The following is a 228428-nucleotide window of genomic DNA, read 5'->3' as shown; positions in this document are numbered from 1 at the left end:
TGTCATCGACCTGGGGCTTGCCGGTGGCGGGATCGATCGGGTCTTTGAGGCCGACGATCACGCCGCAGATGCCGCCACCGCATTTGCTGACCTTCACCCGCGCATCGCCGGCCTGGGTCAGCCAGACGCCGGTCGGCTCGCCGGTACCCTGCGCGCGAGCCGACGGGGCGGCGAGCAAGGCCGCCGCGGTCGCGATGATGAAAGCTGTTCTGCAAGCCATGAATCATTCCTTCGAAAAAGCAGGCTTGCATAGCAACAAATCAGATTCGTGCAATGTCACATTAAGTTCGGTTTACAACTTGGGGTTCATTTGCCCCAGCGGGTGAGGCGGATCGACAGCGCCGTCCCGAGGCCGTAAACGACCATCGCGAGGCCTACCAGCGCGAACAATGTCCATGCCGGCGCGCCCGCTGACGCCAGCCACCAGCCGCCGCCGCCGACGATCAGCAATCGCGCGGTGCCGGCCATCACGGGGCCGCCGACCTTCGCTGCCCCTTGCGACGAGAAATAGAGGCAGGCGCCCATCCCGAAAAACGCGAACGCCGGGCCTGCCCAGACGAGATAGGAGGACGCCGCGGCGGTGACGCCGGGATCGCTCGTAAACATCGAAACCCAGAGCGACGGCATCACGGCGACGATCAATCCGATGGCGCCCACGGTGATGCCGGCAGCTGTGCCCGCGGTCCACGCCACCTGCCGCGCGCGCGTCACGAGACCCGCGCCCATCGCCATGCCGACCATCGGCACCGATGCCACGCCGAAGGCGAATGCGATCGGCGTCAGCAAGAATTCCAGCCGCGAGCCCATGCCATAGCCGGCCAATGTCTCCGTGCCGTAGCCGGCCAGGATTTTGGTGAAGATCAGCACCGTCAGCACGGTCTGCAGCGGCGACAGGCAGGCCACTGCGCCGACCCTCAGAATGTCGAAGAACATGTCGCGCTGAAATCTGAAGCCCTTGAAGTTCAGGGTCAGCCGGCTGCGGCCGCTGACCAGATGCCAGGCCAGGAAGATCGCACCGAGCGTGAAAGCGGTGAACTGGCCCGCGGCGACGCCGCTCATGCCGAATTTCGGCAGGCCGAACAGCCCGAGGCCGAGCGTGCCGCCGACCGCGACCTGCACCAGCGCGGTGCCGATCAGCGTCACCGATGGAATCCGCATGTCGCCGGTGCCGCGCACCACCGAGGCCAGCGTGTTGACCAGCCAGATCGCCATCGCGCCGGAGAACAGCACGTGCGAATATTGCATGGCCTGCTCGAGCACGCCGCCGCGCCCGCCGAGCAGCGTGTAGAACGCGCGGCCGAACATCAGCATCGTCACGGTGAAAAAGATTCCGGCGCAGGCGCCGATCATCGCGGCATGCAGCGCCAGCGTCGCCGCGCGGTCGCGATTCCCCGCGCCGATCGCCCGGCTGATGGCGGAGGAGACGCCGCCGCCCATCGCGCCCGCCGACATCATCTGCGTCAGCATGACGAAGGGAAACACCAGCGCGATGCCGGCGAGCGGCTCGGTGCCGAGCCGGCCGATATAGGAAGTCTCGGCGACGGCAACCAGCGTCGTGCCCACCATGGCGATCGCATTGGGCAGCGTGAGCTTCAGCAGCGTCGGCAGGATCGGCGAGGTGAGCAGGCCGTTGGCCGGCATGGGCGGAACCGCGGCGGTGGGGCGCATGTCGAGCGGGGCGTCCATGGTCATGCGTCACGTCATCCAAATCGAATAAATTATGGATGACATATTATGCGCCGGAGCCGCTGCAAGCCACCCGCGCCCGGTGCAGGGGTCACCACGGCAGGCCGCATAGGTCGATAATTCCGTCGCGCGGCTTGCGGGTGAAATCGAGCACGAACGGCGCCATCGCCTCGAAGCGAATCCGTCCCTCCGGCTGCTCGGCATAGACCTCGCCCTGGAAGCGATGCCAGCCGCGCGCCTGATAGAACGCTTCATTGTGCGGCTCGCAGAACAGCATCGCAAAGCGCACCGCCTCGTGATCGCGCAGGGTCTGGACAGCGGCGTTCAGCGCCAGCGTGGCGTAGCCGCGTCCCCGGCAATCCTGGCGCGTCGAAACGCCGCCGATGCCGCCGATATGAACCTTGCGCCCGTCCCAAATGGCATCACGGAAGTAGATGCCGACATGGCAGGCGAGACTCGGCTCGGCGGCGTCCTCCGGTGCGTCGATGAGCACGCGCAGGTCGGCCTGGGCCCATTTGATGTGGCCCCACGACAACTTTTCGACCACATGAGCCGGCCAGACCGCCTGCATCAGCGCCTCTGCCCGTGGCCATGATGCGTCCCCGTTCAGGACGTCGATCTCGATGCTCATTTCGTTCCCTCATCGCGCCAAAACCGCGTGGGCGCCATATCCGTCATACGCTGGACGCGGAGGGGCGTTACCCAGAACCTTAGGCGTTCTTGCCAAATTGCGGTGTTTATGCGCAATGGAACCTTCTATAACGGTTCCCGTTAGACCAGACCACGTCTCCCATCAGTTCGGACATCACCCATGACCTTCACGCTGCCCAATCTGCCCTATTCCCACGACGCCCTTGCGCCCCACATGTCCAAGGAAACGCTGGAATACCACCACGACAAGCATCACCAAGCTTACGTGACCAACGGAAACAACGCGATCAAGGGGACCGAATTCGAAGGCAAGTCCCTGGAGGAGATCGTCAAGGGTTCGTTCGGCAAGAATCCGGCCGTGTTCAACAATGCCGGCCAGCACTACAATCATCTGCACTTCTGGAACTGGATGAAGCCGAACGGCGGCGGCAGCAAGCTGCCCGGCCGGCTGGAAAAGAAGATCACCGAGGACCTCGGCGGTCTCGACAAGTTCAAGGCCGATTTCGCCGCCGCCGGCGTCGGTCAGTTCGGCTCCGGCTGGTGCTGGCTGTCGGTCAAGAACGGCAAGCTCGAAATCTCCAAGACTGCTAACGGCGAAAGCCCGCTGGTCCATGGCGCCACGCCGATCCTCGGCTGCGACGTCTGGGAGCACTCCTACTACATCGACTATCGCAACCGCCGTCCCGACTATCTGAAGGCGTTCTGCGATCATCTGATCAACTGGGACTACGTCGACGAGCTGTTCGGCAAGGCCGGAGCTTAAACACCGCCATTCCGGGTTCGTCGCTTCGCGCCGCCCCGAAATGACTGCGGAATAAAAGTTCGAGGGGGCGGTGGCTGCGGTTGCCGCCCCTTTTCATTGCTTTCCGATCCTTGCGGCGAGCGCTCCGGTGCGGCACAAGCGGCATGCCGGGTGACTGTGGGGAAAATGCTGCGATGAGCTATTTGCTGGTCTTTGTCGGCGGCGGCCTTGGCGCGACGCTGCGCCATCTGATCAACGTCACCTGCGCCCGCACCCTCGGCACGGCGTTTCCCTGGGGTACCTTCATCATCAACATATCAGGCTCGACCGTGATGGGGCTGATCGCGGGCTACCTCGCCTTCAAGGGCGAGGCGTCGCAGCCCTGGCGGCTGTTTCTGATGACCGGCATCCTCGGCGGCTACACCACGTTCTCGGCCTACTCGCTCGATGCGGCGCTGCTCTACGAGCGCGGCGAACTCGCATCCGCGGCGCTTTACGTCGCAGGCTCGGTCGCACTCTCGATTGCCGGGCTGTTTGCCGGCCTCGCGCTGGTCCGCCATCTCACCTGAACGGATGGCCTGCTGGCGGGGGCAGGGCCGCGTGACGTCCTCGCATGGGCATGCCTGAGATGCGCATGGCTATCGTTGCGTCGCCACCATGGCGGGACTAAGCAGGGATGGAATAGCATCACCCGCAAAACCCACAGCCCTTGTCAGAACATCAGATAAAAGACCCGGCGCCTGCCGATGACGCCGAGCCGAAGCCGCGGCGCGCCCGCAAGCCGGTCGGCTGGTCGATGATCGTGATCGGCGCGCTGGTCGCGGTGTGCGCAGGCCTGGTCTGGCGGCGCGACGGCATTGATGGCGTGCTCAAGATCTTCACCCATGATCTCTGGCTGTTCGGGGAAATCATCCCGCGCGTGCTGGCCGGCTGTCTGCTCGGCGCCTTCATCGCGGAAATTCTGCCGCACGACAAAGTTTCGCGCGCGCTGGGGCCGAACTCGGGCCTGAAGGGACTTTTGATCGGCACGGCGTTCGGCGCGATCCTGCCCGGCGGTCCCTTCACCGCCTATCCGGTGGCGGCGGCGCTGCTCACGGTCGGCGCCGATTTCGGCGCCACCATCGCGATGGTGGTAAGCTGGACGCTGATCGGCTACGGCCGCGCGGTCGCCTGGGAGCTGCCGATCCTCGGCACCGAGTTCACGCTGTGGCGGATCGTGATCTCGTTGCCGATCCCGGTGCTGGCCGGCGCGCTCGGCCGCTTCGTCTTCGTGCGGATGTACCCGAAGGGCGAGCCTTCGTGAATATCTCCGCGCTGATCATCGACATCACCTTGTGGGGCTCGGTCGCCGTGCTCGGCTTCATGGCCTGGCAGCGCGGCCGCGTGGTGCTGGTGTCGTCGCTGCGCGAAGGCAGCATGGACTTCATCAACATCGTGCCGCGCATTGCGCTCGGCGTGATCGGCTCGGGCTATATCGCCGCCGTCATCCCGCCCGAAGTCATCACCGGCTGGCTCGGCCCGGACTCGGGCTGGTTCGGCGTGGTGACCGCTGTCATCGCAGGTGCTGCAACCCCCGGCGGCCCGGTGGTCGGTTTCTCGATCGGCGCGGTGGCGCTGAAAGTCGGCGGCGGCCCGCCGCAGGTGATCGCCTATGTCGTCGCCTGGGCGCTGTTCGCCTTCCAGCGCATGATCCTGTGGGAAATCCCGTTCATGCCGGTCCGGTTCGTGTGGTTTCGCGCGGCGGTGTCGCTGCCGTTTCCGTTTCTGGCGGCGGCAATCGCGATGGTGATCGGGAAGCCGTGAGGGGAGCGGGGCTGGCGGCTCCGAGACCGGTCGCGAGCAGCGGCTCGCACAACCGCGGGCCACCGATCATCTCGACCGCCATGGGGTCATCCGCGGAATCCAGCGCGGGACGGCGGCGCGGAACGCCTCGTACTCTCTCCCAAACGTCTCCTCGAGCGTGGGTTCTTCGTACGCCACGACGAAGACGTGGAAGGCGAGCCAGAGCAGCGCGCCGTAGACGATGAGGCGCCAATCGCCCATCAGCACCGCTTGACCCAGGATGATGGCAACGACCGCGACGTATATTGGATTACGCACATAACGGTAGAGACCGGTCACCACGAGATTCCGGGTCGGCGCGATGGGCGCGGGGGTGCCGAGACCCTGCAGCGCGAAACGCGCAAATGCGTCAACGAGCCCAGGCACGCCTGCGAGAATCATTATCGCGCCGATGCCGCGCGTCAGCTCCAGACCAAGGAACGGCGGCCGGAGTTGCCAACCCGTGATCGACCATGGAACGAGCCCCGCCAGCGTACATGGGGCGACCACGAAGAAAACCGCCGAGCCCAGGACGGCAATGGTTCGTTGCACGGCGGTTCCCGACACTCGCTGCGAGGTCATTCCAACCTCCCCTTCATGGTTTCCCGTCGTCATCCGGGTGCCGACACGCTCCCCATGTTATCCCAAAAGCGGAAACCGCGCATGCGTGCTGTCGAGAGCCATTCGTTCCGGCGATCAGAGGCTGATCGATATGTTGGTGGCATGACGTTGAAGGTGTCTCCGCCTTGCGATGTGATTTTCTACCGGTCCGACCCGACCGGTATTGTCATAAGGGATTCGGCATGCTGCGCCGAGGCTGCTTGGCGCCGTCGATTTCTGAACTTGCTAACCTGGTTGCGGCGCGCGCCTGCCGACGAGCATCCTCTGCGCTAAAATCCATATCCCAAGCAGCGCCAGCCATGCCGCACACATCAGGGTCAGCGGGTGAACCAAGGCAGCCGTCGCCGGCCACAACTCCCAAAGCCAATAGGCTTGAGCGATCCCGGGCAGCAGGAATGTGAAGACCAACCCCGTGAAGCTGGCCGGAGCCGTTGCAAGGGTGCCCAGATGGATCACCGGGGCGAGAGCGATGAGCAGGATTTCGCAAATTCCCGCGAGCAATTTCCAGCTCACGCCCTGCAGAGAATGCGTCAGGGTGTAAGCGCCGACGAAGACGATGAGCCCGGCGACGAAGCCTTCCGGCTTGTAATGGAAAACGGCCAGCGCACCCATGCCCAGCGCCAGCATGTCGATCAACCACGCGCGCAGGCTGTTGCAGTGCTCGGGATCGGCAGGACGGTGCTCTGGATTGGGATTCTCGGTCATCACGGCAATTGGTCACCCCAGTCGGCGACCGCGTTCAAGCGGTGCGGGGCCGGCTTCTCCCCGCCGGACCTACCAATGCCTGTGTTGCCCGTCAGGCAAATCACGCCAGCCCTTGGTCCAGTACCCGGCGCAAAAATATTCCCCTTTTGTTCTCACGCAAATCAGTTCATCGATGCGCCGTCCCACCCGGCAAGAGGGGCGGCTCGCGATCGTCACGAACGCGCGGTGGGATGCGGTGGACGCGGAGGCCTGACTGACGAGGCTGGCATGACGCGTACGGCGAAGTCGTGTGGTCCTGACGCCGCGGTGCTGGCGTCAAGTTCTTGGGAAGCAAGCTTCTCAGGGGCGACGGTGGCAAGAAAGCCGTTCACCGGGGAGAGCTCGAAGTAAGCCGTAAAGCCATTGCGCAGGGAAGGCCGGAGTGTTCCGCCTGTACCTGTATGCTCGTGTGCGCGTTCTTTGTGCGCAATTGCACACGAGACCGCGGGTGCAGCGTGCACCCGGTCTTCCCTGCGCCCTCTGACAAAGAGGGCGGGAAGTTATCCAGCAAACCTCGCACAGATGATGTGGCGAGATCGCGAAATCATGTTCACTTGTCATCGCCCGGCTTGACCGGGCGACCCAGTATTCCAGAGGCAGCAGTGATTGAGCCGAGAAGCCGCAGCGTACTGGATCCCCCGCATGCGCGGGGGACGACGACCTGTTGCGTGGCGACGGCCCGGATTGCTTCGCCGCAAGCGCGCTCCTCGCGGTGAAGGCGGCCGAAGGCAGGCCGAGGCGTCCGGAAAGGCCCAGCCTGCGGCCGTGCCAACGCGTGGACTCCCGTAATGTTATATTATAACATATGCCCCATGCCTCACGACCACTCCCACGACCCCGGTCATCTCCATGACCACGCACATCACCACCACGGCCATGCCCATGGCCCGGCGACGCCGCATCCGGCGCAGGCCGCGCCCTGGTCGATCCTGCGGATGACGGTTGCCGCCCGGCTCGCCGCAGCGTTCGCGGTCAGCGCCGCGCTGTGGGCGGTCGTGCTTGTCGCGATGAGGTGAGTATGGCGGCGCAGCTTAAATTCCACAACGTCACGCTCGGCTATGACCGGCATCCGGCGGTGCATCACCTCAATGGCGAGGTGGCTGCGGGCGCGCTGGTGGCGGTGATCGGGCCGAACGGCGCCGGCAAGTCGACGCTGTTTCGCGGGCTCGCCGGCATTTTAAAACCGCTCTCCGGGTCGATCGATCTCGGCGGCCTCGATATCCGCGACATCGCCTATCTACCGCAGAGCGTCGACATCGACCGCAGCTTTCCGATCTCGGTGTTCGATCTGGTCGGCACCGGCCTGTGGCGCTCCACGGGATTTTTCGGCGGCATGGGCAAGGCGGAGCGGGACAAGATCACGCTGGCGCTCGCCGCGGTCGGCCTCAACGGATTTGAGAACCGCTCGATCGGCACGCTGTCCGGCGGTCAGATGCAGCGCATGCTGTTCGCGCGGGTGCTGCTGCAGGACGCGCGCCTGATCGTGCTGGACGAGCCGTTCAACGCCATCGACGCCAAAACATCAGCCGATCTGCTGGCGCTGGTAAAGCGCTGGCATGGCGAGGGCCGCACCGTGCTGGCCGCGCTGCACGACATGGAACTGGTGCGCGACCATTTCCCCGAAACCTTGCTGCTCGCGCGCGGGCCCGTGGCCTGGGGCGCGACCGCAGAGGTGCTGACCGCGGAAAACCTGATGGTCGCGCTGCGGATGTGCGAGGCGTTCGATGACAGTGCCGCCGCCTGCGCGGACGATATGCCGTCACGGGCCGCCTGATGCTGTACGACGCACTGATCTCGCCCTTCACCGAATTCGAGTTCATGCGCCGCGCGCTGGCCGCCGTGATCGCGCTCGCGCTTGGCGCAGCGCCGATCGGCGTGTTTCTGATGCTGCGGCGGATGAGTCTCGTCGGCGACGCCATGGCGCACGCGATCCTGCCGGGCGCCGCGATCGGCTTCCTGGTCTCCGGGCTCAATCTGTTCGCGATGACGACGGGCGGATTGATCGCGGGCTTTACCGTCGCGCTGCTTGCAGGCCTCGTCGCGCGCCATACGGAGCTGAAGGAGGACGCTTCACTCGCGACCTTCTATCTGGTGTCGCTCGCGCTCGGCGTCACCATCGTTTCCGTCAAGGGCACCAATATCGATCTCTTGCACGTGCTGTTCGGCAACATCCTGGCGATGGACGACCAGACGCTGCTGGTGATCGCCTTCAACGCCACGATCACGCTTTTGGTGATGGCCGTGATCTTCCGGCCGCTGGTGATCGAATGCGTCGATCCGGTGTTCCTGCGCACCGTCTCTCGCGCCGGCGCGCCCGCGCATCTCGCGTTCCTGGCGCTGGTCGTGATCAACCTCGTCAACGGCTTTCACGCACTCGGCACGCTGCTCGGCGTCGGCCTGATGATCCTGCCCGCCGGCATCGCGCGCTTCTGGTCGCGCGACATCACCGGCATGATCTGCATCGCGGTCGCCAGCGCCATCGTCTCGGGCTATGCCGGGCTGGTGCTGTCGTTCCAGACCAAAATTCCTTCGGGTCCTGCGATCATCCTGGTCGCGGCAGTGCTCTATGTGGCCTCGCTGTTGTTCGGCCCTGTCAGCGGCCTGGTCCGGCAGATGTTCCCCGGCCGTCATCTCGAGGCGTAGCCATGATCCGGTTCTGGCTTATCGCTCTCGCCCTGATCGTGGCTGTTGGCCCGGCCCGCGCCGCGGATCGCCTCAACGTCGTCGCCAGCTTCTCGATCCTCGGCGATTTCGTCCGCAATGTCGGCGGCGACCGCGTCGATGTCACCACCTTGGTCGGCCCCAATAGCGATGCACATGTCTATGTGCCGACGCCTGCCGATGCTAAAAAAGTGGCGGATGCGAAGCTCGTATTCGTCAACGGCCTCGGGTTCGAGGGCTGGTTGTCGCGGCTGGTCAAGTCTGCCGGCGGCAAGGCTTCCGTCGTGACCACGACAGCAGGCATTGCGCCGCTCAAGCTCGGCTCGGACGCCGATCCGCACGCCTGGCAATCGGTCGCCAACGCGAAGATCTATGTCGCCAATATCCGCGATGCGCTGGCAGCAGTAGCGCCTGCGGACGCCGAAGCCTTCAAGTCCAAGGCGAACGCCTATCTGGCTGAACTCGACGCACTGGAGCGCGAGGTGCGCGAGGCGATGGCGAAAATCCCGGAAAACCGCCGCAAGGTAATCTCGACCCACAATGCTTTCGGCTATTTCGCCGCCGCCTATGGTGTCGAATTCATCGCGCCGCTCGGCGTCTCGACCGAATCCGAGGCCAGCGCCCGCGATATCGCAAAGATCATCACCCAGGTCAGGGCCGCCAGAATACCGGCCGTGTTTCTGGAAAATATCAGCGACCCCCGCCTGATGGGCCGGATATCGGCCGAGACCGGCGCCAGGGTCGGCGGAACGCTCTATTCGGACAGCCTGACGGCCGAAAAGGGCGATTCTCCCACTTACATTGCAATGGTCAGGCACAATATAAAGGCCCTGACCAGCGCGCTGAGCCCATAGGGCAGGGGCCTCCCTGCCTGCTCGCGCGATCATTCCGCTCCGGAGTTATTATGTCTGATCTTTCGTCCCAAAAAATTCCAGTGACCGTGCTGACGGGCTATCTCGGTGCCGGCAAGACCACGCTGCTCAACCGCATCCTGTCGGAAAACCACGGCAAGAAATACGCCGTCATCGTCAACGAATTCGGCGAGATCGGCATCGACAACGACCTCATCATCGGTGCCGACGAGGAAGTGTTCGAGATGAACAATGGCTGCGTCTGCTGCACCGTGCGCGGCGACCTCGTCCGCATCATGGAAGGCCTGATGAAGCGCAAGGGCAAGTTCGACGCCATCATCGTCGAGACGACGGGGCTCGCCGATCCGGCGCCGGTGGCGCAAACCTTTTTCGTCGACGAGGACGTGCAGAAGAACGCCCGGCTCGATGCGGTCGTCACCGTGGCCGACGCCAAATGGCTGAGCGACCGCTTGAAGGACGCCCCCGAAGCCAAGAACCAGATCGCCTTCGCCGACGTCATCGTGCTGAACAAGACCGACCTCGTCTCCAAGGCCGAACTGGCCGAAGTCGAAGCCCGCATCCGCGGCATTAATCCGTACGCAAAACTGCATCGCACCGAGCGCTGCAAGGTTCAGCTGTCGGACGTGCTGGAGCGCGGCGCGTTCGATCTGGATCGCATCCTGGAGATCGAGCCGGAATTCCTCGACGCCGGCGATGGTCACGACCATGACCATGATCATCATCACGACCATCACCACGATCACGGCCACAGCCATGGCGGCCTGAAGCATTACCACGACGAGGACATGCAATCGCTGTCGCTGCGGTCGGACAAGCCGCTCGACCCCACCATATTCATGCCGTGGCTGCAAAACCTCGTCGCTACCGAGGGGCAGAAGATCCTGCGTTCGAAAGGCATTCTCGCCTTCACCGACGATGACGACCGCTACGTGTTCCAGGGCGTGCACATGATGCTGGAAGGTGATCATCAGCGTAAGTGGAAGGAAGGCGAACCGCGCGAAAGCCGCGTCATCTTCATCGGCCGCGAATTGCCGGAGCAGATGATCCGCGACGGTTTTGAAAGCTGTATCGTCACGTGATGAAAGAGTTTGATCCGGGCGACGCGCCCTCCATCGCTTCCATCACCGACCAGGTGCGGGTGTTGGCTGTCGGCATGCCCGCCGCCTCGATCCATTTCCTTGGCGATACCGCGGTGTTCATCGGTGTCGAGGAAAACGCAGCGATAGTGAACGAAGCGGGCGAAGTTTCGAAAGTCGCCATTCACGGCGGCGCCGTGCTGTGCGCGGCGTCCGATGGCAAGCGTATCGTCACCGGCGGCGATGATGGCAAGGTTGTCGCGCTCGACGCCAAGGGCGAGGCAACGGTGCTCGCGACCGACGCAAAACGGCGCTGGATCGACAATGTCGCGCTGCATCCCGATGGCGCGGTGGCGTGGTCGGCGGGCAAGACCGCGTATGTCCGCAGCAGCAAGGGCGATGAGAAAAGCTTCGATGCGCCCTCGACCGTCGGCGGGCTGGCCTTCGCGCCAAAAGGCTTGCGCGTGGCGGTTGCCCATTACAACGGCGTGACGCTGTGGTTTCCCAACATGGCGGCGAAGCCGGAATTTCTGGAATGGGCCGGCTCGCATCTCGCCGTCACCTTCAGCCCCGACAACAAATTCCTGGTCACCGCGATGCACGAACCGGCGCTGCACGGCTGGCGGCTCGCCGACAACAGGCACATGCGGATGAGCGGCTATCCCGGCCGCGTCCGCTCGATGTCATGGAGCGTGGGCGGCAAGGGGCTAGCCACCTCCGGCGCCGACACCGTGATCATCTGGCCGTTCGCCAGCAAGGACGGTCCGATGGGCAAGGAGCCCGCCATGCTGGCGCCGCTGCAGGCACGCGTCTCCATGGTCGCCTGTCATCCGAAGCAGGACATCATGGCCGCAGGCTATAGCGATGGCACCGTGCTGATCGTGCGGCTCGAGGACGGCGCGGAAATTCTGGTGCGCCGCAACGGCAGCGAGCCGGTCTCGGCGCTGGCCTGGAACGCCAAGGGCACGCTGCTGGCTTTCGGCACCGAGGATGGCGACGCCGGGATCCTCGAATTCTAGGCGCCTCGGACGGCCCCTGGTTCCCCGCGGAACCATGCGCCCTGCCGGCCGTTGACCTCACGAACAATTTCGTGGGTTGAACGACATGTCTGCCGAAGACCGCCAACGCGAATACCGACGGGATATGCTGCTCGCGTCCGCGCTGATCGCGGCCGGGCTGGCCATTTCCGCGCTTGCGCTGACCGCGCTCAGCGCCCGCGATCCCCAGCAAATCGCGCAGGCGACGCAGCCCACGCAATCGACGCCGGGCGCGGAAACAAAACCGTCCGCGCCATCAGAACCGGCCACGACCGGCCAAAGGCCCTCAGACGTTCCGCCGCAACCGGCCCGTCCTGACCCGGACGCGCAGAAGGCAGGTGCTCAGCCCGCGCTGCCGCCGGCACCGGCGGAGAAGGTCGCGCCGCCGATCCGCGAGAAATGATCCCACTTCCGTCGCTCGATTGTGCAGTTGCAAAATGCGTGGGCGGGCAGAAACCTGCGGTGCGCGTCCTGATGCATCAATGTGCAGGGAATGTGACCCCATCCATTCGTATCAATTTGTATGAGGGGGCGCAGACGTCGCCTTCGAACGCCTTGTGTTGATCCCCAACAAGCGGTTAGGCTTGCTGCAATAATGGCCGGTGGCTCGAAAAACAGCCGGCAGCTCAGGGAGTGACGCATGCGTGAGTTAACGCCTGAAACGATCACGGACGCCGTGCTCGACCAGATGGCGACAACGCCGGACCCGCGCCTGAAGACGATCATGGCGTCGGCGGTCAAGCACCTCCATGCCTTCGCCCGCGAGGTCAATCTGACGCCGGCGGAATGGATCAAGGGCATCGAATTCATGACCGCTGCCGGCAAGATGTGTTCGCCGGAACGGCAGGAATTCATCCTGCTGTCCGACACGCTCGGCCTCTCGGCGCTCGTCAACGGCCTGCACGACGCCACCGCCCTCGAGGAAGCCACCCATACCAGCCTGCTCGGCCCATTTTACCGCGAGGCCACGCCGACGCTTGCCGCCGGCAGTTCGATCGCCAAGGATCCGAAGCCGGGCAGCGAGTGCGTGCTTTACGGCCGCGTCACCGATGCCACCGGCAAGCCGGTCGCCAACGCCACCGTCTCGATCTGGCAGACCGGCGCCGACGGCCTCTACGACATCCAGGTCAGCGCGAAATCGGTCGATTATCGCGGCGTGTTTGCAACCGATGCGGACGGCCTCTATGTGCTGCGCACCGTGAAACCGCTCGGATATTCGATTCCCATGGACGGGCCTGTCGGCGCCATGGTGAAAGCGCAGGCGCGGCATGGCATGCGGCCGGCGCATATTCACTTCCTGGTTGGCGCGCCAGGCTATCGCGAACTGGTCACCGCGCTCTATCTGCGCGACGATCCGCATCTGGCTGACGATGTCGTGTTCGGCTCGTCGGGCGATCTCGCCGTTGATGTGGTCGCGAACGATCCGGACTGCCCGATCAAGGGGATGCCGAGCATCCGCTTCGACATGCGGGTTGCGCGCGAAAGCGAGGCCGACAAGACCAGCGGGCGGGTCGGCGCCGATCCGTCGGCGATCATGAAACAATCGACTAAAAATGAACCGGCGCCGGTGGGCGCCAAATAATCCCGGTCTGACCTAACCATTCGCAGCGACCGGACGGAGATCCGGCGGAGCCAAATGACTGATAACAACGACAAAATGAGGGGGATTCAATGAAACGCAGGACATTTCTCGGCGGCGCGATGGCCGTCGCGGTGGTTGGGCAGGGCTCGCGCGCGCTGGCGCAGCAGCCGCCGATCAAGATCGGCATGTCGATGCCGCAAACCGGCGGTCTCGCCGGTGGCGGCAAGGCTTCGCTGCTCGGCATCGAAATCTGGCGCGACGACATCAACGCCAAGGGCGGCCTCCTCGGCCGTAAGGTCGAACTGGTCGTCTATGACGACAAGTCGAGCGCTTCCGAGACGCCGGCGATCTACGCCAAGCTGGTCGATGTCGACAAAGTCGATCTGCTGTTCGCGCCTTACGCGACCGTGCCGACCGCGCCGATCATGCCGTTCGTCAAGCAGCGCGGCCTGCTGCTGATGGGGAATTTCTCGTTCCAGGTGAACAGCAAGGTCGGCCACGACATGTGGTTCAACAATGCGCCCTGGGGGCCGGCCGACAGCTGGGCCGCCTCGTTCCTCGATCTGGCGCAGAAGGCCGGCGGCAAGAACATGGCGCTGCTGACGGCTGACCAGGAATTCGCGCAGAACCTCGCGCTGACCGCGCGCGACGTCGCCAAGCAGCGCAACATCCCGGTTGTGTTCGACCAGTCCTATCCGCCGAACACGGTGGAATTCGCCTCCATCATCCGCGCGCTCAAGGCCGCCAAGCCCGACATCGTCTATGTCGCGTCCTATCCGCCGGACTCAGCCGGCATCCTGCGCGCCGTGAACGAGATCGGGATCGGCGACGACGTCAAGATTTTCGGCGGCGGCATGGTCGGCCTGCAGTTCGCGGCCGTGATGTCCAATCTCGGTTCGCTACTCAATGGTGTCGTCAACTACAACACCTGGCTGCCGGAACCGAGCATGTATTTCGACGGCACCAAGGAGTTTTTCGAGAAGTACACCAAGCGCGCCATCGAGGCCAAGGTCGATCCGCTCGGCTATTATCTGGCGCCGTTCGGCTATGCGATGGGCCAGATGATCGAGGCGGCGGTCGGTGCGACCAAGTCGCTCGACCAGAAGGGCATCGCCAAATATCTGCGCGAGAACGAGCACAAGACCATCGTCGGGCCGATCGCGTTTTCGGCGGATGGCGAGCGCAAGGAAACCGCCACGCTACAGGCGCAATTCCGGGGCGTGAAGGACAAGGACATCGAACAGTTCCGGTCCTCCGGCAAGCAGGTGATCCTGTTCCCGGATAAACTGAAGACCGGAAATCTCATCGTTCCCTTTGAGGCGGCCCGAAAGTAGGCCTCGTGGCTTTTCCGGCCCGGAGCCAAGGGGGGACCTGACGTGTTTTCGATGGACCTGCTGCTTGGAGCAGTGGTGCTTGGGGTGCTGCTCGGCTGCTTCTATGCAGCCGTCAGCGTCGGGTTGTCCGTCTCGTTCGGACTGCTCGACGTTCCCCATGTCGCGCATCCGGCGTTCCTGGTGCTCGCCTCCTACGGCGTGTATCAGCTCAACGAAAGCTACGACATCGACCCGTTGCTGGCGGGGCTCGCGATCACGCCGCTGTTTTTCCTGTTCGGCCTGCTCGCCTACCGCGTCTATTACGAGACCTTCGAGCGGCGCGGCAGCGACGCCGGCGTCCGCGGCATCGCGTTTTTCTTCGGCATCGCCTTCATCATCGAGGTGCTGATCATCCTGCAATTTGGCGTCGACCAGCGTTCTGTCTCGGCGACCTATATCGGCAAGTCTTGGCGGTTCGGCGAGTTTCGGATACCGATCCGGCAGCTGGTTGCGTTCGCGGTGGCACTGGCGCTGACGGTGCTGCTGGCGGTGTATCTGTCGAAAACCTTCATGGGGCGCGCGATCCGAGCGGTTGCGCAGGACGAGGAGGCGCTGCGGCTGATGGGCGCCAATCCGGTCCGTATCAAGCAATTTGCCTTCGGCATCGCCACCGCCGTGCTCGGGATCGCCGGTGCGCTGCTGATCATCGTGGCGCCGGTCGAGCCGACACTCGACCGCGCCTATATCGGGCGGACCTTCTGCGTCGTGGTCATGGCCGGGCTCGGCAGCATCAGCGGCACGCTGATCGCGGCCATCATCCTCGGTGTCGCCGAATCGATCGTGCTGACGATGTTCGGCGCCTCCTGGGCGCCGGCGATCTCGTTCGCGATGCTGCTCGGCGTGCTTGCCGTCCGGCCGCAAGGTCTGCTCGGCCGATGAACAAGCATCGCCACAGCATCGCATTCTGGGCCGGCGTGGCCATCTTCCTCGTCGCCGTGCTGTCGATGACCCAGATCGTCCGCAACGAATATCCGTTCTTCGCCGGCTACGTCATCCTGCAATTCATCGCGCTCGCGGTCGCCTGGAGCATCCTCGGCGGCTATGCCGGTTACGTCAATTTCGGCACCAACGCCTTTTTCGGCGTCGGCGTCTACACGGCGGTAGGCTTGTTCAAGGCGACAGGCGCGCCGCTCGTGGTGCAGATCGCAGCCGCCGCTGTTATCGGCATGCTGCTCGGCTTTGCGGTCGGCCTCCTCACCTTGCGGATGCGGGGCATCTTCTTTTCGATCGCGACGATTGCGCTTGCGATCATCATCGAGACCTTCGTGATGAACTGGCGCTTCGTCGGCGGCGCAGCCGGCATCCAGTTGCAGCGACCGCCGGTGATGGCGCCGTTCGACAGTTACGTGAAGATGCTGTTCTTCGTGCAGGCGCTGCTGGCGGTCACCGCTGTTGCGATCGCGCGCTACATCCAGAATTCCCGGATCGGCCGCGGCCTGCAGGCGCTCAGGGACGACGAACTCGCCGCCGAATGCACGGGTGTGCCTACCCTGAAGCTGAAACTGGTCGCCTGCATGATCTCGGGCGCGCTGATTTCCGCGGCCGGGGCACCCGCCGCCATGTACCTGCAATATGCCGATCCCTCCTCGGCGTTCAATCTGAGCTACTCCGTCTCGGCCTTGGCGATGGCGCTGATCGGCGGAACCGCGCACTGGATCGGCCCCGTGCTCGGCGCCATCCTGCTCGGCTCGACGCAACAGCTTCTCGCCGTGACCATCTCCTCGGAAGTCAACGTGCTGGTGCTCGGCATCATGCTGGTGCTGTTCGTGGTCGGCGCGCCCAAGGGCATCATCGGGCTGCTGCGGCCGCGCTATCGCCTGCGCGCGGGGGGCAAGCCATGACGGTGACAGCCGCGCCTGACGCGCCCCTGCTGCAAGTCGGAACCCTGACCAAGACTTTCGGCGGCTTCACCGCGCTCGACAATATCAGCGTCGATATCCGTAAAGGCGAACGGTTCGGCCTGATCGGTCCGAACGGCTCCGGCAAGACCACGCTGATCAACTGCATTTCCGGCGCGCTACGTCCGCAGGTCGGCAGCGTGGTGTTCTGCGGCGAGGACATTACCCAACTGCCGCCGCATTTGCGGGCGCGCCGCGGCATCGCCCGCAGCTTCCAGATTCCGAGGCCGTTCAAGAGCATGACGGTGCTCGAAAATCTGATGGTCGGGCTCGACTTTGCCGCCGTCGGTTCCAGCCTGCCGGAGGAGGACGTCGCGATGTCGATCCTGACGCGGATGGGGCTCGCGTCGAAGGCCGGCGCGTCGACCGATACGCTGAGCCAGGTGGAATTGCGCAAGATGGAGCTCGCGCGTGCGCTGGCGGTGCGGCCGAAACTTTTGATTTCGGACGAGGCCATGGCGGGACTTTCCTCTTCCGAGGTCGACGAGGTGCTGGATCTTCTGATCAGCCTCGGCGAGGAGGACATCACCATCATCATGATCGAGCACATCATGCAGGCGGTGATGCGCTTTTCCGAACGGGTGATGTGCCTTGACGCCGGAAGAATCATCGCGATCGGCGCGCCGGCCGAGGTGATGGCCAACAAGCGGGTGCAGGAGGCCTATCTTGGCACTTAGCCTTGCCATCGAGGGCCTCGATGCCGGCTATGGCGCCGTCAAGGCGCTGCGCGGCGTGACGCTGCATGTCGAGGCCGGCGAGACCGTTGCCTTGCTCGGCACCAATGGCAACGGCAAGAGCACGCTGATGAAGTGCATCATGGGCCTGGTCCGCCCGGACCGCGGCCGTCTGACGCTGACGATCGACGGCGAGGCGCACGATCTGACCAAACTCTCGCCCGAGATGATCGTCGATCTCGGCGTCGCGCTGGTGCCGGAGGGACGGCGGCTGTTTCCCAAGCTGACGGTGACGGAAAACCTGATGCTCGGCGCTTTCCGGAAAGTGGCCCGCGGCGCCATCCGGCAAAATCTCGCGCTGGCGTTCGAGACCTTTCCGGCCCTGAAGGAGCGCCGCAACCAGCTCGCCGGCACCATGTCCGGCGGACAGCAGCAGATGCTGGCGATTGCGCGCGCGCTGATGTCCTCGCCGCGGCTGCTATTGATCGACGAGCCGTCGGTCGGGCTGTCGCCGCTGTTGGTGTCGCAGACCATCACCAAGATCGGCGAACTCAAGGAGCGCGTCGGCCTCACGGTCTTGATGGCCGAGCAGAATTTCAACCAGGCGATCCGCATCGCCGACCGCGGTTACATCATCGTGCACGGCGAGATCGCGGTGGCGGCGCAGTCGGTTGACGAATTGAAGGCCAACGACATCGTCAAGCGGCTCTATCTCGGCGGCGTCGCCTGAGGGAGGCGCGCCGCAGGCGTGCGCTTACTGCGCGCCCCTCAGCGTGCAGGCGGTCGAGCAGGTCGTGATCACGCCGCGCTCGCAGGCGATGCACACCGCGACGCACTGCTTCTTGTCCTTGGGATTGTACTGGCTGTAAAGCTTGCGAACACAATTGTCGACCGAGCCCGTGACGTCATTGTTGCTCTCAGGCGTGCACGCAGCCAGTGCTGCGGCCGACAGAACGATGGCAATAATGACGCGCATGTTAGTCGCTCCGACCGGGAGCCCTCGCTCAAAAGCTGCGGCGACGGCCTTGGGCCGCCGCAAAAATGACCCCTCAGGGTCGCGCGATTGAATTAATCGAGCGTTACGAGGGGGGCGGGTTCCCGTGCGTAGTTCTACGCCGGAATCGCGCCGCAGGCTGTGCACCGCAGCGGGAACCGTCGGGGGCCCCGCACCGCCTCTCTGACTGTGCGGTCAGCGCGCGGTTACCGCACCAGCACGTTGCGGAATTGCCAGGGATCGGTCGTGTCGATGTCTTCCGGAAACAGACCGGGCCGGTCCGCCAGCGGCGTCCAGTCGGTGTAAAAACCCTTCACCGGGCCGAGATAGGGCATCTGGATTTCGAGGCAGCGGCGGAAATCCATCTCGTCGGCCTCGACGATGCCGGCCTCGGGGTTTTCCAGCGCCCACACCATGCCGGCCAGCACGGCCGATGACACCTGCATGCCGGTCGCGTTCTGGTAGGGGCAGATGCGCCGCGTTTCCTCGATCGAGAGCTGCGAGCCGTACCAATAGGCGTTCTTGCCGTGCCCGTAGAGCAGCACGCCGAGCTCGTCGATGCCGTCCTCGATCTCGTTCTCGTCCAGAATATGCCACTTCTGCTGCATCTTGCCGGTTGCGCCAAAGATCTCGTGCAGCGACAGCACGGCGTCGTTGGCCGGGTGATAGGCGTAGTGGCAGGTCGGGCGATAGATCACCTTCGCCCCGTCGCGCACCGTGAAGTAGTCGGCGATCGAAATCGACTCGTTATGCGTGACGAGGAAGCCATATTGCGCGCCCGGCGTTGGGCACCAGGAGCGCACGCGGGTATTGGCTCCCGGCTGCAACAGGTAGATGGCGGCGCCACAGCCCTCGGTGTGCTGACGGCCGTTGTCGGGCATCCATTTCTCATGGGTGCCCCAGCCGAGTTCGGCCGGCTGCATGCCCTCGGAGACAAAACCTTCGACCGACCAGGTGTTGACGAAGACGTCCATCGGCTTCGGCTTCTTCGAACGCTGGGTGTCGCGCTCGGCGATGTGGATGCCCTTGACGCCGAGCTTCTGCGCGAGCTGGCCCCAGCCTTCGCGGCTCTTCGGCTCGTTGACCGCAACGCCCGTGTCGCGGGCGATGTCGAGCAGCGCCTGCTTGACGAACCACGACACCATGCCGGGATTGGCGCCGCAGGTGGAGACCGCGGTGGTTCCGCCCGGGCTCTTGTGCTTTGCCGCCAGCAGCGTCTCGCGCAGCGCGTAGTTCGAGCGCTTCTCGGGACCGATGCTCTTGTCGAAATAGAAGCCGAGCCACGGCTCGACGACGGTGTCGATGTAGAGCGCGCCGATCTCGCGGCACAACGTCATGATGTCGACGGACGAGGTATCCACCGACAGGTTGACGCAAAAGCCCTGGCCGCCGCCTGCGGTGAGCAGCGGCACCAGCACCTCACGGTAGTTCTCGCGGGTGATGCCCTGCTTGATGAAGCGCACGCCGTGCTGTTTTGCGAGCTCGCCGTCCTCATGCGGGTCGATGATGACGAAGCGCGACTTGTCGTAGTCAAAGTGGCGTTCGATCAGGGGCAGCGTGCCTTTGCCGATCGAGCCGAAGCCGATCATGACAATGGGGCCGGAAATTTTCGCATGGATTTGCGCGGACGGGCTCATAGATGGGACTCCGAAAGGAATAGTGTCTGTGAACGGGGGATCAGGCGGTGCGTCGCTTCGCGGTCACTTCGATTTCGATCTTCATCTCGGGCTTGTAGAGGCCGGCGACGACGAGGAGCGTGGCGGCCGGGCGGATCTCGCCGAGAACTTCGCCGCAGACCGCGAAATGGGCATCCGCATCTTTGGGGTCGGTGATGTAATAGGTCGCGCGGACGATATCGGCCATCGCGAAACCGCCTTCCTTCAGCGCAGATTCGATGGTCTTGAAGCAGTTCCGTGACTGGCTCGTGACATCAGCCGGCATCGTCATGGTGGCGTAGTCGTAGCCGGTGGTGCCGGCGACAAAGGCGAAGTCGCCGTCGATCACAGCGCGGCTGTAGCCGGCGGCCTTCTCGAACGGCGAGCCGGTGGAAATCAGGCGGCGGGGCATCGGAACCTCGATGGTGGAAGGAATGGGCATGATCCGGGGCGGGTTTGGCGCGGTTTAAGGGCTTTTCGCCTGTGCGCGCAACCCCTCGCGGGGCTACCGGGATGGCCGGACAACGTCGGAGGCCGGGGGCGCGGAGCCGCCCCAGCGGCGCACGAGGATGTCCCGCACGATCATGAACGAGATCATGATCAGGAGCACCGTGGTGATGACGCTGCGCAAGCGCGGGCGCGCGCTGGCGCCTGGCTCGGGAAGGCTCTCCGGCATGGCTTCACGCCACGCGCGGCACGAGCAGCGCCTTCCTGGCGCGGCTTGCCTTGGATTTAGGCAGCGGCGCGCCGGCCGGCGCGATCATGCCCCAGGCACCGTCAAGCGCGCCCTCGCGCAGCTCCAGGCCGAGCAGCCGGTCGCGCTCGAACGCGCCCGGCAGCGACAGCCCGCCGGTCTTGGTGGCCGAGAAGCCGAAGCGGGCGTAGTAGGGCGCGTCACCCAGCAGGATTACTGCGCGATGGCCACGCGCCTTCGCCGCCGCGAGCGCGTGGTCCATCAGCGCAGCCCCGACGCCGAGCTGGCGGGAGGATGCCTCCACCGCCAGCGGGCCGAGCATGAGCGCCGGGATGCCACCGGCGCTGACGTGCCACAACCGCACGGACCCGACGATCCGGCCCTGGCGCACGGCCGACAGGCTGAGGCCTTCGGCGGGCGCGCGTCCGTCGCGCAGGCGCTGGCAGGTGCGCGTATGGCGGTTGTCGCCAAAGCAGGCATCCAGCAGCGCCTCTCGCGCCGCGACGTCCGAGGCCCGCTCGCTGCGGATCGCGAACGGAGCGGCATCGGAGATGAGGGCAGCAGTGGTCTTCCGCAAAACAGTCATGGCACGTCAGTCCCCGCTCGCAACGGCTCTACGCCGCGCCAAGCGTTGTCGTTGAATTGGCATGTGCAGGGGAGGGAGCCGGCGCGCCGGCTCCCAATTAATCGAGCCTCAAACGAGGCGTCAGATGTGGTAGGTCCGCAGCGGCGGGATGCCGTTGAACGCCACCGACGAGTAGGTCGACGTATACGCCCCGGTGCCTTCGATCAGCAGCTTGTCGCCGATCTCGAGCGTCACCGGAAGCGGATACGGCATCTTCTCGTACAGCACGTCGGCGCTGTCGCAGGTCGGGCCTGCGAGCACGCACGGCGTCATTTCCGCGCCGTCATGCGGCGTGCGGATGGCGTAGCGGATCGACTCGTCCATCGTCTCGGCGAGACCGCCGAACTTGCCGATGTCGAGATACACCCAGCGCACCTCGTCCTCGTCGCTCTTCTTGGAGATCAGAACGACTTCGGTCTCGATGATGCCCGCATTTCCGACCATGCCGCGGCCCGGCTCGATGATGGTCTCCGGGATCTGGTTGCCGAAATGCTTGCGCAGCGCACGGAAGATCGACCGGCCGTATTGCACGACCGGAGGAACGTCCTTGAGGTACCTCGTGGGAAAGCCGCCGCCCATGTTGACCATGGACAGGCTGATCCCGCGCTCGGCGCAGTCCCGGAACACCGTCGAGGCCATCGCCAGCGCGCGGTCCCATGCCTTCACCTTGCGCTGCTGCGAGCCGACATGGAACGAGATGCCGACCGGCTCCAGGCCCAGGCGCTTGGCGAGGTCGAGCACCTCGACCGCCATCTCCGGATCGCAGCCGAACTTGCGCGACAGCGGCCATTCGGCGCCTGCGCAATCATAGAGAATGCGGCAGAACACCTTGGCGCCGGGGGCGGCCCGGGCGATCTTCTCGACTTCGGCGGCGCAGTCGACCGCGAACAGGCGAATGCCCAGCGCGAAGGCGCGCGCGATGTCGCGCTCCTTCTTGATCGTATTGCCATAGGAGATGCGGTCCGGGGTCGCACCGGCAGCCAGCGCCATTTCGATCTCGGCGACGGTGGCGGTGTCGAAGCACGAGCCCATCGAGGCCAAAAGCGACAGCACTTCGGGCGCAGGATTGGCCTTCACCGCGTAGAACACGCGGCTGTCCGGCAAGGCCTTCGCGAAGGTCTGGTAATTGTCGCGCACGACTTCGAGGTCGACCACGAGGCACGGCTCGGTGTCCTGGCCCTCGCTGCGGCGGTTACGCAGGAATTCCTGAATACGTTCGGTCATAGCACCCTCCAAACGGCCCAGCGACGGGACCCGTTCAAATTTTGATCTCGGACATGAGTGCTTCGGCGTTGTCGCACGATGGAGACGCGACGAGGCCTTGAACTCAGACCGAATTGTGCTGCCGTGGATTGGTTGGGAATTTCCCGCCCGCACACCTGGCAATGAAGGACAAGCCTTTTCAGTAGCCCGCGCCGGCGGTGGAGTGCCGGTAGAGACCAAAAAAGCCCGATCCGTCGTTGCTTTAAGTCGCGTCCCCCGTTGAGAGCGGGGTGCGCCGGTTCGCCTCCGGCTGCCAGTCACGGTTGCAAAGGATGCAGAGACCTTCAACGGCATCTCTTGAGAGAGATGCTGGCCACTCGAACAGGAGCGACCCTCGGTTCTTCATCCCTTGGCGGCTGTCCGGCCTCTTGTCCGGATACCTACCGACTGACACACGACCACAGGCACGTGCGAAATTGGGCAAGGCTGGAAATAAGTGTTTTGAGTCTGCTTCGCAACAATTTTTTTAGGCTGGGGACAAATTTCCCGCGCGAGTGCTTTCAAATTCGTTCTCAGCGCGCGCCGCTGACAACAAACATGAACGGACGTTAAGACTTCTGCAGAAGCGTGAGCGCTTCAGCGCCTGTGCCGCAGCGCCTTTCTTGAACGCGCGTCAGGCGCGCTTGAAGAACGGCTCGATGCGTTGCGCGGTGCGGATGAACGCCACCATGATCAGCACGCCGATCCCGAACAGCACCGCCTGGAGGATGTGCGCGGCGGTGTCGTCGAGGCCGAACAGGATCGCGAGCGCCCAGCCGCCGGCAAACGCCGCGCCGAACACTTCTGCGCCGATCAGGATCGCCGCCGAGATCACGGTGATGACGCTCGGCCAGACGATCGCGCGGGAGGAGGTGGAAGCGGGCTGTGGGCTCATGGAAAAGGTCCTGTTCAAGGGGCGCAATCTCTCCGAAAAGGCCCCATCTATCAAGCGCAAAAGGCGCAAAAATGCCGCATCGCGTGATATAGATTGCCGCATATTTTCAAGGAAAAGACGGGAATTGTGATGTCAGAAACCCAGCACGCGGCAGCCGCTCCGGAAGCTGGCGCAAATCCGCTGCTCAAGCCGTGGCAGACGCCGTTCGAGACGCCGCCTTTCGCCGAGATCGAACCGGAGCACTTCCTGCCCGCGTTCGAGCGGGCCTTTGCCGACCATGCCGCCGAGATCGCGGCGATCACCCATGATCCCACCCTGCCGGACTTCGCCAACACCATCACGGCGCTGGAGCGCTCCGGCAAGCTGCTCTCCAAGGTCGCAGCCGTGTTCTACGACCTGGTATCGGCGCACTCCAATCCGGCGATTCTGGAGATCGACAAGGAAGTCTCCTTGCGGATGGCGCGGCACTGGAACCCGATCATGATGAACGCGGTGCTGTTCGGCCGCATCGCGATGCTGCACGAGAAGCGCGCCACGCTCGGCCTGACCGGCGAACAGATGCGGCTGCTGGAGCGCACCTACACCAACTTCTATCGCGCCGGCGCCGGCCTCGACGAGACAGCCAAGAAGCGGCGGGCCGAGATCAACGAGCGGCTGGCCCAGCTCGGCACCTCGTTCAGCCACCATTTGCTCGGCGACGAGCAGGACTGGTTCATGGAGCTCGGCGAGGACGACCGCGCCGGCCTTCCCGAGGCCTTCGTCGCCGCGGCCAGGGCGACTGCGGAAGAGCGGGGCATGGAAGGCAAGGCGATCGTGACGCTGTCGCGCTCCTCGGTGGAGCCGTTCCTGAAGAGCTCTTCCCGCCGCGACCTGCGCGAGAAGGTCTTCAAGGCCTTCACCGCGCGCGGCGACAATGGCAACGCCAACGACAACAACGCCACCATTATCGAGATCCTCGCGCTCCGCGAGGAGGCCGCCAAGATCATGGGCTTTCCGACCTATGCCGCCTACCGGCTGGAGGATTCCATGGCCAAGACGCCGGAGGCGGTGCGCAGCCTCTTGGAGCGGGTCTGGAAGCCGGCTCGCGCCCGGGCGCTCGCCGACCGCGACGCCCTGCAGGCGCTGATCGCGGAGGAGGGCGGTAATTTCACACTCGCGCCGTGGGACTGGCGCTACTACGCAGAGATCCTGCGCCAGCGCCGCGCCAATTTCGACGACGCCGCGATCAAGCCCTATCTCGTCCTCGACCACATGATCGAGGCCGCCTTCGACTGCGCCACCCGCCTGTTCGGGATCACCTTCTCGGAGCGGAAGGACATCCCGGTCTGGCATCCGGACGTCCGGGTCTGGGAGGTCAAGGATGCCGACGGCAAGCACAAGGCGCTGTTCTACGGCGATTACTTCGCCAGGCCCTCGAAGCGCTCGGGCGCCTGGATGACCTCGCTGCGCGACCAGCAGAAGCTCGACGGCGAGATCGCCCCGCTGATCATCAACGTCTGCAACTTCGCCAGGGGTGCCAATGGCGAGCCGTCGCTGCTGTCGCCGGACGATGCGCGGACGCTATTCCACGAGTTCGGCCATGGCCTGCACGGCATGCTGTCCAACGTGACCTATCCCTCGCTGTCCGGCACGTCGGTTTTCACCGACTTCGTCGAACTGCCGTCGCAGCTCTACGAGCACTGGCAGGAGCAGCCGCAGGTGCTGCGGCAGTTCGCAAAACACTACCAGACCGGCGAGCCGCTGCCGGACGACCTGCTGGCCCGCTTCCTCGCCGCCCGCAAGTTCAACCAGGGCTTTGCCACCGTGGAGTTCGTGTCCTCGGCGCTGATCGACCTGGAATTCCACACCCAGCCGGCCGCGGCCAGCCGCGACGTCGGCGCGTTCGAGAAGGCGGAGCTGGAAAAGATCGGCATGCCCGCGGAAATCGCGCTGCGGCACCGGCCCACGCAATTTGGCCATATCTTCTCCGGCGATCACTATGCGTCCGGCTATTACAGCTATATGTGGTCGGAAGTGATGGACGCCGACGCGTTCGGCGCCTTCGAGGAGGCCGGCGACATCTTCGATCCCTTAACCGCCAGGCGCCTGCATGACGATATCTATTCGTCGGGCGGCTCCCGCGACCCCGAAGACGCCTATGTCGCGTTCCGCGGCCGCGAGCCGGAAGCGGACGCGCTGTTGCGGCGGCGCGGCCTGCTCGAAACCCCGGAGGCGGCTTGAGGTGACATCAATCATGCACCGGTTACTTGGTTTGCTCCTCCTCGCGGCCGGCATCGCGCTCGGCGCGGCCGCGGCGGAGGCGCATCCGCACGTCTGGATCACCGCAAGGAGCGAGGTGGTCTATGCGCCCGATGGCTCGATCACGGGGGTGCGCCACGCCTGGACCTTTGACGAAATGTTCACGACCTACGCGCTGCAGGGTCTCGCGAGCAAGACCAAGGGGGTCTACACCCGCGAAGAACTGGCGCCGCTGGCGCAGACCAATGTCGAATCGCTGAAGGAGTTCAACTTCTTCACCTTCGCCAAGGCCGACGGCAAGAAGGAGAAGTTTGTCGAGCCGGTCGATTACTTCCTCGAATACAAGGACAGCGAGCTGACGCTGCATTTCACGCTGCCGGTCAAGACGCCGTTCAAGGCCAAGCAGACGGCGCTTGAAGTCTTCGATCCCTCCTACTTCATCGACTTCAAGTTCGACGACAAGGATCCGATCAAGCTCAACGGCGCGCCCGCCGCCTGCCAGATGCAGTTCCAGCGGCCGAATGACGGCACCGCCAACGCCCAACGCCTCAACGAGCAGAATTTCATGAACGGCGACAATTCCAATTACGGCGCGATGTACGCCAACAAGATCATGGTTGATTGCCCGTGAGGTTAATCCCCGCAGGTCTCGCGCGAGGCATCGCGATCACGGCCGCGGCGTTCGCGGCCGTGATCGTTTTCGACGCCACCTTGCATGCGTTGATGGCGCAGAATCCGTTCGGCGGTCCGCGACCTCCTGCCGAGCCGCAGGTCGGTGGCATCATCGGATGGATCCTCGCCAAGCAATCCGAATTCTATCGGGAGATGTCGTCCACCATACGCGCGGCGAAATCGGACGGCAGCGCGGTCTGGACGCTGCTTTCGATTTCCTTTGCCTACGGCATCTTTCACGCCGCCGGTCCCGGCCACGGCAAGGCGGTGATCTCGTCCTATCTCGTCGCCAACGAGGAAACCGCGCGGCGCGGCATCGTGCTCTCGTTCGCCTCGGCGCTGTTGCAGGCGCTGGTGGCGGTGGCGCTGGTTGCGGTACTCGCCTGGCTGCTCTCCTCCACCGCCAAGACGATGTGCTCGGCGGAGAAGGCGATCGAGATCGTCAGCTATGGCCTGATCGCCGCCTTCGGCGCCCGGCTGGTCTGGACCAAGGGCGGCGGTTTTATGCGCGCGCTGCAGGCGAAGCCGGAGCCGGCGATGGCCGTCGCGCACCATCATCATGATCACGGCCACGGTCATGACCACGGTCATCACCACCATGATCACGATCATGGACATGATCATGCTCACGGCCATGACCATGTTCATGACGAGCATTGCGGCCATTCCCACGGACCGACGCCGGATCAACTCGCCGGCCCCGGCGGCTGGCAACGCGGCCTGGGCACCATCTTTGCCGTCGGCATGCGGCCCTGTTCGGGCGCGATCCTGGTGCTTGTGTTTTCGCTGGCGCAAGGCCTGTTCCTGGCCGGCATCGCCGCGACCTTCGTGATGGGGCTCGGCACCGCCATCACGGTCGCGACCATTGCCGTCGTTGCCGTGTCGGCGAAGGGTCTCGCCCGCCGGCTCAGCGCCGGCCGCGAAGGCAGCGGCACGCTGATCATGCGCGGCATCGAATTCGGCGCCGCGGGCCTCGTGCTGCTGTTCGGCCTCGGCCTGTTGTTCGGCTATCTCGCCGCCGAACGCGCGACGTGTCTTTGACCGCCCGCCACCAACCAAGTAGGTCCAGCAACTGTTTGCGAGGCCACTACCGAGGGGCACTTATCGCAAATGCGCATCAGTACGGGTACCGATACTGTTGGGGGCAGACCCAGTTGCCGTAGGTGTCGTAGGTGCAGTTGTTATTGTAGTTGCCGTAATAGCCATAGGCTCCCGCCGCGGCGGCACCAACAGCGGCGGCACCGTAGCCCAGCCCTGGTCGATAATATCCCCCTCCGGGATAACCGGCGATGGGGCGGCCCGGCCTTCCGGCTATGGGATAGCCCGGTCGACCCGGACGGCCCGCTATGGGATGCGCCGGTCGAACGCCTCCGCGATAACCGCGTCCGCCGTGAATGCGCCCGGCATGTATCGCGCCGCCCCGAACGTGAGCGGCTCGCATTCCGCCGTGGAAGCCTCCGCCACCTCCGCGGAAGCCTCCGCCGCCACCGCGCCGGGCCAAGGCGTCGTCCGGAACCAGGCTTGCGCCTACGATAACCAACGCTGCCAATGCAGCCAGTGAACAACGAAGCATGGCACTTCCTCCTGTTGATTGGGGCGCCATGAATCGGGTTCGTCGGGTCATGCCGCGCGAAGCGCGATTGGCACCCCCATGTCAGCCTTGGTGCGCGCTGGATTGATCACTTGACTTAAATCAAGGGTTTCCACCGATTGACGCGGAGCGCCGTCCATCTATCAGGTCTGCCTCCGCACGATCTCAAATCCCTTTTCCTGCAATTCCAGCAGTATGTTCTGCGCCAAGTGCACGCACTCTTCGGGCGTGATCCAATGCGGACTTCTCCAATCCGGGTCGTCTTCCTTTGGGTAACTGGTGAATGCTGAGCGAATGGCGGCTTCGATTACGTCTATGGGGACGGGGCGCTTCGCAGCGCCGACCTCCTCTTCAAGGGTGAGGTCAAAGTCGCGCTCTAATCCGGCCGACGCTCCGGCTTTATGAAACGGATCCGGTGGGATATGCAGGCTACATTTGAACACGCCAAAGCGCCGCCGGGGGAATAATGTCACGCGAGCAATTCTGGTTCTTTCACCCGTTCCGGGTGCGCTATTCCGAGATCGACGGCCAGGGCGTCGTCTTCAACGCGCACTACCTGACCTATTTCGACACCACCATCACCGAATATTTCCGCGCGCTCGGCTACGACCAGTATGCCGACGCCAAGCAGACAGGCGAGGATTTTCACGTCGTCAAATCGGTCATTGAATACAAGGCGCCGGTCCGGTTCGACTGGGAATTGGACGTCGGTGCGCGCGTGGCGCGGATCGGCAATTCGAGCCTCACCTTCGAACTCGCGATCTTCCTGAAGGACGGCAATGAGGCGCTCGTGACCGGTGAAATCGTCTGGGTCAATACCAACCAGCAAACCCATCGCCCGGTCCCGATATCGAAGGCGATCCGGGAGCGGATCGCTGCACGGGAGAAGCATCTGGCCTGATGCGATGTAGATGTAGGGTGGGCAAAGGCGCGTTGGCGACGTGCCCACCACCAAGTATTCCGCGCGTGAGGGTCGGCACGCTGTCGCTTTGCCTACCCCACGGACTGCGGACTGATTTGCTTCGCGCGCAAGCGCGATCTCGAGGCACGACTGCGAGCAAAGCTCGGGCGCTATCCGCGCCGCGAGAAGGTAGGACCACGTCGGAAAACGCCGTCATTGCGAGGAGCGCTTGCGACGAAGCAATCCATGCATCCGTTATCCCGCACGATGGATTGCTTCGCTTCGCTCGCAATGACGTGGAGGGAGCGTGCGCGACGGCAATGCCTGCCTCATGCCGGCAAGTACCCCCTGATCGCCGGCAGAAAGAAAATCGCGATGTTGATCGCGAAGCCAATGCTCCAGAGGATCGAGCGCAGCGTCGGGCGGTTGCCGAGATAGGTGAAGACATAGGCGACCCGCACGATCAGGAAGAGAACCGCGAGCTCGTCGACCAGGTGCTGCGGTCCCAGGCGGAATTCCGCCAGCAGGACGGCGACCGCAAAGAACGGAAACGCCTCGATGCCGTTCTGGTGGGCGCCGAGCGCGCGGGCACGGATCGCGTCCTCGTAGAAGGCGGGATCGCGCGGTCTGGCATTGTCGAAATGGCGATGCCCGGCCCATTTGACCGAGGCGATCGTCAGCAGATAGAGCATCAGCGTTCCGAAAACGCACCATTCGGCGATCGTCATGGTTCCTCCCGCCCGCGGCAATCGTACCGAACCGATGGTTATCTTGACAAGGATGGTGCAACGCGCGAAGCCATCGAAATCATGACCGCGGCAGCCCCCCTTGGACATCCAAAGCCGGCATCGGCACCCCAGCCGCAACGCGTCGGCGTGCTGCTGGTCAATCTCGGCACCCCCGATACATCAGACGCCCGGGGCGTGCGGGTTTACCTGAAGGAGTTTCTGTCCGATCCGCGCGTGATCGAGGATCAGGGCCTGCTCTGGAAGCTGATCCTCAACGGCATCATCCTTCGCGTCCGTCCCGGCCGTAAGGCGCGCGACTACCAGAAGATCTGGAACACCGAGAGAGACGAATCCCCGCTCAAGACGATCACGCGCTCGCAGGCCGAAAAGCTTGGCGAGGCGATCGCCGATCACGACCACGTCGTGGTCGATTGGGCGATGCGTTACGGCAACCCGTCGATCCGCTCGCGCATCGACGCCCTGACCGCGCAGGGCTGCGATCGTATTCTGGTCGTGCCTCTCTATCCCCAATATTCCGCCGCGACGTCAGCAACCGTCTGCGACGAGGTGTTTCGCGCACTCGCCGACATGCGCGCGCAGCCGACGCTGCGGGTGAGCCCGCCTTACTACGACGATCCTGACTATATCGAGGCGCTCGCGGTCTCGATCAATGCGCATCTCGCGACACTGCCGTTTCAGCCTGAACTGATCGTGGCGTCGTTTCACGGCATGCCGCAGAAATATGTCGACAAGGGCGATCCCTACCAGGCGCAGTGCATCGCGACAACGGACGCGCTTCGCAAACGCATGGGGCTTGATGCCTCCAAACTGATCCTTACATTTCAGTCGCGCTTCGGCTTCGACGAGTGGCTGCAGCCCTATACGGACAAGACCATCGAAAAACTGGCGAAAGATGGTGTGAAACGCATTGCCGTCGTGACCCCCGGCTTCTCCGCCGATTGCCTGGAGACGCTGGAAGAGATCGCGCAGGAAAACGCCGAGATTTTCAAACACAATGGCGGCGAGCAATTTTCAGCGATTCCCTGCCTCAACGACAGCGATCCCGGCATGGACGTCATTCGCCAGCTTGTGCTCCGCGAGCTGCAAGGCTGGATTTAACCACCCTGCAGAACAAGGCGGCTATTCGGATCGAATTCATCTGGTGGTCGCCAAACAATTCCCCAGCTATATAATCATAACTTGAGAACAGCCGGCTGAACCGGTGCCGCGGCGTTGCTGACAAAATGAGAGACCGCGCCCGGCAGCGCACCTTGCCGGCTTTGGAGGGATTTTATGAGTGGCTTCGACATTTTCGCGATCGCATTTGTTCTGCTTGTCATTGTCACGTTGTTCGCGGGCGTCAAAACGGTGCCGCAGGGTTATGACTGGACCATCGAGCGGTTCGGCAAATACACCCGCACGCTGTCGCCGGGGCTCAACATCATCGTTCCCTATTTCGACCGCGTCGGTCGCAAGATGAACATGATGGAGCAGGTGATCAGCATTCCCGAGCAGGAGGTGATCACCAAGGACAACGCCACCGTGACGGTGGACGGCGTCGCCTTTTATCAGGTGTTCGATGCCGCCAAGGCGAGTTACGAAGTATCCAATCTCGATCAGGCGATCATCGTGCTGACCATGACGAATATCCGCTCGGTGATGGGCGCGATGGATCTCGACCAGGTGCTGTCGCATCGCGACGAGATCAACGAGCGGCTGTTGCGCGTGGTCGACGCCGCGGTGTCGCCGTGGGGACTGAAGGTCAACCGCATCGAAATCAAGGACATCGTGCCGCCGGCCGACCTGGTCGAGGCGATGGGCCGGCAGATGAAGGCCGAGCGCGTCAAGCGCGCCGACATCCTGCAGGCCGAGGGCCAGCGCCAGTCGGAAATCCTGCGCGCGGAAGGCGCCAAGCAGGGACAGATTTTGCAGGCCGAAGGCCGCAAGGAAGCCGCGTTCCGCGACGCCGAAGCGCGCGAACGCTCCGCCGAAGCCGAGGCCAAGGCGACGCAGATGGTCTCCGAGGCCATCGCCAAGGGCGATGTCGCCGCGCTGAACTATTTTATCGCCGACAAATACATCAAGGCGTTCGGGCAACTGGCGGATTCGCCGAACCAGAAGATCGTCATGCTGCCGATCGAAGCGATGAGCATTCTGGGATCGCTCGCCGGCATCGGCGAGATCGCCAAGGCGACCTTCGGCGAAGCTGCGACATCAACCGCCGCCGCACGGCGAACGTCGTCGGTGCCGAACACCGGCCCGACCCCGCCGCCGGTGACGCCGCAGCGGTGAGTATCGATCGCGACGTTCATTCTCGTTGATTAGAGGTTCGTGTCATGGCCGAGATGTTTTCTACCCTGGGCACCTGGAACTGGCTGATCTTCGGCTTCATCCTGATGGCGCTGGAGCTCTTGGCGCCGGGTGTCTTCATGTTCTGGCTCGGGCTCGCGGCGCTGCTGGTTGGGCTGTTGTCGTTTGCGATCAATCCGTCCTGGCAGGCGCAGCTCCTGATGTTTGCGGTGTTCGCGGTCGCCGCCGTGCCGGCGTGGCGGTACTTTGCGCGCAGCGAGGGCAGCCGCAGCCGGAGCAACCCGTTTCTCAACAAAAGGACCGAGGCGCTGATCGGCCGCGAATTCACCCTGGAAAGGCCGATCGTCGACGGGACCGGCACGGTGCGGATCGACGACACGATCTGGCGCGTCGCCGGCCCCGACGCGCCGGCCGGCAGCCGCGTCAGGGTCGTGCAGGCCGATGGCGCGAGCCTGACGGTGGCGGCGGCTTAGCTGGTTATTCGCTTGCTCCACCGCTCGGCGAAGTGGTGTAGCGGCAGGAAGCTCTCCATCAATTCTCTGCCGAGCGCCGTGAGGCGATAGCCATCGCCGGCCAGGAGTTCGACGAGGCCGGCCTCGCGCAGCTCCGACAGCCGGGCCTGCATCACCGTCGGCGAGGCGTCGTCGCAGGCGGTGCGCAGCGCGCGCGAGGTCAACGGGCCGTCGCGGAGCTCCCAGACGACCCGCAAGGTCCAGCGGCGGCCGAGCAGATCGAGCAGCGCCATGACCGGCCGGCCGGTTCTGGAGCCGCGCACGGCAGTTTTCTTGGCAACGGCGACCGGTTTCGGCATCGAAAGCCCTCTTGCATGCCGCTACAGATAATGTAGCGTATTGCTACGGTATTTGTAGCACAGGAGCCCGCCGATGTCACAGACCGCACCGCGCATCGCGCCGCTGCAGCCGCCTTACGCACCCGAGATTGCCGCGCAGTTCGACCGCATCATGCGCGGCGCGCCGCCGCTGGTGCTGTTTCGCGTCATGGCGGGCAACGCCCGCGCCTGGGAAAAATTCCGCGCCGGCAGCCTTCTGGATCGCGGGCCGCTCTCCTTGCGGGAACGCGAGATCGTCATCGACCGTACCTGCGCGCGAACGGGGTGCGAGTACGAATGGGGCGTGCATGTCATGACGTTTGCCGACGCCGCGCATCTGACGGAAGAACAGGTCCGCGCCTCCGTGCGCGGTGCCGCCACAGACGGGTGCTGGTCGCCGGCCGAGCAGGCGCTGATCGCCGCCGTCGACGCGCTGCACGATCGCGCGACGCTCAGCGAAGCCGAATTCGCGGCGCTGTCGGCGCATTTCGACGAAGCGCAGATTCTTGAGATCATCCTGCTGTGCGGATTCTATCGCACCGTGTCGTATCTCGCGAATGGACTGGCGCTGCCGCTGGAGGAGAAGGCGGCACGGTTTCCGCGTTGAGCGGCTGTGTCGTTCCGGGGCGCGAAGCGAACCCGGAACCTCGAGATTCCGGGTTCGATGCTGCGCATCGCCCCGGAATGACGCCTACGCCACGCCCGCGCGCAGGAAATCGTGCAGATGCACGATGCCGACCGGCTTGCCGGCATCGGTGACGATCAGCGTCGTGATCTTCGAGGAATTGAGGATCTCCAGCGCCTCGCCGGCCAGCACGTCGCGGTCGATCGTCTTCGGATTTTTCGTCATCACCTCGTCGACGGTAGCCGTCATCAGACCGGGCCCCATATGGCGGCGCAAATCGCCGTCGGTGACGATGCCGGCGAGGTGTCCTCTGCTATCGACGATGCCGACGCAGCCAAAGCCCTTCGACGTCATTTCGACGAGCGCCTCGGACATCTTGGTACCGAGCGGCTTCAGCGGCACGGCGTCGCCGGAATGCATGAGGTCGCGGGTGTATTTCAGCAGCGCGCCGAGCTTGCCGCCCGGATGCAGCACGCTGAAATCGACCGATGTAAATCCGCGGCCTTCCAGCAGCGCAATCGCCAGCGCATCGCCGAGCGCCAGCATCATCAGCGAGGAGGTGGTAGGCGCAAGATTGTGCGGGCAGGCCTCGCGCGCCTTGGGTAGCGTCAGCGCGATGTCGGCCGCCTTGCTGAGCGAGGATTCCCGCTCCGCCGTCATCGCGATCACGGCAATCCGGAATCGCGCGGCGTAGCTGATGAGGTTCTTCATCTCCGGCTGCTCGCCGGACCAGGACAGCGCCAGGATGACGTCCTCGGCCGTGATCATGCCGAGATCGCCATGGCTGGCTTCGGCGGCATGAACGAAGAAGGCGGGCGTGCCGGTGGAGGCAAAGGTCGCGGCGATCTTGCGGCCGATATGGCCTGACTTGCCGAGCCCGGTGACGATCAGCCGTCCCTTGGCGTTTCTGATGAGGTCGGCGGCGGCGACAAAGGGGGCGCGGAGATCGGATTGCAACGCTGCCGTAATCGCGGCGATCCCGCCGCCCTCGGCGTCGAGCGTGCGCAGGGCCGACTCGACGGCGGCATCAGCGGTATCGGTGCCGGATGATTTTGCCATCAGCGGGTTCGGATTAGCCATGTCTGTTTCCAGGGAAGAGGGGCGTTGCCCCCGGGCCCTTCCTTAGCATGGCCCGTCCCGCGATGCGACGCGCACGGCGGCGCTCTCAACGGCTCATTAACCATAATTGTTTTAACTCCATTAACGACGTGATCCTGCGGGCGCTTGGGGCGCAACAATCAAGTATCTGTTTTTGTTGGAGTATTTCTTGTCGTGAGGGCCAGGCCAGCAACGGGCCGGAACAGCCGCGCGCGCGTCTTTCGCGCAGCCTTGCCGTGCCTTGGGCTGATCGCCCTGACGGGAACCGCCGCGCAAGCGCAAACCGTCACGCCGGACCTGTTCAGCTCAACGCGCACCAGCCAGGTGACATCGCCGGACTCGCCACTGCGCCGGACCGCGGCGGAGGCGAACGATCCGCTCAATAGTCCGAAGCTGCAGGAGCGTGACAAGCCGGCGTCGTCGCGGATCGGGCAGATCCCGAAATACGGTCTGCCGGCCGCGAGTGGAGCTGCCGATTCCGGCTACGACTCGCTCAACCGCAAGCGCAGGAAACCGAAATTCTATCCGGGGCAGGCGAAGCCGAAGCCGCCGGTCGGTCCCGGCAGTCCACCGCCGCCGATTGCGTCGAACACGCGGCTGCGGCTTTCGATTCCTCCGTCGGAGTCGGCGCACAAAACGCCGATCCCGCCGGCGATGGCGGGCACGGTGGTGGGGCAGCCGCCACGCAAGCGCCTGCGGATCGACGACGATCCGTTCGGCGCGGTCGGCGATTACGCCGGCAGTTTCCTGATCAAATCCGCGGTCGAATTCTCCGGCGGCTACGACACCAATCCCGGCCGGCTCGCGGCGGCGCAGGGCAAGCCGTTCTACGTGATCGCGCCGGAATTCCTCGCGGTCTCCGACTGGGAACGCCACGCGCTGGTCGCCGATCTCCGCGGCTCCTTCACCGGCTACACCAGCAATCTCACGCCGAATGCCGACGGCACGCCGCTGTCGGCGCCGCTCGATATCGATCGGCCGAGCTTCACCGGCCATATCGACGGCCGGCTCGATGTCAGCCGCGACACCAGGCTGACCGGGCAAGGGCGGCTGTTTGTCTCGACCGACAATCCCGGCAGCCCGAACGTGCAGGCAGGGATGGCCAAGTATCCGATCTACACCACGGTCGGCGGCACCGTCGGCGTCGACCAGAATTTCAACCGGCTGCAGGTTTCCGCCGGCGCCACCGTCGACCGCACCGACTATACCAACTCAAAGCTCACCGACGGCACTTCAACGACCAACGACGACCGCAACTTCAGCCAGTACGGCGGCGTCGGCCGCGTCAGCTATGACTTGAGGCCTGGCCTGAAGCCGTTCGTGGAGGTGCAGGGCGACAACCGTGTGCATGACGTCAAGCTCGATCGCGCCGGTTACGCGCGCGATTCCACCGGCGGTTACGTCAAGGGCGGCACGAGCTTCGAATTCTCGCGGTTGTTGACCGGCGAAATCGGCGTCGGCTACGCCGCGCGCGATTATGCCGATCCGAGGCTGAATCGCCTGGAAGGCCTGCTCGTCTCGTCTTCGCTGGTCTGGACCGCGACGCCGCTGACGACGGCAAAGTTCTATTCCGACACCACGATCGCAGAGACCACGCTGCCCGGCACGTCGGGCGTGCTGACGCACATCTACACCGTCGAAGTCGACCACGACTTCCGACGCTGGCTGACCGCGATCGGCAAGTTCACCTGGGGCACGCTCGACTATCAGGGCGACAACCGCCACGACAAGATCTACACGCTCTCGGCCGAGGCGATCTACAAGATGAACCGCAACGTCTGGCTCAAGGGCACGCTGCGCCGCGATTGGCTGGATTCGAATTTGCCGGGGAACAGCACGGCGTCAACGGTGGTGATGCTGGGCGTGCGGCTGCAGAATTGAAGACGCATAATCCCTTCCGATTGCGGGGAGGGCGTCTCTTTGGGGCCACGGCGACTGCAAACAAAAACCCCGGCACAAGGCCGGGGTTCTGGAGTATCGTGCAGGCAATCGTGCCTTACGGGCAGGGATGGCGGAAGCCGTCGTTGCCCAGATAGGTCATGCTTTGGGGATCGTACGAACGAAAGCGCTGCATGCAATAGCCGATGGCGTCGCGCCGCTGCTGCTCGGCGGCGCTCGCCGCGATCGCGCCGCCGACGATGGCCGCGCCGATTCCGATGCCGACCGCCGCGCCGACACCGTCACCTCGGCCCCAGCCGCCGCCCCGGCCTCGACCCCGGCCGCGCTGCGCGAAGGCCGGAGAGACGCCCGCTGCGACGAAGGCGCCGGTCGTGGCAACCATGCCGAATGCGTACATGAATAGCAGCGCACCGGCCGCCAAGACGCGTGTGATACGCCGGCGCACGGAATTGCCCGTTCCCTGAGTTCTCATATTGTCGCCCTTCTCTGTGATCCCAAACATAATGCCCATCTGGGTCACGATGGGCGTTGATCTGGGTCGAGCGAGGTTGCGGGCAATGCGATGAGGTGTCTATGCACATCGCGGCATACGTGGGCTGCCCCACGCATCCATCAGCTTTCACTGCAGGGGTGAGGCCGGCGACGGCGGTCGTCACCTCGGCAGCGTCGTCGACCCCATCAAGTACTGATCGATCGCCCGCGCGCACAGCCGCCCCTCGCGGATCGCCCACACCACCAGCGACTGGCCGCGGCGCATGTCGCCGGCGGAAAACACGTTGGGCAGCGAAGTCTTGTAGTCCTGCATATTGGCGCGGACGTTGCCGCGTTGGTCGAGGTCGACGCCGAGATTCTTCAGCATGCCCTCGTGCACCGGATGCACGAAGCCCATGGCGAGCAGCACGAGCTGGGCTTCGAGTTCGAATTCGGTGCCGGCGATCGGCTTGAACTTGTCGTCGACCTGGACGCAGTGCAGCTTCTGCACCTTGCCGTTCTCGCCGGAGAATTTCTGCGTCAGCACCGCGAATTCGCGTTTGGCGCCTTCGGCCTGGCTCGACGAGGTCCGCATCTTCAAGGGCCAGTTCGGCCAGGTGATGCCCTTGTTCTCGTGCTCGGGCGGTGCCGGCATGATTTCGAGCTGGGTGACGGATTTGGCGCCCTGCCGGAACGAGGTGCCGATGCAGTCCGAACCGGTATCGCCGCCGCCGATCACGACGACATGCTTGCCTTCGGCGAGAATCTCCTTGGCGCCGCCGAGCGGCTCGGAGGAGACGCGGCGGTTTTGTTGGGGCAGGAAATCCATCGCAAAGTGGATGCCGTCGAGGTCGCGGCCTGGAATGGGCAGGTCGCGGCCGGCTTCGGCGCCGCCAGTCAGGGCGACTGCGTCATACTGGTTCAGCAGTTCGCGGGGATCGATCGCGCCTTGCGAGGTGCCGCCGACATGGACGCCGTAATGGAACGTCACGCCCTCGGCTTCCATCTGCGCCACGCGGCGGTCGATGACGTGCTTTTCCATCTTGAAGTCGGGAATGCCATACCGAAGCAATCCGCCGGCCTTGGCGAATTTTTCGTAGACATGGACGTCGTGGCCGACGCGCGCGAGCTGCTGCGCGGCCGCAAGTCCCGCGGGTCCGGAGCCTACGATCGCGACCTTCTTGCCGGTCTTGGCCGGCGCAATCTCGGGCTGCAGCCAGCCATTTTCCCAGGCGCGATCCACGATGGCGCATTCGATGGTCTTGATGGTGACCGGGTTGTCGTCGATGTTGAGCGTGCAGGACGCTTCGCACGGTGCCGGACAGATGCGGCCGGTGAACTCGGGGAAATTATTGGTCGAGTGCAGGTTGCGCGAGGCTTCTTCCCAATTGCCCTGATAGACGAGGTCATTGAAATCGGGGATCTGGTTGTTGACCGGGCAGCCCGGCGTGCCCGGCGCCACCGAGCCGGTGCCGTGGCAATAGGGGATGCCGCAATTCATGCAGCGCGCGGCCTGGTCGCGGGTATCCTTCTCGCTCAAGGGAATGACGAATTCGCGATAATGCTTCAAACGCTCGGCGACCGGCGCATACTTGCGGTCATGCCGGTCGATTTCCAGAAAACCTGTGATCTTGCCCATTAAACTCTGACGTCCCTGCATCTTCCTTGACCCCAGGTTCGAGAGGGCGCAAGCGCCTCCTCACCATGAGGAAATGTCCAGACTTTTCCCCTCATCCTGAGCAGCGGCGCGTTGCGCCGCGTTTCGAAGGATGAGGCCCCGATTACCTAGGCCCCGATTGCGATTTTTGGTTCGGCGTCGGCGTTCGCCTTCATTTCCTTCAGCGCGCGGCGGTATTCCACCGGCATCACCTTGCGGAATTTCAGGAGCCACGTCTTCCAGTCGTCGAGGATCTCGGCCGCTTTCTTCGAGCCGGTCAGCTTGGCGTGGCGCGTGATCAGGATGTGCAGCCGCTCGATATCGGACTCCAGCAGATTGGCGAACACATCGACCCGGCCATGCGCCTCGAGATCGCCGGAGTGATTGTAGGTGCCGGCGTTGATCAGCTCTTCCGACAGTACCGGCTCGAGTTCGACCATCGAGAGGTTGCAGAGCTTCTCGAAGTCGCCGGCCTCGTCCAGCACATAGGCGACGCCGCCCGACATGCCGGCCGCGAAGTTGCGCCCGGTCTTGCCCAGCACCACGACGATGCCGCCGGTCATGTATTCGCAGCAATGGTCGCCGGCGCCTTCGACGACCGCGATCGCACCGGAGTTACGCACCGCAAAGCGCTCGCCGGCGATGCCGCGGAAATAGCATTCGCCCTCGATCGCGCCGTACATCACCGTGTTGCCGACGATGATGGATTCTTCCGGCACAATGCCGGAGTTCCGCGGCGGCTTGACGATGATGCGGCCGCCGGAAAGGCCCTTGCCGACATAGTCGTTGCCTTCGCCTTCGAGATCGAAGGTGACGCCGCGGGCGAGCCAGGCCCCGAATGCCTGGCCCGCGGTACCCTTCAGGCTGACCTGAATGGTGTCATGCGGCAGCCCGGCATGGCCGTAGATCTTGGCGACCTGACCCGACAGCATCGCGCCGGCGGAGCGGTCGGTGTTGTTGATCTCTTCCTCGATCTTCACCGGCGCGCCGCGGTCGAGCGCGGCCTGCGCCTTCTCGATCAGGCGGCGGTCGAGCACCTTCTCCAGATGATGGTTCTGGGCCTCGGCGTGATGGATCTTCTGGCCCTTCTCTTCCTTCTGGCGGACGAACAGTTTTGAGAAATCGAGGCCCTTGGCCTTCCAGTGCGCCACCAGCGTGGACTGGTCGAGCATCTGGGTCTGGCCGACCATCTCGTCGAACTTCTTGTAGCCGAGTTGCGCCATGATCTCGCGGACTTCCTCGGCGACGAAGAAGAAGTAGTTGATGACGTGCTCGGGCTGGCCGGTGAAGCGCTTGCGCAGCACCGGGTCCTGCGTCGCGACGCCGACCGGGCAGGTGTTGAGGTGGCACTTGCGCATCATGATGCAGCCGGCCGCGATCAGCGGCGCGGTGGCGAAGCCGAATTCATCGGCACCCAGCAGTGCACCGATCACGACGTCGCGTCCGGTGCGGAAGCCGCCGTCGACCTGGACCACGATGCGGCTGCGCAGCCGCTCGCGCACCAGCGTCTGGTGGGTTTCGGCAAGGCCGATTTCCCACGGGCTACCTGCATGCTTGATCGAGGTGAGGGGAGACGCGCCGGTGCCGCCCTCGAAGCCCGCGATGGTGACGTGGTCGGCGCGCGCTTTCGCAACGCCCGCGGCCACGGTGCCGACGCCGATTTCGGAAACCAGCTTGACCGAGACCTGACCGTCCGGATTGACGTTCTTGAGGTCGTAGATCAGCTGCGCCAGATCCTCGATCGAATAGATGTCATGATGCGGCGGCGGCGAAATCAGGCCGACACCCGGCGTCGAATGCCGCACGCGCGCAATGGTCGCGTCGACCTTGTGGCCGGGCAACTGGCCGCCTTCGCCAGGCTTGGCGCCCTGCGCCATCTTGATCTGCATCATGTCGGAGTTGACGAGATATTCCGTCGTCACGCCGAAGCGTCCCGAGGCGACCTGCTTGATCGCCGAGCGCATGCTGTCGCCGTTCGGCAGCGGCTTGAAGCGGTCGGCCTCTTCGCCGCCTTCGCCGGTGTTCGACTTGCCGCCGATCCGGTTCATGGCGATCGCGAGCGTGGTGTGCGCCTCGCGCGAGATCGAGCCGAAGCTCATCGCTCCGGTGGCGAAACGCTTGACGATGTCCTTGGCCGGCTCGACCTGGTCGAGCTTCACGGGCTTGCGCTTCTCGTCCTCGGCGGTCTTGATCCGGAACAGGCCGCGCAGCGTCAACAGCCGCTCGGACTGCTCATTGAGGATTTTTGCAAAGGCCCGGTAACGCTCCAGCGAGTTGCCGCGCACGGCATGCTGCAGCGTGGAAACGGATTCCGCCGTCCAGGCATGGTCCTCGCCGCGGGTGCGGTAGGCATATTCGCCGCCGACATCGAGCGCGGTCTTGTAGACCTGAGCGTCGCCGAATGCGTCCGTATGGCGGCGCGCGGTTTCCTCGGCGATTTCGGCCAGGCCGACGCCCTCGATGCGGGTGTGGGTGCCGGCAAAATACTTCGCGACGAAATCGGCCTTCAGTCCGACGGCGTCGAAAATCTGCGCGCCGCAATAGGATTGGTAGGTCGAGATGCCCATCTTGGACATCACCTTCAGCAGGCCCTTGCCGATCGACTTGATGTAGCGCTTGACGATTTCATAGTCGTCGAGCGAGCCCGGCAGGCGGTCCTTCATCGCGATGATGGTTTCGAACGCCAGGTAGGGATTGATCGCCTCGGCGCCGTAGCCGGCCAGACAGGCGAAATGGTGCACTTCGCGCGGCTCGCCGGATTCGACGACGAGACCGACCGAGGTGCGCAATCCCGTGCGGATCAGATGATGATGCACGGCGGCGCAGGCGAGCAGCGAGGGAATCGGAATCCGGTCCGAGCCCGCCATGCGGTCCGACAGGATGATGATGTTGACGCCTTCGCGCACCGCGCCCTCGGCGCGGGCGCAGAGTTCGTCGAGCACCTGCTCCATTCCCGCCGCGCCGAAGCCGGCGTGGAAGGTGGTGTCGAGCGTGCGCGACTTGAAATGGGTGTCCGCGACGTCGGAGATCGAGCGGATCTTTTCCAGGTCCGCGTCGGTCAGGATCGGCTGACGTACTTCGAGCCGCTTGGTCGAGGCCATGCCCTGCAGGTCGAACAGGTTCGGCCGCGGCCCGATGATCGAGACGAGGCTCATCACGAGCTCCTCGCGGATCGGATCGATCGGCGGGTTGGTGACCTGCGCGAAATTCTGCTTGAAGTAGGTGAACAACGGCTTCGGTCGGTCCGACAGCGCCGAGATCGGCGTGTCGTTGCCCATCGAGCCCGCGGCTTCTTCGCCGGTGGCCGCCATCGGCGTCATCAGGATGTTGATGTCTTCCTGCGAATAGCCGAACGCCTGCTGCCGGTCGAGCAGCGGCAGGTTCGAGCGGATGCCCTTGGTGGGCGCGTCGGGCAATTCCTCCAGCACCAGCTGGGTGCGATGCAGCCAGTCGCTGTAGGGATGGCTCTTGGCCAGCGTCGCCTTGATCTCGTCGTCCGGGATCAGGCGTCCCTGTTCGAGATCGACCAGCAGCATCTTGCCGGGTTGCAGCCGCCACTTGGTGACGATCTGGTCCTCGGGGATCTTGAGCACGCCCATTTCGGACGCCATCACGATGCGGTCGTCCCTGGTGACGAGATAGCGCGCCGGGCGCAGCCCGTTACGGTCCAGCGTCGCGCCGATCTGGCGGCCGTCGGTAAAGGCGATCGCGGCGGGGCCGTCCCAGGGCTCCATCAGGGCCGCGTGATATTCGTAGAAGGCGCGGCGCTGCTCATCCATCAGGGGATTGCCGGCCCACGCTTCCGGAATCATCATCATGACCGCGTGCGGCAGCGAGTAGCCGCCCTGCACCAGGAATTCGAGCGCGTTGTCGAAGCAGGCGGTGTCGCTCTGGCCTTCATAGGAGATCGGCCACAGCCGGCTGATGTCCTTGCCGTAGAGCTCCGAATGCACGGAAGCCTGGCGCGCCGCCATCCAGTTGACGTTACCGCGCAGCGTGTTGATTTCGCCGTTATGGGCGATCATCCGGTAGGGATGTGCCAGCGACCAGGTCGGGAAGGTGTTGGTCGAGAAGCGCTGGTGCACCAGCGCCAGCGCGCTTTCGAAATCCGGCTCGTGCAGATCGGGATAGTACTTGCCGAGCTGGTCGGCGAGGAACATGCCCTTGTAGATCACGGTGCGGCACGACAGCGAGACCGGGTAATAGCCGGCCAGCCCGCGGTCGCGGCGCTGATAGATCGCCTGCGAGATCGACTTGCGCAGGATGTAGAGCCTGCGTTCGAATTCGTCCTCAGTCTTCGCCGTGCCGTTGCGGCCGATGAACACCTGCATGTGATAGGGCTCGGTCGGCTTGACGGTTTCGCCGAGCGAAGCGTTGTCGGACGGCACGTCGCGCCAGCCTAGCAGCACGAGGCCCTCTTCCTTGATCTGTTCGGCGATGATGCTCTGGATCACCTTTCGCCACGCCGTCTCCTTTGGCATGAACAGCGCGCCGATGGCGTATTGGCCGGGCTCCGGCAGCTTGAAGCCGAGTGCTGCGGCCTTGCGGGCGAAGAAGGCATGCGGGATCTGCACGAGAATGCCGGCGCCGTCGCCGGCGCGCGGATCGGCGCCGACAGCGCCGCGATGCTCGAGGTTGCAGAGAATGCTGATCGCGTCGGAGACGATCTGATGCGACTTCTTGCCCTTGATGTTGGCGATGAAGCCGACGCCGCAGGAATCCTTCTCCATGCTGAGGTCGTACATGCCCGCGGCCGGCGGGCGCCAGCTGTGCTCGCGTGGAGAATCTTCAAGCAAAGTGTCGGCCGGTTTCGAGGCCGCGGTCGCCGACAGTGTTTCTGCCACGATGTTTTCGCGCTCGAATTCCGACCCGCTCATCTCATTCCTCTCAAAAAGGCTAAGGGCCTCACCGCATCGTCGGCGCACCATGGACGCTTGCGGCACCCACCGGGCCACCGCTCGTCGTCCGCGAGCCGCAATTTCTTAAATTCAGGCTTGGGCGTTCAACGTCCCTGAGGAACGGCCTTGCCTGCACTGCCCTGGAGCTCGTGGCGCCACGGTTTCGTTGCAATCCCTGTGCCGGGACCGCCCCGCAATTGAGACAGCGATACTGTCCTAACTCCGACCATGCCAAATTTTTGTCTATCACACAAGCGCGTGAAAGTCCTCGCCCGCATGCAGATCGGCGCTTGGCGGCCGGGGAAAAAACCGCCGGCGGGGGTTTGCGGCAGCGGCGCCCCGATCCGGCCCAAGGACCGCCGGATTTCGCAATGAAAACTTGGCCCGGGCCGGCAGGCGAGCAAGCGAAATGCTCCCGCTCAGGCCCGGTGGCTGCGGGGCTTACAGGAGCTTTCGGTGATGAAGTTTTTCACGGGATCTTTGGCGGCGGGACTGGTCCTTCTGGCGGGCAGCGCGCAGGCGCAGGTGCCCGGGCCTTACACGGCGGCATCGGATTTCGACGCCCCCTACGCGGTGGCACCGCAGCCGGTTCCCACGCCGCACTACGGACCCGGGCCGCGCTTCGGATACAGCCCCGGCCTGCTGCCGTCGACGGAAGTCTATTCCGTGCTGCGCGATAACGGTTTCTCGCCGCTCGGCATCCCCAGGCTCCGCGGCTTCGTCTACACGATTGCGGTGATCGACCGCGGCGGCGAGGACGGGCGGCTGATTATCGATGCGCGCAACGGCCGGATCATCCGCTTCCTGCCGGCCTACCGCATGGGCGACAATTACTACGAGGAGCAGAGCGCGCTCCACGGATCCTCCGGGGCTGCTCCGCCGCAGGCCCAAGCGCCGCTCGATGTCCAGGCCGCGTCGCGGCCGTCACGGCCAGCTCCTCATGTAGCGAGCCGGGCGGTGCCGATGCCGAAGGCCAATCCGATCGCATCCAAACCCGCTGCCGCGCCGATCAAGCAGGCGGCAGCGCCAGCGCCGAAGCCGGCCGAGGTGCCGGCAGCCGCGGCGGTGACGACCGGCTCGGTTCCGGCCAAACCCGCCCCGCAGATTGCACCGACCCAGGACATGCCCGCGATGCAGGGGCTGGAGTGAATATGTAGCCCGGACAGAGCCGACGGGCTACGTACCTACGAACCAAAAAACGCCCCGGTCCTCCCGGGGCGTTTTCATTGCGCTGAGCTATTCGTGCGCGCCTGCGGCGGCCAGGATCAGGTCGGCGACCTTGTCGGGCTGCGAGACCAGCGACAGGTGGCCGGCCTCCAGTTCGACCGTCGTGGCGTTCATGCGCTTGGCGAGAAACCGCTCGAGGTCGGGATTGATGGTGTAGTCGAGTTTTGACACCGCATACCAGCTCGGCCTGCTGCGCCAGGCGGCAGCGGTGGTGCGGCCGGTGAACAGGGAAGCCGCGGTCGGCTCCTGCACGGCGTAGAGGACTTCCGCGGTCTTCCGGTCGACGCCATTGGCGAAGTATTTCAGGAACGCGTCCTCGGACAGTTTGGTGAAGCCGTCATGTTCCTGAACGCCGGCGCGCGCGGGACCTGCCGGAAACTTCTGGGACAGCGCCACGAAATCCTCGCCCGCATCGGGCGCGCGCGCCGCGATATAGACCAGCCCCGTGACCTTCGGGTCGGTGCCGACTTCGCTGATGACGGTGCCGCCCCAGGAATGCGCCACCAGCACGGTCGGGCCGTCCTGCTGCGCCAGCGCGCGGCGCGTGGCGGCTACCGAATCCTCCAGCGAGGTCAGCGGATTCTGGACCGCGGTGACGTGAAGTCCCGCCGCCTGTAGCCGCGGAATGACCTCCGACCAACTCGATCCGTCGGCCCAGGCGCCATGCACCAGCACGACGTTCTTGGCCTTGACCGGTGCCGCGGCCAGCGCCGTCTGCGCGCTGAGCGATCCGGCAAGGATGCCGGCAATAACTGTCAGTGTTCGTAAGCTCTTCATCGATCTGCTCCGTGTCCGTTTGCCCCGGCTCACTCGCCACTTCGATGAAAGCAGCCGCGTCGTTACGGCTGTCACGCCGACGTGAGCCACTTGAGGCCCTGCAAAATTGCGGATCAGGAATGCGCGCAAAAAAAAACGCCCCGGTTTCCCGGGGCGTTTTCGCGTTCAGCCAATACCGGCCGAAAACTTGACCGCCTTACGCGGCGACCGAAGCGTCGACCACCTGCGGGGCCTGCGCGCCGGAATTGATCGGAATGCTGCGCGGCTTCTTGGCCTCGGGGATCTCGCGGACGAGATCGACGTGGAGCAGGCCGTTCTCGAGCGAGGCGTTCTTCACCTGCACGAAATCGGCAAGCTGGAATACGCGCTCGAAGGCACGCGCCGCGATGCCGCGGTAGAGCACTTCGGAATTGTCCTTGCCGTTCTCGTTGGCGGTTTTCTCGCCCTTGATCGTCAGCGTGTTTTCCTTCGCGACGATCGAAAGCTCGCCTTGCGAGAAGCCGGAGACCGCAACGCTGATGCGGTAGGCATTCTCGCCGGTGCGCTCGATATTGTAGGGGGGATAACCGGGGCTGCCGTCTGCAGTCGCCTGGTCGAGCAGGCTGAAGAAGCGGTCGAAGCCGACGGTGGAACGATAGAACGGGGTGAGATCGTAGGTACGCATGGGTAGTCCTCCATTGAGCGACTGTTTCAAGTAACCCGCCCGCCATCGGGCCGGGCCGTAGTCTGGTGCAGCCTTTGGTTTTGGAGCCTTAGGTTTTGAAGCCCTTGGGGTTTGAAGCCCTTGGGTTTCGGTTCCGAAACACTGGTAGCGGCCTGCACAGAAATGATATGGGAGGGGTGAAACGGCGTTCAAGAGGGGCGAAACAGGCCCCTTTTTTGCGCTCTCGCCTTGATTTCCAGCCCTTTTCACCTAGCCGGTTGCCGTCATGACGCTCGTCTCTATCCCCGCCAATCCGGTTCCGGAGGACGTCGTCTCAGGCACCATCAAGACGCCCGACGGCGCGGAATTGCGGTTCGCGCGCTGGGCGCCGCCGGCGGGGCGCAAGGGCACGGTCTGCGTCTTCACCGGGCGCAGCGAGCAGATCGAGAAATATTTCGAGACGGTGCGGGACTTGCGCGATCGCGGATTTGCGGTGGCGATGATCGACTGGCGCGGCCAGGGGCATTCCTCGCGCCGGCTGCGCGATCCGCGCAAGGGCTATGTGCGCGACTTCGCCGATTTCGAGGTCGACGTCGAAACCTTCGTGCAGCAGGTGGTGCTGCCGGATTGCCCGCCGCCCTATTTCGCGCTGGCGCATTCGATGGGCGGGGCGGTCATGCTGCGGGTGGCGCGTGCGGGAAAACGCTGGTTCGACCGCATGGTGCTGTCGGCGCCGATGATCGACCTGCCGGGGCGCACGACGGCGTTCCCGGCGCGGGCGTTGCTGCGGCTCATGCGGCTGATGGGGCAGGGCGGCCGCTACGTGCCCGGCGGCAGCGACGCGCTGACCGGAACGGAATCCTTCATCAACAACCCCTTCACCAGCGATCCCGTGCGCTACGCGCGCAACGCCGCGATCCTGGAAGAAGACCCGACGCTGGGCATCGGCTCGCCGACGGTGGCCTGGGCCGATACCGCGTTCAGGGCGATGCACACCTTTCGTGGCGCGACCTATCCGTCCGAAATCCGCCAGCCGATCCTGATGCTGGCCGCCAGCAACGACACCATTGTTTCCACCGCCGCGATCGAGGAATTCGCCTATCATCTGCGCGCCGGCTCGCATCTGGTGATCGCGGGCTCCAGGCACGAGATCCTGCAGGAGCAGGACCGCTACCGCGGGCAATTCTGGGCGGCGTTCGACGCTTTCGTGCCGGGCACGCCGCTGTTCAAATAGTTGCTTGCCGTGATTTGAGCCGGTTCAATCGGACGCGAACCGCGCTGGCGGTAGTTTGGGTCTGGAGAATGCCGTCATGATTCGTGGAAGCTGCCTGTGCGGCGCCGTCAGGTTTGAAGTCGATAAGGTACGATCGATCACACACTGCCATTGTGCCAATTGCCGCAAACTTACCGGCGCGGCATTCGCAACGTACGCTCACGTCGAAGTTGACAAGTTCCGATTTTCGGCTGGCGAGGACATGACCGTGCGCTATGAATCCGCGCCCGGCAGTTTCCGGTATCGTTGCAAGATCTGCGGCTGCCTGACGCCAGGCAAGGCAAGTTATCTGAAGACGGTCAGTATCCCCGCCGGTTTGTTCGACGACGATCCCAAGGCTCGGCCGCTCCTGCACGTATTTACGTCGTCGCGTGCGCCCTGGTGGACGATTCAGGACGACTTGCCCCAGCATGAAAAATGGGTTCCGGGCTACGGGCCGAAGCCGTAGCGAATGCGTGGCCGGCCGCACCCGCCTGCGGCAGTTATCTTCCAGCCCCCGGCTTCGGCAGCCGCGCCGTGATCCGCTCGGGCAGCCGGCGTTCGACGAACAGGGTCCTGACCTCGGCGACGCTGAGATAACGCTCCTCGCCTTCGCCCTTGCCGAGGATTTTCAGCAGCACAGGCCATTCGCCCTTCATGAGGATCGGATAGTACCAGCGCGCCGCATCGCCGTCGCGCTTGAGATTGGCCTTCATGAAGGTGTCGATCTCTTTCGCCGTCAGGCCGCGCTCGATGCCGCCGGCAGGATCCTTGCGGTCTTTGCCGAAGCCGGCGAGCCGGGCGATTTCGTCCTCATGAACCTTCGCATCGACGTCGAGAATGCGCGAGCCGCCGCCATGCTTGTCGAGCGGGCCATCGCGCAGTTCGTCGAGCACCGCGCCGGAGGTTGCGCTTTTCAACACGCGCAGCGGCCCGAGACCGTTCGCAATGACGGCGACCATCCGGGTTTCCATCCGCACCTTGTTTTGGGCAGAGCCGGTTTCGCCGCTTGCCAATCCGATCATTTCGGAGAGCTGCGAAAGCGGCACGACGTGACCGCCGACATAGCCGTTGGCGACCAGCGCGCGCAAAAACGGGCAGGGATTGTTGGGCGAAACGGGAATCTGTCCGGCCGGCGTGGCGCCCGGAGCAGTACCGATGGGGTTGTCCGACATGGCTTCAAATCCTCAAAGCGCCAAGTATGAAAATCGGTCCGCTGCCAAGGGAAAGCGGATGACGGTTCTGAAAAAGGGAATTCAGCGGCGCGCTACTTCAGCGTGTAGGCAAGTTTTGGCGGAATTCGACGCCATGTCAACCGACGGCCTGTCCCATTCTCAGGAATCGGCGGCAAGCCTTGGAGCGGATTCGACCAGCGTCAATTTACTGAAGGGAAGGCCGGCCTTTACGAGGCCGTCGCGGAAATGGGCAATGTCGGCCGGAAGCTTCCAGTGAAAATTCCGCAAGTAGCGTTCGACGGTCAGGGTCGGGTAGTTGCTCAGCACAACCCCGGCCGCATTTGCCGCCTCGTCGGCGCGTCCCAATTGGGCGAGCGCTGCGGTCCGTATCGTGAGCGCCTGCAGATGATTGGGATTGGCGTACAGGGCCTCGCGCGCCCATGACAGCGAAGCGTCATATTGGCCGAGCAGGTAATGGCTGAACGCGTTGAACGTCTCAAATTGGTATCGGGGATCGCTGTTGCCACGCTGCGCTGCCATCGTAAACAATTCGACGGCGGCCCGATGTTCACCGCTGTAGAGATGACACGCGCCAAGTACGCCACGTGCGCCCATGTCGTAGGGGTTGAGCCCGACCGCCCGTTTGGCAGCATCCATCGCCGCCTCGTAATGCCCTTCCAGCGCGTGCAGATAGGCCAGAATCTGAAACGCAAAGGACGAACGGGGATCGAGCCGGACGCTGCTCTCCGCGAGACTCATCGCGGTATCCCACTCTTCGCGCGTGCCCTTGATCCACCCGAAATGGATCGCCTGGGTCAGGATGGTGGCGAGATAGGCACGCGCGATCGACAGCGTCGGATCGAGCGCGATGGCTTCCTTGAACAGGCCGATCGCGGTTTCGAAATCCGCCTTGGTCTGCAGGTAATAGTAGGAAAGCCCTTTCAGGAATCGATCCCATGCGGTGATGTCGTTCGATGAGGAGCGAGGCGGGGCGGACGCTTCCGCCCGGTAGATCTCGGCCGCGATCGCCGCGGACAGGCTGGTGGTGAGCTCATCCTGCATCGCGAACAGGTCGCCGATGTCGCGGTCGAACCGGCCGGTCCACAACTGCTCGCCGGTCTCAGGTGCGATCAACTCGGCGGTGACGCGAATCTTGTTGGCGGCGCGGCGTACGGAGCCCTGGATCAGGTAGCTCGCATCGATCTCGCGCGCGATCAGGCGCGTGCTCACATTCCTGCCTTTAAAGGAGAAGGTCGAGTTGCGGCTCAGCACCCGGTAGAACGATTGCAGTGAAAGCGCGTGGATCAGGTCCTCGGTCAGCCCGTCGGAAAAATACTCGTCCGCGCTTTCGCTCAGATTCGCAAACGGCAGCACGCCCACGATCGCCGTCCGATACTGGGCTGGAAGATTGGCGACCGATGTTCCGGTCGAGGCTCTGGGCGCAGGGCCGCTGGCGTCGGAGCCGGCGGGCTGCCAGGTCCAGACCTGGATCGGCTCGTCGATGTTCTTGAACCGGTGGGGGCCGGCGTCAACCAGCGCGACGCTGAGGCGTTTGCCCGCCTCATGGCAGGCCTTGCCTGAAACCGCCACGCCGCCGGGGGCGGCGACCGATTCGAGGCGGACGGCGATGTTGACGTCGTCACCGAACACCTCGTCCTCGTCGGCCATCACGTCGCCCATGTGGATACCCATGCGGAACTGCATGGACCGATCGGCAGGGAGGTGCTCGTTGCGCTCGGCCATCACCATCTGCATCGCGATCGCGGCCTCGATGGCGCCGACGATAGAGGGAAATTCAAGGAGGAAGCCGTCGCCGGTGTTCTTCACCAGGCGGCCGCCATTATTGAGGATGATCGGGTAGATCGCGGTGCGATGGGCCTTGAACGTGGCGTGCGTGCCCGCCTCGTCGACCCCCATCATGCGGGAATAGCCGGCGACGTCAGCACAGACGATGGCTGCCAGGCGTCTTTCCATGTCCCCAGTATATCCCCAACGGCGCCGGAATGGGCAGGATAACCACTACGTGGTCGGCCGACCAATTCCAATGTTTATAAAATATGCGCAATCTGATGGAAGCCCGATTTGCTCATGATAGTACTGCAAACCGTCTGGAATGGCACACGCGCAATTTAAGGGCAGACAGGGTCATGGAACCGGTCAAATGATGGTTGAGACGCTCGGCATTCATGAACTCTGGCTTTTAATCCTCTCCGGGCTGCTGCTCAACGTCACCCCGGGGCCGGACACGGCCTACATTATCGGCCGCAGCATCCAGTTCGGATGGCGGGGCGGGGCGGCGGCGGCGACCGGGATCAGCGTCGGCTGCCTCGTTCACGTGTTCGGCGCCGCCATCGGCCTGTCGGCGCTGTTGATGGCGTCATCTGCCGCCTTCACGGTGCTGAAATGGGCCGGCGCCGCCTATCTGTTGTTTACGGGCATCCAAATGCTGCTGTCACATTCGCGTCCGCTGGCGGAGGCGGCCGTGGCGGGCAACGAGACCTCGCTTGCCCGCGTGTTCTGGCAGGGCGCCCTGACCAACGTGCTCAATCCGAAGGTGGCGCTGTTCTTTCTGGCGTTCCTGCCGCAATTCGTGGCGGCGGAATCTGCCCACAAGACGCTGGCCTTCCTCGTGCTCGGCCTGATCTTCATCACCAGCGGCACGTTGTGGTGCTTCGGCATTGCCGCCTTCGCGGCCAGGGCCGCCGGACGCATCCGGCAATCGGCCGGCGCGATGGCCTGGATCAACCGGGCTCTCGGCGGGCTGTTCGTCTATCTCGGTATCCGCGTTGCGATGCTGGAGGCGCGCTAGGTTCGGCTGTCGGCCTGTCCGGGGAAAATTCCGTCGCTGGGAATTCGCAGGCTTTCCTGCGTGGCTTCGGGGAAGTTACGGCATCAGTTTCGCAAGCGCATTGCTGGCGAGGTAGAGGCCGAGAATAATCATGCTGATCTGGAACCAGCGCCGAAAGATATCCGGCTGCAGCCGCGTCCGCACCGCCTGTCCGATAGACATGCCGGCAAAGGACGCTGCCATGGCGACCGCGCCCGGCAGTGCGGTTGCGGCCGTGAGCAGGCCGGCGCCGGTGAGGTTGAGGCCAAGCGCCAGGGTCGCGACCGTGAAGAACACGCCCAATGCCTGGATCAACTCTTCCTTCTCCATGCCAATGGCCTGCAGGAATGGCACCGACGGAATGACCTGCACGCCGGTTGCCGCCGAAATCATGCCGGTGAGCAGCCCGACGATGCCGCCGACCCATTTTTCGTTTCGGCGGGCAACGGTGAAATCGAATTTGCTCAGGCCGATGATGGCATTGATCGCCAGCAACAGGCCGAGCGCGATGGTGGCATAGCGCGCATAGGGCCCGGTCAGCGACCCCGCGTTCAGCCAGATGCCGGCGGCCGTTCCGGCCAGCAATGGCCATAGCCGCCGGAAAATATCGCGCAAGTAAGGACCGCCGAAGGTTTGCCAGATGTTGGTGACGATCGCCGGCACGATGACGATGGCGATCGCCTGGGCCGGCGGTATCGACACTGCAAGCAGGCCCATCGATACCGTCGGCAGGCCGAGCCCGAGTGCGCCCTTCACGAAGCCCGCGAGCAGGAAGGTGGCGGTGACGAGGAGAAGCAGGGAATCGAACATGGGGCCGACATTGACCTATCGGTATAATACGCACAATCTGGAGATTACGGAGACAGCCTTCGTCTAAGACGAAGGCTGCGTGCCTCTTCCGTCATTGCGAGCGAAGCGAAGCAATCCATATCGCGGCAGAACGGATAGCTGGATTGCTTCGTCGCTGCGCTCCTCGCAATGACGGCTTCGACGCGAGTTACTTCGCGAGGAATCCCGATGCGCTTCGATCTGGTCGATCTTCAGCTCTTCGTCGCGGTGGCCGAGACCCGCAGCATCACCAACGGCGCGGCAAAGGTTCATCTCGCACTGGCCTCGGCAAGCGCGCGGATCAAGGGGCTGGAACAAGCGCTCGGCGTATCGCTGCTGACGCGCGGCCGCCGCGGCGTCGAACCGACGCCGGCCGGCGAAAGCCTGCTCGATCACGCCAGGGTCGTGCTCCACAATGTCGAGGCGATGCGCGGCGATCTTGCCGCCTTTGCCCGTGGCGCAAAGGCCACCGTCCGCTTCCTCGCCAACACATCGGGGCTCTCGGAATATCTGCCGAAGGCGCTGGCTGCCTTTCTGGCCGCGCATCCCCGCATTTCGATCGACGTCGAGGAACGCGAAAGCGCCGACATCGCCCGCGCGATTCTGACCGGCGTCGCCGATCTCGGACTCGCCGCTGAACACGCGCTTGCGGACAATATCGAGCGGATCCCGTTCAGCGAAGACCGCCTCGTGCTGGTCACCGCGCGCGACGACGAACTGGCGAACCGGCGGCAGGTCGATTTCAGCGAAGTGGTGGAGCGCGAATTTGTCGGCCTGATCAGCTCGATCGCGTTGCATACCCATGTCAGCGGACATGCGGCGCGGCTCGGCGCGCGTCTGCGGTTTCGCGCACGGCTGAACAATTTCGATGCGATCGGCCAGATGGTCGCCGCCGGCATCGGGATTGGCGTGATGCCTGAAGTCGCTGCAAAACGATGCGCGCGATCGATGAAGATCAATGTCGTCAGGATCAGGGATGGCTGGGCCAATCGGCGGCTCGTGATCTGCGCGCGGAGCTTTCGGGCGCTGCCCAAGCCGGCGCAGCAACTGGCGGAGCACCTCCGCAAATCTGCGCCACATTGAACACGTGGCCGCCGCTGCCGGGCGTGCTAGCGCTGGTACCGCGCGCTAAGGGAACGCGAAGCGTTCCGAACCCACATCATGATTCCGTTCGTGGAATTGCGTGGACGCCTGCTTGATTTTTGACAGGGCGAAGCCGGACGTCATTTGCCTGTGGCAAGGCCAGCGGCCTTGATGACGCGCGCCCACTTCTGGGTCTCGGTTCCGATGTAGTCGCGAAAATGCGCCGGCGTGTTGCCGGCAACCGTCAGGCCCTGATCGGCGAGCTTCTGCTTCACCTGCGGATCGTTCATCGCCTCGTTGGCGAGGCGGTTCAGGGTGGTGACGATCGGCTCGGGTGTCCCGCCCGGCGCGATCATGCCGTACCAGTTTTCGATCAGGAGGTCGGGCATGCCGACCTCCGCGGTAGTCGGCACGTCAGGTGAGGTGGGCGCGCGTTTCGGAGCGCCAAGCGCAATCGGGCGCAGGGTGCCGGCCTTGATATGCGGCAGCAGCACCGGCAAATCGAGGAACGCCATCTGCACTTGCTGGCCGAGCAAGTCGTTGATGGCGGGGGCAGCGCCGCGGTAGGGTACGTGCACAATGTCGATCCTGGCCGTCAGCTTGAGCAGTTCACCGGCAAGATGCGGCAGGCCGCCGACGCCGGCGGATGCGAAATTGAGTTTCCCCGGCTGGGCCTTGGCGAGCGCGACCAACTCCTTCATGTCGCCGACGGGCACGTTGCTGGCGACGACCAGCATTTCCGGCACCGTGGTCACCAGCGTGACGGGCGCAAAGTCCTTCGTCACGTCGTAGGGCACCTTTTCCATCGTCGGGTTGATGACCAGTGCGCTCGCGCTCACGATCCCGATCGTGTAGCCGTCGGGGGCTGCCTTGGCGACGGCATCGGTGCCGAGCACGCCGGCCTGGCCGCCGCGGTTGTCGATCAGCACCGGCTGCTTCGTGAGCTCGGACATGCGCTGGCCGACCAGGCGCGCGATGATGTCGTTGGGGCCGCCGGGTGGGAACGGCACGATCAACTTGATGGGCTTTGCAGGAAAATCCTGCGCCGAGGCCAGGGCCGGCAAAAGCAGCAGCGTCAGTCCGGCAAGCAGCCTGCCCAGAAATCCCATGAATGCCCCCCGATCCCGCATCTATGGTGCGTGTTCGAGGGGCATCGTACGCGATGAACCGTTCGATGCAAGATCCCGGTTGGTTGCGGCGCCAGCCAAGCCTCGTCAAATCAGGAGTTCGTCCGTACATGCGAGCCGGACCGATCGCTGCGTGATCAAATGGCTCCAGATCCAGTTGTGGTGACGAATGACGCTCGCGGCGTCGAGGTGGGGCCGGTCGTTCACGGTATGGCCGTCGGTCACCGCCACGACGTTGTAGTGGTTTGAAACGGCCGATCGGACGGTGGCGTCGACGCAAAGATCGGTTGCCCATCCCGTGATGAAGACGCGCTCCGGCGCAATTTCTTTCAGGCGTGCCGCGAGGTCGGTGCCGACGAAGGGATCGTTCAGGGTCTTGCGAATGACGATGTCGGCAGCCGCGCGATTGAGCTCTGGCAGAAACGCCCAGCCCGGCGTGCCCGGCACGAAATCGTCTTCCGAGCCGCTGCAATGCTGCACGAAAATCACCACGCCGGACCGTTCGCGCACCTTCGCGGCGAGCCGGTTGATTCGTTCGATGACGCCGCGCAGATCGTGTTTCGGCTTTCCGTTGAGGAGCCCGACCTGCATATCGACGATGATCAATGCATCCATCGGATCCTGTGTGGCTGAGCCCCTAGCTGGTGAGCAACTTCAGCGCCGCCTCGTGCACGCGGGCGTCGCCGGCGGCGATGATGCGGCCGCCGCTCTGGGCGGGCTGGCCTTCCCAGTTGGTGACGACGCCGCCGGCGCCGGTGACGATCGGGATCAATGCCGCGATGTCATAGGGCTTGAGTTCGGTCTCGACCACGAGATCGAGATGGCCGGCCGCCAGCATGCAGTAGGAATAGCAGTCGCCGCCATAGCGCGACAGCTTCACTGCATTCTCGACCCGGCCGAAGATCTCGCGGTCGGCGGCGTTCATCAGCAGCGGACTGGTGGTGAAAGAGGTCGCTTCCTTCAGCGTCGCGCAGCGGCGCACGGTGAGCCGCCGCTCGCCGGACGGCCCGGAATAATGCGCCGAGCCAGAATCGCCGGAAAAGCGCTCGCCGATATAGGGCTGGTGCATCATGCCGAACACCGGCGTGCCCTTGTGCAACAGCGCGATCAGCGTGCCCCAGATCGGAAATCCCGCGATGAAGGATTTGGTGCCGTCGATGGGATCGAGCATCCAGACATATTCGGCGTCCTCGCGCTCGTTGCCGAATTCCTCGCCGACGATGCCGTGCTGGGGGAAGTTGGCCTTGATCAGGCGGCGCATCACCGCTTCGGCGGCGCGGTCGGCCTCGGTGACCGGATCGAAATCGCTCGCGCTCTTGTTGTCGATGGAGAGCGAGGTTCGGAAGAACGGCAGGATGGTTTCGCCGGACGCGGTCGCAAGGCGGCCGATGAAGGCTGTGAAATCGATGACCGTCACGGCTGTCCCTTACCGGAATTGAGGAAGAATACTGCCTCTTGCCTAACTCAATCCGCACCGTCGCGCACCGCCAACGGCGCGTTATTCCCATTCGTATTGCGAACCGACTTTCGAATCGGCTTTCGGAAAGGCTTCGTTTAAGCGTGGATTTTCGGTTAGCCCTGCCATCACGAAGTTGCGAGTTTTGGCATACCAGCACTGCAGTGGGGCCGGGGCTTGGCCGGAAATCCAATCAAGCCATTGATTTTACTTATATAAAATCCACGCACCGGACCTGTGGCCGATCCGCCAGCCTGTTCCACTTTGGACCGGAACCAACCCAAAAACCCTTGCCTTTTGTGCAGCGCGGCCGCATATTGTTGCGGTGCGGTAGCGCCTCGCGCTATCGCTGCCCTCCTTGGGCGTTTCCTCCCTAGACTTGGGCCGCTTGTTCATTCAAGCGGCCCTTTTTTCTTGGGCGTTTTGTCATTCCGGGGCGCGCGAAGCGCGAGCTTTGATGTGCAATCGCACATCAGGGAATGACGGGGATAGAATCTTACTCCGCCGCCGCCTGGAACGGCCCGAGGTCCGCGAGCGGCACTTGGGCCAGCGCGTCGGCGAGCGCGGCGAAATCGGCGGCCACTTGCGCAAAGCGCGGGCTGCGCTCGCGCCGCCGCTCGTCCATATAGATCGCGCGGTTGAGCTCGAGCTGCACGGTGTGCAATCCGCTGGCCGGGTTGCCGTAATGCTCGGTGATGAAGCCGCCGGCATAGGGCTTGTTGCGGCCGATCGAATAGCCGAGCTTGCTCATGATTTCCTCGACGACATCGGGAAGCAGGCTGGCGCAACTGGTGCCGTAGCGGTCGCCGATCACGATATCGGGCCGCCGCGGCTCGTCGCGCGACACCCCGACCGACGGCATCGAATGGCAATCCACCAGGATCACGGTTCCGAACGCCTGATGGGCCTTGTTGATCAGCCGCCGCAGCGCCCGGTGATACGGCTTGTAGAGCGCCTCGATGCGTCCCAGCGCGTCGTCGACGGAAAGCCGCTCCCGATAGATTTCCTGCCCGTCCCCGACCACGCGCGGGATGGTGCCGAGGCCCCCGGCCACCCGCATCGAGCGGGTATTCGCGAAGCTCGGCAGGCGGCCGGTGAACATCCGCGGATCGAGCTCATAGGGCTCGCGGTTCACGTCGACATAGGAGCGGGGGAAATTGACCCGGACGGTCGGAAAGCCCTGTTCGCTCAGGTCTCCGATCAACTCGTCCATGAACGAATCTTCGGAGCGGCGCAGCGCGGCGACGTCGATCCGGGAGGCGTTGAGAAATTCGAGCGGATAGACCGAGCCGGAATGGGGCGAGTTGAAGATGATCGGCGCCCGCCAATGCGCCGGCTCCACGATCTGAAACGGGGGCGACAGCTCGCCGTCAAACTGGGTCATCGTGGGGCGCCGTCCCTTGAATGTCCGCATTCCCTTCTGCAGCGATCGATCATGCGACCGATTCTGCCGGCGAAGGGCAGGGCTTTTGTAAGGATGTATTGTCCGTAATCGTAATCATTCTGCCAAGCGAAAAAAGCCGCCGTTCTCCTGGAAGGTATCGCAAACGCCTGAAAAGCGCCGCCTTGATCGATCTTGTTACGTTTCGCTACAGAAATAGCGACGCCCGCCGCCGCCAAGAAGCAATTACCTTTCACCCGAAATTTACCCTCTGTCGGGCTTAGTGGGCGCAATGATCCTCCAAGCCAGGTTCGATGACTGACCGCCATGCACAAGATCCTCCTCGCCGAAGACGACAACGACATGCGCCGCTTCCTGGTTAAGGCGCTGGAAAACGCGGGGTTTCAGGTCTCGTCCCACGACAACGGCATGTCGGCCTATCAACGGCTGCGCGAGGAGCCGTTCGAGATGCTGCTCACCGATATCGTAATGCCCGAAATGGACGGCATCGAGCTGGCGCGCCGCGCCTCGGAACTCGACCCCGACATCAAGATCATGTTCATCACCGGCTTTGCTGCGGTCGCGCTGAATTCCGATTCGGAAGCGCCCAAGAACGCCAAGGTGCTGGCCAAGCCGGTTCACCTGCGCGAACTGGTCAGCGAAGTGAACAAGATGCTGGCGGCCTGATTCGGCCTCGATTTCGTTCGAAATCACTCCGGAAATTACGTCCAAGCATCCTTGCGGGGGCGCTTTGGAGCCGATATACGGACCCCACCAATACGACTAAAGCTGGAGCGGGATGATCGGTCATCCCATTCTAGGGCGCGTAGCTCAGCGGGAGAGCACTACCTTGACATGGTAGGGGTCACAGGTTCGATCCCTGTCGCGCCCACCACCCAGTCTTCCCGAACGGTAGGAGCCGTCGTCTATCGAAAAGAGCCCGTTGCTGCGGGGATATTGCTGCCTATTCTGGGGGGTTCGGGTCTCTGCCGTGAACAGTGGTCTCTCCGGCGGGTTCTTGGCCTCCAGTCTCTGCATCCAAAAATTCCGTTCCCCGCGGTCCGAACTTCAGGACGAACTGATTAGCGAGCGCTCGGGAATTGACTGTTGAGATGTGAGCTCGAGCGGCGTCCGAACCTATCGTGGATTGAGTCCAAGCCCTTCGAACTGTCGGCTCCATTCCGCGGGCTGGTCGCGGAGTCGCTCGACACCGATACCCCGGGGCAAACGGCCCTCGACCGCTGCTTTGACGAGGTCCGGTGCCAGGAATGCGAGCGAGACGGTCATATTGACCTGTCGCACGCTGCATTTTTGCCGTGTGGCGATCTGCTCAATGTTAGTAACTGAGCCTGAAACGATCTCGTCAAGCCATCGGCGGCCTCGCGCAATAGCGTTGACAAGACGCGCGCGTCGCTCAATGCGGGTCGGCCGAACTTCATTTCGGAGGACGCCAAACGGGATGAGGATCTGTCGGGATTTTCTGGAGGGCGGTTTCTGCCAAGGGATCGACAGCGTTTGACCATCTGTCGAGTGAGCTTCTTCCTCAGTGCCCGCCGATTTGAATCGAATGATCAACCGATCCTTATGCACATCAATGCGGACCACTTGCTCCGCAATCAGGCTGCGATCGTCCGCGAGTGTGCTGCTGGCAGTGGGTTCGGCGTGCTGGGCTCCAAGATATTCGTGCACCGATTTGAGAATGATGTCTTCGATGTCCGTTGCAGGAATGCGGGAGACCGATCCGACGGATACCGTCTTGGACTCTCCCTTGAGGTGCGGCAACGAGACGTAATAGCGATAGCGGATTCCAGTTTTGGTGGCGTGGGTTGGGATCATGCGATGGCCCGCATCGTCGAACAGGAGGCCCGTCAGGCGATGGTCGGATTTGGTTTTGGCGTGATTTCGGTGGGACCATTGATCCGTGAGCTTCTGCTGAACTGCATCAAAAAGCTTCCTTTCCATAATTGCTGGCTGCTCGCCGGGCAGGATTTCGCCTTTGTACTTGACCTCGCCGATATAGAACCTGTTGCGCAACAGATAGAATAGGGAGCCACGTTGGAAGAGAATGCCGCCCTGGGTCGCACCGGTTGCGCGCAGTCTTGTCTTTGTTCGAATGTCTTTGTCTTCGAGGTCCCGCACCAGCGCATTGACTCCGCTGAGTTCGAGGTATCGCCGATAAATCAGCCGGACTCGTTCGGCTTCGTCTTCGACGACGGCAATCTTGCCGTGCTTCATCTCATAGCCGAGGGGCAGGGGACCGCCGACCCAAAGACCCTTCCGCTTTGAGGCAGCAATCTTGTCTCGGATCCGTTCGGAGGTGACTTCTCGTTCGAATTGGGCGAAGGACAGCAGCACGTTCAGCGTCAGACGGCCCATGGAGGTCGTGGTATTGAAATGCTGGGTGACAGAGACAAATGACACGCCGTGGGCATCGAACAGTTCGACCAGTTTGGCGAAGTCTGCCAGTGATCTAGTCAGACGGTCGACCTTGTAGACGACGATGACATCAATCTTCCTGGCGCGGAGGTCGTCCAACAATCGCTGCAGGTCGGGCCGGTCGGTCGATCCGCCGGAGTATCCGCCATCATCGTAGCGAGAGCGGATCAGGGCCCAGCCTGCATGGGCCTGACTTTTTATATAGGCGGAGGCAGCCTCATATTGCGCGTCCAGCGAGTTGAACTCCTGGTCGAGCCCGTGCTCAGTGGAGACCCGGGTATAGATCGCGCAGCGGACTGGTTTGACTGAAGGAGCTTTCATGACCGGGCCTCTCCTCTGGCCAACCGATCCTCTTTGTCTCTCAGGCCAAAGAAGCGCGGTCCATTCCACCTAGTGCCGGTAATCGCAAAGGCAACCTTGGAAAGGCTGTCATAGGTCTGGCCGTTCCAGGAAAATCCATCTGACATCACCATTACCCGCTGCGAGCGCCGGGCCCATTCCCGAACCAAGACTGTTCCGGGTGTCAATTGGCTCCGCTTCTGATCGAAAGTGACCAGCCGCGCCGACATCGCCGTGCCGGATTCGCTCGCACCGGTACGATCCAGCAACTGCCTCGTCTCATGGTCGAGGTCGCCAAAGCGATCGGCTTGAATCCGATAGGCGATGATCGCAAGCAGCAGATGCCGCGGCAAATGATCGGGCGCCGGTCTTTGCAACACGCTCTGCCACCGCGCGCGCAGACCGTTGAGATCGAGACCGCGCAAATAGGCGATCTCGTCCTCAATAGATGTCTCGGTCGTGATACGACCATCGCGACGTTTCTTCCGCATCGCATCAGGCTGCCTGCTTCATGCGATCCGCAGCTCCGGACGTAGCCTTGCTATCCTTGATTCGGTAGACTCGGCCCTTGTCGGATTGTTCGGAAACCAGATTCAAACCGAGTTTCTTGCGAACAACGCCGGCGAGAAAGCCGCGCACTGAATTCTGCTGCCATTCCGTAGCCGTCATGATCGCTGCGATCGTAGCGCCGGCTGGCGTCCGCAACATCGCAAGAATACGGGCGTGCTTGGTGTCGCGCCGCATCGAGGTATTTTGTGATGAACGTGCGGATCGCGAGCGACGTTTGGATTTGCTGGTCGTTCGTGCAGCTGAGCGACGCGAGGTTTTGGACTTGGGCTTGGATTTGGTCATGGGGCCCTCCGGGTTGTGCGACGCCATCCGCCGCACCACCTCAGCCCCGCCCGGGCAAAAACCCGGCAGGGCAAGACCCCAAAGCGGCCTCGGCCGCTCCAAGTCACGACAGCAACGCTCGGATCAAACACGAAAGCCAGTCAAATCTGAGCAACATAGTTGCTCCTCGACAGCACAGGCCGGCTACGGATTTCGGATATTTTACAAGCATGTCGGCGGTTCGAATCCCCTCTGCGCCGCCAGCAAGTCACTGATATTGCGAGAGAAAAGTTCGTCTACTCAATTCCAGCGTGACTTCCGCGGGTTAGCAGCCGTAGTTGCTCGAGTTGCCCACTGAGAGAGCGAATTCCCGCGGCTTTGCAGGTTCAGTGTCGGCCGTTTCTCAGTAGACAACTTTGCCAGTGGCTTTCTCCGCCAATGACGGTGATGGTTGCAACAGCGCACCGTTCTTCGGGCTGCTGTAGATGCAAAATTGCACGGCGCCAACGTGAGCAAAAGTTCGGTCGGACAGCTCAAACTGCAATTTATGAGCATATCGGCAGTTTGAATCTCTTCTCGCCCGCCAAGGAGTCTGTCAATTTCGGCCTGGGAGCTCTCCGAGCGAAATTGGCCGTTATTCCGCGGGTTTATTGGCCGTCGAAAACGTCTGGCACTATGAGAAAGCCCTCGTGCGGGAAAAGTGGCTCTCGAATCGAGCCAATTCTCAGGATGGGCAAAGGCAGTGGCTTCGCTGGCTTGAATAGCCGTTAAATTTGGGAGGTCAGGGTTCGACTGCCGCCCCAGCCATCCAAAACGACAACAGCTCGCTTGCCTGCGTCGTGACGGCAGTAAACGCGCGCGGAATTGCGCCCTTTTCTACAAGGTTCCGGTACCAGTTGGCGAACTCATCGACCAATAGCCGGGCCAATTCGCTTGCGCTATACTCACCCGCAAATCCGGAATCGTCTGCCATTCCTACTCCATTACTGCACTTTCTGAATCGCTGGGTCGATCAGGCTACGCGCGCCCTGCGCCTTGCTTCTAGAAGCCCTCGAATTCTCGCAACATCTACTGTGGTATCGCGCTCTCACCGACGGCGATTACTATTAGATCGTTCGGATGTCGAAACCGGGACAGGTCTTGAGCCATAACTACCTCGGCTCTGTCCGATGCGGCATCAAGTTCGGATTTCCTCAGTGCGGCGTCCTTCGGACGCGGAAGGTCAGTGGTCTGAGGTCCTTCCAGCAGCTTAGCAATAATACGGTTGCTAACTTCGAAAGACCCGCTGCTGTCTCTGTCAACAACGATGAGTTTCTCGCCCTGGGGACGGCCTTGATCGTTCTGGTAACGAGCGAGAAAAACGGAAAAAAACTCAGGCAATGCTGGATTAACCGCAAAAGCGGCGTACGTCCCCCCAAACTCGGCTGACGTAATCGTTTGAATCAAGAACTGGACAAATGTCGTCGAGAAATCCAGCAAGACAGTCTCACTTTCGGCGCGCCAGTCCCGTCGCCTCGTAGTGACAGGAATGACAGTCCGTGCGCCAAATTCTGGAAACTTGCCCCGCATCTCAAGAGGAAGACGCAAGGTAAAGCGCTCGGCATCGAGTTCGCTGTCCAGGTGTACTTTTACAAAGGGAAGTGACCGCTTAATGATTTGCGCGACTTGCTCCGTCGAGTAGTAATTCTCTACAAGTTTGGTGACTTCTAGTTGGTCGGTGCCCTTAAAAACTTCTTCCTGGATCGCTTTAGCCTTCCTAGCTTCTTCAATTGCAGCATCGATCCTGTCCTGGGTGCGGTCGACGTGCCCCCTCCGTGCTTCGTCGAGCAGAGTTGTGATGTCGACCCGTTCCAGAATGTCTCCCATCACGTCTGCTGCGTAGGTCCCCATCTCGTTGAATTCTGGACCGACGCCGGCCATCTCGGAGACTATGGTGGTAACGCGTTCGACCAACGTGGAAACAATTTCATTATCAATTGTATCTCGCGCGTGGAAGTTGAAGACCAATACCTTGTGAAGTTGGCCGTACCGGTAAAGCCGTCCGATCCTCTGGATAATCTTGGTCGGATTCCAAGGAAGATCATAGTTGATCATAACGTAGCAGTCGCGATGAAGATTGAGCCCTTCACCGCCAGCCTGAGTTGAGATCAAAACCGAGGCATGGTCTTCAAAAGCTTGAACGGCCGCTAGTTTTTCTTCGGCGGTTTGGCCGCCGTGTATCATCGCTGGAAGTGCTCCAAGTAGCGCCTTTATCATATAGAGTAGGTATGCTTGCGTCGCACGATATTCCGTGAAGATGAGGACCTTCCTCTTTTCCTCGAGCACCAGCTTCCGCACGAGCTCGATAAGTTGAGCGCCCTTGCGATCCGATCGCATGCAGAGTGCACTCTTTGCAATCAAATCTGCAAGCATTCGAGCTTCGTCCTCAAAGAACGGCAGCCTACTCGAAGATTTTGTCGTTTCGACAATATTATCGTCAATATCGGCCTCGTCGTCATTCTCGTCGGACAGTGCAGGTCGTGATCCTTCGGAGGCGGTTTGATTGATCCGATCCAATCGATTCATAAGAGCGATATGCAATGCTGCGACCGAGGACGAGGCAAGTTTTCTGTATATTGTCATCACAAAGCCGACCGCGCGCCCCTCCGAGCCGCCAATAGAGTCGCCGGCCTGATACCCTTTTCGCAGGTATGCCTTCAGCTCGCTTTCCAGTTGGGAAAATTCTGCATCATGTGTGACCTCGATCCGGCTCACAATGAGACCCTTGAAGAGGAAGTTCCCATTAAGGTCGACGGCGTCGATCTTGCGATTTCGCAGTACAATTTCTCTGACGACATCGGGATTGAATTCGATCTGATCAATCGCAGAACGAAGGTCCGGTCGGACAAGCGATAGGAGATTACGGAATTTTCCAGTGTCTCCCTGGTGTGGAGTGCCGCTCAGAAGCACCAGGGAATCAGTTTTCTGCCGGAGAGCCTGTGCGAGCTTGAAGCGTAAAGTTGATCTGCCCTTGTCGTCTCGGGAAAGTCGGTGGGCCTCGTCGAAGACAACTATATCCCAATTACCGGCCGCCAGAATCATGCCGAAGGCCGTGTCAGTGTCCGATCCATCATCATCCCCGCTTCTTGGTTTGGCGAGGTCAAGTGAGACGATAACGTGTTCGAATAATCCCCATTCCCGATAGTCCGATACTCGGAAATCAATGCCATAGATTAGGAAACGGCGATCAAATTTGAGCAGCATTTCGTCCTTCCATTGCCGGGTAAGTCCGGAAGGAACCACGAGAAGTATTCGGCGGATGTTTTGCCTTCTCTCGAGACCGGCAAGCAATAGTCCGACTTCAATAGTCTTTCCCAGGCCGACGTCATCACCAATGAGCCAATTGGTCTGCCCGGAGTTAATTATGCGATGCACAAGCGCGATCTGATGAGGTAGCGGATCTACGTCGAGCCTATCTAGGGCGCCCGTTGCTTCGTTCCAATTTTTAAGGGCGTGACCAAGGACATTTAGTGCTACACGTTCTGCTGAATCTTTTTCCGCCGGATCAGCACGTCTATATCTGAGTGCGGGGTCCATGATGCGACGCAAACGCTCGAAGGGAAGCCAGATTGTTTCTCCAGACCCGTGAAGCTGCACAAGCGCCTGTTGCCGTGTCGCAATCTCTCTGATCTCGACCACTGTTCCGATGCCAAGAGTTTGTCGGACACCGGAAAGAGGCACGTCTTGTACGGTGAAGCCTGGGCGCAGTCCGCAACCCCATTCGCCGCTTGTTAGCCGTGACTTTCCGCCAGGCCCGAAATCTACCTCAATAATCGAGTGCCCGTTGAGTTTCGAGATTCCGGTGACAAAACCGATTTGGTCGGGTTGGTCCTTACGACAAACCCAGGCATTTTCGATTGGAACGAGGTCAACCATCATAGATATCCGCGTTCTCCGAACTCTTGGGTGCAGTCGGTGCGTCGCATGAATATTCCCAACGGTCCGTATAACCCTTTGTGAGCATCGATGTCCGCGAAAAGTTATTAAACGGTGAGAACCCGTCGATGCTGATATCTTTGATAGGTGACACGGCGGATCGCCGATTTGTGGGAGGAACGTCGAGGGCGCCAGCTTCCACAGAATCGATCCGCGCGTCGATGTAATCGACAAACCGCCAATACAGCGGATCGCCATAAGGGATATTCAACCAATCATCATACCAGTCCGGATTGATGATTTGCTCTGGAGGAACGCCGCGGCTTTGCGTAATCAGCTGGACCGCATGTTTCCAGCCGAGCAAAGAGGATCTGTTTGACGCGATGAACAACTCTCGGCGCCTAGTACGAATAGAGGAGAACAACGGAAAGTCATTCCAAATCTGCTTGAGGATAAAGGCTGATATGAAGTCGTCAGCGGCAAGGTCTTCAAGGGCGAGGTCGGACAACGCCCTGAATGTCGAGTGATGAGGGTATTCGATAAAGATATCCGTGAATGCGCTCAAAAAGCGACGCTGTCGGGCATTATCTTTGACACCAAGCATACTGAGCAACCAGCGAGCCCGCTTCTCCGGTAAAATCTCTTGCCTGTCTTCTGAAAAGAATCCCGAAAACGGGTTCTCCGAAGCAGAGGGGTCGTAGCTTGGAAACGGTATTCGCACCGACCAATCGTCGGCCAAACTCCGATGGACCGATGGGACCTCCACCACAGGTGAAGGTTCCCAAAAATCAGAGCCGCCATCTAATTTGACGGATGGGAAAGGGGCCGGCGTTGCCTCGATACGTTCCCAAGGATCAATAGCCTCGGCGGGCGGTCGTTTGCCAGCAAAGTCGTCATGATCCCTCCCTCCATCAAGACTTTCATTCGGTTTAACTTGAATGGTAAGTGGGCTTCGATGTGAGCCTGTTCTAGGAAATGGCGCTGTTAGTTCGATCGGTGCAATCTCTTGAAACTCAGGATCCCAAAAGTCTTTGGCACCGAGCGGATCGCTTGCCCCGGCCAAAAAATCTTCAGGCCTCCAAGTTTCAGCCATCGAGTTTAAAACAGTCCCAAATTGATCGAGCCGGTAGCGGCTGGCCTAACCCATTATTAGCCAACGCGATATGCAGCATCAACCTTAGATCGTTGCTGCCATTAGACGGGTGCGGCTGCCAACGGGGGTTTCGCACTGCACGATCTCTTGGACGAAAGTCTGAGATGCAGGCGGCGTACAGGGTCTGGTTAGCTCGCAACTTGCGAAAACGGACTGGCGGCTCAGCGGGAAGCCCCGGGGTCGAGGTTGATATCAGCGAGACTTTGGGCCAAAGCTGCAATGCAGGCTCTGTGCAACTGAGTCGCGTTCTGGTTCGGGAATGTACAGACCACAGGGATGAGGATGACGCTAGAACCGCTGCCGGGGCCCATTTTATTACCCTCGGTGAGCAATCACATCTGGGTTCTCCGTAGTTCTACGGAGCTTTATCTCGATGGCGACATCAGTGGGTATCGACGAGAGCATCTCCCCGAAGTCGTTCGTTGTTTTTCGCCCTTGGAACGACTACCGGCAGTTCGATGAGAATGTTGCCGTCCCAAATGCTCCGCGTGACCAGTCCGGCTGAGGACGCTGTTTTCAACATGCTCCGGCGCCTCGATCTCGGCCAAGGTGCGGTTTGCCTTCACTCTCTCAATTTGCCGCGTCACCAATACAAGCGTTGGGCTGAGGCGGACTTCATCATCGTCTGTGAATTCGGTCTGTTGGTGCTTGAGGTGAAAGGTGGCCGCGTCTCTTGTAAGAATGGACTGTGGGAGTTTCAAAATCGGTACGGCGAAATTACAAAGAAGTCGGAAAGTCCGGCGATACAGGCTAAAACAGCCTTTTTTGCTCTGCGAGACAATTATTTGCAGCCCCGATTCTCTTCGGCTTTACGAAACATACCGATGGGGTGGGCCGTGGTGTTCACGGGAATCGAGCGATTAGTTTCGGAGGGCCGTTCACCTCTCCCCGACCAGCCCGACGACATCACTGCCTATCGATCAGAATGCCTGGGTCATAACGTATTTGGGGCATTTATCAGGCAAGCCTTGCAGTATTGGGGGCAGAGAACCGGAAGGTTTGGAAGTCTATCACCAGCGGTTATGAACGAGATCGCCAGTTACTTGCGCCCGAATTTCGAGCAGGTTCCGCCTCTTGCAAACCGGTTGGATGAATTTGGCGAGGATCTTGCTGCGCTGACCGATGAACAGTATGCCCGATTGGATGACATCCAGGAAAATGATCGAATCATCGTTCGGGGCGGTGCCGGAACTGGCAAAACGTTCTTGGCAATGGCATGCGCTCGGTATGATTTTGCGCAAGGGCGCGAGGTCTTGTTCACAACCCGGAGCAGACATCTTGTCGAAGAATTGAAGTCGGCTTCACCACCCGAGGGCGTGGACGTCTTGGCATTCAATGACGTCGAACGTGAACTCGAATCAAGAGGACGACCTTGGACAAGCTTGGTGATCGACGAGGGGCAGGACCTCTGCCAGTTTGATTCAGCTGATCTCCTCAGTCGCGCGGTTAGTGGCGGCCTAGAAGGCGGACGATGGCGCTGGTTTGGTGACCCAAACCGGCAAGTGTCTGAAAGCCATCCCGTAGACGAGGACGTTCTATCCTACTTCGCTCAACTCGCTACCAAGTGTAAGTTGAAGCAAAACGTTCGCAATGCACCCAAGATAGTCGAGGCGATTAGCCGCTACGCTGGCGCCGACGTTGGTCTTCCACCGGCCATCGGCCAGGGCAGCGACGTGGTGTTCCGTGATTGCGGTGACCCGGCCGGAATCATACCCGGTGTGGTATCCGTGGTTCGGTCCTGGGTTGCAGGACAGAATGGTGCGCGCCGTTCAGACGTGGCGGTATTGGTGCCGCTCGAAGAAAACATCGCTGCGACCATTAACGCACTCGGCGGAGCCGGCATCAGATCCGAACGCTTGGTAGCGAGACCGAGAGGTAAAGTCAGGGACGCTGTGGTCGTTGCCCAGATCGAAGAGTTCAAGGGGCTTGAGAGGCCCCTTGTCTGTGTCGCAGGTCTCGCCTCGACGGATGCATCGGCAGACGCAATAAAAGCAATGGTCTATCGCTCCTTCTCAAGAGCCAACCATACACTAGCACTCTGCTGCTCATCGTTCGAATCCGAAGGACTTGCAAAAGTCGCGGTAGCCCTGTCGGCTTGAAAGGACATCGGAATAGCAAATGAGTGCAAGAGAAGCCGTCGTAGACTATCTGAGGACCATGCTCATCGGCCCTGGTTTCGGAGAGGCCGATCCTGTTGATGGATATGAGCGCGAAGTGATATCTAACCGGCTTAGCCTCGCCTACATGATGGGTTTGCTTTATCCGCGGCAAGTTTCTGAGGAGGGCGATCTTTCATCCGATGAACTCGGCGAGGGTGTGGACGAAGATGAGGATGTTGACGCCGACGATCCGCTCAGCATGGCAGCAGCGCTACTTCCGGCTTCCATGGGCCTTTCACTCTGTGTTTCATCGGATGCATTGCTCAAAGTCGTTGCGAAGGCCGCAGTTTACGAAGAGTTGCCGCGTGAAGAAAAGGGTTCGCCGCGCCGTTGGCAAAGGCGTCCGTTGGAGCCTGAAACTCGAATAGTCGGACCGGGGGGACTATCGCGAACTTATTTATTTGGCGGAAAAGGTACACTGGAGGCATTGGATCGAACGCTGCCGGATGGGTCACGGTTGATAACCATCAGCCTTAGTAATGCGGCTGAAAATGAGGGTCGCGCAGACATTACGCAGGCATTGTTCCAGGCGGGGTTGGAATGTTCACCAACCAAGGGTGAAATTCACCCATACCCATCGACGCGGTTCGTTCCACCAACAGCGGAAGAACGCGAGCTCAGGATTATCTATGGGGAACAACGTCCATATGCGACTGGTCACGGTATCGCAACAGAATGGTCGATCGACGGCGACATTTGCACTTCGGTTCGGACTGAAGCCCTTCCCTGTGCCCACGTGTGGAAACCTGTGTTCGATAGGCTAGAAGCCGCAACGCCTGACGGCACGGTCACGTTCGAGGATGCCGAGATCTTTGAATTGCGCAGCTTAGCCTCTGGAACGATCGATGCTTCTGCGTTAGCGGACCGACTGCGTAAGTTGGTCAAACTTTATCGACGCTGGATAGACGTTCAAAAGGCGCTGCCAGTGGAAGTAGAACTGCAGGCAGATGCCGCCGCAATTGCCGCTCGTTGCGAGCGCAGTGCGGCACGTATGGAAGAGGGCATTTCCCTGCTGCAGAACGATCCAATCGTCTATCGTGCGTTCACCCTCGCCAACCGCGCAATGCTTATGTCCATGTGCCACGCTGCGCGCGCGACTGGACGGACCCGTGCCGATGGTCGCCAAGGCCCGTTCGAGCTTGGTGACGCTGAAGTTGGACCGATGGACTATTTCGCGAATGCTTCTGCGAAGTGGCGGCCGTTCCAACTAGCGTTTTTCCTTCAAGTTATTCCGTCCCTTATGGACCCTGGTCATCTCGACCGCGACGTTGTTGATGTCATTTGGTTCGCGACGGGTGGCGGTAAAACAGAAGCGTATTTGCTAACGGCCGCATTTGAACTCATCCGCCGTCGACTCGTCCACGGGGTGCGCGGCAATGGGGTCGGTGTGCTTAACCGCTACACTTATCGCTTCCTAACAGCGGACCAGTTCCAACGAACCGCAGGGATGATTTGTGCCTTGGAGATCTTGCGCCAGCAGCTCGCCTCCGCTGGCGATGACACGCTTGGCAGCGAAGAGTTTTCGATTGGCCTTTTTGTTGGTGGCGACGTCAGCCCAAACCAGTATACCTCGAGCTATGACGATAGGGGTGCGCATGAACTTTGTACGGCGCTGCTAGAGGCAAGCGAACCACGCGCAGCCAACAGTTTTCCAATCGAAGCTTGCCCATCCTGCGGAACTCTCTTAGTGCCTGACACGCGCAAGATGCTTCCTGACGGCACTCCTGACAGAACATTTTATGGATTCGACAGTAGCGCCAACTCGTTTGTTACCCGCTGCCCTGATGAAGATTGTTGCTTCCATGGACACCTTCCACTCTATTTCATTGACGAGCAGCTCTATTCGAGGCGGCCTTCGTTTCTTTTAGGAACAATCGATAAGTTTGCGATGGTGCCCTGGCGCGAAGAAGCCGGCAAGCTGTTTGGCGCTGGCCGAGGTGCGCCGTTGCCGCCCTCCTTGGTGATCCAGGATGAGCTTCATCTGATATCGGGACCATTGGGAACGCTTGCTGGAATCTATGAGGGAGGATTTGATACGCTCGTTGCTGCGCTGGGCGGTAGTCGCGCGAAGGTTATTGCATCGACTGCTACGATCAGGAACGCGTCGGCTCAATGCCGCCGGATATATGGAAAGGATTCATCTGTCTTTCCTTCTCCAGGAATCAAGGCAGAGGATTCGTTCTTTTCCAGGCTTGACGTGGCTGAATTCGATCGTTCACGGCTTTACGTAGGAATAATGGGCCAAGGCGTTCGCTCTACGATTGCCGTGTCATGGGCTATGTCCGCAATTCTGCAGGGCGTCTACAAACTCAGCCGCGATGGTCGCTTTAATCACGACGAGACGGATGCGTTTTGGACTCTTGTGGCTTATCACAACAGCAAGCGCGAACTTGGGCGTATAGCTAACGCGACCCGCGACGAAATACCGACGCGCTTAAAAGTGTACGCCAAGTTCCAAAACGAAGAACGGCCTACTAGGTTCGATGTACTTGAGCTTAAAGCTCACGCTGAAGTACCTATACCTCAAGCACGCCAGCAGCTTGCACGCAGACACTCTGCAACCGATCCTGCTGTTGATATTGCGCCCTGTACCAGCATAATTTCGGTTGGAATAGACATTGAACGGCTCGGACTAATGCTCGTGAATGGCCAGCCGAAGCTGACGGCTGAATACATTCAGGCGACAAGCCGCGTCGGTCGCGGCAAAGTGCCTGGCCTTGTATTCACATGTTATTCACCAAGCAAACCCCGAGATCGTTCGCACTATGAGTCCTTCCGCGACTATCATGAGAAATTTTATAGCTTTGTTGAACCCACCAGCGTGACGCCCGGCGCAATCCCTGCAATTGAGCGTGCTCTTCACGCCGCGCTGGTCACTGTGGTTCGACACGGTGGGGGGCTCGTGAGCAATGCAAACGCTCGCGACTTTGATCCTTCTGTTTCTGCGATTGCCGATCTGGTCGCGGCTCTCGAGTTGCGCCTCAGGAGTGCATATGCAGATCCCACAGAACAAGAAGAACGCGACAGGATAAGCCAAGGAATTGCCGACCGAGTAAGCCAGTGGGCAGGTTGGGCCGCAGCCGCGCGAGCGAACGGAAGTTTGCAGTACACCGCTGCGCCTCGCCAGGTGAGGCCAGCTTTGTTCTATCGGTTCGGCGATCCTACCCCCCCGATCGGGTGGCCGACGCTGCAATCCATGCGGCATGTTGATCGGGAAATACTTATGGAGATCTAGGAATGAGCAAGCCCTCAATACGCAGCGGCCAGTTGATCGCGCCGTTCGGAGTTGGCTCACTGTGTGAGGTTGATGGTCAGTCGTTTTTCGTTCGGGGTACGGGGCGCTGGAACAGAGGCAGGAATCTCGAAGACCTCGAACTGCGTGCCCTGACGAGCCGATTGCGCGCGGGAGTAACGCTTAAGCGCCCAGTGTATTCCGTAGCCGTTTCACGTTTCCCCCGTTGGCACTTCTGTCCAGCGTGCCGCGCTATGGTATTTTGGGATGCCCAGCGGGATCAGGTAGCGCAGCCGTCAGATCCGATGCCAAAGCCGACCTGCGGGGATCCGAGGTGCAGAAGGCAGCGTCTCGTCCCGATGCGTTTTGTGGCTACTTGTGACGGAGGCCACCTGGAGGAGATCGATTGGTATTTTTGGGCACATAGGAGGTCGCAACGAGCCCATCATGGTTCTTGTGATCGGCGCACAGCGCAGCTTTCGTTTTTGGTGACAGGCCAAAGTGGCGGTGACTTCTCCAGCATGGAGATAGCCTGCAACTGCGGTGCGCGTTCTTCGTTGGAGGGCATCAGTGAGGGACCGCTACCGCAGCGGTGTACAGGTCGTCAGCCTAATGAGGCTCCAACAGCCTGCGTCGATCCCAACGATGCGCAAGGGCGTGCGTATTCGCTGCACATGGAGCCAAGAGGATCCAGCGCCTTGCATTATGCGTCGATCATTTCAGCGTTGGATATTTCAGTTGACGCCACTCAAAGCGATGCCATAGCAGCTTTAAAAGCCGATCCGACCTTCAAATCTTTGCTGGGCGTTGCAATCAACTTGGGTCGGGCTGACAATGCTATATTTGGCGGGCAACTCACTATGCTAGGTGACGCGCTCGGAGTCTCGGCGGAGTTAGCTTGGCAAGCGTTTGATGCCGAAGTCTTGCGGCATCAAAGCAGCGCCGCTGGCGGTCTGGGCGGTCCAGAAGATATTCGCCAGAGTGAAATTTTGGGTGATGAATTTCCAGTTTTGGCGGACGACATCGGAATTGTATCGCGAACGCTGGTTACTCGGCCTTCGCCACCGGGCGCTCGATACCAGCTCGGCACACTGTTAGAGAAAGTTGTACAAGTTGAGCGATTGCGCGAAGTGAGGGCCTTCCGCGGCTTTCAGCGTCGTAAGCCTACTGACGAAAATCCCATGATCACTCCCAGCCTCGGCCAGCCTGCACCCGTTTGGCTTCCTGCAATCGAAGTTATTGGGGAAGGCATATTCGTTGAGTTTTCGAGAACTGCTTTGAGGGCGTGGCTTGATATCAATAGGGAGGCAATCGCTGCCTTTACAAGCCAACAATTGCAGTCGGCCGAAACTCTTGGGCTTCCTGGCCGAATGGGTTTTGAAGCGAACCCAGTCTTTGTGATGGTGCATACTTTTGCGCACCTCCTTATAAACCAGCTTTCGTTTGATTGTGGTTACTCGTCTACGTCGCTTCGGGAGCGAATATATTGCGGACCGGCCGATGACCTTTATGCCGGCGTCTTAATTTATACGGCAGACTCAGATTCTGAAGGATCGATGGGGGGGCTAGTTGAGCTCGGGTCAGCGGGCCGATTTGCAGAGGTGGCTTATCGCGCAGTGTCGAGAAGTGAGTGGTGCTCCGGAGATCCTGTTTGCCGCGAACTAGAGGCGCAGGGAATAGACGGCTTGAACCGTGCCGCCTGCCATGCTTGTTCGCTTGTCGCAGAAACAAGCTGTACTTTCTCGAATGTTTTGTTGGACCGAGTTCTTGTTTCCGGTGACGGCCAGTTAAACGGTCGAAATGTTCGGGAACCAGTCGGTTTTTTCCGACCCATGATGGAACCTTGACGTGCGCTTCCCGGCCCTGAGCGATCTCGATCGAGAGCAACGTCGCATTTACGCGGAAGCCCCGAGTGATGGCGCGATATTAGTTATAGGAGCGCCTGGGACGGGTAAGACGATCATGGCCTTCCATCGGGCGAAGAAGCTGCATGAGCTCGGCCAACGCCCGAAGGTTATCATGTTCGGTAGCGTCTTGATGCAATACACGTCGGGTGGTTCGCGTCCCGACGGCGACTTTTCAATTTCCACTATGCACAACTGGGCAAAGCGTTGGTGGATGAACGCTTTTCGAAAGTGGCCACCTCGAGAGCTAGGTTCGCTCTTCGATATCGATTGGATAGAGATTTGTTCTAAAGGACTCGCTGCAGCAAAGGAAACGGCGGTAGCGCTCGACTGGGGGCACTTGGTTATTGATGAAGGTCAGGACTTTCCGCCAGAGATGTATGTCACGCTCGGTCTCCTGTCCAAGCAACTAGGAAAGGGGGGAGAAAAGCCACGCGTGACCGTTTTTGCTGATGACAATCAACGCCTCCAGATTCATCGCAACAGCGAGACTGCAGGAATTCGAAAGAGCCTGTTTATTACCGGCGACGTCAACCGTAATTTTTTGCTCAGAAAGAATTTTAGAAATACAAAGGAAATAGCTAAACTTGCAGGTCACTTTCAGGTCGGCCAGACTAGTGGTCAGGCAGAGCTTCCCGAACGGCGCGGCGATGTTCCCTCTATATTGATATGCGACAGTGATCAGGAGCTCTACGATTTTGTCGCGAGAAAGGTGAAAGGTAGTCCGGGCAAACAGATTGGTGTGATCGTGTGCGGGCCAAGTCGGGAGGTTACGCGAACTTATAACAAGCTGTCCATGCGCGTCGAAAGATCCAAAGCTAAAGCCAAGGTGCAGATGTATGTGAATGGCGATAAGAAACGACCTGCATCGTCACTGGATTTTGATTCCGCCGACACGGTCACAGTTTTGCATCAGCAATCTGCGAAGGGACTGGAGTTCGACATCGTTTTCTTTGTAGGTTTGCAGCGCATGGACCTTGGCATCTCCGGAGGAGTCAACGAAAGGATGGCGCTTTACGTCATGTGTTCTCGCGCCCGCTCCGAGCTCTTTCTGGCGTTTTCTGAGTTGGATGTTTCTGCACCTATGCCGACCGGCATGGCACTGATGCCGCCGCCATCGGCGAAACTGTGCAACTACGTTGGTGTCGGAGGTTTTGACGGGACCGTCGAAAAGGTAATTGCAGGAGTAGAGTGGCTTGCACCAGTTTTCAACGATTGAGGAGCGGAGGCATGACGGCCTCGCCTAGTAAGCCAACGCTGCTAGTTCCTATGCACGCCGATAATTGGGCTTTGGCGTTGGCGTCGGGTTATGTTGGTCCAAGCCTTCGCAGCGATCCGGCAGTTGACATACAAAACCTGGCTGGCGGATCAGTTCTAGCGTTTCCGGGCGATGTCGTACCGGCATGGGCAATTAATTATGGCGAGGGTGGCCCTCGCGTCTTGTTGGAAGTGGAAGCGACGAGTAATGCACAAGACGGACCAGGCGGGGTCGTGCTTTTGCCGGATATAGTTCGCGCGACCCGAATAACTCTTGTTCGGTTCGCCGACGAGGAACAGCAGCGCAATTTCGTGACTTCTTATTCTCTCTTTCCAGACGTTCCCGTCGCTCTGGTACCGTCTGTGATTGGAGGCTTTTCGATAGATAGCACCGCCCACCAAGTGCCGAAAATTGATGGAACACCCATCGACATCGAAGCGCGGCGTGCTATCGAGTACTTTGCTGGATGGGTAGGCGGCCTTTTTGACGAATTGTTGGCGGGAAAGCACGAGGCTGCTATCCGGCAACACCTTCGACAGCCTGGAGATAAGCCGGCTGCATTAGGATCATCATTGCTTCAGTCACTTCATTCATCGGCGTCCGCTCTTGATCGAGCTATTTGGGGAACTGTGATCGAGGTTTTATCGGAACGAGCAGCGGCTCATGGATTTGATAAATCGGAAGTACTACAACAGGTTGCACAGCGGCTCGAAGAGTCGCGGGTCGAAGATTTGGAGGGCGCACAAGCGTGGATCTCGATCTGCACAAAGGTTGTTAGGGCATCGATCGACCCTCCACCGCTCGACGACCAACGACATATTGGTCAGCGTGCTGCTTTGGCGGCTCTACTATCACCCGATCCAAGATCAGCAGCATCTCTTGCCGAGACCTTGGGTGCGGGACCAATCGTTCAGTCTCTCGCAATGGTTGCAGCTCGCGCTTTCGACGGTTTGTCCCGCCTGGATTCCAGCAGAAAAAATACCGTCGCCCGCTTGGACGCCATTCTAACAACAGCCGAAGCGATAACTTTGGGCTCCGGCGTGGACGCATCGTTCACGCCGCGGAGGTTTACGCAATCGTTTGGGTCTCGAGACGCGCTTCTGATTGACGGAAAAGAAGCATTCACACGAGAGCTTGAGCCGCGTTCTTACGGCCCTCTGTTAAGCGCTCGCGCTGCAGAGGCAGGGATCAAGTTGCAAATTGATCCTGATCAGGGTGGAATTTATTTCGTACCGTCAACTAAAAATAATCTTAAGATATTCGTGGAGGAAGACCCCGCTTCAACCGAGAGTGATCCGATCGTGCGCTTCCTTATTCCTCTTGGAATTATTGGAGCTCGTTCTGGAAGTAAACTCCAAGCTTACCTCAATGCCGCATGGAAGACTGGCTGCGCAGTTGGGGTGCGCGATACCGTTGAGGGTCGCTTAGCATGCGCGTTTGCCTCGCAACCAACCGCAACGCTCGACCGAGATGAATTTTCATTTCATGTTAGTCGACTCTTGGCATTTACAGCGTCAATGGGCACAAAGCGAAAACGTTCGGTCAAGGCGCCGCCGAAAGACTAAAGGAAGAGCCCGCGATCTGGTCCCGCTCTCTCGTTCACAATGCCCATAAGCATTTCTCCTAGTGCCTCGGCGAGCAGTGGCGGGACTGCGTTTGCTACCTGAGTGAATCGCGGCACCTCGTGCCGCCGCCGTTTCCCACCAGTAGTGTACTTCCCTTGAAAAGCAAACCAGTCTGGAAAGCTCTGCAGTCGGGCGTTCTCGCGAACTGTAAGGGTTCGCGGTTCGTGGTAATGGATTAGGTCATCGGGCATGCTAGTGATGGTGGGAGACGGACGCGCAAGATCCATGACTCGGGTAGCCTTCTTTTTGAGCCCAAATCGCTGGCGCATGTCGGCCGATAGTTGGACATGAAGCCGCTCTGCCTTTGTGCAGGCTTTTATGATCCGTCCAAACCTTTCGATGATTTCAGGGTTGTGACGTGCGACGCGTGTATCGGGGATTGGACCGACGTGCCCGTCCTTCATTAGTTGCTGGTAAGGAGTTAATGGTTTGGATCCCGTGATGGCGTCGAATCCAGCGCTGTCGGGACTCGGCTTCAGTCCGCTCTTGGTGATCTCCAGGTCCGAAATCGCTGCGCCGCTTCCAACGCTTTGCGCGATGTCTCGCTTCTTACGAAAGGAAGGTAAGCTGGCCGCGAGTCGGGCAAAAGGATCGACGTTCTTGCCAAATTCGCCGAAATAAGATTTCGAAAGGCCGATTATGATAAAGCGACGACGGACCTGCGGAATACCGAAATCAGGCGCGCTGACGAACGACGAAAAAACATAGTACTGTTTCGAAAGGAGTACCTCGAATTCCGCGGCAAAGTTCCGCGGAGAGTGTCCTGGTCGGTCCGCAATAAAATCAAATGTTATGCCTGGGACGTTCTCTATGAGAACAACTTTGGGTTTGATCGTTTTGACAAAATCCAGATACCGCTTGAACAGCCGGTTACGAGGATCGCGTCGAATCCGCCGACCGGCACTTGAAAATCCTTGGCAAGGCGGCCCCCCAGCCAACAAGTCGACCTTGCCACGCAACTTAACTAATTCACGCGGATGCCGCTTTAGTACGTCCTCGATCGACAATGGTTGCTGTTCAAGCCAGGCTGGCCAGTCGAAGCAAACGCTTCGACGCTTGCCCGTCAAGTTCTCCTGGATGGTAGCAAAGGCCATTGGGTCCTTCTCGACGGCGAACAGGCCCTTCCAACCCGAACGCAGAAGGCCAAGGCTAAGCCCTCCGCAACCGGCAAAAACATCCACGAACGTGCGTTTCTCTGTGAATGGCTGATTAGGCTGAAGGCAACGGGGAGGCCCCGCCGGTTGCCGGGCATTTCTGGAACAACGGGTTTGACCTAGAAAGCCTTCAAGCCTCCTTGCCAAACGCTCTTGGTCCTTAAGCTCGCATTCCCATATCGTTGCTACGTTCCAACCTGCCTCGATAAGCAACTTGTTGTTGCGCTCATCGCGTTCCCGGTTATTTGCGAACTTCGCCTCCCAATATGGACTCCTGGATTTCGGCACGTGGCCAATATCGCATTCGTGGTTGTGCCAAAAGCAGCCGTGGACGAAGATCGCCTTCTTTCGCTTTCGGAAACAGATATCGGGGCGCCCCGGCAGGTCTCGAGCATGCAATCGAAATCGATAACCTAGGCCGAAAAGAATCCGTCGAACGGTCAGTTCGGGCTTGGTGTCCTTGCTTCTGATCAGTGCCATTCGGGCACTGCGCTGTTCGCTGGTGAGCGTGTCCGTCAATTCTGTCCCCTTGGAAAGCGTTGCTCTTCGCTAGGTCACGCTAGTGGGGATAGATATCACAGCGTTCTTCGTTTTCGCGGCGAGCTACAGATATCCCCGAACCTATTCGTTTAAGTGCAGTCGGCGCCCTTCGTCGTTCGAGGTTGAACTCATCTACGGGGGCATAATTCACGTTTTGCAGATTCGAACCAGGCTCGTCTCGTCATGAAGAGAGCTACATGATGAAAAGAATCGATGGCGCTGCATTCCAAATCACCTTCAACGAAGGTATTATGGTATGCTTTCCGGCGAGTTCAAGTAATGAAGATCCAAGGGCATTTCGATGTCGTACGTGTCCATTGGTGGCGGCGCAGGACCGCGCAAGCGGCGGGGCAGGGCAATCGCGCACCGGGAGCGCAGTTGACCTCGCCCACAACGGTTCCTGTCGGTATCTCGCGCTTGTACCTTGGCTGCGGGGAAAGGAGTTATCGAGGAAGACAATCTCGTCGATGACGTTAATGACAATGACGCGCTGTTTTAGCGTGATGAACGCGCGATTGTAGCCCTGCGTAGCCCCGATGTCGCTTTTGCTGAAGAATTCGCCAGTCCATGGGGCTACAAAATCTCAGAAGCCTTTGATTTTGCTGGTGCCGGTTGAGAGGATTGAACTCCCGACCTTCGGTTTACAAAATCCAGGCCTGGGGTCTCTGGCCCTCCCATGGGATATCAGGTCTGTTGTAAAAATCGTTAATCTCACAATCACTTCCCCCTGTTTTATTCTCTAGGCGTATCCTAAAGTAACAAGGCTTAACCCCTCTCCATGTTACTCCGGGGTTACTTTTCATGACGAAAGTGCTGACAGCCCCAGGCCGTATCCAAGCTCAAGCCCAGCGGTCATCTGCCGCGGGAGGTGGCCGACTCCTCCGTCCCTGGCCTGTATTTGGTCATCTACCCATCGGGCAAGAAGTCCTGGGCCCTCAGATTTCGCAGGCCAGCGGACAGGCGGACTAGCAAGCTGGTGCTGGGCAGCGTGAGCACGGTGGCCGATGACAGGCGCGATCCCGATCCGGTGGTTGGCGGTCACCTCACGCTGGCCGGAGCCAGACGACTGGCCGCCCTCTTGAAGCACGAGATCGCGACCGGCAGGGACGTTGCCGCGGAGGCCCAAGCGAAGAAGCGCAGCGTCGCGCTGTTGGCGGAGAACACGTTCTCTGTCGCCGCCGCCGATTTCATCACGCAGCACGCCAAGAAGAAGACGCGGCGGTGGCAGGAGCAGGCCAAGCTGCTCGGGCTGCGCGAGGTCGACGGCAAGCTGGAGCTGATCGAGAGAGGCCTGGCGGCGCGCTGGCAGGACAAGCCCCTGGGCGAGATCGACGCGGACTTGGCATTCCGCCTGATCGAGGAGGTCAGGCACAAGGGCGTGATGGGCCTTAAGCGCAATAACGATGAGCCGTCGGAGCCTCGGGCCAGGGCGATGCATTCCGCGCTGTCCAAGATGTTCAACTGGGCGCTGGAGAAGCGGCGCGTCGGCCAAAACCCGCTGGATGCGCTGAAGCGCCCGTCCGCGCCCAAGGCCAGGGACCGGGTGCTCGATGACAGGGAGATCACCAAGCTGTGGCGGGCCACTGGGCAGGTGAGCAAGCCCTTTGACGCGGCGGTCAAGCTCTTGTTGCTGACCGGCTGCCGGTTGAACGAGGTAGCGCAGATGGAGGTCGGAGAGCTGAGCGACGACCTGTCCATGTGGACCATTCCTAGTGAGCGAACCAAAAATGGTCGCGTGCATCAAGTGCCATTGTCTCTGCTGGCTAGAGCCATCATCGCCAAGACGGAGCGGTTGGATGGCTGCAAGTTCGTGTTCAGCACCACTGGGACGACGCCCATCTCCGGCTGGTCGAAGACGAAGGCGAGGCTGGATGCCAGGATGGAGGGCGTGGCGTCGTGGAGGATTCACGACATCCGGCGCGGTGTGGCCACCGGCATGGCGGAGCTGGGCATTGCGCCCCACGTCATAGAGCTAGTTTTGAATCACGTTTCTGGAGCGCGAGGCGGCGTGGCCGGCATCTACAACCGGGCCGTGCAGATGGCGGAGCGACGCGCCGCGCTGGAGGCCTGGGCCAAGCACATCGAGGGACTCGTCGGACATGTTTCCAGCGCCGGTTAAGTACCCAAAGCCGCCGAAGTGGCGCGATGAGCCGGAGGTGCTCAAGCTCGTCACGCGCTGGTTCGATGAGCATGAATATAGTGAGGTGATGGCGATCGCGGCGGCAGATGACGGCGGCCCTGTCGCGATCCCGCGGCGCCGTGACCTTCGCGACCTCGCCAGGATGCTCAGGAGCGGCGAGGAGATTAATCGGCACGACGGGATGCACTTTGCGGGTCTGGTCGAGGAGCTGATCGAAAAGCAGCAGAAGCGAAAGCGAGGCAGGCCACCAAAGCCCAAGGAAGAGCGTCGCTCCGTCTCCATTTTGCCGGACGCCAAGGCGTTGTGCTTGGCGGTGATCGACTTCTTGAGGCTCAACTACCCGAAGGAAAGTGCCGGCGTCATCAGGGATCGGGCGATCCTGTGGACCGTCGAGAAGATGGCGACATACGAGGTGGGCGGAATCAATCCGCTGACGGAAAACAAGCTGCGCAACTACATGGCCCGCTCCAAGCGCGACCCGCGAGTTCTCTAGGGGCCCAATAATCCTCATTTATGGGCCGATGACCGCCACGGCAATACGAATTAAATGTGTGTGCATGCGCAACCTTACGAGAAGGGGCGGGCACCATGACCGACACGATTCTGACCAACATATTCGAGGACCCGCGCTGGCGCCCAATCGGGCGAAGACTGTACTCCGCAGAGATCGACGGCCGGAAGATCGGGGGCGTGCTCGCGACCTACAACAAGCGCTACGGCAACTATGCCTTAAATCGCACTGAGTATGAGCGATTGATGTCAGCCAAGCGCGAGGGGAAGGTCGATACGGCCTTTGTGATTGCGGTGATGAACAACGGCACAGGCCGGTACGAGTTTCGCAGAGCAGTCTATGCGGAAGAGCTGCACGCGAAACTTCTTAAGAAGCCCATCATCGACGGCAGCTTCGGCCCATTTTAGGCGCTTGAGCAATACGATCTCGAAGATAAGGATGCACCGTGGTGACGACCGCAACCAGTTTCTCCGCGACGACCAAGGGGTTCAAGGGTTCTCCCCTGAACCCTTGAAAGATCGCGCTATGCGTCTTCCCAACCTGTGGTTGTGTGTGCTTAGACTTGCCCAAACTCCTTTGGGGAGGTCTAGGCGATGCGCACCACAGAGCTATCTCGCGTCAGCAGAGCGGCAGAGGCCAGGAGCATCAAGCGGGCCATTACCGCCTCCTATCTGGCCACGGTCAGACGAGGCAACTGGAGAAGGTGCTCAAGGCGGCATGGCCAATGGACGAGGGCGCGCTCTACCTTCTTAGGGGCGCGGTATCACAGACCACATCTGCGGACTACCCAGCCATCGACCAGGCCGGGACCTTCAGCAGCCTCGCGCCGGGGAGCGCCGCGTTCAAGCTGTAGCCGCGCCAAAATTTTTCACCGGAACGTCTCCTGGGGAGCTTCGTAGCCGGGCGCTAGGTGGGCGCTCCCGCATCGGTTAGCACCCAAAAATGGCGCTTATGACGCGCCGCTATTTGCGAGTTTGCAGGAAAGGCAATTTCCAAACAAAATCAATGCCGCTCGCTGTGCCAAGACCAATCCAAAGGTCGTGATCGGCCGCCGGACCGCCGAGGTTTGGCTCAGGCGCGGCGCGGCACAGCTCATCGTGAACAACCGGAAATCGCGCCGGGAACGGGAATTTTGCGACCGGAGACCAAGGGCCGAAATCGCCGCACTTCCGCGAACGGAGACAGGGATCGGTCAAAGCGCAAACGAAAAACCCCGCCAGTATCGCCGGCAAGATCCACCAAGGATCACAAGATCATCGGCTATATCGCGGAATTCAACGGCGATTGGTATTGATCTCAAGGAAGTACGGGTGATCGGCGATGAGGCGTAGCGGGTCTTTCTCGACAGTCTCTGCAAAATGCCAAAACAGCGGACTGGGTGGTGGGCGCACCAGGGCTCGAACCTGGGACCCGCTGATTAAGAGTCCAGACGATTGCATTTGAGATCAATGGCATAAGAGCAAACTTTGTTTTTAGGCCCTAAAAAAACGACGCACCGATTGCCATGGTCGCGACAAGCAAATTCCTGTCCAAAAACAAGTTCCTCATCTCGCAGCTCGTTTCCGCGATGAGCAGGCAGCCGTGGCACGCGGCACCAGTCCCGGATTGGCAATCTCTACGAATGGTGATAAAATTTTGTGCGCTTGTCACATACTGCAGTAGGAGGCGCTTATGGCAAAGAAAACAGGGAAAAAAACAAAAAGGGAAAAGAAGGCAACACTTACTGAGGCGTTCGGAAGAATTCGCTCCGACAGGAATTTGGCAATGCGGTTCACGCAAGAGCCAGAAACGATTCTGAAAGAGCTGGGCGTGCCGACCGCACGCCTGTTGATTCAGAAATATCCTGCGGACCGACCTCCACCGCCTGCCTCAGCGAGGGCAGGTTTGACGGTCTGCGGGAGTCTTGGTTACATCATATGTGTAACCGTTGGAGACGGCGGCAATGGAAACGGCGATCCAGGGCCGCCCATGGGGCCGGATCCGGAGCCGGAGCCGTTAGAACCGGAGATACCCTGAGCCGCTATGAGCGCAACCGCGACCATATGTGACGCGCAAAGGATTTCTCTGATGCCTGCGAAATTCAACGAAGATGACATTAGCAGAATGGCTGACGAATTGGCCGAGTTCGCAACGAGCCCTCAACTCCTGAGCGCACTTGAAGCTGTTCGGCAGAGTCCTTCGGAAGTTGAAGCGCTCTCAGAGGCCAGAAGGGTTGCATCGCTCGACTATTTGATATCGAGAGGTCTTAAGCCTCCGGCTACCTTTCGAATTACCACGCGATACTTCGAACCGCCAGAACTCGCCCCGTTGGCTGACGCACGCGAAAATCTTCCCCTCGTCGCGTTCGAAAACGGCAGACTCACTGTGACGTCATGTAATGGAGTCGTAAGTGTAGAAGAAATGGTTCAAATGAGCGATGTCACAGTGAAACCGCGCGGGGTCATCCGAGTTGAGATTAAGGATGCGATCAACAGTATCGGCCAGTTTGTTTGTCAACCCGAGTTTCAGGCGATGCTATCGGAACTCTACGCTCTCGACGAGACCGCTCGGCCGAGCTTCGTTCTTCGGGTAGTCCTGAACGAGGGGGAACGCAAGAAACGTGGAATTGCAGTTCCCAACGGGATGGTCATTCAGCGCTCGACGTTTGCCGACGACCGTCCCACGCTGTTTTGCGTGACGCAACACACACCCTTGGCGTGGCCCTGGGACAAGGTCACGGTGACGTTCGATCAGCCGGCCCTACTAAGTAGAGCTGCCAAGCACTAATGCGGCGGAAATTGACACGACCGCGGTCGCTTTATGCAACGGATTCTGATCGTTACTCCTCACACGCTTTCGTGCGGCGAAGCGATTACAGCGATCCATGTCGCTAATCACCTTGCCCGGCATGGATGGCAGGCTAACTTTCTTGCGTCACCCAACACCGCAAAGCTCATTCCACCAAAGTTCGAAACCCGTTTGCTTGCAGGTGACCTGAAGGAGAACCAAGTCGTATGGGTTCAGACTGTGCGGCGGCTCAAACCGAAACTCGTCCTCTTTGCCGATTATCCCCTTCTTGCCCTGCAGGCCGGGAGCGTTCCCCTCGCAAACGAGGCATGGATTGAGAGTCTTGAGCTGCTTGATGCGGCGCTCCTTACCTTGGATCATCTGGATCTCGCCCACGCGGACCGTTTACCCTCCCTGCCGCCACCGAATCGGATGGGGATCCTGTTGCCCTGCCCGATTCACAATCCCAGCCGACAGGCAGGACCAAAGCTCGCCTTATTCCGATATTGGACGCCACCCGCGACACTGGATTCTGACCGGCGCTCGGCGCTTCGTGCGCGATATCTTGGATGCTCCCGCGGATTACTAGTATTCCATGCCGTACCACGGTGGACGCAGTTCATGGCGACCATAATGAATCAACCTTTGTACAATTTCTTGCCGAAGCTGCTCATCCGTTACCTGGCCGGAATGCCCGACCCTATCACCGTTGTTTCAGTCAACGACGGGACACTCCTTCCTTCACTGACCGTAAATGATCTAACGATTGTCAATCTGCCAAACATGCCTCCCAACGAGTTCGAGGAAACGCTCGCGTGTTCGGATCTGATGCTGTCAGAAAATTGTTTCTCCGTTAGTCTCGGCAAGGCTGTCTGCTCGCTTGTGCCCGCAGTCCTATGGCGACACACGCTCAATCCTATTGACGTTCTGACCTCGGAGGACGATTTAGTCAGCTCAGTCGCGGCGGAGATGATCCTCCACAACCCGAAAAGTCTAAATCCCTGGCTCGCGTTTCCGAGCTTTGATCCGAGCCTGGTGAGCGCGTTCAACTCATTAAAAGATGAGCCAGCGATTCAGTGCCTTGAAATTTTCGGTGGCACCTCGACGCATCGGGCGATCCGCGCGCTGCTCACCGATGAGCGCGAACGCGAAATGTTCCGAGCGAGGCAACTTGCCTACCGGGAACGGGTTTCTGAACTCCCGACACCTCTGGAAGCGATCCAAAAGCTGACCGGTTGTTAAATTGGGCTCGCCGTTTGTTAACCACGGGATGGCTCGCGTGTGACCCAGGAACTCTAAGCCCTACTGGTATCCAGTATGGCGCGCTCGCGCATCATTTTCGATTCGCCTTTCGATTTCATGGGTGGTCCCACCGATTGGCAAAGATACGTGGAGATGACTTGTGCTCACCATGGCTACGATTGAGAGTTTTGCTAAGGCCAACAGGGTGATGAGCGATTTCGATCGCCTAATTCATCTTCAATGGGCGGTGTTCTGCGTCCTCTCGGCCAATGTTGAAGGTTCTTTCGTCGAACTCGGTTGCAATGCAGGCAAAACGGCCGCCTATCTCGGACTACTGCTCGACCACTTTGGTCAGCGTGACCGCAAGTTTCACGTTTACGACTCGTTCGAGGGACTTCCACGCCGATCGAAACATGACGACTTCCTTAAGGCAGGACAGCTCGCGGCGAGCCCCGATCAAGTCATTAGTGAGTTTGCCAGGCGTGGCCTCGCACCCCCATCGATTCATCCCGGGTGGTTCGAGCAGACGCTCCCGCAACAACTGCCCGAGCAAATAGCCTTCGCCTACCTTGATGCGGACTTCTACGAATCGACCAAGGTCGCGCTAGAGACCGTTTACCCTCGTCTCTCGCGTGGGGCTCTTCTGGTCGTCGACGACTATGGCGACCGGATTGCGAATCCGCGCGCATGGGACGTTTTCAAAGGGGTAAAGATCGCGTGCGACGAGTTTATCAGGGGCAAGGCCGAGCGCTTTCAAGTTCTCTGCGCGACGAACGACCTCGCGTTTGGCCTTCTGCAGAAGATGTGACCTGCGAGGTGATGACTAGCGGTAATCCTGCGTCCTACGCTGCTAACCCAAGACGCAGGGCGCCGCGTAGAGCCATATTGCCAGGCATTCGTCCTAACACTACTTTGGCAGATTTATTCATGCTGCTTTTCGCTGCAAATCCATTTTCTGCAGTGCGGGCATCGCTGCGGCGGTGGTCGAGCTATGAGTTCGAGGATGGCCTCGCGCACGGCGGGCAATGTCAGTCGCGGCGGCAACCCGTTGATTCTTTTTTTCCCGCCTTGCTGTTTTGAGCCGGCGATATTGGAGGAAAGCGTAGGCGATCATCGTCATGAGCGCATGATGGTGAAGGCCCTGCCAGGATCGGCCCTCGAAGTGATCGAGACCAAGTTCTTCTTTCAGCTGCTGGTGAGCCTGCTCGCAAATCCATCGCGCCTTGATGGTGGCCGCTAGGGTGCGCAGGTCAGTCTTCGCCGGCAGGTTGGCAAGATAGTATTTCTTCTCTCCCGACATCCTGTGTTCGCCGATGAGCCAAGCCTCGTCGCCGGGCAGATGTTGCTGACCCTTGTCCCTGATCCGCTGCGGCGGTCCGTCGGCAACTCGCACGCGGACCGCAGCAAAACGAGCCTTGAGCTTTCCTTTCGTGCCGGTGCGCCAACTGATGGTGCGCCATCTGGCGTTGGCCAGCATGTCTTCGGCCGGTATCGATAGAATTTCCGGGACGTGCCGCTGGCGGGGACGACCGCGCCTAGCAACCGGCCAGATCATCCGCACATCGGCAGGGTAAACCTTGAGGTGCCGCGGAATGCCGACCGCCCAGGTCAGTTTGCGAGCAGTGAGCCCTTGGCGGAACGGCGCACTTAGCCCATAACCGGCATCCGCCAGCACGCAGCCGAAGCGCACACCGGTCGTGATGACACGATCGATCTCTGCCAGAGCCTGCTCCGGCTTCGTCCGAGGCCGTTCGATATTCGGTTGGAACACCCGCTCGCTTCAGCCGACCTTGATTGCTCGTCCAACTCTCGGGAAGAAACAATCGCAACCCAAGCATGACTGGTACTTCGCCGCGCGCAAGCGTCAGCGATACCAGGGTCTGGCAATTGGCGGTCTTGCCCAGCGCCGAAGCATATTGCGGAGCAACACCCACCGAATGCGTGCCTTTCTTGGGTATCGCAGTGTCGTCAATCACCAGCACGGCATCGTCGCCGCCAACGAGCCGATCTGCTTGGATAAGCAGTTCTGTTTCCACTGGCGTTGCATCCCAGACCCCGGCGGCAATGAAGTGGTGCAATTGGTCGCATTCGCCGAGTGCTAGCCGCTTCGCCATCGGCTGAATCCTCTTGCGATCGCCAGGACCGATCAGTCCCGACACGTAGAGCGGGCACATTTGTCGCCGTGCCTGGTGACCAAACCGATCTAGAAACGGCTTGAGCCAACGGCCAAGCTCGTCTCTCCAATCCGACGTTCTGCTAACCATGGTCGGCCCCTCCAAAAAGCCGACCACCCATGAGTCACAGAAAAACTGATTTGGGAATCCCGTGCCCGCGAAAAATCTGCCAAAGTAGTGCTAATATTCGTAGCCGTTTTGGCTCAGAGCTGCAGGCTTCAGTCCATGCGTTGCCATCGTTGTCGCTACCGGCTAGTAGGTAGCGCCGCGGGGGAGGATATTGAAGCTACGGTGTGTTAACCATGGGACGGCTTGCGTCAATAGCGCACGATACCTGAACTGGCTTCCGCGAACCTCGCTATGACTTTGGACACTCCTAGAATGCGTGCCGTCATCGGTCTGCTCCCGGCGGCAGGCCTCGGGACACGCCTGGCCCGTCACTGGCCTAAAGAACTCGTGTCCCTCTCGAGGACGCGCTCCGAGCCAATCTGCACGCTTGCATTGCGGGCCATGAAATGTGCCGGCGCGGAGCGAGTTGTGGTGGTCATCGCCCCGCAAAAGCAGTTGATCCGAGACGTTTTAGGAAACGGTGCTAAATTTGACCTCAGTCTGGAGTACGTGATTCAGCCTGAGCCGTTGGGGCTGCCCAATGTGATAGCCTCCGCCCGGGATCATCTCGGCGATGATAACGTTGTTTTTGCCTTGCCCGACACGATCTTCTTGCCAAGCGATGCCCTTCGTATCGTGCATGCTGCCCGGCTCCGATCAGGAGCAGACGTGATGCTTGGTGTTTTCCCGACAAGTCAACCCACTCACCTGGCGCCGGTACGGATGAGGGGGTCCGTGGTCACTAGCATTCTTGACAAACCGACCAAGACGGCGCTTCGCAATACCTGGGGAATCATAGCGTGGGGCGCGGAATTCACGAGATACTGTTATCAATATGACAGGAAGGCGCGGGTCACCCGGGAGGGGAACCTAAGCAGTGTCATGGACGCTGCGCTCCAAAATGGTCTGAAGATCGTCGCACGCCGATTTTCGCAAGGTGCCTTCTGTGATGCGGGCACGCCGGATGGTTTACGAGCTGCGCGAAGTCTCTGGAGCGCGCACCACTCAGACCTTACCAATAGGCGCAGAACGTGCTGATCGCGCAATTGCGGTCACGCCTGTGTGTACCGAAAACCTTATCCGAATTGATGACGTGATGGAATCGCCTAAGCTGGCGGAATGATCGGGCTGCTCTGTTTCGCTCTGGCCGTCCTGGCCTCGCCATTCAAGTCGAAGTTACGGCTTGAAGCTGAGAACGCGGTGCTTCGACATCAGTTGATTGTCTTGAGGCGCAGGCTGAATGGTCGCATCCGGCTCACGAACCATGATCGCTGGTTCTTGATCCAGCTGTATCGCTGGTTTCCATCAATCCTGAAGGTTCTCACAATCATCCGGCCCGAGACGCTCGTGCGTTGGCATCGGGCCGGTTTTCGCTGCTACTGGCGTTGGAAATCGCATCGACGGGGAGGGCGACCGCGGATCGATATGGAGCTGCGCGTATTGATTCGGCGGATGAGCGTCGAAAATCCGTTTTGGGGCGCGCCACGCATTCACGGCGAACTGCTCAAGCTCGGGTTTGAGGTCGCGCAGTCGAGCGTCGCCAAGTACATGGTCAAACGGAGGGGGCCGCCCAGCCAGGGATGGCGAACCTTCTTGCATAACCACGCGCCGGATATTGCCGCCATGGACCTGTTCGTTGTTCCGACTATCGGTTTCGACCTGCTCTATGCCTTAGTCATCGTCCGGCTCGGCCGCAGAGACCTCGTCTGGACCAACGTCACAGCAAATCCGACGGCCGAATGGGTTGCACGTCAAATAACGGAAGCATTTCCTTGGGACGAGGCTCCGCGTTATATGATCCGGGACCGCGATCGGATCTACGGCAGCGTCGTCACCCGCCGATTGCGCGCCATGGGCATTCGGGACAAGCCGATTGCACCAGCCTCGCCCTGGCAGAATGGCTTTGCCGAACGGCTGATCGGATCGATCCGGCGTGAGTGTGTGGACCACATCATTGTCTTGGGCGAGATGCATTTGCGTCGCGTCCTGAAATCCTACGCCGACTATTACAATTTCGTCAGAACGCATCGATCCTTGAACAAGGATGCGCCGGTTTCTCGCCCGGTTCAGCGAACCGGTGTGATCAGTTCACGCGCCATCCTGGGCGGACTTCATAACCATTACGCCCGTGTTTAAGTTTTCGGCACACACACCGGTAAGAACCCTCAGACCGCAAAACTTTACGATCGCACAGGTGAGTCTGTGACACTGAAGGAAGTTGAACGAATTATCATCTGAAATCGAATTGAAAAACCTCTGCAGTCGTTCAAAACGCAGCGGAGCCGGCGCTCCTACTCTTGAGCCGAGCATTCGGTACGGGCGACGGGTTGGAAGATTTCAGCGGCTCGATTAAGTGTCGGGTGTGTACCGAATAACGCCGTATCGATATTAGAGACTAGCTCCCGAAAGTCCGGCCTCAAGTATTGCTCGCACAATACTCAACTGTCAGTCGCTTGATCCAAGTCACGGCGGAGCACCGATAGAACGGAGCGTAGCCAACATGATCGGATGAATAGCCACGCAGATCGCCTGCTACACAGGAGTCATCCAGTTTACTTAAGGCTTCGTGGCCCAGAACGTTCCGTCTAATAACATCGACCCAATGAAAACTTTTGATTGCATAACCTGTCGGCGCGCAGAAGCGTATCGGGGCAACCTGTTGCCTTACACAATGCGAGCTTCTGCTCCCTAAGCCTCTACTTCCTGAGACTTTCAGCTCAACAGTCATCTCTTTCGTTTCACACTTCTGTCCCTGAGCCGACGCCGGATTGATCGACAGAACCAACAGGCATGCCACGATAATCTGATAAATCATGTCCATCCTCGGCACTAAAGCTCGGAGTGAGCCAGGGATTTGGTGGGGTATATCACAAGTCGTCAGACATTAGTGTAATAATGGACCGCCTGCCGGCGCAGATCCCCGCCGCTAGCAAGCTTGATGTGATATCTATTGATATATGGGCGATGCTGCCGCAGGTGGGGGTATCCATTGCGTCATACAGCATCAGCCAGAATTGCGGCACCAACGCTCGCCTTTCGAGGCCCAGCCCCGAAGCCAGAGCCGGTCCCGGTTGTCTGAACAGAATCCCCGCATCGATAAGTGGGGTTTCTGCCGGGGTTAGGCCGCCAAGCGGAATGGCGGTTGATTGAAGTAGGCTTGATCCGGGGTGGCGCCGTCAAGGCTCGAATGGGGTCGGCGGCCATTGTAAAATTCGAGGTATCGGCCAATCGAGCTGCGTGCCTCGCCGACGCTTTCGTAGGCCCGCAGATAGACCTCCTCGTATTTGACGCTGCGCCACAGCCGCTCGACGAAGACGTTGTCCCGCCAGGCGCCTTTGCCGTCCATGCTGATGGCGATGCCATTGCTGGCGAGCACGCCGGTGAAGGCCGCGCCGGTAAACTGCGAGCCCTGGTCCGTGTTGAAGATTTCCGGCTTGCCGTGACGAGCCATGGCATCCTCCAGCGTCTCGACGCAGAAAGCTGCTTCCATCGTGATCGACAACCGCCACGACAGTACCCGGCGAGTCGCCCAATCGAGCACGACAGCGAGATAGACAAAACCACGCGCCATCGGGATGTAAGTGATGTCCATGGCCCAGACCTGGTTCGGCCGCGTGATCTCCATGCCGCGCAGCAGATATGGATAGATCTTGTGACCGGGTTCGGGCTTCGTCGTGCGCGGACGGCGATAGAGCGCCTCTATCCCCATCCGCTTCATCAGCGTCTTCACATGCCGGCGGCCGATCTTGCACCCCTGCAAAGCCAGCAGGCCGCGCAACATCCGCGAACCGGCGAAAGGGAACTCCAGATGTAGCCGGTCGAGATGCCGCATGATCGCGAGATCGGCATCCGGAACCGGGCGCGGCAGATAATAAACGCTGCCGCGGCTGATCTGCAGAACTTCCGCCTGCCTGGTGATCGACAGATCGTGCTTGCGGTCGATCATCGCTTTGCGCTCAGCAATCCCGCCTTGGTGAGCGCTCCTTCTAAAAAATCGTTCTCCAGCGTCAGTTCCCCGATCTTGGCGTGCAGCGATTTCACGTCGACCGCCGATTGCTCCGTTCCGGCGCCGCCGGCACCGAATGCATCGGCCGCCTTGCTTTCCAGCTGAGCCTTCCACGTCGTGACCTGATTGGGGTGGACGTCGAACTGCTCGGCAAGCTGCGCAACGGTTCGATCACCCTTGACGGCGGCAAGCGCCACCTTCGCCTTGAAGGCCGGTGTGTGATTCCGGCGTGCTCGTCTACTCATCGTCGCTCCTGATTCGCAGGCACCAGCGTGCCCGCTGTCAGGCAGAAACTCCACTTATCGCCCTGTCCAGAATTCCGGGACCGGCTCTGCCGCGCCAATTGGCTAGATTTGCAACTCGAGAATTTTCGCATCGTGGCCGCGGATGCGTAACGGCCGAGCCGGCCGATACTCCGCTTCCCTAAGACACGATTGATGGTGCGCTGTGCCAGGATAGGGAAGCAGCGTAGGAAAATTAACGCCGGTACTTCAACTCTGTCCCAACCACGCAGTTCACTGCTCGCATTTCGATTCGCTCTTCCAGACGCAGGCGTAATTTCTGGCTCTTGTGTATGCGGCGTGAAGGTGTGCCACTTCATCTTCCGCCTTGCTCAAGGCTCTGCCCTTTAAATCTAGGGCCGTTCTTGTAGTGTTATACGCGGCCTGCAACGTTCCCTTTTGCAATTTCTGTCTAGTATCAGCCAGCTTGTCGTCGAGCGCTTTAACTGATTTTGCGATACCATCAATCGCTGAACGGCTCGAATTGATGGTGTTTTGAGCGCCAGTCAAAGCGGAATTTGTTTCGTTGACCGCCTTCTTAATTGGCTCGCACAGGGGATTAGGAGCTGATCTCACTCCTGGGCCGACGGGTTGAACGCACACCGGTCCCACCCATCTGTCACATCGCGGGGGCGTCGGCACGAGCACGGAGGGAGCGCATGCGGCCAGCCTCGCCGCATGTGAGGTTGCACTACTGCGAAGTTGATTTACCTGTGTTGTGGCTTGTTGAATACCATTCTCCAAATTAACGCGCTGCTTATCCAGCTCATCCCTCGTTGATTTATACGTATTCCCAACAAACTCATTAGCATCGTCTAACGCTTTCTTCGCCGCGTGATTTGCTTTTTGCGCCTCCTCATTGCCTGCTTGGGCGGCCTGGAGAGCTTGTTTTGACTTCGTAAAAAGTTTCTCAACGCCATCTCCATATTTTAGGAACATGGCGAATAGCTCGTCGAAAATATTCTTTTTCACTCTCATCTTATTGTAGAGTTTCGCTACGAAGACACAGTCCCATCCCATGCTTTTTAATTTGCTTCCATCTTGATCATTCGCCTTCTCCCAAATCCAATCGGACTTGATTGATCTATCTCCTGCTGCCGGACAGTGAAGTATGATCTTTGATCTAACAGTCGGCGTAGGGCCATTAGCCAACAATTGGTAGAACGGATCCCAGGGCACTCGCGTCGCAATAGCCGTCGCGGATAATCTTATTGTCATCAAATCAGCCCCGTCAGAAACGCCGAGTTTCATAATATCGGGCAGAAGGGATTCTGGGTCAGGGAGGTCTGGCAGATTATTCATCTGCATTGAGGGATTTAAGATCATCATGCGAATCAAAACGCGAATTGCATCGAGGTGCGTCGGGAAATGTTTCGCGTCTACTGTAGACATTAGGACGAGAGGGTTTGTTCCGGCAACAAAGACGCCACCTGGGATTGCTAGAACTGCGCCCTTGGCAGCGCTGATTAGTCCGCGCGACTTTAGATCCCAGGCTGCAAGTCGCGGAGGGAATGACGTTTTCACGGCATCGTTCACTGCAGAAAAATCCAAAGTATCCCACGGACGAAGCGCGCATTTACCCCCATAACGTCCGTCAATTGCAAAACCAGGATCTTCGTCTGAATTGAGATGGCCCAGGTCGTCCGTGCATACCCTCGGCCACTCAATTTTAATACAGTCCTGGGTTGGTTCTCGATTGACATCAAACGTGCATAGTTTTGTGTTCTTGGATTCGTTATCAAGCCACCTAAGCCACCTGTTGTACCGATTCACATCCCTTGTTCTGAGAGTGTAGAGTAGGACACCCAAATTCATATCCGGGGAGAACCCATAGGCGCAGTTGTCGTTAAATAGCTGTTTTTTGTTGGATTTCGCGAGAGCAGCGCACCGTGCATTGCTCATCCAAAGTCGATGCGGCGAGCGAAACCAACGTCCGCTTCCGTCCTGGGCCCGCTCTACGGCCGCGCAACCTTCCGAGTCGCCTGCTGCGCACAAAAGTCCGTTGTAAGTTGTTTGATCGCCATCGTCGCAAAGCCCGCCCGGATCCGATGCGTCGACATCCTTGGCATCTCGGTCTCGTGGATGCGTGCAGCCGTTGGTCCCCTTGAGACATAAGTTGCCCTTGGATGGAAATGCTGCGTATTTCCCAGGTGCAACCTTACAGTAATCGCCTTTCCATGATGCAATTAACTCATCGGGGATCGGATCGCCGACATTGTCGATCGGCCAAGAAGGAAGTAAGCCGGTCCTGAAGGGATTGATGTCTTTTGCGAAAGCTTCGGTTGAACAAATAGCCAAGAGCGCCATTGCGAGGTACGTGAGCAAAGTCCTCATCTGGGATTCTCCGGATTAACCGTTACTTTGATGAACTTCCCGGGACGGGACGGCTGTTTTTGTGGTCCGTTGCGTGCAACCCGGTCCGAGGGTAACATAGCTGGTTCCAAACTGTCCGGTTTTCCTCGGCATCTCCGCAAGATCGCCTCGCGGCCTCATACTCCTTCAAGATCCCGATGATCTGCTCTTCCGAAAAGCGGGCTGCGCTTGGCAGGTTCGATCAATTCGCACGCTTCCAAATTACGTCAACTACGTCTCCAACCGATGGACGAACAGTCAGCGTCAGCTGTTCTCCGGCGATTGCGACAAAGCGCTTCTGGTCCGTCCATTCCAGTTTGGAAAGGAACTGCCTACGACGTTAATTGCGATGCTTCTATCTGCCTCGCTTATCGAATAGGTCCCGAAGTAGGTGATCGTGCCCTCGGCTGTTTCTTAGTTTTCGTCAGGGGTGCCCTGCCATAGTATCCGTCTGGTGAAGGCCGTCTTGCCGAGTGAAGCGTGGTTGTTGAGAACTCTCCTTATGGACAGTGATAGGCGCAGTTCCCAAGTCGACTGGCTCGAGGTGGGTGGAGACGGGTCGCCGGCGGCGCTGGTCCGAGGATGAGAAGCTCAAGATCGTCCTGGAGAGCTTACAGGCACCGCGCCAGGTTGCAGTGACGGCGCGGCGATATGTCGGGCAGGCGGGCGAGCACGTCGGCGAGCCAAACATCATCCCGCCAAGCGCATCCACCAGCTCATGCCCTGGAATTGGCGACCTCAGAACGTCGCTCACGCCGAATAAGAGCGGTCAGCCATCCACTCAAGATGACCTGACCAGGGGCCGGCGCCGGACGCGTACCGTTTGCCGGTCGTGGTCAGGCTTGCACGAGGCAAAGGCGAAGATCGTGGCTCACGGGGCGCTGCGCTAACACGAGCTCAGTTAGGTTAGAAGGTATTAGGAAACGCCGCAACTGGGACCCTTACGCCGAAAGGAATTTGAGGAGCTCGCATTTGCGCGACCGTAGGGTGCGGATGGGCGAGGCTCATTGCAGCTGACCTTTGAAATATCGCTTCGCGTCGCGGTCGTCGTTATCCATTTCGCAGCATAACCCCTGACCTCCAGCGTCTGTATTCCGCTTCCGCCAACATGCCATTGCCATGTCGGACGATGAGGTATCCCTTCCCGGAACTGGGCTATATTCCTGAACCCAATTCTTCCGGGGTTTCCCCGCAGCTTGATCAAAGACGCTGAAACTGCAGCCCGATTCTGCGGAAATGCATTCGCAGGCTAGGAGCTCTTTTGCAGTTGACGAGCCTTGAAAAAAAATACTGATGAGCAGAGTGATCGTTCCACTTTTCAGCTTCAAGCCCTGCCTCCTTCGATTTCAGTCCAAATTTGCTACCTGGGTACAAATTTCGCATCTACACCCTCGTCCCCGGCTATAGCGACGGATATGCTCTTTAAAGTCGGCGCAAGTGAAGGATCAATTTGGTCCCTACCCAAGACCTCGATACGCAAGGAATATAGCGATCGGAATGGGTAGGTGAGAGATAGTTCTTCGGCTGTTGTTTCGACAGATTTTGACCATGCTTGCAGAGTGTTCGAACCTGCGGGGAAGTTGTTAAGCCAGCTTAACGGAGTAATCGGCTTTCCATCGACCCCGACTCCACGTACGAATGTGCACTTGCTGTTGTGGTAGACCACTCCATACCCGGGGTGTGAAATTGCAAAGCGAATTGGAATACCCTTCAGAGCGGTTTCATCTTCAAATTGCGCATCATAGACAGTAGCGGCAACAACGCGCTCTGGTCGCTCAGAGGCTCCGATCGATACTGGGATAGGAATTTCGATTAGTTTAGGTTCGGACTTCCGCTTAACTTGATTAGCTATCTCCGCGTTTATTTCATCCACGAATTGTTGTTGCCGGGCGGAGCGCTTCGATGCCTCGGCCGCGATTTCCAGTCCAGAAAATTTCAAAGTTTTTCGCCCCAGAAGCTTCATTTTTAGGTCTTCATACTCTAGCGAAGCGATGAGACCTTCAAACATTCTATTGATTTGAGCGCGACTCTCTTCCAGACGTTCTGTCGTCTGGCCGGCCAATAGCATGTTGAGAGATGTCGCATCAGAGAGGCGAGGGGAAAACGACTGACGCATCGTTACAGGCAATTCTAGCGGGGCGCCAGTTCTATACGAATAGCTCCTAAGCAAATTCAACGCACGATTCTTCAATTCTGTAATTGTGCGCTGTCGATACCAATATGCAATATTGAGCTGCCGCGCATTTTCTCTGACGTCTCCCACCCGCGGTGTTAACAGGGCATCTAGGCCGGTACGGGTTGCACCTAAAGCATCCATCGCACGCGCTTTTGCCATCGCGCTGGTGGCAATCTTACCCCTAAGGGTCGCCCCTTGTTCTTGTAAGTCGGAAAGCTCATTTAGCAATTCCTGAAGCCTTGCGTCCTTTTTTTCAAATGCAGTTTGTCGGAAGATTGCGCGTTGCGGCGGCCGCGCTGATCTTTCTATGTCCTTTGCAGCTTCGAAAAATTTCTGGGCAGCCGCGCTTGCGTTGGTTAGCGCGCTCGCTTCTTTACGAAAGCCGGATCGAACATGGTCTACAGCGGCCGCCCCCGTACCTTTGAGTCCACCTTTGGAAACCGGATCCTGACCGTCTGGTTGTCCCTCCCAAGCTTGTTTCAAAGTCTTTATTTGTGCTGAATATTGCTTCTGAAGCTCGGTCATTTCACTGAGGCTTATCGCAGCCTCTTCTACACTGAACGATTGGCCTCGATTGTGGTTAGCTATCGCTTTCGATGAGACTCCTAGGCCGGCACCAACAGATAGCGCAATCGGCGCTGTGACTGGGAAGAACGTTCCCACGGCCACTGCCACAAGCTGGAGAACCTTTCCGGCGGCCTCGACCTCTCCGGCAGCCTTGAGTCGTCTGGCTTCCGCTGCTGCCGCGGCTTGGGCGGCCTGTCGGCGAGTGTCGATTTCCTGAAGTATTGATAAAATTCTGTTATCAGCACCTACTAAGCTGTCTACAGCAGCCTGAATTTCAGAGTCGGCTATCTTTACCTGATTGAGCGCGGAATCTTCGTCGGCTTTTAGGGCGCGAACGGGGGCAGCCTCTGCAACAAATCGAGTCTTTGATTTAGATATAGTTTCATCCCAGAGCGGGAGCGATCCACCGGTTCCGAGCGTCCGCGCTTTTCTTTCCTTAAAATCATCGAGAAGATTTTTGAACGAGATCATCGGCATGTCGTAAGCAGATAATCCTCTCAGGTCTAAGCCCTCTGCTATGGCGTTCTTCGTGGCTTGAAATCGCAAAACGGAAGTAGGATCGCGCTTCCCTGAGAACCTCTCCAAGTAACTATCCACGGCTATACGAAGCGAGTTCCGAACGTCCGCATTGTATGGCGACGTCGAGAATATTTCGTCGATCCTAGCAGCTGTTAGTTGAGGCCATATGAGCTTATCAACAACCAGTCCCTCGTATTCGCTCAATGCATTAGATCCTAGGCTTACATCATAAGCGTCCTCCCAGCCCTCTGCTCGGCTCTTTCCAAAATCGAGTGATAAGTTGTGAACAAGACGGCTCTCTCTCGATAAGTCATAGGTGGGGGCCTGTGCCTTTGGTGGGAGGAGTATGGTCCCGACGTGAATGGAAATGCGATGCTGAACTTTTGGTTCAGGGCTTTTCCAGTCGCGCGTATAGGTCGCGAACGGTAAGAGATCGGACCGTGTGAGATCCAGGACCTTGCCAAGGATCTTAATGCTGCGGACGTCCGATTTCGCAAATTCGGTTATGCCTAACGATCCGCGTCCGCGAATGGTTATCTCATCTGCAATCAATTGAATTGACGCATCTCGAAATCGTAGGGGCGCCGAGACTATTATCCTTCGCGCTTCGAACGTGATGCTCCGTACTGTTGGCACAGCAAGATTGTCGGGCGGAAAGAAGAAAGGGAAATTTTCTGCATCAATAACTATGACGTCGCCCGCGAAGTAGAGCTCAGTTTGGTCTTCAGAAGTGGAAAATACAAAGTCGCTTGGCTTTTCCAGTTCGTCGGTAACATTGACGGACGGTTGTTCTATCGGAAGTGCGGAACAGTCAATTTCTGCGGTTACCCCTTTTGCACACATCAAGACTGACACGCTCATGATAAGCAACAGGTGCCGTGCGTGTTTCATTTGCGCCTCAGTGCTTCGTGGACGTAATTACTCCTTGCACCCCGTCAGGCCCTTTGCTTCCCGGGTCGCCAATTGTTCCTGGATCTCCGGGGGGCCCCGCTTCGGCCGGGCCTCCGCAATTGCCACCTTCACCCCTTATACCGCCAACTCCACGGGTACCTGCTTTGCCGCGCTCGCCTCCATCACCTCCCTTTCCCGGGCTTGATGTCAAAACGAGCTTTCCACTTTCGAGAAATTTTGTGAGTTTCTCGTTGTGGATAATGGCACCTCCGTCAGCGCCTGGGCCGCCTGTACCACCTGTCCCGCCCTTGCCGCCGGTGCCACCCTTGCCGCCATTCCTCGGCGAATCGCGATGGCCGATCGAGCAACGTCGGTTGTGGCCGGGCCCGCCGTCGCCTCCCATGCCGCCAGTTCCGCCCATCTGGCCCTTTCCGCCGTTTCCCCCGTTGTTCAAAACGAGCAGCCGACCGGGTCCTATAAGTTCACTGATCCTTAGCCTTGCAACACCGGCCTTTGCACCAGGTTCTCCCGTGGCACCAGTCGCGCCGGTTGGCCCCGTTGCCCCTTGCGATTCCTTGGCCCCGCCGCCGCCTTTGGGACCCGGAGCAGCTTCACCTTGTTTGGCTGGAGCCGTCTTGCCCTCGGGGAATGCACGGATTGAAAAATCTCCCTGCAGTTCAACTTTACCTGCGTTGATGTTGAGAGCTTTGCCATCCAATACGAGCTCACCTGACGGAAAAACCAAAATTTCATCAATCGGGTCTGCGGTTATGAACATTTCGGCTCCGCGTATCTCAATCCGTTCCGTATAAGGAATGGAGTTTTGAGCTCCCGCTTGCCAAGATGACATGAGCAAGATCGCGGCTGCGCTTAAGTGCCCCCGGATTGTATTGTAAGAAATCACGCTATTGCCTCCCCAGCGCAACACAATCAGAAGATTATGACGCGGATTCCGAATTGCGCAAGGTTGAGAATCGAGCCGGGCAATAAAAGGGTTTCAGGCCAACCAAAACGCGGCTAGGCCGGCGCCAACATCGAATGCTCGGAAAGGATATGGGGCAAGGGTATTGCTGAGACATTCAGGACCGAGATGAGCGCGCCGCGACAAAACGCAAAGCAAATAAGACCAGAAAGGATGATGCCGAGACCCGTTGATCATGTCTGAGATCGTGAAAGCTGTTAAGCCCACTAACGTTCCCGATATTTGCGCGGGAGTTGCAATGTATTATACAAGAAGCCGCGCTTTTGTCTGGCCGGTAATCATCACCGGGCGACGATTATAAGGCTATGAGTGGCGATCAACCTACTCGCGGCGCCAAATAACATCCGCGAACTGCGTTCAGATCGCTTCGAACTACCAACAACTACATTCAAAATGAATAGCGACCACCGTCCATTTTGTCTTGCTGCAATAGTTGCTTTAGGGCCTGACGACCGCCGTCCTCTTCCACGATAAAGCAACGAGGCTTCCCTTCTCGTCAAGTGCAGCCTGAATCTTTGCTGGCGGTTACAGCGCCGCTCGCCAGACGTTGGCGGGCTTGCGTGCGTCGCAAGCCGCTTTTCAGTAATTGGGTCAAGCATATCGTACAGGTTGTCGCACGAACGTTTTTAACTTGCAGTCGATTCACGATCGACTTAGTCTGCACCATTGATCGTTTACTGGTTTGACTGGGCGGCGGGCTGATTGTCCACGCTAATGATTTGAGCGGAGTTTTTGCATACAGAAGTGTTGGGGGCATCATGTCCGCTTACACATTTCGTTTTTGTGCGTGCGCATTAGCACGCCTTCTTTGGACCTCCTCTGCTTCAGCAATACTTGAAGGTACTCGCGCTCGCATCCGAGTTGTCGACGATCCGGCCGGCCTAGACATCGGTCGCGCGTTCGACGTTGAGCGGTTGGCGAAACCTGAGTCGCCCCATCCCGGCCAGGGTTGCTTAGCGGGAGAATCTTTTTCAGCGCTGAATTTGAGGGTTTGCCAAAGGAGCAGATGGGATAGATAGGGGGAAATCTACGATGTTGAGATTTTCGCTTCGCCTCGGGTTAGCGCTTCTTACCGGATTGCATTTGTGCGTGGTCCACTCTTACTCGGCACTTAGCTTTTCTTTAAAAACGCACCTCTGGGTCGCTCAAACGATTCTCGATGATGTGAAAGTCGACTGCGCTGTTCGCATTGTTGGCGAACAGTATGCCTTGACCTCCGAAGTGTGCGCCGCTTTGCGAAACCATCCCACTGCGTTTCTTTCCGGTGCGCTCGGTCCAGACATTTATCCGGATCTTGTAGTAGGACAAACAACTACGCACCCCGGCATTCAAGGCGGTTGGCAGACTGATCAGTGGCTCGCTCACACCGTCAAATCTGCTTCTTCGCCGGATCAACTGGCGTTCGCTTATGGGTACCTAGTGCATGCTGCCACTGATATTTTTGCGCACACATACGTTAATAACTATTCCGGCGATGTGTTTGCCCTGGGCGACGAACGAGCCGTTGAACGGCGTCATTTTGTTCTTGAGAGATACATCGACGAGCGACTTCCTACTCCAGCGCCCGATGCGAAGACCATGACCGTGCCGATCGATTGGGCCCGTGACACCTTTATCTTCAATAACGATGCGGTAGCGCAATATTTGCGAACTAGCTACGCTGCTCACTTGGTTGGGATGAATGGAGTGCGGAGGTCCGTACAAGAAAGCATTAAGCTCCTTGAAGAAATAGAGAAGACAGCTGCCACTCTCGTAGCACGGTACGTCGCTGAAACAGTCGATCTGAGCGCGCGGCAGGCTTTCGGTGAGGTTCAGCTCCAAGTCGCGAGAGAGGCTCTTCGCCTCCAGGAACTCCGATTAGCGGAGCAGAGACGCGCCGTCGATCTCGCCGAGAGAGAAGCTAACAGATTGCTGGGCGAGATACGAAGGCACGAACAGCTAATAGCATCCCTGACGAGCACGGCCGACGTTCAGCGGAACCAGGCTCGCCTTGCTCGTAACCGGCGTGACGCCCCCACCTAGCCATCCCTCGGCTTGCGCGCGATACAGCCTGGCATGAGCGGTTCGTTGGAGGTGGAACGATGGCAAATGCCATGCTTGATGCCAGGCAGGAAGGCGATTCCTATCGTCGCGTCGAGGTAATCACCGGGGAGCGCCGGCGGCGACGATGGACGGGCGAGGAGAAGGCCCGGATCGCGGCGGAGAGCTTTGAGGAAGGTGCGAACATCTCCGAGGTGGCGCGACGCAATGGCGTTTCCCGCGGGCTGCTCACGGTGTGGCGACGCCAGGTTGCGGCGGTGGTGGCCGGCAAGGCGCCGAGCTTCGTGCCGATCCAAATTGGTGCCGAGAGCGACGGCGGGACAGCTGGCGAGTCCGAACGTATTTTGGCGGCACAAACGACGCCTTTGGAGATCGCCGCGCCACCGGCCAAGCCCTTCGGGGTGATCGAGATCGAGCTGAGTGGGGCGCGCATCCGGGTTGAGCCGGGCGTGGAACTGGCAACACTTTCGACGGTGCTGTCAGCGCTTCGGGGCATCCGGTGATTGCACTACGGTCTGACCTCAAGGTGGTGCTGGCGGCACAGCCGATCGATTTTCGCAAGTCGGTGCACACGCTGTCGGCGCTGGTGAGCGAAGCGCTGCGTGCGAACCCGTATTGCGGCGACGTCTTCGTGTTCCGCAGCAAGCGCATGGACAGAGTGAAGCTTCTGGCGTGGGACGGCAGCGGCATGGTGCTGGTGACGAAGTGGCTGCACCAGGGGCGCTTCACCTGGCCGCCGATCCGCGACGGCGTGGTGCATCTCAGTGCGACGCAGCTCGCGATGCTGCTCGACGGACTTGAGTGGACGCGTGTCTCACCCAAGCCTGTGAAGCAGCCGGCCGTTGTTGGCTGAGAGGTGAGGATTTCGCTGGAGCATGCAGTGGGCGCATGTATCGTCTGATCATGGCGATTCGCCCCGATGCTCTCCCGACCGATCCGGCGGCTCTGACCGAGATGGTGCTCGCGCTTGACGTCGAGAACGAGAAGCTGCGCGTGGCGATGCAGACGCTCAAAGAGATGATCTTCGGGAAGCGCTCGGAGCGGCTTGCCACGCTCGTGGCCGAGCAACTCGCGCTTGAGCTTGACGACCTTGAGACCGGCGCCACCCCGCCTGCGGCTGCCAACGACGATGCGGCTGCGGCGAAGCCGTCTGATAAGCCGCGCAAGAAGGCGCGCCGCAACATCGGCGCGCTGCCCAAGCACCTGCCGCGCTGTGAGCAGGTGCTGGAGCCGGAGGCGACCGCCTGCCCGTGCTGCCAGGGCCAGCTCCACAAGATCGGCGAGGACGTCAGCGAGGTACTGGACATCATCCCGGCGATCTTGCGGGTGCTGCGGACGATCCGTCCCAAATACGCCTGCCGCGGCTGCACCGATGGCGTGGTCCAGGCGAAGGTGCTGCCGCGCCTGATTGAGAGCGGCATGGTTTCGACGGCCCTGGTGAGCCACGTGGTGGTCTCGAAGTTCGCCTGGTATCTGCCGCTGTACCGGCAGGTGCAGATTTTGGCCGGCCAGGGCGTCCATCTTGACCGGTCGACGCTTGCCGGCTGGGTGAAGCGTGCGGCCTGGTGGCTCAAAAGCCTTTATGAACTTCAGCTGCGGACGATCCAGGCCTCGCCGCGCGTGTTCTGCGACGAGACCCCGATGCCGGTGCTCGATCCCGGGCGACATCGCCCCCGCATCTGCCAGTTCTGGGCGCATGCCATGGATGACCGCCCCTGGGGCGGGCCTGCGCCGCCGGCGGTTGCCTACGTGTTCGCCGACGGCCGCGGCACCAAGGAGATCGCCGCACAATTGACGGGCTTTTCCGGCATTCTGCAGGTGGACGGTTATGCCGCCTACAAGGCGCTCGCCCGCGATCATGGTGGCGCAATCCAGCTCGCCTTTTGTCTCGCCCATGCCCGACGCAAATTCGTCGAGGTGTTCAAAACGACCCAGTCGCCGTTTGCGCGCGAGGTGATCGAACGCCTGCAGGCGGTCTATGCGATCGAAGCGGAGATCCGCGGCAACAGTGCGGAGCAGCGGCTGGCCAGCCGCCGCACCAGGAGCGCAGCGTTGATGGCGGCGCTCAAGGCGCGACTGACCGAGATGGTGGGCCAGCTCTTCTCCCAGTCGAAGTTGGCAGAGGCGATCAACTATGCGCTCAATCACTGGGACGGGCTGACGCTGTTTCTCCGCGACGGCCGCGTCGAGGTCGATTCCAACACGGTCGAGCGTTCCATGCGCCCGATTGCCATGGGAAGACGCAACTCATTGTTCAGCGGCAGCGAGGGCGGCGCCGAGAGCTGGGCGATCCTGGCATCGCTCGTGAACACGGCAAAGCTCCATGAACTCGATCCTCAGGCCTATCTGACCGACGTGCTGGAGCGCATCGTGTCCGGGCGAACCAAGAGCCATCAGTTGTACGAGCTGCTCGCCTGGAACTGGAAGGCGGCGCGCCAGCGCACCGCACAGGCCGTGGCATGAGCTCGCGCCGCCATAAGGCAGCGCCGTCGATGGCGGCAGCCGCGATGCCGCTTGAGGAACTCGAGCGGTGGCTGCAGGCTCGCGTCGATCGGCATCCTGCCGCCACCAGCATTCCCATGCTCGACGGCTACGTCGCCGCGATCGTGGTTGGACCGATCTCGATGAGCCCGCTCGACTGGATCTGCCCGCTGCTCGCCATCGATGCCGATGCTTTCAACCACGGCGGCACCCCGGAGTTCGCGGCGATTTCCGCCGTCGCGCTGCGTCATAACGAGATCAGCCAGACCCTTTCGACCACGCCTCGCCAGTTCGCGCCGATGCACCGGCGTGAAGTCAGTGGCGATATCGATCCGCGTCCGTGGTGCCAGGGCTTCTACGCCGCGATGCGGCTCAGGCTGTCGGTGTGGACGCCGTTGCTGGACGCCAGCAACGTCAATCACGGCCTGCTGCGGCCCATCCTGCTGCACTGTCGCGACGATCAGGGCCGTCCGCTGCTCGGACCGCCGCGAAGCGGCCGCGAGACCGAGGACTTTCTCCGCAATGCCCACCTCGACATTCCAGCGACCGTCGAGGCGCTGCGCCAATACTGGATGCCGATCCGCTACGCACGCGCCCGCTGATCACTGCGGACGTGGGAGCTCATACCGGTTACCCTTGCTCGTGACGCGGCGACAGCAGCTACGCAACAAGTCAATACTCTCAATCAAGAAATAAACAATTTGCAAGCACGTCTGGCCACCACGCCGACCCAGCTTGCCGAAAGGCAGTGCAGGTCAGTCCCACGAACTGCCTGCGAGACGTTTTGCCCGGGAGGAAGATTAAATCCTATTTGTCGTGAAGTCTGCAGGACCGTTACTGATCAGGTTTGCGATATGGTACAGGTCGTCAACCAAGAATGGAATCGCTTAACACAGGAGGTCACAAATGCTCAAAATCGACTGAGTGCCGCACAGGCAGAGGCGACTCGGTATAGCGCAATGGCATTGGAGGCCGCGGCTAATGAGGGTGCTGCCTTGCAAGAAAAGATACAACGCGAATCGACCCTCTCGGCCTTACGAACAACGAAGGTGGCGGCAGATCTCGCGTTCGACACTGCGAGGAGTTCGCTAGAGGTACAACTCGTAGCTACACAGAAGGCCCGCGAAACCGTAGAGCACCTGGAACGCGAAATCGAAAATTTGCGAAAACAGCTTGTCGACAAGCAGGCGATCAAGGCGACGATTCAGGCGGCGCTCGATGACGCCAATTTCCTCAGCTTCTTTTTTCGGAACTGGTCCACAGGAATTGACCGTGCCGGCTCCGCCTACATAGAGACAAGCCTGGAGTTAAGCAGAAACATGATTGGCGGAAAGAGCGAAGCGTTCGAATTGTACAAACACTGGCTCTCGTGCCACGGGACAGTCTTCACAGCTACACCTTATCAATTAGCAGAGGGTGGGTGTAACCTCGAGACCGAGTACCAACGCGCGCAAGCACGCCTCGATCAGCTACTAGAACGCGTCCTTCCGAATTTCATTGCTGATTTAATTGATAAGATCAACAAGTTGAAGGCACACGTCCGTGAGGAGCTTAAGAAGGCCGTCGAAAAGGCTGCGATTGAACTAGTTAAATTCGTCACAGACCCGACTACCGCAGACTTCGTTGACCTGCTGGTGAACCCCCAAAACGCTACTGCCGCGAAGCTCAACGAGGTTTTCAATGTTGAAGCGGGCGCGGGTGGGAAGCGGCTGCTAGTTTTTCCAAAAGTCTCGGACCTGATCGATTCGGACATTGGTTGCAGGAGGGACGGCTCAGCCTAGATGTATTCAAGAGCCTGCAGTATGCTATCACTCTATCAAAACTGTCTCTAATGCAACCCGGCGAGCTGAATCGGATGGTGCGTAAGGTAAGTGCAACGCCGAATTTGCCGGATGTGTTCACCGTCTCCCCGGGTAAGTACTCGGTTTTGTTTGACTCTGTCAGGTCTATTGATGGAAATCATCAATGGCAGCCGTTTGGGCTACCTTATCCACGGCAGTCTGGCGCGCCAGAACCACACGATAGCAATCATCGACATTTCGGCTACGGCCCTCTCGACGGACCCGGTAAAGGCTTCAAAATCTTCATTGAGCCTTCGCTGCGCCGCACGGTATTTTTGAAACTTTTCCCCGAGCCTATCGTGGGGTCGATCCAACAACTGCCTCAACTCAAGCCACCGACATATCCGTTCCCTGCATGTAGCAGCAATCCTTTTCCTCTCTCCTTCGTCGCGAATGGGCAACCTGCTATCGCTGACGATAGTTGCCCGAAGTGAGAACTTTCAAGGATCTGACGCTCTATCTAGGCCCTCATGACGTGGCGTTCCAGTAACAGCTGCCGGGAGACTATCAGACCTGCACCTCCCTCGCCGTACCGCGCCTGGCATCTGTATCTCCTGCCGTCTCACGGCTGTGGTTTTGATCTCCTGACGGCTGCGACGTCCTCGAGCTCGAAATCGCTGAGCTCGCAAAATCTCATCCAACTGCGAGGACAGACTGTAGACGCGCTCCAGACAGACGCCTCTGCCAGAAACAAATGGCAGCTTTCTAAAGAAGGGCTTCGAAATATTTTCGCAGACGCAATAGTTCGCAATGCCACGTTCATCGCATTTATTTCAAGAATACCCGCCGGATCGATTCTGATCGGGCAAGAATGCACGAAGGCCCGCTGCGGCACTTTATCGAGCGCTTACATTTTTCCCTACTGCGATTAACTTCGCGCCCTCAGCACGTACTAGGCTGCTCTTTCCGGATCATCATGGAACGACCGCAAGATTGCACTACCTGTTGGAGGACAATTCGGTCAAAATCGGGAGTTGCACCGGCGCCCGATTGTGGTTTCGCCGCAAGCGTTTGATCTGCTCATCTACCTGATACGCGATCGCGTAGTCAGCAAAGACGAGTTGATCTCCGCGATATTAGGGCGTCAACTCAGCCGTTGCTGCGATATCAGCGACACCCGCGGCTCGAACCCTTTGTCCGCTTCTGGCCCAGTCGGCTGCACAGCAGACGCCGTTGGAGTTGTCGCCTTGGCGCGACCATCAGGCGCCGTCAAACGTAAACGCTGGTTTATCTTTTAAGCCCCGACGCAAGATTTTTCTGCGCCTGCCGTGATCTCCGGGCCCCAACCCTGTGAAGGTTAGGGTCGAAGCGACAAGCGTCTTCGCAGCTTATGTTAATTGATTCATGCACACGGACGGGGAGCTGTGGGAGCCGGCAAAGCGGCGGCGCGGAGCCGCAACTCCTCTCCGAGAAGTCGCAGCATGCCTGCCGTAGTCGGCTCTACTACCAACAGCGTACATTATGGCCAGATCCGCGTTCATCTGCTTTGGGCCAGAGGCCGTCATCGAGCGACTTGGATGCCCAGGTGGCGACAAGTTGTGGCAAGACTCCTACGTCACTCGGGCAACCACTTTGAGCAGGCCGTCCAGCAGGTGATCGAGCAGGACCGGTTCGGAATAGGGCTTCGCAGCCGCGCGGCGACCGTGACGCTTGGCCATGGCGTTTGGGACGTCTTTCCGGCATTGGCAAGGATGCCGCAAAGTGCGGCGTAGTGCCAGGAATGGAACGTCGCCATATTGCCGAACGCTGCAATGGCCTCGTCGAAGCACCTAAATGAAAGAGGGCCAATGAAATGGAGTTCCCCCAGTAGGCATGCAGATCCGCATCAGTGCGCAAGAGCGCATCGTCGGCAGCTGCGACGATGCTGATTGGTTTGCAGAGCAATCAAATCGCGATATCGCCGACGGTAGATGCCGACTCGGAAGGCTTACTGTGGCAAGGCGCAGTGGATTTGCCGTCGAGCCGGTAAGTCCGGCCAGTTTCGGCTTCTTATCGAGGAACTGGAGTGGCAGAACACCGTAGATCCACACTCGTGATCCGACCGAACTGTCCGTGCCTCGCGTTATCTCGGGAAAACCATGACACTCTAAGAAGCCAGGATCTCGTCTCGACACTCTCTATCTAAGAACGAGAGCTGCCATCGCGCCCGACAAATTCGCCAGGTCGATTGCAAAGGCGTCGTCAAACAGACTCTCAGACTCTTCCGGTATCTCCGTCTCCGACAATATTGGATGCGCTGCCCCGGGATCGAACGCCTCCAACACATCCTCCGCAGCGCCGCTCACGCCGCTCGCCACTTCATTGAGCGCCGCGCCCGGCGCGTCGGGCGGCGATCCCCAACATTCTTTGTAGAACGCTTGCACTTCCCCGAGACTCGCGTTTTCGAACCCGATTGCGAAATCTTGCTTCACCGCATTCCATGTCTCGTTTATCGTGAACATTGATCCGCGAATGGAGTCCTGGAGCTCGATGCAAACATTGGCATTCTGCCTCACCGCGTCGGCCTGGACACCGGCAGCATTGAAATCGCTCGCGGCGATAGCGCCGTCATGCCGCTCCAGCGCGGTGAGGAGGGCATAGCAAGCGTCGGACAATTGCATGTGCCGTGCGGCCAGCAAGTGCAAGCTACGCACTGGTTCTTCCGTCGGAACGGAAGCGTCATCGATGGTCGCGCCTGTGATCCACACTTCATCGAAATCGTCGCGCGGCGGATCGGCTGCCACGACGAAGTAGTAGGACCCGAGCAGGCCGATCATCGCAGCAGATATGGAGGCGACTCTCCCGGCGGCCTTTAGTTGATCGTTGGGGAGAATACTCATGATGCCACCCGCGACTGCCAATACACCAGAAGCTTTGGCGCACGTTAACGCGAACTCACGTGACTGTTGCTTAAGCCGTTGCCTGGCTTCAGGGTCTACTTCTGGCATAGCAACCTCCGGCTCTCTATGGGTTCAGACTTCAGCCAACGTGGTTAGGAATAGCGGCTTCCGGCACGGTTCACTCACGCACGGTCATATGGAGGACTAGTGATCGCGCAACGATTTGCCAACTGCAATCGATATAAATTCAGGTCTGCGAGGGTACCCGGGGCTGCGTGCCAATTCCACGCAACCTCGCAATTTGGACTGTTGCGCGTGAATTGGCTTGGCATGCTCCACGGACTTGGATTGATCCGGTGCCACAGCCGACGGAAGACGACGTGATCTCCCTTGTCACTGAGTCCCAGATGCCCGGGCGATTTTAATTGGTACTCTTACGTACAAGCGGCGGAGACTCATCGTGGAGCCGGAGCAGGGCCGACTGGACTTGAAGCAACTTGAATGCTTCCTGCTGCCGCTCGTCGAGTTTCTTCACCCTAGCATCAACAACGGCCCTCAGCAACACATCCAGTTCGCGGAGTGACAGATCGCTGACCCAAGCGACGTCGAACGGCTTCTTTTTCACTGGCACCTCCGCTTGGGCCTGAGGCCCGCTTTCGTCTCACGACAAAATCATAGATCAGGAAATGGTTGTAAGTTCAGCCAAGCTGGTCCATCGCTCGACACCGAAGAAGAAATTCAGAATGGCAGGGAGCCCGCTGTGAACGCCGGACGGAAGGTGTCCACCGGGCGGGCCGAGCGCTTGTGCCAGTTTGCTCCCGACGAGGGGCGCAGTCGCATCGGCCGGATGCGTGGCAGCAATGGAAACTTCTCGCGCTTCTGGCCAGAAGAGGACCATGAAGACCACCGGACCTCCGACTAGATCCAACAGCATCCATCTGAAGCATCCGGCAAAGGCGCAAAACTGCGGGGCCGCCCCCGAATCGGAGACAAATTGAAAGTGGGCGGACTTGTTGATGCGTGTGAGCACCCCTTGGTCGATCTGGGCAGCACCGTGGCGTGAAAGCTTGCCCAGCTTCATCCGGCTGCCTAGCGTCAGCGGACACTGCAGCACCTTGATGTTCGCGAGCCCGCGTGCGTCGGTGATGGGATTGCCCTTGAACTGGATTGGCGGAGGCGGCGGATCTTCGCTGTCGTCGTCGGCATCGTCCTGGAGGCCGCGACCAAACGCGACGCACTGCAAAGACTGCATGTTGCGTAACGGTTCGAGGTCCGAAACTTGGTTGCCCGTGAAGTCGAGCACCTCCAGGTTCAGCTGTTGCTGTAGCGGCCCAAGGTCCGTGATGAAGTTGCCGCCGACCTGTAGCGATCGGAGACCGTTGATGGCGGAGAGTGCTTTGATGTCCTGAAGCAGACAGCTGCGTGCATCCAGGTATTCGAGCCGGGAGAACGTCTCGAGGCCTGTCAGGCTCTTTATCCTTGTAGACGGAACGTAAAGGGTTCGAAGCGGTCCGGAAAATATCTTCGGAAGACTTTCCAGTGAGGAGAGCGGTGCTTCGGGGTCGAAGGGCATACGCGGCATCAGGTACAGCTTTTCGACCCGGGCGGCCGCACGCTCCATCAGGTCCGGCGCTGCACCGGACGGTGGCACGAGCAAGAACTCGCGGGCAGCATCTCCGACACGAAGAATGATCAGTCGCTCATCCGCAAGCAAATCGAGGTCGTCCAGGCGTTCCCACCATTCCCTGAACGGCTGAATGGCCGCTCGCCTGAACAGAGGAGGCGTGGGTTCGTTCTGGGGAATGAAGAACGCGGGCTCACGGGTGCCCGCCGACACCTCTCGGGCGTGAGCCATCAGGTCGTTGAGGACGCGGGTGAATTCTCTTTCCAGGGCCTGCAGTTCGGCGCGCGGAGGCAGGTCAACGAAAATCATTGAGCCATCCTCTGTGAGCGCGTAACGGATGTCGCTCAGGGCGGACCAATACCGTTGCTTCCTCACAAGGCAGTCCGCGAGCACTTCGCGCTTCTGCTGCGATTCGAGTTCGGACCCGAACGGGATCGCGAGCGTGTCGTAAGTGACAAGCTCGGCTTCGTACGCGGCTGCGTGCTCGTGGGCCGCCTGTGCGAAAGTATTCAAGTGGGCCCGAATGCTCGCGGCGTCGGAGCCTGGAATTTGGATTTGCTGTCCTTGACCGGCAGTCTGGTTGATTTCAATCGCAATTTCCGTGTGCGACGAGGTGTCGGCCGTCGCGGCACCAAACGCGAGATTGAAGCTGCCGCTGGCGATAAAACCGTTCAATTCGCCGTGCAGGCTCGCCGCAACCTTCTGCTGATGACTGGTATTGGATGAGGTAATCCGCACCAGGGCATGAAGTTCTCCGCCGGTGCGGAGCGCCTCAGTAAAGCGGTCGCCGAAGGAACGCCGGAACTGCTCCTTGTCCATGGCCTGAATTAGCGCAGCCGCATTGGGTGTCGGCCTGAAGTTCCTGCCAAATCGCAGCGCGTTTGTGACGACGCATGATGCAAGAATGTAGGTCGAAGATCGATTGATGGCCTGGTTCTCTGCAAACGAAAACTTGGCGCCGCCGGAGAAAAGACCATAACGCGCATCAACGTCCGCACTGAAATTCAGCGCCTTCTCCAGCGACTCCTGCGAAGTGACCATCCGAAACAAGAAACGGGCTTGCTGACCGTCTGCGACCGGATCCTCACCGGCGGTGTCTGGGACCAGACCGGTGCCAACTCTCTCCATCGTGAATGAGTTGAAGCCCTGACCGATTACGTGGCCATCGAAGGGAACAATGATCCGTTGGCGTTCAGGCATTGTCACCCCCTGATGGCAACCCGTTCGAACAGAATTTCGAACGCTTACTCATTCTCCGCAGGGCCAAGATACGACTGCCAGCATCTATTTCACGAAATAGCTGCACTGTTAATGCCCGCCGTTCGCGTGATCGAGAACGCCTGTCGACGATCACCACCCGGACACGGGTCGGAACCGATTCCGGTTCAATTTCAATTCCGCTCTTGGACAGACATTGCGCGAAGTCATCTTCGAACGTCATGGGTCCCCCTAACATCCATTCGTGCTGAAAAACGCCACCGCACCCTCATGTTGCGCCAAAATTACGGCACAACTGCGGCTCTTTTCGGGGCGCGCCAAACGAGATCCGCGAGCAGACGCTGGAGAACGATTTTAGAGAACGCGCTCACCACAGCGAGCTTGCAGCGCAAGACGATGATCGACTGCGAAATGGTTGCGGCGACCTGCGCGCTGTACGCCACTCCGCAGATATCGAGAACGACCGGAGCGCCTCGGAGAATGCCTCGCGCAAGGCAGTGTGATCGTCACCGTTGGCAGTTGCCCGATTTGTACCTGTTGGCGTGCGCATGCGGACTGCTGCCCGAGACGATGCGCACGCAGCGTCGCGCAAGAGCATGTGGCTCTACTCGACGTGCTTTTCCCCAATACTGCACTCCCGTGCGCGAGATGCCGAGATCAGCGGTGATTGCAGGCAGAGGTTTCGCGAGCGCCAAGCGTCGCGAGACTAGATTGCGGATGGTCAGCAAAGGGTCAAAAGCTGCCATGTTGACGTGCTCGTGGGCAACCAAGCCGCCGATGGACATCTCCATTCGAGGATGCCATCCGTCGGGCATTGATTGACGCCGCGGCGTCGCTGACAACGCCTATTGTCTGCGACCAGTCGTTTGCTCGATCTTTCGACCCACGGCAGGACCACGGGCACGCTGGCGTGGCATGGGATGGCCGTCCACGACTTGGCCGTTGACCTTTAAGATGCTGGTGCCACCCTTGCCGAAGCTTGGGCCGTCATACTTCCAGTCGAACTCCAGCGTGTGCTTGCCCGGCGCGAGCTCCACCTTGCCCTGCCATTTGACGCGCGGCAGCTGCAGGACATTCCACGTGAACACCGGCCGGCCTTTCAGCAGATAGAAACCGTAGCCGCCGAACCGTCGGCCATCGGTGATCCGCCGCTCTGCGGAACGGTGATCTCCGCGGCGATGGTGTACGCGCGATCGAGCAGGTTGGACGCGCCGCCGATGACGGGGAACGGCACGTTGCTCAGCGAGCCCGTGTAGGTGAAGAGAGTCCGACCGGGGGCGTGGTTCGGCTTGTCTGTTGAGACGGACCTGGCATGTGGCGCACGCAGGCACCGGCTCACATTGGCGGCGAGCACGTCATGCCGAAGCTCAGGCAGCCGTGGCCTGGACAAGGGCGCATACCCTGTGGGCAAATAGGCGTAGGCGTTGGATCGGGCGGAACCCCACTGCACGTCCCCAGGTCCCGATAGACGAAGGTGAGCGGCTGGTCGCAGTTCCTACCCCACTGGCTCACTCTGCAAAGACGGACGGTCACCTCTTCGCCGCCCGCCGCTCCCAGCGCGTCGCCATTCACGGACCATGACCCTCGGTCGGAAAGACCGGAAGGTTTCCAGGCGCCGCCGGCCATGAGCCGCTGCAAGAGAACCTGCTCGTTCTCCTGGAGGACGCCCGCACCCCGGCAGATGCAGTAGATTTGCTGGCTGCACTCAGAGCTGCATGAGCACCCCGGGAGCGGTACCGCAGGTCGCGAGAGCCGGAAAAACCGAATGAAGTAGTCACTTTCCCTTATGGAGGTCGTCAAGTAAAATAGAGGGGCTCGGTCGTCTTCGGTCTCGAGTGCGCGCCGCAATTCGATGGCTCCCTTGTCGAGCTCGATGTTCATCTTTCGAAGAGGGATCATATCGGGCTTAAGGTCCTCCGTGGTTGCGTTTAGCCCAGATTCACCTCCGCGCAGCTCGGGGGCGATCTGCCCGGCAAGCAAAGGTATAACATCCCAGGTCGACGTGAATCGTGCTCCCGCGAAACCAATGCTCGCTGAGATCATCGAAATTGGGCCTTGCAGGTACGGCTCGGGAGGATCAGGCGGATCGGGCGGTGGATCGAAAGGGTCTGGAAGCTGGGCTACATTCAGTTCCGCGTCGAACACGAGCGTCAGTCTGAGCACGACGGCGAATTCGGCCTGAATGCCCGGATCGGTCGAGGCTGGCAGGGGTCCAGGGGTTGGTGACACGAACCCGATTCGATTCCCGCTCACCACATACTTTAGGTCGAGGCGATTGGGAAACAGCGACGGGTTCAGTTGACGCCCTCGGAGTTCGCCAGCCGCGGCGAGATCGCAATAGAGCCACGCGCGCACCGAGCCCCTTGCCTCAAACCTCCCCCGGATCCGGTCGCAAAACGTGGGCCTAAAGTCGGCCCAAGCAAGACGAAGACGGTCGCTCAGCGATGGCCCTGCCCGCTCGGCAGGTAGCGGAATCGCTTCCGGCTGCCCCGGGGATGCCAGCTCAAGCCTTATGTTCCCCGGCCAGTTGTCGATGTAGCCTTCTTCGTCGGCCGAGGCGCTGGCGGCCAAGAAAGACGCAGCCAGGACGACCCCGAGAAACGTCGCCGCAAGGCTATGTTCTTTCTCAGACATAGGAGCTCACTCCGGCAAGGATCGGGTCCATCGCCGGCGCGCAGGCACCGATGTCGCGGCGAGTGCGAGGGTCCCCCAGGTTGCATGTGAGACTAGCTCGCCAGGCGAGCGCCGGCAACTAACGCAGCGTGTATTTGAATGCATGAAAGCCTGAAAGCCTGACAAGGATTCCGGCCCCGGCGGGGCCGCCGCGAGCCCGCGCGACAGCCGGTGCTGCAGGTGCCAGAAACAGACTCATTGCACCGCAGCTTGTAGTTTTATCCGGTCATCTAGTCGTGGCGCAGCAACACTTCCCGCCCAGCTTTAGCTGAGCGGGATCGTCTGGGCGGTACGGCAGCTTCAGCCGCGCCTGGCGGCCGCGACGTAGCCGGTCGTGACCTCGTCCTTGTGGGCTGCAAAAGCTGCCAGGACTTCGGCCTTCTCGCGTTTCGGGACCTTGGCGAAGTCCAGCGTCCGTCCAAGTTCGGCTGCGACCTCATCGAATTCGGCCGGGGAGATACGGAGATCCCGATGGGCCTCCTCCAGGCCAACCGGCGTCTTGCCGGGCTTGGTCGCGGTGAACTGGAAGGGCCCACCCGAAACGTTGCAGGCCCATAGCGTGCGCATGAACTTGAGGCCGGGCAACCTTTTCAGGTTCTTGGTGTGCCATTCCCGCAGTTGCGGGTTCTGGACTTCTGGCCGACGACGGGGTTCTTCACGACGGCGTCACTGAAGTGATCCACCACCGCCGCGATGGCGAATACGCCCCCCAGCCGCTCGTACAGACTTTTCTCAGACATGGTTTCCTTCGTGGTTTCCTTGGCCTGCGCGTAGGCGGTATCAGCCCACGCCAAAGCAACCGGGACGGCGCTCAGTGTCTTGTGAGGGAAGTCGAAAGATCCTGTGCCATTGGTTGTCCTCCTTGGTTATGTTCGAAGGGTCCCATCCCGAGGCACGTACGCGGTGTACGAACTCGGTATTGTCCGGTGCCAACGGATCTGTCCGCAGGTCCCTGGACCTGTCGTATCGGGTTTCCTCGCTGCCCACCTTGGATGGTCTTGAAGGGAAAAGGTTCCCGTCAAAACCGGAGCGGCGTCGGATCCCTAGGAACGCAGGCGCAATGGCGAGGCGTATTGCTCCGTGTTCCTGGCGGCGGCGGATTACGCTGCGCTAATTCACTCACCCGCAGAGGGCTCACTTTAACTAAAGCTTTAGACAGGCTGGCATTGTTGGACTGAACCGAACAGGCGATTTTCTGGAAGCCGCCTCACGGATCGAGCTCTATCGCTGACCCATGAAGTCCGATTTTTCAATTGGCAGCGCTTATGTCTGACGGAGGTTGAAGAACGCGTGCGGACCTTTCATCGCTTCGCGTTCCTTCATGGTCGCCTTTTAGGACCTCAACCTGCGCAGGGTCAAGCTCGGAGAACAAATGCGCTGTTTGTTTGATGGCTTCACCGGTTTCTCCTGGGTTGTACCGGTATCATCGCCGGCACGACTCCGACCCCGAGAACCGCAAGGCGCTTGGCGGGGCTGAGATGCAAACCGCTGCTTGAGCGTCACCTGCCCGTGATGCGGTTAATAAGGCTCACGGCATTTAAGAGCGTGGATGCCTCATTAAGCGGTTGCTCGATATCCAGCGTAATCTCCACCGCCTTGTCGGAAAAACCCGCGCCGGCCCAGGCATCAGCCGCCCGCACGATCCCGGCGGCCTTATCGAGACGAATCCGGACCTCGCCAGGGACAAGTTCTACACCCAGGCGGTCGACGACCTGCACCCTCTCAAGGCGGTGGACGAGGGCGCCTAGCCAGCGGCCTCGCCGGCGCGGGCGGCCAGCGACAGCGGCGAGGTGTCGGTCACCTCATAGGCGCCCATCGCCTCGCGCAGCCGCGGCGGCATCGGGTCCAGCATGCGCATGTCACGTACGGTTAGTTCACTGGCTTCTGCATCCATTGGCTTTGGCTCCTTTGCCGCGACCAGCAATGCTCCGTATGCGGCCGAAGTCGAGCGAAAAACGAGGCAATCATGTTGCTTCTTTCAAGCGAGCTCTAATGATCAGACGATTTTCACGAGCTTTTTCAGAATTCCGACGGAATCGACGGATATTTCGCGGCAGATCGCTATGAATTCCACGACGTCAATGCGCCGTTCGCCGGCCTCATACTTGGCAACGAAGGACTGAGGCTTGGCGAGCCTGGCTGCCAATTCATGTTGGGTGAGGCCGGCGGCTTTGCGCGCATTGATCATTAGCGCACGAAAGGCGATCTGCCCTTCGGAATGGACTGATTTGTTCAGTTTGCGCGCGCGAGTTCCCATCGGCGCGGCAGCCTGATCCCATGTTCGGATAATCCCAAAATGGGATAATTTTAACTGTCTTGCTGCATTGTCTCAGCACCCGGTGGACTTCCCCCGGAAAGGAAGTGAATTGCCGTCAGGTCAATTCAGAGGCTTTGCCATGGACTATGACGAAAACGCGCTACCAGCGACGGACAATCTCAACCCGTCGCTCCCGGGCCGCCTGGCATTTCATCCACCGCATTTACTGCATGCTGGTGCTGTTGACGCTGCGACGGCGGTTGGTGACAGGACGGCCGTATCGTTCGAGCCTGTAGCAATGAGGTACATCAAACTCGGCGAGAACGGAAAGTGGGCTACTAAGGCGCTGCAGGAGGGTATCCTTCCCTTTGGCTATCGATCGATCGACCATCACAGTTGCCTGATCGGCGATTGGAACGAGGTGCGTCACCAACTGGTTGGGATAGGACGATCGGCACAGGGCGCGAGCCAAGGCTTGCGTGAAATAAGGGATTTCTATGGTCTGCCGGCCGGCACCCTTTGGGTTACGGCGGCCGATGGCCATTTTTGGTGGGCCTTCGCGGACGGCCCCGTCCTCGTGGATGATCGGGACAATCAAGATGAACCCCCGCGGTATCGGCGGACTCGCGCGGGGTGGTCCAACAAAAGCTTGAACGGGCAACCGCTCACAATGCGAAGTCTGAGTTCGGCATTGACGCGCACCGCCAGCTATCAAATGACCATCTGTACCGTTAAACACGCGGATTATTTGTTGCGACGCATTCGCGGCGTACGCAACCCGCTGCATGTCCAGGCAACCGAACACGCGACCAAATTGCGTGAGGCCGGCCTGCATATGATTCGGCAACTGGATTGGCGGGACTTCGAGACCTTAGTGGATTTGATCTTCGCTCGGGGCGGATGGCAGCGCACCAGCGTGCTGGGAAAGGATCAGATCGATGTGGACCTGGTCCTTAGCCAGCCGCTCTTAGGAGAGACCGCCTGGGTGCAGATCAAGTCCACGGCGTCTCAGGCGGGTCTCAATGATTACCTTGGTCGGTTTCAACGGGATGGGAGTTGTGAACGCTTCTTCTTCGTCTGCCATTCCGCTGCAGGTCCGCTTACCCTGCCTGCGCAACCGGGGCTGCATCTTTGGACCGGCGGGCGGCTGTCTGAGGCCGCGATCGATGCTGGCCTGCTTAACTGGCTGATAGAGCGGACGGGCTAGAGGAGCCAGCGGCTGGCAGAACGTTCGCGAACTCTTCGGGCTCGTTGACCTTCATGCAGAAGCCTCCAGCCTCGGCGCCTCTTGTACTACGCGCGCAGTTGCGCTGGCCCTCTCAGCCTCGACCTCGGCAAAGTTCTGCCCAGTGGCCTCCAGAACGGCATCTAAGCCGCTTTTCTTATTGGCGAGCGCTACGGCCGCCTCTCGACGCGTGCCGCGTACGTAGCGGATGAGTAGCCTTAACAATTACGCATCAGATTCTATATTCACCAAAACTTCCCCGGCGATGATTTCGGGTTCTCCAAGATTAAGGTCAAACAGGCTTGCTTGAACAAACTCTAGTACTTTCTCGTTCGCCGCATTGGCGCTTTCGCGGTCCTCGAATATCATCACAGCGACACCGACGCCTTCGCCCCCATCCAATACATAATAAGATCTGAATCCGTGCGATTCCCTTAGGATCTGACCGATGCCGCTTTTGGCGCGGCGGGCAGCATCCGCAACCGAACGAACCTTGGTGTACTTTCGAAGCAATATGTACATCAGGCCACCCATGCGTCTCAGTTCCAGCCCGCCACGCATCAAAGCATATCGGGCCGCTGCTGGACTAGGGTGGGTCACGAGCTGTACTACTTGCGGCCAGCAAAACACGTCGGCCCGACTCGTCGCCAATGGAAATTGTGCACCCGACCACGTGGATACTCCGAGCTCCGTTAAGCGCAAAGCTTAAAACCTGTGGTGAAGCCGGTTGCCTTGCGCATCAACGTGCGGCGAATAATTACACCACCTCTGGGGCAGGCTAGCGGTCAATGACCACGGTCCGCTCTCGATCCTCGCGATTTCTCTCGATTGCTGCAATCGTCTCTGGAGATTCAAATTCACCTTCTTTGACAAACGCTGTGTTCCGGTCCGGCTCGCCACGGTGTTGGGCCGATCCCACCGTGTAGGTGGTGTCTAACGATGCCAGGCTTACTCCAGGTTCGCATTCTTCTGAGCTGGCCGGCATGATCCCCCACGCATTCACAACTGTTAGCAAGGTCAAAACGTATCTCATGATCCGCTCCTTCTTGCCCACTAGAGCCAACAGTCTGCAGCGGCAACGGTTCCGCGAGGCGCAGCACTCGCTGCTGGCGGATCAAAATCATCGGACCACACGCGACACGTTGCTCCGCGCTCCCTTCTTATCCGCGCGAAGACCCCCGAGCGGCAGTTGCAGGCAATTCGGGCTAGTTGCGGCGCATTCTTGAGGTCGCCAGGAGGCAGTTGATGCCCTTCGTCGCCGGAATGCCAAAGCGCCAGGAGCCAGCTGGCCGGTCGCCGCCGGAAGTCGAACGCCTTCTAGCGCTGTCGCCACCCGACCCTCCCGGTGGTGGGGAAGCCGAGGGGGCGCCATTTGAGGCTAGGGGCGCTAGCGATCTCCCGGCCTCTGTGACCCTCATGTTGCGCCCTCCAGCCTCGGCGCGGCTTTCACCGGGGTTGGGGCCGCCGCCGCCCTGAGTGCCTCGATCTCCGCAAAGGGCTGTCCGGTGGCGTCCAGAACGGCGTCTAAGCCGCATACAGCGTGCAGCCGGCGAATCGTGACATCGCAGTAGGCCGGATCTATCTCGATGCCATAGCCCCGGCGTCCGGTCTTCTCAGCTGCGATCAGCGTTGTGCCGGAGCCGGCGAAGGCGTCCAGAATTATGGCCTTTCGATGTGAACAATCCCGGATAGCGTCCGCGACCATGGCCACGGGCTTAACTGTCGGATGCAGGCTCAGATCATCCCGGTCGCCGCCAAAGCTGTTAACGCCAGCATAGCTCCAGACGTTCGTGCGATATCGGCCGTGCTTGCCGAGCTCCACATTGTTGATGTGGGGCGCGGTGCCCGACTTAAAAACGAACACAAGTTCATGCTGCGACCGGTACAGTGAACCCATGCCGCCGTTGTTTTTGACCCAGACGCAGAGGTTTTTCAGGTCGGTATACGCGGCGCTACCGGCGGCCAACATTTCCTGCAGATGGCGCCAGTCCATGCACTGAAAATGGATCGATCCGTCGACAGAGTAGGCCGCGAGATGGCCGAATACGGTCTGCAGGAAGGCTGTGAATTCGGCCGGCGACATCTCCCCCGATGCCATCGCAAATTCGCGGTGCTGGACCGCGCCAAGGCCGCCAACGTGCCCGGCAATCGGCACGTTATAGGGCGGATCGGTGAACACGAGCTGGGCGCGCTGCTCGCCTAGCAAGGCCTGATAGGTCTCGGATCGGGTCGAATCGCCGCAAATCAGCCGATGGCTGCCGATGCGCCAAAGCTCGCCCGGTCGGGTGACCGGCGGGCCGGCACTGACCTCAACGGCGGCATCCGCAGGGTCGTTATCGCCTGCCGTTGACAGCTCGCCGATCAGCAGATCGATTTCTGGCAGCTCGAAGCCGGTAAGGGTAACGTCGAAATCAACATCGAGATCGGTGAGGTACTGCAGCTCAAGACCCAGCAATTCACGGTCCCAGCCTGCATTTTCAGCCAATCGATTATCGGCGATCACGTAAGCCCGAATTTCGGCTTCGCTCATCGCCGACAGGCGTACCGTCGGAACCTGGTCGAGACCAACGGCTTTGGCAGCTTCCACACGGCCGTGCCCGGCGACGATCCCGTTAGCGTCGTCGACCAGCACGGGGTTGGTAAAGCCAAACCGCCGTATCGCGGCAGCGATTTGGCCGATCTGCTTCTTCGAATGGGTCCGGGGATTGGTCGAGCGAGGTTTGAGGGAATCGACGGCTTGGTAGACGATCGCGAGGGTGGGGCGGTTCAGTTGTGTCAGCGGCATTGTAACCTCCTGTGTGAATTAGGAGGTCCTAAGGCCCGCAACCGCAGCAATCATTCAGGATAAATCGGCTGGAATTATTATGAAGACGAGACGCGGTTCAAAAACGATCGCCAGTCGATGTGGGGAAGCCAGCGCGCCGTGGCCATTCGGGCCGCACGTTCGTGGGGCGGTCCGTGCCACCAGGGTTTGCCGCGCAGGGTAGGCCATCCGCCCAGCCCAACCGAGCGCTCGCGTTTCTGCAACCGAGGTAGGTACTGATGATATTTGGCCATGGCGAATTGGAAGTAAATGCTGGAAAGCGGGTTCTCATCCTTTGGTCGACCACGCTTTTTCTTCAGTTCACCGCGCAGGCTTTTTACGACCAAGGCGGAAAACCATGCCGGCAGTGGCTCCGCGGAATTTGCCTCCAGCACGGCGGCCAGTTCCTCAGCGGTCGGAATTTTGCCCTCGGCGAGGCGCCGCTCCAGGTTCAGCAGGCTTGTTGCATCGAAGAGGTCAAAAAGACTTGGACGTGATGACATCAGGCCTCCCCGTGCGTCCGCACCGCAAGGCTAGCTGTACCAGCGATTCGCCCGGTGGATAGCTAGCCCCAACGTCTATGGAAGGCCAACAGGGCCTCGCCTAGGGGACTGTCGATTCCCTTGGCCGCCTTGCACATTTCGTCGACTTTATGATTAACGTAATCCGTATCCGACGGATCTTGCGCGTTGGCGTTTCGAGCTTCTTCTTGCGCGATGAACTCTTGCTTCGGCAGATCTGCCGGGGCGAGCATGAAACCGTTCTTTTCCTCGTCCTGAGTCGGACTGACCTTCGCGCGGATCTGGGCGAAGAGTGCGACCATCGAGGGCACGCCCATGGCAGCTTGCCTGGCCGTCGACTCGATAACCAACTGCAGCAGCGTTTTACGCAAGATCTTGCCGTCGACCTTAACGGTATGCTTCTTTCGAGCGACTTTGCAGGTGAGCTTTTTCAGGTCGACAGAGCCTTTTGGCCGGCCTCTCTTGTTGCCTGACGTTCCCTTGAGAAATTGGTGTTCCGCCGGGGGCGGTTTGCGCCCCGGCGGAGATTTAAGTGCATCATTCATGGTCCAAATCCTCTAAAAATTTCTAGTATAGTTTTTCGATGCGCGTCTCATCGTGCTTAATTTCGGCCTCGATGGCGGCCTGTTCATCCCGCTCCCAAGGCGGGAAGCCGTAGGTCTCGAACATTACTTTAGCTACCCTGAGATCAACACCTCGCGGTGCGTCGAACACGCCGTGCATCTTCTCCAGTTGCTGCGGCGAAAGCATTCCCGCGATCTCGCATTGCTTGAGAAACTCCTTCGCCGCCCGGTGCTCGCCATTTAGGGCTCTCTTGCCGAGCGAGTTCATGGCGGCCTCGTGCGGGTGCATTCTGACCGACTTGGCGCCCCGCTTGACCTTCAGCGGCTTGTCGATCCAGCTGGCAACGTCGAGGCTATCCTCCTTTCGCTTACCGCCAGTCGGGCGGGCGGCCGTTTGATGATTAGGTTTGAATTGGTGTTCTTTGGGCGGCTTCTTATAGCCAACCTTGTATTCGTTCATGGAAAGCTCCGTGGTTGGGAGCTCGCGCTATAAAAAAAGCGCAGCTCCGGTTGTACCGAAACCACGCAATCTGCCCATGCAGCGTCGAGGTACCTTAAGAGCGGCCCCGACCCATGCCGGCTATCCGCTCGCAACGGGGTGAAAACCGTGACCCATGCCACGCCTCCAACCAGACCCATCTCAGGCAAAATCAAAATAGGCTTTCCTGACGAAAATTCAAGGATCGGGGGCCGTAGAACCGCTGCATCGCTGCAACGATGATGCAAGGCGCCGCGGTCCAGGCTTGTTAGCCGCCGGCGTGATACCTGCGCGCGCATCGGCATTATTTTCGGGCTAGGCCCAAACAAATTCACGTCGGCGATTGAAAAATTCCCGGGCTGCTTGCACCGGAATTTCTAGTAAAAACGCCTGCAGCACAGGGTTAATTCATACTGGGGATCACGAAAAAGGCCCGGATTCGCGAATTTGCCCTGTTAATTCCCATAGTCGAGTCAGAGACCGGTTCGTAGGTGACTGCGCACACCACCAGCCTTCGCTTGCTTCGCAAGCTACGGCTCGGCAAGCCACACTCAGTCCTATCGTAGCGAAGCAAGCGAAGGCTGCCGCGGCGTAGCCCGAAGGGCGAAGCCGGGCTCGTACCGCATCGCTCACGCCGGCAGGCCGGCCTTGAGAAGGCCGGCCTCGTGACGCCTGCGATCGGCTTCCTGCTTGTAGTGCTGGGTGGCGAGATAGGCCGCCACCGAGAAACCCGGTTCGAGCTTCACGACCTCTGCGGCATGCGCCGCGGCGGCAACGCCATTGCCCATCTGCGCGAAGGTTGCGGCGAGGAAGGCGTGATGCGTGTAGTCGGGGCGCGTGATTCGCGCGAAAGCCTCGGCGGCATCGGCGTATTTCTCGGCGCAGTAGCAGGCGCGACCGAGATGGTTCCAGAAGCGCTCGGGGTGGTACGGATTGAGGCGCATCGCCTTCCTGATCCAGTCGATCCCCTCCTCCGGCCGTCCCAACCAGGTCAGAAACTCGCCCTGCTGCACCACGACGATGTCGTAGTTGGGATTGAGCGCGAGTGCCCGCTCCTGATGGTAGGCCGCCCGGTCATGATCGTCGCGCGTCAGGTTCACCGCAGCCAGGATGCGGTGCACGTCGCTGTCGTTGTCGTCGAGCGCCAGCGCGATCTGCAACTCGTCAGCCACCTGCTGAAAGGTGGCGTCACGATCCGCGCACCATCCATAGACCCAGGTCTGGCCCAGCACGCACGCCTTCCAGGCATGCGCGTGCGCGTAATCCGGATCGAGCGCGATGGCGCGGTCGAGCAGAACCTGCGCCTCGGCGTTGGCTTCCCGCTGCGAGCGGTGGTGCAGCACCTTGGCGGCGAGGACGCACTCATACGCGGCCATGTTGTCGGTTCGACTGCGCTTCGCGCGTTCCTGCGTCGCCGCTTCGACGCGGCCGGGAAGCGTGGCCACGATCGCGCCAGTCACCTCGTCCTGGATAGCGAAGATATCCTCGAGCTTGCGGTCATAACGTTCGGCCCAGACGTGCCGGTCGGTTTGCGCGTCGATCAGCTGCACGGTGACGCGAACGCGATCGCCGACCTTGCGCACGCTCCCTTCGAGGACGTATTCGACGCCGAGCTCGCGCGCGACTTCCTGCACCTTTACGGCTTTGCCCTTGTGCACGAAGGTCGAGTTGCGCGAGATGACGAGAAGGTCGCGGAAGCGCGACAGCTCGGTGATGATGTCCTCGGTGAGGCCGTCGGCAAAGAATTCCTGCTCCGGATCGCCGCTCATGTTGACCAGCGGCAGCACGGCGATCGACGGCTTCCTGGTCGTGATTGTCGCCGTCGCGCTGTCCTTGCCGCTCACCGGCGCCGCGGCGGCATCCGGCTCGAACCGCACCCGAAAGACGTGGATCGGGCGGGTGATGTTCTTGACGTTCTGGTTGCCGAGATCCTCAAAGGCGACGTCGTCAAGCCGGTCGCCGACCTGATCGCGCACGGCGCCCGAGACGCAGATGCCGCCGGGCTCGGCGAGCACCTCGAGACGCGCCGCGACGTTGACGCCATCGCCGAAAATATCGTTCTCCTCGATGATCACGTCGCCAAGGTTGATGCCGATGCGGAACTGGATCCATCGCGCCGGCGACACGTCGGCATTGCGCCGCGCCATCCGGCGCTGGACTTCGGCGGCGCAGGTCACCGCGTCTACGACGCTGTGGAACTCCACCAGCATGCCGTCGCCGGTCGTCTTGATGATGCGGCCGCGGTTCTTGGCAATGGAGGGATCGATGAGCTCAAGGCGATGGGTCTTGAGGCGTGCAAGTGTTCCCGCCTCGTCGACCTCCATCAGCCGGCTGTAGCCGACCATGTCGGCGGCAAGGACCGCAGCGAGTCTTCGCTCGGGTCCGGGCGCTTCCATTTTCCGCCTCGCTGGCAAGCAGTCTAGCAGATTTGCCGCGTGCGCCAAGGATACATCCGGATGCAAGGATGCATCCGGGATGACGGCAGCCGCAGTTCTATCTCAAGCGGTAGGAAGGTGGGTTCTGCAATTACGCCGAATCTGGCAGTTCGAATAGAACGGCGAGAACCGCAGGCGACTTGAGCACCGCGAACTTCTCCCGCGCGCCGAGAAAGCTCGCCGCCTCCTCGAAGGTTTCAGCATCTTCGATTTTCGCGCGCGCAATCGCGAGATGCGGATCGACCTCGCCGCGCTTTCGCGGCCTTTGTCCGGAAAGATTGTTCAGATGCGCCTCACGCAGCGCGGCATCGCGGCGCAACTCGTGCAGCGGGCAGGCGAGCGGCGAATGCGGCGCGCTGGCCAGTTCATTGGCCCTTGCTAGTACCGGTGGCGGTGCGGTCTGCTCCGGGGTCTTGAACAGTCTGGACCTGCGGTTCGGGCTCGACGATGACGACAATATTGCGATTGGAATGGAAAGCAGCAGGCCGAGGATCACCGGCGTCATCCAAAGCAGCAATGGCAGCGAGACGGCATAGGCGGCCACCGCCATGGCGATCCCGACCAATGTCGGCACCGCATAGGTGTTGACCGTGTCCCGGTGCGAGACCTCGCCGTCGTCGCGGCGCTGAACTTGCCATCCGGCATCGCGCCCGAACAGGATTTCGCCGACGGCGGACGACTGGAAGATCATCATGACAGGCGCGGTCAGGCCCGAAAGCACGGTCTCGGCGAGGATGCTGACAACCACGCGAAAGCTGCCGCCGAATTTCTTGCGGGTGTCGCGGTTCGTCAGGAGCACGATAAACGCGAGAAATTTTGGCGCGATCAGCATGCCCATCGTGCCAGCGAACACCCACGCCGCCAGGACCGGATCCTGTGCCGGCCATTGCGGGAACAACGAATATCCCTTCGGGAAATATTCGGGCCGGACAAACTGCGCCTGCAGCGAGACGAGTATTCCGAATACGAGAAAAATCAGCCAGAGCGGCGCGGTGAGATACGATCCGATTCCCGTCAGCAGATGAAGCCGCGATACCCAGTGAAAGCCGCGGGTCGGCAGCAGCGCCAGATGCTGCAGATTGCCCTGGCACCAGCGCCGGTCGCGGGCGGCGAAATCCGAAAGTGTCGGCGGAGATTCCTCGTAACTGCCGCGAAGCGTCGGCGCCATGTGGATCGCCCAGCCGCCGCGCCGCATCAACGCCGCCTCGATGAAGTCGTGGCTCATGATATGCCCGCCGAACGGCTTGCGTCCCCTGAGTTCGGGCAGCCCCGCATATTGCGCAAAGGCGCGGACGCGAATGATGGCGTTGTGGCCCCAGTAATTGCCTTCGGAGCCGTGCCACCACGCGATCCCCGCGGCCAGCATCGGGCCGTACAATCGCCCGGCGAATTGCTGCCAGCGCGCGAACAGCGATCTTGCATTGACGATGACAGGCAGCGTCTGAATCAGCGCAGCTTTGGGGTGCGACTCCATGGCGGCCACGAGGCGAACGACGCTGTCGCCGGTCATCAGACTGTCGGCATCCAGAATCAGCATGCACTCATAATTGGCGCCGAACCGCCGGACCCATTCCTCGATATTGCCCGACTTGCGCGCGGTGTTCTCGGTGCGATGGCGATAGAAGATCGCGGCCGCGCTGCCGACGTCCTGTCGCAGCTTCAGAAAGCATTTTTCCTCGGCGATCCAGGTCACGGGATCGGTGGTGTCGCTTAGCACGAACCAGTCGAAGCGCACGCCGTGCCCTGTCTCCTCGACCGATTCATAAGTTGCGCGCAATCTAGCCAGGACACGATAGGGATCCTCGTTGTAAGTCGGTAGCAGCATCGCGGTCCGGCTGTGGATCGCGGGCAGGGGAGCCCTGGGGTCGATGCCAAGCTCGTCCTTCTTCCTGGTTAGCAGCACGAAGAAGCCGGCAAGCGCCGACATGAAGGAGAAGGCGATCCATGCAAACAGCAGCACGAACAGTCCAAGGATGATCGATTCCAGGACCGTGACACCGCCGACCTGGAGAACCCGGTACATCTCGTAACAGCCCGCCGCGGTCAGGAATGCGGTGCCGGTCAGGACGAAGCCGCGCCGGGCCCACATCGGTGCAAAGCGCGGCGCGGGTTGCGGCTCGAACCGCCGCAACGGCTGCGCCGCCATATGCATCGGCGCTTCCCGGGGAAGAAATTCGTTCAACGGGATCTCGCCGGTCTCAGGCGCGCGGATTTTTGCTAGGGTGTCCATCGATAGACCCAGCTCTCCGATATCGCCTCATTGTCCTGCATGAGCGATGCGCGGATTTCGACCGGGGTCTTTTCCTTCAACAGCTCGAAGCTCAATCGCCAGCCGCCGGTCGCCGGGTTTGGCTGGGTGACGATGTTCTGGATTTTCGCCTTCTCGGCCGTCACGACGCCGCGCAGGATTTTCGGGTCGACCGATTTCAGCCGCTCGCCGGTGACGTCGAGCACGAAGATCGTGGCGTTGTCGCCTCGCGCGCCGATGCCGGTTCGGGAAAATCGTGCGAGCGAGGTGGGCTTCGGCACATCCGGTCCCCAGTGCAAACGATAGGTGTAGGTGTGCTCGCCCTTGGCGGCCAAGGCAGCCTTGGGAAGCCAGAACGACGCGATGTTGTCGTGAATCTCTTCCTTGGTGGGGATTTCGAGCAGCTTCACCGCGCCTTCGCCCCAATCGCCGATCGGCTCCGCCCACAGGCTCGGCCGGCGCTCGAAATTCGATTCCAGATCCTGGTAGGCGGCAAAATCCTTCTGACGCTGCATCAGGCCGAAGCCCCGCGGGTTGAGATCGGCAAACGAAGAGACTTGCAGGTCCCTTGGATTATGCAGCGGCCGCCAAAGCTCCTCGCCGCGGCCATTGAAGATCGCAAGCCCATCCGAATCGTGGACCGAGGGACGGAAGTCTTCGACATCCTTGCGGTCGTTCGGTCCGAAGAAGAACATGCTGGTCATCGGTGCGAGGCCGACATGATCCAGATCCACGCGCGGATAGATCGCCATTTCAACATCGAACACGGTGGTGTTGCCGGGCCGGATGGTGAAACGATAGGCCGCCGCGGCGCTCTCGCTGTCGAGCAAGGCGTGCACGACGATGGAATTGGCGCCTGGTGCCGGCTTCTCGATCCAGAATGTCTTGAAGAACGGGAATTCTTCGCCCCTGGCTTCGCCGGTGTTGATCGACAGGCCGCGCGCCGAAAGGCCGTATAATTGGCCCTTGGCTACTGCGCGGAAATAGCTTGCGCCGAGAAAGACACAAACCTCATCGTAGTAGTCGGGTTTGTTGATCGGCGCATGCAGTCGGAAGCCGGCGAAGCCGAGGTCCACCGCCGGCCCCGGCGGCGTCAGATCGCCGAACGAAAAAAAGTCGGGCTGGTAAGCGATTTTTGATGCCTGGCCGTTCCTCACCTCGAAGATGTCGACCCGGTTCTTGTAGAAGAACCCGCGATGGAAGAACTGCGCCTCGAATGCAAGCTTTTCGCCGCGCCAGAGTGCGCGCTCGGGCAAGAACCGGATCGCTCGATAATGGTCGTAGTCGATATCGGCGAGACTGTCGGGCAGTTTTTCGCTCGGAGCCTTGTACGGCTTGCTTGCGAGATCGCGCGCCATTTGCCGCACAATGGACCGGTCGAACGGCGCGGGCTGGGCATGCGCTGGTGACAAGAGCCCCGGCGCCATCCCGGATACCAACGGCAACGCGGAAGCGGCGAGGAAATCCCTGCGATTCACGAAACAACCTCGCGGTTACTAACGACGACCCTCGGCAACGCAGTGCACGTGCGACGGTTCCTCGCTTCGGAACAGAACTTCCGGTTTTTCCCGATCCGGTCACGCGGACCGTGCTAGCTCCGCAGGGTGCGGCTTATCCGCGTAACCACGCTGTCCCACTGGCGCTTCTCCGCGGCGGGATAGTTGATCAGCACGCAATTCATGGTGCCGTTGCCGCGGTTGCAGCGGTTGTACCAGATCCGGTCCTTGCGGATGCTGGACACGACGAAGAAATCAGGTGTGATCCGCTTGTAGATGATGCCGGCAGGCGGTCGCTGCTTGGCCAGGAACGTCGCGGGTGAATCGTTCTCGGGATTGGGAACGGACTGCACCGTCAGATCGGCGCGGCGGTCTTCGGTGAAAAACCGTCGCCCGGTTCCGCCCTCAGGCGGTCCGGCATCGCTGGTGAAGATCGAGACCGGCATGTCGACGCTGGTCCCGGAGCTCGGGATCACGTATCGCCGCCATTCGGTATCCCCGGCAAAGGCGAGCGCGGGAGTGAGGGCCAAGACGGCGAGGGCTGCGGCCAGGGCTTGCGCGCGCATGGATCGATCTCCGGTTCGATTCGAGACAATCGAATCGATCGACGTTCGTTCCAGCTCCAGTCATTTCTAGGGCGCGGCTGCACCCGCGATGTGCTTGCCCGCGATATACCCGAACGTCAGCGCGGGTCCGAGCGTGATGCCGGCGCCGGGATAGTTGCCGCCCATGATGCTCGCCATGTCGTTGCCGGCGGCATAAAGGCCTGCGATCGGCTGGCCGTGTTCGTCCAGCGCACGCGCGTGTTCGTCGGTCCTGATGCCGGCATAGGTGCCGAGATCGCCGATCACCAGCTTGATCGCATAGAACGGTCCGTCCTTGATCGGCGCGACGCAGGGGTTCGGGCCATGCAGCGCATCGCCCTGGTAGCGGTTATAGGCGCGCGAGCCCTTGCCGAAGGCGGGATCGCGGCCTTCCGCGGCTGATGCATTGAATTCGGCGATCGTGGCCTCGAGCCCTTGCCGGTCGATGCCGGTGCGGTCGGCGAGTTCGGCCAGCGTGGCGCCGCGCTTGAGATAGCCGGTCGCGAGATGATGGCGCAGCGGCATCGGAAACGGCGGCACGCATCCAAGGCCGTATTTTCGCAACGCTCGATGATCGCACACGAGATACGCCGTGATCTCTTCGCCCGGCTTCGCCGCCTTCACCATCGCTTGCACGAAGTCGTGGTACGAATTGCCTTCATTGGCGAAACGCCGGCCGTCGCGCATCACGGCGATGACGCCGGGCTTGGCGCGGTCGATGAAATGCGGCATCACGCCCTTGCTGCCGTCCTTGCGCTCGGTGATCGATACCGGCACCCAGGCCGCGGCATTCGGCAAATTATCCTCGATACGGCCGCCCGCGGCCTCCGCCAATCGCAAGCCGTCACCGGTGTTGCCGACGGGACCCGGCGAGAAATGCTCGGCGCCGCTGGGCGCGTGCGGAAACATCGCCTTGCGCCTTGCGACGTCATGCGGGAAGCCGCCGCAGGCCAGCACGACGCCGCGCTTGGCGTTGACGCGGACCAGTTTTCCCTGGCGTTCGACGATCGCGCCGCGCACCGCGCCGTCCTCGACGACCAGTTCGTGCACCGGCGACGACAGCCACAGCGGTATCTTCAGGTCGAACGCCGATTTGGCGAGGCGGCCGGCGAGCGCATTGCCGTTGGTCAAGGTCATGCCGCGACCATGGCGCAGCACGTCGATCGCATGCTTCGACAGGCGCTTCGCCACATAGATCGCCGAGGTCAGCGATTTGGTCGCGCGCATGAAGTGGACGATGTCCTTGCCCGATCCCAGCATCATGCCGAACACCGTGAGTTCGGGGAGGGGACTGCCGAGAGTCTTGATGTGCTCGCCCAGTTCGCGGCCGTCGAACGGCCGCGTCACCATCGAGCGGCCGCCCTGCGTGCCGCCCGGGGCTTCGGCATGATAATCCGGAAAGGTCAGCGGCATGTCGAAGCGCACTGCGGTCTTGCCGGTGAAAAAATCCACCGCTTCGGGACCGGCGGCGAGAAACGCATCAACGCGCGCGGCGTCAAAGCTGTTGCCGGCCTCATGCCGCAGATAGGTCTTCGCCTGATCGGGGCTTTCCTCAATACCCCAGGCCTTCGCCAGCGAGGTGCCGGGAATCCAGAGCCAGCCGCCGGAGCGGGCGGTGGTGCCGCCAAAGCGCGGCTCCTTTTCGACGATCAGAACATTGAGGCCGTGATGCCCCGCGGTGACCGCCGCCGACATGCCGGCGCAGCCCGAGCCCACCACCAGCGCGTCGCATTCGTAAGTTTCTTGCTCGTTGCCCGCCACGCGATCCGCCTTGCTTGCTTATTCCTTAGGCGGCCATTTGGGTTGGGATCGATCGGCCTGTCAATCACGCGGCGATGGTGCCTGCTTCCCCTCAATTCCCGGTTTCGAACGAACACGTCGCGCGGCCGCCGGTCTTCTGCCTGATCTCGGCCGGATCGAGCGTGCAGTTCAGCTTGGAGAGGCTTTCGGACACCGATCCGGCGGCGCCGTCGGATGGCACACCGGCCATGGCTTCGGTCGCAAAGATTTCGCTGGCCCGGCGTCCGGTGATGGTTTGCTTGGCCCCCTTGAACGTCAGTTCGCAGGAGCGCGCCGTGATATCGACATTGCTGACGCGGCAGATGATCTTGTCCGCGGTGACCGAAATCTTTTTGGCGTAGCGCACGCCGCTCTGCCCGACGAAGAACGCCGAGACGGCCTCGCGTTCATCCGCCGTCAGCAGCGGCGAATACAGCGCCACGACGCCTGCGAGCGCCAGCGCCGCGGATCCGTTGGCCGTTGCCGGGGCGGCCGACGCGGTGGATGCGCCGGCGGTGAAAAGCGAGACGGCGAGAATCGCCAGCCTGCCGGATTTCATTTTCATCTCCTTTGCGGATGCGCGCTCGCCCTCCGTACCACAGCCGGCGCGCTTCGCCAGCCGCGAATATTTCGTGTTGCGAACGGCAACTCCGGCGCGCTGTGCAGTTCGGGCAGGGCGGCCCCCTCGGTAAAGCGCTTGCGCCGCGCCCCGGTGGCTTTACCCACCTACGACTCAAATCAGTGGCTTCGCCGTCAGCCCATCGACCATCGCGCCGACGATGGTCGCAATTTCCTTCCGCAGCGCCTCGACCGGCACCGCGATCAGCTTTTGCTCGAGGCCGAGCAGCACCATGCCGTGAACGGCCGAGAAAAGACTTCGCGCCGTCACGCCCAGTTCGGCCGGCGTTCGCTCTGGAAAGAGGTTGGCGAGCGGACGATAGATATGGCGAAACAGATCCATCTGTTCACTGACCGCCCATTCCGGAACGGGCTTGCCCGGCGCCATCCGGTGTTCGAACAGCGCGCGCCACAGTTCGAGATTTTCAGCGGCGAAATCGCAATAGGCGACCGCGATGCGCACCAGCGTATCGCGAGGAGAGGTTAAGCCCTGCGCTTCGGCTGCGGTGAGGGAAGCATCCAGCCGCGCAAGCGTTCGCGACCCCACCCGCAGGATCAGTTCGTCCATGTCCTCGACGAGATTGTAGACCGCGCCATTGGCGACGCCGATTTCCCGCGCCAGCTCCCGCGTCTTCAGGCTTGCCAATCCACCCGCGGCGATGCTTCGTTCCGCCGCCAGGATCAGTTCTTTCCTAAATTTTGCTCGTCTTTCCAGTGCTTTAGACATTATTTGCCAATTCTTGAGCGTCGCTCAAAATAGTTCTTGAGCAATGCTCACGATGGTGCTACAGGTAATTCATGAGCGATGCTCATAACACAGGGAGCCAACAATGTTCAAAACTGTTTTGACGCTCTTCCGGGGCAGCGTGGCTGCCGCCGGGGAAGAACTGGAAGACCGCTCGGCGCTTCTCATTCTCGACCAGCAGATGCGCGATGCGGCCGCTGCCGTCGAACGTTCCAAGCGCACGCTGGCGCTGGCGATCGCAGGCGACCAGCAGGAGGGCCGCCGTCTCGACACCACCAACGCCCGGATCGCCGATCTCGAAGTCCGCGCCACCGCAGCACTTGATGGCGGCCGGGAAGATCTCGCCCGCGAGGCGGCGCAATCGATTGCCAATCTCGAGGCTGACCGCGACGCCGCGATGACCGCGCGGACGCTGTTTGCATCCGAAATCACCCGCATGAAGCGCCAGGTCGCCAATGCGGAGGCGCGCATCACCGAGCTCGATCGCGGCCGCCGTATCGCCCGCGCCTCAGAAGCGGTTCGCGCGCTGCGCCGGGGCGGCATCGAAGCCGCGCGTCCCTACGAATCCACGCTGCCGGAGGCAGAGAACACGCTGAAGCGGCTGCGTGAACGGCAGATCGAGGCACAGGCTGCGGCCGACGCCCTGATCGAACTCGATGCCGCCAGCGGTCCGCTGGCGACCGCCGAAAAGCTCGCCGAACAGGGCTTTGGCCCTCGGCTGAAATCAACCGCGGATGACGTGCTCGCGCGGCTGAACGCCAAACGCACGCAAGCTGCCTGAAACTGAATCTGATCGATTAAACCCATATCAAACAGGAGATTATCATGAACCAGAACGTCCAACCCCACAGCGGTGCCTGGGTTACCTTCACCTATGTTTCGTTTTCCGCCTCGGCCTTCATGGTCGCCATCGGCGTGTTCTTCCTGCCGCTCGATCTCTGGATCAAGGGCTATCTCGCGATGGGCATCGTGATGCTCGTGCAGTCCTGCGTCACCCTGACCAAGACCGTGCGCGACATGCACGAGAGCGGCAAGCTGGTGAACCGTATCGAGGACGCCAAGGCCGAGCGGCTGCTGATGGAAGTTTCCAAGGCCGCGTAACCTGTGACGCGGTGCTGGCGAGGGCGGGCGGCGGGTGCTTCGGCATTCGCCGCCTGTTTCGGCAGCCAGGCGTGATCGAGAAATCCCTGCGATCCGGCTTCGCGTCAAAGACTCAAAGGAAGGATCGACTTCAATGAAACGAACCGTGACGTTTCTTCTGCTGGGCCCTTTGCTGGTCACGCTAGCGGTGTGGATGGTCGCTGTTGCCATCGCGGGTCGGATCGATGATGCTTTCGTTGCAATATGCGCAACAGCGTCCTTTCTGTTCGCCTTGCCTGTATCGGCGATCACCGGGCTCATGGACGGGTATCTTGCGCGGGGTTTGCCATCGCTCTTGAGGGCATCTCTGACCGCAGCTATCGGCGCGTCCTTGGCCAGCGGCCTGTTTCTCACCTTGTTCACGATCATGTTCTCAAGGCCAGTGCCGCCAGAGGTCATGAACGGCGCACTCTGCGCAGGCTTCTTCTTGCTGCTGCCGATGGGCCTGTGCTCGCTGTTGTCGGATGATGATGGCAACCGGCGACAGCATTTGATTGAACCGGCCTGTGCGTGAGGAACGGATGTACGGACCGCGTAACCCGTGATGCGGTGCTGGCGAGGGTGGACGGCGGGTGTTTCGGCATCCGCCGTTCGCTTGTCGGGGGCGGCCTCCAGCCGTTCGAACCTTGGCGGTGAAGGGCTGTCTTCGATGAAAAGAACGTTCGTGTTCCTGTTGCTGGGTCCAATATTGGGACTTTTTGGAGCCACGCTCAACGAAGTCGTCGCGCGCGGGCGATTCCATTGGGAGTTCGGTGAAGGCGCCGCGATGGCGTTGATCTTCAGCGTGATCGTATCGGCAGTCACCGCGCCGGTTGATGGATATTTTGCCCACGCCTTGCCCCTCCCTTTGAGGGTGCCATTGACTGCCATCGTCGGGGCAACGATAGCAGTCGGCCTGATTCTCGCTTTGGGCGGCAAAATGTTGCCGCAAGATGTGCTGATGCGGTTCACGATCACCGGCGCACTTGCCATGGGCACCTGTTCACTGCTCTCGCACAATTCACGAGCCATGTGGTGGTGAAGGACTGGCTTGTCATCAATCATTTGACATCGCCGCTCAATGTATCATTTACCCTCACACAACCTAAAGGTGCTCACTTCATGACTCCTTAACTGCCGCGGGCGCAGAAATTCCGGGCGGCTCCGCAATGGCCTCGCGAAACGCATGCAACCCGTCTGAAACCGATATTTTATCGCATAATCACATTTGCAATCACATTTGCAGGACGGCGCCATGAATCAGAATATCCAGCATCACAGCAACGCCTGGGTCACCTTCACCTACGGTTCGTTTGGCGCTGATGGAAGTTTCCAAGGCTGCCTAGTTCGAAGGGCTGCATGATTTCCAAGACCGCGTAACCTGTGGCGTGGTCGTGGCGAAGGTGGGCGGCGGATGCTTCGGCATTCGCCGTTCGCCTGTCTCGCAGGGATGTTTGACGTCACCAACACATCGTTTACCCTCCTGCCACCGTAACGTGTCGCACTCATGGCTCCTTAACGGGCCCGGCGCACAGATCCGGACCGAGTGCGGGCAAGTGGCATGGCGTTAATCTCAAGCGGCAATTCGGCGATCCGTCGTGCTCTGGGGCAGGTTCGCTCCGCGGCCGGATGTCTGGGCGGCTATGGCGTGTTCTGGCTGAAGGCGCTGCGCCAGCCGACCATCGATCTCACCATTCGCACCCATGCCGGCCTGGTCACGCGCATTGTCGAAACCCCCGGCCTGTCGCTTTCGGAAGTCGAACTCGGCGAACTGGTATCGCAGCTGCGTGTCGTGGCCGCCAAAACACTGCCTGAGGAAAGCCTCACCTATGGCATTTTCTCCGGCGACCGGGAACGGTTGTCACGCGCCATCGTCACGCTGATCTCTGAGGAAGCGACCGGGCGGCCGATCGCCTTCAATGCGCTGTCGGTGATGGAGGTCGAACTCGACGGCGAACCTGTCGAGGTCACCCATCTCGGTCTTGTCATGGTCGATCCCGAGGAGCGCGGGCGGGGGCTGTCCTGGGTGCTCTACGGTCTGACGGCGCTGGTTCTGTTTGTCCGCGACGGGCTGCGTCCGAAATGGATCTCGAACGTCACCCAGGTGCCGTCGGTCGTCGGCATGGTCAGCCAGACCTTTTCGGATGTCTTTCCGTCGCCGCATCCGGACGCTCGCCAGAGTTTTGCCCATCTGCAACTGGCGCGCGGAATCATGTCGCGTCACCGCGCCGTGTTCGGGGTGGGTGAGGAAGCCGGCTTCGACGAAGCCCGCTTCGTCATCACCAATGCCTATACCGGCGGATCGGACGCGCTGAAGAAGACCTTTGAAGCCGCGCCAAAACATCGCGACGAGCAATACAACGCGTTTTGCGCCCGCGAGCTGGACTACGCCAGGGGCGACGATGTCCTGCAACTCGGCCGCATCGACCTTGCCGGCGCACGCCGCTATCTCCTGAGCGAAGTGCCCTCTGGTTCGCTGCCGGCACTGCTCGGGACGGGCGCGGCGCTGGCCTTGCAGCGCCTGGTGCTTCCCGCCGTTCACTGGATGGACGATACGCGGCCCTTCGGTATCTTGCGGCCGCGGATACCCGGAAACGGGAACGGCCCATGACGCCGGAGATGATCGCCGATTCCATCGTCAACCTGTGCGGCGCGATTGGTCTTGGCGTCGCCATGGCCACGCTTTACCGGCGTGATCCCAGGAGCCCGCTGACCCGGCGCCTTCTGATCGCGCTTGGCATCATCGCGTTGCTGTTCCTGGTGCGCGGCACGGCGTGGTGGAGCGGCAGCGGGGTGCTTGACAATTTGTCGATGATCCCGGCCGCGCTGATCCCGCTCGGCGCCTTGATCGTCACCGAAGGGATTTTGCGGCGTCATGCGCCGCGCCCGGCCAAGATCGTCATTCTGACCGGCGGCATCGTGCTCGGTCTCGCCGGCGCCGTCGGATCGGAGCGTTTTGCCGCGCCCTTTGCCGTCCTGCTCGTCTTGTTCCAGCTTGGCGGCTTTGCCATCTGCGCCTGGCTGCTGGCGGCGCGCGACCGGACCACGCTGATGGCGTCCGAGAATCGCAGCATCGGTCGCCTCGCCGTCGGCGCCGTCCTTGTCATTCCCTTCATTGTCACGGATTTCAGGGTGCTGATGCCGGATATTCCGGTCAGGCTCGGGGCTTTGGGGGCATTGCTCGTCGTCACCGCGATCCTGATCGCGGAACGCGGCGCGGAGACGCAGCGTCAGGCGCTGCTAATGACGGCGTTGCGGCTGTCGAGTTCGGCGCTTCTCGGTATCGCCGCGGCGTTTGTCGCGCCGGATGTCGATGCGGCGCAAATCATGCGATTTTGCGCCATCGCGATCGCAGGCGTCCTCACCATCGGCCTGATGGTCGACGCGCTGCGCGCGCATTTTGAATCGCAGGTGCCCGGCGTGCTTAATTCCGTCGCGGCGTCGCCGGCCAGAACGCGCGACGCGTTGATCGCGGAACTCGCGCGCCATCCGATCTTCGAGAGCGCCCGGCGCTATCGCGAGAGCGAACTCCTGGCTTACGATCCGCCGCTGCTGCGCGATTTCCTGTCGGGCGTGCGGGTGCTGCGCCGCCCCGACGCGCCATGGGGGCTGAAATTGTCCGATCCCGCCGTCGAGCGCGTGATATCGCTGCTCGCCGCCAACAGCGCGACGCATCTCATCGTCCTGTCGCACGATCCGATCGACGTCATCGCGCTTGCGGTTCCCGTGATTTCGGCCGATCCGGCCACGGAAACGGCGCTGGCCCTGGTGCGGCGCCTGCTGGCGCTGACGCCGGAGACCGTCTGACATTCCGTCACGCAAATTTTCTTGACTGGCTTACGAAATGCATCGCGATTGTGATAAGACCGCCGCCGTAGCGGTTCATGACGGGGCAGGCCGATGTCGAAGCAAGCGATGCGCGAGGAGGCCGAGCGCCTGATCCGCGAGACGATGGAAAAGAAGGCCCTCGTCGTCAAGCAGGGCAACACCCGGATCGAGGCGGTCTGCGGCAAATGCGGCGCGCCCAACCGCGTCCAGGCAGAAAAGGGCGCCACCCGCGTCAAATACGTCTGCAAGCAATGCGGCGACAAGCAGGTGACGCTGTAGTGATTTCGGTTTGTAGGGTGGGCAAAGCCACCGGGTCGCGCGAACGCGCGCCCGATGACAGGCTCCGCGTGCCCACCATTCCTTTCGGAGTGCGTGATGGTGGGCACGTCGCTTCGCGCCTTTGCCCACCCTACCAACTGCCGCTATTCCCCCTTTACAAACCTGGCAAACGCCTCTGCATAATCCGGATGCCAGCGCGACAGCGCCGGCCGATTTTCGACTATATCGCCGGCGGCCCACAGCATGCGCCGTTCGTCGAGCTGTCGCGGCACGTCGTTGTCCGGGCACAGGATGTAGAAATCGCCGGCATCGATGCGCGCGATCATGAAGTCGACGGTCTGCTCGGCCGTCCAGGCGCCGGGTGGCTTCTCGGTGCGGCCACGCGCGGTCAGCGCGGTGAAGACGTGACCGGGAATCATCAGATGCGCTGAAATCCTGCAGCCCGGCAGGTTCCGTAACTCGTGCTGCAGCGCCTCCGTCTGCGCCTTCACGCCGGCCTTCGAGACGTTGTAGGCGGGATTGCCCGGCGGCGTCGTGATGCCCTGCTTGGAGCCGGTGTTGATGATGAGGCCGGGGCGGGCGCGTTCGATCATGCGCGGTGCAAAAGCCTGCGTGCCGTGAATGACGCCCCACAAATTGACCGCGAGGATGCGCTGCCAGTTCTCCAGCGGACCAAAACTGTTGCTGTCGGGGCCGATGCCGGCATTGTTCATCAGGATATCGGTGCCGCCGAACCGCTTTTGCACCGCGGTCTCCAGGCCGGCGACTTCGTCGAAGCGGCTGACGTCGACGGAGGCCGTCATGATGTCGGCAGCGCCGCCCTTCGCGACGGATGCCAGTTTCGCAGCCGCTTCGGCGAGCCGGTCAGTCCCGATATCCGCGATGCAGACCTTCATGCCGAGGCCGGCGAAATGTGCCGCAGCCGCGAGTCCGATACCGGACGCGCCTCCGGTGATCACGGCGACATTGTTCGGCGACATGGCGGGATGGGGCATGTAAAGTTTCCTGGACGGCTTGGGGGGACCTCGGCGCGTCCAGTTATCGCACACTTTCCGCTTGTGATCAGCCCGCGCGTTTCTTCGCCCGGCCGATATCGGATCGCAATGCCTGCAATTCCTTGCGCGCCGCGCTTGCAGCGGTGCGCTCGATCTTGCGGTAGCGTGCGACCAGCGAGAGGCCGAACGGCGTCAGCACCGCGCCGCCGCCGTTCTTGCCGCCGGCCTGCCGCTCCACGGCGGCCTGGCGGCAGATCCGGTTGATCTCGTCGACCAGATCCCACGCCCGCTTGTAGGACATTTCCATGGCCCGGCCGGCGGCGGAAATCGAACCGCTTCGATGGATCGTTTCGAGCAGCTCGATCTTGCCGGGACCGATACGCCCCCCTGCGTCGATATCGATGCGGACGCTGAGCGAAGGGTGGGACTTGCCGTTCGGTTTTTGCATGGAAGATGTGCTCACTCGCTTCGAGGCGACACGTTGCGTCCCACACCTTTTACGAACAAGCTGAAGCGATTACATATCCGTATCAACACGGGGGTCTGGAATAGACATGAATTATCCATCGCTGTTTTCGCCGCTCAAGGTTGGCCCCTATCAGCTCCGGCATCGCCTGGCGTTGGCGCCGTTGACGCGGATGCGGGCGGCAAAACCCTCGCTCGCGCCGCGGTCGCTGAACGCCGAATACTACGCGCAGCGCGCCACGCCGGGTGGGTTGCTCATCGCCGAAGCCTCGCCGGTGACGGAAACGGGTTTCGGCAGCCCCGGCGTGCCCGGCATCTATACCGAGCAGCAGATCGCGGGCTGGCGCGAGGTGGTCGATGCCGTTCACGCCAAGGGCGGAATCATTTTTCTGCAGCTCTGGCATGTCGGACGCGTCTCGCATTCCTCGTTCCAGCCTCATGGCGTGTTGCCGGTCGCGCCGTCGGCGGTGCCGATCGCCGATCTGAAAACCGGGACGGCCGACGGCAAGGCGGTGCCGTACGAGACGCCGCGCGCGCTTGAGACGTCGGAAATTCCCGGTGTCGTCGACGCCTACCGGCAGGCCGCGAAGAACGCGCTGGCCGCTGGCTTCGACGGCGTCGAGGTGCACGGCGCCAACGGCTACCTGATCGAGCAGTTCCTGCAGTCACACACGAACCTGCGCACCGATCAGTATGGTGGCTCGATTCCGAACCGCGTGCGTTTCCTGATGGAAGTGACCAAGGCCGTGGTCGATGTCTGGGGCGCGGATCGCGTCGGCGTGCGGCTGTCGCCCTATGGCGTCGCCAATGGCAGCGGCGAGCCGGACCCGATGCCGCTCTATACCTATGCGGTCGAACAGCTCACCCCGCTTGGGCTGGCCTATTTGCATTTCATCGAGCCGCGCTCCTCCGGCGCCGGCCGCGCCGAAGTCAACCATCAGAACGTGCCGTCGGCGATGGTGCTGTTTCGTCCGATCTGGAAAGGCGTGCTGATTGCTGCCGGCGGCTTCACCGGGGAGACCGCGGATGCCGCGATCCGGGACGGCCATGCCGACGCGGTCGCGTTCGGCCGCATCTTCATCTCCAATCCGGACCTGCCGCGCCGCTTGCAACGCGGCTTCCCGCTGACGCCGTACAACCGTGCGACGTTCTATGGCGGCGACGTGGCGGGCTATACGGATTATCCGGAGCACAACGAGCTGGAGCAGGCGTGACCGCTTCGTAGCCCGGATGGAGCGAAGCGCAGTGTGAGCTTGTCATTCCGGGGCGATGCGAAGCATCGAACCCGGAATCTCGAGATTCCCCGATGTGCAATTGCACATCTGAGGTCTGGTCCTTCGGACCATCCCGGAATGACGGAGTACTCGCCGCTTTGCTCTTCGCAGCGACGAAAAGTGAGGACAGGGCCAAGATGTTTCCTGAACCGGAGGAAAAGAAAAAACCCAAAGCGGTCGCGCTCGGCAAACCCGCCGCCGGCCAATGCCTGTGCGGCAAGGTCGCCTTCGAGATCGACGTGCCGGCGCGCTGGGCCTGGCACGACCATTCGCCGTCGAGCCGCCGCGCCCATGGTGCGGCGTATGCGACCTATGTCGGAAGCTGGCGCAAACGCTTTCGTATCACCAAGGGCAAGACCAGCCTCACGCGCTACGAGGACAAGGCCACCAAGACCGTGCGCAGCTTCTGCTCGCACTGCGGCACGCCCATTGCCTACGAACGCCCGCGCTCGCCGCATATGGTCAATATCCCCCGCGCGCTGTTTTCGGGCCGCACCGGGCGGCAACCGCTTTATCACATCGCGATCGAGGAATTGCAGGAATGGGCCTACACCGGCGAACCGCTGGTGCCGCTGAAGGGATATCCCGGCGTGGTCTGGCAGCGCTCGAAAAGGAAGAAGCGCGCGGATCGTGAAGGGATGGTCTAGGGCAGGATGAGATTAGGTTGAGCCATGACGACGGACCATCTCCTGCCCACGGACGCAAGCGGCCTGAGTGCTGCGAGCCGGGGCCCATTCTACTTTGCATGGGGTCGTTTTCGCGATTTTGTGTCTGGGCCTGCGGTGTGCCGCCGAAGAGTATCTGCGCCGCGTCGGGGACACGGGAGTGCACGCGCAGGGCAGCCATGACCTCGCTCCATTGCGCGCGCCCTTCAAGTTTGGTCATCTGCCTCCATCCCGCAGGCCAACGGACCGGCGGGCAGGAGGGGACATGAAAAACAAGATCACCGGGCGCTCCGCATTTCTGGCGCTGCTGAAAGACGAGGGCGTCACCCATCTGTTCGGCAATCCCGGCACCACCGAACTGCCGATCATGCACGCGCTGAAGGATCATCCGGACCTCACCTATGTGATGGCGATGCAGGAGAGTCTGGTCGTCGCCATGGCCGACGGTTTCAGCCGCGCCTCGGGCAAGCTCGTCGCCTGCAACGTCCACGTCGCGCCCGGCCTCGGCAATGCGATGGGCTCGCTCTACAACGCCAGCTTCACCGGCACGCCCTTGATCCTGACCGCCGGCCAGCAGGAGCAGGGCCACGGCCTGACGGAGCCGGTGCTCTATGGCCCGCTGGTGCAGATGGCGCAGCCGCTGGTGAAATGGGCGGTCGAGGTAACGCGGCTGGAGGATCTGCCGCGCATCGTGCGCCGCGCCGCCAAGATCGCGACCACGCCGCCGACCGGGCCGGTATTCATCTCTCTGCCGGGCGACATTCTCAATGCCGAGGCCGGCATCGAACTCGGCCGCTCGACCCGGGTCGATACGCGCGTCAAGCCAGCGGACGAAGCGCTGCAGGCGCTGACCGCGCGCATCCTCAAAGCCGAGCGGCCCTTGATCATCGTCGGCGACGAGATCGTCAAGAGCGACGCCTTGCAGGAGGCCGCTCAACTGGCGGAAACGCTGGGCTGTCCGGCGTATCAGTCGTCGACGCCCTATGGCGCGCATTTCCTGTCCGAGAGCCCGTGCTTCATGGGCGCGCTGGCGCGCATTCAGAAGATCGCGCGCGAGACGCTCGCGCCTTATGACCTCATCATCGCGCTCGGCGGCGATCCCTTGCGGATGTCGGTCTTCAGCGAGACCGACCCGCTGCCGGACGGGCTCTCGATCGTGCAGGTCGGACTGGTCGATCACGATCTCGCCAGGAATTACGGCGCCGACATCGCTCTCAAGGCTGACGTCAGGGAGACCCTGCGCGCGCTGGTGCCGGCACTGAAGGCGTCGGGCGGCGGCGCGCTCGAGGCACGCGCCAAGCAGGGATTGGCCGCGCTCGCTTCGAAGAATTGGACGGCCCGGCGCAAGCCGCTGATCGAACAGATTTCGAAAGCCGCCCACACCTCGCCGATCGATCCGGACTGGCTGGCGCTGCAGGTCGTCGAGGCGATGCCTGATAATGCGATCCTGGTCGACGAGGGACTGACCTCGTCGCGGCAGATGATCGCGCTGCGGCCGCATCGCGACCGCTACGGCTATCACGCGCTGGCCTCGGGCGGCATCGGCTGGGGATTGCCGGCGTCCGTCGGCGTCAGTCTCGCCAATCCGGAGCGGCCGGTCGTGTGTTACTCCGGCGACGGCAGCTCGATGTATTCGATCCAGTCGCTGTGGACCGCGGCCAACCACAAGCTGCCGCTGACATTCGTGATCGTCAACAATGGCGGCTACCGCATCATCAAGCAGCGGCTGCTCGCCTTCCATGGCGACGATCATTATGTCGGCATGGATTTTATTGATCCGCCGGTTGATTTCACAGGCGTGGCGAAATCGCTCGGACTTGAGGCGACGCGGGTCACCGATCCTTCGCAGTTGAAGTCCGTATTGTCATCCGCCTTCAGCCGCCCCGGCGCGAAGCTGATTGAGGTGGTTGTGAGCAATTCGGTGAACTGATTACCCGTCATTGCGAAATTGTAGGGTGGGCAAAGCGAAGCGTGCCCACCATTCAGAATAGCGATGTGGATAGATGGTGGGCACGGCGCGAAGTGCGCCTTTGCCCACCCTACAAGTTATTCCGCCGCCGCAGCGCGTGGCTTCACGCGATAACTTGCCGCCGGATGCGCTTCCGTCAGCCGCGCGCGTCCGGCACCGAACAGCTTCTCGCGCAGCGTTCCTTCCGCATATTCACTCTTGTACCGCCCGCGCCGAGTCAACTCCGGCACCAGCATATCGGCGATATCCTCGAAATCGCCAGGCGAGGTGGCGAACGCGACGTTGAGGCCGTCGACGTCGGTCTGCTCGAACCAGGCCTCGATATCGTCGGCGACCTTTTCGGGCGTCCCGACCACGACGGGGCCGGCGCCGCCGATGCCGACATGCTCGACGACCTCGCGCACGGTCCAGACCCGGTCCGGATCGGCGCGGGTGACATTGTCGAGCGCGGTGCGGCCAGCGTCGTTCTGAATGTGGCGGACCTGCTGGTCGAGGTCGTAGCCCGAGAAGTCGATACCCATCCAGCCCGACATCAGCGCCAGCGCGCCCTCGGGAGCGATGTGGCGGCGATAATCGGCGTATTTCGCTTTCGCCTCGGCCTCGGTGCGGCCGAGAATGATCGTCATCATCGAGAACATCAGGATCTCGGCCGGATTGCGCCCGATTTCCTGCGCGGCCGCGCGGATCGCGGCCACGCGCGGGCCGATGATCCTGGCCGACGGGCCCGACATGAACACGCATTCGGCGTGCCGGGCGGCGAATTGCCGTCCGCGCGGCGAGGTGCCGGCCTGGTACAGCACCGGCGTCCGCTGCGGCGACGGCTCGCTGAGATGAATGGCGTTGAGCCGGTAGTTGTTTCCCTCATGCTCGATCCGATGCACTTTCGACGGATCGGCGAAAATGCCGCGCGCGCGGTCGCGCAGCACGGCGTCGTCCTCCCAGCTTCCTTCCCAGAGCTTGTAGACCAGCTCCATATATTCATCCGCGATCTCGTAGCGGTCGTCATGCGCGGTCTGCTTGTCCTTGCCGGCGCCGCGAGCGGCAGAGTCGAGATAGCCGGTCACCACGTTCCAGCCGATCCGTCCTTCGGTCAGATGATCCAGCGTCGACATCCTTCGGGCAAACGGGTAGGGCGGCTCGAAGGAGAGATTGCTGGTGACGCCAAAACCGAGATTTTGCGTCACCGCCGCCATTGCCGGGATCAGCATCAAGGGTTCGTTCGCCGGCGTCTGCGCGGCATTGCGCAGCGCAGCGTCCGGGCTATCGCCGAACACGTCGTAGACGCCGAGCACATCGGCGAGAAACAGTCCATCGAACCGGCCGCGCTCCAGCACCCTTGCCAGATCGAGCCAATAGGGCAGTCGGTTGTAGCCGAGGGTGCGGTCGCGCGGATGGGTCCAGAGCCCCGGCGATTGATGCGCCACGCAGTTCATGGCGAAGGCGTTGAGCCGGATTTGCTTTGTCATGGCGCGGACCTCGAATGCACGCAGAGTTCCCTGCGCATGTGCCCGGTTACACGCCGGGCTGTTGCCTGAAATTGTTGCATCCTCGCGGTTTTTAGCAAGGCCCATTCGGCGAGACCTGCCACTTCCAGCGGGCGGCTTATCCCGATAGGTTGCGCTCCACAAATTAGCTAACAAGGGAAAGAAATATGGCTGATAGAGCCGACGCGATTGCGCGGGTACGTGAACATCTGAATTCCGGCGCGTTTCTCGCCGAGCTCGGCCGCAGGGTCGGCTACCGGACCGAAAGCCAGAACCCCGGCAGCGGCGAGGCGTTGCGCGCCTATCTCGTCGACGACCTCCAGCCCGCCTTCGCCGCGCTCGACTTCTCCACCCGCCTGATCGAATCGCCGAGCGGCAAGGGTCCGTATCTGCTGGCGGATTATCGCGAGGATGCCTCACTGCCGACCGTGCTCACCTATGGCCATGGCGACGTCGTCGATGGGATGGAAGGCGAGTGGCGCGACAATCTCGATCCCTGGAAAACCACGACCAAAGGCGAGCGCGTCTATGGCCGCGGCACCGCCGACAACAAGGGCCAGCACAGCATCAATCTCGCGGCCTTGCGCGCCGTGCGCGAGACCCGCGGCGGCAAGCTCGGCTTCAACGCCAAATTCATCATCGAGACCGGCGAGGAGATCGGCTCGCCCGACCTGCGGCAGGTGTGCGAAGCCCACTGCGGGGAGCTGAAGGCGGATCTGTTCCTGGCGTCGGACGGACCGCGGCTTTCGGCCGATCGGCCGACGATCTTCCTCGGCTGCCGCGGCGGCAACCGCATCCATCTCGATGTCAATCTGCGCGAGGGTGGGAACCATTCGGGCAATTGGGGCGGCGTGCTCGCCAACCCCGCGACAATCCTTTGCAACGCCATCGCCAGCCTGGTCGACGGCAAGGGGCGGATGAAGCTCGACGCGCTCAAGCCGCCGCGGATTTCGAACGCCGTCCGCGCGGCGCTCGCGGACGTCAAGATCGAGCCGACCGCGGACGAGCCGGCGCTGGCACCCGACTGGGGCGAGGAGGGATTGTCGCCGGCCGAGCGGCTGTTTGCCTGGAACACGCTGGAAGTCCTGGCGATGTCGTCGGGCAATATTGAGAAGCCGGCCAACGCCATTCCCGGCCGCGCCAATGCCGTGCTGCAGCTTCGTTTCGTCGTCGGCACCAAATATGAAGAGGTCATCGACGCCGTGCGCGCGCATTTGCATGGCAACGGCTTTCCGATGGTGGAGGTCAGCGGGACGCAGCGCTTCGCGGCCTCGCGCACCGATGTTGACAGTCCCTGGGTGAACTGGACGGCGAACTCGATCCTCAAGACCACCGGCAAGGCGCCGGCGATCCTGCCGAATTTCGGCGGTTCGCTGCCCAACGACGTGTTTGCCGAAGGGCTGGGGCTGCCGACGATCTGGGTGCCGCATTCCTATCCCGGCTGCTCGCAGCACGCGCCGGACGAACACATTCTTCTGCCGGTGACCGAGGAAGCGCTCGTCATCATGGCGGGGCTGTTCTGGGACCTCGGCGAGATGAAGCGGGCGTTCTAGGTATCGGGTGAGTGGAAGGCTGGCTTGGATCTTACCTCTCCCCGCAAGAGTGGGGCGAGGGAGAACAGCTAGGCCCCTTCGTCGAGCGCAACAAGCTCGCGCTTCTTGCGCAGCGACGGCAGCAGCGGGCCGACCAGCAGCATGACCGCGAACGCCAGGCAGACGGCCGAGATTGGCCTTTCAATGAAGGTCATGAGATCGCCCTGCGACAGGATCAGCGACTTGCGCAGATTGTTCTCCAGCATCGGCCCGAGCACGAAGGCCAGCACCAGCGGCGCCGGTTCGTAGCCAAGTTTGCGCATGAAATAGCCGATGATGCCGAACGCGATCATCACATAGACGTCGAACACGTTGTTGCTGGAGCAATAGACGCCGATGATGGTGAACAGGATGATCAGGGGGAACAGGATGTTGTAGGGCAATTTGAGAAGCTGGACCCACATGCCGATCATCGGCAGGTTGAGCACCAGCAGCATCAAATTGCCGATATACATGCTGGCGACGATGCCCCAGAACAGGCCCGGGTTCTGCGTGATCATCAGCGGACCGGGCTGCAACCCGTGAATGACGAAAGCGCCGAGCAACAGCGCCATCACCACGTTCGGCGGAATGCCTAATGTCATCAGCGGGATGAAGGCGCCGCCGGCCGCGGCGTTATTGGCGGCTTCGGGTCCAGCCACGCCCTCGATCGCGCCCTGGCCGAACCGTTCCGGCGTTTTGGACAGCCGCTTCTCCAGCGCGTAGGACGCGAACGACGAGATCACCGCGCCGCCGCCGGGAAGGATGCCGAGGAAAAATCCAAGGATCGTTCCGCGCGTCATCGGGCCGGCACTGGCTTTCCAGTCCTCTTTGCTTGGGAGCAGGTGCGTGATCTTCGTGTTGATGACGTCGCGTTTGATGACCTGCTCGGTGTTGAACAGGACTTCTGCGATGCCGAACAGGCCCATGACCACGGGGACGAGGCCGATGCCGTCGATCAGTTCCAGCCGGCCGAAGGTCAGGCGCGGCTGCGCGGTAATGCTGTCGAGCCCGACCACGCCAAGCACGACGCCGATGCAGGCCATCAATAGCGCCTTTGCCATCGAGCCCTGCGTCAGGAAGGTGAGGACCACGAGGCCAAGCACCATCAGGCTGAAATATTCGGCCGGTCCGAATGCAATCGCGACACTGGCGAGCTTGGGCGCCACCAGCATCAGCGCGACCAGTGCGAAGGTGCCGGCGAAGAACGAGCCGAATGCGGAGATGCCGAGCGCAGGTCCCGCGCGGCCCTGCTTGGCCATCTGGTGGCCATCGATACAGGTGACGACGGAAGCGGCTTCGCCGGGAATGTTGACCAGGATAGAGGTGGTCGAGCCGCCATACATCGAGCCGTAATAGATGCCGGCCATCATGATGATGCCGGACTCCGGCGTCCCCGACAGCGTGATCGGCAGCAACAGCGACATCGCGGAGATCGGGCCGATGCCCGGCAGCACGCCGACCAGCGTGCCGATGAACACGCCGATGAAGCAGTAGATCAGATTGACGGGCTGAAGGGCGACGCCGAAGCCGTGGGCGACATTGATGAGTGTGTCCATGGTGCGGTCAGCCGATTTCGAAGATGCCCGAAGGCAGTTGGATCAGGAGCAGGCGTTTGAGGACCCACCACATGCCGAGCGGAACCAGTACCGCGATCGGGACGGCCAGTGGCCAGCGCACCGGATCGACCACGCGCAACAGCAGCAACATCAGCGGAGTTGCGGACAGCAGAAAGCCGAGCGGGTCGAGGGCGAAGGAAAAAGCGATGAGGCAGACGATCACCAGCAACGGCTTGGTCCAGCGCGTGTCCACCCAGCGCGAGCCAAAGGTCGGCCCGCCCTCGGTCAATGCTCCGATGATGATCGAGGCGGCGAACAGGCACATCAGAATGCCGGTATAGAACAGCACGAACCCGGCGCCGGGATCGTTGATGGTGCCGAGCTTGAGCTTGAGCCCGGACCAGATCACGAAACCGCCGAGCGCAAGCCCGATCAGCCCGCCCCACAGTTCGGAATTGTTGAGGCGGAATTTGACGTCGGATTGATCGCTCATTGACACTTCTTTCTCAGTCGTTCCCCGGACGCTGCGCAGCACCGTCAGCGCGTTTACGCGCGTCTTGACGCGCTATGGTGATGCGCTGCAGAGTCCGGGTCCATGTGTTTGCGGACGCAATGGGTCCCGGCTCTGCGGAGCAGCGCAGAGCGCTGCGCCGCGTCCGGAACACGGCCGAAGCTAGTTCGTCTTCTTCGCCAGACCCAGCTTGTCGACCACCTTGCGCTCCGACTCGGTGACCTCGACGACGAACTTCTTGTAGTCCTCGGTGCTCTTGTAACTGGGCACCATGTCGAATTTCGCCAGCGTCGCGATCACGGCCGGATCTTCCAGCGCCTTCTTGAAGGCGTCGTGCAGCTTCGCGACGATCTTCGGATCCATGCCCTTTGGTCCGGCAACGCCGAACGGCGAATCATACACCATGGGATAGCCGAGCTCCTTCAGCGTCGGCACGTCGGGATAATTCGGCGAGCGCGCCGAGGTCCACACCATTAACAGCCGCAGCTTGCCGGCGTCGACCAGCGGCCGCCAGCCGGTCGAGTCCGCCTGCAGCATGGTATGCTGTCCCAGCACAGCGGCATTGGTTTCCGCGCCGCCCTTGAAAGGCACCTGCGTCAGCTTGATTCCCGCCATGCTGGCGATCTGCTCCATGCCGATATGCAGCGACGTGCCGGCGCCCGGTGTCGCATAGGTCACCTTGCCGGGATTCTGCTTGGCGTAGTCGACGACGTCCTTCCAGGTCTTGAATGGCGACTCGGCGCTGGTGGTGACGCCGAACGTGTAGCCGGTGAGATGAACGATGTAGGTGAAATCCTTGTCCGGATTCCAGGAGACTTCCTGCATCAAGGGCAGGCGAAACACGGTGATCGGGATCTGGGCGATGGTGTAGCCGTCGGGCTTGGCGCCTGCCGCCATGGTGGCAGGGCCGACGGTGCCGCTGCCGCCGGCCTTGTTGTCGATGGCGATCGGCTGTCCGAGCAGCTTGGAGGCGCTTTCGGCGATCGCGCGCATCGAGATATCGGTCGAGCCGCCCGCAGGCCACGGGACGATCAGCGTGATCGGCTTGGTGGGATATTCCTGCGCGCCGGCGGCTGCTGAAATCAGCATGCCGACGGCGGCGATGGCGATCGTCAAACGGCGAGATCTTGACATATCGAACACTCCCTTGCGGCCTCATTGACGGGGAGGCGCGCTTATCTTCTTTTTCTGGGTTTGATCTTCTCTGAAATCGCCTGAGAAGAAAAGCGTGTTGACCGCGGCGGGCGGCGTCGGGGCGGGTCGCAATCGGCCGGAAATGCGACATGCGACAATTGGTCTGCCGCGTCCTCCCGAGATACGGAATTTATGCCGCGCGCCGCAGTGCAAACGTGCTCGCCTCGCTTGCCGATGGCTTGCGATCGATCATGTCGGCCGCCAGTCGCGCACTGCCGCAGGCGAGCGTCCAGCCGAGCATGCCGTGGCCCGAGTTGATGAACAGCCCCTCGAGCGGCGACCAGCCGATGATCGGCCGGCTGTCCGGCGTCATGGGACGAAGCCCGCACCACGGCTTGACGTCGCCGGCGGCGTCGATGCCGAGCAGCTCCGCCGCAGCGCGGCGCAGGATATCGACACGTCCGGTGTCGATCGTCGTGTTGTTGCTTTCGAGATCGGCGATGCCGGCGATCCTTGTCGCCGTGTGATCATCGCGTACGAGCGGTGCAAACACGAGTTTGCGTTCGATGTCCGTTACGCTGTGTCGCAGCACGCGTGCACCGGGAGCCGGCGTCAGGGTGATGCTGTAGCCCTTGAGCGGATAGATCGGCAGATAGAATCCGCACGCTCTCGCGAATGCGCTCGATGCCGCTCCCATACACAGAACGAAGCGGTCGGCCTGCACATGTCTCTTTCCTGTGTCGATGGCGACCAGGCGGCCGCCGGATCGCACCGGCCCGATGACTTCCGTGCCGAGTAGCCATTCGACATTACGTTGCCGTCTCAGGCGGAACGTAAGCCCAGCACAGAATGCCGCGCAATCTCCGACCTGTTCGGAGGCCGTGAAGATGCCGCCTGCGAGTTCGCCGGCGTCAAGTCTGAGCGCAGGTTCCAGCGCCAGGCATTCCGCCGGCGTCAACACCTGCTGGCCGTCGTTGCCGGTCTTCGCGGTGATCGCGCGGCGCGCCGCGCCGAATTCCCTCCTGCTGCGGAACACCACAAGCTTGCCGGCGGTTCGCAGCCCGAACGAAAGCATCAAGCTTTGGGAAAGCCGGGCCAGCTCGCTCCGGCTCAAGGCGGCGAGCGCGAGCTGCGCTGCAATGGTCTCGCGCACCGCTGCCGGCCGGCAGGCGAGCAGGAATCGCGCGCCCCAGGAGATCAGGGCCGGATCGAGGCCGGCGCGGATACGCATCGGCGAATCCGGCGACAGCAGCAGCGATGGCAATTTCAGCAAGGTTGCCGGAGACGCCAGCGGCGCCACGAACGCGTAAGAGAGCTGGCCGCCATTGGCGGCGCTGGCGTCTTTCGCGGTGGAAGCATGGCGGTCGACGATGATGACGTCGTGACCGGCCTCGGCAAGGCACCATGCGGTCGTCAGTCCGATGACGCCGGCACCCAGTACACAGATTTTCATTTCGGGGGCTCACCTTAAGTGATCGTCCGGCCGGAACGCGAGAACCGACCGGGCACAGGGTTGTCGCGCACCAGGTTAAGGCCTCCGGACGCCGCCATTGATGCCAAGTCTGCATAATGCAAAATTTGCATAACCTGCCCGCGGCGTGGCAGGCTAATGAAGGCGTGACCTGATGGCGAGCGCGGGCCGGCTTATATGACTGGGCGAGGAATGATCGGGATTGTCGCGCCGATGACGGTGAGGTGGCGTGATGCAAAGCTTGCATTGGCCAGCCTGCCGGCCGATCCGCTACGTTTCCCGGCATGGGGCTTCGCATTCCGTATCGAGAACCAGCGCCGGTTGGCGACCGCGGGCTTGCGCTGCCCCGAGGCCGGCGTTGCAACCGTGCGGCGGCCACGGCCTGCACCAAAGCGGGGAGCATGATGGAGCTTCGCTGGCTTCAGGATTTTCTAATGGTGGCCGAGACCGGCAATTTCACGCGCGCCGCCGAGAAACGAAACACGTCGCAGGCGGCGTTCAGCCGGCGGATCAAGTCGCTGGAGGCCTGGCTCGGCTTCGACCTGATCGACCGCAGCGTCTACCCGACGCAGCTCACGCCGCAAGGCGAGCGTTTCCGCGAGCATGCCAGCGAGTTGCTGCGGCAGATGCTCGACAGCCGCGGCGAGCTCGGCGGCAAGCCGCTTGGCCGCAACGAACATATCCGTATCGCCTTGCCGTTCGCGATGGCCACCGCGCGGCTGCCGCATTGGTGGCAGTCCTGGTCACAGGAGCGCCGGTTGAGCTGCTCGGTCGTGGTGGGCAACATCCACGATCTCGTCACCTCGCTGGTGTCAGATAATGTGGACCTGATGATCTGCTACCATCACGCGCAGCAGCCGATCCATCTCGATCCGGATCTTTACGAGTGTGTGACGCTCGGCACAGAATTCCTGCGGCCCTATGCCAGCGAAACGCTGGTGGCGAAGGGAGGCGCGTCGCTGCCTGGACGGGCGTCGAATCCGGTGCCGCTTCTGATGTATTCGCCCGGGGTCTATTTCGCCCGGCTGGTCGATCTCATTCTGGAAAATGCCCCTATTTTCGGCGTGCGGGTCATCGAAAGCGATATGTCCGACGTGCTGTGCGGGATGGCGCTCGGCGGCCGGGGCATTGCCTGGTTGACCGAAGGCACCGTGGCGGCTTATGGCCGGAAGCGGCTGACCCCGATCGGCGGCGACAAATGGGCGTTGCCTTTATCTTTAGTCGCATTCAGGGGTCGAATGCATGATGGTCAACGGGCACTAAATCTGTTTTGGTCCGAATTGTGCAGGCACAGTGCCGGGCACGCCGGGAGCGGTCTTGCAAGGACAGCTTCGAGACCGCCGGCCAAACGGCCCGGCAAGTCGCTGAGTTAGGGTGGATGAGCAATCATCTGAAACCTTTAGAGGGAGAAGTTACGTGAAACACCGTCAGATTATCGGCTGCCTGCTTGCGGGTGCGTTGTGCACCGCCCCGGCAATGGCGCAGGAGCTCACCGGGACGCTGAAGAACATCAAGGAGACCGGCGCCATCACGCTTGGCTTCCGCGACTCGTCCATTCCGTTCTCTTATCTTGACGACAACCAGAAGCCGATCGGCTACGCCATGGACATCTGCTACAAGATCGTCGATGCCGTGAAGAAGGAGCTCAAGCTCGATAAGCTCGAGGTTAAGCTCAATCCGGTGACGTCGTCGACCCGCATTCCGCTGCTCGCCAACGGCACCATCGATCTCGAATGCGGCTCGACCACCAACAATGTGGAGCGTCAGAAGCAGATCGCCTATACCAACACCCACTTCCTGACCGCGAGCCGCTACGTCACCAAGAAGGCGAGCAAGATCAATTCGATCGACGATCTCAAGGGCAAATCGGTGGTCTCCACCGCCGGCACCACCAACATCAAGCAACTCACCGAAGCCAACGGTGCGCGCAGCCTCAACATCAACATCATCCCGGCCAAGGATCACGCCGAGGCGTTCCTGATGGTTGAGACCGATCGCGCGGTGGCGTTCGTGATGGACGACATCCTGTTGGCGAGCCTGATCGCCGGCTCGAAGGCGCCGAATGATTACGTCATCTCCAAGGATGCGTTCTCCAAGCCCGAGCCCTACGGCATCATGCTGCGCAAGGACGATCCGGCCTTCAAGAAGGTGGTCGATGCCGCGACCGCGGCGCTCTACACGGGCGGCGAGGGCCAGAAGATCTACGACAAGTGGTTCACGCAGAAGATCCCGCCCAAGGGCCTGAACCTCAACGTGCCGATCGGTCCCGAGCTGAAGAACGAGTTCGCCAAACCGTCGGACTCGCCGGATCCGGATTCGTACAAGTAATCGTTTCCACGCTCATGCAATGGCCCGGTCATTGCATGAGCGTGCTTTATGAGGCGACGCGGCGGACGGTAGGGGCCCGTGAACTATAACTGGAACTGGCACATCTTCTTCGAGCCGAACCCGACCGGGGCCGGCACCTATCTCGACATGCTGGTGTCGGGACTGCTGCTGACCATCAAGACCGCGCTGCTGGCCTGGATCATCGCGCTGATCTTCGGTACGATCATCGGCATCTTGCGCTCGCTGCCGTCGAAGACGGCATCGTGGGTCGGCTTTGGCTACGTCGAATTCTTCCGCAACATGCCGCTGTTGGTGCAGCTGTTCCTCTGGTTCTTCGTGCTGCCGGAACTCCTGCCGCGTGCCGCAGGGCTGTGGATGAAGCAGCTTCCGAACGCGCCGTTCTGGACGGCGGCGATCGGGGTCGGCCTGTTCATGTCGGCGCGCGTCGCGGTGCAACTCGCCGCGGGCATCGCCTCGCTGCCGCGCGGGCAGAAGCAGGCAGCGACCGCGCTCGGGCTGACGACGGCGCAGGGCTATCGCTACGTGCTGCTGCCGATGGCGTTCCGCATTATCATGCCGCCGCTCACGTCCGAGTTTCTCAATACCGTGAAGAATACTTCCGTCGCGATCACCATCGGCCTGATCGAACTGACCGGCCAGGCGCGGGCGATGCAGGAGTTCTCGTTCCAGGTGTTCGAGGCCTTCACCGCCGCGACCGTGATGTATCTCGCGATCAACATCATCGTCGTCACCGGCATGCGCTTCCTCGAACGCAGCCTGGCGATCCCCGGCTACATCACGGGGAAATGACGATGTTCGGAAACCTCGATTTCGATGTCATCCGCCGCTCGCTGCCCTATCTGTTCCTCGACGGCATGAGTTTCACGCTGATGCTGACCGGGCTGTCGGCGCTGGGCGGCCTGGTCTTCGGTACGATGATCGCGCTGATGCGGTTGTCGAGCTACAGATTGATGGGCCGCATCGCCGGGCTCTATGTAGACTTCATGCGCTCGCTGCCGCTGGTGCTGGTGATCTTCTGGTTCTATTTTCTGGTGCCCTATATCGGTCAGTGGGTGACGGGTGCGTCGCGGCCGATTCGCGTCGGCGCGTTCACCTCGTCGCTCGTCACCTTCATCATGTTCGAGGCGGCGTATTTCTCCGAAATCATGCGCGCCGGCATCCAGTCCATTTCCAGGGGGCAGCCCGCGGCCGCAAGCGCGCTCGGCCTGACCTACGCTCAGTCCATGCGCTACATCGTGCTGCCGCAGGCGTTCCGCAACATGCTGCCGGTGCTGCTGACCCAGACCATCGTGCTGTTCCAGGACACTTCGCTGGTCTACGTGCTGTCGATCCCGGACTTTCTTGGGGCCGCCAGCAAGGTGGCGCAGCGCGATGGGCGGCTGGTCGAGATGTACCTGTTCGCGGCGTTGGTCTATTTCGCGATTTCCTGTCTCGCGTCCTATGGCGTCCGGCGCCTGCAGGCGCGCATTGCTATTGTCCGGTGAGAACCCATGATCGAAATCAGCCACGTCAATAAATGGTACGGGCCGACCTTCCAGGTGCTGAAGGACTGTACCACCAGCGTCGCCAAGGGCGAGGTCGTGGTGGTGTGCGGCCCATCAGGTTCGGGAAAGTCGACGCTGATCAAATGCGTCAACGCGCTGGAGCCGTTTCAGGAAGGCCAGATCATCCTCGACGGCATCAAGGTCAACGATCCCAAGACCGATCTGCCAAAACTGCGCGCCCGCGTCGGCATGGTGTTCCAGCACTTCGAGCTGTTTCCGCATTTGCGGATCATCGAGAATCTGTGCCTGGCACAGGAGAAGGTGCTGGGCCGCTCGCATGGCGAGGCCGTGGCCAAGGGCGAGAAACTGCTCGAGCGCGTCGGGTTGACGGTGCAGGCGAACAAATACCCGGCCGAATTGTCTGGCGGCCAGCAGCAGCGCGTGGCGATTGCACGCGCGCTCGCCATGGACCCGATCGCGATGCTGTTCGACGAACCGACTTCGGCGCTCGATCCCGAAATGATCAGCGAGGTGCTCGACGTGATGGTCGATCTCGCCCACGAGGGCATGACCATGATGGTCGTCACCCATGAAATGGGCTTTGCCAGCAAGGTCGCCAATCGCGTGATCTTCATGGACAGGGGCGAGATCGTCGAGGACGCGCTGAAGACCGATTTCTTCGGCAGCCCTCGCAGCGAGCGCGCGCAGAAGTTCTTGTCGAAGATTCTGTCGCATTAACGATTTGGGTATAATAAGCGCGGCGCAATTGCTTTGCGCCGACAGGAGACTCTACTTTGGAACAGATCGCTTACGTCAACGGTTCATTCGTGCCCCTTTCAGAGGCGAAGGTCTCGATCCTCGACCGCGGATTCCTGTTTGCTGACGGCATCTATGAGGTCGCCGCCGTACTCGACGGCAAGCTGATCGACAATGCCTCGCATCTGGCGCGGCTGGAGCGCTCGGTCGGCGAGATCGAGCTGGCGCTGCCGGAAACCACGGCGCGTATCCAGGAGATCCAGAAGGAACTGGTCAAGCGCAACAATCTCGTCAACGGCATGGTCTATCTGGAAGTCACCCGCGGCGCCGACACCGGCCGCGACTTCGCGTTTCCGAAGGGCGTCAAGCCGACGCTGATCATGTTCACCTCAACCAAGGACATCATCAACGCACCCTCGGCCAAGACCGGAATCAAGGTGATCACGGTGCCCGACCTGCGTTGGGCCCGGCGCGACATCAAGAGCGTCGCGCTGCTGGCGCAGGTGCTGGCCAAGCAGGCCGCCGCAGCGGCCGGTGCCGGCGAGGCCTGGATGATCGAGGACGGCAAGGTGACCGAAGGTGGTTCGTCGTCGTGCTTTATCCTGACCCAGGACGACGTGATCGTGACACGGCAGAACGGCAGCGAGATCCTGCCCGGCTGCACCCGCAAGGCCGTGGTCGCGCTTGCCGAAGAGCGCCAGCTTCGCGTCGAGGAGCGGGCGTTTTCTGTCGAGGAGGCGCTGGCCGCCAAGGAAGCCTTCGTCACCAGCGCCAGCGTGTTCGTGCAGGCGGTGGTATCGATCGACGGCAAGATGGTCGCCGACGGCAAGCCGGGCCCGATGACCAACCGGCTGCGCGAGATCTATGTCGAGTTCGCCAAGGCCACGGCGGTTTGATCCTGCCACGTTGCCCCCCGCTGGGGCTCGCGAACCCGGTTCACCTGATCGCGGTTCCCCGCTAGGATGGCGCTCATGTATGTGAGCGCTTCCGAGAGCTGGGTGCTGGCGCGCATCTTCGGGCTGTTGTCCGAAGACCTCAGCGAACGCGACGTTCGCGAGGCTGTCGGTCATCACCTGCTGGAATTGCTGGAAGCCGATCACTACGCCTCGTTCGTCTGGCAGGATGCGACCGGTCGCTTCGAAAAGGCCGTGTACCTGAACATGGACCCGGACAACATCGCGGCCTACGACCGCTATTATCAGCAGCACGATCCGATCACTCTAAAACTTCAGGCCCGCCGCGAGGCGACGCTGGTCACGCAGGTGATGCCGCAACGCGACCTGATGCGGACCGAGTTCTTCAACGATTTCCTCGCCCGCGACGGCCTGCATTGGGGCGTCAATGCCTATAGTTTCGCCGGCGGCCGCAATATCGGCGACGTCAGGATCTGGCGCGGCCGGCGCCGCGAGAATTTCGACGGCCATACGCTTGAATTGTTGCGGCTGATCGAGCCGGCCTTCACCGGGGCGCTGGTGCGCGCGGCCGGCGGGGCGGCGGCCATTGCGGCGGATGGCTCACCGATCCTGAAGCTTTCAGTGCGTGAGTTCGAGATCGCGCGGATGATATCGGATGATCTCAGCGACAAGGAGATCGCGCACCGGCTGCAGGTCGAGGTATCGACCGTCCGTACCCATATCGAGCGGATTTTCGCCAAGCTCGGCGTCCGCCGCCGCAGCGGCGTCGCGAGCCTGTTTGCGCGGCATTAGCGTCGCGAGCCTCGCCCTAGCGCGGCGGCGGGGGCAACCGTCCGAAGATCTTCTCCATCGCCATGCCGACCGCGAGCAACTTGCGATCGCTCCCCGCGGGTCCATCGAGCTCGAGACCGACGGGAAGTTTGCTCGACGCGCCAAGTGCGATCGGAAGCTGGATGCCGGGAATGCCGGCATTGCTGCCGGGATCGATGTTCTGGATGAACAGCACGAAGTTGGCCAGACTCGAGGAATCGGGATTCGAGGCGATCGCGACCTTCGGCACGGTCGGGAAGGCGATGGCGTCGAGCCTGTTCTTGGCGAACGTATCGCGATAGAGCGCCTGCAGCGCGGGCCGGGCGGTCTTCATGGCGGCGTCATAGGCCGGCTTGGCGTCAGTGACGGTATTGTTCGGTCCCGGCAGCTTGCGCGGAATGACGAGCCCGTCATAGGTGCCCTTCACGTCGGGGCTGGCGATTTCCTTGGCGAGGTTCTCGATGCTGACGCCGGTGCCGCTTTTCTTGAGATAGGCGACCATGTCGTCATAGGCCTCATAGAGCGCGAGCGGAAATCCGACCTGGCCGTTGAGCTCGGCAAGTTTTGGCATTTCGATATCGACCACCGTCACGCCGCTCACCTTTAGCTTCTCCAGCGCGGCCTTGAATGCAGCTTCGGTATCGCCGTCGAGATTGGCCAGCATGGATTTGTCGACGCCGATGCGCACCCGTTTCAGCTCGGCGGGCGCAATCGCATCGCCGCCGGCGACGACGCGATCGAGGATCGCCACATCGGCCATGGTGGAAGCCATCGGGCCGGCGGTGTCGCGGGTGTGTGAGATCGGCGCGATCCCCGCCTGGGGATAGCGGCCGACGGTCGGACGGAGCGAAGCGCAACCGTTCAGGGCGCAGGGGACCCTGACCGAGCCGCCGGTGTCGGTGCCGAGGCCGGCGGTGACGATGCGGGCGCCGACTGCCGCGCCCGTTCCCGCCGACGAGCCGCCGGCGATTTTCGTCGCATCATAGGCGTTGCGCACCCCGGACTCCGCGCCGGTCTTGAACGCGGCGTTGTAGCCGGAGATGCCGAAGGCGAGCTCATGCATGTTGGTCTTGCCGATGATGATGGCGCCCGCCGCGCGCAGTTTTGCCGCCACCGGCGCATCCTTCTTCGGGACGAAGTCCTTTAGCGCCGGCGTTCCCGCGCTGGCGGGAAGCCCGGCCACCTCGATATTGTCCTTGATCACGATCGGCACGCCGCCGAGCGGCTTGCACGAGCCTTTCTTGCGGCCGGCGTCGAACGCTTCGGCGGCTTTCATCGCGCCGGCCTCATCCAGCGTGATGAAGGCGTTGAGTTCGCCCTTTGCCTTGGCGCGCGCCAGCGCCGCCGAGGTCAGCGCCTTGCTGGTGATTTTTCCCGCGCACAAATCGGCGGCGGCCTGGGTTGCGGTCAGTTGGTCCAGATTGATTGCTGGTTGGGCTGCCGCAGGAGACGCCGCGGCGAGGACAAGACTCGTGAGAGCCGAGCCGAGCAGGATTAAGCTGTGAGCCATGATGATCCTCCGCAGGATAGACACCCGTTCGGACGAACCTTACCCAATGCCGGTTCCGGCGCTTGTCCCCATTTCTGAGGACGCGGGCCTCCCGGGCTGGGCGCAAATCCCGAGAACGCTAGCCGCCCTGTTCGACCCTCACCCTGAGGAGGCCGCGCAGCGGCCGTCTCGAAGGGCGAGGCCACCAGCCGGGCCGCATCCTTCGAGACGCGCTTCGCGCTCCTCAGGATGAGGTCCGAGGTCTCAAACCTTCTCCGCCACAAACCTATTCCGCAACGTGCCGATCCCCGTGATGTCGATCTCGACGACGTCGCCGGCCTTCAGGTTGGGCGAGGCGCCGTCGGTGCCCATCCAGATCACGTCGCCCGGCCACAGCGTGAAATATTTGGAGAGTTCGACGAGGAACGGCACGATGCCGAAGATCATGTCGTTGGTGCGGAAGCGGCCGGTCTCCTTGCCGTTGACCCGGATCGCGGTTTCCATCCTGTCGAGATCGACCGATGTTTCGATCCACGGGCCCATCGGCTTGAAGGTGTCGGCATTCTTGGAGCGCCACAGGCTGCGATCGGCCTTCTGCCAGGTGCGCTCGCTGACGTCGTTGCCGATGGTGTAACCGAACACGCAAGCCATCGCGTTGGCTTCGGTGAGATGTTTTGCCTTCTTGCCGATGACGACCACCAGTTCGCCCTCGTAATGGATTTTCTCGGTCGCGCTCGCCGGGATCACCACGTCTTCGTCGTGCGCGATCAGCGCGTTCTGGGCGCGATAGCCGATCTCGGGCCGGTCGGGCACGTTCGGCACCGTGCCGGCCTTGTCGGCGGCTTCCTTGAGATGCTTGAGGTAATTGAGACCGACGCAATAGAAGGTGCGCGGGATCAGCGGCAGTTCGATCTTCACGTCTTTCAATGCATGCGACTGCGTTCCGCGCTGCCATTCGCCGAACGGATCGCCGTCGACGGCGATCACACGCTCGCCCTCGACGATGCCCCAGGATGTCTTGCCGGCGGCGCTGAATTTGAGCCAACGCATGAAGTATCCTCTTGTTATTCGGCCGCGGCCCGCGGACTGGTTTTCCAGGCGCCGGCGGCAGGACGCGGCAGGCCGAGATTCTCGCGCAGCGTCTTGCCGGCATAATCCTTGTGGAACAGGCCGCGGCGCTGCAACTCCGGCACCACATGCCTCACGAAATCGGCGTAGGAGCCGGGCACGATGGTGGCCGCGATGACAAAGCCGTCGCAGCCGCGCTCGACGAACATCTCCTCTAGCTTGTCCGCGATCTCCTTCGGGCCTCCCACGATCGCGTCCTGCACCTGGCCGCGGCCGGAGAAGGTAACGAAGTCGCGCGCGCTGGGGTTGGTCTTGCCTGAATTCCTGAGCACGCCGTCGCGAATGCCCAGGATGCCCTGCATGCTCCTGAGTTCTTCAGTGGTCAGCGGCTCGTCGAGCGGCTTGGAGGCGAAGTCGTAGTTCAGCGCTTCCGCGAGCAGCGACAGCGCATCGATCTGCAGCGGCAGCTTGTTGATGACAGCCATCTTGTCCTCGGCCTCGGCCTTGGTCGCGCCGCAGACGGGTGTGGTGAGGTTGCAGAGGAACATCTGGTCGGGATCGCGCCCGGCTTTCGTCGCTTCGTTGCGGACCGCTGCATAGCCTTCCTTGGCGGCGGCCACATTGCGCGCGGCGGTGAAGATCACCTCGCCCCATCGACCCGCAAAGCGCTGGCCGCGGCCGGACGCGCCGGCCTGGATGATGACGGGATGGCCCTGCGCCGAGCGCGGCACGGTGAATGGACCGCGCGACCTGAAGAACTCGCCCTTGTGGTCGAGCCGCTTCACCCGGGCCGGATCGGCGAAGCGGCCGCTGTTCTTGTCCATGATCAGCGCGCCGTCTTCCCAGGTGTCCCAATGGCCGAGCACGACTTCCATGAATTCGTCGGCGCGATCGTAGCGGTAGTCATGTTCGAGATGGGCGTCCTTGCCCATGTTGTGGGCCTCGCCGTCATTGAGCGAGGTGACGACGTTCCATCCCGCGCGTCCGCCCGACATCAGATCGAGGGTAGCGAAACGGCGGGCGACGTCGAACGGCTCGTAATAGGTGGTCGAGCAGGTCGACCCAAGCCCGAGCCTGGTCGTGGCCATGCCCATCGTGGTCAGCACGATCAGCGGGTCCATCTTCACGCAGCGGATGCCGTATTCGACGGTGTGGGCGTGATCATTGCCGTAGCGGTCCGGCATCGCCAGGCGGTCGTCGAAGAACGCCATGTGGAATTTGCCGGCCTCGAGAATCCGGGCGATCTCCTGGTAGTAATCGGCGGACATCGAATCGTCGCGCGATTCCGGGTGCCGCCACGAACTCGGCAGATTGGTGCAGTTCTGCGCCTGCAGGAATCCCACCAGCGCCATTTGCCGTGTCATGCGGTTCTCCTTGTGCTGGGGGAATTCATTTCAGGTCAATCTCGGCGGCCAGCTTGTAGTCGGTGGCCAGCGCCTTCAATTTGTCCCAGGTGGCATCCTCTATCTCGATGCCGTCGCGCCGGCGCTGCTGCTCGCGGATATGTTCGATCTCGCCGGGATAGAACACACCGGGCGATCCTTCCGACGGCGGCGTCGATTTCAGATAGCGGGCGAATTCGCGGACTTCCTTCTCGAAATCCTTCAGGGGACGGAAGGCTGCGACATTGAACACCGCCATGAAACATCCGTCATTGTGACGGCCGGTCGGTTCGACGCCAAAACCGAGCCCGGTGAGCAGGCCGCACAGCACCTCGACCATCGCGGCCAGCCCGCTTCCCTTGTAACCCTCGCTGCCGCCGAGCGGCAGCAGCGCGCCACCCTTGCGATACTGTGTCGGATCGGTGGTGTGCCGTCCCTCGGCGTCGATGATCCAGCCCTGCGGGATCTGTTCGCCGCGCGCCACCGACAGCGCGATCTTGCCGGCCGCGACCGCCGAGGTCGCCATGTCAAGATAGAACGGCGCCTCGAGATCGGATGGCACCGCAATCGAGATCGGATTGGTGCCGAGCCTTGCCTCGCGGCCGCCGAACGGCGCGACATGCTTCGGCGAGCGCCCGGAATCGGCGGTGGCAATACCGATCATGCCCGCCCGCATCGCCATCAGGGGATAGGCGGCGAGCCGCCCGACATGGCTCTGGCGGAACACCGTGCAGGCGGCAACGTTGGCGGTCTTCGCCTTTTCGATCGTCAACGCCATCGCCTTGGCGTTGACGTGGAAGCCGAAACCCCAATGACCATCGATCACGGTGGTGGTCGGCGATTCCTGGACGATGGTCCATTTGGCGCCCGGAACGATATGGCCGGCCTTGATGCGGTCGATATAGGTCGGGATCGCGATCACGCCGTGCGAGTCATGGCCGGCGAGATTGGCGTTGACGCAGCCGGCCGCGACGGCCTGAGCCTCCTCCTCCGAGGCGCCGGCGGCCTTGAGCAGCGCCGCGCCGATTCGCGTGAGACGGTCGGCCTGGACCATCGGCATGGAAATTTCCTCTACCTATTAAATGCCCACGTGAATGGCGGGTCTTGCTTGTTGCCGCAGCCGGCATGCTCTCAAAGCGGCGGCGGCAGGGCAAGCGTGGAAATATCCTGTTAGCCATGCCGCCGGCACGGCCCTCGCGCGCTCGGAATTTCATCCCGCAAAATTCGAAAGTTGCCGGCAGGCTCGCATCCCGGCCGGCGCGCGCCGGCGGTATGGCTGAGAAATCGTGAATGAGCCCGTAGTTCTCCTGAGCGACGTCGCTGTCGTTGGTCCGGCATTTACTGTGAATCGCGACTCCCGGTCGCCAATAACGGGCATTTAGGCCTCCTGCACGCATAAAATCCGCGGGGGCAGCCCGGCGCTGCCGGCAGGGAGCTTGGGGACGGTGAAGACCGATATCGCGCGGACGTTCGCGGCGTTGAATGCGACCAACGAAGCGATTCTGTACGCCAAATCACCCGAAGAACTGTACACGAAGGTCTGCGAGGCCGCGTTCTCGGTCGGGGATTTCCTGGCTGTGGCGATCTTCCTGCTGGAGCCGGAAACCAACCTCCTGCGCTTCGCTGCTGGCTGCGGCGACGACGTCCCGCGTCTGCGTAGCATCGACATTTCGATCGTGGCCGGTACGCCGGAGGGGTGCGGGGTCTCCGGGCAGGCCTTCCGCGACCGGAAAATATGCGTCAGCAACAATTTCCTGAACGATTCGCGCTCGCTGGCCTGGCGCGAGGGGGCCAAGGCCAACCAGGTGGGCGCGGCGGCAGCGCTGCCGCTGACCTGCAATGGCGAGAGGGTCGGCGTGTTGCTCGTTTCGCGGCGCGAGGCGCACTCGATCGACGGGCAGCTCGTCTCGATGCTGGAGCGCGTGTCGGCAAACATTTCGTTTGCGCTCGACAATTTCGAACATGAGGCCGCGCGCAAGAGCGGCGAGCGCGTGATGCGGCGGCTGAACCGCATGTTCGGCGCCATCAGCGCGACCAATGAAGCCATTCTTCGCGCCAAAACCGAACAGGAACTCTATCAGCGCGTTTGCGATGCCGCGGTATACAGCGGAAAATCCGCGGCTACCGTGGTCCTGCTTGCGGAGCCGGACTCGATCTGGTTGAAGCCGCTTGCCGGGACCGGCGCGATCGTCCAACAGATCATGCGGGCGCCGTTCTCGATCGATGCGGGCAACCCGTATGGAACGGGCGTCTGCGGCAGGGCGTTCCGAACGCAGCAGCCTGCCGTCAACAACGATATTCTCAACTCGACACAGGGGCAGCCCTGGCATCAGGCCGCACGCGAGACCGGCGTCACCGCCTGCGTCGCCGTTCCCCTGATCAAGGCCGACGAGAGCATCGGCGTGTTGTTGTTCTTTGTCGGAAAGCTGTGGGCGGAGGACGAAGAGATCGTCGCGCTGATGGCGCGGATCGCCGAAAACGTCTCGTTCGCGCTGGACAATTTCGAGCGCGCCGGCGAAAAGGCGAGAGCCGACGCCCAGAAGGAACGTCTGGGGCGCATGCTGGCGGCGCTCAGTGCGACCAACGAAGCGATCGTTCGTGCAACGTCGCGGACGGAATTGTTCGAGCTGGTGTGCGAAGCTGCAGCGATGGGCGGACGGTTCAACTCGACCAGCATCATGCTGGCCCGATCCGACAGCGATTACACCGATTTGGTGGCCGTGGCGGGGCCGACGGCCGACAATATGCGCCGGGTAAAGGTTTCGACCAACGCGGATCATCCGGAAGGGCGCGGGCTATGCGGCAACGCATTCCGCTCCCGCCGGGCCAGCATCGCCAACGATTTGCGCGCTGACCCGCGCCGGTCGGCGTTTCACCAGTTCATTCACAGCGACGGCGCGATGTCGGGCGCTGCGTTCCCGCTGCTGGTTTCCGGCCAGGCCGTCGGCGTGATGTTTTTCATTTCCTCCGAGAAGAATACGTTCACGCCCGAATTCGCCGAACTGCTGCAGCGGCTCACCGACAACGTGTCGTACGCGATCGGGACCTTCGATCGGGCCGACGAGAAGGCCAGGACCGAAAGTCAGAAGGAGCGGCTGACGCGGATGTTCGCCGCCCTCAGCGCAACCAACGAAGCCATCATGCGGGCGAAATCCCGCGACGAGCTGTTCGATATGGTGTGCGAGGCCGCGGCGAACGGCGGCAGGTTCACCTCGGCCACCATCGCGCTGGCTACGTCCGGCAGCGACCTTCTCAGAATCGTGGCCGCCGCGGGGCCGGCGGCCGAAACGACGCGGCACGTCAGATTGTCGGTGGATGAAGCCCGTCCCGAGGGCCGCGGGCTCAGCGGAACGGCATTCCGAACCAGGCGGCCGTGCATCAGCAATGATTATGTGACCGACCAGCGCGTTGCTGCATTCCAACCCATCGTCAGCACCTATGGCGCTAAGTCGGGCGCTGCATTCCCGCTGCTGGTTGGCGGCGAAGCGGTTGGCGTCATGATCTACATGTCGTCCGACAAGGATACGTTCACTGCCGAATTCTCGGAATTGCTGCAACGTCTGGCCGACAATGTCTCGTTCGCGCTGGAGAATTTCGACCGCGCCGACGACAAGGCACGGACCGAAATCCAGAAGGAGCGGCTGACGCGCATGCTGGCGGCGCTGAGCGCGACCAATGAGGCGATCATCCGCGCGACGTCGCGGGCGGAATTGTTCGAACTGGTGTGCGAGGCCGCGGCCGACGGCGGCAAGTTCACCTTGACCTCCATCACGTTGGTGAAACACGGCAGCGACTATCTCGACGTTGTGGCGGCCGCCGGTCCGACTGGGCTCAGCGCGCGCCTGGCAAAGATATCGGTCAACGAGGCGCACCCGGAGGGACGTGGGCTGTGCGGTCAGGCGGTACGCTCGCGGCGGGCCTGCATCATAAACGATTACCTCGCTGATCCGAACGCTGAGGCGTTTCACCATAGAGCGCGCCTTGATGGCACGAATTCCGGCGCTTCATTCCCCTTGTTGGTGCAAGGGCAGGTCGTCGGCGTGATGTCTTTCATGTCGCTCGAGAAGGATACGTTCACGCCCGAGTTTGCGGAGCTGTTGCAGCGGCTGGTCGACAACGTTTCGTTCGCACTGGAGAATTTCGACCGCGCCGATGAAAAGACCAAGGCCGATGAGCGGATCGAGTATCTGGCGTCGCACGACAGCCTGACCAACCTGCCGAACCGGGAAATGTTCAACGGCATGCTTCGCCGCGCGATCGATGGGGCCGCGCGCTATCAGCGGCAGTTCGCGCTGCTGTTCATCGACCTCGACAGGTTCAAGGTGATCAACGATTCGCTGGGACACGACGCCGGCGACATGCTGCTGGTGGAGATCGGCGGCAGGCTGCGCCGCGCGCTGCGTTCGAGCGATGTGGTGGCGCGGCTCGGCGGCGACGAGTTCGTGGTGATTCTGGAGGAGACCGCCGAGCGTCCCGAAGTCGAGCGCATTGCCGGCGAGCTTCTTTCCGTACTGAGCCAGCCGCTACAGCTCAGCGGCCACGAATGCCACACCACCGCCTCGATCGGGATCGCGATGTACCCGTCCGACGGCACCGACATGCAGACGCTGACCAAGAACGCCGACATGGCGATGTACCTCGCCAAGGAGGACGGCAAGAACGGCTTCCGCTTCTTCACCAAGGAAATCAAGACGCAGTCGATCGAGCGTCTGACGCTGGAGAGCGCGCTGCGCCGCGCGCTGGAGCGCGACCAGTTCTCGCTGCACTATCAGCCCAAGATCGACATGGCGAGCGGCCAGATCACCGGCGTCGAGGCGCTGCTGCGCTGGAATCATCCCGATCTCGGCACCGTCTCGCCGGGGCAATTCATCCCGCTGGCCGAGGAAACCGGGCTGATCGTTCCGATCGGCCGCTGGGTGCTCAAGGAAGCCTGCGCGCAGAACATGGCCTGGCAGCGCCGCGGCCTGCGGCCGGTGACCATGGCGGTCAACCTGTCGCCGCGGCAATTCGCCGATCCGCATCTGTTGCACGATGTCGATGAGGCGCTGTTGGCAAGCGGCATGTCGCCGGTGCTGCTGCAGCTCGAAGTCACTGAAAGCATGGTGATGCGGAACGTCTCGCGCGCGATCAAGGTGCTGGACGCGATCCAGAGCCGCGGCATTCGCCTTGCGATCGATGATTTCGGGACCGGCTATTCATCGATGTCGCTGATGAAGCAGTTTCCGATCGATACCATCAAGATCGATCGCTCCTTCGTTCGCGACCTGCCTGTCGATTCCGAAGACCAGGCCATCGCACAGGCGATCATCAGCATGGGCAAGGCGCTTGGCATGACCGTCATTGCAGAGGGTGTCGAGACCGTGGAGCAGGAGACCTTCCTGCGCAACCACGCCTGTGACGAAATGCAGGGTTTTCTGTTCTCCAAGCCGCTGCCCGCCAAGCAAATGGCCGATCTGCTTCGGGCCGAACCGCGGCACGCCTCGCCGCCGTTGCAGCCGGAAGCCGGGTCAGGGTTGAAAAGCACTGTCGTCTGACGGCTGCGGGTGCAACTCCCGGACCGTCGGATCCGGGATAGCCGTTTTGCGGGGAAAATCATAAGGCCACGGCACAGACGTCTGGCCTGCGAAGGTCTCAAGGAAGATTTCTGCGGCGGAAGCATAGGTCGCCCGGTCTGGCAATCCGAGCCCGGCGCGCCATTCGGCGGGGAGCGGCTGGGAGGAGGCGCGCAACTCCATCGCAGGCCCCCACCACCACGCCGGCGCCGGCGAGCGTTCCGTTTCCGGAACGGTACGCCACGTGTTGTATTCACCGATCATACGTTCAAGTTGCAGTACTGCCGCCGGATGCATTCAATCTCCTGAAGCCTGATGATATCGGCATCCACGGGCGGTGCAATGCATGTTGCCGGTTATTGCCGGCCATGCTGCCAGTGCGAAGTCACATCCGCGCCTGACTTGTTGAGATGGACGTGCTGATCGACGTGGTCGACCCACGACATCGGGATAAAGTGATGATGCTGGCCATCGGGCGAACTCTGCCTGGTCAGCTTGATCTTGTCGGTTCCTTCCAGATGGTCGACTTTTCCGACCGTCTTCTTGTCCGACGAGATGACGTCCATATGTTCCCGGATCTGTGAAGCAGAAGCCATGTCTCATATCCCTGATTTAGTTGGGGACATAAAACGCGCCGCTGCTGAAATGGTTGCTAGGTCGCCGGACCAGCAACCGCCGGCAAGCCCAAGAGCCGGGCGGCATTGCCGCCGGCCACCAGCGCGATGTCCTTTTTGCTGACACCCTTGATCCGGCCGAGCAAGCCAACCGGGTCCGGTTCCGCCATGTCGAACGGGTAATCGGTGCCGAGCATGATGTGATCGGCGCCCCAGATCTCGATCAGATGCCTTAGCTCGTGCTCGTCGAACACCACTGTATCGAAGTAGAGCTTCTTCAGATACTCCGACGGCTTCTTCTTGATGCTGACGCGGCAATCTTCGCGATGCGCGAAGGCGTGATCGAAGCGTCCCCAATAGCCCGGGATGTAACCGCCACCATGGGCGATGCAGATTTTCAGCTCGGGAAAACGTTCAAGGTAGCCGTCGAAAATCAGATGCCCGACGCACAGCGTGGAATCCAGGGGATGTCCGATGGTGTTCGGAAAATAATGATCCTCCATGCGGCCGACCAGGCTGGTGCCGAATGGATGCAGGAAGATCATCACGTCGAGCTCCTCGGCGCGGGCGAAGAATTTTTCCAGGCCGGCGCGGGTGAGATCGACGCCCCTGACGTTGGTGCATAGTTCGACGCCGCGGAAGCCGAGCTCCTTGACGGTGCGGTTCAGTTCGGCGACGGCCATCCCGGGATCCTGCAGTGGCACGGTGCCCATGCCCATCAGCCGGTCGGGGTGTTTTGCCACCATGCCTGCGATGTGGTCGTTGACCATGTGGCAACTCTCGCGCGCTACTTCCGGCGGGGCCGCATAGACGAAATGGCCGGGATAGGGCGAGATCACCTGCACGTCGACACCGTCGCGGTCCATGTCGGCAAGACGGGTGTCGAGATCGGTCAGTTTCGGGAAATCGATCTTGCCCCGCTGCGGCTGGATGCTCCTGGTGAGGGCATTGACATGGGCGTTGGCGTTCGGTGTTTCGCCGCCGCCGGGAATCCCGGTGGCCTTCAGCACCATGGCATTCGCTTCAGGCACCATGCAGTGGCAGTGAATGTCGATGGTGCGCCAGGGCTTCTTCGCCTTGCCGGAGCGCTTTGGCGCGCTGCCATGATCGGTCGCGGGTCCGCAGGCCTTGCATTGAAACAGCATGAGATCCGCCGTTGAAAATAATTGCAGGAATAGATTGGCTGTGCCGGGGTTGTTTATCTTCTGCCGTTGAGGTCGCCGGGCCTTCCTCCATCGATCGGCGCGTGAGCTGAAATCGGCTCATCTCTGTTCTCTGTCCATGCTAGCCGGTCTCCTTCCCGCGGAGCAAGGCGCGCAGGTGGATGCGTGATCGGCGGTGGCGGAAACCGAACTGTCGCACAACGCAACTGCAGCATGAAAAGTGGATTTACGCCGCGCGCCGCGGTGATAGGTTGCGGCCCAACTAAAAAGCAGCCATGGGAGGGTTACGTTCATGAAGCGCTTGTCGATACTCGCGGCCGGTCTGTTGATCGGCACCGCCGCTATTCAATTTTCCAGCGTCGCGTCCGGTCAGAGCGATGGCTGGGTGACGCTTGTCGACGGCACCAAGATGGGCGACTGGACCGAGGTCGGCAAAGCCAACTGGGCGATGAAGGACGGGGCGCTGGTGGCGGACAAGATCACCGAGGGCAAAGATCCCTCTTATCTCGTCAGCAAGAATTCCTACAAGGATTTCCAGATCAAGGCCGAGTTCTGGGCCGACGATGACGCCAACAGCGGAATCTTCATTCGCTGCGACCAGTCGGCCAAGATCGACGCCAAGATCTGCTACGAGGTCAATATCTTCGACAAGCGGCCCGATCCGACCTACGGCACCGGCGCCATCGTCGATGTGGCCAAGGTCGATCCGATGCCGAAGGCGGGCGGCAAGTGGAACACCTACGAAATCACGGCCAAGGGCTCTCAGCTCGTCGTCGTGCTCAATGGCCAGAAAACCGTCGATGTCCAGGATTCAAAACACGCAAGCGGCCCGATCGCGCTGCAATACGGTTCTGGCGTGGTCAAGTTCCGCAAGGTGCAGATCAAGCCGCTTTGATCAACCGGTCCGAGGCCGGCTCGCCTCAGCAGGATCACTCGTCTTCAGCGGGTGAGCCTTCTTGTGCCACGCCCACGCGGTGCGGATGATCGTGGCCAGATCCGAATGGGCGGGACGGAAGTTCAATGTCGCGCGTGCGGCAGAGGGATCGGCAACCAGATAGGTTGGATCGCCCGATCGCCGCGGCTTGACGACATGCGGGACTTCGCGGCCGGTCTCGGCCGCGATCGCGGCGAGGATCTCGCGCACCGAGAAGCCGTTGCCGGTGCCGAGATTGAACGCGCCGCCGGAATGACCTTCCAAAAGCAGCTTGAGCGCCAGCACGTGGGCGGTCGCCAGATCGGTGACGTGAATGTAGTCGCGGATCGCCGTGCCGTCGGGCGTTTCGTAATTGTCGCCGAACACCGCGAAGTCTGGCACATGCCCTTGCAGCGCCATCATGGCGCGCGGGATGAGGTGAGTTTCCACCTCGCGCAGCTCGCCAATGCCGCCGGCGGGGTCGGCGCCAGCAGCGTTGAAGTAACGCAGCGCGAACGAGCCGAAGCCATAGGCTGTGCGATACTCCGCCAGCACGCGCTCGATCATCCATTTCGAGGCGCCATAGGGGTTGATCGGCGCGCACGGGTAGTCCTCACGCAGCGCCTTGCTGTCGGCATTGCCATAGACCGCGCCGGTCGACGAAAACACCAGGCGGTTGCAGCCGGCCGCGCGCATGGTCTCGAGAAGCGACAGCGTGCCGGCGAGGTTGTTGACGTAGTATTTCTGCGGATCGGCAACGGATTCGCCGACCAGGCTCGACGCCGCAAAGTGCATGACGGCGACGATGTCGTGCTCGGCAAAGGTCCGCGCCAGCGTGGCCTTGTCGGCGATGTCGCCGACCACCAGCGCGTCCGCGGCGAAGCTGCGGTGGCCGGTCGAAAGATTGTCATAGGTGACGGGCTGGTAACCCGCCGCATCCAGCGCCCTGCAACAGTGCGAGCCGATATAGCCGGCACCGCCGGTGACGAGAATGGCTGGACGGCTGCTCATCGATTGTGTGTCCCGCCGATATCAGTCGATCGGCTCCTGTTCAGCAACAGGTAAAGCGCGCGCGGATTGGTGGTCAGATAGCGCCAGAGCAGGCGGCGCGGCTCCAGCCAGATGCGCCAGGCCCATTCCAGGCCCGCGTGCTGCATCCAGAGCGGCGCGCGGGCGCGGCTGCCCGACAGGAAATTGAACAGCCCGCCCGACGTCTTGATGACGCCGACATTGGAGAGGTTGGGCGTGAATTCCTCGACGAATGCCTGTTCATAGGGAACGCCGAGTGCGACCCAGAGATAGTCCGGCGCCAACGCGTTGATTTCGGCGACCTTGGCACGCAGCGCCTCGCCCCGCAGAAAGCCGTGGCAACGGCCGACGATCTTGAGGTCGGGATATTGCTCGCGAACGCTGCCGACCGCGGCGGCGTTCTCCGCCTCGTCCGCGCCCAGCATGTAGAAAGTGAGACCGGCTGCCTGCGCCTTGCGGGCAACGACGTGAAACAGGTCGGTGGTCGCGACGCGTTCGGGCAGCGGTGTCTTTGATCTGAACCGCGACACGGTCACCAGCGGCTGGCCGTCGGCATTGATCAGGTCGGCGGCCCGAAACAGCCGGTCGGTCATCGGTTCGGTCGAGCAGCGCGCCAGCACCTCGCCATTGGCCGAGGTCAGATAGAGCGGACGATTGAGGCGGCGTTGCGGGAACACCACGTCGATCATGAAGTTCGCGGTCTGCTCGAGATCAAGCACGGCAAGCCGCAGCCCGCCCAGCGTGACGCGAGGCACGCTGGCGGTAGCCGCTCTCCCGACGGGATTTTGGCGACGCTCACGCATATTGCTTGTCCCGCTGCGGATTGACGGCCGTCGGGTTGACTTCGCTGAGGACGACACCGACCAGCTTGCGCTCGGCCCCGCCGAGGGCTGCGATGATGTCTTCCATGCTGTCGTTGATGTCGAGATGCACCGGGAGGATCGCAACCAGTCCCTCGGCCAGGTCGAGAAGTTTGCGGTCGGTCGGGCTCCACGGCATGGCCGGCCCGTCGAGAACCACGACGTCATAGCCGCCGGCGGAACGCGCCTGCGCAATTGCCTTTCGGATGGCGTCGCCGGCTTTCGCATCGGTGGCATTGGCGGCCGGCAGGATCGAAATTCCATTGGCGGTCGGAATCGCGCGGGCGGCCTTGGCACTGAAGCTGAGCCAGCCGAAGCGGCTGGGCTCGCCCCTGGCCAGGTGGCTCACCTTGCCCGACAGCGCGCGTTGGTTGAGGTCGGCATCGATCAACAGCACCCTGGCACCGTCACGCGCCGCGGCGAGCGCAATGTTCAGCGCGGCGATGCTGCGGTCCTGGTCCGGACCGGCGCCGATCACGGCCATCACGGGCAGGGGTTGTTCGCCGGCGCGCCTGGCCAGCGCCGCACGCATCTCGCGCATGGCATTGAGGACGGTCATCAGCGGAAAGCCCGCGCGCAGCGTCGGCCAGCCCAGCCGCGTGACGTCGGCGGTGCTATCGGTTGCCAAGATGCCGCCGAGCGTGCGCATCACGTCAGCTTCCTGCAGCCGCGCGATCAGCGGCTTTTCGATCAGGCTGACCGCGGGCTGCGGCTGTGGTTCGGCGGCGGGCGGCTGCTTGGCGGCCGCACGAGCGGCCGGCTCCTTCGTGGCTTCCGGTGGCGCCTTGTCCCGCGGCCGAACCGGGTTCGTGCCCGGCATCAACTGGTTGAGCGCGACGAACCAGCCGGCGGCTGCGAGCCCGCCAAGAACGAAGCCGATCATCGCGAGCAGGCTCATGGCCGGCGGGAAGGTGCGCCGCTGCGGCACGGTGGCGTCGCCGATGATGCGTGCGTTCGAGGTGTTCAGGCTCTCCTGCTCCTCGGTTTCGCGCGATCGCTTCAGGAACGACTGATAGACGTCGCGGCTTGCCTCCACCTCGCGTTCGAGTTCGCGCAGGCGCACCGAGGCCTGGCTCATCTGGACGCTCTGGCGCTTCTGAGCTTCCAGCGCCTTGTTGAGCGAGGCTTCAAAGTCACGGGCGCGGATCAGGTCGTTCCTCGCGGACTGCGCGAAGCGCTCGACCTCTTCATTGATGGCGCGGCGCAGGTCCTGCACCTGCTGTTCCATCTGGCGCAGCGCTGGATGACGCGGTCCCAGTTCGCTGTGCAATTCCGCCTGACGCTTCCGCGCTTCGGCATATTGCGCGCGCAGATTGGCGATGGTCTGCGACTGCAGCGCCTCAGGGACAGCGCCGGCATCGGCCGATGTCTTGCGGCCGGCTTCGATCTGGTCGTACTTGGCCTGCGCGTCGAGCGTTAGCGCCCGAGCAGCGGCGAGCCGCTGGTTGCTGGCGGAGAGCTGCTGGTCGCTGATCAGCGTGTCCTGGGTGCCGACGAAATTGTTCTGCGCCTTGTAGACCGCGAGCGTGTTCTCGGCGTTGCGAAGCCGTTCCTGCAATTCCTTCAACCGGCCGGAAAGGTCGGTGGTCGCGCGCCGCGCGGCGGCAGCCTGCGACTGCTTGGATTCGGCGAGATAGGCCTTCGAGATCGCGTTGGCGAGCATTGCCGCCTTGGCCGGCTCATACGACCAGACGTCGATATCGACGATGAAGGTGCGGTCGGTCTTCTTGACATTGACGTGGCGAATGAGCGCTTCCAGCGCGCCCATCTCAATCTGCTTCTGCTGCTCGGCGGTGGGGCGCAGTTCGACCCCGAACAGGCCGATCAGCGATCCCAGAATGCCCTTGGAATCGCCGCCCCCGAACTCCGGATCCTTTTCCAGATGGGTGTCGCGGATTACCTGCAGCAGCACATTGTTCGATGTGATGACGCGTGCCTGGCTTTCCACCACCATCGCGAGGCCGGACATATCCTGGGCGCGCGGCGTCAGTTCGCGATCGACCAGCTGCAGTTCGCGGGGATCGACGTAGAGCTGGGCGGAGGCGGTGTATTTCGGCGTCAGGCTCTTGCCGGCCGCAACCGCCACGCAGGCGGCGATCAGCGCCGCCGAAGCGATCGCGACCTTCCGCTGCCACAGGAGCTGGGCCAGATCGAGCACGCTGAAGCCCGCCGGCGTGGCTGCCGCCACCGGTCCAGGCCTGGCCCGGTCTATCGGCTGGTCATAGATAAGCATGAACCCCAGCTTCCATTCGAACTGCCGCACGCATCGGCTGAGGGATTACTCTTCGGGTTACGCCGGGTGCGCCGACAAAAAGCGCTGAACAAACGCAACAGGGAAAATTAACCATACTCACTGAGGGACTATTCCCCGAATTGGCAAACAAAGCGTTTAAGCGCGGGCGCATCGCATCGCCTCCGCCATGGTGAGGGCCGAAATTCTCCGTTCGGCTGCCGCCCCGAGCGCATGCGCGAGCAAAGCGGGCGAACAGCCATAGGGGCTCGGCCGGTCGGTGACGTCGTGGCCGTAGAAAATTAACCATCCGTTATTGGTTTGCGCTTCGTCGAACGCACGGTCGATCCCGTCGCAATCCATCTCGCGATCGATCAGCGGCACGGCGCGCAGGAACTGCAAGTCCACGCTGCCGGCGTTGACACCCTGGACGATGCTGCGGCAGGTCTGGAATTCTTCCCTGAGCTGATACTTCCGGGCGTAGGAGCCGTATCCGAACGGGTAGGCAAAACTATCGACCCGGATCGAAGGATCGAGCGCGCGAAGGTAAGCGCGGTTGCGCATGATTTCCTGTCTCATCGCAGCCTCGTCGAGGTCGCAGGCGCGTTGATGCGAGAAAGTATGGCAACCGATCTCGTGACCCCTGCGGTGAAGCGAAACCACATCATCGGCATCGCCCGCCACCCAATCCGGCGCGTCGGCGCCGACCAGGCTGCCCGAGACATAGAACGTCCCGCGCGCGCCATGCGCTTCGAGCATCCGCGCGCCGGTCGTCACGGCGCTCTTTGGCAGATCGTCGAAGGTGAAGCTGACCATCGGCGTAATGTTGCGCAGCCGAAACAGATCGACGCGCAGATGCATCGCCAGCCGGTGGCCGACCTTCGCCCTTGCCTCTGACAACATCGCGTTCATGGCTTCAGCGCTTTCGCAGGATCACGTGGTAGTCGCCGTGCCGCACGTCGGTCTTGCCGGGGAGGAAGAAGTTCATCACCTTCGCGGCGGCATCGACCAGCGCCGCGAACGCGGGCATGCGCCGCCGCATCTCCGGATAGCGCGGGCTCTCATACTGCTTGCGGTAGATCATTTGCAGGCCGTGCTGCTCGGCGAACGCCTCCAGGTTGGAAAGCGTGACCAGCGGATGGAACAACGTCGGGAACGGCGCGTGGCCGGGCAGGCCGGCTTTCTTGTCGCCGCGGACATGGCGGTAGAACCAGACGTGGAACCAGTGCGGCGAGTATTTGGTGACGACGCCGGACAGTGACCCTGGATTGGGCGCACCGATCAGGATCATGCCGTTCGGCTTCAGCGATTCGCAGAAATGCAGCAGAGCCGCTTCGACATCGGGCACGTGCTCGATCACGTTATAACAGATCACCAGATCGAAGCTGTTGGGCCTGAAGCGATAGGTCTGGATGTCGCCGAGAATAGCCTGCTGCGCGTAGTCATTGTTGCGGATCTGGTCCTCGTCGATGTCGACCACGGTGACGTGGGCGCGATGCAGCACCTTGAGCGGCAGGAAGCTGGTCGAGCCGCCGCCGGCTTCGTAGATCGAGAGTTCGCCCGCAGGCAGTGTCGCTTCGAGAATGCCGTGGACGGTGAGCAGGCTCTGCCGTGCTTCGCCGTGTGCCAGCTCGAGCAGCGCCTGCGGATGCTGCACGGTTTCGGCCGCCTGCCTGTGGTCGATCGTGGCTGCCTCGTTCATCGACTTCATCCATTCTGAAGTGGGGGTTGCCTTGTTCATTCTAGTTGTCCCAATTGACGCGCTGAAAGGCTTCCATCAGCGCGTGGTCTGCCTTGTGAATCGACGGATCGAACGGCACGCGGTTGGTGCGCTGGTATTTCCAGTTGCTGCCGATCTCGCGGAAATGCCGGAACGAAAAGTCCTTGGTGCAGAAATAGGACGCCCACCAGGAGAAGATCGAATGGACGTGCCATTGCGCGTGTTTGGGGCACCGGGCGGGAACCACCGTCCATTTCGGCAGACAGGCGTTCGCGTCGCGCCGCATCACGAGTCTCGAGAATTCGTATTTCGGCGGCATCAGAATCGAGAAGTCGGCGTGCCGATGCGGAGCCTTGCTCACGCTGTCGCGGATCCCGTCATCGATGCCGATGATCCATCGCCCGCGATATCGGACGAGCCCGGTCCATGATTGTTCGGCGGCCTCAAACACCGATTTTCCCGTCTTCGACAGCACCAGTTCGTCGATGTCGGAGTTCATGGCGCTCCGGGCATGCTGCAGGAAGCGCCATCTTGCGTGCTCCCACGCTCCCAACTGGCAGAAATCGGAGTCCCAGTGATCCCAGCTGTTGGCTCCCTGCGGGCCGTATTTGAAAGGCCACTCCATCACGACCGAGCATTGGATGCCCGGGACCGAACGGAGTGCTGCGCTCAGCGTGGCGCTGTCGTAGGCGCTGGAGCCGTTGTCATAGATGAGAACGGCATCTGCGCCGTGAATGTCCCGGTTGAATCTCACCCAGTCGAGGATCCATTCGATCGGATTGTCCTTCGACATCGTGAAGATGACGCGGCGATCCCTGAACATCTCCGACTCGTTCGGCGACACCGAGAACGTGAAGCTCCCCAGTTCGCCCAATGCCTGGATGGGACCGGTATGCTCGGGAATATCCAGCCACAATTGGGCGTGGCGGTCGAGGTGCCGTGCCCGCGCCTTGCGGGTCCCGGCACCGCTGATGAAATTCGTCGTCGCGACGTCGCGCGCGAGGTTGAAGAATGGCGGCGCAAACAGGGCGATGCCTGATTGGCTCACCTGCACCGTGTCGTAGAACAGCGTATTGCTGTCGAAGTCGCGGTCGAAATTCTCGCCCCGAAACGCGAGCGGACGCGTCGCCTCGCGCCGCTTGCCGGTAAAGTCCGACAGCGACACCGGGTTGGTTCGACAAATGACATGTCGATTGTTGGCTGCAACGACCGGGGTTTTGCTGGCTAGCCGCATCATGGTTCTCGTATCGACATGCTGGGTAGTCCCGTGGACGGGGCCGGGAGGGCGTGTCCTTCGTGTTTTGGTTTGCCGGCGGCCGGCCAGAGATTGCGCCGCGCGCCGTAGGCGATCACGGCCTTGCGCAAGCCTGCGATGTCGAATGCGAAGGCTGCGGCGGCGTAGACGACGCAGCCGGTTGCGGCCAGTACGCCAAACGAGACCACGCCGATCGGAAGCAGCGGTTTTGCGAATGTCAGCACCAGCGCCATGATCGCGGTCGCCGAGACGATGCGCATGACCTGGAATGCGCTGAAGGGAAGCGGAAATGCCTTGCGCGTGAGATACCAGCCGAAGCCCGCGCCGCATGCTTCCACGATGACGAGGCTCGACGCCGCGCCGACCAGGCCAAATCTGGCGAGCAGGACCGGCATGATCAGCAAGTTCGCGATCAACATCGCGATGCTTTGCGTCGTCATCATGAACGGCGTCTTGGCGAGATGAAAGCTCGCATGGATGTAGGATTGGGAGATCGACTGGAACAGCCAGGCGAAGGCCAGGATCGGCATGATCGTCGCCGCGGTCTCCCTGAACTCGCTGCCAAGGATCACGCCTGCAATATAGCTGCTCGTCAGCGCCACGCCGGCGACGGCCGGGAGGACGGCGGCCAGCAGAATTTCGAGGCTGAATTCCAGATGCGGCCGCGCCTCGCCGGCGCCGCCGGTGGCGTAGGCGCGCACCGCCAGCGGGATCGTCGCCGACGCGATGCTCACCGCGGGGATCAGGATGATCTGCCGCACGAGGTCGGCGGATGCGCCGTACTGGCCGGCGGCGTGGTCGCCCATGAAATGAAACACCAGCATCCGGTCGAGTGCGGCGTGGATCGCAAAGACGATGCCAGACAGCGTGATCGGAATGCCGAAGCCCGCAAACGTCCGCAAGTCGGAAATCTTCGGTCCGGCGACGGGCGATCGCAGGATCGTGCTCGCAAAGAGCATGGTCGTGACGAAATAGGTGATGGTCACCATCGCGAGCTGGCACAGTCCGCCGCCGCCGAGCAGCGCCGCGACCAGGCACAGCGTGAACGCCAGGCAGGCGCGAATGATCGATGCCGACATGAACGTGAACGATTGCAATCGTGCCTTCAGCAGCTCCTGTCCCAGTTCAAACAGGCCGAGCCCCAGGGCGAAGAAGATGGCCGCGAGATTTCGCTCCAGCGATACCGACGTCGTCAGCGTGGCGATGAGGAGTGCGACGGGTGCGGCGAGGGCGGAGATGAGATACGCGAGGAAGATGGTCTTCCTGACGTCGACCGCGCCGCCTTCCGACTGGAAACGCAGGGCGGAGACGCGGACCCAGGTGAACAGCAGCGCCGAGACGATCCCCGCCGTGCTCAGGCCGACGACGTAGACTCCATACTCCTCGGGCGAGAGCAGCCGCGTGAATACGATCGCGCTCAGCAAGCCGATCACGGCCGACACGACGCTCGCAACAGAGTAATGGAACGTTTGGCTGAGCATTAGACTTTCGGCCTTTGAAGCGCGGAGCTCCGCTTCGGCAATGGGTTCAGGGTTAACGACACGGCGCAATTCATCTCAACAATCCGTCGGAGGAGGCTCGCCGTTGTCAGGCGCAATTCTCCCGCAGTTCCCATGGAGCAAGATCGGTGCCGAACCGGCGAACTGCGTATTGCAGCGCGTCGGCGTGGTTAACTTGCCGATTTTTCCCGTTGTCTCGTGCGGGTAAAGCACCGGCGCCAGCCAGGTCCGGCATTTCCGGCACATTCGGTCTGTCCACGGTGTCCGCGTTTGCGACACGCTGATGCTGCTACAGCGCTGCGGTAACCATTGCGGAAGGCGCCGTTCGAGCTCGCGTCTGTGTGGACTCGATATTGCAAAGCCGATCGCTGGAATCGTCGACAGCGTCGGCGAATGGATTGCCGATGACTGTTTGGTTACGTTTTCGACGAAAACTCATTTCGCAAGAAGCAGGCCGCGAGCCTCCCGTTCTTTTTGATACAGCCGACCTGTCCGGCCTGTATCCTTTTGCGACGGTGAGGGCCCACCACCGCAGCGGCTTCCTGCGGCGTGTTTTTGCGCGGCCGGTGAATCCGCGGTGACCCGGTACCGCGCCGACATCGACGGCTTGCGCGCGATCGCCGTTATTCCCGTGCTGCTCTTCCACGTCGGCGTTCCCGGCTTTTCCGGTGGTTTTGTCGGCGTCGACATCTTCTTCGTCATTTCGGGATATTTGATCTGCGGCATGATCGACGCGGACATCCGCAACGGGTCGTTCTCGCTCGCAAACTTCTACGAGCGCCGGATCCTGCGCATCCTGCCGGCGCTGTTCGTGATGTTCCTGGTCACCAGCGTTCTTGCGGCGATCTATTGCCTGCCGGTTGAGCTCGTGGATTACGCGAGGAGTCTCGCTAGCGCGGTGGCGTCGATCTCGAATGTCTATTTTGCGCAGACCGCCGGATATTTCGACGCCCCAGCCGAAACCAAGCCTCTGCTGCATACATGGTCGCTCGGCGTCGAAGAGCAGTTCTATTTCGCGGCCCCGCTGTTGATGCTGCTGGTCCATCGCTTCCTGCCGAAGCGCACCGGGCTCCTGTTTGCCATCATCGCCGTGGTTTCCTTTGCCGGTGCGCTGGCCATGAGCGCGCGAAACCCCACCTTTGCGTTTTATCTTGCTCCGTTCCGGGCCTGGGAGCTGGCGCTGGGCGCGCTGCTCTCGGTCGAATTCCTTCCCGTTCCGGAATCAGCCTTCTGGCGAAACGCCGGCGGCGCGGCGGGACTGATTCTCTTGCTTGGCGTGATCGCGTTCGGATCGTCAGCGGTGCCGCTGCTGGCCATGACCGGTCTCGCCGCGGTTGGCACAGTGCTGGTGATTGCTTCCAGTGAACGCGCGATCTCTGTGGCGGGGCGATTGCTGTCGCTCCGGCCGCTCGTGTTCGTCGGGCTGATATCCTATTCGCTCTATCTGTGGCACTGGCCGCTGACGGTGTTTCAACGGACCGACGCCGTCTTCTTCACGGAGTCATCGGCATCAGCCAAGCTGACATTGATCGTGCTCTCCATCGGCATCGCCTATTTGTCGTGGAAGCTGGTCGAGACGCCGTTCCGTACCCTGGCGAAGGGAGCATCGAAGACCGCCATTTTCGGTGCGACCTCGGCCACGATGGCCTCGACGGTCGGGCTGTGCGGGATCGTGATCCTGCTGAGCGGAGCCCCGTTCCGCTTTCCCAAGCGCATCGTCGAGATCGGCTCCTTCCTGGCCTACGATTCGTCGGCCGCGTTTCGCACCGGGCGCTGCTTTCTGTCGACCAGCCGCCAGCAACTCGATACGGAGACCTGCCTGAAGCCCGATCCGGCGCGGCCGAACTACCTGCTCGTGGGTGACAGTCACGCCGCGCATCTCTGGTCGGGGCTTTCGCTCGCGATGCCGGAGATCAACATTATGCAGGCGACCGCCAGTCTTTGCCGTCCGGCCATCGTGGCCGGGTCGCGATATGACACGCCGGTGTGCCGCACCCTGATGGAATTCGTCTTCGGCGATTTTCTCGTCCACAAGCATGTCGATGGCGTACTCCTCGCCGCGTCTTGGAAGGACGAGGACCTGCCTGTTCTGTCATCCACGCTGCAATCGCTGAAATCGAGAGGCATCGACGTCACGGTGCTTGGACCGATCGTCGAATATGATGCCGCCCTGCCGCGCCTTCTCGTGGACGGTATCCTGCACGACACGCCGTCGATAGCGAGCGCGAAGCGGACCCCCGGAATTCGCGAGCGGGATCTGGCCATGAAGCGGATGGTGACGGCGACCGGCGCCACCTATCTTTCCGTCTACGATGCCATATGCCGTGACGATCGTTGCGACGAACTCGTGCAGGGCAACATCCCCATGCAGTTCGATGCGGGCCATCTCACGGCCGAAGGCGCGATCGAGGTGGGACGAAGGCTATCGGCCGCCTTTGCCAGAAAGCAGGCGAGGGCCGCCGATGTTTCGAACTGATCCAAGGCGGCGCAAAAAGCACAGCGCGAAGCGGCTGGTGCTGTTTCTGGCGGCCTTTGTGGTGACCGTGCTGCTGCTGGCGCATGTCGACAGCAACGCCGCCCCGCGCGCCGTTTCCACTCAGGCGAAGTTCGCGGGCGCCTTCGTCAATTGGGGTCCCATCGGTCGCGAGCATATGCTGCAGGCGTGGGAAAAATGGCTGAAGCAGAAGCCGTCCACAGTGCTGGGTGTCGACTTCTATGGCCAGGCGACCTGGGAGGATTTCTCCAAATTCAGCTGGGTGCCTAGCGTCTGGACGAAGCTCAATCCTGCGCGCAACGTGGTCTGGTCGATCCCGCTGACCATGAAAGGGACGCCGCTCGCCGACGTTGCCGATGGGCTCCACGATGTTGAATTCGAAGCTGCGGCGCGAGCGATTTCGGAGGCGCATCCGCAGGCGATCATTCGGCTCGGCTGGGAGATGAATCTGGCTGAAATGGCGTGGTTCGCCAAGGGGCATGAAGCCGATTACATCAAGGCGTTCCGGCGCGTCGTGGAAATATTCAGGCGCCACTCGACAGGCTTCAAGTTCGACTGGTGTCCTGGATGGGGACCGCAGGACATGCCGGCGGACCTTAGCTATCCCGGCGACGACGTCGTCGACTACATCGGTCTCGACGTCTACGACTTCAAGCATGAAGGTTCTGCAGAAGAGCGCTGGAACAATTTCTACGTCAAGGCGCCATTCGGCCTGGAATGGCACCGCGAGTTTGCGCGTCTGCACGGCAAGCGGATGAGCTATCCCGAATGGGGCGTGGGCAATTTCGGCGACAACCCGTTCTTCATTCAGCAGATGCACGACTGGTTCATGAAGAACGCAGGGCAGATTGCCTACGCCGCCTATTTCGACGTCGACGGCGCCTGGCCCACCCAGATCGACAATGGCCAGTTTCCGAATTCGCAGCGTCTGTTCCGAAAGCTGTTCAGCCGCTGATCTGCGGCCGGCGTCGTTCAGCGCGGATTAACCCCATCCATTAACCGTCGTCGGAGTTCGGTGCTTCACGCCGCGCCGCGGGACCGAATATTGCACCACTGCGCGCGTAACGTTCGCCAAGGCCGGATCGATCCGGAACGAACGACCTTATCGAGACGGAAATGTCCCGCGATTGCGCCGGCAATCCCGTTTCGGGACGATGAGACATATTCGTGAACGACCTGAGCGTCATGGCAGCGATTTCGACCAGCGATCTCCGGATGGACGGGCCTGATCCGTCGGCCAGGGCTTTGCGCGCGCTGGTGGCGGTTTCGCCGGCACTCGATCCCGCGACCGAAATCGTGGTTTGCATCCCATGTTTCCGCCGTCCTCAGTATTTGCGCCGGACGCTGGAGTCGCTTGCCGCTCAGCGCACCAACCGCCGCTTCGCCGTCGTCATGGTGGAGAACGATGCGTCGAAGAGCGAGAGCGTCCCGATTGCCGCCGAGTACCTCGCGTCGGGGAAATTCGCAGGGCTATGCGTGATCGAGCCGCGGCAGGGCAATTGCCATGCAATCAACGCCGCTTTCGAGACCGCGCTGCAGATGTTCCCGGCGGCAACCAGCTTGCTGATGATCGACGACGACGAAATCGCCTCACCGGATTGGCTGGAGCAGATGGTCAGGACTGCGAGTGCCACCGGCGCCGACATCGTCGGCGGACCGGTATTCCCCGAATTCGATGACGAACGAAAGCGTGGCTTGCGGCGCCACCCGGCTTTTGCGCCAGCTTACGACGACTCAGGCCCGGTGCCGGTGATCTATGGCTGTGGCAATTGCCTGATCCGGCGCGCGGTGTTCGCCCGATTGGGCATGCCGGCGTTTGACCTTCGTTTCAATTTTCTGGGCGGCGGCGACACCGATTTCTTCTACCGCTGCCGAAGGCTCGGTTTACGATTTCACTGGGTAAACGAAGCCGTGATCAGCGAGACCGTGCCGCAAAGCCGCACCAGCCTGAAATGGCTGGTGATGCGCGGCCTGCGGATCGGCGCGATCAACTATCACGTCCAGCGCAAGGCGACGCCGACGCTCTGGCTGCGGGCCAAGTTGACCGCCAAGCTGCTGACGGCCCTGCCGCTTTCTTTTGTCTATGCCGTGAGCGCAATCCTGACCGAACCTGAGCGGACCATTGCCATGCATCCCGTCACGGTGGCGATCGGCAGCGCGCTGGCCGCGTTCGGCCTCGAACCGCAACCCTACAAGGCTTCGAAGATCGTCTCATGAGCGAGTTCCTCGACGCATCCGAAATCCGCAGCCTGGCCACCGGGATCGAGCGGCAGCAGGTGATGGATATCGTTCGCGGCGCGACATTCGTCGGAACGCTGCTGCTCGGCTGGGTATCGCTGCATCCGTTTGAAAGCCTCGGCGATATGCAGATCGGCGAGGCCGGTACCGGCAACGAGCTGGCGACCTATGCGGTGTTCGGCGGCCTGAGCGTGTTGACGGTCGCGTTGGCGATGCGAAATGACGCGCGGGGACTGGCGACGTTGTTGTCGCCGGCATTTGTCCTGTTCGGCGCCTGGCTGCTGGCGACGGTGGTGTTGTCGTTTGACCCGGGGACGTCGATCAAGCGCCTTTCGCTGACTATCTGCGTCGTCGCGGTCACCGCCGCCCTGATGCTGCTGCCAAGGTCGCAGCAGGAATTGATGCACTGGTTCACGATCGCGGCGCTCGCATTGCTGGCGATCTGCTATCTCGGAATACTGCTGGCCCCCGATCTTTCGGTTCACCTGGCGACGGATCCGCAGGAGCCTGGCCTCGCCGGCAACTGGCGCGGCGCGTTCGGGCACAAGAACCAGGCCGCGGCCATTATGGTGATGGTGCTGTTTCTCGGCGTCTACATCATCCGCTCGGGCCTCTGGATATCCGGCGCGGCCATCATCGCGCTCGCCTCGCTGTTCCTGCTGTATTCGGCCGGAAAGAGCTCGCTGACCCTGTGCTTTGCGGTGTTGTTGCTGACGTCGGTAACGTCAGTCATCCGCTCGTTCTGGCTTCGCGCGATCATATTGCTGACGCCGCTGGTGCTATTGAACCTGCTGAGCGTCGGCACCGTGATGTTCGAGAGTCTCGCCGGGATTTCCAAACTGCTGCCGTTCGATTCGACGTTTACCGGCCGCACCGACATCTGGGCGTTTGCGCTGCAGTCGCTCCATGCACGGCTGCTCACCGGCTACGGCTTTGCGTCGTTCTGGGGTAGCAGCGCCATTCAAAACCTGCCGGAAGGCAAGGAGTGGGCCGGCTTCGCCGCGCACAGCCACAATGGCTATCTCGACACGGCGCTGGGCATGGGCCTCCCCGGGCTTGCCCTGCTCATCCTCGTGCTGGTGATCGTGCCTTTACGGAATTTTCAGCGGGCGGACGAGGGCGGCAACAACGGTCCGCTGGCCATGATGCTGCTGCGGATCTGGCTGTTCGGGCTCTATCTGTCGGCGATGGAAAGCTTCTTCCTCGACCGTTCCGATCCGTTGTGGTTCACGTTCCTGATGGCGGTATTCGGTCTGCACTATCTCGCTCGGTTCCGGGCGGCAGACTAGCGACCCGTCATTCCGGGGGGATGCGAAGCATCGAACCCGGAATCTCGAGATTCCGGGTCTGGTCCTTCGGACCATCCCGGAATGACGGCCCGCACCGCTTCGGCAACATCCTTCCACCAGCCGTCGAAATCGAATGGCAACGCCAGCGGGGGGCGTTTGACCACCGCGGCGATCCGGTCGGCATAGGCCTCGTTGTCCGCGCCGCGCGCGACCAGCACGATGGCGCCGCGGCCGATCAATTCCTTGAAGCGCGGATGATGGTCGAATTCCTCCGGCAGCGCCGGGCCGGCGACGATCAGCGGACGGCCGGATTGCACGCAGGTGAGGATGCTGGAGCGCCGCGCGGTGAGTCCCTCATCGAGGGGGTAGCAGAATGCGTCGATCTCGCTGAACAGGCCGAACACCTCGTGATCGGAGGCGACGAAGCCGGAAACGATTACGTCGTCGGCAATGTCGAGTTCCCTGGCGCGGGCATGAAACTCCTCCTCGACCCTGTCGACGCCGCGAATGAAGGAGCCGATATAGACGAGCATCGGCTTGAGCCCGCGTTGCTTCAGAATGGCGCCGATCTCGAGCAGCGCATTGGGTTGCTTGCCCGGGTAGATCGATCCGAAATGACCGATCAAGAGCCGCCCGTCAGCTTTCGCGGCGATCAGGCGATGCCGCAATTTCGAATCTTCAATTCCCGCCGGGGCCTCGATGTTCGGGGGCAGCGGCGCCAGCACGCTCTTTTTGGCGGTCCAACCGAACAGGGGGTCGTCGGCCAGCTCGCGCTGCACCAGCGGCGAGAACATGACGATGGTGTCGGCCAGCAGCAGCGCCGGCATGTAGGTGATGCGGCGCAGCCAATGCAGCCCGTTCCATTCGTGCTGAAGCAGGACGACTTTGCGCCGGCGCAGCCGGGCGACCGCCATCGCCACGAGCGGCGCGAATATCACGCGCTTCCAGGCCACGATCGGGAAGTTGCAGACTACGCTTTGCGCCGTGCCGACCGCGCGCCAGATCTCGGAAAGCGTGCCTTCGCTGCGCGTCAGGGTTAACGTCGCGCTGGTTCCAGGCTCGAGCTTCTCGATCGTCTCCTGCAACAGGCGGGTGAACTGGCCGACGCCGCAATGCATTTGCGGTCCCGCGCCGAGAAATAGCGCCCGATATCGGGTTTCTCCAGTCATCGTGCGGCGGCGGGGTTTCCAGGAACGGTCGGCGTTAGCCTTACCTGCCAGACATTAGCTTCCGGTAAGCGGCGGCGTCCGCCCGGCACCGTTCTTGCCAATCCGACCATGAAGATCGTCCGGCCGTCTCATAACGGGACATCGGGCGGTAATGCAATGGCGGGCAGGCCGCGATTTCGGGACAGCCGGAATAGGCGGCTGCCAGGCAACGGAAGCAGGAGCGTGGCGATGACGGGCAAGATCTTCAGCAGATGGGATGAGACGCATTCCGAGCTTTGGAGCCACCAGCCGATTCGGCTCGAACACCAGATGCACAAATCGCCGGCGTTCTCGATGGACGATCTCGCGCAGCTGATCGAAAGCTATCCGCGCGAGCACTACAGCCTGGTGAAGACCGGCGCCAAGGGATCCAGCCGCGTCTGGCGCGAGGGCGATATCGGTAGCCTCTCCGGCCGGCAAGTCATCGAAGCGATTTCCCGGGGCGGTCTCTGGCTCAACATGCGCGACGTCGGCGCGGTCGATAGCCGCTACCGCAAGCTGATCGACCGGATGTTCGAGGAAATCGCGGCCAAGGTTCCTGATTTCGTGGTGCCGAACCACCAGGCCGGCATTCTGATCTCCTCGCCGGACGCGCAGGTCTATTATCATGCCGATTTGCCGGGGCAGGGGCTGATCCAGATCGCCGGCCGCAAGCGGGTCTACGTCTATCCAAACACCGCGCCGTTCATCAAGCCGCAACACCTCGAGGACATCGCGCTGTTCGACGTCGAGGTCGATCTGCCCTACGCGCCCTGGTACGACGCGCATGCGCAGGTGTTCGATCTCGAACCCGGCCAGATGCTGAACTGGCCGCTGAACGCGCCGCACCGCGTCGAGAATCTCGGCACCGTCAATATTTCCATGACGGTCTCCTACGGCAACGACGATATCCGCCGCGCCCAGATCGTCCAGCTCGCCAACGGCCTGCTGCGTCATCGCTTCGGCTACACGCCGAAGACCAGCAATCTGCGCGGGCCGTCCTTCTTCGCCAAGAAGGTGCTGCAGAAGCTCGTGCGCGACAGCAAGTGGGTCAAGCGCGAGCGCAACGCGCGCCGCGCGATCGACTTCCGCCTCGACGCCGCCGAACCCGGCAGGATCGTCGACCTGCCGAAGGCAGCATAGATCGCAACGCCGATGACGGTGCTGACGACCAGTGCGGGGCAATTGGCGGCGAGGTCAACCAGCCGCGCGGCCGGATTCCGCGTCGAACTCATGCGCGACTGGCAACAGGCGGTCGCGCGCTGGCACGACATCAGCCCGTCGACGCCGTTCCAGCATCCGCAATGGTATGACGCCTGGTACGGCGCCTTCGCCGCGGCCGAGGGCGTGGCGCCGCTGATTGCTGTTGTCACGGATGCGTCGACCGGCGAGCCGGCGGTGCTGCTGCCGCTGATCCGCCGCCAGCAAGACAATGTGGCTATCGTCGAATTCGCCGATCTCAATCTCACCGACTACAACGCGCCGATCATCGGGGCCGCGGCGCCGCGCGATGCCAAAGCTGCGCGCGCGCTGTGGCGCAGCCTGCTGTCGGCCCTGCGCCGGATGCCGGATCGGGGCGATCTCATTCGTCTGCGCAAGGTGCCCGTCGATCTCGATGGCAAGCCCAATCCTCTGGCCCTGCTAAACGCCGCCGGTCCATGCTTGCTCAACGGCAATCTCGTCACCACGGGCGAGGATTACGAGGCCTGGCGCTACACGCTGGAAAAGACCGTGCGCAAGGAGCTGGAACGGAGCTGGCGCGTATTCACGCGCGATCCGGCCGCTTCCTTTGCGATCATCACCGATCGCGATGAATCGTTGCGGGTCCTCTCGACCACCGAGGTTCAGCAGGGCACGCGGATGCAGAGCCTCGGGCGGAACTACGTTCTCAATGACGAGACCTGCGCGGCGTTCTACCGCAACCTGGTGCGCGATGGCGTCGGCAACGGCTATGCGTTGGTCACAGTGCTTGCGGTCGGCGACGAGATCGTGGCGACGCTGCTCGGCATCAGGACCGGCCCGCGCTACGTGATGATCCGCATCAGCAATGCCGGTGAGAAATGGTCGAATTGTTCGCCGGGCCGGCTGATCATCGAGCGCACCATGGCAGCGTTGCACAGGGATGGCGTTCGCGAGTTCGACTTCTCTGTCGGCAATTACGCCTACAAGCGCCGCTTCGGCGTGACGCGGCGGCCGCTGGTCGACATCAGCGCCGCCTTGAGCTGGCGCGGATGGCCCTTTGCCTTACGCGATTGCGCGGTGGGTACGCTGCGAAACCATCCGAAGCTCGATGCGAGGCTGCGACGCATGTTCGATAAGCCATTGTCACACGAAGAGAATTGACGCGTTGTGGCTGGAGTTCCACGGCGATGCAAATCTGTCACACATGCTGGGATAGTGGAGACGTTCTCCCTGTGTTCGCGAGAGTTCATGATCGCCTGCGCGCCTGAGGCGTATGCTGCGCCTTGGGTCAGGGCCTACTGGTGAATGCTTTCTTGGGTGTATTTGGGGAGAGCCAACATGCCAGCCTACATCCATCATCACGACGATATCGAGCCAGGCTTCGTCATCTGTCCGAGTTGTGTGGGGCTCGAAATGTATGTGCGCGACGTCGAGCCGCACTGGAGCATGGCGAAGATCGACTTCACCTATGAATGCGCCGACTGCGGCGCCGAAGTTCGCCAGACCATCGTGAAGCCGCAACTGCGGCATTAGCTTGGGGAATCCGTAGGGGGGCAAGGGCGCATCGCGCCGTGCCCACCTTCCTTCGCAAAATGGACGGGGAGGTGGGCACGCGCTTTGCGCCCACCCTACACAGCAGCATCAAACCTGTCGCACCACACCCGGCTTGCCCGGATCGCATTCGAGTTCCCGGCGATCCCACTTCGCTGCGATCGCTGCGGCCTCATAGGTGCTCTGCAGGAAATCGATCAGCGCCTTGTCGGGATCGGTTGCCGTTCGTACAGCGTCGTAGGGGAGAATGAACTCGCCGAGCGCTTCGCTGAAGAACGCCGTGTCCGGCCGCACCTTCGCCGCGCGGAAGCCTGATGGCTCGGGATAGGCATAGGAATAGAACGCGGGGTAATCGATCGCGCCACTGCCTGGCCAGAAGCCGGCGCTGCTGACTTCATGTGAATAGGCCTCATGGGCGACCGCATCGGGCAAATTCGGCACGCCGCCCGGATGGCGCGGCGCGCGGCGGCCCGAGAAGCGCGTTACCGCGAGATCGAAACTGCCCCAGAAGAAATGCACCGGGCTTGCCTTGCCGAGGAAGCCGGTGCGGAATTGCTTGAAGACGCGGTCGCAGTTGACGAGGATTTGCAGGAAGCGCCCGACGGCATCGGGATCGTAGGAGGCATGCGCGGTATCCAGCGAGAACCGCACCGGATCGGGCAGTTCGTTCGGCATCTCGTCGATCGCAACGGCAATGTCGAGTTCGGCAAGCGCCGCAAGCGTGGCGGCGTAGAAGCTGGCGACAGAATGACCCGACAGCGCAAAGTGCCGCTGCGTGCCGTCGCTGGTCGAGATGCGCAGCGAGTGGTCAATGAAATCGAAGTCGATCTGGAACGTTCGCGCGCCGTCGAGGACCGGCGACGTCGTCAATCCGCGAGGCGTGACATAGAGCGTCACATGCCAGGAATGATTGAGCCAGGGCGACTTGGTCAGCCGGATCTTGCCGACGATCTGGGTCCAGAGCTGCAGCGTCGCACAGGTCTCACGCCACGCCGCGGTCGGCAATTCCGGCCAAGGGACTTGCGAATTGTTGCTCATGCCAGAACCTTGGGCGTGCCTGCTGTGAAGGCCGAAGGCCTATCACGAATTCACAAGCCCTTCAGACAGCGCGGCTCACGATTTCGTGCATTCCCGGCAGCGCCGCTGTCCGCGCGAGGCGCGGTAGAGGCCCCTGCACCACCAGCGCCGCGCCATGGCCTGCAGCGGCCGGCGTGCCAGTTGAGCGATAAAAAGAATTTCCACCATAGCTCGATCCATCGTCCCCCGTGAGACGAGATAGGGCGGCAATCCCGAATCAGAATGCCGCCCACATCGCATCAGCCATGCAGTTTATTCGCGGTCTCCGCGATCACGCGTCCTTGATAGCGCGCGCCGGCGAGTTCGTTTTCGCTCGGCTGGCGGCTGCCGTCGCCGCCGGTGATCGTGGTGGCGCCGTAAGGCGCGCCGCCGGTGACCTCGTCGAGCTTCATCTGGCCGGCGAAGCCGTAGTTCAGGCCGACGATGGTCATGCCGAAATGCAGCAGGTTGGTGATGATCGAAAACAGCGTGGTTTCCTGCCCGCCGTGCTGGGTCGCCGTTGATGTAAAGGCGCCGCCGACCTTGCCGTGCAGCGCGCCCTTGGCCCAGAGGCCGCCGGCCTGGTCGAGGAAGTTGGCCATCTGCGAGGCCATCCGGCCGAAGCGGGTGCCGGTGCCGACGACGATGGCGTCGTAATTGGCGAGATCCTCGATTCTAGCGATCGGCGCGGCCTGATCGAGCTTGTAATACGAGGCCTTGGCGACGGCTTCGGGCACCAACTCCGGCACGCGCTTGACGTCGACGGTGGCGCCGGCCTTGCGCGCGCCTTCTGCGACGGCATTCGCCATCGCCTCGATGTGACCGTAGGCGGAATAATAGAGCACGAGAACTTTGGCCATGATGGTTTTCCTTTGAGTTTGGGGTTTTGAAAGTTGGTTTCGTCATGGCCGGGCAAAAGCGCGAAGCGCGTCTTCGCGCTAGATGTCCCGGCCATCCACGTTCTTTCTTGCGGCAACGAAGGACGTGGATGCCCGGCACAAGGCCGGGCATGACGCCTCTCGTGGGTTTCGATTCGTCCCTTACGCCGCGTCGACCAGCACCAGTTCGGAATCTTCCAGCGCGGTGATCGTCAGCTTCGCCTCGTCGCGGATCGCAGCGCCATCGCGGGCGTTGACTCGCACGCCGTTGACTTCGACGCTGCCGGCCGCCGGCACCAGATAGAGGTGGCGCGCCTTGTGCGGTTCGTATTCTGCGCTCTCGCCCGCCTTCAGCGTGGTGGCGAGCACCCGCGCATCGGCCCGGATCGGCAGCGCGTTCTTGTCGCCGGCAATGCCGCTGGCGATGGTGACGAGCTTGCCGGAGCGGTCCGACTTCGGAAATGGTTTCGCGCCCCAGGTCGGCTGGCCGCCCTGCGTGGTCGGCTCGATCCAGATCTGGAAGATCTTGGTCTTCGAAGGTTCCAGATTGTACTCGGAATGGCGAATGCCGCTTCCGGCGCTCATCACCTGGACGTCGCCGGCCTCGGTCCGGCCCTTGTTGCCGAGCGAGTCCTGGTGCGTGATCGCGCCTTCGCGGACATAGGTGATGATTTCCATGTTGGCGTGGGGATGGGCGGGAAAGCCGGTGTTCGGCGCGATCTCGTCATCGTTCCACACCCGCAACGAGCCATGGCCCATATTGTCCGGATCGTAATGGCTGCCGAACGAGAAGTGATGCTTCGCTTTCAGCCAGCCGTGATCGGCGCTGCCAAGTTTTGCAAAAGGTCTGAGTTCGATCATGGGACTTCTCCGTTGCTTGAATTCCGATGGCTATTGGATATGCCGCCGGGCGTGGTATAGAAATAGAAACTATAGAAACTCATTGTTTCCAAAACGAGCCTTGAAGGCGATCCGAATGTCAAAGCTCCCGGATTTCGAGGCGCTCGCGATTTTCGCAAAAGTCGTGGAGTTGCGGTCGTTTGCAGCAGCCGCGACCGAACTGGCGCTGTCCAAGGCCACGGTGTCCAAGGCGGTCAGCCGGCTGGAGCAGCGCCTTGGCGCGCGGCTGTTCAACCGCACCTCGCGGCGGCTGGCGCTGACCGATGCCGGCCAGAAGCTGGCGGAGCGCGCGGCACGCCTGCTGGCCGATGGCGAGGACGCCGAGAACGAGGCGTTGTCGCAATCGATGGCGCCGCGTGGGCTGGTGCGGCTTGCGGTTCCCATGACGTTCGGGGTGAAGGCCGTGGCGCCGATCCTGCCGGAATTTCTCGGAGCCTTCCCGGAAGTCTCGATCGATCTTCATCTGAGCGACGCAACAGTCGATCTGATCGGCGAGGGTTTTGATGCCGGCCTGCGCATCGCGCGGCTGCCGGATTCTTCCCTGATCGCGCGGCGGCTGTGCGCGATGCCGCGCTACACCGTGGCGGCGCCTTCCTATCTGAAGCGCCATGGCAGGCCGACGCATCCGATGCATCTCGCCGAGCACAAATGCTTCGGCTATGCCTATCTCTCGACACCCGGCGTCTGGCATTACACCAACGCGGCCGGCGAGCAGGCCAGCGTCCGTCCCGCGGGCCAGCTCCGCGTCAACAATGGCGAGGCGCTGTTGCCGTCAGTCGTCGCCGGGCTCGGCATCGCCGACCTGCCGGACTTCATCGTCGGCGAGGCGATTGCATCCGGCGAAGTCGAAGTGATCCTGAAAGACTGGCATCAGCCCGAAGGCGCAGTGCATCTGGTAACCCCGCCTGGCGGCCCGCGCCCTGCGCGGGTGGAAGTGCTGGCGGAGTTTTTGGCCAAGCATTTTGCGAAAGCGAAGAAGCGGAAATAGCGGAGAGGGGAGTTCGCTTTCACCCTCCAGGGGACGGTGAAGCGAACGGCTATCGCAACGTCGCCAGCTTCAGGCTAGGCTGCTTCCAACAACCAAAATAAAATCACGGGGAGAAACCACCAATGAACCGCCGCGAACTTCTCAAGGCCGCCGCCGCACTGCCGCTGGCATCCGCCGCACTCTCCAACACTGCCTTCGCGCAAGGCCCATATCCCTCGCGCAATATCACCATGATCGTCCCATTCCCGCCCGGCGGCCAGGCCGATCTCGCCGCGCGGCCGATCGCGCAGGCGCTGGAGCGGATTCTCGGCAAGCCTGTGATCGTCGACAACCGCGCCGGCGGCGGTGGCGGATCGGTCGGCAATGCGGCGGCGGCGCGCGCCGAGCCCGACGGCCACACGCTACTGATGACGCTGTCCTCGCTCGCGGTGCTGCCGGAAGCCGATCGGCTGTTCGACCGCCCGGTGGCGTATGAAGTCTCGCAGTTCGCGCCGATCGCGCGCGTGCTCGCCGATCCGACGCTATTAGCCGTGCCGGCCTCGGCGCCGTGGAAGACGCTGCAGGAATTCGTCGACGATGCGAAGAAGCGTCCCGGGCAGATTCCCTACGGCTCGTCCGGTCCCTACGGCACGCTGCATGTGGCGATGGAAATGTTTGCGGCGAGCGCCGGCATCAAATTGCTGCATGTGCCGTTCCGCGGCGCCGGCCCCGCGCTGGCCGCGCTGCTCGGCGGCACCGTGCAGGCGATGGCCTCGGCGCCGGGCACGCTGAAGCAGCAGGTCGATGACGGCAAGATGCGCGTGCTCGCCAACTGGGGCGCGCAGCGCGTCAAGAGTTTCCCCGACCTGCCGACCTTCCGCGAACTCGGCTACAAGGATGTCGAGTTCTACATCTGGGCGGGACTGTTCGCGCAGAGCGCGTTGCCGGCGCCGATCATGACGCGGTTGCGCGAAGCGATGGCGGAAGCCGTGAAGGCGCCCGAAGTGGTCAAGACCTTCGAGACCGCCGGCAGCCCCGTCGCCTATCAGGACGCGCCGGAATTTTCAAAATTCGTCGCGGAAGACAGCGCGCGGCTGGTCGCGGCGGTGAAGAAGATCGGCAAGGTGGAATAGCGGAACCCGCTTCACATTTTTTTGTTCGCACCAACGTCGCGTGGCCGCATTCATTCAGCAGGCTGAACGCCGCCGCCGCGCGGAGTTCCGCGTCAACTTGAAAATCGAAAAGAAAGGACTTCATCCATGCAAACGCAGCGGATTGTCCTCAGCCTTGCCATCGCGATCGCCGGCATTGGCGCTGTCGCACCCGCATCATCGCAGGAATATCGCGGAACCTGGGAACAGCAGATGGCCTGCACGCCCGATGTCTGGCGTCTCTGTGGCGACCAGATCCCGGATGTCAGCCGCATCGTGGCCTGCTTGCGGCAGAACACCCCGCAGCTCTCCAATGGTTGCCGCGCGGTGTTCGAATCGAGCGCCGAGCAGCAGCAGGCCAATCGCGCGCCGCCGCAGCGCATGCCGCAGCAGACGGCGCCACGTGGCCGCGCGCCCCAACAAATGCAGCCGCAGGCGGTGCAGCCCCAGCCGAGACCTTACTATGAGGAAGACGAATAGGCCGGCGCGTCTTGCGCAGGCTGGTGCTGGCAAACGTCGACCCACGCGGCTCCGGTCAGTTCGGCCATACGCGCCGGCGTGATTTTCACCGCGCTGTGGGTCGAGCCCGCGGCCGGCACCACGATATCGAACGCCTTCAGCGAGACGTCGCAATAGACCGGGAGCGGCGTCTTCAATCCGAACGGACAGACGCCGCCGACTTCATGGCCGGTGATCTCGGCGACTTCCTCGAGGCCGAGCATCTTCGGCTTTCCCCCGAACAGCGTCTTCACCTTCTTGTTGTCCATCCGCGAGATGCCGGCGGCCACGATCAGCACCACGCGCTCGCCGATCCGCAAGCTCAGCGTCTTGGCGATACGCGCCGGCTCGACGCCATAGGCTTCGGCGGCCAGCGCAACGGTGGCGGAACTCATCTGGGATTCAATCACCGAAATATCGGGCGCCTTCTCGGCGAAGAAGGCGCGGACGGACTCAAGACTCATTTCAGGACCTTATGCCAGACACCAGGGCGGGGAGCTCGGCGAGGCCGTGGATGCGGTGATTGGGCACGACGCCGAGTTCATCCATCTGGGTACGCAACGCCCAAAACATCGTCAATGGCGGCAGCGTCTCGCTTTCGAGGCAGGCCAGCGCCATCGCTTCCGGCGTCACCCGCTCGATCCAGGCGACGTTGAGCCCGAACGCCTTGGCGCCGCAGGCGTCCCAGGGATTGGCCGAGATGAACAGCACCTCCGCCGGCGGTACGTTCAGCACCTCCTCGATCAGCGCGTAGGCTTCGGCGCTGGGCTTGAAAATCTTTCTGGAGTCGACGCTGATGACCGCATCGAGCAGGCGGTCGAGCCCGCTGTTGCGCACCAGCGCGCCCAGCATATCGGGGCTGCCGTTGGACAGGATCGCGAGCTTGCGATCCTTCATCGCCGAAAGCGCCGCGAGCGCATCCGGATAGAGTTCGAGATGCAGGTATTTGTCGATGATGCGCGCGAAAGTGTCGTCGTCATATTGCAGCCCGAGGCTGCCGAGCGTGTAGGCCAGCGAGTCGCGCGTCACTTCGGAAAAATCCCGGTAACGCCGCATCAGTGAGCGCAGCCAGGTGTATTCGAGTTGCTTGATGCGCCACACCTGGGTGATGATTTCGCCATAGCCCGGAAACGCGTCCTCGGTGACGTCGGCCACCGACTGGACGTCGTAGAGCGTTCCATAGGCATCGAACACAACGGCTCTGATAGTCATTGCAACTACTCTTTGGCGCCGATCTTCGTATCGAGAAATTCGCGCAGTGCGGCGATCGATTGATCCGTCGCCGCCTGGTTGAATTCGAGATGATGCCCCTTCACCACGAGCGGCGGCGTGAGCTGCGGAGCATCGAATGCGTGATAGGCGCCGGGGAAGACCATCAGCTTGATCGGCACGCCCTTGTCCTTCTGCCGCGATATCCCCCAGCCGTCCCGGCCCTCGACCAAATTGCGGCATTCCCTGGCCAAGGCCCAGTCGTCGAACTCGCCGATCAGAATCAGCGCCGGCGCGGTCATCTCGCCTTTCAATCCAAGGCAGGACGGATAGAACGCAACGGCCGCGCGGAACTTGGCCGGCGATGCCTGTTCCAGATAGCCATGTTCGACCGACATCAGGGCCACGCGGCCGCCGTTCGCAAAACCAATCACGGCAACACGCTCGGGATCGACCAATGGATCGCGCACCAGAAAGTTCAGGGCACGATAGGCGTCCTCAGCCGAATCGTTCGGCGCCCTGCCGTCGCAGGTTTTGAGGCCGCGCGGACCCAGGCTATCCACGGTGAGCACCACATAGCCCCAGGACGCGATCCGCTTGCCCCAGCGTTCATCGATCCGTTTCCAGTCTCCATTGCAGCTATGCAACAATACGACCGCGGGCGCACGTCCCGCATTGTCGGCTCGCCTCAGGTAACCCTGGAGCGGATGTGGACTGGCAAGCGGGCTTTCGATTTCGACCACGATCGCGGAGGATGCGCCTGCAAGGCCATCAGCCGCGCTTCCGGTCAGGAGCGCGGCGAGGAGGGCGATGGTCTTGGCGAATGTCGTCACGGGCCATCTCAACGCTTCGACGATGAGGGAGCCTTCGTTATATACCCAAAATCTTCCGCGCGTTGGCCTTCATCACCTTCGGCCGGATCTCCTCGCGGATGTCGAGCTTGGCGAAATCCGCCAGCCAGCGGTCGGGCGTAATCACCGGCCAGTCCGAGCCGAACAGCATCTTGTCCTGCAAAATCGAGTTGATGTAGCGGACGAGAATCGGCGGGAAATATTTCGGCGACCAGCCGGAGAGGTCGATATAGACGTTCGGCTTGTGGGTCGCGACCGACAACGCCTCTTCCTGCCAGGGGAAGGAAGGATGCGCGAGGATGATCTTCAGGTCGGGGAAATCCGCCGCCACATCGTCCATATACATCGGGTTGGAATATTTTAAGCGCATCCCCATGCCGCCGGGCATGCCGGAACCAACGCCGGTCTGGCCGGTGTGAAACAGCGCGATCGCGCCGCCGTCATTGATCGCCTCGTACAGCGGATAGGCCATGCGGTCGTTGGCGTAAAAACCCTGCATGGTCGGGTGGAATTTGAAGCCGCGGACGCCGTATTCCTCCATCAGCTTCTTCGCCTCGCGCACGCCGAGCTTGCCCTTGTGCGGATCGATCGAGACGAAGGGGATCAGGACGTCGAGATTGTCGGATGCGACTTCCAGCATCTCGTAATTGTTGTAGCGGCGGAAGCCGGTCTCGCGCTCGGCATCGACCGGGAAGATCACGGCCGCGATGTTCTTGGAGCGGTAATAGGCCGCGGTTTCCGGCACGGTCGGCGGATGCTTGTGCGGCGATTTGAAATAGTCCGCCATGCGCTCCTGAAAGTCGTCATAGCCGTCGTCGCCGTGCATGCCGCATGGCTCTTCGGCATGGGTGTGGATGTCGATCGCGACGACTTTCTCGATATCGGGCAGTTTGAGCTTGGGCATTGGGCTTCCCCGGCGGCTTGATTTTTGGGTCTGGAAAATTGATTATACTATATAACAAATTCCGCAAGACAGCAGAAGCAAAAGAGCAAGAACAGGGAGCGTGGCATGGCGCAAGCGGAGGCCTTCGAGACCGATTTCTGGAAAGATGCCAATCTGCGAAAGGTCTGGGACGACATCGTTCCCGGCGAGCCGCGCAAGACTATTCCCTACACGCTGACCAAAGAGGCGATCGAACTGTACTGCAAATCGGTCGGCGAGGATCATCCGATCTATTTTGACGAAGCCTATGCCAGGACCACCCGCTTTGGCGGGCTGATCGCGCCGCCCTCGATCCACATCCTCCTGATGTTTTCCTGCACGCCGGCGGATGACTGGATGCGCTCGCCGGGAACCGTCAATGCCGGACAGTCCTGGAGCTACAACATTCCGGCGCGGCCGGGCGACGTCATCACGCTGCAGGCCCGCGCGCTCGACAAGTTCATCAAGCGCGAGCGGCTGTTCGTGGTCCACGACAATGTCTTCTTCAATCAGAAGGGTGACGTAATCTGTTCCGGCCGTGGCTGGACGATTCGTCCGATGTGAGAGGAGCGATCAATGACTGCTACGTTCGACAATCTCTCCGCCGGCGACGTCATCGACGGCCCGAAATTCGCGGTCTCACGCGAATCCATCCGCCTGTTTTGCGATGCCTCGCTCGACTACAACCCGCTGCATCTCGACGACGACTACATGAAGGGCAATTTCGGCAAGACCAATTTCGGCGGCATCATCATGCACGGCATGAACAATTTCGGGCTGATCTCCCGGATGATCACCGATTGGGCCTATCCTGTCGGCGCGGTTCACCGGCGGCTGGAGACGCGATGGGTCAAGCCGGTCCGGCCCGGCGATACCATCCAGCCCACAGGGATCATCAAGGCCAAGCAGACCACTGAAAAATCCCGCTGGGTTTTGATCGACGTGGTGGTGAAGAACCAGGCGGGCGAAAAGGTCGCGACCGGCGAGGCCCTGGTCGAATTCCCGCGCGATCTGTTTTGCCAGTGATTCCGGAGCGTTCTACCGGGTATGAATCCACCCGGCGTTAGATCCGGAACGGGACAGATCGGCCCGAAATCGGGCCCATTCGGATTGACATCCGGTCCCGCCATGGCTTAGAAACCGGCCCGTCCCGGGCGGTTGCCGCTGGCGGGATAAATCTCAATTTTGCCACTTTCGGGTAGCTCAGGTTCGGCCTTCAACACGGCCTTTCAAAGCATCAGGATTGTCCCATGAAGGTCCGTAACTCCTTGAAATCGCTGCGTGGTCGCCACCGTAACAACCGTCTGGTCCGCCGCAAGGGCCGGGTGTATGTGATCAACAAGGTGCAGCGCCGCTTCAAGGCCCGCCAGGGCTAAAGCTCAGGGCGCTGAGCCGGCTTTTTTCTTCGTTTCACAGGTCTTTGACGACGCGCTGCTTTGCAGTGCGGTTTTGCGCGTCTAGACTTGGTCCATGATTTTGAGATTCCCGGGCGCCCGTAACTGCCGGATCATGGTCCTCGCCGCTGTCATGACAGCCGTGCCGGTGACCGCTTTTGCCCAGAACAACACCCAGGTTGTTCCCCCGCCAAAGGCCCAGAAGAAATTGCCGGAGGCGCCGAGCAAGCTTCCAAAGGTCGGCGCCGATCGCACCCGCGGGCTGGATTTCCTGTTCGGCGCACTGAAGGCCGCCCCCGATGAAGCCAGCGCCAAGCATGTCGAGGCGCGGATCTGGGCACTGTGGATGCAGACCCCGAGCGACACCGCTGCGCTGTTGATGCTGCGCGCCAAGGCCGCGATGGATGCCCAGAAGGTCGATGTCGCGCTGAAACTGCTCGATGCTGTCGTCAAGCTGCGTCCCGACTATGTCGAGGCCTGGAACCGGCGCGCGACGCTGTACTACCTGAAGAACGACTATGCCCATTCGCTGGAGGACATCCGGCAGGTGCTGATTCGCGAGCCCCGGCATTTCGGCGCGCTGGCGGGGCTCGGCATGATCATGCAGGACATCGGCGACGAAAAGCGCGCGCTCGACGCGTTCCGCAAGGCGCTGGCCGTCAATCCGCATCTCGAGAAGGTGCCGGAACTGGTCAAGACGCTGACCGAAAAGGTCGAAGGCCGCGATATCTGATTACAAGCATGATCCGGAAAAGTGGATACCGGTTAAGATCATGCTCAATCAAAAAGATCCCGGTTAACCTTGATTCCCGACGACATATTTCAGGCAGGAGCGTCGCGTCGCTAACGCGCTATTATCGGCTGACTGCGTGACAGGAGCGAGCCATGAAATCATTGCTGCTGGCCGGCGCGATGATTGTCGCAACCGGAACCTGCGCTTTCGCGCAAGGTGGCTATTGGGTGGTCGGCAACCGCGCGACCAGCAAATGCGAGATCGTCACGAGCAATCCCGTCGTCAACGCTCAGGTCGGCGGCAACATCTGGTTCGGAACCGGACCGTACCAGTCGCTTGACGACGCCAAGCTGGCCCGTTCGACCATCCCCAGTTGCCCAGCGGTGGAAGAGCAGCCCGCAGACACGCAGGATGACGAGAAAAAATCCAATTAGAGCCGTTTTAGAGCCGTTTCGCGTCAGGAAAACGCGGCGGCCCAAAAGGGCCTAGTGCACGGCGTTGCTGCCGCGGGCCATACCGTCGAGGCCCACCGCCGCATAGAACTGTGCCAATTCCGCTTCAAGCTGCTCGTTGACCCGCAACAGCGCCTTGAGGGCGCCGCGGATGTCGCCATTGCAACTCGCTACGATCTGATCGATGGCGGCTTCGCTTGCGTCGGAAATCATGGGTACTTCTCCGATTCTACGCTGGAACAATTTGTAGTGAGCGACCCTGTTCCTGTGGATGTTGGGTACAGTGCAGGCGCCCGGCTACCCCCCAATCAGGCACGCGCACACATGGCGAAAGTGGCAGCGACACTGTACAAACTTGACGGTGACGTCAGTATGACCCCGCTATCCACAGAAGCTGTCCCCTGTGGACAACCTCCGAAACCTGCGCCGATCCGGGCCGTAGCTCGCTGGTGCAGAAAATCAGCCGGAAATCATCGATGGCGGTAGTGATTTTAGTGGCGGCGCTGGCGGTGCTGGCGCTGATCACGCAAGTCGGCGTTTTTCTCAGCGAGCGGGCGCATCCGTCGCAGGGCAGGATGGTCGAGGTAGCGGGTGGAACCCTGCACATTCTCGATATCGGCCCGCGCGACCTGGGCGGTCCGCCGATCGTGATGCTGCATGGCGCGAGTTCCAATCTCGAGATGATGCGGCAGCCGGTCGGGGAGCGGCTCGCCAGGAAGCACCGCGTGATCTTGATCGACCGTCCCGGGCATGGCTGGAGCACCCGCGCCCGCCTCGAGGACTCGACGCCCGAAATTCAGGCCCGCATGATCGAGGAGGCGCTGGCAAGGCTTGGCGTCAACAGCGCGGTCTTTGTGGTGCATTCCTGGGCCGGCGCGCTGGGGGCGCGCATCGCGCTGGATTATCCGCATGCCGTCGCCGGTCTCGTGATGCTGGCGCCGGTGGCCTACCCGTGGCCCGGCGGCGTCGGGCGTTACAACAGGCTGATCGCCACGCCGGTGATCGGCCCGCTGTTCGCCTACACCGTCACGCTGCCGCTCGGCCTGCTGCTGGCGGAACCGGGGGCGCGCGGCGTCTTCCTGCCGCAGACGATGCCGGACGGCTTTGTCAAAAACACCGCCACGCCGTTGTTGCTGCGTCCACGCGAATTCATCGCCAATGCGCGCGATCTGGTGACGTTGAAGGCGGCGGTCGCCGAGCAGGCGCCGCGTTATGCGGAGATCAAGGCGCCGGTCACCATCATCACCGGCGAGGCCGACAAGACGGTGTCGACCAACATCCACTCACGGCCGTTCGCGGCGGCTGCACCGAACGCAAAGCTGATCGTGCTGCCGGGCGTCGGCCACATGGTCCAGCAGGCCGCGCCCGATCTCGTCATTGCGGAAGTGGAGGTGATGATATCAGGAACGGCGCCGGGCGCGGAAGCGGCGGCGGCCCATTGAGGCGTGCGCGAGCCTTCTGTCGACGCGCGTGTTCTTGCGCGATCAAGCACGGCGGTGACGCTGCACGTGGCCTGACGGCTCCGGATAGGATACGATCGGTGCGCGCGGGATTCCGCTGCTCGTCCCGCCAGGGATGAACCTGAGAATAGCGATATCGGGCAGCCGACCTTCGAGGGAGAGCGCCATGTACGCCGCCATTCGTCAGGGCAAGGCCAAGGCCGGCAAGGCCGAAGAACTCACACGCAGGATCAAGGAAGGCGCGATTCCCGTCATTAGCGGGGTCGACGGATTCATGGGCTATTATGTGGTCTATGCGCCCGATGACACCGTGATCGCGATCAGCCTGTTCAACAACTTTGCGGCCGCCGAAGAATCCAACAAGCGCGCGCTGGCGTGGATCGAGCACGATCTGGCGCCGCTGTTGACCGGGCCGGCCACCGCGATAGCCGGCCCGGTGATTGTGCATACGGTGGCGTGACGAGGCGAACGCAAAGACGGGAGGGGATGCGGCTCCGCAACTTGTGCAGAGCCGCTGACAACCTCACTTCTGCTTGCCGTCCTTGTCGAACGAGGAGACATAGGCCCAGAGATCGTTGGCCTCTTTCTCGTTCTTGATGCCGGCGAACACCATCTTGGTGCCGGGAATCTTCGCCTTCGGGTCCTTGATGTATTCGAGGAATACATCCTTGCCCCAGGTGATGCCGGAATTCTTGTTGGCGTCTGAATAGGAGTAGCCCTCGACGGTGCCGGACTTGCGGCCGTCGAGCCCGTTCAGCACGGGGCCGACCTTGTTCTTGGCGCCGTCGCCGATCGCGTGGCAGGCCAGGCATTTGTTGAACGAGGTCTTGCCGGCGGCGGCGTCCTGCGCCAGCGCGCCCGACGCGGTGGCCAATGAGATAACGACAACCAGCGCGCTCAAAGTCGATGTTTTCATGTGGTGCTCTTCGTTTCTTCCAGGGGAGAGAGGCGGATTTCTTGTGGCAGGCCCGCTCGGAATGGACAAGCCATGAAACTTGACAGTTTTGACCATGGCCGGCTTGCCCCAGAGAGAACTCATCATTTGCAGAACCGCAATCCGACCTTCGGATGGCCTACCCAAACCTCGGTAGACGTGCTTGATTTGTCGTGACAATTCGATGAAGCGTGGTCTGGAGGATACGGATGGTCATCATGATGCCGGCTGCCGATCAGGCAGTTCTGAGCCGGCGTGACGCCATTGTTGCCGCGCTCCGCGCGATCGTTCCGGGCGAGGGCGTGATCGACAGCGCGGCCGAAATGCTGCCCTACGAGTCCGATGGCCTGATGGCGTACCGCCAGCCGCCGATGGTCGTGGTGCTGCCCGACACCACGGAACAGGTCTCAAAAGTCCTGAAATACTGCTTCGAGCAGGGCATCAAGGTGGTGCCGCGCGGCTCCGGCACCTCGCTGTCCGGCGGTGCGCTGCCGCTGGCCGACGGCGTGCTGCTCGGGCTCGGCAAGTTCAAGCGTATCCGCGAGATCGATTTCGACAACCGCGTGGTGGTGACCGAGCCCGGCGTCACCAACCTCGCCATCAGCCAGGCGGTGGCGCATGCCGGCTTCTATTATGCGCCCGATCCGTCGTCGCAGATCGCCTGCTCGATCGGCGGCAATGTCGCGGAAAATTCCGGCGGGGTGCATTGCCTGAAATACGGCATGACCACCAATAACGTGCTGGGCTGCGAGATCGTGCTGATGTCGGGTGAGATCCTGCGCATCGGCGGCAAGGCCGCGGAGAACTCAGGCTACGACCTGATGGGCATCATCACCGGCTCCGAAGGGCTGCTGGGCGTCATCACCGAAATCACGGTGCGGATCCTGCAGAAGCCGGAGACGGCCCGCGCCCTGATGGTCGGTTTCGCCGAGGTCGAGGCCGCCGGTGAATGCGTGGCACGGATCATCGGCAATGGCATCATTCCGGGCGGCATGGAGATGATGGACAAGCCGGCGATCCACGCCGCCGAAGCCTTCGTCCACGCCGGCTATCCGCTCGATGTCGAGGCGCTTTTGATCATCGAACTCGATGGCCCGGGTGTGGAGGTCGATGAGCTGATCAAGCGCGTCGAGGCAATCGCGCAAGCCTGCGGCTCGACGAGCTGCCAGATTTCGACGTCGGAGGCCGAACGCAATTTGTTCTGGGCCGGCCGCAAGGCGGCATTCCCGGCAGTGGGCCGGATTTCGCCCGACTATCTCTGCATGGACGGCACGATTCCGCGCGGCGCTCTTCCAAAAGCGTTGGCGCGCATCCGCGACCTCTCGGCGAAATACGATCTGCGCGTCGCCAATGTGTTTCACGCCGGCGACGGCAATCTGCACCCCCTGATCCTCTACGATGCCAACCAGCCCGGCGAGATCGAGCGCGCGGAAGCTTTCGGCGCCGATATCCTGCGCGCCTGCGTCGAATTCGGCGGCGTCTTGACCGGCGAGCATGGCGTCGGCATCGAGAAGCGCGACCTGATGCCGGAGATGTTTTCGGAAATAGACCTCAACCAGCAGCAGCGGCTGAAATGCGCCTTCGACGCGCAGGGCCTGCTCAATCCGGGAAAGGTGTTTCCGACCCTGCATCGCTGCGCCGAACTCGGCCGCATGCATGTGCATGGCGGCAGACTGGCGTTTCCCGACCTTCCAAGATTTTAAGGCAGGGCGTGCGTGGATACTCTCAAGGTACGTGACGCCAGGGACGTCGAAGAGGTGGTGCGGGCGGCGATCGCCAGCGACCAGCCGCTGGAGATCATTGGTCATGGCACCAAGCGCGCGATCGGCCATCCGATGGCGACCAACGCGGTGCTCGACCTCTCGGCGCTGAACGCGGTCTCCGCCTACGAGCCGAACGAGCTGATCATCACGGTGCAGGCGGGGGCCCCGCTCGCCGACGTACAGTCGCTGATCGATTCCAAGAACCAGCAATTCGCCTTCGAGCCGACGGACACTTCCGCGCTGCTGGGCGTGTCCGGTAGCGGCACCATCGGCGGCATGATCGGTGCGGGGCTCGCGGGCCCCCGCCGGATCAAGGCCGGCGGCGCCCGCGATCATCTGCTCGGCGCGCATGCGGTGTCCGGCTTCGGCGACAGTTTCAAGACCGGGGGCCGGGTGGTGAAGAACGTCACCGGCTACGATCTTTGCAAGCTGCTGGCGGGGTCGTGGGGCACGCTGGCGGTCATGGCGGAAGTGACGCTGAAGGTGATGCCGAAACCCGAAAGCGAGCGCACGCTGATGCTCTCCGGGCTGGACGACGTCACCGCAAACCGGGCGATGACCTCAGCGCTCGGCTCGCCCTACGACGTCTCGGGCGCGGCGCATTTGCCGAATTCGGCGTTCCGGCCCGCGACCGGCGCACTCGCGGGGTTTGCTGCGCAGGGGCGGGCGGCCACGCTGCTGCGGCTCGAAGGAATCGCGGCCTCGGTGGCGGATCGCGCCAATTCGCTCGCCAAGACGCTTGCGCCATTCGGGTCGGTGGACATGCTGCAGGACGGTGCTTCGGCGGAGGTCTGGAGCACCATCCGCGACGTCGAACCCTTTGCCGCCGGCGGCGCACTCGGTGCCTGGCCGGTGTGGCGGATCGTCTGTCCGCCGGCTTCCGGGGGTGCGCTCGGCCAGGCCCTGGCGCGCGATAGCGGGGGCGATGTGATCTATGATTGGGGCGGTGGTCTGATCTGGGCGGCGCTGCCGCCCAAGCCGGATGCGCTAGCCGCCCTGGTGCGTCAGCGCGTCGAGGCGGCCGGCGGCCACGCCGCGCTGATTCGGGCGTCCGAGCGGACCAGGCGAGATGTCGACGTCTTCCATCCGCAGGCCGGCGGCGTCGCCGCGCTGAGCCAGCGCGTCCGCCACAGCTTCGATCCCAAGATCATCCTCAACCGCGGCCGGATGCTGCTGATGACAGCGACATGAAGACCGAATTCTCGCTCACCCAGCTCGCCGATCCCGATATCGCCGAAGCCGACAAGATCCTGCGCGCCTGCGTGCATTGCGGGTTCTGCACCGCGACCTGTCCGACCTATGTGCTGCTCGGCGACGAGCTCGATAGCCCGCGCGGGCGCATCTATTTGATCAAGGAGATGCTGGAAAAGGACCGCCCGCCGACCGCGGAGGTGGTCAAGCATATCGACCGCTGCCTCTCCTGCCTTGCCTGCATGACCACCTGTCCGTCGGGCGTGCACTATATGCACCTGGTCGATCAGGCGCGGGTCCGGATCGAACGGGACTATTCGAGGCCGCTGACCGAGCGGGCCCTGCGCGCGGTGCTGGCGCTGGTGCTGCCGCGGCCAAAGCTGTTTCGCGCCAGCATGATCATGGCGCGGCTCGCCCGGCCGCTTGCGGCCCTGCTGCCGGCGCCAAGCGCGGCCGCGACACCCGGCCTGTTGCGGCGGATCAAGGCGATGCTGGCGCTCGCGCCGAAAGGCCTTCCGGCGCCGGGACCCGCGGGTGGCAGCGTCTTTGCGGCCACGGGCGAGCGGCGCGGGCGGGTCGCCCTGCTGCAGGGCTGCGCCCAGCAGGTGCTGGCGCCGCGCATCAACCAGGCCGCCATCAATCTCCTGACGCGCCACGGCATCGAGGTCGTCCTCGTCAGGGACGAGCAATGCTGCGGCGCGCTCACCCATCACCTCGGGCAGGACGGCGACGCGCTGGCGCGGGCGCGCGCCAACATCACCGTGTGGCAAAAGGAGGCGGAACAAGGCGGCCTCGACGCCATCCTGATCACGGCTTCCGGCTGCGGCACGGTCATCAAGGACTATGGTTTCATGCTGCGCGAGGACCGCGATTTCGCGGAAAGCGCAGCGCGGATTTCCGCGCTGGCAAAGGATATCACCGAGTATCTCTCAGGCATTGCGCTCACGCCATCGAGCCAGAAAGGCGACGTAACCGTGGCGTATCACTCGGCTTGTTCGCTGCAGCACGGACAGAAAATCACAGGCCTTCCGAAAGAATTGCTTTCCAAGAATGGATTCGTGGTGAAAGATGTGCCTGAGAGCCATTTGTGTTGCGGTTCGGCGGGGACCTACAACATTCTCCAGCCCGACATTGCGAGCAGATTGCGCGATCGGAAGATCGCCAATATTGCGACAGTCAAACCGGACATGATCGCTGCAGGCAATATTGGATGCATGGTTCAAATTGCCGGCGGTACGTCAGTTCCTGTGGTGCACACGATTGAGCTTCTCGATTGGGCGACAGGAGGTCCAAAGCCTGGATCGATCGGCCAGGATTGAATTGATCGATCGGCCTTAAGGGCATGATCCGGAACGTCGGCCCCCGCGCGTGGATGGCGGGATCGGCATCCGGTTTCCTCAGGACAAACGCGAAGCGTTTGCCCGGAGGTCGCGCCCGGACAAGGGATGGAGCGGGAGGGCACTTCGAAGAAGTGTCGCCCCGGTCTGGCCCACGGACTATTCGAAGCGCTCGACAGACATGGACAGCGGCAACAGGAGGACCAGATGGCGAAGAAGAGTAAGAAGGGCAAGAAGGCTAAAAAGGCCAAGAAGGCCGTAGTGGCGAAGAAGAAGTCCGCCAAGAAGGCGTCGAAGAAGGCCGCGAAGAAATCGGCGAAGAAGGCTGCAAAGAAGGGCGCAAAGAAATCCGCCAAGAAGGCCGCCAAGAAGTCAAAGGCTGCGGCACCGAAGAAGGCTGCAAAGAAGAGCCCGGCGAAGAAAAAGAAGGCGGCTGCCAAGCCCGCTGCCCCCAAGGCGGAGCCGGCGATGGCGGCGCCAGAGCCGGAGCCCGCGCCGGCGCCGAGCTGGGCTACCGCGGAGCCGTCCACACCCTCATGGGGGTCCGGCTCATCCAATGGCGGCGACCACAACTAGACTCGCCTGCCGGGAACAACGTTTCGGAGAGGCCGCAGCGTCCATCGCTGCGGCCTTTTTCGTGCGGGCTGTCCCGAGTTCGCGAGGGCTGTCCTGAAGCGACCGGTGCCGTGTTTTCACGGAGTGGTTGATTCGCAAAAATGCGTCCTCCGGCATGTGACCTGCCGCCGCATTTTCCGGTTCCAGATGCGGTCCGGCGGCACCAAAACCCCCGAAATTGTTGTGAGAATGCAACACACGCGGAGAACATGTATCGAAACAGCCAGAACGCCTAAAAAGGCGGCACATGCTTGCCTTTTTTGCTTCACGATCGTGATGCCGCAGACCACTGTGTGACCACGTTAAGACATTTGGCCGCAGTCCATTGTTGCTTGCCCTGGGGGGCGCCGGAACGGGACTGCCAAGTAGGGTGATGGGGATCGTCATGAAGAAACTGGCTTTGTTAGCAACGGCGCTGGCATTGGTATCGGGCTCGGCTTTCGCTGCGGATCTGCGGGTGAAGGCAGTCAAGGCCCCGCCGCCGCCGGCATTCGATCCCTGGGACATCGCGTTCGGCAGTGCGATCACCAACGATTACGTCTTCCGCGGCATCACCCAGTCCAACCACAAGCCCTCGGTCAGCGTCTATTTCGAGCCGCGCTACAACGTCACCAAGGACTTCCAGCTCTATGTCGGCCTGGGCGGCGCGAGCATCTCGTTCCCCAACCGTGCCGCGGCTGAAGTCGACGCTTACGGCGGCGCGCGCCTGACGGTTGGCCAATTCGCCTTCGACGTCGGCGCCTGGGGCTACCTCTATCCGGGCGGCACCTGTCATTACGGCGCCGCAACTGACACTGCGGGCGTGCCGCTCAGCAACGAATGTCAGATCAATGCCCTGCTCAACGGCAACGTCATCAAGAAGGACCTCAGCTTCTTCGAGGTCTATGGCAAGGTGAACTACACCTTCAACGACAACTTCTCGATGGGCGGTAACGTCTATTATACGCCGAGCTTCCTCAACAGCGGCGCCGACGGCACCTACGCCTCGATCGTCGGCAAGGCGATCGCGCCGAGCGCCTGGTTCGGCGCCAGCGGCATCGGCATGTATGTGTCGGGTGAATTCGGCCGCCAGTGGCTGGGCACCTCGAGCTCGTTCTACGGCGTCCCGGCGTTCCCGAACGGCATCAACTATGCCGACTACAACACCTGGAACATCGGCGTCGGCTTCACCTACAAGGTGTTCACGCTGGACTTCCGTTACTCCGACACCAACCTGTCGAAGGGTGATTGCAACGCTTTCACCAGCGACTTCTCGGCCCGCGGCAACATCAACGGAACGAACCTTGGCACCTTCGTGACCCCGATCAATCCGACGGGCGTCGGTTCGAACTGGTGCGGCGCGGCCGGTATCGTCAAGCTCTCGGCTGACCTGACCGCGATGACCAACCTGAAGTAAGATCTTCCTGGCGAAGACGAGGGGGCGGCAGAGCGATCTGCCGCCCCTTTTCTTTTGGATGGCGCGGATGAAACGGGATTGGCGGCGCGGGCTGTGGAAAGCGATCTCCCGCAACGATCACCGCAACGTCGTGGCGGGCGCGGTCGCAGGGCTGGGCGGCGCCATCGCCATCGGTGTGATGGAGCTGTTCTCGTTCGCCGCGCATTATCCGCTTGCGGTGATTCCGTTCGCCACCTCGATCGTGCTGGTGATCGGATCGCCGGATGTGGAGCCGGCGCAGCCGCGCGCCTTGATCGGCGGTCATCTGATATCGGCGCTCGTCGGCCTTGCCGTATTGAAGCTGACCGGGCCGCAGGCTTGGGCCGCGGCCGCAGCCGTCGGCGTTTCCATTCTGGCGATGTACGTGACCGGGACCTTTCACCCGCCGGCGGGCATCAACCCGCTGCTGGTGGTATCGGGCAATCTGCCATCGACGTTCCTGCTGGCGCCGGTGCTGGCCGGCGCGGTGCTTTTGACCGCGTTCTGTTATGTCTGGCACCGCGGGGTGCGCCGCCAGCCCTGGCCGCGGCGCTGGCTTTGAGAAGGAGCGGGGCTACGACTTGGCCGGCTCGTCGGCGTCCCGTAGCGCAAACCGTTCCCCATCGCGCACCAGGCTGACATTGCGCTGATGGAAGGCGTCCAGCGTCGAGCGGTGGCCGATCGAGACGATTGTGGTTTGAGGCAATTTCTCCTCGAGCAGGCGATACAACGCGGCCTCCGAGGGTTCGTCGAGCGAGGCGGTCGCCTCGTCGAGGAACAGGTAATTCGGCTCGTGCAACAGCGCGCGTGCGAGCCCGAGACGCTGCTGCTCGCCCAGCGAGAGTGTGCGATTCCAGTGCCCATGCTCGTCGGTCTGCGACACGAGCTTGGGCAAGCCCACCGATTTGATCGCGCCGCTGATCTGGCTGTCGGTGAATGTCCCCTCCTTGGCCGGATATTCGACTGCCCCGCGCAGCGATCCGGTCGGGAAATACGGCCGCTGCGGCAGCATCATCAAGGTTACCCCCGCCGGCACGGCGATCGAGCCGGCGCCGAACGGCCAGATCCCGGCGATGGCGCGGAACAGCGTGGATTTGCCGGAGCCGGACGGGCCGGTGACCAGCGTGCGCTCGCCCTTGCGCAAGCTGAATCCATCGGCGTTCACCAGCGGCGTTCCGTTTGGCAGTTGCAGCGCCAACTCCTTGAGGTCGATGGAGTCATCGCCCGCCGCTGCGGTGACGTGAATGCGGTCTTTGCGGGTTGTAAGTTCGTCCGCCGCCGCAATGCCCGCCTCGAACCCGTCGAGGCGGTTGACCACGGCCTGCCACTCCGCCAGTTGGCGGTAGATGCTGATGAAGAACGAAAGCGCGCCCTGCACGCTCGAAAATGCCGATGCGGTCTGCATCATGCCGCCGAGCTGGATCTTTTCCGCGAAGTAGGCCGGCGCCACCAGAATGTAGGGAAAGATCACCGACGCCTGATTATAGCTGGCCGTGAACGCCGTCACCTTCTTGGTCCGGCTCATGATGGCAAGCCAGTTCTCCACCACGCGCCCGAAGCGAACGAGAAGGCGTTCGCGTTCGGCGGTCTCGCCGTGCAGCAGCGCGATCTGTTCGGAGTTTTCCCGCACGCGCACCAGGTTGAAACGAAAGTCCGCCTCGTATTGCTGTTGCCGGAAGTCGATGCCGACCAGCGGCCAGCCGATCAGATGGGTCAGGATGGTGCCGAGCACCGAATAGATCAACGCGCCCCAGACCAGGTAGCCCGGAATTGGATAGTCCTGACCGAACATGTGCAGCGGCGCGGCGTTCGAAAGGCCCCACAGGATCGCGACAAAGGAGGCCAGCGTGACGATCGAGCTCAACAATCCGACCCCGATGTTGAGCGTGCGATCGACGAATAGCTTGACGTCGTCGGTCATGCGCTGATCGGGGTTGTCGGCAGCGTCGCCCTGAAGCTGCATCCGGTAGTGGTTGGCCCGGTGCAGCCACTCACCGAGATATTGCGCGGTCATCCAGCGCCGCCAGCGGATCTGCAGCCATTGATTGAGATAGAGCTGGTAGACCGCGAGCACGATGTAAACCGTCGCAAGGACGCTGAAATAGATGATCTCGCTGACGAACGTGTCCCAGTTTCGTTCCTGCAGCGCGTTGTAGAAACGGTTGTTCCACTGATTGAGCAGGACGTTGATGCCGACGATCGCAAGCTCAATGGCGATGACGGCCGCCAGCAGGCCGCGGCCGGCCCATTTGTCCTCGGAGCGGAAGTAGGGGGCGGCGATACGCCATACCGTGGTGAGCGTCGGGCGGATGTTGTTCACAGATCACCGTCTCTGGAGGAGGGCCTCAAGGCCTTGAAGGGATGGAGGAATTAGAGGGCGTGCGACAAAAGTTTATGTGATTCCCGGCCTGCGGCAGCTTGTCGCAGCCTCTGCCGAGAGCCTAGCATGGCCAGAACGGCGAGGGGCCAACGGCCATCAAACTTCGCGAGGTTGTGAGCGGACTTTTGGCGAAGCCAGAGCCGCCCGATCCCGCCTTTGAGAGGTTGTCCCGCATCCGCCAGGTGAGCCGGTCCACGCCGGCGGCCGCACTGAATAACACTGAATAACAATGTCGGGAGAAACCGCAATGTGGGATCAAATCTATAATCCGCTTGGCAACGCCGCGCTGTCGACGATCGCCGCCGCCGTGCCTGTCGTCACGCTGCTGGTGCTGATCGCCAGCGGCAAGGTGAAGGCGCATCTGGCGGCCATCATCGCGCTGATCGTCGCCAACATCATCACGATAGCCATCTTCACTATGCCCGCCGGCATGTCGATCCGCGCCTCGCTGCTTGGCGTCGTGATCGGCTTCTTTCCGATCGGCTGGATCGTGCTCAACGTCATCTTTCTCTACCGCATCACGGTCGAGACCGGCCGGTTTGAGTTGCTGCAGCGGGCGATCGGCGGCGTCACCACCGATCGCCGGCTGCAATTGCTCCTGATCGCGTTCGCCTTCGGCGCGTTCTTCGAAGGAGCGTCCGGCTTCGGCACGCCGGTGGCGATCACGGGCGCGGTCCTGATCGGGCTCGGCTTCTCGCCGCTGGCAGCCTCCGGCCTTTCGCTGATCGCCAACACCGCACCCGTCGCCTATGGCGCGCTCGGCACGCCGATCCAGGGTCTGGCGTCGGTGACCGGCCTCGATCCCTATGTGCTCGGCGCGATGGTCGGCCGGCAATTGCCGTTCTTTTCGCTGATCGTGCCGTTCTGGCTGATCTGGGCGTTCGCCGGCTGGCGCGGCATGATGGCGATCTGGCCGGCGGTTCTCGTCACCGGCGTCTCGTTCGCGATCCCGCAATTCGTGATCTCGAACTACATCAATCCGTGGATCGTCGATATCGGCGCGTCGCTGATCTCGATGGGCTGCCTGATCCTGTTCCTCCAGGTGTGGCAACCCCGCGAGCTCTGGCTGTCCCCGGCGCTGCGCGGAAATGATGAATCGGCGGCGACCATGGCGCCGGCCAAGCCGCTGGATACGGCGAAGCTCAGCCAGGCGCAGCTCTGGAGCGCGCTGTTGCCGTGGATCATCGTCTGCGCCGTGATGCTGATCTGGGGCAGTGGCGCGTTCAAGACCTGGGCGAATTCGATCTTCGTCTGGAAATATCAGGTGCCCGAGCTGCACAACATGATCAACAAGGTGCCGCCGGTAGCCGCAAAACCGACGCCCGAGGCTGCGCTGTTTGACTTCACCTATCTGTCCTTCACCGGGACGGGCATGCTGATCGCCGCGATCATTTCCGGCTTCCTGATGGGCTTCTCGCCGCTGAAGATGGTCGCGGAATATGGCCGCACCATCAGGCTGTGCGCGATCTCGTTGATCACGATCTCGGCAATGCTCGCCATCGGTACGCTGACGCGGCTCTCCGGCGTCGACGCCACGCTCGGCCTCGCCTTTGCCGCCACCGGCGTGTTGTATCCCTTCTTCGGCACGCTGCTCGGCTGGCTCGGCGTCGCGCTGACGGGATCGGACACCGCTTCCAACGTGCTGTTCGGCAATCTGCAGAAGATCACCTCCGAACAGCTCGGTCTGTCCCCGGTGCTGATGGCGGCCGCCAACTCTTCCGGCGGCGTCATGGGCAAGATGATCGACGCCCAATCGATCGTCGTCGCCTCGACCGCGACCAACTGGTACGGCCACGAAGGCTCGATCCTGCGCTACGTCTTCCTGCATTCGATCGTGTTGGCCTGCCTTGTCGGCGTGCTGGTGACGCTGCAGGCCTACGTCTATCCGTTCACAGAGCTGGTCCTGAAATAGGCGCCATCGACGGTTAGCCAGCAATCCCCGCGGTCCGCCGCGGGGATTTTTTGTCGGCGCGGCCTCTGTGCTTTCGAACTGGTCTAGCCAATGGCGGACTTGTCCAATAGAACGGCGCGCGGCGGTGGGGTCTGGTATTCGAGAGGTCGCATGGTTTCGTTCGCACGTATGTCCCGGGCAGGTATCGCTTCGCTCTTGCTGATCGCCACCGCCCTGTCGTTCAGCCCGGCGCGGGCCGATGACGGCTTTCCGTTCGGAACGGAAATGCAGCTCGACGTGAACCGTCAGCCCGGATCCAAGCGGATACCCAATCTGGAGATCGGCGATGCCGGCGAGGTGGTCCTCGAACTCTGGTGCAAGGGCGGCAAGGGCCAGTTTTCGGTGGCGGGCAACACCGTGATCTTCGCCGCCGGCGCGATGGAAAACCGGCCCTGTCCGCCGGACCGGGCCCAGGCCGATGACGAGTTGATCGCGGCCCTGACGGAAGCGGGCACCTGGAAGCGGCAGGGCGATTTCGTGTCGTTCGTCGGCGCGAAGACGCTGCGGTTCCGCATCAATACGAACTAGGTCGGGAGCTCGTGGCCCTCGTACCGGTCGGGTAAGGGATGAGTGAAGCGGAGATCGACATAGGACCCGAAGATCCCAGGCAGCCGGACGTCCGGCGCATGATTGCCGAGTCTGACGCATACATGCAGGCGCTGTATCCGTCCGAAAGCAATCACCTCGTGGATGTCGACGCACTCGCGACATCCGACACGGTGTTTCTTGTCGCGCGTCGTAACGGCGAGCTTCTCGGATCGGTCGCGTTTCGGGTCATCACCCCTGGGCACGCCGAAATGAAGCGCATGTTCGTGCGCGCCGAGGCCCGCGGAAGCGGATTAGGGCGGCGTTTGCTCGAAGCGCTGGAAGATGCGGCCCGCCAGCGGAATGTTGATCGTATCAGTCTGGAGACGGGCATAAAGCAGCCAGAGGCGATCGGGCTCTATCGCGCGTCTGGCTATCAGGACTGTCCGCCGTTCGGCACCTACACGCCTGACCCGCTTAGCCTGTTCATGACCAAACGCCTGCAGCCTTGATCTGCAGATAACGGTCCACCAGTTCGTCAGGGCGGGCTCATACGCGCTGATGGGTCTGGTCGCGTGGCCGCGCGAGCCAGGTCGGGAGCTCGGCTACTGCGCCGCAATCAATCCGCTGGCGGTGGCGATGACCCAGCGGTTGCCCCAGCGCACGATGGACTCCACGCGTCCGATTCCAGGAATTGTGTCGCCGCGTGCGGCCATCCGAATTCCATCAGGACCTTCGAGAACGGCGGTGCCGTCCCTGACATCGACAACCGTCCAGCCGGGAATCGTCGCCGGCCTGGTTTCCGGCGCCGCCACCAGGGGCTGCCGCATCGCGATCGCAGCGGCGGAAGGGACCGCATTTGCCTGGGCGGCCGGGCCCGCAGACGGCCGTGCAGCCGGCAACAGGGCGGATGGCTTGGGAATGCTTCCGACAATGGCGGGCGAATCTGACGCGGATGCCGTCTTTCGAGTGCCTTCAATCCTGCCGCTTGATCGTGCGTCAGAAATTCGCGGCGAGGGCGTTTCTTTCTGCGCAACGGCTACAACATCGAGCGTGCTTGCGAACTGGGGCCAATTCAGGCCGCCGGCCCATCCCAGTCCAAAGCTTGCCACTACTGCCACAGTGACCAGCACGGCGGCGCGTGCTCGATCGCCAAATGGCTCCCGCACCACCAATACTTCGTCGCGATCGGGTTTCAGGAAATTCCACAGGCCCGCGGATTGCTCCCGCCACTGTCCGGCAACCACATTCCCCGACCAATTGCTCTCAAAGGTACTCGGCTCGCGGTCTTGCATGACGTGACCTACATTTTGGTGAACCGATGATGTTCCTCTAAACTGAATCGAATCTTAACAATCAAAGCCCGGGACCAGATCATTGCGCACTGCACCGCGGCGGAAGGCATTAATTCGCGCAACCTGCCGGCCGCCCTATCGTGCTGGCATGCGGCTCACTTCCACACGCTCCTGTCGGCGTCCCAGCGCTGGCCCTTGAACTCTTTTGCCAGCGCGGCGACCGAGCCATTGTCGTCCTTCGGCTCGCCGCCTTCCTCGTCGCCGGTTGATTCCTCCGTCAGGTTCAGCTTGGGGCCTGCGCCTTCATCCGCTGTCGTGATCACCGGGCTCGAGATCCACAGCATCAGCCTGTCCGACGCGCCCGGTTTGTCCGGCGAGACCAGCGCGGTGACTTCGACGCTTTCGGTGAGGCCGAGCGGCGGATAGACCGGGCTCGGCCGCTTGAAGGTCAGCTTCAGTTTGCCGGTGTTGGCGTTCCATTCAGCACCCGCCGGCTTGGCAGCAAGCGTCTTGGCCAGCACGGCCGACGTCGCCGATGCGATCTTGTCCTTGTTAATCTTGTCGCCGTCGCGCCATTCGGCCGCGGCAAAGCGGATGGTGCGGTCCATCTCGACAGCGCCGCTGGTCCATCCCGCCGCGACCACGCCTGGCATCGATTTGGCCTTCGCAATCAGCGCCGCGGCACGCTCCGGATCGGCCGTGAGGTTGATGGTCTGCTCGCCGGCGCGCAGCGCATCGCAGGAGATCGAAAGGCTCGAGAGCCCGACCTCGACGGCCTCGCCCTTCAGGCTTTTGAGGAAATCGAGCGCGGCGTCGAGCTTGACCCGCACGCCGAACGCCTCCGGCGAAACGTCGGTAAAATCCTTCGGCGCCGGGGTGATGCCGTCATCGCTGGTCTGGTTGTCCAAAAATTCCTTCTCGCTGAGATCGGAATTGTCCGTCGAAGTCACCTCGGTCACGGCCTGGCCAATCGTGATCTGGCCGCGGAATTCGAACGTGTCGCCGACAGGCTTGCGCGACAGCTTGACGGTGACCGGCAGCTTGTCACCGACGCTCTGCGTGGTGCCGGTGAGATTCTGGCCATTGACGGTGAGATTGGCGACGAAGCGGTCCTTGCGGTCGGAGCCCTTCGCAGCGGGGTAGCAGACGTCGAGCACGGCCGCGGTGACGTTCTTGCCCTGCCGGGTTTCCTTCAGGATGACGTCGGCGTTGCCGTCCATCAGGCCGTCGATCGCAGTGAAATAGCGCGTCTCGGCCGCGCCCGGCGCCGTCTTGGAGGGAAGTTTCATCTGGGCGAAAGCAAGGCTCGGGGAGACCGTGATCAGACCGAGCAGGAGAAGGAAGCGCGCGCGCATATGAAATTCCCTGAAACGATGGAATCGGCAGGGGTCGTAAGTAGCAAACCCCGGCAGCGTTTTCGAGCCAAGCACGTCCTGACCCGATCGGGCGCGCTTCATCGTCAAAAAAGCCAAAAAAGAAGGCCGCCCGGAGGCGGCCTTCGACTGATTGATCGGGAACGCCGGGCTTAGAAGCCCATGCCGCCCATTCCACCCATGCCGCCGCCACCGCCGGGCATCGCCGGCGCGGGCTCCCTCGGCAGTTCGGCGACCATGGCTTCGGTGGTCACCAGCAGGCCTGCGACCGACGAAGCGTCCTGCAGCGCGGTACGAACCACCTTGGCCGGGTCGATGATGCCCTTGTCGACCATGTCGACATATTCCTCGGTCTGGGCGTCGAAGCCGAAGGTCTCGGACTTGTTTTCGAGGATCTTGCCGACCACGATCGAGCCTTCGACACCGGCGTTTTCGGAGATCTGGCGAACCGGGGCTTCCAGCGCCTTCAGCACGATATTGATACCGGCCTGGACGTCGGAATTGTCGTTGTGGATGCGGCCGACGGCCTTCTTGGCGCGCAGCAGCGCCACGCCGCCGCCCGGCACGATGCCTTCCTGGACGGCCGCACGGGTCGCGTTGAGGGCGTCCTCGACGCGGTCCTTCTTTTCCTTGACCTCGATCTCGGTCGCGCCGCCGACGCGGATCACCGCGACACCGCCGGCGAGCTTGGCCAGGCGCTCCTGGAGCTTCTCGCGGTCGTAGTCCGAGGTGGTTTCCTCGATCTGCGCCTTGATCTGCGTGACGCGGGCTTCGATGTCCTTCTTCTTGCCCGAGCCTTTGACGATCGTGGTGTTTTCCTTGTCGATCACCACCTTGCCGGCGCGGCCGAGCATGTTGATGGTGACGCTTTCGAGCTTCATGCCGAGTTCATCTGATATCAGTTGACCGCCGGTCAGGATCGCGATGTCTTCCAGCATCGCCTTGCGGCGATCGCCGAAGCCCGGCGCCTTGACGGCGGCGACCTTGAGCCCGCCGCGCAGGCGGTTGACCACGAGCGTTGCCAGCGCCTCGCCCTCGACGTCCTCGGCGATGATCAAAAGCGGACGGCCGGACTGCACCACGGCTTCCAGCACCGGCAGCATCGACTGCAGGCCGGACAGCTTCTTCTCGTGCAGCAGCACGTAGACGTCTTCCAACTCGGCGGTCATCTTTTCGGCGTTGGTGATGAAGTAGGGCGACAGGTAGCCGCGGTCGAACTTCATGCCCTCGACGATGTCGACTTCGGTATCGAGCGACTTGTTCTCCTCGACCGTGATGACGCCTTCATTGCCGACCTTCTGCATCGCCTGCGCGATCATCTTGCCGATGGCGGTGTCGCCGTTGGCCGAGATGGTGCCGACCTGGGCGACTTCGGAGGAGGAGGCGACCGGCTTGGCGCGCTTCTCGATGTCCTTGACGACGGCGTGGACCGCGATGTCGATGCCGCGCTTGAGGTCCATCGGGTTCATGCCGGCGGCAACCGCCTTGGCGCCTTCGCGCACGATCGCCTGCGCCAGCACGGTCGCGGTGGTGGTGCCGTCGCCGGCGGTGTCGTTGGTCTTGGAGGCGACCTCGCGCAGCATCTGCGCGCCCATGTTCTCGAACTTGTCCTCGAGTTCGATCTCCTTGGCGACGGTGACGCCGTCCTTGGTGATGCGGGGAGCGCCGAAGCTCTTCTCGATCACGACGTTGCGGCCCTTCGGGCCGAGCGTCACCTTCACCGCGTTGGCGAGAATATCGACGCCGCGCAGCATGCGGTCGCGGGCGTCGCCGGAAAATTTAACGTCTTTGGCAGCCATTTGAATGCTCCTGGAAAATGGACCTCATCCCTTGCATAACGGCTTCGCGGTTATGGCTGAGGAGCGGGCATCGCCCGCGTCTCGAAGGATGAATTTGTGCGGATGTTCACCCTTCGAGGCGGCAGCTTCGCTGCCTCCTCGGGGGTGAGGGCAGCGTGCCTTAGGTCAGCACGCCCATGATGTCGCTCTCCTTCATGATCAGGAGTTCCTCGCCGTCGAGCTTGACCTCGGTGCCCGACCATTTGCCGAACAGCACGCGGTCGCCGACCTTGACGTCGATCGGAATCAGCTTGCCGGACTCGTCGCGGCCGCCCGGGCCCACGGCGGTGACTTCGCCCTGCGACGGCTTTTCCTTGGCGCTGTCGGGAATGATGATGCCGCCCTTGGTCTTCTCTTCGGCATCGATGCGCTTGACCACGACGCGGTCGTGCAGCGGACGGAATTTGGATTTGGCCATGACGTCTCCTCTTGAAGTTCCTTTGGAAGGCGTGGTTTCAGGTCTGTGCCATCGAAAATGGCTGATAATGCCGGGTATTCGACGCCGCCCCGGGCGGGACAGCATGACCCTTAGCAATCGTGGTATTTGAGTGCTAAACGTGGGGCCGGGGAATATGGCTTGGCGCTGATCCTGTCAAGCAAACAAGGGGGTTAAGGCCTTGGTGAGGCCAATATAGGATGCTCCCACGGAAACCAAATCGGTGCAGCGGCGTAATTTTAACGGACGTCATTGCTCCGGCAGGCTTTTTGCGATTGGCTGCCTATCGACTGCTTGACGGGAGCGGCCAAGGATTTGCCAGGGAATTGTTCGGGGGAATGCGATGATTAGCTCACGTAATGCGCGTACGGTTGCCAATCTGGCGATCGCGTCGGCGCTGACGATCTTGCTGGCGGCGTGCAGCAGCATGAGCCTGCCGTCGCTGTCGTCCAGTTCGGCGCCCGAGGCCGAGCCCGGCGTCGCGCCCGAAATGCCCGCCACCATCCGCGCCGACGAAATCGTCGGCCGCTGGGGCCTCGCCTCGTTCCAGAATCCCAATGACCGCCCCCGCACCGAGGCCGCTGCGCGAGGGCAGTGCAAGCAGCCTTACGTGATCGGCGCCGGCCAGTCCGGCGGCGTGGTCATGCATCTGGCCGACCAGGCCACCCCGCAGGAACTGCGGCTCAAGGGCAGCCCGAGCGGCAAGAACTATATCGGTCCGGCAGGCCCGACGCCGGGCGAGCAGGACCGCGAGATCGTCTCGTTCGACGGCCGCGTGCTGATCACCCGCTTCATCGACAAGGATGCTGCGGTCCGCTACGGCAACATGGTCTATGTCCGCTGCGCGCCGCGGGCGTGAGGCGGCATGAATTCGTCATTGCCTGCGACAAACGCGAAGCGTTTGGCAAGGGAGCGTCAGCGATGAAGCAATCCACACTTGCTTCGCCGCCCCATGGATTGCTTCGCTTCGCTCGCAATGACGACTGAACAAAAAAACGCCGGCATCGCTGCCGGCATTTTGTTTAGTCAGCGTTAACCAGTCCGATCAATCGAACAGCGCGTCGATGTCGTTCTGCGAGGCGTGACCGTCGTCGCCGTCCAGCTTCGGGCCGTTCAGCAGCTTGGCGTCGCCTTCGCGGGTATCGACGATCGGGGGCGCGTGCGCCCTGATGGCATCGACGCCACCCCAGATGTCCATCATCGCATTGATGTGCTGCTCGATGAACTTCATCGTGCTCATCACCTTGCTGATGCGCTGGCCCGTCAAGTCCTGGAAATTGCAGGCCTCGAAGATCGAGACGACGCGTTCCTGGATTTCCTCGCTGAGCAGCTTCTGCTGGTCGGGCGAGATGTTCTTGGACAATGCGGTGGCCGCCTGGTCGATCGCTTCGGTGGCTTCGAGAATCTGCTGGGTGGCCTGTTCGGTGCCGCCGACGACGGCGCCGAGCTCGCCATTGACCTTGGCCATTTCCTGGCCGTCAAAGCTCTTGCCGTGCAGCGTGGCGATTTCGCGTTTGGTGCGGTTGATCGCATCGTGAATGAGGTCGAGCTCGACCTTGAGCTTCGCGCACTGCTCGATCTGGGCGCGATAGGTTTCCAGCAGGGCGTGCGATTCGGCAATCTCGCGCGTGACCTCCGACTGCTCGGTCGAAGCGGCGGGGGTGTGGCCGAAGCCCGCCATCTGTGCACGGATCGCGCGCAGCTCGGCCATGATCTCACGATGCATCGGGCCGATCTCGCCGCCTTCGACGGCAGGCATGACAATTGGCGCGTCGCCCAGAAGAGCTTGTTCGATACGAAAACGTTTGCGGTTGACCGACATGAGTTTTTCCCACCCCTTCACTTCCGGTGTGTTTTAAACCGATGCGATTTAACGTGAGGTTCACGCCGGAACGCTTCGTGGCGGCGGTTTCCCCGCGGCCGCATACCAACGATTAACCATGAGGGGAGCGCGTTCACGCAAAATAAACGCTATCGGACAAATCCGCGCGCGATTGCCGACGTGGTGAATCGAAACGCCTGATCTGTTTACCAAACCGATTAGGTTTTGATTTGTATTGCTCGCATGCAGCGGCGTTCGTCGAGCCGCCGCCAACCCGCAATGACGAACAGTACAGAGTACGTCGATGTCCGGAAAAATCTCCCTTGCGCTCCTTGCGAGCGCGTCTTGCCTTTGCTTCGCCAGTGAGGCTTTAGCGATCGACGCCTCGCCAATTGCCGAACCCAGCGTGATCTACGCCCGTGAGCCGGCGCCGGCGCGCATGGCCTCTGCTGAACGCTCCAACATGGGCGGCGGCTTCATCGAATTCCTGTTCGGCGACATGCCGCAGGGCGGGCGCTATCAGCGCGTGCCGGCCTATCAGCCGCAGCCCGATTACGGATATGGCGGGCGGCGCGCGCTGCTGCCGCCGATGGATCCGCAGCAGTCGATGCGCCGGGAGGAGGAAGCGGTCGACCCCGCGCAGCGTCCGCTCGATCCGAAATACGAAAAGCAGGTGGTCGAGTATCACGGCAAGGAAAGCCCGGGCACCATCGTGATCGACACCCCGAACAAGTTCCTGTTCCTGGTGCAGGGCGACGGCAAGGCGCTGCGTTATGGCGTCGGCGTCGGCCGTCCCGGCTTCACCTGGTCGGGCGTCAAGACGGTCTCCGCGAAGAAGGAATGGCCGGCCTGGACGCCGCCGCCGGAAATGCTGGCGCGGCGTCCCGACCTGCCGCGGCACATGGAGGGCGGTCCGCAAAATCCGCTCGGCGCGCGCGCGATGTATCTCGGTTCGTCGCTCTATCGCATCCACGGCTCCAACGAGCCCTGGACCATCGGCACCAACGTGTCGTCCGGCTGCATCAGGATGCGCAACGAAGACGTGATCGATCTCTACGGCCGCGTCGGCGTCGGCGCCAGGGTGGTGGTGATCTGAGCGGTAGCCGATCGGACTCATGGAATCGAAACGGCCGCCCGATGGGCGGCCGTTGTTGTTTCAGCTCTCGCGTTGCTCAGGCGTAATCGCTGTCGCCATCGTCGCTGTCGTCGCCATCAAAGCCGTCGGAATCGTGATCCAGGTCATCATCGTCCTGCGAGCCCTGATCGAACAATCCCTGCCGCGAGCCGGTGTCGCTGTCGGCGCGCCGGCCCGACGAGCCGATGTCGTTGATCCCGGCGTCGCGCGCCAGATTGCCGCCGGACTGATCGCTCCATGGCCTGCGGTCTTCAATTCCGCCGCTATGGCCCGCGGTGTCGCCGAAGCTTTGGTGGTTGCCGCCGCCCATCATCGAGCGGATGCTGCCAGCCAATAGCGATCCGCCGACCACGCCGGCCGCGGCCGCTGCCGCCGTTCCGAGGAACGAGCCGCCGCCGCCAAATGCGGAAGGCTGCTGCTGCGCGCCGCCATAGGGCTGGGCGTAGGCCGGCTGATTATATTGGCCAGGCGTCTGGGTCTGCTGCAGCACCTGCCCGGTGTTCCAGGCCGGCCGGCTGCCGCCGGCCATCTCAGGCGCGCGAACATTGGGCACCGAACCCTGCGGCTGGTTCTGCCCGAAGATCGCATCGCGCATCGAATCGAGGAAGCCGCCGGATTGGTTTTGCTGACCCGCCGCTGCTTCCAATTCCTGGATGCGCATGTCGGCGCGCTTCAGCGCTTCGTCCTGCACCAGCGCCGTTTGCACCAGCGCATAGACCGCGTTGGGCGCGTTGCGCAGGCCCTGCATGATCGCTGACATCGCCTCCGGATCGCGCTTGGCGCTTTCCAGCTTGGCGAGCCGGTCGAAAAGATCGTCAATCAATTGGCGTTCTTGCGGTGTCATGGCCCTCTCCCTCGCGTCGGATCGTCGTCGACGCGCCGGGGAGATGTAGGGCGGGCTTTGTGTCGCAAGTAGTGGGTGGCCGAATTAAATTTTGGTAGGCGACAAAACGCCGGGATTTCCATAAGTCTTATCAACTCAATGTAACTTTATTCGCCGCCAGCAATGTCGGGAATCGATCGCTTGCCAGAAACGCGTGTTCCGCCTCGCGCTGGGTCGTCAGGGGATCGAGGCTCTCGAGGGTTTCATCGACAAAGCCGGGGTGGCACATCACCAGCCCGCCTTCCGGCAGTCCATCGAGGAAATGCCGCATCAGCACGCCGAAATCGGGCTGTTGCGAAAAATCATAGGCGCCGGCGAAGGCGGGATTGAACGGGATTTCGGCGATCGCGGCGCGCTTGCGGAATTGCGCGCTGAGGACGTCGAGCACCAGGGCCTTGGGCGCGCCGAGCAGCTTGGCCACGGGCTTGAGGCGTCCGCCCTGGCGGACCCAGGCGCCGGGGGCTGCGTCCTTCACCGCGCGCAGGAAGGCGTCGCGCACCCCAGGGAAGAGTTGCGCGTGCTGGTGGCCGTCGACGAAATCGGGCGCACGGCCGAACAGCTCCTTGAAGGCCGCAAGTTGTGCGAGCAGTTCGTCCTCGATCATTCCAGGATCGAGCCGCCGCAACAGCCCTGATCGCAGCATGGTCGGAAACGGCAGGAACAGCCCGCCATCGAGCGGCCGGAAATACATCGTCAGCGGACGAAACGGCGCGGTCAGCGTCGCGTGCAGGCCGATCGCGCAACGCGGGCTGTTCGCCGCTGCGTCCTGCAACGCGGCGACCTCGGCGCGCCCGATTGCCGGGCCTACCACCATCACCGAGGTCGCGTTGAGACGGCCGCGGGAGATCAAATCGCGAATGGCGCGGTTGACGCCATCGGCCAGCCCGTAATCGTCGGCGCACAGCCAGATCCGGCGCGGCGCAGCATCGTTCATTCCGCCGCGGTCCGCTCAGTGGCGCTCGCCGACGTCTCGCCATCGGCGCACTTTTCGGAATGCTCGGCGACGAAGTAGATCGGACGCGCCTTCAGCTCGGAGAGGATCTTGCCGATATATTCGCCGACGATGCCGATCATGATGAGCTGCACGCCGCCGATCGTCATCAGGCCGATCATCAGCGAGGGATAGCCGGGGACCTGCTTGCCGGTGGTCCAGACCTCCCAGAGAATGGTCAGGCCGAACAGGAAGGCGCTGATCGCCAGCAGCACGCCGAGCAGGCTGGCAAAGCGCAGCGGCGCCACCGAGAACGACGTCAAGCCCTCGATCGACAGGCCGATCAGCCGGCCCGGGCTGAACGTCGTGACGCCGTGCGCGCGCGGCGCTGGCTCGTAATCGACGCGGATCTGGCGGAAGCCGATCCAGTTCGACAGGCCCTTGAAGAAGCGGTTGCGCTCGGGAAGCTGGCGCAGCGCCGTGGCCGCGCGCGGCGACAGCAGGCGGAAATCGCCGGCATCCTCGGGGATCTTCTGCCGCGCGCCCCAGTTGATCAGCGCGTAGAAGCCGTGCACCGCCTGGCGGCGCAGGAACGATTCATTGTCGCGATGCGCCTTCGCCGTATAGACGACGTCGTAGCCGTCATCGATCCAGTGCGAGACCAGCTTTTCGACCATATCAGGCGGATGCTGGCCGTCGCCGTCCATGAACAGAACAGCGCCGCGCCTTGCATGGTCCAGCCCCGCCATCAGCGCGGCCTCCTTGCCGAAATTGCGCGACAGCGACACCACCTGGATGTCGAGTGCATCAGCGTCAAGCGTGCGTGCGATCGCCAGCGTATTGTCGGCGCTGCCGTCGTCGACATAGACCACTTCGCTGGCAAGGCCGTAACGCGCCTTCAGCGTGCGGGCGAGGCCGACCAGCCGCCCGTGCAGCAAAACGAGCCCCGCCGCCTCGTTGTACAGCGGCACGACAATCGACAGGCCTTGCGCCGCGGCGGCGCCGGCTGCGGTCGTCGACAGGCGGGAAACGTCAGAGCCGAGCGTCATCGATCAGGTCCCAGATTATCCAACCGTATATCCTACCTGCCGCCACCTGTCGCAACGATGAACGAAACGGCAGGCTTATTGCCGCAAGAACGCCTCGAGCCTGGCAAACAACGGGTTTTCCCGGTCGAGCACATAGTCGAGCGAGGCGATCGAAACCGTGTCGGCGCCGTGTTCACGCAGGAAACTGCCGAGCGCGTAAAGCTGCATCGGCGGGCAGTGCAGCGTGATCATGCCCGACGAGGTCGGCCCGCCGAACGGTGCTACCACGCCAAACCGGTTGTGGGCTTCCGCCAGCAGCGAATCGTTGCAGCCGGCGAACCGGGTGCGAACCTCGCGGTATTTGCTGGCCCGCGCCCGCGCGGCGATGTGGTCGAGGATGACGCGCGCGGTCTCGCGGGCGTCAGTCGACCAGTCGGCATCGCGGGACGCCACGAGGTTGGCCTGGCTGCGCAGGATCACGCCGTCGTCCAGCACCTTCAGCCCATTGGCGGCCAGGGTGGCGCCGGTGGTGGTGATGTCGACGATCATCTCGGCGGTGCCGACGGCAGGCGCGCCCTCGGTGGCGCCGGCGCTTTCGACGATGCGGTAATCGACCACGCCGTGGGAAGCGAAGAAGTTGCGCGTCAAATTGATGTATTTGGTCGCGACCCGCATCCGCCGGTTGTGCTGGGCGCGGAAACCGGTGGTGACGTCGTCGAGATCGGCCATGGTGCGGACGTCGATCCAGGCCTGCGGCACCGCGACCACGACATTGGCGCTGCCGAAGCCGAGATTGTCGATCAGCAGCACGCGCTTGTCGGCGTCCGCAATGCTTTCGCGCAGCAGGTCTTCGCCGGTGACGCCGAGATGCACCATGCCGCGCGCCAATTGCGAAGCGATCTCGCTCGCGGAGAGATAGGCGATCTCGACATTGTCGAGGCCCGCGATGGTGCCGCGATAGTCGCGTGCGCCGCGCGGTTTCGCCAGCGAGAGCCCGGCGCGCGTGAAAAAGGCCTCGGCGTTCTCCTGCAGGCGACCCTTGGAGGGAACGGCGAGAACGAAGGGGGCGGTCATGCGGCGCTCCCTTCCGAGACGGTTTTGCCTGACTGCGTCAGGGCCTCGATCCAGACCGAGAATCCGACCGCCGGGATCGGCGTCGGCGAACCGAGCTGCGTCATCAGGCCATCATAGCGCCCGCCCGCCACCAGCGGTTCGACGCCGTTGCCCAAGGTCTTCCCTGCGTCGTGCAGCTCGAATTCGAAGCCGGTGTAATAATCAAGCCCACGGCCGAACGAGGTGGAAAACCGCATGAGCTTCGTGTCGATGCCGCGTGCGGCCATGAAGCCGACGCGGCTTTCAAGCTGATCGATGGCGGCTGCAAGATCGAGCTTGGCGTCGGCTGCGAGCGCACGCAGTTGCGCCACCGATTCATCGGGATCGCCCGCGATGCCGAGGAAGCGCTTGATGATGGCAAGCGCGTCGCGCGGCAGCGCGCCGCCTTTCAGCGTCGATTGTTCGAGGAAGCGGTCGGCGATTTCGGCAACCGTCCGTCCGCCGACATTGGTGGTGCCGGCGATCGACATCAGGTCGGTGACCAGCGCCAGCGCCGCCTTGCGGTCGGAACCGGCAAGTGCGGCCAGCACGCCCTCATATTCGTTGCGGCCGGGCGCGGTCGAAAGCGTCAGCCGTTCGATGTCCTCAGTGAGGCTGACCTTGCGGTTGAAATCCTTGATCAGCCGCCGCCGCCACACCGGATAGAGATTGAGCGCGTCGATCAGCGCGGTGAACAGGGCGACGTCGCCGGTGCGGATGTCGACATTCTTCAGTCCGAAGGCGGAGGTTGCTTCCAGCGCCAGCGCCAGCATTTCGGCATCCGCCGCGGCGCGGTCCTGCCGGCCGAAGGATTCGATGCCGGCCTGCAGGAATTCGCTTGGGCAGCCGCCGCGATAGCGAAACACCGGCCCGAGATAGCTGAAGCCCGCGGGCTTTCCGGCGCTGGCGGAGGCGAGGTAGTCGCGCGCCACCGGAATGGTGAGGTCGGGGCGCAGGCAGAGCTCCTCGCCGGCGGCGTCGGTGGTGAGGTAAAGGCTCTTGCGGATGTCCTCGCCGGAGAGGTCGAGGAACGGCTCGGCCGGCTGCAGGATGCCGGGGTGGGCCTGGACGTAGCCGCCTTGTGCAAACGACAATAGCAGCGCGTCCGCCCAGGCGGCGGACCCGGCAGCACCTCTGACGACAGCGGTCGCGGTCATTTCAGGTCCAAATATCCGGAAAAACCGGGTTCCAGGGTTCGTTTGGGGCTCCCCGGGGGCTTCCGGGGCCTCGTTGGCGCAGGCCTTAGCACGGCCGGGGCGGCGTTTCGACAGGGATTGGCCAACTGAATTAATGGGTGGTGCTTCGCCGGATCAGCCCTCCATCGGCTATCCCGGCCCCTGCCAGTCCCCCAGCGCCGCCTGCACCAGCGCCAGCGCGGCGACGCCGGCGGTGTCCGCGCGCAGGATGCGGGGCCCCAACGACAGCCGCAGCGCCCTCGGCTGCCGCAGCAACAGCGCCCGTTCGTCCTCGGCAAATCCGCCCTCGGGGCCGATCACGACGTCGATCCCCTCGGCCGCAGATAATCCCTGTTGCAGCGCCTTGATGGGATTGCCGATGTCGGCCGCCTCGTCGCAGAACACCAGCAGGCGCTTGGTCTCGCGCTTGTCGAGAAAGCGGTCGAGCGCGATCGGCTCAGCGACGGCGGCAAGGCTCAGGATGCCGCACTGCTCGGCGGCCTCGACGACATTGGCGCGCATCCGCTCAACGTTGACCCGCGAAACCTGGGTGTGCCGCGTCAACACCGGCTGCAGCGCCGAGGCCCCCATCTCGACTGCCTTCTGCACCATGTAATCGAGGCGGGCGTGTTTCAGCGGCGCAAAGACATAGGCGATGTCGGGCAGGCGGTCCTGCGTCCGCGTCCGCGCGACGATCGTCAGACTGTCGGGCCGCTTGCGGCCCTCGATCTCCGCCTGCCACTCGCCGTCGCGGCCGTTGAACACCAGGATGTTTTCGCCGGCGGAAAGCCTGAGCACATTGCCCAGATAGTTGCTCTGGTTGCGCTCCAGCGCGATTTTCTCGCCCTCGCGCAAGGGGGCGTCGACGAACAGGCGAGGGGCGCGAAAATCGAGGTCAGGCATCGGTAATGTTCCGTTTCCGGGCGCTTTTAGCCTAAAGCGCTAGAATCCGGAGGCTGTTTTTGGCTTTCCGGCAGCCATGCGCCGCGCTGCTGCCCCAATCAACGGGTTGTTAAGCGTCGGCAGGAATCGTAAAAAGCCCGTCGCAAATCTGCGTCGTTCGGAAGACGTTGGGGCTGCCTGACCTTGCCGGAGAATAACCCTTGATGATTCGCCGCCTGATTGTGCCGCTGACCGCTGCCGTCGTGACCGTTCATGCCGGGCAAGTGTTTGCGCAAGGTGCGTTTCCGGCGCCATTGCCCAACCAGAGCGCGGCACCTGCGAATGCTTCGCCGTTTCCGCCAGTGAATGGCGCTGCGCCGTCGGCTTCGGTCGGCGCGCCGTCGCCGTTCCCGACGCAAGGTGCCGCCCCGGTCGGTGGCGGCTTCGGTGGCGGAGCGCCGCCGCCACAGGCCAGCGGTTCGGCGGACGCCTGCATGAAAGGGTTCGTTCCCCTGCGTGAGGAAGCCGAGCGGCGCGGCAAGCTGATCAAGGCCGCGAGCGACCGCAAGGCGCCGCCGGACGAGGCCTGCAAGCTGATTAAAAATTTCGGCCAGGCCGAACTGAAGATGATCTCATATGTCCAGACGAATTCCGCCAAGTGCGGAATTCCGCCGCAGATCGCCGATCAACTCAAGAACGGCCACAAGAACACCGAGAAGATGCAGAATCAGGTCTGTGCCGTCGCGCAGCAGGCGCAGGCACGGGGACCGGCCGGTCCGAGCCTCAGCGAAGTGCTGGGCTCTTCGGCGGCGCTCCCCGAGGCGCAGACTGTCAAGAAGGGCGGCAGCACCTTCGATACGCTGAACGGCAACGTTCTCGCGCGATGAGCCCGGTCCGATGAGCGACGCGACCGCCCGCGTTGCCGACGCGACCGGCAACTGGGTCGATACGCGCGCGCCGTCCTGGTCGCGGCCCTACTTGCGGCTTTCCCGTTTCGACCGTCCGATCGGATCGTGGCTGTTGCTGATGCCGTGCTGGTGGTCGGCGGCGCTGGCCGCCGGCATTGCCCACGACGTCTCGCAATTGCCGCTCGTGATTGTGCTGTTCTTGATCGGCGCCTTTGTCATGCGCGGGGCGGGGTGCGCCTGGAACGACATCACCGACCGCGATCTCGACGCGCGCGTCGAGCGGACGCGGTCGCGGCCATTGCCCGCCGGGCAGATCAGCGTGGCGCAGGCGTTTGCCTTCCTGGTCCTGCAGGCGCTGATCGGACTTCTGGTACTGCTGCAATTCAACCGCTTCGCGATCATGACCGGCATCGCCTCGCTCGTCATCGTCGCGGTCTATCCCTTCATGAAGCGTATCACCTGGTGGCCGCAGGTCGTGCTGGGCCTGGCGTTCTCATGGGGCGCGCTGATGGGGTTCGCCGTCACGCTCGGGCGGATCGATCTGACCGCGCTCGCGCTCTATGCCGGCTCGATCGCCTGGGTGATCGGCTACGACACGATCTACGCCCACCAGGACACCGAGGACGACGCGCTGATCGGCATCAAGTCCACCGCGCGCCTGTTCGGCGCGCGCACCCACCTGGCGCTTTCGGTGTTGTATTCGCTCGCGGTGGTCTTGATCGGCGCAGCACTGGTGCTGGGCGGCGCGCGCTGGCCGGCATGGATCGGCCTGATCGCCTTCGCCGCGCATCTCGCCCGGCAGATCCGGCGACTGGACATCAGCGATCCCGCGCTGTGCCTGCGCCTCTTCAGGTCCAACCGCGATGCGGGGCTGTTCTTGTTCGCGGGCTTGCTGGCCGATGCGGTGATGCGCTGAATCCGTGGAGCTATATAAATCCCTGACCTGGGACCGGGGCAAGGAACTTACGGATCATCGTCGCTTTACGTTGGCGACCAAAATCGACGTCTATTTTTGCGATCCGCAAAGCCCGTGGCAACGCGGGTCGAACGAGAATACCAATGGCCTGCTGAGACAGTACTTTCCTAAGGGCACCGACTTGTCGATGCATTCGCAAGCCCATCTGAACAAAGTGGCTCGTCAGCTAAACGAACGACCACGTGAGACCTTGCAATTTGAAACACCAGCACAGAGATTTAACGCCTGTGTTGCGTCGACCGGTTGAGCCGGCACCCGAACATCGGACATAATCAGATCGCCTCGGCATGTCTCAAAAAGTGCCGATAGTGTTGCAAAAGTCTAAAACTGAACGACGCCGAAAACCTCGCAAAAGCTGATTCTTAGCCGACTCCACCACTGCAATACTCCGTAGCGCTCATACGAAGCTCCGTGGTCGTTTTTGTGTGAATCGATGTGGCCCCTAATATCGCCGCGTGCGAAACGCATCAGCGGCCCTGAAAAATTCTGGTCGTCACCCCAAGAAGACTTTTTCAACACTATCTGCGATATCTCGGCATCGAGGTCGATGACGCCCTGGCAATAGCGGAACAAGTTGATGTCTGAAATACTTGCGCAGAGCGGACATGCTCTGCCCATCCGCCAACCGCCGGTTTGTGCCAATAGACGGCGTCCAGATGTTATTCAATCGCCTCTCCAGCTTGCGCGACGACCATGGTGAGGTTTGGGCTCGCGCAGCCCGTGGTAGTTCTCGCCATCTACAAGCACGGGCCGTACACCGAAGAGGTTCAGGCGACTCGCTGTTGGTTGCGAGAGGCTCCTTCACGATATTAGATAAGGCAACCTGAGACGTGTACTTTCAGCAGCTCGAGAGGTCGCAGACTTCCAATACCCTCAATGACTTTTCTAAAACACAGCTAGAAAACTCACTACTGCCAACGCAGTCATCGATCGCTTTGTTAGTTTGATCTGTCACACAGCGTGAGTAATTGTGGCCCTTGTCTTCCCCGAATTTCTGCCGAAATTTAGCGAGGCAGGATTTGCTCGCTTTTCCAGTCTGCGCGATCCACTTGTCACGATCGATTGGCTCCGCCTGAGCAAAAAGCGTCGACCCAAGCAACATCGCGATGACCAAAGCATATCGCATGTTCTTATCTCCGCCGGTTAAATCGGACAGACATCGAGCAGTGCAGCCACGAGGTCCGGCTTTGCCCTCTAGAGACCGGACATCGTCAGTCGAGCCGGCAATTTCCTTAAGGTGCCAATCCCAGTCTCGGCCAGCATGCCAGCATTTAGGGCAAGGCCGATCATGTTCTCGGTCCGGCCGACTCACTGCGCGGCGACCGTAATCCTTCGCTCGATATGCGGGCGTCCGAAAGGTAGCGCGGCCCCAATACCGGCACAGCATAGGTCATGTTGCCGCGCGATCAAAACGCACGCGACGAAACGTAGCATTGCATTCTTGTGCGCGAAGGCACGTCCTTTCGACAGATTGTATTTTATCGCTGGTGGGCGCGCGCTCGATAGAGGCCAGCGCATGCTTGAGCTTTGGAACAACTGGTACGACACCCTGGCCTCAGTGGAGGCGCTTGCCACTGTCATCGTCATTGTCCTGGTGGCTGCCGGCGCTATTACGCTGGCGGAAAGTCGGCGGCGATAAACGCGTCCGACAAAAGATTGATTTGGGGGAGACGTCGGCAAACCGGTCATTTAGACCAACCTAGAGCGCTTTCCACTTGATGCGGGTCATTGTCCATAGCCAGCATGCCGAAAGTAATTGACGCACTGCTGTGGCGC

Annotated in this window: 212 protein-coding genes, 1 tRNA gene and 3 pseudogenes (1 of these 216 running past the window's edge); 105 read left to right on the top strand and 111 right to left on the bottom strand. The window is 61.7% G+C overall.

From position 1 onward, the window contains the following. From JQ624_RS06610 to JQ624_RS06600, 3 genes are all read right to left on the bottom strand, one after another. A protein-coding gene (locus JQ624_RS06610; RefSeq protein WP_212418047.1) for a DUF2147 domain-containing protein crosses the window boundary here: on the bottom strand, positions 1 to 220 show its start. Its footprint begins 224 nt before the window's first position; 220 of the gene's 444 nt are visible here — the first part of the coding sequence; the start codon lies at positions 218 to 220; its stop codon lies off the left edge, out of view. 86 nt (positions 221 to 306) lie between these two features. Then, the gene (locus JQ624_RS06605; RefSeq protein WP_212418046.1) at positions 307 to 1692 is read right to left on the bottom strand and encodes an MATE family efflux transporter; all 1386 of its coding nucleotides are present in this window, start codon (positions 1690 to 1692) and stop codon (positions 307 to 309) included. 85 nt (positions 1693 to 1777) lie between these two features. After that, positions 1778 to 2317, bottom strand: a complete 540-nt coding sequence (locus JQ624_RS06600) for a GNAT family N-acetyltransferase (RefSeq protein ID WP_212418045.1) — start codon at positions 2315 to 2317, stop codon at positions 1778 to 1780. 180 nt (positions 2318 to 2497) lie between these two features. Between JQ624_RS06600 and JQ624_RS06595 the strand changes: the two genes are divergently transcribed. The 4 genes from JQ624_RS06595 to JQ624_RS06580 all read left to right on the top strand — a co-directional run bounded on the left by JQ624_RS06595 (position 2498) and on the right by JQ624_RS06580 (position 4882). Then, on the top strand, positions 2498 to 3100 hold the full coding sequence (locus JQ624_RS06595; protein ID WP_212418044.1) for a superoxide dismutase: 603 nt from the start codon (positions 2498 to 2500) through the stop codon (positions 3098 to 3100). Between the two features lie 173 nt (positions 3101 to 3273). After that, positions 3274 to 3648 carry a fluoride efflux transporter CrcB gene (crcB, locus tag JQ624_RS06590; protein ID WP_212418043.1) on the top strand — a complete coding sequence of 125 codons (375 nt, stop codon included), beginning with the start codon at positions 3274 to 3276 and terminating at the stop codon, positions 3646 to 3648. Positions 3649 to 3788: 140 nt separating this feature from the next. Then, positions 3789 to 4382 carry a permease gene (locus tag JQ624_RS06585; RefSeq protein WP_212418042.1) on the top strand — a complete coding sequence of 198 codons (594 nt, stop codon included), beginning with the start codon at positions 3789 to 3791 and terminating at the stop codon, positions 4380 to 4382. A 59-nt stretch (positions 4383 to 4441) separates the two neighbouring features. Then, positions 4442 to 4882 (top strand): hypothetical protein, encoded by a 441-nt coding sequence (locus JQ624_RS06580; protein WP_212418195.1) that lies wholly within the window; start codon positions 4442 to 4444, stop codon positions 4880 to 4882. 66 nt (positions 4883 to 4948) lie between these two features. Here JQ624_RS06580 and JQ624_RS06575 read toward each other — a convergent pair whose 3' ends face one another. Beyond that, on the bottom strand, positions 4949 to 5482 hold the full coding sequence (locus JQ624_RS06575; RefSeq protein WP_212418041.1) for an isoprenylcysteine carboxylmethyltransferase family protein: 534 nt from the start codon (positions 5480 to 5482) through the stop codon (positions 4949 to 4951). Positions 5483 to 5746: 264 nt separating this feature from the next. Continuing rightward, positions 5747 to 6226: a hypothetical protein gene (locus tag JQ624_RS06570; protein ID WP_212418040.1), complete on the bottom strand. Its 480-nt coding sequence runs from the start codon at positions 6224 to 6226 to the stop codon at positions 5747 to 5749. An 851-nt stretch (positions 6227 to 7077) separates the two neighbouring features. On the opposite strand from JQ624_RS06570, the gene JQ624_RS06565 reads away from it, so the two are divergent. The 13 genes from JQ624_RS06565 (at position 7078) to JQ624_RS06505 (ending at position 18168) form a co-directional block, all read left to right on the top strand. After that, the gene (locus tag JQ624_RS06565) at positions 7078 to 7281 is read left to right on the top strand and encodes a hypothetical protein (protein ID WP_212418039.1); all 204 of its coding nucleotides are present in this window, start codon (positions 7078 to 7080) and stop codon (positions 7279 to 7281) included. Positions 7282 to 7283: 2 nt separating this feature from the next. After that, complete coding sequence (locus JQ624_RS06560; protein WP_212418038.1) at positions 7284 to 8039, top strand: metal ABC transporter ATP-binding protein; 756 nt, start codon at positions 7284 to 7286, stop codon at positions 8037 to 8039. Beyond that, positions 8039 to 8908 carry a metal ABC transporter permease gene (locus JQ624_RS06555; RefSeq protein ID WP_212418037.1) on the top strand — a complete coding sequence of 290 codons (870 nt, stop codon included), beginning with the start codon at positions 8039 to 8041 and terminating at the stop codon, positions 8906 to 8908. Before JQ624_RS06560 ends, JQ624_RS06555 begins: the two co-directional genes overlap by 1 nt. Positions 8909 to 8910: 2 nt before the next feature. Then, positions 8911 to 9780 (top strand): metal ABC transporter solute-binding protein, Zn/Mn family, encoded by an 870-nt coding sequence (locus JQ624_RS06550; protein ID WP_212418036.1) that lies wholly within the window; start codon positions 8911 to 8913, stop codon positions 9778 to 9780. A 50-nt stretch (positions 9781 to 9830) separates the two neighbouring features. Next, on the top strand, positions 9831 to 10877 hold the full coding sequence (locus tag JQ624_RS06545) for a GTP-binding protein (protein ID WP_212418035.1): 1047 nt from the start codon (positions 9831 to 9833) through the stop codon (positions 10875 to 10877). After that, the gene (locus tag JQ624_RS06540) at positions 10877 to 11893 is read left to right on the top strand and encodes a WD40 repeat domain-containing protein (protein ID WP_212418034.1); all 1017 of its coding nucleotides are present in this window, start codon (positions 10877 to 10879) and stop codon (positions 11891 to 11893) included. The genes JQ624_RS06545 and JQ624_RS06540 overlap by 1 nt, the downstream gene beginning before the upstream one ends. Before the next feature lie 85 nt (positions 11894 to 11978). After that, complete coding sequence (locus JQ624_RS06535) at positions 11979 to 12314, top strand: hypothetical protein (protein WP_212418033.1); 336 nt, start codon at positions 11979 to 11981, stop codon at positions 12312 to 12314. 237 nt (positions 12315 to 12551) lie between these two features. Continuing rightward, a complete protein-coding gene (locus tag JQ624_RS06530; protein WP_212418032.1) occupies positions 12552 to 13493 on the top strand; it encodes a dioxygenase in 942 nt (313 codons plus the stop codon). An 89-nt stretch (positions 13494 to 13582) separates the two neighbouring features. Next, positions 13583 to 14827, top strand: a complete 1245-nt coding sequence (locus tag JQ624_RS06525) for an amino acid ABC transporter substrate-binding protein (RefSeq protein WP_212418031.1) — start codon at positions 13583 to 13585, stop codon at positions 14825 to 14827. Positions 14828 to 14878: 51 nt separating this feature from the next. Continuing rightward, a complete protein-coding gene (locus JQ624_RS06520; protein ID WP_249129504.1) occupies positions 14879 to 15745 on the top strand; it encodes a branched-chain amino acid ABC transporter permease in 867 nt (288 codons plus the stop codon). Next, a complete protein-coding gene (locus tag JQ624_RS06515) occupies positions 15742 to 16707 on the top strand; it encodes a branched-chain amino acid ABC transporter permease (protein WP_212418029.1) in 966 nt (321 codons plus the stop codon). Before JQ624_RS06520 ends, JQ624_RS06515 begins: the two co-directional genes overlap by 4 nt. Beyond that, on the top strand, positions 16704 to 17441 hold the full coding sequence (locus tag JQ624_RS06510; protein WP_212418028.1) for an ABC transporter ATP-binding protein: 738 nt from the start codon (positions 16704 to 16706) through the stop codon (positions 17439 to 17441). The genes JQ624_RS06515 and JQ624_RS06510 overlap by 4 nt, the downstream gene beginning before the upstream one ends. Then, a complete protein-coding gene (locus JQ624_RS06505; RefSeq protein WP_212418027.1) occupies positions 17431 to 18168 on the top strand; it encodes an ABC transporter ATP-binding protein in 738 nt (245 codons plus the stop codon). Before JQ624_RS06510 ends, JQ624_RS06505 begins: the two co-directional genes overlap by 11 nt. A 24-nt stretch (positions 18169 to 18192) precedes the next feature. On the opposite strand, the gene JQ624_RS06500 is transcribed toward JQ624_RS06505, so the two are convergent. From JQ624_RS06500 to JQ624_RS06470, 7 genes are all read right to left on the bottom strand, one after another. Continuing rightward, the gene (locus JQ624_RS06500) at positions 18193 to 18414 is read right to left on the bottom strand and encodes a hypothetical protein (protein ID WP_212418026.1); all 222 of its coding nucleotides are present in this window, start codon (positions 18412 to 18414) and stop codon (positions 18193 to 18195) included. A 224-nt stretch (positions 18415 to 18638) separates the two neighbouring features. After that, positions 18639 to 20069, bottom strand: a complete 1431-nt coding sequence (locus tag JQ624_RS06495; RefSeq protein WP_212418025.1) for a homospermidine synthase — start codon at positions 20067 to 20069, stop codon at positions 18639 to 18641. 40 nt (positions 20070 to 20109) lie between these two features. Beyond that, positions 20110 to 20499 carry a RidA family protein gene (locus tag JQ624_RS06490; RefSeq protein WP_212418024.1) on the bottom strand — a complete coding sequence of 130 codons (390 nt, stop codon included), beginning with the start codon at positions 20497 to 20499 and terminating at the stop codon, positions 20110 to 20112. A 93-nt stretch (positions 20500 to 20592) separates the two neighbouring features. Beyond that, positions 20593 to 20763 carry a hypothetical protein gene (locus tag JQ624_RS06485; protein ID WP_212418023.1) on the bottom strand — a complete coding sequence of 57 codons (171 nt, stop codon included), beginning with the start codon at positions 20761 to 20763 and terminating at the stop codon, positions 20593 to 20595. Positions 20764 to 20767: 4 nt separating this feature from the next. Then, positions 20768 to 21367 carry a GNAT family N-acetyltransferase gene (locus tag JQ624_RS06480; protein ID WP_212418022.1) on the bottom strand — a complete coding sequence of 200 codons (600 nt, stop codon included), beginning with the start codon at positions 21365 to 21367 and terminating at the stop codon, positions 20768 to 20770. A gap of 120 nt (positions 21368 to 21487) precedes the next feature. After that, the gene (locus JQ624_RS06475; RefSeq protein WP_212418021.1) at positions 21488 to 22630 is read right to left on the bottom strand and encodes a type III PLP-dependent enzyme; all 1143 of its coding nucleotides are present in this window, start codon (positions 22628 to 22630) and stop codon (positions 21488 to 21490) included. Positions 22631 to 23282: 652 nt separating this feature from the next. Then, positions 23283 to 23543 carry a hypothetical protein gene (locus JQ624_RS06470; RefSeq protein WP_212418020.1) on the bottom strand — a complete coding sequence of 87 codons (261 nt, stop codon included), beginning with the start codon at positions 23541 to 23543 and terminating at the stop codon, positions 23283 to 23285. A 129-nt stretch (positions 23544 to 23672) separates the two neighbouring features. Between JQ624_RS06470 and JQ624_RS06465 the strand changes: the two genes are divergently transcribed. From JQ624_RS06465 to JQ624_RS06455, 3 genes are read left to right on the top strand one after another with little or no spacing between them, the layout of a single operon-like run. Further along, positions 23673 to 25763, top strand: a complete 2091-nt coding sequence (locus JQ624_RS06465) for a M3 family metallopeptidase (protein WP_212418019.1) — start codon at positions 23673 to 23675, stop codon at positions 25761 to 25763. A gap of 13 nt (positions 25764 to 25776) precedes the next feature. After that, complete coding sequence (locus JQ624_RS06460) at positions 25777 to 26412, top strand: DUF1007 family protein (protein ID WP_212418018.1); 636 nt, start codon at positions 25777 to 25779, stop codon at positions 26410 to 26412. Continuing rightward, entirely contained in the window at positions 26403 to 27494 is a 1092-nt protein-coding gene (locus JQ624_RS06455; RefSeq protein WP_212418017.1) for a nickel/cobalt transporter, read from the top strand. The genes JQ624_RS06460 and JQ624_RS06455 overlap by 10 nt, the downstream gene beginning before the upstream one ends. Before the next feature lie 76 nt (positions 27495 to 27570). Here JQ624_RS06455 and JQ624_RS39675 read toward each other — a convergent pair whose 3' ends face one another. Both JQ624_RS39675 and JQ624_RS06450 read right to left on the bottom strand, forming a co-directional pair. Then, complete coding sequence (locus tag JQ624_RS39675; RefSeq protein ID WP_249129460.1) at positions 27571 to 28026, bottom strand: hypothetical protein; 456 nt, start codon at positions 28024 to 28026, stop codon at positions 27571 to 27573. A gap of 161 nt (positions 28027 to 28187) precedes the next feature. After that, the gene (locus JQ624_RS06450) at positions 28188 to 28517 is read right to left on the bottom strand and encodes a hypothetical protein (RefSeq protein WP_212418216.1); all 330 of its coding nucleotides are present in this window, start codon (positions 28515 to 28517) and stop codon (positions 28188 to 28190) included. Between JQ624_RS06450 and JQ624_RS06445 the strand changes: the two genes are divergently transcribed. Then, positions 28511 to 28945, top strand: a complete 435-nt coding sequence (locus JQ624_RS06445; protein ID WP_212418016.1) for a thioesterase family protein — start codon at positions 28511 to 28513, stop codon at positions 28943 to 28945. The genes JQ624_RS06450 and JQ624_RS06445 overlap by 7 nt on opposite strands. Positions 28946 to 29274: 329 nt before the next feature. Here the strand turns inward: JQ624_RS06445 and JQ624_RS06440 are convergent, their stop codons facing one another. Beyond that, positions 29275 to 29673, bottom strand: coding sequence for an MAPEG family protein (locus JQ624_RS06440; RefSeq protein WP_212418015.1), 399 nt, complete (start codon positions 29671 to 29673; stop codon positions 29275 to 29277). A gap of 81 nt (positions 29674 to 29754) precedes the next feature. Here JQ624_RS06440 and hemH point away from each other — a divergent pair, with 81 nt between their 5' ends. The 3 genes from hemH (at position 29755) to JQ624_RS06425 (ending at position 32456) form a co-directional block, all read left to right on the top strand. Continuing rightward, positions 29755 to 30792: a ferrochelatase gene (hemH, locus tag JQ624_RS06435; protein WP_212418014.1), complete on the top strand. Its 1038-nt coding sequence runs from the start codon at positions 29755 to 29757 to the stop codon at positions 30790 to 30792. Between the two features lie 174 nt (positions 30793 to 30966). Further along, on the top strand, positions 30967 to 31965 hold the full coding sequence (locus tag JQ624_RS06430) for an SPFH domain-containing protein (protein WP_212418013.1): 999 nt from the start codon (positions 30967 to 30969) through the stop codon (positions 31963 to 31965). 44 nt (positions 31966 to 32009) lie between these two features. After that, on the top strand, positions 32010 to 32456 hold the full coding sequence (locus JQ624_RS06425; protein WP_212418012.1) for an NfeD family protein: 447 nt from the start codon (positions 32010 to 32012) through the stop codon (positions 32454 to 32456). Here the strand turns inward: JQ624_RS06425 and JQ624_RS06420 are convergent. Continuing rightward, the gene (locus JQ624_RS06420; protein WP_212418011.1) at positions 32453 to 32794 is read right to left on the bottom strand and encodes a helix-turn-helix domain-containing protein; all 342 of its coding nucleotides are present in this window, start codon (positions 32792 to 32794) and stop codon (positions 32453 to 32455) included. The genes JQ624_RS06425 and JQ624_RS06420 overlap by 4 nt on opposite strands. A 73-nt stretch (positions 32795 to 32867) precedes the next feature. Between JQ624_RS06420 and JQ624_RS06415 the strand changes: the two genes are divergently transcribed. After that, positions 32868 to 33419, top strand: coding sequence for a carboxymuconolactone decarboxylase family protein (locus JQ624_RS06415; protein ID WP_212418010.1), 552 nt, complete (start codon positions 32868 to 32870; stop codon positions 33417 to 33419). An 84-nt stretch (positions 33420 to 33503) separates the two neighbouring features. Here the strand turns inward: JQ624_RS06415 and JQ624_RS06410 are convergent, their stop codons facing one another. Then, positions 33504 to 34517, bottom strand: a complete 1014-nt coding sequence (locus JQ624_RS06410; RefSeq protein ID WP_212418009.1) for an SIS domain-containing protein — start codon at positions 34515 to 34517, stop codon at positions 33504 to 33506. Positions 34518 to 34709: 192 nt separating this feature from the next. On the opposite strand from JQ624_RS06410, the gene JQ624_RS06405 reads away from it, so the two are divergent. Next, the gene (locus JQ624_RS06405) at positions 34710 to 36416 is read left to right on the top strand and encodes an outer membrane beta-barrel protein (protein WP_212418008.1); all 1707 of its coding nucleotides are present in this window, start codon (positions 34710 to 34712) and stop codon (positions 36414 to 36416) included. A gap of 115 nt (positions 36417 to 36531) precedes the next feature. On the opposite strand, the gene JQ624_RS06400 is transcribed toward JQ624_RS06405, so the two are convergent. The 3 genes from JQ624_RS06400 to gltB form a co-directional block, all read right to left on the bottom strand. Next, positions 36532 to 36906 (bottom strand): BA14K family protein, encoded by a 375-nt coding sequence (locus JQ624_RS06400; protein WP_212418007.1) that lies wholly within the window; start codon positions 36904 to 36906, stop codon positions 36532 to 36534. Positions 36907 to 37086: 180 nt separating this feature from the next. Next, positions 37087 to 38544 carry a glutamate synthase subunit beta gene (locus JQ624_RS06395; protein WP_212418006.1) on the bottom strand — a complete coding sequence of 486 codons (1458 nt, stop codon included), beginning with the start codon at positions 38542 to 38544 and terminating at the stop codon, positions 37087 to 37089. A gap of 146 nt (positions 38545 to 38690) precedes the next feature. Further along, positions 38691 to 43439: a glutamate synthase large subunit gene (gltB, locus tag JQ624_RS06390; RefSeq protein ID WP_212418005.1), complete on the bottom strand. Its 4749-nt coding sequence runs from the start codon at positions 43437 to 43439 to the stop codon at positions 38691 to 38693. A gap of 480 nt (positions 43440 to 43919) precedes the next feature. On the opposite strand from gltB, the gene JQ624_RS06385 reads away from it, so the two are divergent. Further along, positions 43920 to 44609 carry a hypothetical protein gene (locus JQ624_RS06385; protein WP_212418004.1) on the top strand — a complete coding sequence of 230 codons (690 nt, stop codon included), beginning with the start codon at positions 43920 to 43922 and terminating at the stop codon, positions 44607 to 44609. An 87-nt stretch (positions 44610 to 44696) separates the two neighbouring features. Here JQ624_RS06385 and JQ624_RS06380 read toward each other — a convergent pair whose 3' ends face one another. Continuing rightward, positions 44697 to 45464 carry an alpha/beta fold hydrolase gene (locus JQ624_RS06380; protein ID WP_212418003.1) on the bottom strand — a complete coding sequence of 256 codons (768 nt, stop codon included), beginning with the start codon at positions 45462 to 45464 and terminating at the stop codon, positions 44697 to 44699. Between the two features lie 196 nt (positions 45465 to 45660). Then, positions 45661 to 46128: an Hsp20 family protein gene (locus JQ624_RS06375; protein WP_212418002.1), complete on the bottom strand. Its 468-nt coding sequence runs from the start codon at positions 46126 to 46128 to the stop codon at positions 45661 to 45663. Positions 46129 to 46393: 265 nt separating this feature from the next. Here JQ624_RS06375 and JQ624_RS06370 point away from each other — a divergent pair, with 265 nt between their 5' ends. Together JQ624_RS06370 and JQ624_RS06365 are read left to right on the top strand one after the other, a co-directional pair. Further along, a complete protein-coding gene (locus JQ624_RS06370; protein WP_212418001.1) occupies positions 46394 to 47341 on the top strand; it encodes an alpha/beta fold hydrolase in 948 nt (315 codons plus the stop codon). Positions 47342 to 47417: 76 nt separating this feature from the next. Further along, on the top strand, positions 47418 to 47828 hold the full coding sequence (locus JQ624_RS06365) for a GFA family protein (RefSeq protein ID WP_212418000.1): 411 nt from the start codon (positions 47418 to 47420) through the stop codon (positions 47826 to 47828). Between the two features lie 49 nt (positions 47829 to 47877). Here the strand turns inward: JQ624_RS06365 and JQ624_RS06360 are convergent. Together JQ624_RS06360 and JQ624_RS06355 are read right to left on the bottom strand one after the other, a co-directional pair. Next, positions 47878 to 48534, bottom strand: a pseudogene (locus JQ624_RS06360) (cytochrome C); the annotation flags it as partial. A gap of 159 nt (positions 48535 to 48693) precedes the next feature. Continuing rightward, positions 48694 to 50508, bottom strand: coding sequence for an adenylate/guanylate cyclase domain-containing protein (locus tag JQ624_RS06355; protein ID WP_212417998.1), 1815 nt, complete (start codon positions 50506 to 50508; stop codon positions 48694 to 48696). Between the two features lie 187 nt (positions 50509 to 50695). On the opposite strand from JQ624_RS06355, the gene JQ624_RS06350 reads away from it, so the two are divergent. Continuing rightward, positions 50696 to 51343 carry a LysE family translocator gene (locus JQ624_RS06350; protein ID WP_249129458.1) on the top strand — a complete coding sequence of 216 codons (648 nt, stop codon included), beginning with the start codon at positions 50696 to 50698 and terminating at the stop codon, positions 51341 to 51343. A 75-nt stretch (positions 51344 to 51418) separates the two neighbouring features. On the opposite strand, the gene JQ624_RS06345 is transcribed toward JQ624_RS06350, so the two are convergent. After that, positions 51419 to 52171, bottom strand: coding sequence for a sulfite exporter TauE/SafE family protein (locus JQ624_RS06345; protein WP_212417997.1), 753 nt, complete (start codon positions 52169 to 52171; stop codon positions 51419 to 51421). 207 nt (positions 52172 to 52378) lie between these two features. Here JQ624_RS06345 and JQ624_RS06340 point away from each other — a divergent pair, with 207 nt between their 5' ends. Continuing rightward, positions 52379 to 53272, top strand: a complete 894-nt coding sequence (locus JQ624_RS06340; protein ID WP_212417996.1) for a LysR family transcriptional regulator — start codon at positions 52379 to 52381, stop codon at positions 53270 to 53272. Positions 53273 to 53412: 140 nt separating this feature from the next. Here JQ624_RS06340 and JQ624_RS06335 read toward each other — a convergent pair whose 3' ends face one another. The 5 genes from JQ624_RS06335 to JQ624_RS06315 all read right to left on the bottom strand — a co-directional run bounded on the left by JQ624_RS06335 (position 53413) and on the right by JQ624_RS06315 (position 57565). Beyond that, positions 53413 to 54381 (bottom strand): tripartite tricarboxylate transporter substrate binding protein, encoded by a 969-nt coding sequence (locus JQ624_RS06335; RefSeq protein ID WP_212417995.1) that lies wholly within the window; start codon positions 54379 to 54381, stop codon positions 53413 to 53415. Positions 54382 to 54486: 105 nt separating this feature from the next. Continuing rightward, positions 54487 to 55014, bottom strand: a complete 528-nt coding sequence (locus JQ624_RS06330) for an isochorismatase family protein (protein WP_212417994.1) — start codon at positions 55012 to 55014, stop codon at positions 54487 to 54489. A gap of 22 nt (positions 55015 to 55036) precedes the next feature. Beyond that, positions 55037 to 55816 (bottom strand): histidinol-phosphatase, encoded by a 780-nt coding sequence (hisN, locus tag JQ624_RS06325; RefSeq protein ID WP_212417993.1) that lies wholly within the window; start codon positions 55814 to 55816, stop codon positions 55037 to 55039. Positions 55817 to 56351: 535 nt separating this feature from the next. Next, positions 56352 to 57239, bottom strand: coding sequence for an N-formylglutamate amidohydrolase (locus JQ624_RS06320; protein WP_212417992.1), 888 nt, complete (start codon positions 57237 to 57239; stop codon positions 56352 to 56354). Continuing rightward, positions 57236 to 57565, bottom strand: a complete 330-nt coding sequence (locus tag JQ624_RS06315) for a hypothetical protein (protein WP_212417991.1) — start codon at positions 57563 to 57565, stop codon at positions 57236 to 57238. The genes JQ624_RS06320 and JQ624_RS06315 overlap by 4 nt, the downstream gene beginning before the upstream one ends. Here JQ624_RS06315 and cpdR point away from each other — a divergent pair. Beyond that, a complete protein-coding gene (gene cpdR, locus JQ624_RS06310; RefSeq protein ID WP_212417990.1) occupies positions 57564 to 57923 on the top strand; it encodes a cell cycle two-component system response regulator CpdR in 360 nt (119 codons plus the stop codon). The genes JQ624_RS06315 and cpdR overlap by 2 nt on opposite strands. 133 nt (positions 57924 to 58056) lie before the next feature. Beyond that, a tRNA-Val gene (locus JQ624_RS06305) sits at positions 58057 to 58131 on the top strand. 242 nt (positions 58132 to 58373) lie between these two features. Here JQ624_RS06305 and JQ624_RS06300 read toward each other — a convergent pair. The 6 genes from JQ624_RS06300 to JQ624_RS06275 form a co-directional block, all read right to left on the bottom strand. Then, complete coding sequence (locus JQ624_RS06300; protein WP_212417989.1) at positions 58374 to 59993, bottom strand: recombinase family protein; 1620 nt, start codon at positions 59991 to 59993, stop codon at positions 58374 to 58376. After that, positions 59990 to 60502 carry a DUF2924 domain-containing protein gene (locus JQ624_RS06295; protein WP_212417988.1) on the bottom strand — a complete coding sequence of 171 codons (513 nt, stop codon included), beginning with the start codon at positions 60500 to 60502 and terminating at the stop codon, positions 59990 to 59992. Before JQ624_RS06295 ends, JQ624_RS06300 begins: the two co-directional genes overlap by 4 nt. A gap of 4 nt (positions 60503 to 60506) precedes the next feature. Further along, positions 60507 to 60863: a DUF3489 domain-containing protein gene (locus JQ624_RS06290; protein ID WP_212417987.1), complete on the bottom strand. Its 357-nt coding sequence runs from the start codon at positions 60861 to 60863 to the stop codon at positions 60507 to 60509. A gap of 760 nt (positions 60864 to 61623) precedes the next feature. After that, positions 61624 to 61815, bottom strand: coding sequence for a hypothetical protein (locus tag JQ624_RS06285; RefSeq protein ID WP_212417986.1), 192 nt, complete (start codon positions 61813 to 61815; stop codon positions 61624 to 61626). A gap of 95 nt (positions 61816 to 61910) precedes the next feature. After that, a complete protein-coding gene (locus JQ624_RS06280; RefSeq protein ID WP_212417985.1) occupies positions 61911 to 64757 on the bottom strand; it encodes a DEAD/DEAH box helicase in 2847 nt (948 codons plus the stop codon). Then, a complete protein-coding gene (locus JQ624_RS06275) occupies positions 64750 to 65850 on the bottom strand; it encodes a hypothetical protein (RefSeq protein WP_212417984.1) in 1101 nt (366 codons plus the stop codon). Before JQ624_RS06275 ends, JQ624_RS06280 begins: the two co-directional genes overlap by 8 nt. 482 nt (positions 65851 to 66332) lie before the next feature. Here JQ624_RS06275 and JQ624_RS06270 point away from each other — a divergent pair, with 482 nt between their 5' ends. Genes JQ624_RS06270 through JQ624_RS06250 form a run of 5 tightly spaced genes read left to right on the top strand, consistent with a single transcriptional unit; the run spans position 66333 to position 76028 of the window. After that, positions 66333 to 68009 carry a nuclease-related domain-containing DEAD/DEAH box helicase gene (locus JQ624_RS06270; protein ID WP_212417983.1) on the top strand — a complete coding sequence of 559 codons (1677 nt, stop codon included), beginning with the start codon at positions 66333 to 66335 and terminating at the stop codon, positions 68007 to 68009. A gap of 19 nt (positions 68010 to 68028) precedes the next feature. Further along, entirely contained in the window at positions 68029 to 71304 is a 3276-nt protein-coding gene (locus JQ624_RS06265) for a hypothetical protein (protein ID WP_212417982.1), read from the top strand. A 2-nt stretch (positions 71305 to 71306) separates the two neighbouring features. Next, entirely contained in the window at positions 71307 to 73148 is a 1842-nt protein-coding gene (gene drmB, locus JQ624_RS06260) for a DUF1998 domain-containing protein (RefSeq protein ID WP_212417981.1), read from the top strand. 1 nt (position 73149) lies between these two features. Then, entirely contained in the window at positions 73150 to 74424 is a 1275-nt protein-coding gene (locus tag JQ624_RS06255) for an AAA family ATPase (RefSeq protein ID WP_212417980.1), read from the top strand. Positions 74425 to 74435: 11 nt separating this feature from the next. Further along, on the top strand, positions 74436 to 76028 hold the full coding sequence (locus tag JQ624_RS06250; protein WP_212417979.1) for a hypothetical protein: 1593 nt from the start codon (positions 74436 to 74438) through the stop codon (positions 76026 to 76028). Here JQ624_RS06250 and vsr read toward each other — a convergent pair. Then, positions 76025 to 77761 carry a DNA mismatch endonuclease Vsr gene (vsr, locus tag JQ624_RS06245; protein WP_312014383.1) on the bottom strand — a complete coding sequence of 579 codons (1737 nt, stop codon included), beginning with the start codon at positions 77759 to 77761 and terminating at the stop codon, positions 76025 to 76027. The two genes, JQ624_RS06250 and vsr, sit on opposite strands and share 4 nt — an antisense overlap. Positions 77762 to 78638: 877 nt before the next feature. Here vsr and JQ624_RS06235 point away from each other — a divergent pair. The 7 genes from JQ624_RS06235 to JQ624_RS06205 all read left to right on the top strand — a co-directional run bounded on the left by JQ624_RS06235 (position 78639) and on the right by JQ624_RS06205 (position 85249). Further along, entirely contained in the window at positions 78639 to 79901 is a 1263-nt protein-coding gene (locus tag JQ624_RS06235; protein ID WP_283816900.1) for a site-specific integrase, read from the top strand. Continuing rightward, positions 79882 to 80415 (top strand): hypothetical protein, encoded by a 534-nt coding sequence (locus JQ624_RS06230; RefSeq protein ID WP_212417977.1) that lies wholly within the window; start codon positions 79882 to 79884, stop codon positions 80413 to 80415. The genes JQ624_RS06235 and JQ624_RS06230 overlap by 20 nt, the downstream gene beginning before the upstream one ends. A gap of 95 nt (positions 80416 to 80510) precedes the next feature. After that, positions 80511 to 80840 carry a hypothetical protein gene (locus JQ624_RS06225; protein WP_212417976.1) on the top strand — a complete coding sequence of 110 codons (330 nt, stop codon included), beginning with the start codon at positions 80511 to 80513 and terminating at the stop codon, positions 80838 to 80840. Positions 80841 to 82104: 1264 nt separating this feature from the next. Beyond that, a complete protein-coding gene (locus tag JQ624_RS06220) occupies positions 82105 to 82449 on the top strand; it encodes a hypothetical protein (RefSeq protein ID WP_212417975.1) in 345 nt (114 codons plus the stop codon). Between the two features lie 51 nt (positions 82450 to 82500). After that, the gene (locus JQ624_RS06215; RefSeq protein ID WP_212417974.1) at positions 82501 to 83199 is read left to right on the top strand and encodes a hypothetical protein; all 699 of its coding nucleotides are present in this window, start codon (positions 82501 to 82503) and stop codon (positions 83197 to 83199) included. Positions 83200 to 83232: 33 nt separating this feature from the next. Then, entirely contained in the window at positions 83233 to 84441 is a 1209-nt protein-coding gene (locus JQ624_RS06210) for a DUF6365 family protein (protein ID WP_212417973.1), read from the top strand. A 169-nt stretch (positions 84442 to 84610) separates the two neighbouring features. After that, positions 84611 to 85249, top strand: a complete 639-nt coding sequence (locus tag JQ624_RS06205) for a TylF/MycF/NovP-related O-methyltransferase (protein WP_249129497.1) — start codon at positions 84611 to 84613, stop codon at positions 85247 to 85249. Positions 85250 to 85366: 117 nt separating this feature from the next. Here the strand turns inward: JQ624_RS06205 and JQ624_RS06200 are convergent. Beyond that, a pseudogene (locus JQ624_RS06200) lies at positions 85367 to 86743 on the bottom strand (IS701 family transposase). 253 nt (positions 86744 to 86996) lie between these two features. Between JQ624_RS06200 and JQ624_RS06195 the strand changes: the two are divergent. After that, positions 86997 to 87761 carry a sugar phosphate nucleotidyltransferase gene (locus JQ624_RS06195; protein WP_212417971.1) on the top strand — a complete coding sequence of 255 codons (765 nt, stop codon included), beginning with the start codon at positions 86997 to 86999 and terminating at the stop codon, positions 87759 to 87761. An 81-nt stretch (positions 87762 to 87842) separates the two neighbouring features. Further along, positions 87843 to 88859 carry an integrase core domain-containing protein gene (locus JQ624_RS38445; protein ID WP_249129456.1) on the top strand — a complete coding sequence of 339 codons (1017 nt, stop codon included), beginning with the start codon at positions 87843 to 87845 and terminating at the stop codon, positions 88857 to 88859. Between the two features lie 982 nt (positions 88860 to 89841). Here the strand turns inward: JQ624_RS38445 and JQ624_RS06185 are convergent. From JQ624_RS06185 to JQ624_RS06160, 5 genes are all read right to left on the bottom strand, one after another. Next, positions 89842 to 90974 (bottom strand): IS3 family transposase gene (locus tag JQ624_RS06185; protein ID WP_212418192.1). Its coding sequence is split into 2 segments (ribosomal slippage): positions 89842 to 90719 and positions 90719 to 90974, totalling 1134 coding nucleotides; the frame shifts between segments, so codons are not numbered across the junction. A gap of 270 nt (positions 90975 to 91244) precedes the next feature. After that, positions 91245 to 93344, bottom strand: a complete 2100-nt coding sequence (locus tag JQ624_RS06180; protein WP_212417970.1) for a hypothetical protein — start codon at positions 93342 to 93344, stop codon at positions 91245 to 91247. Between the two features lie 282 nt (positions 93345 to 93626). Further along, positions 93627 to 93758 (bottom strand): lipocalin-like domain-containing protein, encoded by a 132-nt coding sequence (locus JQ624_RS39670; RefSeq protein ID WP_212418191.1) that lies wholly within the window; start codon positions 93756 to 93758, stop codon positions 93627 to 93629. A 964-nt stretch (positions 93759 to 94722) separates the two neighbouring features. Next, complete coding sequence (locus JQ624_RS06165; protein ID WP_212417969.1) at positions 94723 to 97515, bottom strand: hypothetical protein; 2793 nt, start codon at positions 97513 to 97515, stop codon at positions 94723 to 94725. A 7-nt stretch (positions 97516 to 97522) separates the two neighbouring features. Further along, on the bottom strand, positions 97523 to 98293 hold the full coding sequence (locus JQ624_RS06160; RefSeq protein WP_212417968.1) for a hypothetical protein: 771 nt from the start codon (positions 98291 to 98293) through the stop codon (positions 97523 to 97525). 1236 nt (positions 98294 to 99529) lie between these two features. On the opposite strand from JQ624_RS06160, the gene JQ624_RS06155 reads away from it, so the two are divergent. From JQ624_RS06155 to JQ624_RS06130, 6 genes are all read left to right on the top strand, one after another. Beyond that, positions 99530 to 100519: a zinc dependent phospholipase C family protein gene (locus JQ624_RS06155; protein ID WP_212417967.1), complete on the top strand. Its 990-nt coding sequence runs from the start codon at positions 99530 to 99532 to the stop codon at positions 100517 to 100519. A gap of 59 nt (positions 100520 to 100578) precedes the next feature. Next, the gene (gene tnpA, locus JQ624_RS06150; RefSeq protein ID WP_212417966.1) at positions 100579 to 101040 is read left to right on the top strand and encodes an IS66-like element accessory protein TnpA; all 462 of its coding nucleotides are present in this window, start codon (positions 100579 to 100581) and stop codon (positions 101038 to 101040) included. Further along, positions 101037 to 101390 (top strand): IS66 family insertion sequence element accessory protein TnpB, encoded by a 354-nt coding sequence (gene tnpB, locus JQ624_RS06145; protein ID WP_212417965.1) that lies wholly within the window; start codon positions 101037 to 101039, stop codon positions 101388 to 101390. The genes tnpA and tnpB overlap by 4 nt, the downstream gene beginning before the upstream one ends. A 50-nt stretch (positions 101391 to 101440) precedes the next feature. Continuing rightward, positions 101441 to 103000: an IS66 family transposase gene (tnpC, locus tag JQ624_RS06140; protein WP_212418190.1), complete on the top strand. Its 1560-nt coding sequence runs from the start codon at positions 101441 to 101443 to the stop codon at positions 102998 to 103000. A gap of 29 nt (positions 103001 to 103029) precedes the next feature. Then, entirely contained in the window at positions 103030 to 103620 is a 591-nt protein-coding gene (locus JQ624_RS06135; protein WP_212417964.1) for a UPF0149 family protein, read from the top strand. Positions 103621 to 103872: 252 nt separating this feature from the next. Then, entirely contained in the window at positions 103873 to 104799 is a 927-nt protein-coding gene (locus tag JQ624_RS06130) for a hypothetical protein (RefSeq protein ID WP_212417963.1), read from the top strand. 2177 nt (positions 104800 to 106976) lie between these two features. Here the strand turns inward: JQ624_RS06130 and JQ624_RS06125 are convergent. The 12 genes from JQ624_RS06125 to JQ624_RS06075 all read right to left on the bottom strand — a co-directional run bounded on the left by JQ624_RS06125 (position 106977) and on the right by JQ624_RS06075 (position 115381). Further along, positions 106977 to 107786: a hypothetical protein gene (locus JQ624_RS06125; protein WP_212417962.1), complete on the bottom strand. Its 810-nt coding sequence runs from the start codon at positions 107784 to 107786 to the stop codon at positions 106977 to 106979. Between the two features lie 313 nt (positions 107787 to 108099). Beyond that, complete coding sequence (locus JQ624_RS06120) at positions 108100 to 108303, bottom strand: hypothetical protein (RefSeq protein ID WP_212417961.1); 204 nt, start codon at positions 108301 to 108303, stop codon at positions 108100 to 108102. Positions 108304 to 108357: 54 nt separating this feature from the next. After that, positions 108358 to 110502, bottom strand: coding sequence for a leucine-rich repeat domain-containing protein (locus tag JQ624_RS06115; protein WP_212417960.1), 2145 nt, complete (start codon positions 110500 to 110502; stop codon positions 108358 to 108360). Between the two features lie 524 nt (positions 110503 to 111026). Then, positions 111027 to 111311 carry a hypothetical protein gene (locus tag JQ624_RS06110; RefSeq protein WP_212417959.1) on the bottom strand — a complete coding sequence of 95 codons (285 nt, stop codon included), beginning with the start codon at positions 111309 to 111311 and terminating at the stop codon, positions 111027 to 111029. Positions 111312 to 111365: 54 nt separating this feature from the next. Beyond that, positions 111366 to 111608, bottom strand: a complete 243-nt coding sequence (locus tag JQ624_RS06105; protein WP_212417958.1) for a hypothetical protein — start codon at positions 111606 to 111608, stop codon at positions 111366 to 111368. Positions 111609 to 111619: 11 nt separating this feature from the next. Further along, a complete protein-coding gene (locus JQ624_RS06100; RefSeq protein ID WP_212417957.1) occupies positions 111620 to 111874 on the bottom strand; it encodes a hypothetical protein in 255 nt (84 codons plus the stop codon). Next, positions 111856 to 113154 carry a hypothetical protein gene (locus JQ624_RS06095; RefSeq protein ID WP_212417956.1) on the bottom strand — a complete coding sequence of 433 codons (1299 nt, stop codon included), beginning with the start codon at positions 113152 to 113154 and terminating at the stop codon, positions 111856 to 111858. Before JQ624_RS06095 ends, JQ624_RS06100 begins: the two co-directional genes overlap by 19 nt. A gap of 339 nt (positions 113155 to 113493) precedes the next feature. Further along, complete coding sequence (locus JQ624_RS38435; RefSeq protein WP_249129454.1) at positions 113494 to 113778, bottom strand: hypothetical protein; 285 nt, start codon at positions 113776 to 113778, stop codon at positions 113494 to 113496. 5 nt (positions 113779 to 113783) lie between these two features. Continuing rightward, positions 113784 to 113933: a hypothetical protein gene (locus tag JQ624_RS38430; RefSeq protein ID WP_249129453.1), complete on the bottom strand. Its 150-nt coding sequence runs from the start codon at positions 113931 to 113933 to the stop codon at positions 113784 to 113786. A 759-nt stretch (positions 113934 to 114692) separates the two neighbouring features. Continuing rightward, on the bottom strand, positions 114693 to 114911 hold the full coding sequence (locus tag JQ624_RS06085; protein ID WP_212417955.1) for a hypothetical protein: 219 nt from the start codon (positions 114909 to 114911) through the stop codon (positions 114693 to 114695). Positions 114912 to 114937: 26 nt separating this feature from the next. Then, positions 114938 to 115087 (bottom strand): hypothetical protein, encoded by a 150-nt coding sequence (locus JQ624_RS06080; protein WP_212417954.1) that lies wholly within the window; start codon positions 115085 to 115087, stop codon positions 114938 to 114940. 102 nt (positions 115088 to 115189) lie between these two features. Continuing rightward, on the bottom strand, positions 115190 to 115381 hold the full coding sequence (locus JQ624_RS06075; RefSeq protein ID WP_312014386.1) for a helix-turn-helix transcriptional regulator: 192 nt from the start codon (positions 115379 to 115381) through the stop codon (positions 115190 to 115192). A gap of 208 nt (positions 115382 to 115589) precedes the next feature. On the opposite strand from JQ624_RS06075, the gene JQ624_RS06070 reads away from it, so the two are divergent. Continuing rightward, positions 115590 to 116657, top strand: a complete 1068-nt coding sequence (locus JQ624_RS06070; protein WP_249129452.1) for a restriction endonuclease — start codon at positions 115590 to 115592, stop codon at positions 116655 to 116657. Positions 116658 to 116900: 243 nt separating this feature from the next. Here the strand turns inward: JQ624_RS06070 and JQ624_RS06065 are convergent, their stop codons facing one another. The 13 genes from JQ624_RS06065 to JQ624_RS06005 all read right to left on the bottom strand — a co-directional run bounded on the left by JQ624_RS06065 (position 116901) and on the right by JQ624_RS06005 (position 130927). Continuing rightward, positions 116901 to 117197 carry a hypothetical protein gene (locus tag JQ624_RS06065; protein WP_212418188.1) on the bottom strand — a complete coding sequence of 99 codons (297 nt, stop codon included), beginning with the start codon at positions 117195 to 117197 and terminating at the stop codon, positions 116901 to 116903. A 256-nt stretch (positions 117198 to 117453) separates the two neighbouring features. Next, complete coding sequence (locus tag JQ624_RS06060) at positions 117454 to 117708, bottom strand: hypothetical protein (protein WP_212417952.1); 255 nt, start codon at positions 117706 to 117708, stop codon at positions 117454 to 117456. 381 nt (positions 117709 to 118089) lie between these two features. Further along, entirely contained in the window at positions 118090 to 119460 is a 1371-nt protein-coding gene (locus JQ624_RS06055; protein ID WP_212417951.1) for a DNA methyltransferase, read from the bottom strand. A 77-nt stretch (positions 119461 to 119537) separates the two neighbouring features. Beyond that, positions 119538 to 119981: a hypothetical protein gene (locus JQ624_RS06050; RefSeq protein ID WP_212417950.1), complete on the bottom strand. Its 444-nt coding sequence runs from the start codon at positions 119979 to 119981 to the stop codon at positions 119538 to 119540. A gap of 62 nt (positions 119982 to 120043) precedes the next feature. Further along, the gene (locus JQ624_RS06045) at positions 120044 to 120544 is read right to left on the bottom strand and encodes a DUF5681 domain-containing protein (RefSeq protein ID WP_212417949.1); all 501 of its coding nucleotides are present in this window, start codon (positions 120542 to 120544) and stop codon (positions 120044 to 120046) included. Between the two features lie 22 nt (positions 120545 to 120566). Continuing rightward, a complete protein-coding gene (locus JQ624_RS06040; RefSeq protein ID WP_212417948.1) occupies positions 120567 to 121022 on the bottom strand; it encodes a DUF5681 domain-containing protein in 456 nt (151 codons plus the stop codon). A 647-nt stretch (positions 121023 to 121669) separates the two neighbouring features. After that, positions 121670 to 123436 carry an adenylate/guanylate cyclase domain-containing protein gene (locus JQ624_RS06035; protein WP_212417947.1) on the bottom strand — a complete coding sequence of 589 codons (1767 nt, stop codon included), beginning with the start codon at positions 123434 to 123436 and terminating at the stop codon, positions 121670 to 121672. Between the two features lie 130 nt (positions 123437 to 123566). Further along, positions 123567 to 125705: a glucans biosynthesis glucosyltransferase MdoH gene (mdoH, locus tag JQ624_RS06030; RefSeq protein ID WP_212417946.1), complete on the bottom strand. Its 2139-nt coding sequence runs from the start codon at positions 125703 to 125705 to the stop codon at positions 123567 to 123569. Beyond that, positions 125693 to 127201, bottom strand: a complete 1509-nt coding sequence (locus tag JQ624_RS06025; protein WP_312014381.1) for a glucan biosynthesis protein G — start codon at positions 127199 to 127201, stop codon at positions 125693 to 125695. Before JQ624_RS06025 ends, mdoH begins: the two co-directional genes overlap by 13 nt. A 113-nt stretch (positions 127202 to 127314) precedes the next feature. Then, positions 127315 to 127785, bottom strand: coding sequence for a hypothetical protein (locus tag JQ624_RS06020; protein WP_212417945.1), 471 nt, complete (start codon positions 127783 to 127785; stop codon positions 127315 to 127317). Between the two features lie 66 nt (positions 127786 to 127851). After that, positions 127852 to 129564, bottom strand: coding sequence for an FAD-dependent oxidoreductase (locus tag JQ624_RS06015; protein ID WP_212417944.1), 1713 nt, complete (start codon positions 129562 to 129564; stop codon positions 127852 to 127854). 91 nt (positions 129565 to 129655) lie between these two features. Next, a complete protein-coding gene (locus tag JQ624_RS06010) occupies positions 129656 to 130141 on the bottom strand; it encodes a hypothetical protein (protein WP_212417943.1) in 486 nt (161 codons plus the stop codon). A gap of 174 nt (positions 130142 to 130315) precedes the next feature. Continuing rightward, positions 130316 to 130927, bottom strand: coding sequence for a TetR/AcrR family transcriptional regulator (locus JQ624_RS06005; RefSeq protein ID WP_212417942.1), 612 nt, complete (start codon positions 130925 to 130927; stop codon positions 130316 to 130318). A 103-nt stretch (positions 130928 to 131030) separates the two neighbouring features. Here JQ624_RS06005 and JQ624_RS06000 point away from each other — a divergent pair, with 103 nt between their 5' ends. The 7 genes from JQ624_RS06000 (at position 131031) to JQ624_RS05970 (ending at position 136171) form a co-directional block, all read left to right on the top strand. Continuing rightward, on the top strand, positions 131031 to 131726 hold the full coding sequence (locus tag JQ624_RS06000) for a PspA/IM30 family protein (RefSeq protein ID WP_212417941.1): 696 nt from the start codon (positions 131031 to 131033) through the stop codon (positions 131724 to 131726). Between the two features lie 44 nt (positions 131727 to 131770). Beyond that, complete coding sequence (locus JQ624_RS05995) at positions 131771 to 132046, top strand: YiaA/YiaB family inner membrane protein (RefSeq protein WP_057851999.1); 276 nt, start codon at positions 131771 to 131773, stop codon at positions 132044 to 132046. 133 nt (positions 132047 to 132179) lie between these two features. Then, a complete protein-coding gene (locus JQ624_RS05990) occupies positions 132180 to 132599 on the top strand; it encodes a hypothetical protein (RefSeq protein ID WP_212417940.1) in 420 nt (139 codons plus the stop codon). A gap of 135 nt (positions 132600 to 132734) precedes the next feature. After that, entirely contained in the window at positions 132735 to 133106 is a 372-nt protein-coding gene (locus tag JQ624_RS05985) for a hypothetical protein (RefSeq protein ID WP_212417939.1), read from the top strand. 519 nt (positions 133107 to 133625) lie between these two features. Next, the gene (locus JQ624_RS05980; RefSeq protein WP_212417938.1) at positions 133626 to 134675 is read left to right on the top strand and encodes a hypothetical protein; all 1050 of its coding nucleotides are present in this window, start codon (positions 133626 to 133628) and stop codon (positions 134673 to 134675) included. Then, positions 134672 to 135871 carry a hypothetical protein gene (locus tag JQ624_RS05975; protein ID WP_212417937.1) on the top strand — a complete coding sequence of 400 codons (1200 nt, stop codon included), beginning with the start codon at positions 134672 to 134674 and terminating at the stop codon, positions 135869 to 135871. The genes JQ624_RS05980 and JQ624_RS05975 overlap by 4 nt, the downstream gene beginning before the upstream one ends. A gap of 93 nt (positions 135872 to 135964) precedes the next feature. Next, positions 135965 to 136171, top strand: coding sequence for a hypothetical protein (locus tag JQ624_RS05970; RefSeq protein WP_108519872.1), 207 nt, complete (start codon positions 135965 to 135967; stop codon positions 136169 to 136171). A 143-nt stretch (positions 136172 to 136314) separates the two neighbouring features. Here JQ624_RS05970 and JQ624_RS05965 read toward each other — a convergent pair whose 3' ends face one another. After that, positions 136315 to 137166: an SDR family NAD(P)-dependent oxidoreductase gene (locus tag JQ624_RS05965; RefSeq protein WP_212417936.1), complete on the bottom strand. Its 852-nt coding sequence runs from the start codon at positions 137164 to 137166 to the stop codon at positions 136315 to 136317. A 67-nt stretch (positions 137167 to 137233) separates the two neighbouring features. Then, complete coding sequence (locus JQ624_RS05960; protein WP_212417935.1) at positions 137234 to 137614, bottom strand: winged helix-turn-helix domain-containing protein; 381 nt, start codon at positions 137612 to 137614, stop codon at positions 137234 to 137236. Positions 137615 to 137720: 106 nt separating this feature from the next. Here JQ624_RS05960 and JQ624_RS05955 point away from each other — a divergent pair, with 106 nt between their 5' ends. The 3 genes from JQ624_RS05955 (at position 137721) to JQ624_RS05945 (ending at position 141500) form a co-directional block, all read left to right on the top strand. After that, the gene (locus JQ624_RS05955) at positions 137721 to 138845 is read left to right on the top strand and encodes an alkene reductase (protein WP_212417934.1); all 1125 of its coding nucleotides are present in this window, start codon (positions 137721 to 137723) and stop codon (positions 138843 to 138845) included. Positions 138846 to 139042: 197 nt separating this feature from the next. Further along, entirely contained in the window at positions 139043 to 139552 is a 510-nt protein-coding gene (locus tag JQ624_RS05950) for a GFA family protein (protein ID WP_249129451.1), read from the top strand. Between the two features lie 283 nt (positions 139553 to 139835). Continuing rightward, positions 139836 to 141500, top strand: a complete 1665-nt coding sequence (locus JQ624_RS05945; RefSeq protein WP_212417933.1) for a thiamine pyrophosphate-binding protein — start codon at positions 139836 to 139838, stop codon at positions 141498 to 141500. A gap of 116 nt (positions 141501 to 141616) precedes the next feature. On the opposite strand, the gene JQ624_RS05940 is transcribed toward JQ624_RS05945, so the two are convergent. Beyond that, on the bottom strand, positions 141617 to 143005 hold the full coding sequence (locus tag JQ624_RS05940; RefSeq protein ID WP_212417932.1) for an LLM class flavin-dependent oxidoreductase: 1389 nt from the start codon (positions 143003 to 143005) through the stop codon (positions 141617 to 141619). A gap of 185 nt (positions 143006 to 143190) precedes the next feature. Between JQ624_RS05940 and JQ624_RS05935 the strand changes: the two genes are divergently transcribed. Further along, complete coding sequence (locus JQ624_RS05935) at positions 143191 to 144576, top strand: M20 family metallopeptidase (RefSeq protein WP_212417931.1); 1386 nt, start codon at positions 143191 to 143193, stop codon at positions 144574 to 144576. A gap of 68 nt (positions 144577 to 144644) precedes the next feature. Here the strand turns inward: JQ624_RS05935 and JQ624_RS05930 are convergent, their stop codons facing one another. From JQ624_RS05930 to JQ624_RS05915, 4 genes are all read right to left on the bottom strand, one after another. Next, positions 144645 to 146153: a tripartite tricarboxylate transporter permease gene (locus tag JQ624_RS05930; protein WP_212417930.1), complete on the bottom strand. Its 1509-nt coding sequence runs from the start codon at positions 146151 to 146153 to the stop codon at positions 144645 to 144647. Between the two features lie 7 nt (positions 146154 to 146160). Then, the gene (locus tag JQ624_RS05925) at positions 146161 to 146646 is read right to left on the bottom strand and encodes a tripartite tricarboxylate transporter TctB family protein (RefSeq protein WP_212417929.1); all 486 of its coding nucleotides are present in this window, start codon (positions 146644 to 146646) and stop codon (positions 146161 to 146163) included. A gap of 180 nt (positions 146647 to 146826) precedes the next feature. Continuing rightward, positions 146827 to 147798 carry a tripartite tricarboxylate transporter substrate binding protein gene (locus JQ624_RS05920; protein ID WP_212417928.1) on the bottom strand — a complete coding sequence of 324 codons (972 nt, stop codon included), beginning with the start codon at positions 147796 to 147798 and terminating at the stop codon, positions 146827 to 146829. Positions 147799 to 147988: 190 nt separating this feature from the next. Beyond that, positions 147989 to 149251, bottom strand: coding sequence for an FAD-dependent oxidoreductase (locus JQ624_RS05915; RefSeq protein ID WP_212417927.1), 1263 nt, complete (start codon positions 149249 to 149251; stop codon positions 147989 to 147991). Positions 149252 to 149673: 422 nt separating this feature from the next. Here JQ624_RS05915 and JQ624_RS05910 point away from each other — a divergent pair, with 422 nt between their 5' ends. The 7 genes from JQ624_RS05910 (at position 149674) to JQ624_RS05880 (ending at position 155564) form a co-directional block, all read left to right on the top strand. Beyond that, the gene (locus tag JQ624_RS05910; RefSeq protein ID WP_212417926.1) at positions 149674 to 150642 is read left to right on the top strand and encodes a LysR family transcriptional regulator; all 969 of its coding nucleotides are present in this window, start codon (positions 149674 to 149676) and stop codon (positions 150640 to 150642) included. Between the two features lie 103 nt (positions 150643 to 150745). Next, positions 150746 to 151597, top strand: a complete 852-nt coding sequence (locus tag JQ624_RS05905; protein WP_212418185.1) for an amino acid ABC transporter substrate-binding protein — start codon at positions 150746 to 150748, stop codon at positions 151595 to 151597. A 78-nt stretch (positions 151598 to 151675) separates the two neighbouring features. Continuing rightward, entirely contained in the window at positions 151676 to 152407 is a 732-nt protein-coding gene (locus JQ624_RS05900; protein ID WP_212417925.1) for an amino acid ABC transporter permease, read from the top strand. A gap of 2 nt (positions 152408 to 152409) precedes the next feature. Further along, positions 152410 to 153102: an amino acid ABC transporter permease gene (locus tag JQ624_RS05895; RefSeq protein WP_212417924.1), complete on the top strand. Its 693-nt coding sequence runs from the start codon at positions 152410 to 152412 to the stop codon at positions 153100 to 153102. A gap of 6 nt (positions 153103 to 153108) precedes the next feature. Beyond that, complete coding sequence (locus JQ624_RS05890) at positions 153109 to 153840, top strand: amino acid ABC transporter ATP-binding protein (protein WP_212417923.1); 732 nt, start codon at positions 153109 to 153111, stop codon at positions 153838 to 153840. A 56-nt stretch (positions 153841 to 153896) separates the two neighbouring features. Next, the gene (locus tag JQ624_RS05885) at positions 153897 to 154754 is read left to right on the top strand and encodes a D-amino-acid transaminase (protein WP_212417922.1); all 858 of its coding nucleotides are present in this window, start codon (positions 153897 to 153899) and stop codon (positions 154752 to 154754) included. Between the two features lie 75 nt (positions 154755 to 154829). Beyond that, positions 154830 to 155564: a LuxR C-terminal-related transcriptional regulator gene (locus tag JQ624_RS05880; protein WP_212417921.1), complete on the top strand. Its 735-nt coding sequence runs from the start codon at positions 154830 to 154832 to the stop codon at positions 155562 to 155564. A 16-nt stretch (positions 155565 to 155580) separates the two neighbouring features. Here JQ624_RS05880 and iaaH read toward each other — a convergent pair whose 3' ends face one another. From iaaH to JQ624_RS05860, 4 genes are all read right to left on the bottom strand, one after another. Next, complete coding sequence (gene iaaH, locus JQ624_RS05875; RefSeq protein WP_212418184.1) at positions 155581 to 157008, bottom strand: indoleacetamide hydrolase; 1428 nt, start codon at positions 157006 to 157008, stop codon at positions 155581 to 155583. A gap of 327 nt (positions 157009 to 157335) precedes the next feature. Next, positions 157336 to 158121: a fumarylacetoacetate hydrolase family protein gene (locus tag JQ624_RS05870; RefSeq protein ID WP_212417920.1), complete on the bottom strand. Its 786-nt coding sequence runs from the start codon at positions 158119 to 158121 to the stop codon at positions 157336 to 157338. 14 nt (positions 158122 to 158135) lie between these two features. Beyond that, entirely contained in the window at positions 158136 to 159503 is a 1368-nt protein-coding gene (locus JQ624_RS05865; protein ID WP_212417919.1) for an LLM class flavin-dependent oxidoreductase, read from the bottom strand. Between the two features lie 25 nt (positions 159504 to 159528). After that, positions 159529 to 160581 carry an Ldh family oxidoreductase gene (locus tag JQ624_RS05860; protein WP_212417918.1) on the bottom strand — a complete coding sequence of 351 codons (1053 nt, stop codon included), beginning with the start codon at positions 160579 to 160581 and terminating at the stop codon, positions 159529 to 159531. A gap of 385 nt (positions 160582 to 160966) precedes the next feature. Between JQ624_RS05860 and JQ624_RS05855 the strand changes: the two genes are divergently transcribed. Further along, positions 160967 to 165055, top strand: coding sequence for a GAF domain-containing protein (locus tag JQ624_RS05855; protein WP_212417917.1), 4089 nt, complete (start codon positions 160967 to 160969; stop codon positions 165053 to 165055). On the opposite strand, the gene JQ624_RS05850 is transcribed toward JQ624_RS05855, so the two are convergent. The 3 genes from JQ624_RS05850 to JQ624_RS05840 are packed head-to-tail and all read right to left on the bottom strand — an operon-like array spanning position 165029 to position 166832. Continuing rightward, positions 165029 to 165370, bottom strand: coding sequence for a hypothetical protein (locus JQ624_RS05850; RefSeq protein ID WP_212417916.1), 342 nt, complete (start codon positions 165368 to 165370; stop codon positions 165029 to 165031). The two genes, JQ624_RS05855 and JQ624_RS05850, sit on opposite strands and share 27 nt — an antisense overlap. Before the next feature lie 59 nt (positions 165371 to 165429). After that, positions 165430 to 165669, bottom strand: coding sequence for a DUF2171 domain-containing protein (locus JQ624_RS05845; RefSeq protein ID WP_212417915.1), 240 nt, complete (start codon positions 165667 to 165669; stop codon positions 165430 to 165432). A gap of 56 nt (positions 165670 to 165725) precedes the next feature. After that, entirely contained in the window at positions 165726 to 166832 is a 1107-nt protein-coding gene (locus tag JQ624_RS05840) for an amidohydrolase family protein (protein WP_212417914.1), read from the bottom strand. Between the two features lie 310 nt (positions 166833 to 167142). On the opposite strand from JQ624_RS05840, the gene JQ624_RS05835 reads away from it, so the two are divergent. Further along, a complete protein-coding gene (locus JQ624_RS05835) occupies positions 167143 to 167745 on the top strand; it encodes a DUF1080 domain-containing protein (protein ID WP_212417913.1) in 603 nt (200 codons plus the stop codon). Here the strand turns inward: JQ624_RS05835 and galE are convergent, their stop codons facing one another. The 7 genes from galE to JQ624_RS05800 form a co-directional block, all read right to left on the bottom strand. Then, a complete protein-coding gene (gene galE, locus JQ624_RS05830; protein ID WP_212417912.1) occupies positions 167746 to 168774 on the bottom strand; it encodes a UDP-glucose 4-epimerase GalE in 1029 nt (342 codons plus the stop codon). After that, on the bottom strand, positions 168771 to 169595 hold the full coding sequence (locus JQ624_RS05825; RefSeq protein WP_212417911.1) for a WecB/TagA/CpsF family glycosyltransferase: 825 nt from the start codon (positions 169593 to 169595) through the stop codon (positions 168771 to 168773). Before JQ624_RS05825 ends, galE begins: the two co-directional genes overlap by 4 nt. Beyond that, positions 169588 to 171885: an exopolysaccharide transport family protein gene (locus JQ624_RS05820; RefSeq protein ID WP_212417910.1), complete on the bottom strand. Its 2298-nt coding sequence runs from the start codon at positions 171883 to 171885 to the stop codon at positions 169588 to 169590. Before JQ624_RS05820 ends, JQ624_RS05825 begins: the two co-directional genes overlap by 8 nt. Before the next feature lie 156 nt (positions 171886 to 172041). Beyond that, complete coding sequence (locus tag JQ624_RS05815) at positions 172042 to 172794, bottom strand: polysaccharide deacetylase family protein (RefSeq protein WP_249129447.1); 753 nt, start codon at positions 172792 to 172794, stop codon at positions 172042 to 172044. Positions 172795 to 172798: 4 nt separating this feature from the next. After that, entirely contained in the window at positions 172799 to 173584 is a 786-nt protein-coding gene (locus JQ624_RS05810) for a bifunctional 2-polyprenyl-6-hydroxyphenol methylase/3-demethylubiquinol 3-O-methyltransferase UbiG (protein ID WP_212417909.1), read from the bottom strand. Between the two features lie 40 nt (positions 173585 to 173624). Next, the gene (locus JQ624_RS05805; protein WP_212417908.1) at positions 173625 to 174836 is read right to left on the bottom strand and encodes a hypothetical protein; all 1212 of its coding nucleotides are present in this window, start codon (positions 174834 to 174836) and stop codon (positions 173625 to 173627) included. Then, a complete protein-coding gene (locus JQ624_RS05800) occupies positions 174836 to 176338 on the bottom strand; it encodes an oligosaccharide flippase family protein (protein ID WP_212417907.1) in 1503 nt (500 codons plus the stop codon). Before JQ624_RS05800 ends, JQ624_RS05805 begins: the two co-directional genes overlap by 1 nt. Before the next feature lie 595 nt (positions 176339 to 176933). Between JQ624_RS05800 and JQ624_RS39490 the strand changes: the two genes are divergently transcribed. The 4 genes from JQ624_RS39490 (at position 176934) to JQ624_RS05780 (ending at position 182377) form a co-directional block, all read left to right on the top strand. Then, on the top strand, positions 176934 to 178832 hold the full coding sequence (locus JQ624_RS39490) for an acyltransferase family protein (protein WP_212417906.1): 1899 nt from the start codon (positions 176934 to 176936) through the stop codon (positions 178830 to 178832). Beyond that, on the top strand, positions 178819 to 179805 hold the full coding sequence (locus JQ624_RS05790) for a glycoside hydrolase family 26 protein (protein WP_212417905.1): 987 nt from the start codon (positions 178819 to 178821) through the stop codon (positions 179803 to 179805). Before JQ624_RS39490 ends, JQ624_RS05790 begins: the two co-directional genes overlap by 14 nt. A 260-nt stretch (positions 179806 to 180065) precedes the next feature. Further along, entirely contained in the window at positions 180066 to 181067 is a 1002-nt protein-coding gene (locus JQ624_RS05785) for a glycosyltransferase family 2 protein (protein ID WP_249129487.1), read from the top strand. Continuing rightward, a complete protein-coding gene (locus JQ624_RS05780) occupies positions 181064 to 182377 on the top strand; it encodes an O-antigen ligase (protein ID WP_212417904.1) in 1314 nt (437 codons plus the stop codon). The genes JQ624_RS05785 and JQ624_RS05780 overlap by 4 nt, the downstream gene beginning before the upstream one ends. Here JQ624_RS05780 and JQ624_RS05775 read toward each other — a convergent pair. Further along, positions 182374 to 183546 carry a hypothetical protein gene (locus JQ624_RS05775; protein ID WP_212417903.1) on the bottom strand — a complete coding sequence of 391 codons (1173 nt, stop codon included), beginning with the start codon at positions 183544 to 183546 and terminating at the stop codon, positions 182374 to 182376. The two genes, JQ624_RS05780 and JQ624_RS05775, sit on opposite strands and share 4 nt — an antisense overlap. A gap of 228 nt (positions 183547 to 183774) precedes the next feature. On the opposite strand from JQ624_RS05775, the gene JQ624_RS05770 reads away from it, so the two are divergent. The 3 genes from JQ624_RS05770 to JQ624_RS05760 all read left to right on the top strand — a co-directional run bounded on the left by JQ624_RS05770 (position 183775) and on the right by JQ624_RS05760 (position 186279). Beyond that, entirely contained in the window at positions 183775 to 184707 is a 933-nt protein-coding gene (locus JQ624_RS05770) for a cupin-like domain-containing protein (RefSeq protein ID WP_212417902.1), read from the top strand. 12 nt (positions 184708 to 184719) lie between these two features. Beyond that, positions 184720 to 185907, top strand: coding sequence for a GNAT family N-acetyltransferase (locus JQ624_RS05765; RefSeq protein WP_212417901.1), 1188 nt, complete (start codon positions 184720 to 184722; stop codon positions 185905 to 185907). A gap of 177 nt (positions 185908 to 186084) precedes the next feature. Then, entirely contained in the window at positions 186085 to 186279 is a 195-nt protein-coding gene (locus JQ624_RS05760; RefSeq protein ID WP_212417900.1) for a hypothetical protein, read from the top strand. Between the two features lie 108 nt (positions 186280 to 186387). Here the strand turns inward: JQ624_RS05760 and JQ624_RS05755 are convergent, their stop codons facing one another. From JQ624_RS05755 to JQ624_RS05745, 3 genes are all read right to left on the bottom strand, one after another. Continuing rightward, a complete protein-coding gene (locus JQ624_RS05755) occupies positions 186388 to 187335 on the bottom strand; it encodes a DUF5996 family protein (RefSeq protein WP_212417899.1) in 948 nt (315 codons plus the stop codon). Between the two features lie 278 nt (positions 187336 to 187613). Continuing rightward, positions 187614 to 188213, bottom strand: coding sequence for an NAD(P)H:quinone oxidoreductase (gene wrbA / locus JQ624_RS05750; protein WP_212417898.1), 600 nt, complete (start codon positions 188211 to 188213; stop codon positions 187614 to 187616). Between the two features lie 180 nt (positions 188214 to 188393). Then, a complete protein-coding gene (locus tag JQ624_RS05745; protein WP_212417897.1) occupies positions 188394 to 189092 on the bottom strand; it encodes a pirin family protein in 699 nt (232 codons plus the stop codon). 115 nt (positions 189093 to 189207) lie between these two features. Here JQ624_RS05745 and JQ624_RS05740 point away from each other — a divergent pair, with 115 nt between their 5' ends. The 3 genes from JQ624_RS05740 to JQ624_RS05730 all read left to right on the top strand — a co-directional run bounded on the left by JQ624_RS05740 (position 189208) and on the right by JQ624_RS05730 (position 191729). Continuing rightward, complete coding sequence (locus JQ624_RS05740) at positions 189208 to 190119, top strand: LysR family transcriptional regulator (RefSeq protein WP_212417896.1); 912 nt, start codon at positions 189208 to 189210, stop codon at positions 190117 to 190119. A 122-nt stretch (positions 190120 to 190241) separates the two neighbouring features. Continuing rightward, positions 190242 to 191231, top strand: a complete 990-nt coding sequence (locus JQ624_RS05735) for a tripartite tricarboxylate transporter substrate binding protein (protein WP_212417895.1) — start codon at positions 190242 to 190244, stop codon at positions 191229 to 191231. A gap of 126 nt (positions 191232 to 191357) precedes the next feature. Then, positions 191358 to 191729, top strand: coding sequence for a hypothetical protein (locus tag JQ624_RS05730; RefSeq protein WP_212417894.1), 372 nt, complete (start codon positions 191358 to 191360; stop codon positions 191727 to 191729). Here the strand turns inward: JQ624_RS05730 and JQ624_RS05725 are convergent. The 4 genes from JQ624_RS05725 to JQ624_RS05710 are packed head-to-tail and all read right to left on the bottom strand — an operon-like array spanning position 191711 to position 194711. Continuing rightward, positions 191711 to 192211, bottom strand: a complete 501-nt coding sequence (locus JQ624_RS05725; protein ID WP_212417893.1) for a YbaK/EbsC family protein — start codon at positions 192209 to 192211, stop codon at positions 191711 to 191713. The two genes, JQ624_RS05730 and JQ624_RS05725, sit on opposite strands and share 19 nt — an antisense overlap. Before the next feature lies 1 nt (position 192212). Beyond that, positions 192213 to 192959: a haloacid dehalogenase type II gene (locus JQ624_RS05720; protein ID WP_212417892.1), complete on the bottom strand. Its 747-nt coding sequence runs from the start codon at positions 192957 to 192959 to the stop codon at positions 192213 to 192215. 5 nt (positions 192960 to 192964) lie between these two features. Further along, entirely contained in the window at positions 192965 to 193789 is an 825-nt protein-coding gene (locus tag JQ624_RS05715) for a dienelactone hydrolase family protein (RefSeq protein ID WP_212417891.1), read from the bottom strand. A gap of 37 nt (positions 193790 to 193826) precedes the next feature. Beyond that, positions 193827 to 194711, bottom strand: coding sequence for an amidohydrolase family protein (locus JQ624_RS05710; protein ID WP_212417890.1), 885 nt, complete (start codon positions 194709 to 194711; stop codon positions 193827 to 193829). Positions 194712 to 194816: 105 nt separating this feature from the next. Here JQ624_RS05710 and JQ624_RS05705 point away from each other — a divergent pair, with 105 nt between their 5' ends. The 5 genes from JQ624_RS05705 to JQ624_RS05685 all read left to right on the top strand — a co-directional run bounded on the left by JQ624_RS05705 (position 194817) and on the right by JQ624_RS05685 (position 197290). Next, positions 194817 to 195293 (top strand): MaoC family dehydratase N-terminal domain-containing protein, encoded by a 477-nt coding sequence (locus JQ624_RS05705; protein WP_212417889.1) that lies wholly within the window; start codon positions 194817 to 194819, stop codon positions 195291 to 195293. Between the two features lie 12 nt (positions 195294 to 195305). Further along, positions 195306 to 195755, top strand: a complete 450-nt coding sequence (locus JQ624_RS05700) for a MaoC family dehydratase (RefSeq protein ID WP_212417888.1) — start codon at positions 195306 to 195308, stop codon at positions 195753 to 195755. 224 nt (positions 195756 to 195979) lie between these two features. Beyond that, positions 195980 to 196105 carry a type B 50S ribosomal protein L36 gene (gene ykgO / locus JQ624_RS05695; RefSeq protein WP_002718645.1) on the top strand — a complete coding sequence of 42 codons (126 nt, stop codon included), beginning with the start codon at positions 195980 to 195982 and terminating at the stop codon, positions 196103 to 196105. Between the two features lie 151 nt (positions 196106 to 196256). After that, positions 196257 to 196856 carry a tetratricopeptide repeat protein gene (locus JQ624_RS05690; protein ID WP_409334301.1) on the top strand — a complete coding sequence of 200 codons (600 nt, stop codon included), beginning with the start codon at positions 196257 to 196259 and terminating at the stop codon, positions 196854 to 196856. 152 nt (positions 196857 to 197008) lie between these two features. Then, on the top strand, positions 197009 to 197290 hold the full coding sequence (locus JQ624_RS05685) for a hypothetical protein (RefSeq protein ID WP_212417886.1): 282 nt from the start codon (positions 197009 to 197011) through the stop codon (positions 197288 to 197290). Positions 197291 to 197341: 51 nt separating this feature from the next. On the opposite strand, the gene JQ624_RS05680 is transcribed toward JQ624_RS05685, so the two are convergent. Then, on the bottom strand, positions 197342 to 197521 hold the full coding sequence (locus JQ624_RS05680) for a hypothetical protein (RefSeq protein ID WP_212417885.1): 180 nt from the start codon (positions 197519 to 197521) through the stop codon (positions 197342 to 197344). A 263-nt stretch (positions 197522 to 197784) separates the two neighbouring features. Here JQ624_RS05680 and JQ624_RS05675 point away from each other — a divergent pair, with 263 nt between their 5' ends. Beyond that, entirely contained in the window at positions 197785 to 198750 is a 966-nt protein-coding gene (locus tag JQ624_RS05675) for an alpha/beta fold hydrolase (protein ID WP_212417884.1), read from the top strand. A 184-nt stretch (positions 198751 to 198934) separates the two neighbouring features. Continuing rightward, on the top strand, positions 198935 to 199228 hold the full coding sequence (locus JQ624_RS05670) for an antibiotic biosynthesis monooxygenase (protein WP_212417883.1): 294 nt from the start codon (positions 198935 to 198937) through the stop codon (positions 199226 to 199228). A 63-nt stretch (positions 199229 to 199291) separates the two neighbouring features. On the opposite strand, the gene cycA is transcribed toward JQ624_RS05670, so the two are convergent. After that, complete coding sequence (cycA, locus tag JQ624_RS05665) at positions 199292 to 199684, bottom strand: cytochrome c-550 CycA (RefSeq protein ID WP_212417882.1); 393 nt, start codon at positions 199682 to 199684, stop codon at positions 199292 to 199294. 227 nt (positions 199685 to 199911) lie between these two features. On the opposite strand from cycA, the gene JQ624_RS05660 reads away from it, so the two are divergent. The 6 genes from JQ624_RS05660 (at position 199912) to JQ624_RS05635 (ending at position 206584) form a co-directional block, all read left to right on the top strand. Then, complete coding sequence (locus JQ624_RS05660; RefSeq protein ID WP_212417881.1) at positions 199912 to 201405, top strand: FAD-linked oxidase C-terminal domain-containing protein; 1494 nt, start codon at positions 199912 to 199914, stop codon at positions 201403 to 201405. Between the two features lie 12 nt (positions 201406 to 201417). Beyond that, positions 201418 to 202656, top strand: coding sequence for an FAD-binding protein (locus JQ624_RS05655; RefSeq protein WP_212417880.1), 1239 nt, complete (start codon positions 201418 to 201420; stop codon positions 202654 to 202656). Beyond that, a complete protein-coding gene (glcF, locus tag JQ624_RS05650; protein WP_212417879.1) occupies positions 202653 to 203975 on the top strand; it encodes a glycolate oxidase subunit GlcF in 1323 nt (440 codons plus the stop codon). The genes JQ624_RS05655 and glcF overlap by 4 nt, the downstream gene beginning before the upstream one ends. A 225-nt stretch (positions 203976 to 204200) precedes the next feature. Beyond that, a complete protein-coding gene (locus JQ624_RS05645) occupies positions 204201 to 204569 on the top strand; it encodes a histone (protein WP_212417878.1) in 369 nt (122 codons plus the stop codon). 424 nt (positions 204570 to 204993) lie between these two features. After that, entirely contained in the window at positions 204994 to 206004 is a 1011-nt protein-coding gene (locus tag JQ624_RS05640; RefSeq protein WP_212417877.1) for a TorF family putative porin, read from the top strand. A gap of 67 nt (positions 206005 to 206071) precedes the next feature. After that, positions 206072 to 206584, top strand: a complete 513-nt coding sequence (locus JQ624_RS05635; RefSeq protein ID WP_212417876.1) for an HPP family protein — start codon at positions 206072 to 206074, stop codon at positions 206582 to 206584. A 12-nt stretch (positions 206585 to 206596) separates the two neighbouring features. Here the strand turns inward: JQ624_RS05635 and JQ624_RS05630 are convergent, their stop codons facing one another. Continuing rightward, entirely contained in the window at positions 206597 to 208342 is a 1746-nt protein-coding gene (locus JQ624_RS05630; protein WP_212417875.1) for an ABC transporter ATP-binding protein/permease, read from the bottom strand. A gap of 307 nt (positions 208343 to 208649) precedes the next feature. On the opposite strand from JQ624_RS05630, the gene JQ624_RS05625 reads away from it, so the two are divergent. From JQ624_RS05625 to JQ624_RS05615, 3 genes are all read left to right on the top strand, one after another. Next, positions 208650 to 210314, top strand: a complete 1665-nt coding sequence (locus JQ624_RS05625; RefSeq protein ID WP_212417874.1) for an L-lactate permease — start codon at positions 208650 to 208652, stop codon at positions 210312 to 210314. A gap of 150 nt (positions 210315 to 210464) precedes the next feature. Beyond that, positions 210465 to 210881 (top strand): META domain-containing protein, encoded by a 417-nt coding sequence (locus JQ624_RS05620; protein ID WP_212417873.1) that lies wholly within the window; start codon positions 210465 to 210467, stop codon positions 210879 to 210881. Positions 210882 to 210919: 38 nt separating this feature from the next. After that, on the top strand, positions 210920 to 211390 hold the full coding sequence (locus tag JQ624_RS05615) for a GNAT family N-acetyltransferase (protein WP_212417872.1): 471 nt from the start codon (positions 210920 to 210922) through the stop codon (positions 211388 to 211390). 93 nt (positions 211391 to 211483) lie between these two features. On the opposite strand, the gene JQ624_RS05610 is transcribed toward JQ624_RS05615, so the two are convergent. The 4 genes from JQ624_RS05610 to groES form a co-directional block, all read right to left on the bottom strand. Further along, complete coding sequence (locus JQ624_RS05610; protein WP_212417871.1) at positions 211484 to 211708, bottom strand: hypothetical protein; 225 nt, start codon at positions 211706 to 211708, stop codon at positions 211484 to 211486. Between the two features lie 620 nt (positions 211709 to 212328). Further along, on the bottom strand, positions 212329 to 213528 hold the full coding sequence (locus JQ624_RS05605; protein ID WP_212417870.1) for a hypothetical protein: 1200 nt from the start codon (positions 213526 to 213528) through the stop codon (positions 212329 to 212331). A 170-nt stretch (positions 213529 to 213698) separates the two neighbouring features. Beyond that, on the bottom strand, positions 213699 to 215345 hold the full coding sequence (groL, locus tag JQ624_RS05600) for a chaperonin GroEL (protein WP_212417869.1): 1647 nt from the start codon (positions 215343 to 215345) through the stop codon (positions 213699 to 213701). A 160-nt stretch (positions 215346 to 215505) separates the two neighbouring features. Further along, entirely contained in the window at positions 215506 to 215802 is a 297-nt protein-coding gene (gene groES, locus JQ624_RS05595; RefSeq protein ID WP_212417868.1) for a co-chaperone GroES, read from the bottom strand. A 361-nt stretch (positions 215803 to 216163) separates the two neighbouring features. On the opposite strand from groES, the gene JQ624_RS05590 reads away from it, so the two are divergent. Continuing rightward, positions 216164 to 216679 (top strand): hypothetical protein, encoded by a 516-nt coding sequence (locus JQ624_RS05590; protein ID WP_212417867.1) that lies wholly within the window; start codon positions 216164 to 216166, stop codon positions 216677 to 216679. A gap of 186 nt (positions 216680 to 216865) precedes the next feature. Here JQ624_RS05590 and JQ624_RS05585 read toward each other — a convergent pair whose 3' ends face one another. Beyond that, complete coding sequence (locus JQ624_RS05585) at positions 216866 to 217642, bottom strand: protein phosphatase CheZ (RefSeq protein WP_212417866.1); 777 nt, start codon at positions 217640 to 217642, stop codon at positions 216866 to 216868. Positions 217643 to 217946: 304 nt separating this feature from the next. Here JQ624_RS05585 and JQ624_RS05580 point away from each other — a divergent pair, with 304 nt between their 5' ends. Next, a complete protein-coding gene (locus tag JQ624_RS05580; protein ID WP_212417865.1) occupies positions 217947 to 218738 on the top strand; it encodes a L,D-transpeptidase in 792 nt (263 codons plus the stop codon). Between the two features lie 76 nt (positions 218739 to 218814). On the opposite strand, the gene JQ624_RS05575 is transcribed toward JQ624_RS05580, so the two are convergent. From JQ624_RS05575 to JQ624_RS05550, 6 genes are all read right to left on the bottom strand, one after another. After that, on the bottom strand, positions 218815 to 219621 hold the full coding sequence (locus JQ624_RS05575) for a DUF2076 domain-containing protein (protein ID WP_212417864.1): 807 nt from the start codon (positions 219619 to 219621) through the stop codon (positions 218815 to 218817). Positions 219622 to 219751: 130 nt separating this feature from the next. Continuing rightward, on the bottom strand, positions 219752 to 220594 hold the full coding sequence (locus tag JQ624_RS05570) for a ChbG/HpnK family deacetylase (RefSeq protein WP_212417863.1): 843 nt from the start codon (positions 220592 to 220594) through the stop codon (positions 219752 to 219754). Further along, positions 220591 to 221640, bottom strand: a complete 1050-nt coding sequence (locus JQ624_RS05565) for a glycosyltransferase family 2 protein (RefSeq protein ID WP_212417862.1) — start codon at positions 221638 to 221640, stop codon at positions 220591 to 220593. Before JQ624_RS05565 ends, JQ624_RS05570 begins: the two co-directional genes overlap by 4 nt. 75 nt (positions 221641 to 221715) lie before the next feature. Further along, positions 221716 to 222693: an ATP phosphoribosyltransferase gene (gene hisG, locus JQ624_RS05560; protein ID WP_212417861.1), complete on the bottom strand. Its 978-nt coding sequence runs from the start codon at positions 222691 to 222693 to the stop codon at positions 221716 to 221718. Next, the gene (locus tag JQ624_RS05555) at positions 222690 to 223868 is read right to left on the bottom strand and encodes an ATP phosphoribosyltransferase regulatory subunit (protein WP_212417860.1); all 1179 of its coding nucleotides are present in this window, start codon (positions 223866 to 223868) and stop codon (positions 222690 to 222692) included. Before JQ624_RS05555 ends, hisG begins: the two co-directional genes overlap by 4 nt. Before the next feature lie 168 nt (positions 223869 to 224036). Then, positions 224037 to 224789, bottom strand: coding sequence for a 16S rRNA (uracil(1498)-N(3))-methyltransferase (locus JQ624_RS05550; protein ID WP_212417859.1), 753 nt, complete (start codon positions 224787 to 224789; stop codon positions 224037 to 224039). A 203-nt stretch (positions 224790 to 224992) separates the two neighbouring features. Here JQ624_RS05550 and JQ624_RS05545 point away from each other — a divergent pair, with 203 nt between their 5' ends. From JQ624_RS05545 to JQ624_RS05535, 3 genes and pseudogenes are all read left to right on the top strand, one after another. After that, a complete protein-coding gene (locus JQ624_RS05545; protein WP_212418181.1) occupies positions 224993 to 225655 on the top strand; it encodes a hypothetical protein in 663 nt (220 codons plus the stop codon). 10 nt (positions 225656 to 225665) lie between these two features. Beyond that, the gene (gene ubiA, locus JQ624_RS05540; protein ID WP_212417858.1) at positions 225666 to 226592 is read left to right on the top strand and encodes a 4-hydroxybenzoate octaprenyltransferase; all 927 of its coding nucleotides are present in this window, start codon (positions 225666 to 225668) and stop codon (positions 226590 to 226592) included. A gap of 7 nt (positions 226593 to 226599) precedes the next feature. Beyond that, positions 226600 to 226899 (top strand): annotated as a pseudogene (locus JQ624_RS05535) (IS30 family transposase); the annotation flags it as partial. Positions 226900 to 228428: the final 1529 nt, after the last annotated feature.

Origin of the sequence: Bradyrhizobium sp. AUGA SZCCT0283, assembly GCF_018130385.1 — a bacterium.
Classification (GTDB): domain Bacteria; phylum Pseudomonadota; class Alphaproteobacteria; order Rhizobiales; family Xanthobacteraceae; genus Bradyrhizobium.
Note: the sequence above shows the minus strand (reverse complement) of the source record. Positions and strands in the feature narration are given on the sequence as shown.

Excerpts from the sequence above, each read along its gene's own strand:
- JQ624_RS05925 (WP_212417929.1), bottom strand. The coding sequence starts at position 146,646 with ATGAGCGATCAATCCGACGTCAAATTCCGCCTCAACAATTCCGAACTG.
- JQ624_RS05570 (WP_212417863.1), bottom strand. The coding sequence starts at position 220,594 with ATGAACGATGCTGCGCCGCGCCGGATCTGGCTGTGCGCCGACGATTAC.
- drmB (WP_212417981.1), top strand. The coding sequence starts at position 71,307 with ATGAGCAAGCCCTCAATACGCAGCGGCCAGTTGATCGCGCCGTTCGGA.
- JQ624_RS06555 (WP_212418037.1), top strand. The coding sequence starts at position 8,039 with ATGCTGTACGACGCACTGATCTCGCCCTTCACCGAATTCGAGTTCATG.
- JQ624_RS06095 (WP_212417956.1), bottom strand. The coding sequence starts at position 113,154 with ATGTCTGAGAAAGAACATAGCCTTGCGGCGACGTTTCTCGGGGTCGTC.
- JQ624_RS06475 (WP_212418021.1), bottom strand. The coding sequence starts at position 22,630 with ATGACCGAACGTATTCAGGAATTCCTGCGTAACCGCCGCAGCGAGGGC.
- JQ624_RS38430 (WP_249129453.1), bottom strand. The coding sequence starts at position 113,933 with ATGTCTGAGAAAAGTCTGTACGAGCGGCTGGGGGGCGTATTCGCCATC.
- JQ624_RS05815 (WP_249129447.1), bottom strand. The coding sequence starts at position 172,794 with ATGAACGCGATGTTGTCAGAGGCAAGGGCGAAGGTCGGCCACCGGCTG.
- JQ624_RS05700 (WP_212417888.1), top strand. The coding sequence starts at position 195,306 with ATGACTGCTACGTTCGACAATCTCTCCGCCGGCGACGTCATCGACGGC.
- JQ624_RS05640 (WP_212417877.1), top strand. The coding sequence starts at position 204,994 with ATGAAGAAACTGGCTTTGTTAGCAACGGCGCTGGCATTGGTATCGGGC.
- JQ624_RS05605 (WP_212417870.1), bottom strand. The coding sequence starts at position 213,528 with ATGCGCGCGCGCTTCCTTCTCCTGCTCGGTCTGATCACGGTCTCCCCG.
- JQ624_RS05620 (WP_212417873.1), top strand. The coding sequence starts at position 210,465 with ATGGTTTCGTTCGCACGTATGTCCCGGGCAGGTATCGCTTCGCTCTTG.
- JQ624_RS06005 (WP_212417942.1), bottom strand. The coding sequence starts at position 130,927 with ATGTCTAAAGCACTGGAAAGACGAGCAAAATTTAGGAAAGAACTGATC.
- JQ624_RS38445 (WP_249129456.1), top strand. The coding sequence starts at position 87,843 with ATGATCGGGCTGCTCTGTTTCGCTCTGGCCGTCCTGGCCTCGCCATTC.
- JQ624_RS05840 (WP_212417914.1), bottom strand. The coding sequence starts at position 166,832 with ATGCTGTTTCAATGCAAGGCCTGCGGACCCGCGACCGATCATGGCAGC.
- JQ624_RS05810 (WP_212417909.1), bottom strand. The coding sequence starts at position 173,584 with ATGAACGAGGCAGCCACGATCGACCACAGGCAGGCGGCCGAAACCGTG.
- cycA (WP_212417882.1), bottom strand. The coding sequence starts at position 199,684 with ATGAAAACATCGACTTTGAGCGCGCTGGTTGTCGTTATCTCATTGGCC.
- JQ624_RS05820 (WP_212417910.1), bottom strand. The coding sequence starts at position 171,885 with ATGCTTATCTATGACCAGCCGATAGACCGGGCCAGGCCTGGACCGGTG.
- JQ624_RS06040 (WP_212417948.1), bottom strand. The coding sequence starts at position 121,022 with ATGAACGAATACAAGGTTGGCTATAAGAAGCCGCCCAAAGAACACCAA.
- glcF (WP_212417879.1), top strand. The coding sequence starts at position 202,653 with ATGAAGACCGAATTCTCGCTCACCCAGCTCGCCGATCCCGATATCGCC.
- JQ624_RS06220 (WP_212417975.1), top strand. The coding sequence starts at position 82,105 with ATGGCAAAGAAAACAGGGAAAAAAACAAAAAGGGAAAAGAAGGCAACA.
- JQ624_RS06330 (WP_212417994.1), bottom strand. The coding sequence starts at position 55,014 with ATGGATGCATTGATCATCGTCGATATGCAGGTCGGGCTCCTCAACGGA.
- JQ624_RS06135 (WP_212417964.1), top strand. The coding sequence starts at position 103,030 with ATGGCGGCAGCCGCGATGCCGCTTGAGGAACTCGAGCGGTGGCTGCAG.
- JQ624_RS05635 (WP_212417876.1), top strand. The coding sequence starts at position 206,072 with ATGAAACGGGATTGGCGGCGCGGGCTGTGGAAAGCGATCTCCCGCAAC.
- JQ624_RS06445 (WP_212418016.1), top strand. The coding sequence starts at position 28,511 with ATGTCACGCGAGCAATTCTGGTTCTTTCACCCGTTCCGGGTGCGCTAT.
- JQ624_RS05805 (WP_212417908.1), bottom strand. The coding sequence starts at position 174,836 with ATGCGGCTAGCCAGCAAAACCCCGGTCGTTGCAGCCAACAATCGACAT.
- JQ624_RS05980 (WP_212417938.1), top strand. The coding sequence starts at position 133,626 with ATGGCGTTAATCTCAAGCGGCAATTCGGCGATCCGTCGTGCTCTGGGG.
- JQ624_RS05945 (WP_212417933.1), top strand. The coding sequence starts at position 139,836 with ATGAAAAACAAGATCACCGGGCGCTCCGCATTTCTGGCGCTGCTGAAA.
- tnpC (WP_212418190.1), top strand. The coding sequence starts at position 101,441 with ATGGCGATTCGCCCCGATGCTCTCCCGACCGATCCGGCGGCTCTGACC.
- JQ624_RS05720 (WP_212417892.1), bottom strand. The coding sequence starts at position 192,959 with ATGACTATCAGAGCCGTTGTGTTCGATGCCTATGGAACGCTCTACGAC.
- JQ624_RS06490 (WP_212418024.1), bottom strand. The coding sequence starts at position 20,499 with ATGCCCCGCCGCCTGATTTCCACCGGCTCGCCGTTCGAGAAGGCCGCC.
- JQ624_RS05955 (WP_212417934.1), top strand. The coding sequence starts at position 137,721 with ATGAATTATCCATCGCTGTTTTCGCCGCTCAAGGTTGGCCCCTATCAG.
- cpdR (WP_212417990.1), top strand. The coding sequence starts at position 57,564 with ATGCACAAGATCCTCCTCGCCGAAGACGACAACGACATGCGCCGCTTC.
- JQ624_RS06055 (WP_212417951.1), bottom strand. The coding sequence starts at position 119,460 with ATGCCGCTGACACAACTGAACCGCCCCACCCTCGCGATCGTCTACCAA.
- JQ624_RS05585 (WP_212417866.1), bottom strand. The coding sequence starts at position 217,642 with ATGTCGGTCAACCGCAAACGTTTTCGTATCGAACAAGCTCTTCTGGGC.
- JQ624_RS05575 (WP_212417864.1), bottom strand. The coding sequence starts at position 219,621 with ATGACACCGCAAGAACGCCAATTGATTGACGATCTTTTCGACCGGCTC.
- JQ624_RS06215 (WP_212417974.1), top strand. The coding sequence starts at position 82,501 with ATGCCTGCGAAATTCAACGAAGATGACATTAGCAGAATGGCTGACGAA.
- JQ624_RS06225 (WP_212417976.1), top strand. The coding sequence starts at position 80,511 with ATGACCGACACGATTCTGACCAACATATTCGAGGACCCGCGCTGGCGC.
- JQ624_RS05785 (WP_249129487.1), top strand. The coding sequence starts at position 180,066 with ATGGACGGGCCTGATCCGTCGGCCAGGGCTTTGCGCGCGCTGGTGGCG.
- JQ624_RS05860 (WP_212417918.1), bottom strand. The coding sequence starts at position 160,581 with ATGCCGATGGTCCAGGCCGACCGTCTCACGCGAATCGGCGCGGCGCTG.
- JQ624_RS05590 (WP_212417867.1), top strand. The coding sequence starts at position 216,164 with ATGATTAGCTCACGTAATGCGCGTACGGTTGCCAATCTGGCGATCGCG.
- JQ624_RS05545 (WP_212418181.1), top strand. The coding sequence starts at position 224,993 with ATGATTCGCCGCCTGATTGTGCCGCTGACCGCTGCCGTCGTGACCGTT.
- JQ624_RS06560 (WP_212418038.1), top strand. The coding sequence starts at position 7,284 with ATGGCGGCGCAGCTTAAATTCCACAACGTCACGCTCGGCTATGACCGG.
- JQ624_RS06485 (WP_212418023.1), bottom strand. The coding sequence starts at position 20,763 with ATGCCGGAGAGCCTTCCCGAGCCAGGCGCCAGCGCGCGCCCGCGCTTG.
- JQ624_RS06300 (WP_212417989.1), bottom strand. The coding sequence starts at position 59,993 with ATGAAAGCTCCTTCAGTCAAACCAGTCCGCTGCGCGATCTATACCCGG.
- JQ624_RS05685 (WP_212417886.1), top strand. The coding sequence starts at position 197,009 with ATGAAATCATTGCTGCTGGCCGGCGCGATGATTGTCGCAACCGGAACC.
- JQ624_RS06470 (WP_212418020.1), bottom strand. The coding sequence starts at position 23,543 with ATGAGCCCACAGCCCGCTTCCACCTCCTCCCGCGCGATCGTCTGGCCG.
- JQ624_RS06035 (WP_212417947.1), bottom strand. The coding sequence starts at position 123,436 with ATGGAAGCGCCCGGACCCGAGCGAAGACTCGCTGCGGTCCTTGCCGCC.
- JQ624_RS06415 (WP_212418010.1), top strand. The coding sequence starts at position 32,868 with ATGTCACAGACCGCACCGCGCATCGCGCCGCTGCAGCCGCCTTACGCA.
- JQ624_RS06550 (WP_212418036.1), top strand. The coding sequence starts at position 8,911 with ATGATCCGGTTCTGGCTTATCGCTCTCGCCCTGATCGTGGCTGTTGGC.
- JQ624_RS06075 (WP_312014386.1), bottom strand. The coding sequence starts at position 115,381 with ATGATCAATGCGCGCAAAGCCGCCGGCCTCACCCAACATGAATTGGCA.
- JQ624_RS05895 (WP_212417924.1), top strand. The coding sequence starts at position 152,410 with ATGTTCGGAAACCTCGATTTCGATGTCATCCGCCGCTCGCTGCCCTAT.
- JQ624_RS05960 (WP_212417935.1), bottom strand. The coding sequence starts at position 137,614 with ATGCAAAAACCGAACGGCAAGTCCCACCCTTCGCTCAGCGTCCGCATC.
- JQ624_RS05760 (WP_212417900.1), top strand. The coding sequence starts at position 186,085 with ATGCCAGCCTACATCCATCATCACGACGATATCGAGCCAGGCTTCGTC.
- gltB (WP_212418005.1), bottom strand. The coding sequence starts at position 43,439 with ATGAGCGGGTCGGAATTCGAGCGCGAAAACATCGTGGCAGAAACACTG.
- JQ624_RS05745 (WP_212417897.1), bottom strand. The coding sequence starts at position 189,092 with ATGATCGAACTCAGACCTTTTGCAAAACTTGGCAGCGCCGATCACGGC.
- JQ624_RS06495 (WP_212418025.1), bottom strand. The coding sequence starts at position 20,069 with ATGAGCCCGTCCGCGCAAATCCATGCGAAAATTTCCGGCCCCATTGTC.
- JQ624_RS06265 (WP_212417982.1), top strand. The coding sequence starts at position 68,029 with ATGAGTGCAAGAGAAGCCGTCGTAGACTATCTGAGGACCATGCTCATC.
- JQ624_RS05675 (WP_212417884.1), top strand. The coding sequence starts at position 197,785 with ATGGCGGTAGTGATTTTAGTGGCGGCGCTGGCGGTGCTGGCGCTGATC.
- JQ624_RS06355 (WP_212417998.1), bottom strand. The coding sequence starts at position 50,508 with ATGGAAAGACGCCTGGCAGCCATCGTCTGTGCTGACGTCGCCGGCTAT.
- JQ624_RS05940 (WP_212417932.1), bottom strand. The coding sequence starts at position 143,005 with ATGACAAAGCAAATCCGGCTCAACGCCTTCGCCATGAACTGCGTGGCG.
- crcB (WP_212418043.1), top strand. The coding sequence starts at position 3,274 with ATGAGCTATTTGCTGGTCTTTGTCGGCGGCGGCCTTGGCGCGACGCTG.
- ykgO (WP_002718645.1), top strand. The coding sequence starts at position 195,980 with ATGAAGGTCCGTAACTCCTTGAAATCGCTGCGTGGTCGCCACCGTAAC.
- JQ624_RS05850 (WP_212417916.1), bottom strand. The coding sequence starts at position 165,370 with ATGCATCCGGCGGCAGTACTGCAACTTGAACGTATGATCGGTGAATAC.
- JQ624_RS05770 (WP_212417902.1), top strand. The coding sequence starts at position 183,775 with ATGACGGGCAAGATCTTCAGCAGATGGGATGAGACGCATTCCGAGCTT.
- JQ624_RS06165 (WP_212417969.1), bottom strand. The coding sequence starts at position 97,515 with ATGAAACACGCACGGCACCTGTTGCTTATCATGAGCGTGTCAGTCTTG.
- JQ624_RS06320 (WP_212417992.1), bottom strand. The coding sequence starts at position 57,239 with ATGACCCAGTTTGACGGCGAGCTGTCGCCCCCGTTTCAGATCGTGGAG.
- JQ624_RS06125 (WP_212417962.1), bottom strand. The coding sequence starts at position 107,786 with ATGCCAGAAGTAGACCCTGAAGCCAGGCAACGGCTTAAGCAACAGTCA.
- JQ624_RS05705 (WP_212417889.1), top strand. The coding sequence starts at position 194,817 with ATGGCGCAAGCGGAGGCCTTCGAGACCGATTTCTGGAAAGATGCCAAT.
- JQ624_RS06050 (WP_212417950.1), bottom strand. The coding sequence starts at position 119,981 with ATGTCATCACGTCCAAGTCTTTTTGACCTCTTCGATGCAACAAGCCTG.
- JQ624_RS06570 (WP_212418040.1), bottom strand. The coding sequence starts at position 6,226 with ATGACCGAGAATCCCAATCCAGAGCACCGTCCTGCCGATCCCGAGCAC.
- JQ624_RS06280 (WP_212417985.1), bottom strand. The coding sequence starts at position 64,757 with ATGGTTGACCTCGTTCCAATCGAAAATGCCTGGGTTTGTCGTAAGGAC.
- JQ624_RS06600 (WP_212418045.1), bottom strand. The coding sequence starts at position 2,317 with ATGAGCATCGAGATCGACGTCCTGAACGGGGACGCATCATGGCCACGG.
- JQ624_RS06540 (WP_212418034.1), top strand. The coding sequence starts at position 10,877 with ATGAAAGAGTTTGATCCGGGCGACGCGCCCTCCATCGCTTCCATCACC.
- JQ624_RS06460 (WP_212418018.1), top strand. The coding sequence starts at position 25,777 with ATGCACCGGTTACTTGGTTTGCTCCTCCTCGCGGCCGGCATCGCGCTC.
- JQ624_RS05670 (WP_212417883.1), top strand. The coding sequence starts at position 198,935 with ATGTACGCCGCCATTCGTCAGGGCAAGGCCAAGGCCGGCAAGGCCGAA.
- JQ624_RS06340 (WP_212417996.1), top strand. The coding sequence starts at position 52,379 with ATGCGCTTCGATCTGGTCGATCTTCAGCTCTTCGTCGCGGTGGCCGAG.
- JQ624_RS05870 (WP_212417920.1), bottom strand. The coding sequence starts at position 158,121 with ATGCGTTGGCTCAAATTCAGCGCCGCCGGCAAGACATCCTGGGGCATC.
- JQ624_RS06115 (WP_212417960.1), bottom strand. The coding sequence starts at position 110,502 with ATGCCTGAACGCCAACGGATCATTGTTCCCTTCGATGGCCACGTAATC.
- JQ624_RS05845 (WP_212417915.1), bottom strand. The coding sequence starts at position 165,669 with ATGGCTTCTGCTTCACAGATCCGGGAACATATGGACGTCATCTCGTCG.
- JQ624_RS05755 (WP_212417899.1), bottom strand. The coding sequence starts at position 187,335 with ATGAGCAACAATTCGCAAGTCCCTTGGCCGGAATTGCCGACCGCGGCG.
- JQ624_RS05690 (WP_409334301.1), top strand. The coding sequence starts at position 196,257 with ATGACAGCCGTGCCGGTGACCGCTTTTGCCCAGAACAACACCCAGGTT.
- JQ624_RS05910 (WP_212417926.1), top strand. The coding sequence starts at position 149,674 with ATGGAGCTTCGCTGGCTTCAGGATTTTCTAATGGTGGCCGAGACCGGC.
- JQ624_RS05890 (WP_212417923.1), top strand. The coding sequence starts at position 153,109 with ATGATCGAAATCAGCCACGTCAATAAATGGTACGGGCCGACCTTCCAG.
- hisG (WP_212417861.1), bottom strand. The coding sequence starts at position 222,693 with ATGACCGCCCCCTTCGTTCTCGCCGTTCCCTCCAAGGGTCGCCTGCAG.
- JQ624_RS05615 (WP_212417872.1), top strand. The coding sequence starts at position 210,920 with ATGAGTGAAGCGGAGATCGACATAGGACCCGAAGATCCCAGGCAGCCG.
- JQ624_RS06285 (WP_212417986.1), bottom strand. The coding sequence starts at position 61,815 with ATGGCAGACGATTCCGGATTTGCGGGTGAGTATAGCGCAAGCGAATTG.
- JQ624_RS06335 (WP_212417995.1), bottom strand. The coding sequence starts at position 54,381 with ATGGGATTTCTGGGCAGGCTGCTTGCCGGACTGACGCTGCTGCTTTTG.
- JQ624_RS06465 (WP_212418019.1), top strand. The coding sequence starts at position 23,673 with ATGTCAGAAACCCAGCACGCGGCAGCCGCTCCGGAAGCTGGCGCAAAT.
- JQ624_RS06595 (WP_212418044.1), top strand. The coding sequence starts at position 2,498 with ATGACCTTCACGCTGCCCAATCTGCCCTATTCCCACGACGCCCTTGCG.
- JQ624_RS06480 (WP_212418022.1), bottom strand. The coding sequence starts at position 21,367 with ATGACTGTTTTGCGGAAGACCACTGCTGCCCTCATCTCCGATGCCGCT.
- JQ624_RS05765 (WP_212417901.1), top strand. The coding sequence starts at position 184,720 with ATGACGGTGCTGACGACCAGTGCGGGGCAATTGGCGGCGAGGTCAACC.
- hemH (WP_212418014.1), top strand. The coding sequence starts at position 29,755 with ATGACCGCGGCAGCCCCCCTTGGACATCCAAAGCCGGCATCGGCACCC.
- JQ624_RS06510 (WP_212418028.1), top strand. The coding sequence starts at position 16,704 with ATGACGGTGACAGCCGCGCCTGACGCGCCCCTGCTGCAAGTCGGAACC.
- JQ624_RS05970 (WP_108519872.1), top strand. The coding sequence starts at position 135,965 with ATGTCGAAGCAAGCGATGCGCGAGGAGGCCGAGCGCCTGATCCGCGAG.
- JQ624_RS06155 (WP_212417967.1), top strand. The coding sequence starts at position 99,530 with ATGTTGAGATTTTCGCTTCGCCTCGGGTTAGCGCTTCTTACCGGATTG.
- JQ624_RS05610 (WP_212417871.1), bottom strand. The coding sequence starts at position 211,708 with ATGCGGCAGCCCCTGGTGGCGGCGCCGGAAACCAGGCCGGCGACGATT.
- JQ624_RS05995 (WP_057851999.1), top strand. The coding sequence starts at position 131,771 with ATGAACCAGAACGTCCAACCCCACAGCGGTGCCTGGGTTACCTTCACC.
- JQ624_RS05625 (WP_212417874.1), top strand. The coding sequence starts at position 208,650 with ATGTGGGATCAAATCTATAATCCGCTTGGCAACGCCGCGCTGTCGACG.
- JQ624_RS06290 (WP_212417987.1), bottom strand. The coding sequence starts at position 60,863 with ATGACCAAATCCAAGCCCAAGTCCAAAACCTCGCGTCGCTCAGCTGCA.
- JQ624_RS05800 (WP_212417907.1), bottom strand. The coding sequence starts at position 176,338 with ATGCTCAGCCAAACGTTCCATTACTCTGTTGCGAGCGTCGTGTCGGCC.
- JQ624_RS06520 (WP_249129504.1), top strand. The coding sequence starts at position 14,879 with ATGGACCTGCTGCTTGGAGCAGTGGTGCTTGGGGTGCTGCTCGGCTGC.
- JQ624_RS06385 (WP_212418004.1), top strand. The coding sequence starts at position 43,920 with ATGAAGTTTTTCACGGGATCTTTGGCGGCGGGACTGGTCCTTCTGGCG.
- JQ624_RS05990 (WP_212417940.1), top strand. The coding sequence starts at position 132,180 with ATGAAACGAACCGTGACGTTTCTTCTGCTGGGCCCTTTGCTGGTCACG.
- JQ624_RS06375 (WP_212418002.1), bottom strand. The coding sequence starts at position 46,128 with ATGCGTACCTACGATCTCACCCCGTTCTATCGTTCCACCGTCGGCTTC.
- JQ624_RS06545 (WP_212418035.1), top strand. The coding sequence starts at position 9,831 with ATGTCTGATCTTTCGTCCCAAAAAATTCCAGTGACCGTGCTGACGGGC.
- JQ624_RS06515 (WP_212418029.1), top strand. The coding sequence starts at position 15,742 with ATGAACAAGCATCGCCACAGCATCGCATTCTGGGCCGGCGTGGCCATC.
- JQ624_RS06430 (WP_212418013.1), top strand. The coding sequence starts at position 30,967 with ATGAGTGGCTTCGACATTTTCGCGATCGCATTTGTTCTGCTTGTCATT.
- JQ624_RS05975 (WP_212417937.1), top strand. The coding sequence starts at position 134,672 with ATGACGCCGGAGATGATCGCCGATTCCATCGTCAACCTGTGCGGCGCG.
- JQ624_RS06315 (WP_212417991.1), bottom strand. The coding sequence starts at position 57,565 with ATGGCGGTCAGTCATCGAACCTGGCTTGGAGGATCATTGCGCCCACTA.
- JQ624_RS06160 (WP_212417968.1), bottom strand. The coding sequence starts at position 98,293 with ATGTTCATAACCGCAGACCCGATTGATGAAATTTTGGTTTTTCCGTCA.
- JQ624_RS05780 (WP_212417904.1), top strand. The coding sequence starts at position 181,064 with ATGAGCGAGTTCCTCGACGCATCCGAAATCCGCAGCCTGGCCACCGGG.
- JQ624_RS05730 (WP_212417894.1), top strand. The coding sequence starts at position 191,358 with ATGCAAACGCAGCGGATTGTCCTCAGCCTTGCCATCGCGATCGCCGGC.
- JQ624_RS06295 (WP_212417988.1), bottom strand. The coding sequence starts at position 60,502 with ATGCGGAAGAAACGTCGCGATGGTCGTATCACGACCGAGACATCTATT.
- JQ624_RS06535 (WP_212418033.1), top strand. The coding sequence starts at position 11,979 with ATGTCTGCCGAAGACCGCCAACGCGAATACCGACGGGATATGCTGCTC.
- JQ624_RS05735 (WP_212417895.1), top strand. The coding sequence starts at position 190,242 with ATGAACCGCCGCGAACTTCTCAAGGCCGCCGCCGCACTGCCGCTGGCA.
- JQ624_RS06440 (WP_212418015.1), bottom strand. The coding sequence starts at position 29,673 with ATGACGATCGCCGAATGGTGCGTTTTCGGAACGCTGATGCTCTATCTG.
- groES (WP_212417868.1), bottom strand. The coding sequence starts at position 215,802 with ATGGCCAAATCCAAATTCCGTCCGCTGCACGACCGCGTCGTGGTCAAG.
- JQ624_RS05710 (WP_212417890.1), bottom strand. The coding sequence starts at position 194,711 with ATGCCCAAGCTCAAACTGCCCGATATCGAGAAAGTCGTCGCGATCGAC.
- JQ624_RS05905 (WP_212418185.1), top strand. The coding sequence starts at position 150,746 with ATGGCGCAGGAGCTCACCGGGACGCTGAAGAACATCAAGGAGACCGGC.
- JQ624_RS06580 (WP_212418195.1), top strand. The coding sequence starts at position 4,442 with ATGGCCTGGCAGCGCGGCCGCGTGGTGCTGGTGTCGTCGCTGCGCGAA.
- JQ624_RS06425 (WP_212418012.1), top strand. The coding sequence starts at position 32,010 with ATGGCCGAGATGTTTTCTACCCTGGGCACCTGGAACTGGCTGATCTTC.
- JQ624_RS06195 (WP_212417971.1), top strand. The coding sequence starts at position 86,997 with ATGCGTGCCGTCATCGGTCTGCTCCCGGCGGCAGGCCTCGGGACACGC.
- JQ624_RS05790 (WP_212417905.1), top strand. The coding sequence starts at position 178,819 with ATGTTTCGAACTGATCCAAGGCGGCGCAAAAAGCACAGCGCGAAGCGG.
- JQ624_RS06530 (WP_212418032.1), top strand. The coding sequence starts at position 12,552 with ATGCGTGAGTTAACGCCTGAAACGATCACGGACGCCGTGCTCGACCAG.
- JQ624_RS05865 (WP_212417919.1), bottom strand. The coding sequence starts at position 159,503 with ATGACACGGCAAATGGCGCTGGTGGGATTCCTGCAGGCGCAGAACTGC.
- JQ624_RS06370 (WP_212418001.1), top strand. The coding sequence starts at position 46,394 with ATGACGCTCGTCTCTATCCCCGCCAATCCGGTTCCGGAGGACGTCGTC.
- JQ624_RS06500 (WP_212418026.1), bottom strand. The coding sequence starts at position 18,414 with ATGCGCGTCATTATTGCCATCGTTCTGTCGGCCGCAGCACTGGCTGCG.
- galE (WP_212417912.1), bottom strand. The coding sequence starts at position 168,774 with ATGAGCAGCCGTCCAGCCATTCTCGTCACCGGCGGTGCCGGCTATATC.
- JQ624_RS06180 (WP_212417970.1), bottom strand. The coding sequence starts at position 93,344 with ATGAGGACTTTGCTCACGTACCTCGCAATGGCGCTCTTGGCTATTTGT.
- JQ624_RS05965 (WP_212417936.1), bottom strand. The coding sequence starts at position 137,166 with ATGCCCCATCCCGCCATGTCGCCGAACAATGTCGCCGTGATCACCGGA.
- JQ624_RS05550 (WP_212417859.1), bottom strand. The coding sequence starts at position 224,789 with ATGCCTGACCTCGATTTTCGCGCCCCTCGCCTGTTCGTCGACGCCCCC.
- JQ624_RS05920 (WP_212417928.1), bottom strand. The coding sequence starts at position 147,798 with ATGTCAAGATCTCGCCGTTTGACGATCGCCATCGCCGCCGTCGGCATG.
- JQ624_RS06525 (WP_212418031.1), top strand. The coding sequence starts at position 13,583 with ATGAAACGCAGGACATTTCTCGGCGGCGCGATGGCCGTCGCGGTGGTT.
- JQ624_RS06605 (WP_212418046.1), bottom strand. The coding sequence starts at position 1,692 with ATGACCATGGACGCCCCGCTCGACATGCGCCCCACCGCCGCGGTTCCG.
- JQ624_RS06110 (WP_212417959.1), bottom strand. The coding sequence starts at position 111,311 with ATGGAGATGTCCATCGGCGGCTTGGTTGCCCACGAGCACGTCAACATG.
- JQ624_RS06400 (WP_212418007.1), bottom strand. The coding sequence starts at position 36,906 with ATGAGAACTCAGGGAACGGGCAATTCCGTGCGCCGGCGTATCACACGC.
- JQ624_RS06020 (WP_212417945.1), bottom strand. The coding sequence starts at position 127,785 with ATGCGCGCGCAAGCCCTGGCCGCAGCCCTCGCCGTCTTGGCCCTCACT.
- JQ624_RS06395 (WP_212418006.1), bottom strand. The coding sequence starts at position 38,544 with ATGGGCAAGATCACAGGTTTTCTGGAAATCGACCGGCATGACCGCAAG.
- JQ624_RS05680 (WP_212417885.1), bottom strand. The coding sequence starts at position 197,521 with ATGATTTCCGACGCAAGCGAAGCCGCCATCGATCAGATCGTAGCGAGT.
- JQ624_RS06045 (WP_212417949.1), bottom strand. The coding sequence starts at position 120,544 with ATGAATGATGCACTTAAATCTCCGCCGGGGCGCAAACCGCCCCCGGCG.
- JQ624_RS05645 (WP_212417878.1), top strand. The coding sequence starts at position 204,201 with ATGGCGAAGAAGAGTAAGAAGGGCAAGAAGGCTAAAAAGGCCAAGAAG.
- JQ624_RS05580 (WP_212417865.1), top strand. The coding sequence starts at position 217,947 with ATGTCCGGAAAAATCTCCCTTGCGCTCCTTGCGAGCGCGTCTTGCCTT.
- JQ624_RS06230 (WP_212417977.1), top strand. The coding sequence starts at position 79,882 with ATGTTTCCAGCGCCGGTTAAGTACCCAAAGCCGCCGAAGTGGCGCGAT.
- JQ624_RS05985 (WP_212417939.1), top strand. The coding sequence starts at position 132,735 with ATGAAAAGAACGTTCGTGTTCCTGTTGCTGGGTCCAATATTGGGACTT.
- JQ624_RS06365 (WP_212418000.1), top strand. The coding sequence starts at position 47,418 with ATGATTCGTGGAAGCTGCCTGTGCGGCGCCGTCAGGTTTGAAGTCGAT.
- JQ624_RS05555 (WP_212417860.1), bottom strand. The coding sequence starts at position 223,868 with ATGACCGCGACCGCTGTCGTCAGAGGTGCTGCCGGGTCCGCCGCCTGG.
- JQ624_RS06065 (WP_212418188.1), bottom strand. The coding sequence starts at position 117,197 with ATGTACATATTGCTTCGAAAGTACACCAAGGTTCGTTCGGTTGCGGAT.
- JQ624_RS06010 (WP_212417943.1), bottom strand. The coding sequence starts at position 130,141 with ATGAAATCCGGCAGGCTGGCGATTCTCGCCGTCTCGCTTTTCACCGCC.
- JQ624_RS06345 (WP_212417997.1), bottom strand. The coding sequence starts at position 52,171 with ATGTTCGATTCCCTGCTTCTCCTCGTCACCGCCACCTTCCTGCTCGCG.
- JQ624_RS05930 (WP_212417930.1), bottom strand. The coding sequence starts at position 146,153 with ATGGACACACTCATCAATGTCGCCCACGGCTTCGGCGTCGCCCTTCAG.
- JQ624_RS39675 (WP_249129460.1), bottom strand. The coding sequence starts at position 28,026 with ATGCTTCGTTGTTCACTGGCTGCATTGGCAGCGTTGGTTATCGTAGGC.
- JQ624_RS05935 (WP_212417931.1), top strand. The coding sequence starts at position 143,191 with ATGGCTGATAGAGCCGACGCGATTGCGCGGGTACGTGAACATCTGAAT.
- JQ624_RS06060 (WP_212417952.1), bottom strand. The coding sequence starts at position 117,708 with ATGAGATACGTTTTGACCTTGCTAACAGTTGTGAATGCGTGGGGGATC.
- tnpA (WP_212417966.1), top strand. The coding sequence starts at position 100,579 with ATGGCAAATGCCATGCTTGATGCCAGGCAGGAAGGCGATTCCTATCGT.
- mdoH (WP_212417946.1), bottom strand. The coding sequence starts at position 125,705 with ATGGACACCCTAGCAAAAATCCGCGCGCCTGAGACCGGCGAGATCCCG.
- JQ624_RS06250 (WP_212417979.1), top strand. The coding sequence starts at position 74,436 with ATGACGGCCTCGCCTAGTAAGCCAACGCTGCTAGTTCCTATGCACGCC.
- JQ624_RS05825 (WP_212417911.1), bottom strand. The coding sequence starts at position 169,595 with ATGCGTGAGCGTCGCCAAAATCCCGTCGGGAGAGCGGCTACCGCCAGC.
- JQ624_RS06380 (WP_212418003.1), bottom strand. The coding sequence starts at position 45,464 with ATGAAGAGCTTACGAACACTGACAGTTATTGCCGGCATCCTTGCCGGA.
- JQ624_RS06275 (WP_212417984.1), bottom strand. The coding sequence starts at position 65,850 with ATGGCTGAAACTTGGAGGCCTGAAGATTTTTTGGCCGGGGCAAGCGAT.
- JQ624_RS05950 (WP_249129451.1), top strand. The coding sequence starts at position 139,043 with ATGTTTCCTGAACCGGAGGAAAAGAAAAAACCCAAAGCGGTCGCGCTC.
- JQ624_RS06575 (WP_212418041.1), bottom strand. The coding sequence starts at position 5,482 with ATGACCTCGCAGCGAGTGTCGGGAACCGCCGTGCAACGAACCATTGCC.
- JQ624_RS06565 (WP_212418039.1), top strand. The coding sequence starts at position 7,078 with ATGCCTCACGACCACTCCCACGACCCCGGTCATCTCCATGACCACGCA.
- JQ624_RS06205 (WP_249129497.1), top strand. The coding sequence starts at position 84,611 with ATGGCTACGATTGAGAGTTTTGCTAAGGCCAACAGGGTGATGAGCGAT.
- JQ624_RS06350 (WP_249129458.1), top strand. The coding sequence starts at position 50,696 with ATGATGGTTGAGACGCTCGGCATTCATGAACTCTGGCTTTTAATCCTC.
- JQ624_RS05740 (WP_212417896.1), top strand. The coding sequence starts at position 189,208 with ATGTCAAAGCTCCCGGATTTCGAGGCGCTCGCGATTTTCGCAAAAGTC.
- JQ624_RS05835 (WP_212417913.1), top strand. The coding sequence starts at position 167,143 with ATGAAGCGCTTGTCGATACTCGCGGCCGGTCTGTTGATCGGCACCGCC.
- wrbA (WP_212417898.1), bottom strand. The coding sequence starts at position 188,213 with ATGGCCAAAGTTCTCGTGCTCTATTATTCCGCCTACGGTCACATCGAG.
- JQ624_RS06070 (WP_249129452.1), top strand. The coding sequence starts at position 115,590 with ATGGACTATGACGAAAACGCGCTACCAGCGACGGACAATCTCAACCCG.
- JQ624_RS05565 (WP_212417862.1), bottom strand. The coding sequence starts at position 221,640 with ATGACGCTCGGCTCTGACGTTTCCCGCCTGTCGACGACCGCAGCCGGC.
- JQ624_RS06130 (WP_212417963.1), top strand. The coding sequence starts at position 103,873 with ATGGTACAGGTCGTCAACCAAGAATGGAATCGCTTAACACAGGAGGTC.
- JQ624_RS06420 (WP_212418011.1), bottom strand. The coding sequence starts at position 32,794 with ATGCCGAAACCGGTCGCCGTTGCCAAGAAAACTGCCGTGCGCGGCTCC.
- JQ624_RS06210 (WP_212417973.1), top strand. The coding sequence starts at position 83,233 with ATGCAACGGATTCTGATCGTTACTCCTCACACGCTTTCGTGCGGCGAA.
- JQ624_RS05725 (WP_212417893.1), bottom strand. The coding sequence starts at position 192,211 with ATGAGTCTTGAGTCCGTCCGCGCCTTCTTCGCCGAGAAGGCGCCCGAT.
- JQ624_RS06410 (WP_212418009.1), bottom strand. The coding sequence starts at position 34,517 with ATGGCTAATCCGAACCCGCTGATGGCAAAATCATCCGGCACCGATACC.
- JQ624_RS05660 (WP_212417881.1), top strand. The coding sequence starts at position 199,912 with ATGGTCATCATGATGCCGGCTGCCGATCAGGCAGTTCTGAGCCGGCGT.
- JQ624_RS05880 (WP_212417921.1), top strand. The coding sequence starts at position 154,830 with ATGTATGTGAGCGCTTCCGAGAGCTGGGTGCTGGCGCGCATCTTCGGG.
- JQ624_RS06080 (WP_212417954.1), bottom strand. The coding sequence starts at position 115,087 with ATGGATGCAGAAGCCAGTGAACTAACCGTACGTGACATGCGCATGCTG.
- ubiA (WP_212417858.1), top strand. The coding sequence starts at position 225,666 with ATGAGCGACGCGACCGCCCGCGTTGCCGACGCGACCGGCAACTGGGTC.
- JQ624_RS05915 (WP_212417927.1), bottom strand. The coding sequence starts at position 149,251 with ATGAAAATCTGTGTACTGGGTGCCGGCGTCATCGGACTGACGACCGCA.
- JQ624_RS06000 (WP_212417941.1), top strand. The coding sequence starts at position 131,031 with ATGTTCAAAACTGTTTTGACGCTCTTCCGGGGCAGCGTGGCTGCCGCC.
- JQ624_RS05775 (WP_212417903.1), bottom strand. The coding sequence starts at position 183,546 with ATGACTGGAGAAACCCGATATCGGGCGCTATTTCTCGGCGCGGGACCG.
- groL (WP_212417869.1), bottom strand. The coding sequence starts at position 215,345 with ATGGCTGCCAAAGACGTTAAATTTTCCGGCGACGCCCGCGACCGCATG.